215 protein-coding genes, 9 pseudogenes and 1 other annotated feature (2 of these 225 only partly in view) are annotated in these 230,686 nt (G+C 45.0%); of the genes and pseudogenes, 54 read left to right on the forward strand and 170 right to left on the reverse strand.

The window, feature by feature from the left end:
• Together ACXX53_RS00290 and ACXX53_RS00295 are read left to right on the forward strand one after the other, a co-directional pair.
• Positions 1–796, forward strand: the 3' portion of a protein-coding gene (locus ACXX53_RS00290) for an MFS transporter (RefSeq protein WP_458566608.1). Its footprint begins 386 nt before the window's first position; the window shows 796 of its 1,182 coding nt (coding positions 387–1,182); the start codon falls outside the window, past its left edge; the stop codon is at positions 794–796.
• Positions 797–987: 191 nt separating this feature from the next.
• On the forward strand, positions 988–1,638 hold the full coding sequence (locus ACXX53_RS00295; RefSeq protein WP_458566609.1) for a nitroreductase family protein: 651 nt from the start codon (positions 988–990) through the stop codon (positions 1,636–1,638).
• Positions 1,639–2,044: 406 nt separating this feature from the next.
• On the opposite strand, the gene ACXX53_RS00300 is transcribed toward ACXX53_RS00295, so the two are convergent.
• From ACXX53_RS00300 to ACXX53_RS00320, 5 genes are all read right to left on the reverse strand, one after another.
• A complete protein-coding gene (locus tag ACXX53_RS00300) occupies positions 2,045–2,647 on the reverse strand; it encodes a response regulator (protein ID WP_458566610.1) in 603 nt (200 codons plus the stop codon).
• Positions 2,644–3,789 carry a sensor histidine kinase gene (locus ACXX53_RS00305; RefSeq protein WP_458566611.1) on the reverse strand — a complete coding sequence of 382 codons (1,146 nt, stop codon included), beginning with the start codon at positions 3,787–3,789 and terminating at the stop codon, positions 2,644–2,646. The genes ACXX53_RS00300 and ACXX53_RS00305 overlap by 4 nt, the downstream gene beginning before the upstream one ends.
• 3 nt (positions 3,790–3,792) lie before the next feature.
• Positions 3,793–4,536, reverse strand: coding sequence for an ABC transporter permease (locus ACXX53_RS00310; RefSeq protein ID WP_458566612.1), 744 nt, complete (start codon positions 4,534–4,536; stop codon positions 3,793–3,795).
• Positions 4,533–5,438 carry an ABC transporter ATP-binding protein gene (locus ACXX53_RS00315; RefSeq protein WP_458566613.1) on the reverse strand — a complete coding sequence of 302 codons (906 nt, stop codon included), beginning with the start codon at positions 5,436–5,438 and terminating at the stop codon, positions 4,533–4,535. Before ACXX53_RS00315 ends, ACXX53_RS00310 begins: the two co-directional genes overlap by 4 nt.
• A 224-nt stretch (positions 5,439–5,662) precedes the next feature.
• Positions 5,663–5,860, reverse strand: coding sequence for a cold shock domain-containing protein (locus ACXX53_RS00320; protein WP_458566614.1), 198 nt, complete (start codon positions 5,858–5,860; stop codon positions 5,663–5,665).
• Positions 5,861–6,066: 206 nt separating this feature from the next.
• Between ACXX53_RS00320 and ACXX53_RS00325 the strand changes: the two genes are divergently transcribed.
• On the forward strand, positions 6,067–6,300 hold the full coding sequence (locus ACXX53_RS00325) for a hypothetical protein (RefSeq protein ID WP_458566615.1): 234 nt from the start codon (positions 6,067–6,069) through the stop codon (positions 6,298–6,300).
• Between the two features lie 15 nt (positions 6,301–6,315).
• Positions 6,316–6,495 carry a hypothetical protein gene (locus ACXX53_RS00330; protein ID WP_458566616.1) on the forward strand — a complete coding sequence of 60 codons (180 nt, stop codon included), beginning with the start codon at positions 6,316–6,318 and terminating at the stop codon, positions 6,493–6,495.
• Positions 6,496–6,642: 147 nt separating this feature from the next.
• Here the strand turns inward: ACXX53_RS00330 and ACXX53_RS00335 are convergent, their stop codons facing one another.
• Positions 6,643–6,825 carry a hypothetical protein gene (locus tag ACXX53_RS00335; protein ID WP_458566617.1) on the reverse strand — a complete coding sequence of 61 codons (183 nt, stop codon included), beginning with the start codon at positions 6,823–6,825 and terminating at the stop codon, positions 6,643–6,645.
• Between the two features lie 58 nt (positions 6,826–6,883).
• On the opposite strand from ACXX53_RS00335, the gene pepF reads away from it, so the two are divergent.
• The 5 genes from pepF to ACXX53_RS00360 all read left to right on the forward strand — a co-directional run bounded on the left by pepF (position 6,884) and on the right by ACXX53_RS00360 (position 12,284).
• The gene (gene pepF / locus ACXX53_RS00340) at positions 6,884–8,680 is read left to right on the forward strand and encodes an oligoendopeptidase F (protein WP_458566618.1); all 1,797 of its coding nucleotides are present in this window, start codon (positions 6,884–6,886) and stop codon (positions 8,678–8,680) included.
• A gap of 133 nt (positions 8,681–8,813) precedes the next feature.
• Positions 8,814–9,188, forward strand: a complete 375-nt coding sequence (locus tag ACXX53_RS00345; RefSeq protein WP_458566619.1) for a LapA family protein — start codon at positions 8,814–8,816, stop codon at positions 9,186–9,188.
• Between the two features lie 62 nt (positions 9,189–9,250).
• Positions 9,251–10,342 carry a M42 family metallopeptidase gene (locus ACXX53_RS00350; RefSeq protein ID WP_458566620.1) on the forward strand — a complete coding sequence of 364 codons (1,092 nt, stop codon included), beginning with the start codon at positions 9,251–9,253 and terminating at the stop codon, positions 10,340–10,342.
• A 12-nt stretch (positions 10,343–10,354) separates the two neighbouring features.
• Entirely contained in the window at positions 10,355–11,380 is a 1,026-nt protein-coding gene (locus ACXX53_RS00355) for an oxidoreductase (protein ID WP_458566621.1), read from the forward strand.
• Positions 11,381–11,564: 184 nt separating this feature from the next.
• Complete coding sequence (locus ACXX53_RS00360) at positions 11,565–12,284, forward strand: helix-turn-helix domain-containing protein (RefSeq protein ID WP_458566622.1); 720 nt, start codon at positions 11,565–11,567, stop codon at positions 12,282–12,284.
• Between the two features lie 627 nt (positions 12,285–12,911).
• On the opposite strand, the gene ACXX53_RS00365 is transcribed toward ACXX53_RS00360, so the two are convergent.
• The 9 genes from ACXX53_RS00365 to hemE all read right to left on the reverse strand — a co-directional run bounded on the left by ACXX53_RS00365 (position 12,912) and on the right by hemE (position 23,401).
• Positions 12,912–14,864 (reverse strand): ABC-F family ATP-binding cassette domain-containing protein, encoded by a 1,953-nt coding sequence (locus tag ACXX53_RS00365; protein ID WP_458566623.1) that lies wholly within the window; start codon positions 14,862–14,864, stop codon positions 12,912–12,914.
• Between the two features lie 118 nt (positions 14,865–14,982).
• Entirely contained in the window at positions 14,983–15,609 is a 627-nt protein-coding gene (locus ACXX53_RS00370; protein WP_458566624.1) for a TetR/AcrR family transcriptional regulator, read from the reverse strand.
• A 134-nt stretch (positions 15,610–15,743) separates the two neighbouring features.
• Entirely contained in the window at positions 15,744–16,586 is an 843-nt protein-coding gene (locus tag ACXX53_RS00375) for a DUF92 domain-containing protein (RefSeq protein ID WP_458566625.1), read from the reverse strand.
• Positions 16,583–17,224, reverse strand: coding sequence for a fumarylacetoacetate hydrolase family protein (locus ACXX53_RS00380; RefSeq protein ID WP_458566626.1), 642 nt, complete (start codon positions 17,222–17,224; stop codon positions 16,583–16,585). The genes ACXX53_RS00375 and ACXX53_RS00380 overlap by 4 nt, the downstream gene beginning before the upstream one ends.
• Positions 17,225–17,284: 60 nt before the next feature.
• Entirely contained in the window at positions 17,285–18,634 is a 1,350-nt protein-coding gene (locus tag ACXX53_RS00385) for a CapA family protein (RefSeq protein ID WP_458566627.1), read from the reverse strand.
• 54 nt (positions 18,635–18,688) lie between these two features.
• A complete protein-coding gene (locus ACXX53_RS00390; RefSeq protein ID WP_458566628.1) occupies positions 18,689–19,738 on the reverse strand; it encodes a ThiF family adenylyltransferase in 1,050 nt (349 codons plus the stop codon).
• Positions 19,739–19,921: 183 nt separating this feature from the next.
• On the reverse strand, positions 19,922–21,214 hold the full coding sequence (locus ACXX53_RS00395; RefSeq protein ID WP_458566629.1) for a molybdopterin molybdotransferase MoeA: 1,293 nt from the start codon (positions 21,212–21,214) through the stop codon (positions 19,922–19,924).
• 184 nt (positions 21,215–21,398) lie between these two features.
• Positions 21,399–22,340, reverse strand: coding sequence for a ferrochelatase (gene hemH / locus ACXX53_RS00400; protein ID WP_458566630.1), 942 nt, complete (start codon positions 22,338–22,340; stop codon positions 21,399–21,401).
• Between the two features lie 2 nt (positions 22,341–22,342).
• Positions 22,343–23,401, reverse strand: a complete 1,059-nt coding sequence (hemE, locus tag ACXX53_RS00405; protein WP_458566631.1) for a uroporphyrinogen decarboxylase — start codon at positions 23,399–23,401, stop codon at positions 22,343–22,345.
• A 254-nt stretch (positions 23,402–23,655) separates the two neighbouring features.
• On the opposite strand from hemE, the gene ACXX53_RS00410 reads away from it, so the two are divergent.
• From ACXX53_RS00410 to ACXX53_RS00425, 4 genes are all read left to right on the forward strand, one after another.
• Positions 23,656–25,062: a spore germination protein gene (locus ACXX53_RS00410; protein ID WP_458566632.1), complete on the forward strand. Its 1,407-nt coding sequence runs from the start codon at positions 23,656–23,658 to the stop codon at positions 25,060–25,062.
• 4 nt (positions 25,063–25,066) lie between these two features.
• Positions 25,067–26,230: a GerAB/ArcD/ProY family transporter gene (locus ACXX53_RS00415; RefSeq protein ID WP_458566633.1), complete on the forward strand. Its 1,164-nt coding sequence runs from the start codon at positions 25,067–25,069 to the stop codon at positions 26,228–26,230.
• Positions 26,227–27,309, forward strand: coding sequence for a Ger(x)C family spore germination protein (locus ACXX53_RS00420; RefSeq protein WP_458566634.1), 1,083 nt, complete (start codon positions 26,227–26,229; stop codon positions 27,307–27,309). Before ACXX53_RS00415 ends, ACXX53_RS00420 begins: the two co-directional genes overlap by 4 nt.
• A 106-nt stretch (positions 27,310–27,415) precedes the next feature.
• Positions 27,416–28,627: an MFS transporter gene (locus ACXX53_RS00425; protein WP_458566635.1), complete on the forward strand. Its 1,212-nt coding sequence runs from the start codon at positions 27,416–27,418 to the stop codon at positions 28,625–28,627.
• A gap of 72 nt (positions 28,628–28,699) precedes the next feature.
• On the opposite strand, the gene ACXX53_RS00430 is transcribed toward ACXX53_RS00425, so the two are convergent.
• The 4 genes from ACXX53_RS00430 to ACXX53_RS00445 form a co-directional block, all read right to left on the reverse strand.
• Entirely contained in the window at positions 28,700–29,119 is a 420-nt protein-coding gene (locus tag ACXX53_RS00430) for a GNAT family N-acetyltransferase (RefSeq protein WP_458566636.1), read from the reverse strand.
• 233 nt (positions 29,120–29,352) lie between these two features.
• Entirely contained in the window at positions 29,353–30,702 is a 1,350-nt protein-coding gene (locus ACXX53_RS00435; protein ID WP_458566637.1) for a sodium-dependent transporter, read from the reverse strand.
• A 65-nt stretch (positions 30,703–30,767) separates the two neighbouring features.
• Complete coding sequence (locus ACXX53_RS00440) at positions 30,768–32,117, reverse strand: sodium-dependent transporter (protein ID WP_458566638.1); 1,350 nt, start codon at positions 32,115–32,117, stop codon at positions 30,768–30,770.
• Between the two features lie 150 nt (positions 32,118–32,267).
• Entirely contained in the window at positions 32,268–32,903 is a 636-nt protein-coding gene (locus ACXX53_RS00445; RefSeq protein WP_458566639.1) for an O-methyltransferase, read from the reverse strand.
• A 93-nt stretch (positions 32,904–32,996) separates the two neighbouring features.
• Between ACXX53_RS00445 and ACXX53_RS00450 the strand changes: the two genes are divergently transcribed.
• Together ACXX53_RS00450 and ACXX53_RS00455 are read left to right on the forward strand one after the other, a co-directional pair.
• The gene (locus ACXX53_RS00450) at positions 32,997–34,160 is read left to right on the forward strand and encodes a THUMP domain-containing class I SAM-dependent RNA methyltransferase (RefSeq protein WP_458566640.1); all 1,164 of its coding nucleotides are present in this window, start codon (positions 32,997–32,999) and stop codon (positions 34,158–34,160) included.
• A 24-nt stretch (positions 34,161–34,184) separates the two neighbouring features.
• Positions 34,185–36,164 (forward strand): LTA synthase family protein, encoded by a 1,980-nt coding sequence (locus tag ACXX53_RS00455; RefSeq protein ID WP_458567639.1) that lies wholly within the window; start codon positions 34,185–34,187, stop codon positions 36,162–36,164.
• A 56-nt stretch (positions 36,165–36,220) separates the two neighbouring features.
• On the opposite strand, the gene ACXX53_RS00460 is transcribed toward ACXX53_RS00455, so the two are convergent.
• From ACXX53_RS00460 to ACXX53_RS00480, 5 genes are all read right to left on the reverse strand, one after another.
• Positions 36,221–37,627: an L-cystine transporter gene (locus tag ACXX53_RS00460; RefSeq protein WP_458566641.1), complete on the reverse strand. Its 1,407-nt coding sequence runs from the start codon at positions 37,625–37,627 to the stop codon at positions 36,221–36,223.
• 164 nt (positions 37,628–37,791) lie between these two features.
• Positions 37,792–38,076 carry a hypothetical protein gene (locus tag ACXX53_RS00465; RefSeq protein ID WP_458566642.1) on the reverse strand — a complete coding sequence of 95 codons (285 nt, stop codon included), beginning with the start codon at positions 38,074–38,076 and terminating at the stop codon, positions 37,792–37,794.
• Positions 38,077–38,222: 146 nt separating this feature from the next.
• Entirely contained in the window at positions 38,223–38,447 is a 225-nt protein-coding gene (locus ACXX53_RS00470; protein ID WP_458566643.1) for a DUF1450 domain-containing protein, read from the reverse strand.
• Positions 38,448–38,538: 91 nt separating this feature from the next.
• Positions 38,539–38,796 (reverse strand): hypothetical protein, encoded by a 258-nt coding sequence (locus ACXX53_RS00475; protein WP_458566644.1) that lies wholly within the window; start codon positions 38,794–38,796, stop codon positions 38,539–38,541.
• Between the two features lie 64 nt (positions 38,797–38,860).
• The gene (locus ACXX53_RS00480) at positions 38,861–40,081 is read right to left on the reverse strand and encodes a M14 family zinc carboxypeptidase (RefSeq protein WP_458566645.1); all 1,221 of its coding nucleotides are present in this window, start codon (positions 40,079–40,081) and stop codon (positions 38,861–38,863) included.
• A gap of 441 nt (positions 40,082–40,522) precedes the next feature.
• Between ACXX53_RS00480 and ACXX53_RS00485 the strand changes: the two genes are divergently transcribed.
• Both ACXX53_RS00485 and ACXX53_RS00490 read left to right on the forward strand, forming a co-directional pair.
• Entirely contained in the window at positions 40,523–41,662 is a 1,140-nt protein-coding gene (locus tag ACXX53_RS00485; protein ID WP_458566646.1) for a DegT/DnrJ/EryC1/StrS family aminotransferase, read from the forward strand.
• 24 nt (positions 41,663–41,686) lie between these two features.
• Entirely contained in the window at positions 41,687–42,235 is a 549-nt protein-coding gene (locus ACXX53_RS00490) for a GNAT family N-acetyltransferase (protein ID WP_458566647.1), read from the forward strand.
• 113 nt (positions 42,236–42,348) lie between these two features.
• Here ACXX53_RS00490 and racE read toward each other — a convergent pair whose 3' ends face one another.
• From racE to ACXX53_RS00525, 7 genes are all read right to left on the reverse strand, one after another.
• Positions 42,349–43,158 (reverse strand): glutamate racemase, encoded by an 810-nt coding sequence (gene racE / locus ACXX53_RS00495; protein ID WP_458566648.1) that lies wholly within the window; start codon positions 43,156–43,158, stop codon positions 42,349–42,351.
• Positions 43,159–43,478: 320 nt separating this feature from the next.
• The gene (locus ACXX53_RS00500) at positions 43,479–43,919 is read right to left on the reverse strand and encodes a YtxH domain-containing protein (RefSeq protein WP_458566649.1); all 441 of its coding nucleotides are present in this window, start codon (positions 43,917–43,919) and stop codon (positions 43,479–43,481) included.
• A 29-nt stretch (positions 43,920–43,948) separates the two neighbouring features.
• Positions 43,949–44,404, reverse strand: a complete 456-nt coding sequence (locus ACXX53_RS00505; RefSeq protein WP_458566650.1) for a hypothetical protein — start codon at positions 44,402–44,404, stop codon at positions 43,949–43,951.
• Positions 44,405–44,584: 180 nt separating this feature from the next.
• On the reverse strand, positions 44,585–45,247 hold the full coding sequence (locus ACXX53_RS00510) for a helix-turn-helix transcriptional regulator (protein WP_458566651.1): 663 nt from the start codon (positions 45,245–45,247) through the stop codon (positions 44,585–44,587).
• A gap of 60 nt (positions 45,248–45,307) precedes the next feature.
• A complete protein-coding gene (locus tag ACXX53_RS00515) occupies positions 45,308–45,733 on the reverse strand; it encodes a DUF86 domain-containing protein (protein ID WP_458566652.1) in 426 nt (141 codons plus the stop codon).
• A gap of 85 nt (positions 45,734–45,818) precedes the next feature.
• Complete coding sequence (locus ACXX53_RS00520) at positions 45,819–46,196, reverse strand: cytochrome C oxidase subunit II (protein ID WP_458566653.1); 378 nt, start codon at positions 46,194–46,196, stop codon at positions 45,819–45,821.
• Between the two features lie 255 nt (positions 46,197–46,451).
• Complete coding sequence (locus tag ACXX53_RS00525) at positions 46,452–46,859, reverse strand: phage holin family protein (RefSeq protein WP_458566654.1); 408 nt, start codon at positions 46,857–46,859, stop codon at positions 46,452–46,454.
• A gap of 194 nt (positions 46,860–47,053) precedes the next feature.
• Here ACXX53_RS00525 and ACXX53_RS00530 point away from each other — a divergent pair, with 194 nt between their 5' ends.
• The 3 genes from ACXX53_RS00530 to ACXX53_RS00540 all read left to right on the forward strand — a co-directional run bounded on the left by ACXX53_RS00530 (position 47,054) and on the right by ACXX53_RS00540 (position 49,786).
• Positions 47,054–47,806, forward strand: coding sequence for a nucleoside phosphorylase (locus ACXX53_RS00530; protein ID WP_458566655.1), 753 nt, complete (start codon positions 47,054–47,056; stop codon positions 47,804–47,806).
• Between the two features lie 403 nt (positions 47,807–48,209).
• Positions 48,210–49,016, forward strand: a complete 807-nt coding sequence (locus tag ACXX53_RS00535) for a transglutaminase-like domain-containing protein (RefSeq protein WP_458566656.1) — start codon at positions 48,210–48,212, stop codon at positions 49,014–49,016.
• Positions 49,017–49,120: 104 nt separating this feature from the next.
• Entirely contained in the window at positions 49,121–49,786 is a 666-nt protein-coding gene (locus ACXX53_RS00540) for a methyltransferase (RefSeq protein WP_458566657.1), read from the forward strand.
• A 384-nt stretch (positions 49,787–50,170) separates the two neighbouring features.
• Here the strand turns inward: ACXX53_RS00540 and ACXX53_RS00545 are convergent, their stop codons facing one another.
• The 6 genes from ACXX53_RS00545 to ACXX53_RS00570 form a co-directional block, all read right to left on the reverse strand.
• Positions 50,171–51,049, reverse strand: coding sequence for a hypothetical protein (locus ACXX53_RS00545; protein ID WP_458566658.1), 879 nt, complete (start codon positions 51,047–51,049; stop codon positions 50,171–50,173).
• Positions 51,050–51,110: 61 nt separating this feature from the next.
• Positions 51,111–51,473 (reverse strand): VOC family protein, encoded by a 363-nt coding sequence (locus tag ACXX53_RS00550; RefSeq protein ID WP_458566659.1) that lies wholly within the window; start codon positions 51,471–51,473, stop codon positions 51,111–51,113.
• A gap of 136 nt (positions 51,474–51,609) precedes the next feature.
• Positions 51,610–51,990 carry a VOC family protein gene (locus ACXX53_RS00555; RefSeq protein WP_458566660.1) on the reverse strand — a complete coding sequence of 127 codons (381 nt, stop codon included), beginning with the start codon at positions 51,988–51,990 and terminating at the stop codon, positions 51,610–51,612.
• A 32-nt stretch (positions 51,991–52,022) separates the two neighbouring features.
• Complete coding sequence (locus ACXX53_RS00560; protein WP_458566661.1) at positions 52,023–52,472, reverse strand: VOC family protein; 450 nt, start codon at positions 52,470–52,472, stop codon at positions 52,023–52,025.
• A gap of 35 nt (positions 52,473–52,507) precedes the next feature.
• Positions 52,508–52,885, reverse strand: coding sequence for a hypothetical protein (locus ACXX53_RS00565; RefSeq protein WP_458566662.1), 378 nt, complete (start codon positions 52,883–52,885; stop codon positions 52,508–52,510).
• 24 nt (positions 52,886–52,909) lie between these two features.
• Complete coding sequence (locus ACXX53_RS00570) at positions 52,910–54,385, reverse strand: UDP-N-acetylmuramoyl-L-alanyl-D-glutamate--2,6-diaminopimelate ligase (protein WP_458566663.1); 1,476 nt, start codon at positions 54,383–54,385, stop codon at positions 52,910–52,912.
• A 240-nt stretch (positions 54,386–54,625) separates the two neighbouring features.
• On the opposite strand from ACXX53_RS00570, the gene ACXX53_RS00575 reads away from it, so the two are divergent.
• Both ACXX53_RS00575 and ACXX53_RS00580 read left to right on the forward strand, forming a co-directional pair.
• On the forward strand, positions 54,626–56,428 hold the full coding sequence (locus tag ACXX53_RS00575; protein ID WP_458566664.1) for an RNA polymerase sigma factor: 1,803 nt from the start codon (positions 54,626–54,628) through the stop codon (positions 56,426–56,428).
• Positions 56,425–57,564, forward strand: coding sequence for an extracellular solute-binding protein (locus ACXX53_RS00580; RefSeq protein WP_458566665.1), 1,140 nt, complete (start codon positions 56,425–56,427; stop codon positions 57,562–57,564). The genes ACXX53_RS00575 and ACXX53_RS00580 overlap by 4 nt, the downstream gene beginning before the upstream one ends.
• A gap of 301 nt (positions 57,565–57,865) precedes the next feature.
• On the opposite strand, the gene ACXX53_RS00585 is transcribed toward ACXX53_RS00580, so the two are convergent.
• The 14 genes and pseudogenes from ACXX53_RS00585 to ACXX53_RS00650 form a co-directional block, all read right to left on the reverse strand.
• On the reverse strand, positions 57,866–58,081 hold the full coding sequence (locus tag ACXX53_RS00585; RefSeq protein WP_458566666.1) for a glycine zipper domain-containing protein: 216 nt from the start codon (positions 58,079–58,081) through the stop codon (positions 57,866–57,868).
• Positions 58,082–58,370: 289 nt separating this feature from the next.
• Positions 58,371–59,210, reverse strand: coding sequence for a VOC family protein (locus tag ACXX53_RS00590; protein ID WP_458566667.1), 840 nt, complete (start codon positions 59,208–59,210; stop codon positions 58,371–58,373).
• Positions 59,211–59,298: 88 nt separating this feature from the next.
• Positions 59,299–59,715, reverse strand: a pseudogene (locus ACXX53_RS00595) (helix-turn-helix domain-containing protein); the annotation flags it as partial.
• A 384-nt stretch (positions 59,716–60,099) separates the two neighbouring features.
• On the reverse strand, positions 60,100–61,296 hold the full coding sequence (locus ACXX53_RS00600) for a pectin acetylesterase-family hydrolase (protein WP_458566668.1): 1,197 nt from the start codon (positions 61,294–61,296) through the stop codon (positions 60,100–60,102).
• 208 nt (positions 61,297–61,504) lie between these two features.
• A complete protein-coding gene (locus ACXX53_RS00605) occupies positions 61,505–61,999 on the reverse strand; it encodes an AraC family transcriptional regulator (RefSeq protein ID WP_458566669.1) in 495 nt (164 codons plus the stop codon).
• 32 nt (positions 62,000–62,031) lie between these two features.
• On the reverse strand, positions 62,032–62,460 hold the full coding sequence (locus ACXX53_RS00610; protein WP_458566670.1) for a VOC family protein: 429 nt from the start codon (positions 62,458–62,460) through the stop codon (positions 62,032–62,034).
• A gap of 101 nt (positions 62,461–62,561) precedes the next feature.
• Entirely contained in the window at positions 62,562–62,933 is a 372-nt protein-coding gene (locus tag ACXX53_RS00615; protein WP_458566671.1) for a VOC family protein, read from the reverse strand.
• A 237-nt stretch (positions 62,934–63,170) separates the two neighbouring features.
• A complete protein-coding gene (locus ACXX53_RS00620) occupies positions 63,171–63,962 on the reverse strand; it encodes a helix-turn-helix domain-containing protein (protein ID WP_458566672.1) in 792 nt (263 codons plus the stop codon).
• Positions 63,963–64,273: 311 nt separating this feature from the next.
• Positions 64,274–64,756 carry an NUDIX hydrolase gene (locus ACXX53_RS00625; RefSeq protein ID WP_458566673.1) on the reverse strand — a complete coding sequence of 161 codons (483 nt, stop codon included), beginning with the start codon at positions 64,754–64,756 and terminating at the stop codon, positions 64,274–64,276.
• A 126-nt stretch (positions 64,757–64,882) separates the two neighbouring features.
• Positions 64,883–65,305: an HIT family protein gene (locus ACXX53_RS00630; RefSeq protein WP_458566674.1), complete on the reverse strand. Its 423-nt coding sequence runs from the start codon at positions 65,303–65,305 to the stop codon at positions 64,883–64,885.
• A 104-nt stretch (positions 65,306–65,409) separates the two neighbouring features.
• Positions 65,410–65,907, reverse strand: a pseudogene (locus ACXX53_RS00635) (histidine phosphatase family protein); the annotation flags it as partial.
• A gap of 58 nt (positions 65,908–65,965) precedes the next feature.
• Positions 65,966–66,322, reverse strand: coding sequence for a kanamycin nucleotidyltransferase C-terminal domain-containing protein (locus ACXX53_RS00640; protein ID WP_458567640.1), 357 nt, complete (start codon positions 66,320–66,322; stop codon positions 65,966–65,968).
• A 3-nt stretch (positions 66,323–66,325) separates the two neighbouring features.
• Positions 66,326–66,727: a hypothetical protein gene (locus tag ACXX53_RS00645; protein ID WP_458566675.1), complete on the reverse strand. Its 402-nt coding sequence runs from the start codon at positions 66,725–66,727 to the stop codon at positions 66,326–66,328.
• A 134-nt stretch (positions 66,728–66,861) separates the two neighbouring features.
• Positions 66,862–67,353, reverse strand: coding sequence for a MarR family winged helix-turn-helix transcriptional regulator (locus ACXX53_RS00650; protein WP_458566676.1), 492 nt, complete (start codon positions 67,351–67,353; stop codon positions 66,862–66,864).
• A gap of 188 nt (positions 67,354–67,541) precedes the next feature.
• On the opposite strand from ACXX53_RS00650, the gene ACXX53_RS00655 reads away from it, so the two are divergent.
• Complete coding sequence (locus tag ACXX53_RS00655) at positions 67,542–69,212, forward strand: alpha-keto acid decarboxylase family protein (protein ID WP_458566677.1); 1,671 nt, start codon at positions 67,542–67,544, stop codon at positions 69,210–69,212.
• Between the two features lie 161 nt (positions 69,213–69,373).
• Here the strand turns inward: ACXX53_RS00655 and ACXX53_RS00660 are convergent, their stop codons facing one another.
• The 12 genes from ACXX53_RS00660 to ACXX53_RS00715 all read right to left on the reverse strand — a co-directional run bounded on the left by ACXX53_RS00660 (position 69,374) and on the right by ACXX53_RS00715 (position 83,726).
• Positions 69,374–71,077: a glycoside hydrolase family 3 protein gene (locus ACXX53_RS00660; RefSeq protein ID WP_458566678.1), complete on the reverse strand. Its 1,704-nt coding sequence runs from the start codon at positions 71,075–71,077 to the stop codon at positions 69,374–69,376.
• 20 nt (positions 71,078–71,097) lie between these two features.
• A complete protein-coding gene (gene pgmB / locus ACXX53_RS00665; protein ID WP_458566679.1) occupies positions 71,098–71,745 on the reverse strand; it encodes a beta-phosphoglucomutase in 648 nt (215 codons plus the stop codon).
• A 44-nt stretch (positions 71,746–71,789) separates the two neighbouring features.
• The gene (locus ACXX53_RS00670; RefSeq protein ID WP_458566680.1) at positions 71,790–73,082 is read right to left on the reverse strand and encodes an MFS transporter; all 1,293 of its coding nucleotides are present in this window, start codon (positions 73,080–73,082) and stop codon (positions 71,790–71,792) included.
• Positions 73,083–73,174: 92 nt separating this feature from the next.
• Positions 73,175–74,734, reverse strand: coding sequence for a carboxylesterase/lipase family protein (locus ACXX53_RS00675; protein ID WP_458566681.1), 1,560 nt, complete (start codon positions 74,732–74,734; stop codon positions 73,175–73,177).
• Between the two features lie 69 nt (positions 74,735–74,803).
• On the reverse strand, positions 74,804–76,147 hold the full coding sequence (locus ACXX53_RS00680; protein ID WP_458566682.1) for a histidine phosphatase family protein: 1,344 nt from the start codon (positions 76,145–76,147) through the stop codon (positions 74,804–74,806).
• 240 nt (positions 76,148–76,387) lie between these two features.
• A complete protein-coding gene (locus tag ACXX53_RS00685) occupies positions 76,388–78,916 on the reverse strand; it encodes a GH39 family glycosyl hydrolase (protein WP_458566683.1) in 2,529 nt (842 codons plus the stop codon).
• 28 nt (positions 78,917–78,944) lie between these two features.
• Positions 78,945–79,886 carry a helix-turn-helix domain-containing protein gene (locus ACXX53_RS00690; protein WP_458566684.1) on the reverse strand — a complete coding sequence of 314 codons (942 nt, stop codon included), beginning with the start codon at positions 79,884–79,886 and terminating at the stop codon, positions 78,945–78,947.
• Between the two features lie 146 nt (positions 79,887–80,032).
• Entirely contained in the window at positions 80,033–80,554 is a 522-nt protein-coding gene (locus ACXX53_RS00695) for an LURP-one-related/scramblase family protein (protein WP_458566685.1), read from the reverse strand.
• A gap of 198 nt (positions 80,555–80,752) precedes the next feature.
• Entirely contained in the window at positions 80,753–81,226 is a 474-nt protein-coding gene (locus ACXX53_RS00700) for an SRPBCC family protein (protein WP_458566686.1), read from the reverse strand.
• A gap of 149 nt (positions 81,227–81,375) precedes the next feature.
• The gene (locus tag ACXX53_RS00705; protein WP_458566687.1) at positions 81,376–82,383 is read right to left on the reverse strand and encodes a phosphotransferase; all 1,008 of its coding nucleotides are present in this window, start codon (positions 82,381–82,383) and stop codon (positions 81,376–81,378) included.
• Positions 82,384–82,579: 196 nt separating this feature from the next.
• Positions 82,580–82,984 (reverse strand): VOC family protein, encoded by a 405-nt coding sequence (locus tag ACXX53_RS00710; RefSeq protein ID WP_458566688.1) that lies wholly within the window; start codon positions 82,982–82,984, stop codon positions 82,580–82,582.
• Positions 82,985–83,036: 52 nt separating this feature from the next.
• The gene (locus ACXX53_RS00715; RefSeq protein WP_458566689.1) at positions 83,037–83,726 is read right to left on the reverse strand and encodes an HAD family hydrolase; all 690 of its coding nucleotides are present in this window, start codon (positions 83,724–83,726) and stop codon (positions 83,037–83,039) included.
• Positions 83,727–83,962: 236 nt separating this feature from the next.
• Between ACXX53_RS00715 and ACXX53_RS00720 the strand changes: the two genes are divergently transcribed.
• Positions 83,963–84,376 carry a GNAT family N-acetyltransferase gene (locus tag ACXX53_RS00720; protein ID WP_458566690.1) on the forward strand — a complete coding sequence of 138 codons (414 nt, stop codon included), beginning with the start codon at positions 83,963–83,965 and terminating at the stop codon, positions 84,374–84,376.
• A gap of 155 nt (positions 84,377–84,531) precedes the next feature.
• Here the strand turns inward: ACXX53_RS00720 and ACXX53_RS00725 are convergent, their stop codons facing one another.
• The 3 genes and pseudogenes from ACXX53_RS00725 to ACXX53_RS00735 all read right to left on the reverse strand — a co-directional run.
• Entirely contained in the window at positions 84,532–85,191 is a 660-nt protein-coding gene (locus ACXX53_RS00725; protein WP_458566691.1) for a DUF4386 domain-containing protein, read from the reverse strand.
• A gap of 65 nt (positions 85,192–85,256) precedes the next feature.
• Complete coding sequence (locus tag ACXX53_RS00730; RefSeq protein ID WP_458566692.1) at positions 85,257–87,383, reverse strand: LuxR C-terminal-related transcriptional regulator; 2,127 nt, start codon at positions 87,381–87,383, stop codon at positions 85,257–85,259.
• A 459-nt stretch (positions 87,384–87,842) separates the two neighbouring features.
• Positions 87,843–88,058, reverse strand: a pseudogene (locus tag ACXX53_RS00735) (transposase domain-containing protein); the annotation flags it as partial.
• 24 nt (positions 88,059–88,082) lie between these two features.
• Here ACXX53_RS00735 and ACXX53_RS00740 point away from each other — a divergent pair.
• Positions 88,083–88,307: pseudogene (locus tag ACXX53_RS00740) on the forward strand (IS66 family transposase); the annotation flags it as partial.
• Positions 88,308–88,576: 269 nt separating this feature from the next.
• Here ACXX53_RS00740 and ACXX53_RS00745 read toward each other — a convergent pair.
• Positions 88,577–89,551 (reverse strand): helix-turn-helix transcriptional regulator, encoded by a 975-nt coding sequence (locus ACXX53_RS00745; RefSeq protein WP_458567641.1) that lies wholly within the window; start codon positions 89,549–89,551, stop codon positions 88,577–88,579.
• Between the two features lie 366 nt (positions 89,552–89,917).
• On the opposite strand from ACXX53_RS00745, the gene ACXX53_RS00750 reads away from it, so the two are divergent.
• A complete protein-coding gene (locus tag ACXX53_RS00750) occupies positions 89,918–90,127 on the forward strand; it encodes an ACT domain-containing protein (RefSeq protein ID WP_458566693.1) in 210 nt (69 codons plus the stop codon).
• A gap of 73 nt (positions 90,128–90,200) precedes the next feature.
• Here the strand turns inward: ACXX53_RS00750 and ACXX53_RS00755 are convergent, their stop codons facing one another.
• From ACXX53_RS00755 to ACXX53_RS00775, 5 genes and pseudogenes are all read right to left on the reverse strand, one after another.
• Positions 90,201–92,462, reverse strand: coding sequence for an ATP-binding cassette domain-containing protein (locus tag ACXX53_RS00755; RefSeq protein WP_458566694.1), 2,262 nt, complete (start codon positions 92,460–92,462; stop codon positions 90,201–90,203).
• Positions 92,449–93,018, reverse strand: a complete 570-nt coding sequence (locus ACXX53_RS00760; RefSeq protein ID WP_458566695.1) for a dihydrofolate reductase family protein — start codon at positions 93,016–93,018, stop codon at positions 92,449–92,451. The genes ACXX53_RS00755 and ACXX53_RS00760 overlap by 14 nt, the downstream gene beginning before the upstream one ends.
• 112 nt (positions 93,019–93,130) lie before the next feature.
• Positions 93,131–93,400 (reverse strand): NAD(P)H-dependent oxidoreductase, encoded by a 270-nt coding sequence (locus ACXX53_RS00765; RefSeq protein WP_458566696.1) that lies wholly within the window; start codon positions 93,398–93,400, stop codon positions 93,131–93,133.
• Between the two features lie 20 nt (positions 93,401–93,420).
• A pseudogene (locus ACXX53_RS00770) lies at positions 93,421–93,621 on the reverse strand (transposase domain-containing protein); the annotation flags it as partial.
• A gap of 148 nt (positions 93,622–93,769) precedes the next feature.
• Positions 93,770–94,642, reverse strand: a pseudogene (locus ACXX53_RS00775) (AraC family transcriptional regulator).
• A 60-nt stretch (positions 94,643–94,702) separates the two neighbouring features.
• Here ACXX53_RS00775 and ACXX53_RS00780 point away from each other — a divergent pair.
• On the forward strand, positions 94,703–94,861 hold the full coding sequence (locus tag ACXX53_RS00780; RefSeq protein WP_458566697.1) for a hypothetical protein: 159 nt from the start codon (positions 94,703–94,705) through the stop codon (positions 94,859–94,861).
• 104 nt (positions 94,862–94,965) lie between these two features.
• On the opposite strand, the gene ACXX53_RS00785 is transcribed toward ACXX53_RS00780, so the two are convergent.
• The 12 genes from ACXX53_RS00785 to ACXX53_RS00840 all read right to left on the reverse strand — a co-directional run bounded on the left by ACXX53_RS00785 (position 94,966) and on the right by ACXX53_RS00840 (position 106,405).
• Positions 94,966–97,125, reverse strand: a complete 2,160-nt coding sequence (locus tag ACXX53_RS00785; RefSeq protein WP_458566698.1) for an Ig-like domain-containing protein — start codon at positions 97,123–97,125, stop codon at positions 94,966–94,968.
• Positions 97,126–97,461: 336 nt separating this feature from the next.
• Complete coding sequence (locus ACXX53_RS00790; protein WP_458566699.1) at positions 97,462–98,094, reverse strand: hypothetical protein; 633 nt, start codon at positions 98,092–98,094, stop codon at positions 97,462–97,464.
• Between the two features lie 88 nt (positions 98,095–98,182).
• Positions 98,183–98,761 carry a uridine kinase family protein gene (locus tag ACXX53_RS00795; protein ID WP_458566700.1) on the reverse strand — a complete coding sequence of 193 codons (579 nt, stop codon included), beginning with the start codon at positions 98,759–98,761 and terminating at the stop codon, positions 98,183–98,185.
• Positions 98,762–98,897: 136 nt separating this feature from the next.
• Positions 98,898–99,440, reverse strand: a complete 543-nt coding sequence (locus ACXX53_RS00800) for a hypothetical protein (RefSeq protein ID WP_458566701.1) — start codon at positions 99,438–99,440, stop codon at positions 98,898–98,900.
• Between the two features lie 528 nt (positions 99,441–99,968).
• Complete coding sequence (locus ACXX53_RS00805) at positions 99,969–100,154, reverse strand: DUF4177 domain-containing protein (protein ID WP_458566702.1); 186 nt, start codon at positions 100,152–100,154, stop codon at positions 99,969–99,971.
• Positions 100,155–100,472: 318 nt separating this feature from the next.
• Positions 100,473–101,018, reverse strand: a complete 546-nt coding sequence (locus ACXX53_RS00810; RefSeq protein ID WP_458566703.1) for a hypothetical protein — start codon at positions 101,016–101,018, stop codon at positions 100,473–100,475.
• Positions 101,019–101,345: 327 nt separating this feature from the next.
• Entirely contained in the window at positions 101,346–102,113 is a 768-nt protein-coding gene (locus tag ACXX53_RS00815; protein ID WP_458566704.1) for a nucleotidyltransferase domain-containing protein, read from the reverse strand.
• 170 nt (positions 102,114–102,283) lie between these two features.
• Complete coding sequence (locus ACXX53_RS00820) at positions 102,284–102,808, reverse strand: DUF6886 family protein (protein WP_458566705.1); 525 nt, start codon at positions 102,806–102,808, stop codon at positions 102,284–102,286.
• 118 nt (positions 102,809–102,926) lie between these two features.
• Complete coding sequence (locus ACXX53_RS00825) at positions 102,927–103,280, reverse strand: cupin domain-containing protein (protein ID WP_458566706.1); 354 nt, start codon at positions 103,278–103,280, stop codon at positions 102,927–102,929.
• A gap of 198 nt (positions 103,281–103,478) precedes the next feature.
• A complete protein-coding gene (locus tag ACXX53_RS00830; protein ID WP_458566707.1) occupies positions 103,479–103,874 on the reverse strand; it encodes a hypothetical protein in 396 nt (131 codons plus the stop codon).
• A gap of 361 nt (positions 103,875–104,235) precedes the next feature.
• Positions 104,236–105,048, reverse strand: a complete 813-nt coding sequence (gene sigJ / locus ACXX53_RS00835) for an RNA polymerase sigma factor SigJ (RefSeq protein WP_458566708.1) — start codon at positions 105,046–105,048, stop codon at positions 104,236–104,238.
• 40 nt (positions 105,049–105,088) lie between these two features.
• Positions 105,089–106,405 (reverse strand): phytoene desaturase family protein, encoded by a 1,317-nt coding sequence (locus ACXX53_RS00840; RefSeq protein ID WP_458566709.1) that lies wholly within the window; start codon positions 106,403–106,405, stop codon positions 105,089–105,091.
• Positions 106,406–106,587: 182 nt separating this feature from the next.
• Here ACXX53_RS00840 and ACXX53_RS00845 point away from each other — a divergent pair, with 182 nt between their 5' ends.
• The 3 genes from ACXX53_RS00845 (at position 106,588) to ACXX53_RS00855 (ending at position 108,348) form a co-directional block, all read left to right on the forward strand.
• The gene (locus ACXX53_RS00845; RefSeq protein WP_458566710.1) at positions 106,588–107,064 is read left to right on the forward strand and encodes a MarR family transcriptional regulator; all 477 of its coding nucleotides are present in this window, start codon (positions 106,588–106,590) and stop codon (positions 107,062–107,064) included.
• Between the two features lie 17 nt (positions 107,065–107,081).
• Entirely contained in the window at positions 107,082–107,363 is a 282-nt protein-coding gene (locus tag ACXX53_RS00850) for a DUF6220 domain-containing protein (RefSeq protein ID WP_458566711.1), read from the forward strand.
• A 136-nt stretch (positions 107,364–107,499) separates the two neighbouring features.
• Entirely contained in the window at positions 107,500–108,348 is an 849-nt protein-coding gene (locus ACXX53_RS00855) for an alpha/beta fold hydrolase (RefSeq protein ID WP_458566712.1), read from the forward strand.
• 324 nt (positions 108,349–108,672) lie between these two features.
• Here the strand turns inward: ACXX53_RS00855 and ACXX53_RS00860 are convergent, their stop codons facing one another.
• The 5 genes from ACXX53_RS00860 to ACXX53_RS00880 all read right to left on the reverse strand — a co-directional run bounded on the left by ACXX53_RS00860 (position 108,673) and on the right by ACXX53_RS00880 (position 111,738).
• Positions 108,673–109,419: a tetratricopeptide repeat protein gene (locus tag ACXX53_RS00860; RefSeq protein WP_458566713.1), complete on the reverse strand. Its 747-nt coding sequence runs from the start codon at positions 109,417–109,419 to the stop codon at positions 108,673–108,675.
• 5 nt (positions 109,420–109,424) lie between these two features.
• Positions 109,425–109,607, reverse strand: coding sequence for a hypothetical protein (locus tag ACXX53_RS00865; RefSeq protein ID WP_458566714.1), 183 nt, complete (start codon positions 109,605–109,607; stop codon positions 109,425–109,427).
• Entirely contained in the window at positions 109,594–110,160 is a 567-nt protein-coding gene (locus ACXX53_RS00870; RefSeq protein ID WP_458566715.1) for an RNA polymerase sigma factor, read from the reverse strand. Before ACXX53_RS00870 ends, ACXX53_RS00865 begins: the two co-directional genes overlap by 14 nt.
• A gap of 248 nt (positions 110,161–110,408) precedes the next feature.
• Positions 110,409–110,594 carry a DUF4083 family protein gene (locus ACXX53_RS00875; protein ID WP_458566716.1) on the reverse strand — a complete coding sequence of 62 codons (186 nt, stop codon included), beginning with the start codon at positions 110,592–110,594 and terminating at the stop codon, positions 110,409–110,411.
• Positions 110,595–110,811: 217 nt separating this feature from the next.
• Positions 110,812–111,738 (reverse strand): phosphotransferase, encoded by a 927-nt coding sequence (locus ACXX53_RS00880; RefSeq protein WP_458566717.1) that lies wholly within the window; start codon positions 111,736–111,738, stop codon positions 110,812–110,814.
• 360 nt (positions 111,739–112,098) lie between these two features.
• Between ACXX53_RS00880 and ACXX53_RS00885 the strand changes: the two genes are divergently transcribed.
• Positions 112,099–112,674, forward strand: coding sequence for a hypothetical protein (locus tag ACXX53_RS00885; protein WP_458566718.1), 576 nt, complete (start codon positions 112,099–112,101; stop codon positions 112,672–112,674).
• Between the two features lie 312 nt (positions 112,675–112,986).
• Here ACXX53_RS00885 and ACXX53_RS00890 read toward each other — a convergent pair whose 3' ends face one another.
• The 25 genes and pseudogenes from ACXX53_RS00890 to ACXX53_RS01010 form a co-directional block, all read right to left on the reverse strand.
• A complete protein-coding gene (locus tag ACXX53_RS00890) occupies positions 112,987–113,964 on the reverse strand; it encodes a phosphotransferase family protein (protein ID WP_458566719.1) in 978 nt (325 codons plus the stop codon).
• 85 nt (positions 113,965–114,049) lie between these two features.
• Positions 114,050–114,760, reverse strand: coding sequence for a creatininase family protein (locus ACXX53_RS00895; protein ID WP_458566720.1), 711 nt, complete (start codon positions 114,758–114,760; stop codon positions 114,050–114,052).
• Positions 114,761–114,983: 223 nt separating this feature from the next.
• Positions 114,984–115,460, reverse strand: a complete 477-nt coding sequence (locus ACXX53_RS00900; protein ID WP_458566721.1) for an NUDIX domain-containing protein — start codon at positions 115,458–115,460, stop codon at positions 114,984–114,986.
• Positions 115,461–115,808: 348 nt separating this feature from the next.
• Positions 115,809–116,684: an aldose 1-epimerase family protein gene (locus ACXX53_RS00905; RefSeq protein WP_458566722.1), complete on the reverse strand. Its 876-nt coding sequence runs from the start codon at positions 116,682–116,684 to the stop codon at positions 115,809–115,811.
• A 174-nt stretch (positions 116,685–116,858) separates the two neighbouring features.
• Positions 116,859–118,892, reverse strand: a complete 2,034-nt coding sequence (locus tag ACXX53_RS00910; RefSeq protein WP_458566723.1) for a DUF5054 domain-containing protein — start codon at positions 118,890–118,892, stop codon at positions 116,859–116,861.
• A 464-nt stretch (positions 118,893–119,356) separates the two neighbouring features.
• Positions 119,357–119,671, reverse strand: a complete 315-nt coding sequence (locus tag ACXX53_RS00915; RefSeq protein WP_458566724.1) for a hypothetical protein — start codon at positions 119,669–119,671, stop codon at positions 119,357–119,359.
• A 314-nt stretch (positions 119,672–119,985) separates the two neighbouring features.
• Positions 119,986–120,762, reverse strand: coding sequence for a GNAT family N-acetyltransferase (locus ACXX53_RS00920; protein WP_458566725.1), 777 nt, complete (start codon positions 120,760–120,762; stop codon positions 119,986–119,988).
• Between the two features lie 291 nt (positions 120,763–121,053).
• Positions 121,054–121,640, reverse strand: a pseudogene (locus ACXX53_RS00925) (chloramphenicol phosphotransferase CPT family protein).
• Positions 121,641–121,873: 233 nt separating this feature from the next.
• Positions 121,874–122,845: an AraC family transcriptional regulator gene (locus ACXX53_RS00930; RefSeq protein ID WP_458567642.1), complete on the reverse strand. Its 972-nt coding sequence runs from the start codon at positions 122,843–122,845 to the stop codon at positions 121,874–121,876.
• Between the two features lie 503 nt (positions 122,846–123,348).
• Positions 123,349–124,329, reverse strand: a complete 981-nt coding sequence (locus ACXX53_RS00935) for a TraB/GumN family protein (protein WP_458566726.1) — start codon at positions 124,327–124,329, stop codon at positions 123,349–123,351.
• A 316-nt stretch (positions 124,330–124,645) separates the two neighbouring features.
• On the reverse strand, positions 124,646–125,185 hold the full coding sequence (locus tag ACXX53_RS00940) for a hypothetical protein (protein WP_458566727.1): 540 nt from the start codon (positions 125,183–125,185) through the stop codon (positions 124,646–124,648).
• 119 nt (positions 125,186–125,304) lie between these two features.
• Complete coding sequence (locus ACXX53_RS00945) at positions 125,305–125,841, reverse strand: hypothetical protein (RefSeq protein WP_458566728.1); 537 nt, start codon at positions 125,839–125,841, stop codon at positions 125,305–125,307.
• Positions 125,842–126,231: 390 nt separating this feature from the next.
• Positions 126,232–126,930, reverse strand: a complete 699-nt coding sequence (locus ACXX53_RS00950) for a DinB family protein (RefSeq protein WP_458566729.1) — start codon at positions 126,928–126,930, stop codon at positions 126,232–126,234.
• Between the two features lie 336 nt (positions 126,931–127,266).
• Positions 127,267–128,160 (reverse strand): AraC family transcriptional regulator, encoded by an 894-nt coding sequence (locus tag ACXX53_RS00955; protein ID WP_458566730.1) that lies wholly within the window; start codon positions 128,158–128,160, stop codon positions 127,267–127,269.
• Positions 128,161–128,412: 252 nt separating this feature from the next.
• Positions 128,413–128,940, reverse strand: coding sequence for a GrpB family protein (locus ACXX53_RS00960; RefSeq protein WP_458567643.1), 528 nt, complete (start codon positions 128,938–128,940; stop codon positions 128,413–128,415).
• 158 nt (positions 128,941–129,098) lie between these two features.
• Positions 129,099–129,284 carry a hypothetical protein gene (locus ACXX53_RS00965; RefSeq protein WP_458566731.1) on the reverse strand — a complete coding sequence of 62 codons (186 nt, stop codon included), beginning with the start codon at positions 129,282–129,284 and terminating at the stop codon, positions 129,099–129,101.
• A 214-nt stretch (positions 129,285–129,498) separates the two neighbouring features.
• Positions 129,499–129,957 carry a J domain-containing protein gene (locus ACXX53_RS00970; RefSeq protein WP_458566732.1) on the reverse strand — a complete coding sequence of 153 codons (459 nt, stop codon included), beginning with the start codon at positions 129,955–129,957 and terminating at the stop codon, positions 129,499–129,501.
• A 204-nt stretch (positions 129,958–130,161) separates the two neighbouring features.
• The gene (locus ACXX53_RS00975; RefSeq protein ID WP_458566733.1) at positions 130,162–130,752 is read right to left on the reverse strand and encodes a hypothetical protein; all 591 of its coding nucleotides are present in this window, start codon (positions 130,750–130,752) and stop codon (positions 130,162–130,164) included.
• A 102-nt stretch (positions 130,753–130,854) separates the two neighbouring features.
• Positions 130,855–131,634 (reverse strand): annotated as a pseudogene (locus ACXX53_RS00980) (serine hydrolase domain-containing protein).
• A gap of 276 nt (positions 131,635–131,910) precedes the next feature.
• Positions 131,911–132,132, reverse strand: coding sequence for a hypothetical protein (locus ACXX53_RS00985; RefSeq protein WP_458566734.1), 222 nt, complete (start codon positions 132,130–132,132; stop codon positions 131,911–131,913).
• A 67-nt stretch (positions 132,133–132,199) separates the two neighbouring features.
• Positions 132,200–132,721 carry a GNAT family N-acetyltransferase gene (locus ACXX53_RS00990; RefSeq protein WP_458566735.1) on the reverse strand — a complete coding sequence of 174 codons (522 nt, stop codon included), beginning with the start codon at positions 132,719–132,721 and terminating at the stop codon, positions 132,200–132,202.
• A gap of 728 nt (positions 132,722–133,449) precedes the next feature.
• Positions 133,450–133,893: a cell wall hydrolase gene (locus ACXX53_RS00995; RefSeq protein ID WP_458566736.1), complete on the reverse strand. Its 444-nt coding sequence runs from the start codon at positions 133,891–133,893 to the stop codon at positions 133,450–133,452.
• Between the two features lie 103 nt (positions 133,894–133,996).
• Complete coding sequence (locus ACXX53_RS01000) at positions 133,997–134,371, reverse strand: VOC family protein (protein WP_458566737.1); 375 nt, start codon at positions 134,369–134,371, stop codon at positions 133,997–133,999.
• A gap of 51 nt (positions 134,372–134,422) precedes the next feature.
• On the reverse strand, positions 134,423–135,559 hold the full coding sequence (gene dnaN / locus ACXX53_RS01005; RefSeq protein WP_458566738.1) for a DNA polymerase III subunit beta: 1,137 nt from the start codon (positions 135,557–135,559) through the stop codon (positions 134,423–134,425).
• Between the two features lie 17 nt (positions 135,560–135,576).
• Positions 135,577–135,879, reverse strand: a complete 303-nt coding sequence (locus ACXX53_RS01010; RefSeq protein WP_458566739.1) for a hypothetical protein — start codon at positions 135,877–135,879, stop codon at positions 135,577–135,579.
• Between the two features lie 162 nt (positions 135,880–136,041).
• Here ACXX53_RS01010 and ACXX53_RS01015 point away from each other — a divergent pair, with 162 nt between their 5' ends.
• Positions 136,042–136,407, forward strand: a complete 366-nt coding sequence (locus ACXX53_RS01015) for a hypothetical protein (protein ID WP_458566740.1) — start codon at positions 136,042–136,044, stop codon at positions 136,405–136,407.
• Between the two features lie 71 nt (positions 136,408–136,478).
• On the opposite strand, the gene ACXX53_RS01020 is transcribed toward ACXX53_RS01015, so the two are convergent.
• The 3 genes from ACXX53_RS01020 to ACXX53_RS01030 all read right to left on the reverse strand — a co-directional run bounded on the left by ACXX53_RS01020 (position 136,479) and on the right by ACXX53_RS01030 (position 139,836).
• Entirely contained in the window at positions 136,479–137,459 is a 981-nt protein-coding gene (locus tag ACXX53_RS01020; protein ID WP_458566741.1) for an aldo/keto reductase, read from the reverse strand.
• A 47-nt stretch (positions 137,460–137,506) separates the two neighbouring features.
• The gene (locus tag ACXX53_RS01025; protein WP_458566742.1) at positions 137,507–138,370 is read right to left on the reverse strand and encodes a helix-turn-helix domain-containing protein; all 864 of its coding nucleotides are present in this window, start codon (positions 138,368–138,370) and stop codon (positions 137,507–137,509) included.
• A gap of 170 nt (positions 138,371–138,540) precedes the next feature.
• On the reverse strand, positions 138,541–139,836 hold the full coding sequence (locus tag ACXX53_RS01030; protein ID WP_458566743.1) for a Gfo/Idh/MocA family protein: 1,296 nt from the start codon (positions 139,834–139,836) through the stop codon (positions 138,541–138,543).
• A 283-nt stretch (positions 139,837–140,119) separates the two neighbouring features.
• On the opposite strand from ACXX53_RS01030, the gene ACXX53_RS01035 reads away from it, so the two are divergent.
• Positions 140,120–140,947, forward strand: a complete 828-nt coding sequence (locus ACXX53_RS01035) for a DNA alkylation repair protein (protein WP_458566744.1) — start codon at positions 140,120–140,122, stop codon at positions 140,945–140,947.
• 85 nt (positions 140,948–141,032) lie between these two features.
• On the opposite strand, the gene ACXX53_RS01040 is transcribed toward ACXX53_RS01035, so the two are convergent.
• Together ACXX53_RS01040 and ACXX53_RS01045 are read right to left on the reverse strand one after the other, a co-directional pair.
• On the reverse strand, positions 141,033–142,958 hold the full coding sequence (locus tag ACXX53_RS01040; RefSeq protein ID WP_458566745.1) for an oxidoreductase: 1,926 nt from the start codon (positions 142,956–142,958) through the stop codon (positions 141,033–141,035).
• Between the two features lie 256 nt (positions 142,959–143,214).
• Positions 143,215–143,568: a hypothetical protein gene (locus ACXX53_RS01045; RefSeq protein ID WP_458566746.1), complete on the reverse strand. Its 354-nt coding sequence runs from the start codon at positions 143,566–143,568 to the stop codon at positions 143,215–143,217.
• A gap of 552 nt (positions 143,569–144,120) precedes the next feature.
• On the opposite strand from ACXX53_RS01045, the gene ACXX53_RS01050 reads away from it, so the two are divergent.
• The gene (locus ACXX53_RS01050; protein WP_458566747.1) at positions 144,121–145,866 is read left to right on the forward strand and encodes an ABC transporter ATP-binding protein; all 1,746 of its coding nucleotides are present in this window, start codon (positions 144,121–144,123) and stop codon (positions 145,864–145,866) included.
• Complete coding sequence (locus tag ACXX53_RS01055) at positions 145,863–147,656, forward strand: ABC transporter ATP-binding protein (protein WP_458566748.1); 1,794 nt, start codon at positions 145,863–145,865, stop codon at positions 147,654–147,656. Before ACXX53_RS01050 ends, ACXX53_RS01055 begins: the two co-directional genes overlap by 4 nt.
• 149 nt (positions 147,657–147,805) lie before the next feature.
• On the opposite strand, the gene ACXX53_RS01060 is transcribed toward ACXX53_RS01055, so the two are convergent.
• From ACXX53_RS01060 to pdxR, 6 genes are all read right to left on the reverse strand, one after another.
• Positions 147,806–148,642, reverse strand: a complete 837-nt coding sequence (locus ACXX53_RS01060; RefSeq protein WP_458566749.1) for a YitT family protein — start codon at positions 148,640–148,642, stop codon at positions 147,806–147,808.
• 213 nt (positions 148,643–148,855) lie between these two features.
• Complete coding sequence (locus tag ACXX53_RS01065; protein WP_458566750.1) at positions 148,856–150,349, reverse strand: N-acetylmuramoyl-L-alanine amidase; 1,494 nt, start codon at positions 150,347–150,349, stop codon at positions 148,856–148,858.
• Between the two features lie 361 nt (positions 150,350–150,710).
• Positions 150,711–151,139, reverse strand: coding sequence for a PH domain-containing protein (locus ACXX53_RS01070; protein ID WP_458566751.1), 429 nt, complete (start codon positions 151,137–151,139; stop codon positions 150,711–150,713).
• A gap of 236 nt (positions 151,140–151,375) precedes the next feature.
• Positions 151,376–152,563 carry an aminotransferase class I/II-fold pyridoxal phosphate-dependent enzyme gene (locus tag ACXX53_RS01075; protein ID WP_458566752.1) on the reverse strand — a complete coding sequence of 396 codons (1,188 nt, stop codon included), beginning with the start codon at positions 152,561–152,563 and terminating at the stop codon, positions 151,376–151,378.
• Positions 152,556–153,524 (reverse strand): D-alanine--D-alanine ligase, encoded by a 969-nt coding sequence (locus ACXX53_RS01080; protein WP_458566753.1) that lies wholly within the window; start codon positions 153,522–153,524, stop codon positions 152,556–152,558. The genes ACXX53_RS01075 and ACXX53_RS01080 overlap by 8 nt, the downstream gene beginning before the upstream one ends.
• 14 nt (positions 153,525–153,538) lie before the next feature.
• Entirely contained in the window at positions 153,539–154,987 is a 1,449-nt protein-coding gene (gene pdxR, locus ACXX53_RS01085; RefSeq protein ID WP_458566754.1) for a MocR-like pyridoxine biosynthesis transcription factor PdxR, read from the reverse strand.
• 257 nt (positions 154,988–155,244) lie between these two features.
• Here pdxR and ACXX53_RS01090 point away from each other — a divergent pair, with 257 nt between their 5' ends.
• Positions 155,245–155,625: a YbaN family protein gene (locus tag ACXX53_RS01090; RefSeq protein ID WP_458566755.1), complete on the forward strand. Its 381-nt coding sequence runs from the start codon at positions 155,245–155,247 to the stop codon at positions 155,623–155,625.
• A gap of 77 nt (positions 155,626–155,702) precedes the next feature.
• Here ACXX53_RS01090 and ACXX53_RS01095 read toward each other — a convergent pair whose 3' ends face one another.
• The 5 genes from ACXX53_RS01095 to ACXX53_RS01115 form a co-directional block, all read right to left on the reverse strand.
• A complete protein-coding gene (locus ACXX53_RS01095; RefSeq protein WP_458566756.1) occupies positions 155,703–156,407 on the reverse strand; it encodes an ABC transporter ATP-binding protein in 705 nt (234 codons plus the stop codon).
• Positions 156,408–156,438: 31 nt separating this feature from the next.
• Entirely contained in the window at positions 156,439–157,701 is a 1,263-nt protein-coding gene (locus ACXX53_RS01100; protein ID WP_458566757.1) for a hypothetical protein, read from the reverse strand.
• 18 nt (positions 157,702–157,719) lie between these two features.
• Positions 157,720–158,493: a hypothetical protein gene (locus ACXX53_RS01105; protein WP_458566758.1), complete on the reverse strand. Its 774-nt coding sequence runs from the start codon at positions 158,491–158,493 to the stop codon at positions 157,720–157,722.
• Positions 158,494–158,544: 51 nt separating this feature from the next.
• A complete protein-coding gene (locus ACXX53_RS01110) occupies positions 158,545–158,976 on the reverse strand; it encodes a GntR family transcriptional regulator (RefSeq protein WP_458566759.1) in 432 nt (143 codons plus the stop codon).
• Between the two features lie 123 nt (positions 158,977–159,099).
• Positions 159,100–161,505 carry a penicillin acylase family protein gene (locus tag ACXX53_RS01115; protein ID WP_458566760.1) on the reverse strand — a complete coding sequence of 802 codons (2,406 nt, stop codon included), beginning with the start codon at positions 161,503–161,505 and terminating at the stop codon, positions 159,100–159,102.
• A 289-nt stretch (positions 161,506–161,794) separates the two neighbouring features.
• On the opposite strand from ACXX53_RS01115, the gene ACXX53_RS01120 reads away from it, so the two are divergent.
• The 6 genes from ACXX53_RS01120 (at position 161,795) to ACXX53_RS01145 (ending at position 166,440) form a co-directional block, all read left to right on the forward strand.
• Positions 161,795–162,727: an ABC transporter substrate-binding protein gene (locus ACXX53_RS01120; RefSeq protein WP_458566761.1), complete on the forward strand. Its 933-nt coding sequence runs from the start codon at positions 161,795–161,797 to the stop codon at positions 162,725–162,727.
• A 16-nt stretch (positions 162,728–162,743) separates the two neighbouring features.
• Entirely contained in the window at positions 162,744–163,736 is a 993-nt protein-coding gene (locus tag ACXX53_RS01125; RefSeq protein WP_458566762.1) for a FecCD family ABC transporter permease, read from the forward strand.
• 1 nt (position 163,737) lies between these two features.
• Positions 163,738–164,541: an ABC transporter ATP-binding protein gene (locus ACXX53_RS01130; RefSeq protein WP_458566763.1), complete on the forward strand. Its 804-nt coding sequence runs from the start codon at positions 163,738–163,740 to the stop codon at positions 164,539–164,541.
• Entirely contained in the window at positions 164,525–165,067 is a 543-nt protein-coding gene (locus ACXX53_RS01135) for a HugZ family pyridoxamine 5'-phosphate oxidase (protein WP_458566764.1), read from the forward strand. Before ACXX53_RS01130 ends, ACXX53_RS01135 begins: the two co-directional genes overlap by 17 nt.
• Complete coding sequence (locus ACXX53_RS01140; protein ID WP_458566765.1) at positions 165,057–165,527, forward strand: DinB family protein; 471 nt, start codon at positions 165,057–165,059, stop codon at positions 165,525–165,527. The genes ACXX53_RS01135 and ACXX53_RS01140 overlap by 11 nt, the downstream gene beginning before the upstream one ends.
• A gap of 265 nt (positions 165,528–165,792) precedes the next feature.
• Positions 165,793–166,440 carry a transcriptional regulator gene (locus ACXX53_RS01145; RefSeq protein ID WP_458567644.1) on the forward strand — a complete coding sequence of 216 codons (648 nt, stop codon included), beginning with the start codon at positions 165,793–165,795 and terminating at the stop codon, positions 166,438–166,440.
• 336 nt (positions 166,441–166,776) lie between these two features.
• Here the strand turns inward: ACXX53_RS01145 and ACXX53_RS01150 are convergent, their stop codons facing one another.
• From ACXX53_RS01150 to ACXX53_RS01160, 3 genes are all read right to left on the reverse strand, one after another.
• Positions 166,777–166,944 carry a hypothetical protein gene (locus tag ACXX53_RS01150; protein WP_458566766.1) on the reverse strand — a complete coding sequence of 56 codons (168 nt, stop codon included), beginning with the start codon at positions 166,942–166,944 and terminating at the stop codon, positions 166,777–166,779.
• Between the two features lie 878 nt (positions 166,945–167,822).
• Positions 167,823–169,379 carry a 2-isopropylmalate synthase gene (locus tag ACXX53_RS01155; protein ID WP_458566767.1) on the reverse strand — a complete coding sequence of 519 codons (1,557 nt, stop codon included), beginning with the start codon at positions 169,377–169,379 and terminating at the stop codon, positions 167,823–167,825.
• A 94-nt stretch (positions 169,380–169,473) separates the two neighbouring features.
• Positions 169,474–169,704: a binding site (T-box leader), on the reverse strand.
• A gap of 42 nt (positions 169,705–169,746) precedes the next feature.
• Entirely contained in the window at positions 169,747–169,890 is a 144-nt protein-coding gene (locus ACXX53_RS01160) for a hypothetical protein (RefSeq protein WP_458566768.1), read from the reverse strand.
• A 233-nt stretch (positions 169,891–170,123) separates the two neighbouring features.
• On the opposite strand from ACXX53_RS01160, the gene ACXX53_RS01165 reads away from it, so the two are divergent.
• The 3 genes from ACXX53_RS01165 to ACXX53_RS01175 all read left to right on the forward strand — a co-directional run bounded on the left by ACXX53_RS01165 (position 170,124) and on the right by ACXX53_RS01175 (position 174,784).
• Entirely contained in the window at positions 170,124–170,606 is a 483-nt protein-coding gene (locus ACXX53_RS01165) for a MarR family winged helix-turn-helix transcriptional regulator (protein WP_458566769.1), read from the forward strand.
• Positions 170,607–170,684: 78 nt separating this feature from the next.
• The gene (locus ACXX53_RS01170) at positions 170,685–172,907 is read left to right on the forward strand and encodes an ABC transporter ATP-binding protein (protein WP_458566770.1); all 2,223 of its coding nucleotides are present in this window, start codon (positions 170,685–170,687) and stop codon (positions 172,905–172,907) included.
• A complete protein-coding gene (locus ACXX53_RS01175) occupies positions 172,904–174,784 on the forward strand; it encodes an ABC transporter ATP-binding protein (protein ID WP_458566771.1) in 1,881 nt (626 codons plus the stop codon). Before ACXX53_RS01170 ends, ACXX53_RS01175 begins: the two co-directional genes overlap by 4 nt.
• Positions 174,785–174,932: 148 nt before the next feature.
• Here ACXX53_RS01175 and ACXX53_RS01180 read toward each other — a convergent pair whose 3' ends face one another.
• The 16 genes from ACXX53_RS01180 to ACXX53_RS01255 form a co-directional block, all read right to left on the reverse strand.
• Entirely contained in the window at positions 174,933–176,528 is a 1,596-nt protein-coding gene (locus ACXX53_RS01180) for a flavin monoamine oxidase family protein (protein ID WP_458566772.1), read from the reverse strand.
• 30 nt (positions 176,529–176,558) lie between these two features.
• Complete coding sequence (locus ACXX53_RS01185) at positions 176,559–178,037, reverse strand: gamma-aminobutyraldehyde dehydrogenase (RefSeq protein WP_458566773.1); 1,479 nt, start codon at positions 178,035–178,037, stop codon at positions 176,559–176,561.
• A complete protein-coding gene (locus ACXX53_RS01190) occupies positions 178,022–179,080 on the reverse strand; it encodes an ABC transporter substrate-binding protein (protein ID WP_458566774.1) in 1,059 nt (352 codons plus the stop codon). The genes ACXX53_RS01185 and ACXX53_RS01190 overlap by 16 nt, the downstream gene beginning before the upstream one ends.
• Before the next feature lie 39 nt (positions 179,081–179,119).
• Positions 179,120–179,899 (reverse strand): ABC transporter permease, encoded by a 780-nt coding sequence (locus ACXX53_RS01195; protein ID WP_458566775.1) that lies wholly within the window; start codon positions 179,897–179,899, stop codon positions 179,120–179,122.
• A gap of 2 nt (positions 179,900–179,901) precedes the next feature.
• Entirely contained in the window at positions 179,902–180,798 is an 897-nt protein-coding gene (locus ACXX53_RS01200) for an ABC transporter permease (RefSeq protein WP_458566776.1), read from the reverse strand.
• 30 nt (positions 180,799–180,828) lie between these two features.
• On the reverse strand, positions 180,829–181,932 hold the full coding sequence (locus ACXX53_RS01205) for an ABC transporter ATP-binding protein (RefSeq protein WP_458566777.1): 1,104 nt from the start codon (positions 181,930–181,932) through the stop codon (positions 180,829–180,831).
• A gap of 17 nt (positions 181,933–181,949) precedes the next feature.
• A complete protein-coding gene (locus ACXX53_RS01210; RefSeq protein ID WP_458566778.1) occupies positions 181,950–183,554 on the reverse strand; it encodes an amidohydrolase in 1,605 nt (534 codons plus the stop codon).
• Between the two features lie 23 nt (positions 183,555–183,577).
• Positions 183,578–184,717, reverse strand: a complete 1,140-nt coding sequence (locus ACXX53_RS01215) for an SDR family NAD(P)-dependent oxidoreductase (protein ID WP_458566779.1) — start codon at positions 184,715–184,717, stop codon at positions 183,578–183,580.
• Between the two features lie 47 nt (positions 184,718–184,764).
• Positions 184,765–186,225 (reverse strand): aldehyde dehydrogenase family protein, encoded by a 1,461-nt coding sequence (locus tag ACXX53_RS01220; RefSeq protein WP_458566780.1) that lies wholly within the window; start codon positions 186,223–186,225, stop codon positions 184,765–184,767.
• Between the two features lie 17 nt (positions 186,226–186,242).
• The gene (locus ACXX53_RS01225; protein ID WP_458566781.1) at positions 186,243–187,610 is read right to left on the reverse strand and encodes an aminotransferase; all 1,368 of its coding nucleotides are present in this window, start codon (positions 187,608–187,610) and stop codon (positions 186,243–186,245) included.
• A 20-nt stretch (positions 187,611–187,630) separates the two neighbouring features.
• Positions 187,631–189,094 carry a CoA-acylating methylmalonate-semialdehyde dehydrogenase gene (locus ACXX53_RS01230; RefSeq protein ID WP_458566782.1) on the reverse strand — a complete coding sequence of 488 codons (1,464 nt, stop codon included), beginning with the start codon at positions 189,092–189,094 and terminating at the stop codon, positions 187,631–187,633.
• 21 nt (positions 189,095–189,115) lie between these two features.
• Complete coding sequence (locus ACXX53_RS01235; RefSeq protein WP_458566783.1) at positions 189,116–190,543, reverse strand: aldehyde dehydrogenase family protein; 1,428 nt, start codon at positions 190,541–190,543, stop codon at positions 189,116–189,118.
• An 11-nt stretch (positions 190,544–190,554) separates the two neighbouring features.
• Entirely contained in the window at positions 190,555–191,910 is a 1,356-nt protein-coding gene (gabT, locus tag ACXX53_RS01240; RefSeq protein WP_458566784.1) for a 4-aminobutyrate--2-oxoglutarate transaminase, read from the reverse strand.
• A gap of 55 nt (positions 191,911–191,965) precedes the next feature.
• On the reverse strand, positions 191,966–192,745 hold the full coding sequence (locus ACXX53_RS01245) for an enoyl-CoA hydratase/isomerase family protein (protein ID WP_458566785.1): 780 nt from the start codon (positions 192,743–192,745) through the stop codon (positions 191,966–191,968).
• A 229-nt stretch (positions 192,746–192,974) separates the two neighbouring features.
• A complete protein-coding gene (locus ACXX53_RS01250) occupies positions 192,975–195,188 on the reverse strand; it encodes a helix-turn-helix domain-containing protein (protein WP_458566786.1) in 2,214 nt (737 codons plus the stop codon).
• A 631-nt stretch (positions 195,189–195,819) separates the two neighbouring features.
• Positions 195,820–196,338, reverse strand: a complete 519-nt coding sequence (locus tag ACXX53_RS01255) for a DUF4190 domain-containing protein (protein ID WP_458566787.1) — start codon at positions 196,336–196,338, stop codon at positions 195,820–195,822.
• Positions 196,339–196,548: 210 nt separating this feature from the next.
• On the opposite strand from ACXX53_RS01255, the gene ACXX53_RS01260 reads away from it, so the two are divergent.
• The gene (locus ACXX53_RS01260; protein WP_458566788.1) at positions 196,549–197,448 is read left to right on the forward strand and encodes an SDR family oxidoreductase; all 900 of its coding nucleotides are present in this window, start codon (positions 196,549–196,551) and stop codon (positions 197,446–197,448) included.
• Between the two features lie 76 nt (positions 197,449–197,524).
• Here the strand turns inward: ACXX53_RS01260 and ACXX53_RS01265 are convergent, their stop codons facing one another.
• From ACXX53_RS01265 to ACXX53_RS01285, 5 genes are read right to left on the reverse strand one after another with little or no spacing between them, the layout of a single operon-like run.
• Positions 197,525–198,298: an HAD family hydrolase gene (locus tag ACXX53_RS01265; protein WP_458566789.1), complete on the reverse strand. Its 774-nt coding sequence runs from the start codon at positions 198,296–198,298 to the stop codon at positions 197,525–197,527.
• Positions 198,295–199,119: a carbohydrate ABC transporter permease gene (locus ACXX53_RS01270; RefSeq protein WP_458566790.1), complete on the reverse strand. Its 825-nt coding sequence runs from the start codon at positions 199,117–199,119 to the stop codon at positions 198,295–198,297. The genes ACXX53_RS01265 and ACXX53_RS01270 overlap by 4 nt, the downstream gene beginning before the upstream one ends.
• A gap of 39 nt (positions 199,120–199,158) precedes the next feature.
• Positions 199,159–200,133, reverse strand: coding sequence for a carbohydrate ABC transporter permease (locus ACXX53_RS01275; protein WP_458566791.1), 975 nt, complete (start codon positions 200,131–200,133; stop codon positions 199,159–199,161).
• Positions 200,114–201,178, reverse strand: coding sequence for a serine hydrolase domain-containing protein (locus ACXX53_RS01280; RefSeq protein ID WP_458566792.1), 1,065 nt, complete (start codon positions 201,176–201,178; stop codon positions 200,114–200,116). The genes ACXX53_RS01275 and ACXX53_RS01280 overlap by 20 nt, the downstream gene beginning before the upstream one ends.
• 36 nt (positions 201,179–201,214) lie before the next feature.
• Positions 201,215–202,528, reverse strand: a complete 1,314-nt coding sequence (locus ACXX53_RS01285; protein WP_458566793.1) for an ABC transporter substrate-binding protein — start codon at positions 202,526–202,528, stop codon at positions 201,215–201,217.
• A gap of 333 nt (positions 202,529–202,861) precedes the next feature.
• On the opposite strand from ACXX53_RS01285, the gene ACXX53_RS01290 reads away from it, so the two are divergent.
• Positions 202,862–203,551 carry a VCBS repeat-containing protein gene (locus ACXX53_RS01290; RefSeq protein ID WP_458567645.1) on the forward strand — a complete coding sequence of 230 codons (690 nt, stop codon included), beginning with the start codon at positions 202,862–202,864 and terminating at the stop codon, positions 203,549–203,551.
• 148 nt (positions 203,552–203,699) lie between these two features.
• Entirely contained in the window at positions 203,700–204,848 is a 1,149-nt protein-coding gene (locus ACXX53_RS01295; RefSeq protein ID WP_458566794.1) for a nitric oxide synthase oxygenase, read from the forward strand.
• Between the two features lie 64 nt (positions 204,849–204,912).
• Here ACXX53_RS01295 and ACXX53_RS01300 read toward each other — a convergent pair whose 3' ends face one another.
• Positions 204,913–206,043 carry an MFS transporter gene (locus ACXX53_RS01300; RefSeq protein WP_458566795.1) on the reverse strand — a complete coding sequence of 377 codons (1,131 nt, stop codon included), beginning with the start codon at positions 206,041–206,043 and terminating at the stop codon, positions 204,913–204,915.
• Between the two features lie 108 nt (positions 206,044–206,151).
• The gene (locus tag ACXX53_RS01305; RefSeq protein ID WP_458566796.1) at positions 206,152–206,778 is read right to left on the reverse strand and encodes an FMN-dependent NADH-azoreductase; all 627 of its coding nucleotides are present in this window, start codon (positions 206,776–206,778) and stop codon (positions 206,152–206,154) included.
• A gap of 122 nt (positions 206,779–206,900) precedes the next feature.
• Here ACXX53_RS01305 and ACXX53_RS01310 point away from each other — a divergent pair, with 122 nt between their 5' ends.
• Complete coding sequence (locus tag ACXX53_RS01310) at positions 206,901–207,380, forward strand: MarR family winged helix-turn-helix transcriptional regulator (protein WP_458566797.1); 480 nt, start codon at positions 206,901–206,903, stop codon at positions 207,378–207,380.
• Between the two features lie 59 nt (positions 207,381–207,439).
• Here the strand turns inward: ACXX53_RS01310 and ACXX53_RS01315 are convergent, their stop codons facing one another.
• Entirely contained in the window at positions 207,440–208,129 is a 690-nt protein-coding gene (locus ACXX53_RS01315) for a DUF421 domain-containing protein (protein WP_458566798.1), read from the reverse strand.
• A 254-nt stretch (positions 208,130–208,383) separates the two neighbouring features.
• On the opposite strand from ACXX53_RS01315, the gene ACXX53_RS01320 reads away from it, so the two are divergent.
• Positions 208,384–209,766 (forward strand): MFS transporter, encoded by a 1,383-nt coding sequence (locus ACXX53_RS01320; RefSeq protein WP_458566799.1) that lies wholly within the window; start codon positions 208,384–208,386, stop codon positions 209,764–209,766.
• A 111-nt stretch (positions 209,767–209,877) separates the two neighbouring features.
• On the opposite strand, the gene ACXX53_RS01325 is transcribed toward ACXX53_RS01320, so the two are convergent.
• The 3 genes from ACXX53_RS01325 to ACXX53_RS01335 all read right to left on the reverse strand — a co-directional run bounded on the left by ACXX53_RS01325 (position 209,878) and on the right by ACXX53_RS01335 (position 214,880).
• Complete coding sequence (locus tag ACXX53_RS01325) at positions 209,878–211,716, reverse strand: UbiD family decarboxylase (protein WP_458566800.1); 1,839 nt, start codon at positions 211,714–211,716, stop codon at positions 209,878–209,880.
• A 612-nt stretch (positions 211,717–212,328) separates the two neighbouring features.
• Positions 212,329–213,600, reverse strand: a complete 1,272-nt coding sequence (locus ACXX53_RS01330) for an alpha-L-fucosidase (protein ID WP_458566801.1) — start codon at positions 213,598–213,600, stop codon at positions 212,329–212,331.
• Between the two features lie 38 nt (positions 213,601–213,638).
• Entirely contained in the window at positions 213,639–214,880 is a 1,242-nt protein-coding gene (locus ACXX53_RS01335) for an alpha-L-fucosidase (RefSeq protein ID WP_458566802.1), read from the reverse strand.
• A 125-nt stretch (positions 214,881–215,005) separates the two neighbouring features.
• Here ACXX53_RS01335 and shc point away from each other — a divergent pair, with 125 nt between their 5' ends.
• Entirely contained in the window at positions 215,006–216,907 is a 1,902-nt protein-coding gene (shc, locus tag ACXX53_RS01340) for a squalene--hopene cyclase (RefSeq protein WP_458566803.1), read from the forward strand.
• Positions 216,908–217,022: 115 nt separating this feature from the next.
• Here shc and ACXX53_RS01345 read toward each other — a convergent pair whose 3' ends face one another.
• The 4 genes from ACXX53_RS01345 to ACXX53_RS01360 all read right to left on the reverse strand — a co-directional run bounded on the left by ACXX53_RS01345 (position 217,023) and on the right by ACXX53_RS01360 (position 220,299).
• Positions 217,023–218,078: an LLM class flavin-dependent oxidoreductase gene (locus ACXX53_RS01345; protein ID WP_458566804.1), complete on the reverse strand. Its 1,056-nt coding sequence runs from the start codon at positions 218,076–218,078 to the stop codon at positions 217,023–217,025.
• 316 nt (positions 218,079–218,394) lie between these two features.
• Positions 218,395–218,616, reverse strand: a complete 222-nt coding sequence (locus ACXX53_RS01350; RefSeq protein WP_458566805.1) for a hypothetical protein — start codon at positions 218,614–218,616, stop codon at positions 218,395–218,397.
• Between the two features lie 145 nt (positions 218,617–218,761).
• On the reverse strand, positions 218,762–219,736 hold the full coding sequence (locus tag ACXX53_RS01355) for an alpha/beta fold hydrolase (RefSeq protein ID WP_458566806.1): 975 nt from the start codon (positions 219,734–219,736) through the stop codon (positions 218,762–218,764).
• Positions 219,733–220,299, reverse strand: coding sequence for a MarR family winged helix-turn-helix transcriptional regulator (locus tag ACXX53_RS01360; protein ID WP_458566807.1), 567 nt, complete (start codon positions 220,297–220,299; stop codon positions 219,733–219,735). The genes ACXX53_RS01355 and ACXX53_RS01360 overlap by 4 nt, the downstream gene beginning before the upstream one ends.
• A gap of 117 nt (positions 220,300–220,416) precedes the next feature.
• Between ACXX53_RS01360 and ACXX53_RS01365 the strand changes: the two are divergent.
• Together ACXX53_RS01365 and ACXX53_RS01370 are read left to right on the forward strand one after the other, a co-directional pair.
• Positions 220,417–220,629: pseudogene (locus ACXX53_RS01365) on the forward strand (IS1595 family transposase); the annotation flags it as partial.
• Positions 220,630–220,659: 30 nt separating this feature from the next.
• Positions 220,660–221,325 carry a hypothetical protein gene (locus ACXX53_RS01370; RefSeq protein WP_458566808.1) on the forward strand — a complete coding sequence of 222 codons (666 nt, stop codon included), beginning with the start codon at positions 220,660–220,662 and terminating at the stop codon, positions 221,323–221,325.
• A gap of 15 nt (positions 221,326–221,340) precedes the next feature.
• On the opposite strand, the gene ACXX53_RS01375 is transcribed toward ACXX53_RS01370, so the two are convergent.
• The 4 genes from ACXX53_RS01375 to ACXX53_RS01390 form a co-directional block, all read right to left on the reverse strand.
• A complete protein-coding gene (locus ACXX53_RS01375) occupies positions 221,341–222,021 on the reverse strand; it encodes a formylglycine-generating enzyme family protein (RefSeq protein WP_458566809.1) in 681 nt (226 codons plus the stop codon).
• A 75-nt stretch (positions 222,022–222,096) separates the two neighbouring features.
• Complete coding sequence (locus tag ACXX53_RS01380) at positions 222,097–222,726, reverse strand: hypothetical protein (protein ID WP_458567646.1); 630 nt, start codon at positions 222,724–222,726, stop codon at positions 222,097–222,099.
• Positions 222,727–222,817: 91 nt separating this feature from the next.
• Entirely contained in the window at positions 222,818–225,091 is a 2,274-nt protein-coding gene (locus ACXX53_RS01385; RefSeq protein WP_458566810.1) for a glycoside hydrolase family 3 N-terminal domain-containing protein, read from the reverse strand.
• A 29-nt stretch (positions 225,092–225,120) separates the two neighbouring features.
• Entirely contained in the window at positions 225,121–226,422 is a 1,302-nt protein-coding gene (locus ACXX53_RS01390) for an MFS transporter (protein ID WP_458566811.1), read from the reverse strand.
• Positions 226,423–226,663: 241 nt separating this feature from the next.
• Between ACXX53_RS01390 and ACXX53_RS01395 the strand changes: the two genes are divergently transcribed.
• The gene (locus ACXX53_RS01395; protein ID WP_458566812.1) at positions 226,664–227,926 is read left to right on the forward strand and encodes a helix-turn-helix domain-containing protein; all 1,263 of its coding nucleotides are present in this window, start codon (positions 226,664–226,666) and stop codon (positions 227,924–227,926) included.
• Between the two features lie 94 nt (positions 227,927–228,020).
• On the opposite strand, the gene ACXX53_RS01400 is transcribed toward ACXX53_RS01395, so the two are convergent.
• Entirely contained in the window at positions 228,021–230,315 is a 2,295-nt protein-coding gene (locus ACXX53_RS01400; RefSeq protein ID WP_458566813.1) for a beta-glucosidase, read from the reverse strand.
• 118 nt (positions 230,316–230,433) lie between these two features.
• Positions 230,434–230,686, reverse strand: the final stretch of a protein-coding gene (gene corA, locus ACXX53_RS01405; protein ID WP_458566814.1) for a magnesium/cobalt transporter CorA. The gene runs 698 nt beyond the window's last position; the window shows 253 of its 951 coding nt (coding positions 699–951); the start codon falls outside the window, past its right edge; its stop codon occupies positions 230,434–230,436.

The following is a 230,686-nucleotide window of genomic DNA, read 5'->3' on the forward strand; positions in this document are numbered from 1 at the left end:
CAAGAGCTTCATCAGCATAAGGGTATTCGGCTCCATCGGTTTCGCTTGTTCAGCGCTGCTGTTCGGCTTCATTCTAGGTTCACTAGGCGCATCGTATACCATCTATGTCGTGCTTGGACTAGGAATCACTTCATTGATTCTGGGGTTGTTTATCTCGGACAAGCAGGCATCCATCAAGAAAATGGAGTTCGGTGGACTTTTTCAGATTCTGATGCAGCGTGAAGTGCTGCTCTTCTTCTTATGCGTACTGCTGCTCGCTATCGCTCATCGCTTGAACGAAGCGTTTCTAGGTCTCGGTCTCGTACAGCTCGGAGGAAAAGAATCGATTGTCGGGTGGGCCTGGATGATATCTTCTGTGAGTGAGATTCCGATATTTTTCCTGCTCAATGCTTATGGAGAAAGGTTTAAGGAGCTTCCCTTATTGACTATCGCAGCAGGCATGTACATCGTGCGCCTGTTGATCGCGGCTCTCGTCCAGGATCCGTTATGGCTGATGAGCACCCAGGTAATGCATGGCGTATCGTTCGGTATCTTCTACTTTGTAGCAATCCGGTACTTAAATCGAGTCATTCCGGATCAGTATCGAGCAACCGGAATGGCCGTGTACACGGTGGTATGGTCTAGTATTGCAGGACTGCTCAGCGGTACGATCGGAGGTCCATTGATGGAGTCCTACGGTAAAGATGCAGTATACTTTACGGGTGTTATCTTTGCAGCATTAGCAGGTATAGGCTTCCTTCTGCTGTCCTGGTTTTCCATGAAGGACAATCCCATGCGTAAGAAGCAGCGCGCATAGTTTCATTAAAGACCATGCACAAGAAACTGCCTGCACAGTTCTGATAATTGGCATAAATATCCTGCATTAGCGATTGCAATTTATTTAGCAGCTACTATAATAAGGGGTAGGTATTAGTATTTGGTACTAATATTATGGAAGTATACTCTAGCTCTTATGTATATTGAGCCTCAGCCCTGGAGGAACCAACTATGATTTCATATGAATCCGTCAAGGAACTTATTCAAGGTCGCCGCAGCGTACGCCGATATCAGGAGCGCGACATCTCAGTGGAGGATGTCCGTGAATGCATCGATTGCGCGCGCTATGCACCAAGCGATACTAATTCGCAAACATGGGAATTCATCGCCGTCATGAACCGCGATATGCTGAAGCAGATCGAACAATTGACCTGGGATGCGATTCACGCGCGCGCGGCTGCTGCCGAAGAGCAGGGTCTGCAGCGCGAAGCGAAGCTGCTGGTCAAGTCGTTCGGCCCATACGCCACTGCATTCTCCGATGCCCCTGCGTTAATTATCTGTCTCGCGACACCGTATAACTCCAAGTTTCGCGAGAAGATCTTTGATCCGATCGCGCTGGTTCCAGAGCGCATCTGGGAAGAAGAAGGCATCAAGAGCAGCTGTTTGGCTGTGCAGAACCTGATGCTTGCCGCACATGCCCGCGGCCTCGCGACATGCCCGATGACCGGGCCGGTGCTGTTGGCTGAAGAAGCGATCAAAGAGCTTCTTCACATTCCAGCGGACCGCGCGATGAACATGGTGCTATCCATAGGGCACCCTGTTGCCGTACCGGACAAGCTGCCGCGCAAAGGCATCGATGAGATATTGACGATCATCGAGTAGATACATGCATGCAAAAACACAGCAGTTGGCGAGTACGCTGGCTGCTGTGTTTTTTGCGTGCAGGGCGTGGGAGCCGCTTAGGCGCGGGCTCTGGGGGGTTCTCTTGCTCTGTAACGGGGTTTTTGCCAGTTACAGACCGAATCCGTGCCCGACCAGACGCGTTAACGGGGTTTTTACCCGTTTCGGCCGCTTTGCTGCGAGCACTGGCGGGTTCGCTAGCTCTGTAACGGGATTTTTCCACGTTACAGCTCCAATCTGTGCCCTGCCGGACGCGTTAACGGGGTTTTTACCCGTTACAGCTGCCTAAGCGCAGGCTCTGGCAGGCCCTCTAGCTCCGTAACGCCACCACTTACAATTGCCTAAGCGCGGGCACTAGCACGGCGATGCGGCCGCTGAGCTCATCCGCTTAGAGCCAGCCCTTTTCTTCCGCTTTCGTCAGGGCTTCAATTCGGTTCTTGACCTCCAGCTTGGAGAATATCTCCGAGGTGTAATTCCGCACCGTGCCGGAAGACAAATAGAGCTGTGCCGCAATTTCCTTCGTGCTCTTGCCTTCCGCAATACATTGCAGAATCTCCTTTTCTCTATCCGTCAACGGATTGACACCTTTAACGACATGGTAGATTAGCTCAGGCGCAATCTGCCGTTTGCCCTGCATCACGCAGCGTATGGATTCCGTTAGCTGCTCGATCGGTCCGTCCTTCAGCAGATAGCCGCTTACCTCCGCTTGAATCGCCCTTTCGAAGTAACCCGGCTTTGCGAATGTCGTCAGCATAATGATGTGGCAATTCAAGCCCCGCTCCTTCAATGTCTCTGCCACCTCTAGTCCAGAACGATGCGGCATCTCAATATCCATCAGCACAACGTCAGGCTGAAGCCGCTCGATGATCGCGATGGCTTCATTACCATTCGCCGCCTCACCGATCACTTGCATGTCTTCCTCCAGATCAAGCAGAGAGGCAAATGCTCCTCTCAGCATCCGCTGATCCTCCACAATCACGATCCGAATCATAATACTGCCCCCTCTGCCTGCTGCACGATTGGAATAGAAAATGCCACCTGTGTCCCATTAGAATGACTGTCCATCTTCCAGCTTATATCTCCCCCAATGACACCAAGCCGCTCCTTCATCCCCATCATTCCATTGCCTTGTACATTGTCTGTTCGCATGCCAATTCCATCATCCCTCACACATACCGATAATGCCCCATCGTCGATCTGAACTCGGAAGCTGCAGACTGAAGCCTGACTGTGCTTAACAATATTCGTTACCGCTTCGCGAATACAGTAGCTTGCGATATTCTGGTTCAAAGCTGACACATGGTCAAACCCTCTATCGCCTTCATAACGATATTCAATTCCTGCCGCTAACAGAATCTTCTCTACATGCGCCAACTCCTCCTTCAGAGTGAGTGTGCGCATATCCGCTACCAGTTCCCGCACCTGCTTCAAAGCTGCACGCGAAGTCTGTTCCATCTCCTTCACCTCAAGGCGAGCGCGTTCCGGGTCCTTGTCCAGCAGCCGTCCAACCAATTGGCTCTTAAGCGTCAACAGCGATAAAGTATGCCCGAGCGTATCATGCAGATCTCTTGCAATGCGCAGTCGCTCCTCGCTCTTAACCAGCTCACTGATCTGCTCTTTGGCACAATCCAGCTCCCTCTCCAGACTAGAACGCTTAAGCATAGAACGAACTCCATAGGGTGACAACAGCATAACTATCACAAATGGACTCAAATTAAACAGTATCTCTCTTAATTCCAACTGACGCAGATTAATCACAAATGATAGAACAATGACTGCCGCAAATATCATAAAAATACGCCGGAACTGAATCTTGTCCGAAAACCATCCAACAAAGTTCGAGGTGAAGAATCCCATAAAGATGAATGCTACGTTGTACAGCGAGCAGAATAGGATAATAATAGCAAGCTGAAGATAGATAAGGCCTTTGAACATCCGATCATTTTCCGTAAAATAAAGCCTTCGGTAGCTCCAAATAAACACTACAAGCAGCATGTAGCCGATGATCATCTTAAGCCCGGTTTCTAACGATAGCTGATAGATAGGCAGTAGAAAATAAAAGAGAAACACGACTGGATAATAGCCGTACTTCTCTGGAAACAAGCGAAATCGAGTAATGCGCTCCAGGTTCATAGATTACATGCTCACCACTTCCTGTTTATTCCTTACATATATTGATATTAGCATGAAAATAAACAGGTAACCAAGCAGAATCGTTACATCTCGCCACGCTGGAGCAGTCCCGTCAACCAGCAGCCACACCCCATTCCGATAAGAATAGGAGGGCAGCCATTCACCGATGCTTTGCACAAATTTCGGCAAAGTCTCTGGCGGCATCCACATCCCGCCAAATATAGCGAGAGCAAAGTATAGGATATTGCCCACGCCGACAGCCAAGTCGATTCGCTTCATTAAGCCTAGCAGGGAACCGAGCGCTAGAAATGCGCAAGAGCCGAAAAGGATCCACGCGGCACACAATATCCATGTCGTCCATGGCAGTGAAATACCATTCACGAGAACACCGATCACGAACATAGCGATGATGGAGAATAAATGAATGAGCGATTGCCCTGCCATTTTCCCGATAAAATAAACACTTCCAGGCAGAGGCGTAACCCGAACCAACGTCGTGTATCCTTGTGAGGCCTCTTCCACATTACGCGCGCATAGCGTCACAACCGCCGTTCCCATCACACTGAACGATGTCATGGACATCAAGGCATAGGTCTTCCAGATCCCATCAGGATCATTTCCCGTTGAAATGACATTCGTAAATAGGATATAGAAGCCAGCAGGCATCAGCAGCGAAAATATAATATAGTACGGGTTCCGCATCAGCCTTCTAATCTCCATCTGAATTTGCATCCACAGTCGCTTCATACTGCCGCCTCCTCTTGCGATTTCGTTAACTCTACAAACGCGTCATCCAAGCGTCCCTGCTCGATCTGCAATGACTTCATGCGAATTCCCATCGAAAATAGTGCATAGACGACCGAGTCACTATCATTGGTCTGTATGACAATTCGCTCCTCATTCACCTTCACTTCTAATACCTCTGGCAGCATCTTAATCCTATTGATTGTAGACTCTTCGTGGTTCGCTGCGAAGGATACGGAGGCTGTAGTCAACTGTGCCTTCACTTCATCTGGACTCCCGTCAGCAATAATCGTCCCTCGATGAAGCATCACGATGCGATCCGCTAGATCCTCCACCTCACGCAGATCATGGCTCGTGAAAATAATCGTCGTTCCTTTAGCGGCAAGCGCTTTGATCGTATCCCAGAACAAACGCCGAGACACAACATCCATGCCTACTGTCGGCTCATCCAGAAACAGCAGCTTCGGATTGCCCGCCATCGCTAACGCAAAGCCAAGTCGCCTCCGCTGACCGCCAGACAGCCTGCCCGTCAACTTCTTCCGCTCCTGCTCCAAGCCTGATATTTGGAACAATTCAGCCTTAGACATCGGATTAGGATAATAGCTGCGGAATAGATCTATAATCTCTTCCACCTTCAATCCATCCAGGACCTTCACGGTTTGCAGCATGGCTCCGATCTGTTCGCGCACAGCAATATCCGTCGGCTCCTTTCCAAAGATGCGTACCTTCCCTTGCGTACACTTCACTAACCCTAGCATCATCGATATCGTCGTCGTCTTCCCTGCCCCATTTGGGCCGAGAATTGCGGTTATCGACCCGCCATGAATATCTAAACTGACATCGTGAACCGCATGCTTTCCTTTATATACCTTGCTGATTCGATCCAGATTCACTACTGCACTCATCGCATTCCCCTCCTGCGTCTTATAAGTTCATTGTAAGTGCGCTGTGTTCAGGTGATTAGTGAGTGAAGTAACAAAAAAAGATGACAAATGTCATCTTTTGAACAAATCAATGTCTTCGTTACAAAAAAAAAGAGCAGCTGTGCTCGATTGCTCGAAGCACAGCTGCTCTGCGTTGCTATTGTACACTATTTATAAATGATAATCCCCGTTACAGGGCGATCTCATTATAATTTAATGACATTAGCAGCTTGTGGTCCACGATTTCCTTCGGAAATCTCGAACTCAACCGCTTGGCCTTCTTCCAATGTTTTGAAACCATCAGTTTCGATAGCTGAGTAGTGAACGAATACATCTTCGCCGCCCTCAGTGGAGATAAAGCCGTAGCCTTTCTCAGCGTTAAACCATTTTACAGTACCTTTCAAGGTCAAAACCTCCTCACATCTTCGCCAATTGCAGGCGAATATTTACATTATACTGAAGTAGTTATTTGTTTGCAACTTCTATTTCATTCAATATTATTTGATTTCGCCCATTTGCTGGGTTATGATGAACGGTAAAGAGGGCTCTATTTGTCCGTATAAAACGGTCATCTACGCTGCTTCTCCAGACAGAAATGAGGTTTAACAACATGCAGAAAAAACACGTGATCTACAAGAAGGACAAATGGAATATGTTGACGGTTGAAGAGCAAGGCCGCCAGCTTGTTCTCCGAGAAATTTCCGATCAATGGGGCGAGGATTGCCACACCTTCATCAGCCGTCCTGAGATGATGGCTTGGGTTGAACGCCGCTTCCCTAAATCTGACTTTGTCAATAATGAGGCGGAATGGGAAGAGATTATGGCCGCTTTCAAAGAAGTATAAAGGCGGTCAGCGGTCATGAACACGACGATAAGTGTAGCTTTTATAGTACTTGCATTTGTGTTTGGCGGAGTACTTGTATGGAAGAAAGACACGATCCCAAGCCAATTGCGCCGCGTCATGGCTTGGTGTGCCCTCATCTTTATTGTATTTGCCTTCTTCTTGATCGTCTATACGCTCACTACAGCGAGCGTGTAGCGCTGCGATCGCTTCAACACGCAACATAATTAAGGCTGCAAGCCATAAGTAGAACAGAAGAGTTAAGGCCATACTACTATTCGGACCTTGTTTACTTTGCCAATGGTTCGAATATTTGGTGGAATGTGAGTAGGCGGTATCTATTGCTCAGCTTGCGATAGAGCGACCGCCGCCCTCATTTACCCAGGAGGTATGTATGGTGCGCCGATGTTTCATGCTAACGTGCTGTCTCCTATCCGCGCTCATAACGACAAGCACTGGGCTGTCCGCATGGGCTGCTATCTCAACACCGCAGCGTGTCGACAAGGAGTTCACGATATACACATCCACAACTCGGAATGGAGATCCAAACTCGCGATCGCATTTCGATTTACAAAGGAGGATATTCATGCAACAAGTAATGAAACGTTCTGAAGTAGCAGAAGAGAACCGCTGGAAACTTGAAGATCTATTCGGTTCTAACGCGGAATGGGACTCTGAATATGCGCTGGTGCAGCAGTTGCTCGAGAAGATGCAGCAATACCAAGGCAAGCTGACGGAAGCGGCAACACTGAAGGCATGCTTCGAGCTTGAAGATGATATTTCCTTACATACTGAAAGACTATATGTATTTGCAAACATGCGTCACCATGAAGACACGGCGGATCCGAAGTATCAAGCGCTGTCCGAGAAAGCGAAGAAGCTGAGCGTTAAAGTTAGTGAATCGCTGTCCTTCATCTCTCCAGAAGTTCTATCCCTATCAGATGAACAGCTTGATGCTTTTATCGACAATGATGCATTGAAAGCATACCGCTTTACTTTGGTCGAGATGAAGCGTCAGAAAGCACACGTCCTCTCCAAGCAAGAAGAGGCGCTGCTCGCTCAAGTAGGCAACCTTGCCAAGGCTCCAGAAACCATTTACAGCCTGTTGAATAATGCCGACATGAAATTCCCTAAGATCAAAAATGACAAAGGTGAAGAAGTCGAATTAACTCACGGCCGTTATATCCAGTTCCTAGAGAGCCGCAATCCCGAAGTGCGCAAAGCTGCATTTGAGGCGATGTACAATACCTACCGCAAGCAAAGCAACACGATTGCCGCTACATTGAGCGCGAACGTGACGAAGAACCAATTTTACGCTAATGCTCGCAAATATCCTACTACCCTAGAAATGTTCCTATCCGGTGACAATATTCCGAAGGAAGTTTATACGAATCTGATTAACACCATTCACAAGCACCTGCCGTTAATGCATCGCTACATGAAGCTGCGCCAGAAGCTGTTGAAGATTGATGAGCTCCATATGTACGATCTGTTTGCGCCTATCGTCGAGCAGTTTGATATGGATATCACGTACGAGCAAGCGAAGGAAACGGTTAAAGAGAGCTTGAACCCGCTTGGCCAAGACTATCTAAGCACGCTTCAGGATGGATTCGACAACGGCTGGATCGATGTATATGAAAATGAAGGCAAACGTACCGGCGCATACAGCTGGGGAGCCTACGGCACGCATCCATATGTTCTGTTGAACCATAAAGATAACTTGAACAGCATGTTTACACTTGCTCATGAGATGGGTCACGCTCTTCACTCGTATTATTCAGACAACAATCTTCCTTATCGCGATGCGCAATACACGATCTTCCTTGCTGAAGTGGCTTCCACGCTGAACGAGGCGCTGCTGATGGATTATATGCTCAAGAAAACGACTGATCCGAAAGAGAAGATGTATCTTCTTGCTTACTATATCGATCAATTCCGTACGACGGTATTCCGTCAAACGATGTTCGCCGAGTTCGAGCTGCAGATTCATGAGCACGCGGAAAAAGGAGAAGCGTTAACTCCACAACTGCTCAGTGAACTCTACTACGAGTTGAATAAGAAATATTATGGCGACGATATGGTCGTTGACAAGGATATTGAGATGGAATGGGCGCGTATTCCGCACTTCTATTCCAGCTTCTATGTCTACAAGTATGCTACGGGCTTCTCCGCTGCACAAAGCTTCGCGAAGCAAATTCTCGATGAAGGTCAACCAGCGGTTGAGCGTTATCTTGGATTCCTGAAGAGCGGCGGCAGCGACTATTCGATTAACATCTTGAAGAAGGCTGGCGTTGATATGTCCACACCTGCGCCGATCGAGGAAGGCATGAGCGTGCTGGAATCGCTTATCGATGAGATGGAAAAGATGGCAAACGCGAAGTAATTCAGCCGTTAGGACTTCGGATGGAGCTCCTCATAACAGAAAGCAGGCGGGGGTCCACCCCGCCTTTTACTTGTGAATTCCGAAGACAGTCTACTCATTTACATCCAACACAATACTTGAAGGGAGTTGCCACATGTTATTCAAAAAGTCTCAGCCCCAAGATTCAAGCACCACACCCGTACGTATGCAGTGGACCCTCATTGCTGCGCTCGTATTTGCATTAATTATAGCTATATTTGCGGTTATTAACGTGAATCCTGTTCCAGTTAATTTGTTGTTTGGCACCTTTGACGTCCCACTTATTCTGCTCATCCTAGGATGCACTTTGCTTGGCGCAGTCATTGTCGGATCATACAGCATCTACATTCAGTATCGCACACAGCGTAAAGTAAAGCTCTTGGAAACGCAGCTATCCCAAGTGATTAGCGAGACAGGATACATATTTCCGATTGTGGAGACAGTATCCCAGTCAGATCAGTCCTCCAACTCACAGGACAAGACTGTATAGAACTAAGATTAATGATATCGTAGGAATGAACATGTTGAGATGGTGGAAAGGAGTTATTCTATATGAGTAAAATATTTTCTAACCCTTACGCGGAAGTTGGCAAAGAGGTGTTCAACCTCCAGATTGATAAGCAATACGTCATCGATCTGTTATTGGAGCTTCTAAGCTCGCCAAGCCCTACCGGCTATACGCACGATCTGATGAACCGTATCGCCGACGAAGCGGAACGCCTTGGATTCCAAATGGAACGCAATGCGAAGGGCTGCGGATATATCCGTGTTACTGGCAGTGAATCGAGCCCGAATCGCGTTATCGCGCTGTCAGCGCATGTGGATACACTGGGCGCGATGGTTCGTTCTATCAATGGAGACGGCACCCTGCGCATGACTTCCATTGGCGGATATATGATGCAATCGATGGAAAATGAATACTGTAAAATACATACCCGCTCCGGCCATACATATACTGGAACCATTATGAGCAATCAACCGTCTGTGCATGTGTTTCCTGGCGCGCGCGATCTGAAGCGCGAAGAATCGAACATGATCGTACGGATCGACGAGATCACGTACAGCAAGTCTGATACAGAGAAGCTCGGGATCAATACCGGCGACTATGTGTCGTTCGAAGCTCGTCCGGAACATTTGCCAAGCGGCTATATCAAGTCTCGTCATCTGGATGATAAGGCTAGCGTAGCAGCCTTGTTCGGGCTTCTGCACAGCATGAAGCAGCATAACTGGCGGCCTAAGCATGATATGATGATCATCGTAACGAATTATGAAGAGATTGGTCACGGAGCTTCCTATATCCCGCAGGACATCACGGAGATGATCGCTGTCGATATGGGCGCTATGGGCGATGACTTAAGATGTAAGGAGACGGATGTATCCATCTGCGCGAAGGATTCTTCCGGTCCGTACGACTACTTCATGACTGGACGACTGATCGATCTCGCGGTGCGTGAACAGATTGCGCATGTCGTTGATGTGTATCCGCAATACGGCTCGGATGCTTCCGCCGCGCTGAGAGGCGGCAACAATATTCGCGCTGCGCTTATCGGACCAGGAGTCCACGCATCGCATGCGATGGAACGTACTCATGAGCAAGCTGTCATCAATACAGCGAAGCTACTGGCTGCCTACATTACCGAGTAGGAGGTGCTCTTAATGAATGATAACAGCATGAATCCGCTAACTATAGAATCATTTTCAGCATTCGTTCTCGAACAAGACTCTGATGGACAGATCAATACCGCGGTGAAAGACATTACGATGGAGCAGCTGCCTGCAGCAGACGTTACAATTGAGGTGTCATACTCCGGTATTAACTACAAAGATGCTCTCGCCTGTTCCTCTAATGGCAGCATCGTCAAGCAATATCCGTTCGTGCCAGGCATCGATGCCGCCGGCGTTGTCGTCGCTTCCGCGGACGAGCGCTTCCACCCCGGTCAGAATGTAATCGTGACCGGATATGAGCTCGGCGTTAGCCACTACGGCGGGCTGAGCCGATATATTCGCGTGCCAGGCGACTGGATCGTGCCGCTGCCGAAGGGCTTGAGCCTGCGCGGCGCGATGATCTTCGGCACTGCGGGCTTGACGGCCGCGCTCTCGGTTGAGCGCATCGAGCAGCACGGTGTGAAGCCGGAGGACGGCAGCATCCTCGTTACCGGAGCGAGCGGCGGTGTCGGCTCGCTCGCGGTAGCGATGCTTGCCAGCCTCGGCTACCACGTCACGGCCGCCACCGGCAAGGCCGAGGCGGAGCCGCTGCTGCGCCAGCTTGGCGCGCAGGACATCGTCAGCCGCGAATCGTGGCTGCCCGAGCGGCCGCGCTCGCTCGACAAGCAGAAATGGGCGGCGGCCGTCGATGTGTGCGGCGGCGATATACTGGCCGCGGCGCTCGCCTCGATCAAGTACGGCGGCTGCGTGGCCGCGAGCGGCATGACGTCCGGCGGCACATTGCCGACGACGGTGTATCCATTTATTCTTAGAGGAATCACGTTGTATGGGATTGATTCCGTATATGCATCGCAGGAGTGCAGAATGCACCTCTGGGCGCGAATCGCCCGTCAATGGGGACATATCGCTGAACTTGAGCGGAACGTCAATATTTGCTCGCTGCATGATGTGCCAGAGCTAACCGAGAAGATGCTAAGAGGTGGAGCCGTCGGTCGCTCGATCATTAAGCTATCATAGATAATTTGAAACTGATTAAGATGACGAAGAACCCAGCTAGCAGTTTAGCTGGGTTCTGCTGCATCCTCACCTACTATCCATTCATTCAACCGTTAGTTGAATTTCGGTTCAACTATTCGTTTATTGTGGTATTTTTCGCGAGCAACTATAGTGGAGACAACCAAATCGAAAGGGTGATTCACGAATGACTGAGCTTAGAATCGCAAGCAACCTCGTCTATTTACGCAAGGAAATGAAGCTGACGCAAGACGCAATGGCGGACAAGCTGGGAGTTACCTTCCAAGCCGTATCCAAGTGGGAAAATGGACAAACCTTTCCAGATATCACACTGCTGCCTGAGTTGTCGAAGCTGTTTAAACGCAGTATTGATGATCTTCTGTTGCATGATGTCTCTCAGCCGAATTCTGGAGCAGCACAGCATGGGCATATATCTACCGATGCTACAGGTGGCTCATACAACAATGAGTTCACAAGCTCCGCCGATGGACAATACAGCATCAAGCTGTTCCATAACGACATAGAAGTGGCAGCTTTCAGTGAACTAGATGAGCGAATTGACATCAACTTGACGGGAACTATGAACAGTGTTGATTCCGCCTTTTCGATCAATTGTGGTTGTGTCGAAGGCAACGTCAACGCTGGCGGGTCAGTTACATGTGATTATGTGGAAGGGAGTGTTGTTGCCGGAGGATCCATTACATGTGATTCAGTACAGGGGGATGTTCGTGCAGGAGGAAGCCTGACTTGTGACAGTGTGGATGGAGATGCGCATGCTGGAGGAAACATCACTTGCGACTCGATCGAAGGCAATGCTAAGGCTGGGAACATGATTCAATGTGATACGATACAAGGAGACGCATCAGCGGGCTTTCAAGTCATTTGCAATGAGGTAGCGTCACATTAATAGTAGACGCTGCTTCTCTCGTCCGTTAACGGGGTTTTACCCCGTTTCAGCACGAATTGGTACCCATAGGCGCGTGTTATCGGGGTTTTTCCCGCTTACGGTAGCGGACAGATGTGCGAGCGGGGCCTCTCACGTCCGCTAACGGGGTTTTTCCCCGTTACAGCTCGAATCCAGTCCCCAGCGGCGTGAGTTAACGGGGTTTTTCCCGCTTACGGTAGCTGACGGATGTGCGATCGGGGCTCCACTCGGCCGTTAACGGGGTTTTACCCCGTTACGACATGAATCGGTGCCCATAGGCACGAGTTTACGGGGTTTTTCCCGCTTACGGTAGCTGACAGATGTGCGTCGGGGCTTCTCACGCCCGTTAACGGGGTTTTGACCCGTTACGGCATGAATTAGTGCCCATAGGCGCGAGTTAACGGGTTTTTTCCCGCTTACGGTAGCTGACGGATGTATGATCCGCGCTACACTCGTCCGTTAACGGGGTTTTACCCCGTTTCAGCTCGAATCTAGTCCCCAGCGGCGCTAGTTAACGCGGTCTATCCGACTGGGGTCTAGTTGAGATAGCGCTGGCGCAGCACAAATAAACAGAGCGGCACAAGGTGTGCCGCTCTGTTTATTATTGGCTCAGCCTCGTTTCGCGGCCTCTATCTGCTCTGCAAGCTCATTGAGCTCGGTCCAGCGGTCGATCAGCTCATTGAGCTTCGCTTCCGCTTCCTGCTGCTCCTTCATCAGCTCCTGCAAGCGCTTGGAGTCGCTGAAGGCAGCTTCCATGTCAGAAGCTATGCGCTCCAACTTTGCTTCAGCTGCTGCTACCAAGCCGTCGATCTGCTCGTACTCGCGCTCTTCCTTGTACGACATCTTCAGCTTCGGCTTGCGTTCCCCTCTTCCGCTTCGGTCGGACTCCTCTGCTGAAGTAGCCTGCTGTTTGCTTTCCTGCTTCGCACTGTCAGCAGCCTGTACGTAAGCGAGCGATTCCATACCATTCTTGTCGCGCCACTCCGCATATTCCGAATAGTTGCCTACATGTTGATGAACCTGACCGCCTTCAAACGACCAGATGCGATCCACTACTCGATCGAGGAAATAGCGATCATGGGATACCGTGATCACGACCCCAGGGAAATCATCCAGATATTGCTCCAACACAGCGAGCGTCTGAACGTCCAGATCGTTCGTCGGTTCGTCGAGCAGCAATACGTTAGGCGCGGTCATTAGCATGCGCAGCAGCTGTAAACGGCGCTTCTCGCCGCCTGATAGCTTGCCTACGAGCGTCCATTGCATCGTTGGACTGAACAAGAAGCGCTCTAACATCTGCGCAGCAGAGATCGTCTGACCTTCACCCGTCTTGACGGTTTCCGCCGCTTCACGAATGTATTCGATCACACGCATGGATTCATCCATCTCTTCATGCTCCTGCGTGAAGAATCCGATCCGAACCGTCGGTCCCAGCGTTATCTCTCCACCATCCGGCTTACGCTGACCAGCAATGATATGCAGCAGCGTAGATTTGCCGCTGCCGTTCACTCCGATGATGCCGATCCGATCTTCGGGCACCGCGATATAATTCAAATCATCAAACAGCGTGCGTCCATCCACGACAGCCTTCAACGACTCAAGCTCCATAATCTTCTTGCCCAATCGGCTGCTCGCAGTCGACATCTCCACCGCTTTATCGCGCTGAGTAGGGCCTTGTGCCTGTAGCGCTTCAAAACGTTCGATGCGCGCCTTCTGCTTCGTTGATCGCGCCTTTGCGCCGCGGCGAATCCAAGCCAGCTCTGTGCGCAATATATTTTGCCGCGTCTGCTCGGAAGCAGCTTCACGAGCCTCGCGATCCGCCTTCAATTCCAAGAAGCGCGTATAGTTCGCTTCATAAAAGTACGGTCTGCCTTGATCCAGCTCGATCATCCGATTCGCTACGCGATCGAGGAAGTAGCGATCATGCGTGATCATGATCAGCGCGCCCGTACGCTTCAAGAGCATCGATTCGAGCCATGATACCGTTTCGTGATCGACATGGTTCGTCGGCTCATCAAGCAGAAGAACATCCGCTTGATGGATCAAGCCTGCCGCAAGCGCTACCCGCTTGCGCTGTCCCCCGGATAGCGTACCCATCAGCGCGTCATATCGATGGATGCCGAGCTTGGACAGAATCGTCTTCGCTTCGCTCTCCAACTGCCAGGCTTGCAGCCGATCCATGTCCTCACTGGCTTTCACCAGCATTTCCTGCAGCTTAACATCTTCAGGATGATCGCCTAATGCCTCCATAACTTGTGTATATCGACGTACAGCTTCCATCTCAGGCGTATCGCCGCTCAGCACCGTATCCAATACCGAGGCCTTTGGATTGAACTCCGGCTCCTGAGCAACATACTCAACCGTTACGCCTTTGCCTTTCATGATTCGCCCCTGCTCAATGGGCTCTTCACCCGCAATCGTGCGCATAAAAGTGGATTTGCCAGTACCATTCACACCGATGATGCCGAAGCGATCTCCTTTCGCGATTCCGAAGGAAACATCAGCAAACAACGTCTTCTCACCATAACTCTTTCCTAATTGTTCTATTGTCATGACATGCATGTTCGTTCCTCCTGCTCTTTCCAGTGTCTCAGCAATACATAGCTACACTAAGCAACACAAAAGAGGCTGTCTCAACCATTCATTGAAACAGCCCCTGTACATGATCTGCAGCAACCTATTACTTGTCGTGGATCTGCGTATTCGTATACGCGTTCGGATTCAGTACACGGGGTTGGTCTTCACTAACGCATCCGTTCATGAAGATGTTCGTCGAGAAAGCGATACGTTCTTCTAGATCTTGACTCGTGAAGTTTGGGGTATACAGGATATCCATCTTGATCACATCCAGAATACCTACAAATGACTTCGCATGCAGCTTGGGTTCAGGCACATTGAATTCTTCCATCGTATCCGCAAGCATCTTCATGTACTTCCCAGTGAATTCCCTCAATGCTGACATCATCTCGGGATCATTGTTCGGAGCTTTGAAGAACAGATTCGTATATTTCCTACGATCAAAATAATAACGAAGATGATAATCCGCAATATATGCTAATCGCTGCTGCAGCGTATCTCTCTTACGAATGCCATATTCAAGCTCACCGAGAAATTGATCGAAATCGCGCTTGGATATAGCCGCAAACAGCTGTTCCTTACTGGTAAAATACAAATATAATGTGCCTTTAGCGATACCAGCTTGTTTAGCGATATCAGACATTTTCGTTTCGTAAAAACCATTGGAACCGAAGAGTTCATATGCGGCGTCTAATATCAGATTCTGTTTATCGCCATAATTGCTGCTCATCGGCCCACCTCCTTCGGTAATAGCCTTGAGAAGGCTTCATCATTCCAATACTACGACTATACCATGCCAAGTCATAAATGTCGATTTGCGGCCGAAACGGCGAGCTTTCTATGAGTCAGCGAGCAAGTCAGTGTTCAAGGCAGCAGGAGATAGCCGATTAACAAAGCGACTCCACCGCCAACGAACGAGCTGATCCCATTAACAAGATCGTTAGTCATCCAGCGAGCGCCGCGAACAAGCCGCGTTGGTGTTCCACAGTGAGCGGTCTTCTCCGTTGAGCAGCCGCAGATGGTGCACTCATAAGACGCTTGCACAGTCGCACCGAGCAGAGAATCGGTCAAGGAGCCTGCAATACCGCCAACTGTTGCACTCAAGCACAGAGTCAGCAGGATCGACCAAGTATAAGGATATGGCAGGGCAGGATCAGAAGCAATGTACAACGATACCATTGCCGCGATACCGATTAGCAAAGCTCCGAGCGCCGTTGCCAATGTTCCGAGCTTCGATATGGCTCCAGAGGTTCCCGCCGGCACAGTCTTGCCCGTTAGAATCGATCGCGGAGCGGTTCGACTTAGGCTGCCGATCTCCGTGGCCCACGTATCCGCATTTACCGTAGCCATCACGCCCAAGAATAGCAGCAGCCATGCAGGATGCGGGTTCCAAGCATTGATCATACACAGCACCATACCGATGCCGCCATTGGCGAATACCTGCCCGGCATCTCGCTGGCCGCTTTTCTCATATACATCGTCAAATTGAGCTTTGGCGCGTTTTTTCCATTTGGACCAAAAGGTAGAGCTGACGAAGAACGTAAACAGCAGCCCGAACCAGAGCAAGCTTCCGCTTCCAAAGTAGATCGTACCCATGACGATTGCCGCCAGCGCACCAGACCGTGTCAGCGATTTCTCCCGATAAGCCATAGCAGCGGCCGCTAAGCTTCCGCCAAAGCCAATCAGCCAATCCCAGTTCATATTCATCGCTGATCCTCAGCTTGAATGCGGCAAGCCCCTAATGATTCGCCATTCCATATCAGAGTCAGCTCATCTCCCGCTTCCACAGGTCCAACTCCAGACGGTGTCCCCGTAAATATAATATCTCCTGCCCCTAGTCCGTAGTTGGCCGCTACATAAGCAATTAACTGGTCGACGGAAAAGATCATTTCCGATGCTGTCCCCTGTTGAACAACATTCCCGTTTCGTTGCATCGTAAATACGGTATCTATTAGCTTATCCGTACCTAGATATGGTTGAAACGGAGTGATCGGACCTGAGTGAAGCACACCCTTCGCAGGAAGCCAAGGATGCCCCTTCTTCTTAAGCGCATCCTGCACATCACGCAGCGTAAAATCAATGCCTAGCGCGAAGCCATCAACCGCTTCATCCGCCGTCATTCCAGGGGTTACGTCTCGTCCGATTCGCAATACAAGTTCAAGCTCATGATGAACCGCCCCCTTATGAAGCGGCAGCGACAGCAGCGTATCCTCCTCTATTACGCTGACAGCGTGCGATGGCTTAAGAAATACCATTGGTTCTGCAGGCACATCATTGCCAAGCTCCAATGCATGCAATTTATAGTTACGTCCAATACAATATACATTTTGAATCGATGGTTTCATAGGTATGAGCTCCTTATAACTCTTCTGAATAGTATGGAATAAATAATAGCTTACAATCCGTCACTTGCTTGTTACTCTACCTTCTGAATCAATCTTAACACCATAGGAAATACTCTCTACGCGTTTGAGCAGCTTCTGTGCCGCGTCTTCTTTCATCGGAACAGCTTGCCCAATCTCTGTGTAGTAAGGAACCAGCTTCAGGCTGATCTTGCCGTCCTTCGAACATTCCGCTTGGAGTACCATCGTCTCCCACGTCTTTGGTTCGGTTGATTTGGTGAAGATGAAGTTGCCCATGCTGTAAGCAATCCATTTGCCTTTGTAAGACTCTATTCCTTGCACCACATGCGGATGACCTCCTACGATCAGATCTGCGCCCGCGTCGATATAGGCTTTGGCAAGCGATTTCTGATACTCAACAGGTGTATCCTTCCTCTCTTCTCCCCAATGCGGCACAACGATGACTAGGTCCACATCCTCGCGAACTCGCTTAATAGCTTCTACCGCTTTGTCAGGTTCGTATGTCGCAGCCAATCCAGCATCTTTCTTGCCGGAATACCAGCTGACATGCGGAATGACCCGAGTGAAGCCGAAAACAGCGATCTTCATTCCCTTTTTCTCGATGATATAAGGGCTGTACGCTTCTGTCATGTCCTTGCCGGCACCCACATATCCGATCTCTGCCTTCTTCAATGCGGCGAAAGTATCCAGCAATCCTTCCTTCCCCTGATCCATGGAATGATTGTTGGCAAGATTGACGACGTCAATGCCCGCTTCCTTCATCGCAGGCGCCATCTTAGGATTTGATTTGTACACGAATTCCTTGTCCTTAGCAGGGACTCCGCCCGACGTAATAGGTGTTTCCAGATTCGCTATCGTTAGATCATCATTCTTGAACATATCAGTTGCATATCGGTATGGAAAATCGTAGCCTTTCGTTTCGACAACATCAGCTACCTTGCCAGCATTAATGATATCTCCAACAAAGGTCAGAAGAACCGTTCCTTCATCTTCATCAGCCCCTGGCTTCGAGTCAGAAGGCTTGGACGCTGAACCTGCAGTCTGTCCTTTGTCTGACTTGCCGGAGGCGGATTGGTCATCCACTGGTTTGTTCACCGTTGACCCAGAACTCATACCAGAGCTCTTATCAGAACTGGATGTACTCTGTTCCTTGCCCGAAGTTGAAGTGTTAGAAGGTTGCGATGAAGGTCCCGATTGAGCCGGTTCACCCTGCACCATATCCAATCCGCCTTGAGCAATCGAGCGAATATCGAGCAAGCCTGACATCTGACCGCCAACGATGGCACCCACTACGAGCACGAATAGCAGAAGGTTAATTACGAATAGCTTGTTTCGTTTCCGTTTGCGTTTCTCTCGTTGCTGTCTCCTTGACTCGGTACGAGATTGATCCATAGTAACTCCTTACTGGCTGCATTGTTAATGAGCCTCTTTATTAACTAATTAACATTAACCAAACAACCGATCAGCTATCGTACGCGCTTCCGCAGCATCTTTTGTACCATGAACAAGCAATCGTCCGTCTCGGAACAATACGACCCGATGGTGTTCTAGTTGAATCGATAATAAATAGGGATTGCCCTTGACCTGCAAACCTTGTACTTTGCTTAGTCTAGCCGCAATCTCTTCAAGCTGTACGGTCATTGACTTCGAAGGGCGGATCTGTATCGTCTCTCTTCCGCACAGGATGTCTGTCTTGCGATGATTAGCCGCATCCAGATAAGGATAGGTCGGATTATCGCCGCATGATGGGCAATCCGGCCGTTTCGCAGCCTGAACCGATATCGCCGTATGTTGGTTCTTCCATAGGTCGAAGGATACCAGCTTGCGAAGAAGTGCATCTCGATTGCCTGTGAGCCATTTCAGAGCTTCAGCCGCTTGATAGGCTGCCGTCATATGTACCGCTGGAGCGATGATCCCCGCAGTATCGCAAGTCGGACCGCCCATAGGCACCGTTTCCAACAAGCAGTGGAAGCAGGGGGTAATTCCAGGCTCCACCATCATGAATATTCCGTTGCTGCTGACACATGCGCCGTATATCCACGGAATGTTATTCTTCTGCGCATAATCATTAATGAGCATTCGCGTATCGAAGTTATCTGTAGCATCGATGATTAGATCACGATCATGCGCCCATTCTTCAATCTCATACACCGATACGTCCGCCACAACTCCGCGAACAACGGTATCCGATTGAATAGCCTTCAGGCGTCTCTCTGCGGCGATCGCCTTCGGAAGATGATCGATCGCATCCTGCTCGGTATACAGATGCTGCCGCTGAAGATTGCTCCACTCCACATAGTCGCGATCTATAAGCGTGACATCGCCCACTCCCGCTCGAACAAACGTATCCGCGAGCGCAGACCCCAACGCCCCCGCGCCAATGATCAGAATGCGACTTTCAGCAAGCCGCTGCTGACCCTCCTCACCAATTGGCGCAAATAATTGCTGTCGTGAATAGCGCTCCTTGCTGTTCACGGATTGATTCGGTGCCGTCATCGCATACTCCCCTTTTCATGCATACTCGCAGCACATTCCCATTTCCTTGTTTAATTGTACATGAACCGATTTCAAAAGCCTACTAGCACCGTCTGAAAAAGTTAGATTTCAGGCGCTTTTTTTAGTCGCTATAACAGAAGAGCCGCCTATTTCATCTTCCGAGAAATAGACAGCTCTTATCCTTTAAGGTATTTGCAACAGAATGACATCAACTGCCGTTCCTTGATCCAATCCATTCGGAGATGGCGTTACGACGAACAAGCAGTTCGCATCGCGAATCGAAATCGTCGCATTTGAACGATCTACCTTCGTCGGTCTTACCCATAGGCATCCCTGCTCATCCGTGTGCATGATGCCGCGTACGAAGCGAACATATTGATCTGCAACTCGATACGGTTCTGCCAATCTGGCCCGCAGCAGATTGCGATAAGGCTCCTTCGCTCCCTGCATTCGCAGCAGTGCGGGACGTACGAACATCTCGCATCCAACGTAGCAGGCACTTGGATTCCCAGACAGCGCGAACAGCGGTTTACCGCGAAGTATGCCAACCGTTGTGGGACTTCCTGGGCGCATGCTGAGCTTATTGAACAGCAGTTCCCCCTTCCACCGCTGCGTATAATCGTACAGAATGTCATGATCTCCGACCGATACTCCGCCGATCGTGATGACTGCGTCATAATCGCTGTCTACAGCTGCTTCAACAGCTTTAGCCAGCTTATCCATATCATCACCGACCTGCGGCAGCAGCTTGGGAACACCGCCTGCTTCCTGAATTTGCGCGAACAGCATGTAGGCGTTGCTGTTCCATATCTTGCCTGGCTCCATCTCGGAGTCAACCGGGATTATTTCAAGTCCAGTTGGAATGATAGCGACCTTCGGTCGAGTGAATACGTAGATGTTGCTGATTCCGAACATGGCGAGCAGCGCCATCTCGCCAGCTTCAAGCTGTTGACCTCGTTCAACAATGACTTGCCCTTTCTCGATCTCCGAGCCGAGCAGCGTCACGTTCTCGCCTATTGATACAGCATCCAACACTAGAACTTTTGTCTGCTGCAGCAGTTCCTCACGCTTTAGCCCCATACCCGATGTCACTTCCAGCTTTACAACGGCATCAGCGCCCTCCGGCATCTGCGCGCCTGTCATGATTCGGGCGGCTTCACCTGGCAGCAATGTTTGGGCATAGGTTTCGCCGCACGCGATCTGACTCACGACGCGCAGTTCGATTGGTTTATCAGGAGACGCGCCTACTAGATCTTCCGCTCGCACCGCATATCCATCCATATTGGCACGATGAAAGCTAGGTATTGGCATCGTTGCATGTAAGGTCTGCGCTGCTCGTCTGCGATAAGCATCTGATAGAGCAATCATCTCAATGGATTCGCATGCGACTCGTTCCATTAATACATCTTGTGCTTCGTAGACAGACATCGGTTTTCTTTTAAAACGAGCTGTATGGTCTTGTTCAACGTCACTCAAGTTAAACGCCTCCTTATGATTTCTTTGTCTATGTAAACAACTATCAGGTACGAAAAGAGGCTCGCCACCGAGTAGAAGAACCTACTCGAGACAGCCTCATTAGGATACCTATTGTAATGCATGCTTAACCATTATTGCCAGATTCTAAATACTCACTTCAAGCTCCATATTCAAATTATGAGCTCTACTCTGACTGCATGACGCAATCTGCCAACACATTCATATATAGTGGATCATGATTCAGCATGCGGATGCGTTTGAATCCGAGTCCGATCGAATCCGACTTCTGCTTCGCTTCAATATCAAGATCGTACAGCACTTCCAGATGATCGGAAACGAAACCGATTGGCGCTGAGATCACATAACGAATTCCTTCTTCTATTACGGTATCTAACGTGTCCATAATATCCGGACCAAGCCATGGCATCGCGGTCTGACCCGCACTCTGCCATGTAAATCTCCAGTTCGCGCGTGAAACGCCGCACTCAGATGCGATAGCTTCTGAGCTTTCCAGCAGCTGCTGCGGATAAGGATCATTCATCTCTAGGATGCGCGCAGGCAAGCTGTGAGCACTAAACAGCACATGCACATCATCCTGCTTAACGCCTTCCGCTTCATACTCCTTCAGCTTCTCCACTACACGGATCTTCTGCGCTTCAATCCATTGCGGATGCATGTGGTAGCTATCGATACCTTTGAAGGCTATACCTTGCTTGTCCGCTTCTTCTGCCGCGCGTTTCATGTAGCCGCCTATACTCATGACCGAGTAATGCGGCGCAAGTACAATCCCTACTGCTTCTCGGATTCCATCAGCAGCCATCTTCGCGATTCCATCCTCGATGAAAGGCGCCGCATGCTTGAGTCCTTGGTAACAGACATACTTGATGTCTCTTCCAGCCGTACGGTGATCCAATTCCTCTTGGAGCGCTTGGACTTGCTTGTCTGTATTCTCACGCAGCGGAAATACACCGCCTACGATCGCTTCATAGCGCGAGCTAAGCTCTCCCAGCTGCTCCGCCGTCGGCGGGTTGCCGCGTCGAATATGTGTATAATACGCCTCGATCTGATCCATGCCAGCAGGTGTTCCATATGACATCACCAGAACACCGATCGTACGTTGTGTCATGCTTATGCCTCCCAACGACGTGCAGCCAGCACATCTGCAGAATAATTATGCACATACTCGGTCAATTCCTTCAGCTTGTCCAATGACGCTTCAGGGAATAACCCGTGGCCAAGGTTGAATATATAGCCCGGTTTCAACATGCCTTGATCCATTATATATCTGGCCTCACGCTGAATGTTGTCCATAGGACCAGTCAGCAGATAAGGATCCATATTGCCTTGAACCGCAAATGGATCTCCTAAGCGGCGACGACCTTCTTCTATAGATACACGCCAGTCAAGCCCGATAACGCTAGCTTTTACTTGATGCAGCAGCGGAAGCAATTCACCCGAGCTTACTCCAGGGAAGTAGATGTTCGGCACATTAAGATCCGACAGACTCGCGTAAATACGCTCTATCGTTGGCAGTACATAGGTTTGGAAATCACGCGGTGACAAGGAGCCTGCCCAGCTGTCAAACAGTTGGAATGCTTTGCCGCCGTTCTTAATTTGAGAGCGAACGTACGTGATGACCATGTCACCTAGCTTATCCATCAGCATGAACCATAGCTCCGGGGTTTCATACATCATCGTTTTCGTGCGGATATAAGACTTGGATGGTCTGCCTTCGATCAGATAGCTTGCGATCGTAAACGGCGCACCCGCGAACGTAATAAGCGGTACCTTCAATTCACGATCCAGAATACGGATCGTTTCTAGAATATGACCGAGATCCCCTTCAGGGTCAACCGGCTTCAAGCGCTCGATCTGCTCCTTTGAGCGAATCGGATCCTGAATAACAGGACCTATATTGGCAACAATATCAAAGTCGATTCCAATAGACGCGACCGGATTCATAATGTCGGAATATAATATTGCCGCGTCCACACCAAGCTTGTGAACAGGCATCATGGTAACTTCAGCTGCTAGCTCTGGCTGTCTGCATATTTCCAATAGGCTGTACTTTTCTTTAATTTTACGATAATCCGGATCATATCGACCCGCCTGCCGCATATACCACACTGGCAGTCGATCTACTGGTTCTTTGCGACAAGCGCGCAAGAAGCGATCATTGAAAGTCATATTTAAGATCCCCGCCTTACATGGAAATGTGATTTATATTACACCTTATCCATCCCATTATGCCCCTTTTCGGAAACTACCACAACCGGAGCGCAGCTGCAAGCTATGACAATCTGTTGACAAACAGCGTCTGGTCTTGGCGCTATCTGCACTTATGTCGCTTGATTTCAAGAAATATGGAGCAATTCAGACATATTTTTCATTGTTGCAACCATACTAACCATAATAACCCGTTAATGAAGAAGGTGACGATTATGACTGATACTTCAACAGAGCCGACTGATTGGTTAGAGCTTCTGCGGAAACATTTCGAGGACTGTGACGATATCACGATACGTTCAGTTGTTAATCAAGAGGTAACACTGATTTACTTTGAATGCTTTTTTATTAATGCGATGTTTCATCAAGTCGTTACCGACTTTCTTGAGGATGCCCCTGTCGAGAATGGTCTTAATCGAATGATGAACATATGGGATGAAGTCTATGGTCATAACCAGGATGACCAGCTTCAAAACATGGCCAGCTACATATTGGATGGAAAGATCGGGGCTATCTATGACGGGAAACTATACTATATTGATGTCGGTACAAGTCCCACTCGTTCCATTCAACCATCCATGAAGGAAACGTCCATTTCAGGACCTCATGAGGCGTTTGTGGAAAGAGCTACAACTAATCTTTCACTCATTCGCAGCAGACTTCAAACAACAGAGCTTAAAGTTCAGCAATATGATATTGGCACAGACATGCCTATAACCGTGTATATGATATATCTGAAAAATCAAACTTCACCAGCAATCGTCAACGAAGCAGTAGAGCGGTTATCCAAGCTGCGCATGAAACAGGCTCTGGACACTATACAAGTAGCCAAGAGGATTGAGGATTTCCCTTATTCGTTCTTTCCGCAATGGTTAGTTACAGAAAGACCCGATACGGTTTGCCTTCAGCTCATGAAAGGCAAGATTGTGATTATCGCGGATGGAAGCCCTAGCTCGATCATTGCCCCTGTCAGCTTTCTTGATTTTTTCGGTGTTATCGGAGACTTGTATGAGCGTTGGCATTTTGAGGTCCTCATCCGTATTCTCCGTCTCCTATCGATTGCTATAACACTGTTATTCAGTGCGACCTATGTCGCAATCACTACCTTTCATTACCAGTTCATACCTCCGTCTATATTGGCGACTATGGTTCAATCACGTTTAAAGGTACCTTTCGAGCCTATGTACGAGGCGCTGCTAATGGAAGGTGTTATTGAAGTGCTTCGAGAAGCCAGCACTCGACTACCTAATAAGATTGCGCAATCGATCGGGATAGTAGGAGGTCTCGTATTAGGACAAGCTGTTGTACAAGCCGGACTAGCTGGCAATGTGTTGATCGTCGCCGTCGCGGCTGGAGCTCTGTCTTCTTTCATCATGCCTAGCTATACGATGGAAACTTCGTTTCGAATATTGAAGTTTATCATGATCATCTTTGCGGGCACCATGGGTTACTTCGGTATCCTTATATTTCTCGCTCTGCTTACGACCCATCTATGCCACTTAACGAGCCTGAAGCAGGAATACTTGAAGATGTACCACTTTGTCGACTTCTTAACAGAAGGCAAGGAAAAACTATTGAATTCCGCATTAAAAGGGAGCAGCGAGAGCAAACAAGGAGGTTAACAACTTGTCAACCACAATAAAAGGCTATGCGATCAGCATCTTGCTCTTCATGATCATTCGGGGAACAGTCTTCTTTGAACTTCCTTCCTCCACTGCACGTGTGTTCGGCACTAACGGCTGGATCATGCTATTGGTATACACCATCTTAATCATTACACAGATGTGGCTCTTGTATATTGGCATGGTCAAGCATAAAAATTTATCGATATTTCAATTTATTCAGACTTATATGCCAAGTTGGTTAGGTAAGAGTATCTTATTCCTGTTAACCCTCTTATTTGTATGTGTTGCGTTTCGAATCGCCTATTCGATCATTCTGGTGCTTCAGTTCATGAGTGACCCGACATTAAAGGTTCGATATGTAACCATTATTTTGCTAATCGTTGCAGCCTTGCTATCGCTGCACGGTATCTACACGGTGACCAAGAGCACTGTCTTATTTTTCACCTTAACGATCTGGATATCGTTGTTTGGGCTGATTCAATTTACGGATTTCCATATGACTAGGCTAACTCCTTTTATATTTCAAGGAGGCTCTTGGAACTTCAATGAGATGCTTGATATTTACAGCGCCTTCCAAGGCTATCTGGTCATTCTATATATTACACCATTCATAGATAAGAACTTAAAATGGTTCAAGTTCACCGCAATCGCTATAGCAGCAACTGGGATCTATTTCATACTCTATTGTTTGTTGACTCAAGGTCTCGTACCTTATGAAATGCTGCAAACGATTAATCACGTCGCGTTGCGGACAAATGGAGCATCACGAGTAACCGCGCTCGTATACATCACGGATCTATTATTCATCACATTTGTATTTTCAAGCGTCATAACTTCAGCAGTCTATCTATGGGCTGCATTTCAATCCGCCAGTCATATTAGCAAACAGAAGAAGCAAAAGAAGCAGAACTACTTGAAATTCGTCATCATTTTTGCAGCGCTCGGTATGGTTTTCATCCCGGTCAGCTATGATCAATGGAACAGCTTCTTTAGATTACTCACCTTGATCAGCCTCATCCTTGGAATCGTATTTACCATGCTATATCTCTTAATACCGCCAAATAAGGCTAAGCCTTCTGATTCGAATAATCTGACTTCAACGGATCAGGATGCTTCCAATCTGGGGACACTTCCCGTAATGGAAGGAGAGCAGCCATCCGTATGAACAAGAAGCTTGCTCTATGGTGTGTCCTATCTCTGCTGCTTCCCATGCTTATGGGAGGCTGCCAATTAAAGCGAATCATTAATCACGATGGCTTCATCCAAACGGTAACGATTGATCAAGTCAAAGGTGAGCCGAACATGTACTATTACGGGATTACATATCCTGAATTTACTGCTGGTGGCAAGAGTAAGACGATCAGCCTCGGTGTACGAGCGCATGATTTTCAGGAAGCCTACCTTCACTTTTCTTCACAGACTCGCTATGCTCTTGTACTGGGGCAGATCCGAAACGTCGTCTTCGGGGAATCCGTATGGAGAAACGATATGAAGAGTGCGTTGGAGAAGCTCAACTTCCAGCCTAAATTTCCGCTGACAGGACGGATTATGGTCGTTAAAGGTGAAGCTAGAAAGCTGTTAGAACTGACGGAAGATACGACTGATTTTCACCTTTACCATCTGACGATAAAGCTTCAACAGACCAATGACTTTTCGTTATCCACGCTTTTTAACTACATACGTGACTATATTCAGCCGGGTATTGAACCTGTAGCAACAAACATTAGGGTTGTTGAGGACAGTTTATCCGTTTCAGGCTTGGCGGTCTTTTCGGGCAATAAGTTAGCTGGAATCATTAACGAAAATGATGTGAACTATATGTCTCTCCTGCGCAATCAAAAGAGCAAAGGATACTTTCATATCAGTGACGAGTCATTGGGAGGAGGTAATACATCGATCATCATTAACAATGCTCATTCCAGATCTAAGGTAAAGGTGCTGCAAACAAAACCTTTGCCAAAGGTCGTTATCGATGTTCACATCACAAGCACCTTATCGACAACCTTCAATGAGCTGCAGAGGGACGTAGATGAATACGAGGCACGAATAGCCCAAGCTTTGGAACGCCAGATTAATCGTGTGATCAAAGATTTGCAGAAGATGAAGAGTGATACGATCGGCATCGGGATGCATGTGCGAAACAATATGCCATATAAGGAATGGAATGAGGAGGAATGGCCTGAAATGTTCTCGAAAGCCGATATAGAATGCAAAATACATTACCGTTTGGAAAATATGTTCTAAGAGCGGATCCGTGCGAGTTTCGTAATCAGCTATATGTAGCTTATGGTATAATAAGCACCAGTTACTGGATTCGGACGGGTATGACCTTAGAAAGTGGTGAAACAAAATGCAACAATGGAAATTGAACCTCATCATACTATGGTTCGGCAACTTCTTGGTCATGGCGGGAATGACCATGGTCGTACCCTTTCTTGCACTGTACTTGCAGGAGGATATCGGCTTAACAGACCCCCATCAGATCGGAATATGGTCGGGGCTCATTTTTGCCGGAAACTTTGTAACCTCCTTTATCTTTCAGCCTATCTGGGGCAAGTTTGCCGACAAGTATGGACGCAAGGTAATGCTGCTTCGATCCGGCTTCGGAATGGCAATCGTCACTGTACTGATGGGTTTCGCCACCAGTCCAGTACATCTATTGCTGCTCCGTATGCTGAATGGGACGATCTCCGGATTCAACCCTGCGGCCATCGCGCTGGTATCCGCGACGACACCTAAGAAACAGATGGGGTTCGCGATGGGCACGCTGCAGTCTGGCGCGGTCGCAGGGACTATCCTTGGTCCGTTGATCGGCGGATTCTTAGCGGATTGGGTTGGCTTCCGGCCGATATTTTACATAACAGGCACCTTGCTGTTCTTGGGATCTTTGCTGGCGCTCCTGATGGTGAAGGAGAATTTCAACAAGGAGCAGGCGATGTCTGAGCCGCAAATCTCGGTCATTGAAGGCTTTAAGGAGTTGAGCAAGACGAAGGAGCTGCTGGCGTTGTTCACCGTCACCTTCTTGCTGCAGTTCGCGATGCTTAGCCCGATGTCGCTCTTGCCTCTTTATGTGCAGAAACTGCATGGGTCAACGCAGAACCTAGCTCTGCTATCCGGTATGGTCAGCGCGATTACTGGTATATCCAACATGATCTGCGCGCCCATACTTGGAAAATTAAGCGACAAGATTGGAGCCCATCGGATCTTGATGTTCTCGCTCATCGGTGCAGCTTGTACGTTGATACCGCAAGCCTTCGTCAATAACGTGTGGCAATTATTGATTGTACGCTTCATGCTCGGCATGTTCATGGGCGGTCTGCTGCCTTCAGTAAACTCACTCATTCGTAAATTCACTCCCGATGGCATGGAAAGCCGCGCATACAGCTTCAACAGCAGCACGCTCGCACTTGGCAATATGGCTGGCCCTGTTGTTGGCGGTGCCGTGTCTGGATTGATCGGCATAGAGGGCATCTTCATCATGTCAGGCTTATTCTTGCTGATTAATGTGATATGGGTACGCTTTAGCCTGTTTGGCAAATCTCGTACATCTATTCGTTCATAGATGTACAGAAGCAATTAGAAAGCCGTTGGAGCAATGGCATTTGCTTCAACGGCTTTTAGACTGCTTTCCGATCTATATATCCTTTTTCAAATAGTAATGTGTATGCCTGCCTGCATTCGGAATAGCTCCCCAGACTTCATAGCCCTGCTTCTTATAAAAGTCTAGAGCCTGAAAGCTCAACGTATCCAGCTTGATGAATTCACACTTCTTCTCTCTCGCTAATTGTTCAGCTTCCGCTAGAAGCTGACTGCCGTAACCTGATTTTCGATATGCCTCATCGATGCATAAATATTGAACCTCCATCCAGTTCCAGCATATTTCACCAATAAGCCCGCCATAGGTGTGACCATCAGCGTCTTTAAGAAATAGTTGCACTTCTTGATATCTGCCCTTCAAGTCTTCCGGAAAATGCTGCTGATTGAACTTAATCAGCTTATTAATCACGCATTCTTTATCAACAGAGTTCACTTCTTTAGATATGTACAATTCCATTTCCGTCACTCCTTCTGCCATGCGATTGCAGTGTTGTTAACCTCTGACCTATATCGACATCAGTATATCAGTTCCTCTGCACTTGCAACGAATATCAAATCATTATACTTGAATATTCCAAAATAATTAGTCCTCAAAGGTCATACGTAAACAAGGACTGCCCCCAGAAGTCATGTTCGATGACCGAAAGGAGCAGCCCTTGCTGTATGCCTTATTTTATTTAGTTAACCAATCTACACCGGCAGCAACCCGACAACGTTCAAGAACACAAGCACGATGACAACTGGAATGATGTATCGCAGCATAAACAGATAGTAGACAAGCCCTTTGCGCCACCATGCTGGCTCTGATTGCAGTTCATTAACGAGCATCTCCCTCGGGAATCGATAACCTACAAACAGTGCAATCATCAGCGCGCCGATCGGCATTAAGATGTTGGACACCACATAATCTGCAAGATCAAACAGTGACTTATCAAACAAGGTGATGTCAGACAAGACCCCGAAGGATAAAGCGAACGGAATACCGACAATGAATATGATCCCGCCGAATATCCAGCTCATCCGTTTTCGCTTCTTATCATCTTGATTGGAGAATCGAGCAACCAAGATCTCCAGCATGGAGAACGCGGATGTAAATGTTGCAAATAAGAACAATGCCAAAAATACTGCGATAAATACCGATCCAGCGAACATTTGCTCAAACACCGCAGGCAGTGTAACAAAGAGCAGTCCCGGTCCCTCATTCGGTGACATTCCTAACGAGAACAGTGCTGGGAATATCGCTAATCCGGCCATTAATGTCGTCACTACATTCAAGGTTACAACCCAAGCAGCTGAGCGGGTTAACGACTCCTTTTTATCCAGATAGGAGCTGTACGTCACCATGACGGATACACCGACACTTAGACAGAAGAATGATTGACCAAGCGCGCTTAGTATAGCCTTAGCATTAATGTTGTCGAAGTTCGGCATTAGGAAGTACTTTACGCCTTCCATCATACCTGGCAGCGTCAGAGAGCGAATGATCAATACGACGAATAAGATAAACAAGCCTGGCATCAGCAGTCGGCTTGCGGATTCAATCCCTTTCTTAACCCCTCTTCCAACGACCCATATCGTAATTAGCATAAAGCTGAACTGAGCAAGCACTGCGTACCACGGATTAGCAACGGTATCATTGAATAGCTGACTATAATCATACCCCGCATGCAGTAGACCACCGAATAAACTGCGAGCGAAATACAACAGTATCCATCCACCGATTACACTATAATAGGATAACAGCAGAAAGCTTGTCCCCATCCCCAAATAACCGATCCAGTGCCATTTTGACCCCGGCGCGATCTGACGGTAAGCCGATACCGCTTCTTTCCCCGTACTTCGTCCGATAAAGAACTCAGCAATTAATAGAGGAAGTCCAATCAATATGGTAAATAAAACAAACAGCAGGAAAAATGCGCCGCCCCCGTTAGTCGCAACCGTATTCGGAAACTTCCAGATTGCTCCGATTCCGATCGCTGATCCAGCAGATGCTAGAATAAATCCAATCTTTGACGTCCATTGATCATTACGCGATGACATGATTTATAGCCCCTCCATTATTCGTGATGTCTGATCTCAATCATTGTGACGAACGTGAATATCGTTTATAAAGGCAGCAAGCCCAAACCATGTAAGAATACAATCAGTACGATGAGGGGCAGTACATAACGAAGCATGAATACGTAAATGTTCAAGCCCGCCTTCCAGCCCGGCGCAACGGCAGACCATTCTTCGATCAAGCGTTTGCGCGGAAAGCGATATCCGACGAATATCGAGATAAGCAGCACACCAATCGGAAGCAGTACATTCGAGACGATAAAGTCAGCCCAGTCAAATACCGTCTTGCCCATAATGGTAAGCTCCTCTATACCGAACGACAGTGCTGATGGAACGCCTAATGCGAATATAATGCCGCCGCATAACCAACACATCTTGCGGCGCCGCTCTGCTTCGCCTCGTGAGAAAGCAGCCACCACGATTTCCAACAAGGAGAAAGCCGATGTTAAGGTTGCAAATAAGAACAACGCTAAAAATATCGTAATAAACAGGGAACCATAAGGAATCTGCTCAAACATGCCCGGCAGCGTAATGAACAGCAAGCCTGGACCATCAACAGGCTCCATGCCAAGGGCGAACAGCGCCGGGAAGATGGCGAGCCCCGCCATCAGCGAAGTCATTACATTGAGCCCTACTACGGAAAGAGCGGGCTTGCCGATCGGGTCCTTCTTGTTCACATAGGAAGCATACGTTACCATACAAGAACCGCCGACGCTAAGACAGAAGAAAGATTGACCAAGTGCATAGAGCACAGCTTCTGGAGTCAATCGGCTAAAGTCCGGCTTCAGGAAATACTCAAGTCCAGCTGTCATTCCCGGCAGCGTCAATGATCGAATCATCAGAATAACGAACATAATAAACAGCGCTGGCATCATAATGCGGCTTGCCCGCTCGATGCCGCCTTTGACGCCTTTAGCTACGACGATTATCGTCAGCAGCATGAACGCGCCTTGCGATACTACTGCAACCAGCGGCGCAGAGATCGTACCGTTGAATAAAGCGCCATAATCTTGACCTTGATGCAGGAGCTGGCCGAACAACCCTTTTACCAGATATAAAATGATCCAGCCGCCGACAACACTGTAGAAGGACAGCAGAATCGAACAAGTAGCCATCCCCAAATAACCGATCCAATGCCAGCCTGAACGCGGCGCAAGCTCTCGATAAGCAGAGACAGCTTCTTTGCCTGTGCTGCGGCCAATCATGTATTCCGCAAGCAGCAACGGCAAACCAATTCCGAATGTAAATAATAGAAACACAACAAAAAAAGCGCCGCCTCCGCTCGTAGCGACGACATTTGGAAATTTCCAAATCGCCCCCAACCCGATCGCGGATCCTGCTGACGCCAATATAAAGCCTAATTTAGAAGTCCATTGCTCGTTCGTATTTGCCTTCATGATGTCTAATCCTCCCTATGCTCTCACTCTGCTCTACTCTACTCAACTCTGCTTCTTTAACCTGATCTCATCATCAGAACAGCAAAAATTATGGTTCATTATATCATAATCACTTAGCGCCGGACTTCAGGAAATATATTACATTAAATATTACCTCACTCGCATAATCGCTAAGCCGTCATAGGAGGCAAGCATGGTGCTGTCTAGACGCTCATCCTGTGCAACGAGCTGGTTAAAGCGGCGCATCGCGAGCACGGCTGGACCTTGCTTGTCCGGATTAAGCGTGCGCCCTCTCAGCATTAAATTATCGGCCACGATGATCGCTCCTGAATTGGACAGACGAATCGCATACTCCAGATAGTTCGGATAGTTCTCTTTATCTGCGTCGATAAAAAACAAATCAAATTTCTGCTGCTCCTGTTCCAGCACTGCCAGCGATTCCAGAGCTGGGCCCAGCTTATATTCCACATGCTCGCCATAGCCAGCCTGCTTCAAGTTCGTATGCGCGAGCTCGGCATACTCTTCACGCAGCTCAAGCGATACGAGCTTCTTCTCACCGCTCAAGCCCCGCAGGATGCACAGACCGCTGTAACCGCCAAACGCGCCGATCTCAAGCGCTCGCGACGCTCCTGTCATGCGTGCGAGCATCGTCAGCAGACGTCCGTAGCTGTCGGCGACAGATATATCTTTAATCCCGCGCTCGGCTATGGAGCGCTTAATCATGTCCAGTTCCTGATCAGGCTTATATAGCCCATCCAAATAGCTTTCTACGTTTTGCATAGTCATTTTCACAACCTCCTGCAATTATGATATGATGATTCCCAGACGAACTCAAGATTTGCATCCTTTTGCATAGAAAGAACGGAGTGAATATTAGTAATGAGCAAACCATGGTCATTAATCGCGACTGCGCCGATGGGGCTTGAAGCGATCGTCGCGCGCGAGCTGCGCGAGCTAGGATACGATGACGTCAAGACCGAGAACGGAAGAGTAACCTTTAGCGGCGGACCGCTTGACGTATGCCGCGCTAATCTGTGGCTGCGCACGGCGGACCGCGTCTTGATCAAGATGGCGGAGTTTCCTGCGCGCACATTTGAAGAATTGTTCCAAGGAACGAAAGCAGTCGAATGGCAGGACTTTATTCCTGTTGATGGCGAATTTCCGGTTGAAGGCCGCTCCCATAAATCACAGCTATCCAGTGTACCGGCTTGTCAAGGTATCGTGAAGAAAGCGATCGTTGAGAAGCTGAAGGAAAATTACCGTGTGGATTGGTTTAAAGAGACGGGAGCCTATTTCCGGATCGAGGTTATGCTGCTGAACGACATCGCGACATTGGTGCTGGATACAACTGGTCCAGGACTGCATAAACGCGGCTACCGTAAGCTTACCGGTAAAGCCCCGCTTAAGGAAACGATGGCTGCGGCGCTTGTGCTGCTTAGCCGTTGGAATCCAGAACGTCCGCTCTATGATCCGTGCTGCGGATCAGGCACACTGCTGATTGAAGCGGCTATGATCGGCTGGAACGTCGCGCCAGGCTTGAGAAGATCGTTCCCGTCGGAACATTGGCCTTCCATTCCGAGCGAAGCTTGGGAAGATGCGCGCGATGAAGCGTTTGATGCTGTGCGCGATGATGTAGAATTAAAGCTGTACGGTTCAGATATTGATCCGGAAGCGATTGAATTGGCTAAAGCTGCAGCGAAAAGTGCAGGCTTCGCCAACGAGATCGTCTGGGAGCTTAAGCCTTTATCCAAAGCTAAGCCAGAAGGCGAGTACGGCATTATCTTGACGAACCCGCCATATGGCGAGCGGCTCAGTGAGAAGGACGAGGTTGAGCGGCTCATTCGCCAGATGGGCTTCATGATGAAGACATTGCCTACATGGTCCATGTTCGTCATCAGCCCAAGTAAGCAGTTTGAACATTATCTGGGCCGACCTGCCGACAAGCGGCGCAAGCTGTTCAACGGCACCATCGAGTGCCAATTCTATCAATATTTCGGACCGCTCCCTCCTCGCAGCTACAATAAAGAGCAATTCGATCAATAAAGAAGTGAAGGGACTTTGATCTATATGAATGGTACATTCAACCATTCCTTGCAAGGAACTAACAGGAGATCACCTATATACATGGTGTTAACCGGATTGCCGTTTATCTTGTTCATTCTGACGATGCTAGGCAAGACCGTCCTGCTGAACAAGATGTTGGCAATACCCAATATGGCTACTGACTTTAGCGATATTCTAGTCGCAGTTGGCGCACTGTTTATCGCAGCAGGCTGGACATGGTGGCTGCCTAAGCGTTGGCGGCCATTTGCGCTGCTGTTGTTGAATATCGTGTTAACTTTTATGTTGTTCGCCGATCTCGTTTATTATCGTTACTTTCAGGACTTTATAACGATTCCCGTACTGCTTCAAGCATTTCAGGTCAGCGCGCTTGGCGACAGCATCGCCTCGCTCATACAGCTATCAGACATCTTGTTCTTCTTGGACTGGATCGTGATCATTCCGATCACGATCATGTTCGAACGAGCTTGGAAGCGTGAGTATAAGCATCAGAAGGAATCCATGGGCTTTCATTATAGTCGCCCATCTAAGCTTCGCCGTGGTCTGTTGAGATTCACCAACGGCTTGCTTGCCATCATTATTGGCTCGCTGCTGCTAGCTATGCCAATTCAGTATGCGACTTCGACTTGGGCGAAAGGAATCTTCACCGGAAACTGGTGGAATCCTTCTATTTATAACATTACCGGATTGTATGGATTTCACGGATATGACATCTACCGATATGCGAAAGAGAATTGGTTTGTGGATGAATCCTTGACCGAAGCAGAGCAAGCGGAGCTGGAGCAATGGTTCGGCCAGCATAAAGAGATGCTGAAAGGACCCGCTTCAACCTTTGGCAAGTATAAAGGGAAGAACGTTCTCGTCGTCCAAGCGGAAGCATTCGAGAACTTTGTCATCGGCAAAAGCGTTAATGGTCAAGAAATTACACCGAATCTGAACGCACTCGTTCAGGATAGTCTATACTATAAGCGCTTCTTCCATCAAACGGGGCAAGGACGCACATCAGACGCAGATTTCGGCGTGCAGACTAGCCTGCACCCGCTGCCTACTGGCTCTGTATTCATCCGCTATCCAGATCATCAGTATGATGCTCTGCCTAGCATATTGAAGGAGGCTGGTTATACGACCGGAGCCTTTCATGCCTATGAGGCCAGCTTCTGGAATCGGTACGTCATGTACGAGAATCTCGGCTATGACTACTTCATGAGCAAGAAGGATTATGTGATAGACGAGCCGTTGGGCTGGTCGCTCGGCGACACTTCCTTCTTCCGTCAGTCGGTAGAACGTATGGCGAATGAGCAATCGCCTTTCTACAGCTTCATGATCACACTGTCCAGCCATCATCCTTATAAGCTGCCAGCTGAAGCGCAGAAGCTGAATGTTGGCGAATATCAGGATACGATCTTCGGCGATTATTTGCAGTCCGTGCATTATGTGGACCATGCAATGGGTGAGCTGATCCAAGATCTGAAGCAGAGAGGCTTATGGGAGAATACGATCCTTGTCTTCTACGGGGACCATGATAATTCGATCGGCGAGAAAGAACCGTTCGAGAAGCTGCTCGGTAAGCCGCTCAGCGACTTCGAGTTCATGGAGATGCAAGGGCAAGTGCCGATGATTATCCATCTACCTGACGGCGCGGAGAAAGGTACAGTTGACACGGTAACCGGACAACTGGATGTCGCCCCGACCCTGCTGCATTGGCTCGGTATTGATCCAACTAACTATTTCTTTATGGGCAGCAACATGCAGGCTGAGGGCGAGCATCTTATCGTACAGCGCAACGGCTCTGTAACGAACGGTGAGCTTTATTATGTCCCGTCTGCTGATGGTATTTACGAAAATGGTACCTGCTACAAATACGACACTGGCGAACCAGGCGATCTAGGATCGTGCAGACCTATGTATGACGAGGCGCTGAAGAGGCTTAACCTATCCGATCTCATCATTGAGAAGAATGCCATCCATCAAATGCGTCAGCCATAAACCGACTACTACAAAGGCAGTGAACCCTATATAAGGGTCACTGCCTTTTTGTATTTTTATATGGATAATGCTGAATCACTAGCATCCCCTTTATGGTTTGGACTGTTATAGATTGAGGTATCCAATTCCTTGGTCCATTTGCTCGTAATCAATCCGGATGTCATTGATCCGCTCACGTTCAAGGCTGTGCGGCCCATATCGATTAACGGCTCAACCGAAATCAACAAGCCTGCTAATGCGACCGGCAGATTCAAGGTCGAGAGAACGATAATCGCTGCGAATGTCGCTCCGCCGCCTACGCCGGCTACGCCGAAGGAGCTGACGGTGACAACAGCTATTACCGTTGCAATGAAGCTGAAGCTGAATGGATCAATCCCCACTGTAGGGGCGATCATAATGGCCAACATGGCTGGATATATCCCAGCGCAGCCATTCTGTCCGATGGATAACCCGAACGATGCGGAGAAGTTCGCGATGCCGTCAGATACGCCTAATTTCTTAACTTGTGTATCGACGTTTAGTGGCAATGTGCCTGCAGACGTCCGTGACGTAAATGCGAAAGTCAATACCGGCAACACTTTACGAACATATGTCAATGGATTCAGTCCGTTTAACGCAATGAGGATCAAATGAATGCAGAACATTACAATCAAGGCAACATAGGATGCAACAACGAACTCACCTAGTTTAACAATTTCATTATAATTGGTGGTCGCCGTTACCTTCGCGATCAAGGCAAGAACGCCATATGGTGTCAGTCGTAGAACTATCGTAACGATGCGCATAACAACGGCATATAGAGCCTCTACGAGCTTCGTAAACGTCTCTGCTTCTACCGGCTTCTTCTTCGATATCCCGCGGAGCGCAACCCCGATGAACGCGGAGAATATAACGACGGCAATCGTGGAAGTCGGACGGGCGCCCGTCATGTCTTCAAACGGGTTCGATGGGATCACGTCAAGGATTTGCTGCGGAAGTGTCTTATCTTCAACATCAGCCAATTTGTTTGTCAGGTACTCACCTCGATTGATTTCTTTTTGGCCCTGTTCGATATTTACGGTCTTCAAATCAAACCCTAGTGCTGAAGTTATCCCTACAGCAGCAGAAATTGCTGTTGTGAACAAGAGAATACCGATAACCAACGTGCTGATCTTGCCTACACCCTTATCCGCTTTGATTTTAATAATCGCGGAAATAATCGATACCATAATTAACGGAATCGCTACCATCTGCAGCAGCTTTACATATCCGCTGCCAGCCAAGCTGAACCAGTCAACAGAATGCGCAATTACCTCAGACGTTCTGCCGAAGATCAGCTGTAATGAAACCCCGAAGATTACCCCTAATCCAAGTCCTGTAAAGACCCGCTTTGAAAAGCTGACATGTTTCTTTTGCATATACCAGAGAAGTCCGATTAAAGCGATCATGATCGATACATTCACTACTGTATAAAGCAATTCCATCTCGAATTTCCTCCTTCTTATTCTCATCATTCACGAGACCGTTTCTCGTTTGTTGAGATAACTATAATACAACTATTCCGACCTGTAAAGTATGAATTTAACCAAAAAAAGATCGTCCTCCACCTAGCCATGAAGGCAAGGTAAAGAACGATTCGTGCATCCTTTTACTTTTCGCGATTGCTCCACTGCTCGCTGTCCACTAGGCTGGTCAGCCGTTCGTGTTCCTCGACGAGCATCTCTTCCGCAAGCTCAACAGCCTGCTGATTCATACTGTCTTCAGCTTGTACTACAGCGCGATCCGCATGCCCGAGCGCTCGCTCAGCTTGATCCACAGCTTGATCTGATGGATGAGTCATCGCTTGCGATACGGCATGATGAGCTCGTTCTACAGCATTCTGTGCTTGTGAGATGGGATTCTGTGACTGTAGGCTTGAGTCATACCTCGACATCGATCCTAACCTCCTCGGAAGCCGGTCGCAATGCTGCACCTTATATGGGTGCTGAATGCAGCACTGCTGTACCGTTAATCCTTGTTAGGATGCGATAAGGCGGTCTGTCTTATGCGCTAGGTGAATGAAGCGCTGAGAGCACTATGTTATTTGATGAAAGCTTTTGCCTTCTCAATCGCTTCTTCTTCGGTAAAGCCTGTAACGTGGCGGCCGTTAACAAATATAAAAACACGCTTCTTACATGGACCGCAATAGGATTCACAGCCGATTCTAACGTTAGCTTCAGGATCCAATTGCTTGACCTTCGTTAGGAAGGATTTCATATTCTTGATGTGACGGCACTTCTCACATACACGTATATCATTACTCATGATGATGTCACTCCGATTAATTCCATAATTTTATTACTTTTAAGCAATACTATTGTAAGGGAACTTTACCAGATAAGCAACCTTCCAGCTGTCATCCTCCGACAGAATCATACTTTGCAGCGCGGTTCGAGAACCATGGAATGACGATTAAGGTGAACAGCATATCATCTATCGGCATAAACGGCATCAGGTCAGGCAGCACCCAGTACAACAGCACAGCACCTACAAACAGGGCCTTCATCCTTAATGGTACCTTCGACGAAAAGAGCATTGCCGGCGCTGTTCGAAACAAGCTCAACAGCCTTCCACGAGTACGCGTCTTCGGTCGTAAAGGCGGCTTCTGAGTCATAACACACACCTCCCTGATTCCAAGTATAGTGTATGTTAATCCATTCGTCATCACTCAGCCACGTTCATCCTGTTGAAGTATGCAGACCGTTCAATACCGACTTCATAATATGGCAAACGTCAAGATACACCCGTTCGAACTGATCGAGCGGCAGCGGATTCACTCCTAGACCAAGCTCAACGGTAAATCCTGGTCTGCGATAGCTCTGTATGAACCAATCCTTAAAGCCAGCATCGCTCCCTGTCAGGGCTACCGCACGGTATCCACTTGCGTTCTGAAGCTGCTTCGCCCACTGCTGGGATTCAGGAGGTTCATATCCGCGATAATTCCAATAGATCTCCTGCCCTTGGGAATGGAAGGATAGCGCGATATCAAATGACATCCGCTCCACATATGCCGCAAGCGCCGCCGCTTCCGGCTCGGTTAAAGGCTGCGTGCCTCCATAATTCATCGGTGCAGGCTTGTGGACACCGCGACGCCGGCACTCTTCTTCCCAATGAGCCGGAAACTGATCGTTCAGATCAACGCCGCGAATATTCGCTTTCCAGCCGCTGAAGCGATTACCTGCATCGTTCCATTCAAGCAGGCACTCAGCATATGGATGGCGCGGTGTTATCCCCTCCTGCACCAATTCAACCCCATCTGGATTCACCATCGGAACTATACATAATGTATTTCGTGCGTATGCCGCATGACTGTCCCAGCCTTGCCAGCTCGTGCACGCTGCATAGTGGGACGCGTAATCCTCGAAGAACTGCATCAGCGCCGCTGAGGTCAGCCACTCATTCGCATGCACAGCTCCATTAGCGTGAACGAGGTTAGGACCCGTGCCAATGCACAATGCGAATATAGGCTTGCCCATCACGCTCTCTCCGATCTTCTCCATGCGAATAAAGGGATATCTTGCTTGCAGCCGATCGACATCATCCATCAACTGCGCTGGTCCATACTCAGCGCGAGTCTTCGCATCTCGCTCATCGCTCCAGTACGGGATCATGATGCTATGACCTGGAATCAGCTTACGCGGATGAACCATTGGGTTCGCATTCGCCAGCCATTGTATCGGCACCCGAAATTGAGAAGCGATAGAGTAAAAGGTATCATCCTGCTGAATGACATAAAGATTAGGCGGGTTCTGCGGGATCTGGATAAGCTGTCCCGGTATTACATATTCATCTGGGCGCAGCTGTGGGTTATGTGCCATCAACGCCTGAATATTCACACCATATCGTAAACTGATACGCAAATGAGTATCACCTTTCTGAACGATATACGGGATTGCCACTGTGCATGTCCTCCTTTTCCTCACTCCATTATGGTTTATGGTTATGCACCCTCCGAGAAGAACAGCACCTGGTATGCTGCAATACTGCATCAGCCTTTTTTATATCAATCTCACAATTCGTCCACTTTCTATCAATCTTTTTTTCATAAAGTAGTTTAAGACTGAAAATAGAAGGAGGTGGACGATATGTCCCCTCCGATAGAGAGGAAACTCCGATTCGTTGCTGACTCCTAATAACCGTCACTCCAGACGGTGAGGAAGTATATATTGTAAACAACTGGTCATCTGGCAGCACCATTCGTGTGCTTGATCACAGAAACCATTACGTGATATCCGCTTCCGATTCCAACAGGGTTCCAGCCGACTCGGGTCGTATTATCGAGCATCTATTCTATTGATCCTTGACAGGGCAGAACCATAACAGAGAACGGAAGTGATAACGTGAATATTCCATTGTTTGTTCCTACTTATCGCGTGGATGAATGCTTGACAGAAATCCGCGAATGCTTGGAAACAGGTTGGACGGGATTCGGATATAAAACAATTGCTTTCGAAGAAGAGTGGAAGCAGTATACAGGCTTCCCCTATGCTCACTTCGTCAATTCAGCCTCAGCGGGACTGTCCATCGCAATCGAAGTATTAAAGATGACGAATGGCTGGAAACGAAGCGACGAGATTATAACGACACCCTTAACCTTCGTGTCAACGAACCATGCGATTCGATATCATGAGCTTAAGCCCGTATTTGCAGATGTGGACGAGTATCTCTGCTTAGATCCTGATGACGTAGAACGCCGGATTACACCTCGAACACGAGCCGTCATATTTGTAGGTATTGGAGGCAATACAGGTCAGTACGAACGAATTGCTCAGCTGTGTAAAGACTATCGTATCTCACTCATTCTGGATGCTGCTCATATGGCTGGCACACGTCTGAATGGCGCTATTCCCGGTCATGAAGCTGACGCGGTCGTCTATTCCTTTCAGGCCGTTAAGAACCTCCCAACGGCGGATAGCGGGATGATCTGCTTGCAGCATGCGGAGCAGGATCGCTTAGCACGCAAGCTCAGCTGGTTGGGCATTAATAAGAATACCTTCTCTAAGGCCGAACAGGATATAGCTTACAGCCGACTCTATGATGTCGAGCACGTAGGCACCAAATCGCATGGCAACTCGATTATGGCGGCGATCGGCATCGTCCAGCTCCGCTATCTAGATCAAGATAACGCATATCGCAAACAACTAGCTGAATGGTACGAAGCTGCGCTCGAACCGCTGTCATCTAACGTACGTATTATTCCCTCTGCGCCAGGATGTGATAACGCGCGGCATTTATTCATCGTACGCATATCGGAACGCGACAAGCTGATTCAAGCATTAAATGAACAAGGAATATATCCAGGCGTCCATTTTCGATCGAATACAGAGTATCGAATGTACCGGCACGCAAGAGGACAATGTCCGCAGGCAGAAGCTCTATCCAAAGAAATATTGTCTCTTCCGCTCCATCTACGAATGACAAATGAGGATGTTCAAGCCGTAGTGGAAGGTATCAAACAATTTATTCAACGGGATTTATAAGCGTTATAAAGGAGTAAGGATATTATGGAGCACTCCCACCGCATCTTAACGCCTCGTCTGCTGCTCCGTCCGCTCACCGAACACGATCTAGAAAGAGTAAGAGGCTGGAGCAATCAAGAAAATATCCGCATCTGGTTCCAAGACGACCAGCTGATTCATGCCGAACAGCATCTAAGCTGGTATGAACGCTACCGTACACATGCAAATGATATGACCTTTATTGCCGTACAGTTGAAGCAAGAGATTCCGATCGGTATGGGGGCTTTATATCGTATCGATCATATCAATGGAATTGCTGAATTTGGAAGAGTATTAATTGGTGACATTGACTATCAAGGACAGGGCTACGGTGAGGAGATCGTACGAGGTCTAACGAAGTTTGGTCTGGAGCAATTGGGAATGAATACAGTCGAACTGTTCGTGAAGATCACGAATACGCGAGCCATTAAAGTATATATGAACTGCGGATATGTGCATGATCGCTCTTATCGTCAGCCTGGAGCTAGAGGATCAAGTTCCCTCATTCGTATGATTTGCACCATTTCCCATTATCGCAAAGAGGGGCGTGCATGAATTCGGCTGCCCTTTTTTATTTTATATACCGACAAACACATAAAGAAGAGGGCAATCCTCAGGCAAGCAATTGCTTGGGGACAGCCCTCTATTCTTGTAGAATGTTACGATTATTAATAAAAATGCGGAACCTGCCAAATCACAGGTACATCCCGAAGCTGGGGACCGAGCCAATCCAACGTAATTCGTTTAAATATATCTGGATCTCCGCTGCAGAAGAATTGATGTACAGGAATCTCTTCCATGTCCGCCAATTGATTCTTGTCGTGGAGAATCGTACTCACTTCACGTGCCGTTTCTTCAGCGGAATTAATGAGTTCAACACCCGAGCCCATCACTTCTTGAATCGGTTCTCTTAAAAATGGATAATGTGTGCAGCCAAGCACGAGCGTATCGATCGGCGTTGCCCGAATGGATGCGAGTGAATCACGGACGACGTCCCACGTTTCTTCTGAACGATACATTCCCTTCTCTACCAATGGAACAAATAACGGGCAAGGCTGACTAATAACTTCTACATGCGGTGATAATCGCATTAATGCTTGTTTATATGCTCCGCTCTTAACCGTTCCTTCTGTTCCGATGACACCGATATGTCCTGACTTCGTTGCTGCGATTGCTGCTCTCGCTCCTGGATGAATAACCCCTACGACTGGAATCGATACACGGGATCTAATGTCTTCCAATGCTACTGAAGCGGCGGTATTGCATGCAATTACGATCATCTTAGGATCAAATTGAATTAAATAATCTACAATCTGCTGAGTAAAATGCTTGACTTCTTCTGGTGTTCTTGGGCCATAGGGTGTACGAGCCGTATCACCGAAATAAATGATTTTTTCCCTTGGGAGCTGTCGAATGACTTCCTTGACAACCGTTAAGCCCCCTACTCCCGAATCGAGCATTGCGATAGCCTGCTGCACGTAAACACCGCTTCCTTCACTTCATGTTAGTCTGTAAAATAGTCTGTAAAATTTACACCTCAACCGATCCGCATCGTGAATACGCTCTCGAATATCGCGCACACGCTATGGGTTACGATATGTTTGCCAGATGTAAAACGTACCTTGATCTTACCCGATTCACTTAGATCGTTCAAGTGTCCTCCAATAGACTCACATGTCCATACACGCTTCCTTGTCTCAGATAACACATAAAAAGCCCCTTCTTCTGGAGTTAACAAATCTGCATCTCCAGATAAGGGGCCTTTCCTGTAATTTTACGGCTTGACGGACGTAATGTATTAGATGACGAACAGAATCTGCTTCTCTTCTTCAGCAGAGGTTTCTGCTATATGTTCCGATTCATCTACGATGTCATCAGCAATCTCATCTACTAGATTATCAGCGGATGGTTCGATAGCTTCAAAGACTGTTTCCGAGGATACGGTAGCAACCTCCAGCTGATCTTCGTCAACAGCAGAACGACCTTCCTGCCAATTTAGAATCGTGCGCTTCAATCCCACCGTCTTCTCTTTAGCTGTATCGATCAAGCTCGTAGTCCGATCACCAATCTGCTGCGCCAGCTGCTGTGTCTTCTCACTAGCCTGCTTTGCACCATCTGCGATATCCTGACGCAGTTCACGACCTGCCTTTGGAGCAAACAACAGGGCGGTCACACCTCCAACAACCCCACCTACCAATGTGCCAATCCAGAACTTGCGGTTCGATACTTTTTGTGACATTTCTATTCCTCCTTTGTTCGGCACTTACCCTAATTTCGCTGTGTATCTGCTTGCGTACTGTCGGCATTCCGCTTGTGACGGGCACTCACATCCTGCCATAGAGCATAGCCAATATCGAACCATTGCAGCGTCTCATAGATACGCTTCTCATTGTTTCGCTGAGCTGATTCGACTGCAGACCATGTTCTCTCGGACCATCTGCCTATCTGTCCGTTCCACGCTTCGACCATTGATCTCGTCTGTTCTACCGTATCTCTCCACTTGACGATCTCTTCAACAGCCGATTGTGCTTGCACTAGCACTTGCTCTCCACGGTTGCTGATCTCCGTGACTTGCTGTACCAGCCCAGATAGTTGACTATCCATTTGCTTAACCGATCGTTTCAATTGACGCATCAATCGAATACCGCTGCTAATCGCAATCGTTAAGGCCGCACATACGACTATCCAAGCGCCTGCCGCCGCAGCTATGCTCCATTCCAGCATTGCACTCCTCCTCTTCAGCGATATCATTAGGGCGAATGCCCAATTCATAATGTCAGTATAAGAAGAATGGGCTCGTCTTGACACCGCTGGGCTTGACCTTTTTAATTGGGCTTGGCTTAAACAGAGAAAGGCTGCACGATTAGCGCATCGCTAATCGTACAGCCCTTCAACCAACAGCTATTATTCTTCTCTACGGTCCTGCATAATTTGATACGTGCAGCGCATTCCCTGTTTCGCCAGGCATTCCGTTCGCTCTACTCGATCGGTTCCCAGCAGCTCCCGGAATAGAGCCAATTCGCACCTGCACGGCTCCTCATATCGATCCGCAACCTGAGCGATCGGGCAATTGTACTCATGCAGCAGCCATGAGCCATCATCCAGCTTCTCAGTTTCAACCATATACCCGTTCGAATCCTGTATGGATCGAAGCTCATTCACTCGCTGATCGAGTGTTAGATGAGCCATTCGGGATTCATATCGCTGCCGCAAATTGCGCTGTCTGCCTTCAAACAGTCGCTGAACGACATCTTTTCCGATATCATCCCAAGTCTCTATTTCACCTAGCATATCAAGGGCAAGCTGATGATAGTACTTCGGAAATCGCTCATCACCCTCAGAAGACAAACGAAAGAGCTGAAGCGGTCTGCCTACTGATTGCCGCACAAGCTCTATGTTTACAGACTGCTGCTCAACCAGCAGATACAGGTGACGACGGACGCCCATCTCTGTCATAGCGAGCCGTTCAGCCAGCTGCGCAGCAGACATCGCTCCATTCGTCTTCAGCAGGTTCAAGAGCATGTCCCTCGTGGACGGCTTTCGCACCGTTCGTTTCAATCCATTCACCACATTTATTTCATCATTAGTATGGTCATTCTACCTTAATCACAGTTGCATGTAAATTCATTACGATAGAAGCTCTGACTCAATATATCGTTCTACACAATCCTTGAAGGACGTTAATAACTCTGGCAATTCTGATAATTGACTATGAATTCCGGTTCTCTCCCACTCCGCATACTGCTGTACCAGCGGTTTGCGCAGCTGTACCAGCTGCAGGAGCTTATGTTGAAGGCCCTCATCTAATACGCCTTCTTGCGCAATGATCTCAATGATATCTTCATAGCTGCTAGCATCGCGCATAATAAATCCATCAATTAATAAGCTGCCTACATCGGTCACAATCTCAACTGCTAGATGCAGCGAGCGTTCTTGAGCCATATGAAAGAGTGCGGAATCGTTCCAGCCCGCTGTGATCTGTTCTACTGCTTCATTCAGAATCTTGATCTGCTGTAAGCGGTTGTCAATCTGCTGTCTGTCTACATAGTACATCGCCAGTTCCCCTCTCAAGTCGTATATGTGCAAAAAAGGAGCTTCCAGACTGAAAGCCCCTCTTCCTCATTATATAATAACATTATTATTTCACAACGAGAACTGACTTCATCGTTTCATGTCCCGCTCCACACATGACCGAGCATTTAATATCGTACCGTCCAGGCTTATCGAACGTAATATCCTGCTCCATTGCCCCATCTTTCAAGTTGATGTTTAACTCAGCAATCTCTGCACCGTGAACACCAGATTTGTTTACAAGCTTCAATCGAACCGGCTCGCCAGCCTTAACTTCATATTCTGGCTGGTCAAAAGTAAAGTCGCCCTGTCCCATAATCTTAACAAGAGTCACACCTTCCGGCGCAGCCTCTTCCACAGGCGGCTTCGGCATGTTGAACAGCATCAGTCCAGCGGCCAATAGGCACGCAATGCTACATAAACCAAACATTGCCCATTTTTGCATAACCGTTATTCGCCCCTTTTGTCAATTACATTCATCATCCTTTATATTACAAAATGTTTCCTTATATTAACAACTGAAACTTTTAAAACAAGTTTCCTTTTTTTATAATTGTGACAGATTGTTGAACATACTATGTATACGTTCCCCCGCTTCCATCCATACGCCAGCGATTAACGGGTATTCGGCATCTGCTGAACTGCTGCAAACGCGGTGCTCCTTCATCGTATATGAACTTAACAGAGGACACAGATTCGATCACTTTGTCTTGTCAGCATCCTGCTTTAACGTCTCGATCACTCGTTTAATACTTGGAGGCAACGGCAACCCCATTCGGCCGTAATTCTCCGTTATGCTGATCAATTCATTCGCCAGGTAGAAGCTTATCGCCCCGTTCATGATGATGTTGCTATTGAATACGAGATCAATAAAATGTGCTAAGGTAATGACTAGTAACATAAGCGCTTTCTTGGCAAGTCCCCAGAAGCCGACTTCGCTATTTAGCCCCTTATTCTCTTTTAATGAAGCGGTGATACCGGTAATGTAGTCAACTACGATTGATAGCAAAAATAAGCTCAGTAAATGACTCCACTCTCCGAACATAAAAGTGATGACTGCGCCGCATATCCCGCAGACCGAATTAAAGATCATTAGCTTCATACCCATTCCTCCTTTACTCATTAATTACAGGTTTAGTTATCTTATGCGGTCTTGTCCGTATGGTCACGGCAGATGGAAGTAGGCAGCGTCATCAATATAGAGAAGAGTCCTTTCTACGAGAAATGTATGCAAGAGCATATCCCTACTCCATTATTTTCTTATATTATAGAACTCAAAGAACCACGGAGGAGGTAAGAACGATGCATGACCAACAGGTGTTAACGGATCCCAAAATGTTAGTTAGAGATGAACTGAAGAGAGCCGGGCTCGATTTAGATACAATAAACATTCCTAGAAGAGTGTTCATTGCCATGTCAGGGATTATAGAAGAATTTTTGGATCAGGATGCAGTTCTGGAGTCCGACATACCTCTAGCTGGAAAGCTATATATTTTTAAAAACAACCCAGCTGTAGGGCTAATCAAATCGCATGTCGGATCACCAGGAATAGCGATACAGGCGGAGGATTTAATTGCAGCAGGAGTTAAAGAATTGATCCACCTGGGATATGTCGGAGGGATTGACCCAGATCTAATTCCAGGTCGATTGATTGTGACAACGGGAGCATTTAACGAAACAGGTATTGCTAAGCTTTATGGTTTTGATGATGAAATCATTTATCCTGACCAAACTCTAGCAAATGAAATGAAAGAAATGCTCAATAAACAAGGGCTGGAATTCATTGATGGCCATCACTGGACCACAGATGCAGGGTATTTAGAGACCTGGGGTAAAGTGAAAAAGTACCGATCACAAGGCGCGCTATGTGTGGAAATGGAAGCTGTTGGTCTGTTCACCGTGGCTAACTATCGAGGGATCAAGTCAGCGGCAATTTATGTAGTTTCTGATGTCCTAACGGAAGTGGGTTGGAGCTTAGGATGGTCTGCCGGTGATATTGACAAAGGCGTCACTGAACTAGTTAAAGTTATCTTGAAGGATGCTCAATTGAACTAACTCAAGATCTTTTTTAAACTATCTAATCCCCTTAATCTAATAGCTCTGTTAAATGTTATTGTTGATTTCCATACGCCAAGCCCATAACTGATCAAGCAATATGAATTGGAATGAATCGGCAAAATGTTGTACGGAATACAACAATACTTACAATAATCCAGGATAATAGGAATATTGTTGTACGTTATACAACAATATTCACTCAACCCCCTCATTTCTTGGTTATTTGCTAGACATTGTTGTATTCTGTACAAAAATACGATGGAGTTAGATCATTAACAGCTCATTAAGTTGTACTTTATACAACATTGTTGATCATCCTGAGCTCTTCATATTTCAACAACAAACAGTAACATAACCAATCTAAAAAAGCCTAATTTTCACAAAGACAGGAGAGGGTTATATGTTTTATGAAGCTCAAAAGTATATTGAATATCTAAAAAGTTACCCTCTGTTTGAAGTAGAGAAAGGAAATGCTGATCATTTATTTGAGTATGTGAATAGAGATGATGAGAACCTTATCACGCTATGCAATACATATAGGATTGCGGAGATTGCACTTGGTAGGGATACATTTGAAAAGGTTAAGGCTCTAATGGATTGGGTGCACAAAGAGTTATTTTTTGTAGGAGAAAACGTATATCCTCCCTTTTTTAATTCTCTAAGCATACTGAGTAACAGAAAGAAGGGCGCATTATTTTGTACATATCAAGCTATTGTTTTGAATGAGGCTCTACTATCTATAGGAATAAAATCTCGATTATTATGGTGTTTTCCTTACGAATTTGACTCTGACTGTCACGTCGGAGTTACAGTATATTTACCTGAAATTAACGACTGGATTTTTTTTGACCCTACTTTTAATACATTCTTTCATGACCAGGATGGAATACCTCTTAGCATCGTAAAGGTTCGTGAAGTATATAAAAATGGAGAATTGCCAGGCTTTAGGCATATAGAAATAAATAAGACATGGTCTTTAACTTTAAATGGGTTTGAGTTTGAAACTTACGATAAGTGGTATTCCATGTACATGGCAAAAAATTGTTTCCGATTTTCTTCGCCATTACAAAGCTCTTTTGGTTATCTTTCAAGGGAAGATGCAATAACCGTTTTCCTAAATCCTTCTGATTATGTAATAAAAAACGAGTATGATCATGTACAACATCCACAAACAGCAATTTACACAAGCAACATCAATGTTTTTTAACAAAGGATAAATTAAACCCTTTCATTTGTTGAAAATCTAGATTTAATAGGAACAATCGGGATGAAACAATAGTACATTGAGCAATTCTCATGGGAGGGGTATTTTTGTTGAAGAAAATAGTCTATTTTAGGACGCTCCTGTTTTCGATCGTTATCCTTGCATTTCTCTTTTTGCCCGCAGGATCACTTAAGTTTTGGGAGGCATGGATTTATTTCGCCATCTTTATGGGTTCAACGTTCTTTATCACTGGATATTTTCTAAAGAGAGATCCTGAACTAATAGCGAGAAGAAGTAAGGCTAAAGAAAAAGAAAAGGAACAACAAATTATCCAATCCATATCTGGGGTCACTTTTTTTGTTGGATTGTTAGTCCTTCCAGGTTTAGATTATCGATTCGGCTGGTCAAATATACCTTTAATTTCTGTATTAATTGCAGATGTCGCCATCTTGCTTGGTTTTTCGATTGTTTTCTTAGTTTTCAAAGAGAATTCTTACACGTCTGCCATTATAGAAGTAAGTGAGAACCAAAAAGTTATATCTACGGGTCCTTACGCATTGGTTCGGCATCCCATGTATACAGGGGCAATATTCATTATACTTTTCACACCTCTTGCATTAGGTTCAATTTGGGCATTGATCCCCTCGATTTCTATCATCGTATTTATCATTCTTAGGCTGCTAAATGAAGAAAAGCTATTGTTAAAAGAGTTAAAAGGATATGAGGAGTATTGTAAGAAAACACGTTATCATTTAATCCCCCTTATCTGGTAAGACTTCAAATCCAAATGGCCTGGAATTAGGCATCTGTGCGGTCATTTAGTTAATCACCTACATATTATACACATGTAAGAAAAAGAAGGCGGAATGATCATTCACTACTCAAACTCATTCCCTTTTACAAGGAGTGATTTCAAATGGCATTTACGTCACTGTCTCCACCCCCAGATTTTGTCCCACCAAAACCTGCCGTATCTTATATAATTGACTGCGTAAATCAATACACTTATGTTTGGCTATGGAATGGGGATAGTTTTTGGTATTATCCGACACGGGTAGAATATGATGCAATTTCAGGCTACCGATGGAATGGACTATTCTGGACGTTTTATGGTTTTGATCCACGATTAATCAATGCCGTTTCATGTCCTCCAATACCTACTCTATATTAGAAAATGGAAAGGTCTTAAGAAACTCATTGTAGTAATCCTGAAAGTCTACACCCCCATCCTTTGGATGGTTCTGCATGTAGTTCAATAGAATAACGGATAGCACGTGGGATCCATCATCATGATTGTTCAAATATGTATATGGATCCTTTTCCAAACCTATCTTTTCACAAATATACAGCCCCATTGCTTCCACAACATTTTCCTCAATGAATCCCTCAATTTTCGTGTAGCCGAATCGCTCCTTCTGTTTATTAAAAGCAGTTAATAGCTCAGGTTCATGCTTCAACTTATCGAAATGATGATCGAGCTGCTCTACCCGATAAGGCGGATGGAACATTTCATGAATGGCAATGCCCAGCGTGATTTCATTACGGTACGAAACGTCGGAAATAAACCGTGGACCCGCAATTTTAATCCCATGTGGTGCTGCATAACTACATAAATACAGAACGATATGATCGATCTGGCTTGATGGCCCTAACATGTGATTAATTTCTTTAAATACAGGAATGACTTCAGAAGCGAGACTAAACAGCTCTTTCTTTTTCCCCCAACTATCTTCTTGGTAATACGGTGTTCGACTAAAATAGGATTGTAGAAGATCCTTGGATCTCAGTAACTCTGAAAGATCATAGGAATCGAAATCGGGGACCGAAGAAACTACTAAGGTTAAAAAGGGACTCAGCATGGTTCCGCCTTGTATGCGAATGATTTCAGACATAAGTCGCTGATTTGCTTCTGTATTCATAGATAGGAATTGTTGATGGTCTTCTACATGCCGTTTGACATAGAACTCGTCTCGCGTCAGCACGTTTAGAAAATTTAAAGCATCAAGTGTATACGAGGTTGCTACTTCAAATGCCATAATTTCCACTCCCACTCTCCAGCATCAAATACAAGTAACGAAATCTTCTTCAACCCGGTAGTTAAATCGAACATGCCATTAGTACATTTCCATCAGGGTCCTTGAAGTGAATGACTTCTTCTCCCTCATATACAATGTCTGCTCCCAGTTCGGTTAAGAATTGTAGAGCTGATTTATGATCTGGTGCAGTTAAGCTAAAAATCGGCTCGGACGTGGGTTTTACGACATCCCGTTTTTCTAAAAAAATATTTGAACAATGATTATCACTTAGACCAAAAATATGAATATCTTCTCTAGTTTGTTCCGGGACAGGCAAGCCAAGAAGCTTGCAGTACCATTCCACTGATTTCTTAATATTTTTTACATAGACAAATACCGCAGGAACAATTGGCTTAATTGGAGTTGCTCTGATATGTTCAATCATACTTACACCCCTATTATTTGTATTTATTTTCAATTAAAAGGTGACATAAGTCTGCTGCTATGTATAGATACATGCAAAACTAGCACATCACATTAACACAATGCCAATTAAGTACGTGCAATTAGGTTAGGTCAGATTAAACCAATGATTCTCCAAAGCCAATCGTGTAGCCTTCAGGGTCTTTTATTGCAAACTCTCTCATTTGATATTCATTCGTTCTTAGTTCGTATTGAAACGATGCCCCTTTAGACTTGAATTCTTCATACAGGCTTTCAATTCCCTCCACCATTGCAAACACGTTTAGGGCATTATCTCCATGCACAGAGTAGTTTGGAACAATGGCATCTGCTTGATTACTTTGATGAAATATCATCATTAACCCTTCACGTTCGACAAAACCCATTTCGTAATCGCACCAAAAACCTAACTTACTGTAATAATCCAATACCTGATTTCGATTAGAAACAAAAAAGATCGCTGAGAAATGTTTGATCTTACTTTCTTTAATCGTTGACATGAAGATCTCTCCTCAATAATGAAGTGGATAATTCATCTCGTACCGTAATCATTAATTTCAATTTTTCTCCCGTCTGGATCAAAAAAAGCAATCTCTTTGCCACATCCACCGCGATCCTTAATTCCATCTGTGGCAAGTTCTACGTTCTTTTCTTTCATTCTTTCATAGATCTCCTCAATATCTTTTACTTGGAACATCAGAATCGCATGATTATATCCTTCGATATTATTGAAATTCATTGAAAACTTATCGTTGGACTGTACAAAAAATATACTGCCCCCGCCAGGAATATCTTTGGAAAAGTTTAAAACAACAAGATCTGCATTAGGGTCTAACGGTGCAAAGTCGGCTGCTTCTAAACCAAATATCTCGCTGTACCATTTTGCAGTTATATATGGGTGCTTTGCCGGCAAATAAATACATGATAGATTTAGCAATTTCGGCTCCACCTTAGTTGCACTGGGTATAACAATTTCACTCATCTTCTTTCCCCCTTAACGAAACTATTCCATTCGCATCATTCTCTTACATCATAACCAATAACTTGTTTTGTAAAAGGATTAATATAGACTGCAATCGGACCGAGTAGACCCTCATTATCTGTATGAAACAGCACACGAACAGCTTTATTCCCATTAATCCATAATAAACTACGATTAATTTTCGCAAACGTGTTTGGTTTAGGAATAAACAATTGCTTGATACTCTTTTCTTGTAGCGAATTAATAGATACTTCGCCTTCCTGCCAATTAATAATGTGCTTATCATGATTAGTTTCATCCCAAGCCTGTTTCAAATAGGCTTCTTCATTAATAAAAGTCGTTGATATTACGATATAAGCACCTATTAGAATTACCAAAGTTATTGTAAACCAAAGTGGTTTCTTCAATCTCAAGATAGCCACCTCCGATCGCACTCGTTAGGTGAACCGAATCGCTGCCTTTAATTCTTCCCGATCATCAAAATGTATGGTCTCATTATTCAAAATTTGATAGGTTTCATGACCTTTTCCTGCAATAACTAAAACATCATTTGTATCAGCTATACTAACCGCCTTGAATATTGCCTGCTTTCGATCTTCAATGAGTTCGTACTTCGTGTGTGTCAACCCATCCTCAATATCCTTCAAGATTTGCTCAGGATTCTCCGTACGCGGGTTATCTGATGTGACAATAACATAATCGCTATATTTCGCTGCAATCCCTCCCATAATTGGTCGTTTCGTACGATCTCGATCGCCTCCGCAACCAAAAACGGTAATAACTTTCTTCTGTGCAAATCCTCTAACAGTTGAAAGGATGTTTTCCAGTCCATCCGGCGTGTGGGCAAAATCGACAATAGCCAGAAAATCTTGACCTTCATCCACGAGTTCCATACGGCCAGACACACCTTTAAAATTCGCTAATCCTTGTTGAATGGCTTCCAAAGGTATTTGTTCGGCAAGTGAAGCAGCAACTGCAGCAAGTGCGTTATATACATTGAATGTTCCAACCGTCTTTAGACAAATTGTCGCTTCCCCAGCAAAAGAATGTAATTGAAAATTTGTACCATTAGCAGTTAATTGTATGTCCTTGGCCATCACATCCGCTTTATTGTTTATTCCGTATGTAATAACCTGCGCACCGGTTATCTTGCGAAAAAACTCTGAGGCTGGGTCATCTGTGTTTAATACAGCAAACTTCCTTCTATTGGAGTCCGATGAAAACCCATTTCCCATACTTGAAAAAAGCAATCCTTTAGCTGCACGGTAGTTTTCCATTGACCCATGATAGTCTAGATGATCTTGAGTTAAATTGGTAAACACTACAGTTCTGTAATCGCAACCCAATACACGTCCAGCATCCAATCCTTGAGAAGTTACTTCCATTACGCAATAGTCCACGGAGGCTTCTTTCATTTTCCTTAAAGTTGCTTGCAAGGCAGGCGGTTCTTGGGTGTTAATGTCCGTTTCAATCAGCTCAGTACCTATTTGGGTACCGAGGTTTCCCATAAGGCCGGTTTTGTAACCCGCCTCGGCTAAAATGGATTCCAGCATGTGACTTGTTGTTGTTTTTCCATTTGTACCCGTAACTCCGATTAACTTTAATTCAGCACTTGGGTAATGGTTTAAATGATTGGCGAATACGGCCATTGCATATCGAGCATTCGACACTTTAATCGTTGGCACATTGAGATTGACATCTTGTTCTACAACTAAGGCAACGGCCCCCGCCCTAACAGCTTCTTCCGCATACTGATGTCGGTCTTCTTGAAAACCTGGAATACCCGCTATACAAACGAATAAATCTCCTTGCCGAACGTGTTTGGAATTCATTCTTATTTCATTTATCTCTACATCTAAATCACCAGTTGTTGTAGCGACCGTCAGTAAATCTGCAAGCTCTTTTAACTCCACCAACATCCCCACCTTTTTTGTAGCGAGTTATTCAAATATAAACCTATTCGACCAGCTTCAAAGTATTTCCTTTAATTTTAATATCAGCTTACATTCGTTGTACTACGCTGTCTGTTAATTATTTGTATTTATTTTTTCTTTTTTTGTGTAAAATCAAGAAAATATGTTCAAAAACGATTCGTACATGGCATCTAACTTAGCGAGGGCAAGCAGAGACTCAGAGACACGGAGGGCGGGCATGTGAGCAGTTATGAACTTAGCAGCATTCGCATGGAAAGCGGTCGCAAGGAATCGGAAGAGGCCCGGCGCAGCCGAATGCTGGCGGAACGAGCACAATCAGGCGATACAGAAGCGTTTGGCGAGTTAATCGAGCAGCATCGTAATCGTGCAAAAATGTGGGCTGAGAGGATAACTGGGGATCCACATATGGCCGACGACATCGTTCAGGATGCGCTTATTCGGGCGTTCCTGCACATCGGATCGCTGCATGATACGAGCCGTTTTCAGATATGGCTGCACAAAATAGTCCGCAATCAAGCGAACATGCGTCTCCGACGTGGTGGTCCATACAAAAGGGAAATGCCTTTCGCGACTTTCGCTTCTTTGGACGGCGACTCGGGTTCGATCGATTGGGACGACCTAGACAGCCTGCTCTTCCATTTGACCCGATCGGCCGCGAACGAGGTGAAATACTTCCACGATCCCGCGGAGTCTCTTATGCGCAAAGAGCTCTATGAGACAATCCACTCGGTGCTGAACTGCTTAAGCCGCAAAGAACGCGATATTTTCGAGGCATACTTCTTCAAACAGCTGAGTCCGGACGAAATCGCCGCCATGTACCAGATGACGACAGGTTCTATCTACACATACATCCACCGCTCCCGTCAAAAGCTCCGGCAAGAGCAAATCCGACTCTCTCTTGGCCTACAACCCAATAAAGGAGGAAGGGCTTTGAACAAAAGCAAACTGCTTCAATTGCCCGAATGGCCGGCCTCGGACTCTGTCATGCTGTCCTTCATCGATCGAATCGGACACATGCTTGCCGCAATCGGCGACCGGCGAGAAACAGCCGAGTTGATGGGGATTTCGGGCTTCGCTTTCCGCATTCAAATTTCCGATAAAACGACGTTCGCGGACGGCATCTATATGTTCGATTGGCGCCAGACGCTGCGTTTGTTCATGCAGGAGCTAGGATACGAGACGACCCTGCTGTGCGGGCAACTGGCGGATTCGCCTGTGCCGCTGCTGGGAGCCGTCGAACGATTCCCCGTTGTGCTTCCGATTGAGGAATCCGTTATTCCGTTTATACGCAAGGCGATCGACACTAGCAAGCCCGTGTTTTATTTTGACACTACTGCTTCCAGACCCTTTGTGCACGAGTGGTCGCTCATTTACGGCTACGATGACGAAAAACAGACCGTGCAACTGACCGATGCTTTGAAGCCAGACGGCAAGTCGCTGAGTTACGAGGATATCGCCCTCAATCCTGTCCGATTCTTGGCAACGGTCGAGCGAGTCGAGGAGCCTGCGAAGCCGCAGCAGTCACTGGCTGCGAAAGAAGCAACAAAGCGACATCTGGCGGAGCAAAGTGTCCGCTTCGCCATCGAGCATGCAAGAAACCCGCGCGCCTATTGCCCTATGACTGGGTATTTGTCGTACACTTCAGGCTTGTCCGCATACGATCAATGGATCGGGCATATGCGCGGCGATCCAGCCATTCCGCCGAATCGGTATGGAGCCGGACAGCTTGCCGCTACGTATGCTCAGACGAGAAGCTACGCGGCTCAATATTTGCGCGGTATCCCCTTTCAAGGCGAAGCGATGCGGTTCACGCTGCTAGCATCAGAAGCTTACGAGCAGACGAGCGAGGCTTTGAGTGAATTTAGCGCAGTTGTACCATTCATGCGTACGGCGGAAGTATTATCACGGGAGCAATGCGAGAAGTGCGCGGACTGGCTGGAGCAAGCGAAGGCTTTCGAGACCGCCGCAATCGGTTATTTGGAAAAGACGATCAACCATTTGGAAAAGGGGAACTCACTGTGAGCGAAAAGACGAAGATTCGATTGATGACGGACTTTCACAATATGCACAACCTTATGGATGCGAAGGCATCTTTCGAGCAAGATCATCCCGACGTGGAAGTTGTCCTCGAGCAAGCGGCCGACCACTATGAGTTGCTGCAGGCTTATAAATCGGACGAAGCGCCGGACATTATCGAATCGGGCGGATGGTCTCTATTTAACTACAAAGGCATGTTCATCGATCTGTTGCCATACGTGGACGAAGTGCCGGGCTTGAAGGACGACCTTCATCCGGGAATTATGCGCGTGGCTTGCAAAGACAAAACGTTGCCAGGCTTGCCCGTGGACGTCGCGCTTCCCCTCATCTTATATAGGAAGGACATGTTCGATGCTGCTGGTCTCGCTTACCCGAAGGATAACTGGACTTGGGATGAAATGATAGAGATGGCGGAGAAGCTGACGATTCGGGGCGAACATGGCGTCGCGCGTCAATTTGGCTTCGGCTTTGGCGTGGACATCGAAGAAATCGAACCGTTCATCATGCGGAACGGAGGTCGATACTTGTCCCCTGACGGCTCGACAGCACGAGGTTACGTGGATCAACCTGCCGTAATCGATGCGTTCCAGAAGCTGATCGACGCTTACCGGATTCACCGTGTCATTCGGAACCCAGGCGAGCCATCGGAAGCAGGGGAACTGCACCAAGGCTTCGCAATGATTTTCGGCTTTTCTTGGTTCGCTGGCGGCATCGTCAATCACGGGCTATCGGATCAATACGGTGTCGTCGGTTTGCCGAATATGTCGGGATGCGAGCAATCCAACATGGTCTACATGGGCGCCGCAGGAGTCACATCGAAATCTCTGCATCCGCGGCTGGCGTGGGAGTTTCTGCGGCGGTATGTGTTAGATCGTCCCGAAGCCTTCCACGCTGCGCGCACGCTGCCTATCACCCACTCGCTAGCGGAACATAGCGGCATGGCGCAGCACCCCATTTGGTCGCGCTTCGTGCTAGAGTTGGATTGCGTGCAAGTAAGCGGCTTCTATATCAGCGAGAAATGGAACTCCTCTCGGCAGTTGATCAACGAAGACATCCACCGGATGATTCTCGATGGGGCAGACGTCGCTCAGACATTGAAATCTTGGACTAGGTTTGCATAAAAGAAAGGCTCTCCGGATTCAAACAGGCAGGAAACGCAATTCCTCACGTTTCCTGCCTGTTTGTTATTCTTTTTCAACAATAAAAATCATCGGATACGGTGGTTGTTGTTCCGTATCATACGCAGGATCTTGCCTTTAGTCAGCCGAGGTATGCTTTTAAGCAATTCGATATTAAAGCCGGTTTCATTAGGATCAATACCGCTTTATCGGAAAGCCTTCCGGGTCATAAACATGTAATCCGATCAATTTTGAACCGAGATAATTTCCCCTGCACCCTGATTTCCTACACTAAATAATGGAACTAGTCCTGTTTATCTTTTTCAGTTCCATTTTCATCAAAAGAATCGCCTACTTTATTGCCCAGCGAAGCACCTGCGATACCACCTACAACGGTTCCCACAGGACCCAAAGCCGAACCGACTACAGCACCCATGGCACCACCACTGGTTGCTCCTACTGCCTCTCCGGTACCTACACCAGAATCATCGTTTCGGTTACGCTCGTTGTTTTTAGCCATTTCTTTCACTCCTCATTTTGTGATATGAGATGCTGCATTAGCCTGCATAGTATCCCAAAACAAAGCTTTCCCTGACCTGTATAAAACGATTCACCTTGATGATTCAAATTATTACTTCAACAATCGAGTAGGATGGGGCGCCTAGTCCTCGTCCCCTCACACCACCGTACGTCAGACTGTCTAACAATTATTAAAGAATCTTCGAATCCCGCTTTTCTCTTTGATTTCACGAACCAAAGCATCCATAATATCAGAGGTTTTTGTCACACTCTGGTCCTTTACGATTCAGTTAATATTTATATACATTAAATCGGTTGCCGTCTGGATCATAAAAGTGAAAAAACGCAAAAAAACCACCAGTAATGTAGTCAGAAGTACGGATACCGTTATCTCGCAGATATTGAAAATATAGAGAAAAAGCCTCTCCATCATGAGTGACGCAATAAGGGCGGCATGGTCCATCTACTATTCCATTATCCGGTGCGTCTTCTGAAAGCTGGTCAAGCCACCAAACGGAATGTGCATCGGGATGATGTTCCAAAGATAACCCCATTTTTAGGGACCCTTTTGTGGAGTAATTCTCCAATAATACCATCCCTACATATTTTTCATACCACGTTCTAGCCTCTTGAAGATTTCTTACTCCAATACGAACCCAACTTCCGCCAAAGCGTGAACCGTCTTGAATATCTTGGCTTTCTGCTGCGGTTAAGCGGGTACCTTCGAATCCCCAGAAATCAAAGTGACCCTTACCATCGGCTGTGTAATAAATGTCAGAAGTACGTATGCCTTCTTTTTGGAAATAAGCATGCTCGGCTTCTAAGTCACGCGTAGCATGACACCAACGAACGTTTGGGTTAACCGTGCCACGTTCGGCGAAAAAATGATTAACTCTTCTGTCCGTCAGTACAGATTTGAGCCATAAACCAGCTCGCAACTCGGTCATAATTTCCGCTGTAGAAAATTTTTCATTTTTCCCATTCACTACTTGCTTGCGGGTAAATCCCATATGTTTTTCATACCATTGGACAGCCATTTCATGATTGTCCCAAATTACATCGATTTGTCCGCCGTCATATGCCAATTTAGGGACAGATGTAACCGTAGCTGGCTGCTGCGTAACCTCCATCGAGCAAACCTTCTTCCCTCTTTTTTTAGTACAAGTAAGAATTCAATGCTTAGCCTATACTCAATTTACCGTGGTTTCGTACTCTCCTTTATGCTTTCAAACGCTTTACATCCTGTCTAGGTGGGAAGCCAAACATTCGGGAATACTCGCGGCTAAATTGCGAGGAACTTTCATACCCTTCTCGAAATGCCACATCAGTGGCATCTACTGACTCGGTTAATAATAGGCGACGGGCTTCCTGAAGCCTTAATTCTTTCTGGAACTGAATAGGACTCATAGCGGTTACCTCTTTGAAGTGTCTATGTAGCGATGAGACACTCATATTCACTATTTCAGCTAGTTCTTCAATCCGAAATGACTTATCATAGTTATTTGTTATATGTACAATAACGTCCTTTATTTGATGGGCGGAGCTACCCTCAATTGCAATTTGTTGAAGCCTAGCACCATGTTGACCTTGCAGAACCCTATACAGAATTTCTTTCGTAAACAGCGGCGCAAGAATGGATCGTATCCCCAAATGTGGAGCAGGTGGCACTTAGGCCATCTGCTCCTATTCGTTTGCAGTAGCAAAACAATTATTAAGCAAAACTGCCAGTTAGCTTAATAAAACGAATACCCGCTGCGGCACGTAATAACTATATTTCTGCTATTGTCAGCAAACTGCCGTACATACCGTATCTTTAAAAGTAAACAAAACACTGTATAATCCAAGAAATATCCTGCAAATCATCCGACACCTAGGCCTATTTCCACCAAATCTTCACGAAAATCGAATTTGTTTATTTTACAGCAATATGATGCATCTTTTGAAACCAACGTCAGAGAAATCTCAGTGTATTATAGATTCTGAATCCCGCTGTAGAGCCCCCAGCCGACAGCGTCAGCCCTATTTCTCTACAAAATGTTGCCCCACTGAGTAATATTCATCCTTATTCACAGCATCGTCCAGCCACTTCATCAGCTTCACCCCGTCCTGTTCGGCTTTGTAGAAATGATTTAATGGGGAGAGTGTATGTGGCGTTCTGCCCGTCTTCTCGTTAAGACCGTAATCAGTGATGTAATAATAGTAGCTTGGCAATACTTTAGTTAGCTCTCTGGCAGATTGCAGCATGCGAGCCGACCAGCGATGCACATATTCGCCATCGTCCGAAACGTCACCATTCAAATCCTTTTCAAAGTCGAACAGCAGCTCATCATAAAGCGTATTGGACTGCAAAAGTACCGCATTGTCCGGGAGCAGCTTGCGGTTCGCCGCGAGTACGGACGAAATCAAATCGCCGTGGACTTCATAACCAAAGGTTGCTGCAAAGTTGGCCTTCCATTCTTTATCGATAATATCCGGCCAGCGGTCGGCATTTAAGTAGGAGCTGTCCGAATATTGATAAATGCGGGCATCTGGGTAGCGTTTCGCAATCTCAGGCGCCCAGAAAGCAGCTCCGAATCCTCCAGCGCTTTCTCCCGCAATGAGGATCTTTACCGGCGCAGCGAAATGGTTTGAAATCCATTCCAATGCTGCGCGTGTATTGGCTTGCCCGTTGTAATGCATTGTAAACGGCTTGCCTTTGGCGTTCGTATATTCCTTGGATGCATTCCCGATATGCAGATCACCAGTAGAATAAGGGATATATACAATATTCCAATCCTTGAACGGATTGTCAGGGTTATTATTTTCCAACAGGCCGCCAAGCGTACTTACTTTAAAGAATGGAATGTTCGGAAAATAATATTTGATCTCACCGTTCTTCATTACATTACTCAGACTGATCGGCTGCGCGGCAGTCACCGCATCCCAGGCCACACCGCCCCCAGAGAAATAAATGATCAATTTATCTTCAGCAGCCGCTCCCTTATTGGCAAGTAAATAGTATTCCGAACCGTCGGCAGAAATTACTTGTGCATCCTGGTCAAACTTGATTTTATTCCAGACATAGCGCTCCGCAGCAGCCCATTTATCCGGTTCAGCAGGCTTTTCAATTATGAAGAAATAAATATAACTCGCTAAAACACCCAAAATAAGTGCAATTCCACCTATCGCAGTCAGGAGAATCTTGTTGATTCTTTTCAGTGTTTTCTTTATGGCCACACAAAGACCGTCCTTTCAACCATAATAAACTTTCCCTTTCGGTAGACCAAGCATTGCTTCATCCCCCTAGAGCCTATTATCTTTCAGTTAACAGTTTATTGATCATATCCTGCTTATTAGCGCAACGAGGCTACCGATCAAACACGGCAGCCTCATTTTGGTTGTTTATTAATCTATCCTACGCTATAAAACGCAAATTTCGAAACGGTTAATCTGAAACAATCGGTAGAGAATATCTTGCGAACCCTTCAGCATTGTAACGGTATCGTTCACAGATTGTATAATTACGTCCTTGAGCATCCACTCTTATACCATGCTCCGAAATATAAGCATCAATTACTCGTCCAGCGCCGTCAAAATCCCCAGTTCCACTTGCAGCGACAACGCAGCGTTGCGCTGGAATGGTCATGCGCGAAAACCACTCTGGCACGCCTTCAAAAGTGGTGACCTCTACACACAGTAGGTATGCATGCGTATTTGGTGTATTCTGTCCAGGTACCTGCGGCCACATGCCATACTGAACGGAAGCATCGATGATTTGAGGCATGTAAGTGGAGAGCCCCAGCAAGCTGTCCTTCGCATGATGGTATTTGCCACTCATATCATTTAGTCCGATACATGGGATACCAATTAATTTCAACTCTCCATGCTCAACAATCATAGCCTCCATCTCTGGCAAAGAAGAAATCATAGTCTCGTTCATTCAAATACCCCTCTCTAAAAATAAGTTTAAAATTATGTCTTCGGTTGATGATTGAGTTTAAGGAGATTACCGTCAGGATCCCATACATTAAATACAGTTCCGCACCCTCCACGGTCGATAATTTCCCCAACCCTCACTCCATTGGCTTGAAGTCTATTTCTAACATTCTCAGCAGATTCATCGATCTCTAAAATTATAAAAGGCTTTGGCTCTCCTCGAAGACTAAAACTGAGCCGCTCACTTCCGTCGGTTTTATGCAACATGATCTTTATACCGCTTGCCGGAGAAATAAAGAATTCCGTTTCGATATCCCAAATGGACGGAGGGTTTTTCACCAAATCTATGTAAAAGCCAAGCTGTCCAACATAAAACTCGATTGCTCGTCGCGTGTCAGCAACGGGGATCTCAACTACCATCATGCTTTTAATTCGTGCATTCTCTCGTGCAGATGGGATAGCCAAATGGTTAACTTAATCCGACAGAAATGATCACCCCAGTCAAATGATTTTTTGAACTCTTCTGCCCATTACTCCAATGAAAAAGCAGCAACCGCGGCGGTCTGTTATATAGCAATTACATTGATGATATTTCCATCTAAATCCCAGAAATCAAACAGTTTCATTTCTTTAAAATCGGAATCAGAATCAACATCCGTTACTTTAACGCCATTTTCTTTCAATGTCTGATGTAACCTTTGTATGTCTTTAGTAGCAAAGTTAAACGGCACATAGTCAACGTTCGGAGTGTGGTTTTCAACTTGAACAAGATGAAATCCGCAATTAGAAGCAACCGCGAGACCCGCCATTCGCTCATTTTTCCAACGCAATTTAAACCCAAACAATTCTTGATACCATGTTAAAGATGATTTGAGGTTCTTGACAGGTAAGAACACTGCGTCAATTCTTTCAACTTGTTGTTCAACTACTTCAGTCATTCTGTTGTCACCACCAAATTGGATTATTAGGTAATTAATTCCTAATATTAATATACCGCACATTTGTTCGCTTTGTAAATAATCGATCTTCAGTTCTTGTTCTCCTTTAGTGGAGTGAATAAATTCAACAATAAAAAAAGGGACCCACTGCTTTATACACTCAGTGAGTCGTTCTGCCCGTCTAGTCTAAGTTACTTAGTTAGTGATTTCTCCTGCCTGTTAGCTCAATACAAGGTTTTAACGTTTACTATCATGGATCTGATCATAGGCAGCGATCATTTGTTCCACTGGAACCCCGTTAATCGTTAACCCATCGATTACACATTTTTCGATGCGAGCTCCCGACAGATTGCTGTTCGTAATTACGCTATCATGGAAATCAACATCCTCTATATGTATAGGCTCATATTCCTCCGGCTGAAGCAACCAACTATCTCTTAGCGCGGAACCACTTATTTGTAACCCTGACAGATTACAATTGATTAACTCGACATTGGCCAGGTCACACCTGTCAAAGGTGCTTTTCTTGAAATCATTCTCAGCGAAACGAATAGGCGTAGTGTGTCCACCCAGATCATGAATAACAGCGCCATTCATTTGACTAAACCCGAGCGATAGTCCATCAAGATCAAGATGTCTTAAAGATAGATTAGCCATACCGCCATGGTGAATTCGCATTCCGTTTAATCGGCTATCAAATATCTCGGCGCCATCCATAACGACATCGCGCATAACGATGCCCCGGAGATTGGAACATTCGATCTTCGATTCAGCAAAATCTACCCTTGTCATTGTCTTGCTATCTTTCGAATCAGAGCCAACACCGCTGAAAAGTAAAGAATCAATTGTACAATTGAACAACTTAGAAATCTTCGGTAATAAGGTGATGTCTGGAGTGGCTAGTCCGGTCTCCCATTTGGATACAGCTTGACTGGTCACACCTAGAAGATCTCCTAACTCCTGCTGGGTCATATGTCGTTCCGATCGAAGTATCTTTATACTTTCGTGAAACTTAATCTCTTCTACCATGTGGATTGCACCACCTCATATGTGATGGTTGTATCATTACATACGGTACCCAATTGACACAATGTAAGTAAAGTTGATAGGTATACAACCGTTGGTTGTATCGCGTACATATATTTCGCGGCTACGAGATACCTATGATTGAAGTAATCTGCCCGATACTTTAGCAAATGAAAAGGAGCTATCACGTTGCTAGCTCCTTAACACTATCATGTCTCGTGAATCTATATAATTATCCTTCGACTAATTGATAAAATCTAATGTCTCCTTTTTCTGTTTCAGCTATCAGTATGTCAATATTCTGCGGGAATGGCTTAATAATCACCATTACCATCCAACCTATGTAACAACATATAATTAGGGTTTGCTTCCCAGGCTTCAAATGGCACAAAATATTTTGCATTCATTGCATCTAATAATCTAGATCTTTGTTGCGGTCTCGTTATGTACTCCCCAATGTTAGATTCATCAATTTTTATATATTTAGCTTCAAGTACTTCATCTTCTTGTATTTTTATTTCTCCGCTAATGAACTGGGCTCTAAAGCACACTGACAAAACTTGTTTTGTTGTATTCATATAGACACCTGTTATACCAATTGGCTTAATAACGATGCCCGTCTCTTCAAGGAACTCTCTGCAAATTGCTTGATCAAGGGGTTCCCCCAATTCAACATTACCACCTGGCATTTCCCAAGTATCTGATCGCCAATGTGTTCTTATTAAAAGAGCCTCATCTTTTTCATTAGTAATTAAAGCAGAGACTGATATACAGTGTTTCGGTAATTGATATATCAAAACAACGCCCTCCTTCGTATTACCAATATACGTTCTCGCCAAATTGTAAATCCCGCGTCATTAACCTGCCCAATAGTTGAACAGGCTGCACATCGGCAGTCTCCGTTTTGAAGCACTCGTTTTCCGTTAGTTCAATAGTTCATTCAAAACCTTAATAATTTTTTCCTTAGTTTGTGGTAATCGGTTTTCAGCACCATCTGGATGTAACGATTCACCCCAGGTAAATCCATCACCTTCGTATCTTGGAATGAGATGCATGTGATAATGTGTCAAATCGTTGAATTTCCCACCGTCTTGACTCACTCTAATACCATCTGGTTTATATAAGCATTTTAAGACAGTTGAAATCATTTTAGAGGCGTCCATGATACTATAAGCAGTTTCTTGGTCGATTTCATCTACATCCATGTAGTGTTTTTTAGGAAGTATTAGCGTGTGCCCTTCATTAAATGGAGCAATATCAAGTACACAAGTAATAAGTTTGTTCTCAAATATAATATTCAGATTAGGTTCAATTCCATTTGCAATCCTACATCCTAAGCATTCCATAAAATAGTGCCCCCCTTCTTTAAAAGAAGATTTTGTTGTTATTTACGTATGATTATTCGACTACTCTAACAAATTATCGTTCCTCGTTAGTTGAATTGTTTTGTTTACTTCAATTCATCTAGATGAGAGAAATCGTTAAGGAAATGTACTATACGTTCCGTTGCAGTTATTTCAATAAGATGAATTGCAGTATCACCACTTTTAAGCCAAAATTCCTTCTCAACGGGCATCCTAAAAAATGATCGAAGTAGACAATTTATCACTCCGCCGTGTGCGACGATAGCAATCCTTTCATATTTTGAGGATGTATTTATTTTCGAAAAAATGCTTTCTATCCTCATACGAAATTCGATTGCAGATTCCCCATTTTCAACTCGTTCGTGCAGTTCTTTGGGAATGGGATATTTTTTTGCCTCTTCAAAGGATAAACCTGCCAATATACCCTTATTATGCTCCATTAAGTCATCTTAAAATTGGATGTCACACCCAATCGTTTCAGCAAGTATAGATGCAGTTTCTTTTGCCCTTTTTAAGGTACTTCCCCAAATAAAATCGGGAGGAAATTGTGTTTTAACTTTTTCAGCCATCAATCTTACTTGTTTCCATAGTGGACACACGTCCCGTCACTTCAATGCTTTAGGTACCCTTTATAATAGACTGTCACAGTTCTAAAACATCGCTTCGGTATTCAATTCCTAAATCTTTAAGCAATTTATTCAAGCCAAACCACAAGTTTTCACAAAGTAGATAGAGCTCTTCCTTTTCAGATAGCTCACCACTTATTACTTTTTTAGCTAACTCAACATATCCTTTTGGCTTAATTGGTTTTTCTATGGATTCTTCCAGAGTCACGGCTCTACTGGTGTAATATTGTTTATTCAACAATCCAATCAGTTTAGCATTTTGCCACGTGAAATCAAAAACAGCACGAGGCAGATAAGAGAGGTTGTTGGAAACTCGGAGATTTCGAATCTTGCCCATAGTTTCGTAAGGCTCCCAAATCACAAATTCTGCTATTACTTATCTAAATGCTTCTTCAGGTACCGAGAGTGCAATTTCTCTCGCTTTATTAAATATACCTTCTGGATCATGCAAGGAGGTAATATGTATGAAGCTACCCACTTTAATCGCCCATCCATCGTCCACCGCACTTGCTTGATCTAACCATTCTGATTTCTGCTTTGTTGAAATCTCTAATTTAAACGGATGATAAATTAATTCACGGCTAGGTATATTCGCTCCATCTCTACTAATTACGTGCATTTCTATATCTGAATAAGGACCTTCTTTTTCTTGAGCAACTGAACCATAGATACCGATTGCCTCAATGTCTTCTTCGTATTTATCTAATAACTTGTTCTTTATCTCATTAATAAAATCCAATTTCTCAATTCGACTAGTTTCAGCTGGAAAAGGTAGCATGTAAGTCCTCCTCTTTATTGCCATTTTATTGTCCCGTCGATTAACATAGCCACTATTTTAAACTCACCATTAATTCGACTCTTTGCTTTACCACTATTTGTGATACGGTTCACCGTAACATCTAAAGAGCCAAATTAAATGATTTCAGTTGGTATATTTTCTTTATTTGTCTTCTGGTTCCAAACATCATAACCTGAACGTTTTACTGATAATTGTTCCATAATTTCAATCCATGACTTTTCATGATCAGCATCGAATTGTGAAAAGATTGATGATAGATGCTCGCGTTGGCTATTGCTAAGTTCTTTTTCTAACTTCTCTCCTTCATCTGTTAAAAAAAGCTGTTTGACTCGGCGATCATGCTCCGCCTCTTCACTAAACATTAAATTTTTCTCAATTAATATGCGCATCGGTCCATGCAGCGCTTGTTTGCTTATTTCTAATAACTCTAACAGTTCGTTTACACTAAGACCTGGAAATCTGGAGACAAAAAATAAAATACGATGATGCACACGCTGGATTCCGTACTTTTTAATAATTAGATCTGGTTCTTCGGTAAATGTTTTATAAGCAAAATAAAAAAGTGCTAGTACCTCATTCATACGCTTTTCTTTCTCTAGATCCATAATAATCCTCCCGCTTTCTTACCTTTTAACACAAAACACATTGGAACCTCATTTCATGCCATTCCCTTTACATTAATATACTACATTCCTTTCTCTTTAAAAAAGGGTCAATGTAATTGACCTAAACTAATTACTCTGTTATACTGCAATTAAGTCAACAATATTGACATATTTTTGAGGTGATAAAAATGAAGAATGTATATACAGTTGGAAAGTATTTATTAGACCGTTTATCAGAACTAGGTATTCATCATATCTTTGGCGTGCCTGGAGACTATAATTTATCTTTTTTAGATGACGTAATTGAATATGAAGGAATAGATTGGGTTGGCAATTGTAATGAATTAAACGCCGCTTATGCAGCCGACGGCTATGCGCGAGTGAATGGAATCGCTGCTTTAATTACAACATTTGGTGTTGGAGAATTAAGTGCGATCAATGGAATTGCAGGATCTTATGCTGAACATGTGCCGGTTGTTAAAATTACAGGTCTTCCAACAACAAAAGTTATGAACGATGGGTTATATGTGCATCACACACTTGGTGACGGTAGGTTTGATCATTTTTCTAACATGTTTAAAGAAGTAACGGTTGCTCAAACACTGTTAACACAAGAAAATGCAGCACAAGAAATTGACCGTGTCCTTCTTTCATGCTGGAGGGATAAACGACCTGTTCATATAAATTTACCTATTGATGTGTACAATAAACCGATCAACAAACCATCCAAACGATTACTTGATGATATGGTTTCAAGTAACCAAGATGCTCTACATCAGCTTCTTACAGAAATAACACCTATCATAAATCAAGCGAAAAGCCCTGTTATTTTGGCAGACTATGAAGTATATCGCTATCAAGCACAAGAAGTGCTTCAGCATTTCGCTGAAAAAACTGGGTTCCCTGTTGCTACATTAAGTATGGGAAAAGGTGTTTTCAATGAAGAACATCCGCAGTTTATTGGTGTTTATAACGGTGATTTAAGTTCTCCTTATATACAACAGCGCATCGATCAAGCAGACTGCATCATTAGCATCGGTGTAAAGTTAACGGATTCAATTACAGGCGGCTTTTCTCATGGATTTTCAGAAGAAAACGTTATTCACATTCATCCTTTTTCAGTAATAGCAAAAAACAAAAAATATGCACCTGTTACAATGAATGAAGCGTTATTATCATTAAGCAATGAAATTGAACAAAGAAATTTTGAGGATTTAAACATAATTTCTGCTAATTCCCAAACAACTAAGGATCAGTATGTTGTAAAAGAGGGCATGATTACGCAAAAATGTTTTTTTGAACGAATTTCTCATTTTTTAAAAGAAAAAGATGTATTATTAGCAGAACAAGGCACATCCTTTTTTGGAGCAACGATGATGCCTCTGACAAAAGATACAACTTTTATCGGTCAGCCTTTATGGGGATCTATTGGATTCACACTTCCTGCTTTATTAGGAACACAGCTGGCTGATCAAAGCCGACGCAACATTCTATTAATTGGAGATGGTTCATTTCAACTTACAGCACAAGAAATTTCAACCATGCTTCGTCAGCAGATCAAACCCATTATTTTTTTAATCAACAATGACGGCTACACGGTCGAACGCGCCATTCACGGCGAGGACCAAGTATATAATGATATTCAAATGTGGGACTATCACAAAATTCCTGATGTACTAGGTCCTAAAGAACGCAGCCTAACTTTTAAAGTACAAACAGAACCGGAACTTGAAGAAGCATTAGAAGCAGCAGAACGTGACCGTGATCATTTGATTTTTATTGAAGTTGTCATGGACCGCGATGACAAGCCTGAATTGCTCAAACATCTTTCAAAACGATTTGCGACTCAAAACACTTAATCCTTTCACCGCAGCACATCTAAATGAGGTTTAAATAAACAAATAAGGCTTCCTTAATAAAGGAAAGCCTTATTTGTTTTCTATTCTATTAGACTCCTTGGGGAACTTCTCTATATCTTTCTCCATTAGCAATTAAAAAAAGTTAATGAATGCAATAATTATTATAACCGAGTATCCCACATACCGCAAAAGGCATCTACCGGACTTGTGCCCTTAAACTCTGATCTACCCATCAATTTATCAACTAACGCATGTAATACATGATCATTTGAGCTATAGGTATTAATAAATGTCCTAACTCTTGGCACATCTAAAAGATGATAAGGGTTTTCTACAGAAATAAAAATAGTTGGAACAGCTGACATATAAACAGGAACATTAGCACCCATAGGTTGAGCCCATTCTATACGTACTGTGGTTTGATTGCTTTTTGTTGCCATGTTCGCTAAATATATGATCAGGTCATATTTCTCAGTAATGTCTTTGTAACTACTAGCTAAACCTTCAAAGCCTGGATTTGGTTTAAATACGTCTATGTCGAAGCCTTCCTCCACTAAAAGATTCTTAACCTTTTCAGCAACTCCAGTTCTAACTGAGTACGCAATACCTTGTTGACTCTCTATATCGTAATACAATACCTTCTTATATTTTTTGGGGCTAATAGGTAAAACCCCTTCTTCCTTTTTTACTAATGTGATTGCTTTATCTGCACATTCAGCTGCCCAAGCACTATGTTCTTCAGTAGCAATCCCCTTTAATGCTTCTTCCAGCGAAGGTATTAGCTTTCCTTCCGCTTGCTTTTTATGAAGCTTTAATGCCGCTTTAAGAGCAAGTATCTTTGTTACAGCCTCGTTTAATCTTTCCTTTGTAATAATTCCTTCCTGCACGCCTCTTCTCATATATTCATAATCTTCGTCTATGTTCTTTGTAAATAGGAACATATCACAACCAGCAGCAATAGCCTGTGGTACCAACTTTTCTCTTGTCATTGGAATTACCATACCAGCCATTGATGATGCATCTGTTACCACTAGCCCATTGAAGCCTAATTGTCCTTTTAATAGCTTCGTTACTAATTCATAAGATAGTGTAGCAGGTAAGATATCCTTGTCTTCTATTTGTGGATTAAGTTTCTTAGTATATGCAGGCTGCATAATATGACCGACCATAACAGTCATAGCACCTGCTTCAATGCAAGCTTTGTAGGCAGCTCCATAGGTCTTATCCCAATCTTCACAGGACATGGAATTTATAGATGTAACTAAATGCTGATCTCTCTCATCCATACCATCACCTGGGAAATGCTTTATTGAGGCAGCTACACCATATTCCTGAACACCCTTCACATATTGAACACCCATTCGGCGAACCCTATCTGGATCTGAACCAAGAGTACGTGTATTAGTTATCGGATTTCTGAAATTATAATCAATATCAATAATTGGTGCAAAGGCCCAGTTAGCTCCAACTGCTGAACCTTCACGACCAGCAACAACACCAAGTTTGTACGCCATTCCCTCATCATCAGTAGCAGCAACCTGCATCTGAGATCCTATCATTGTTCCTTCTTGTACAATACCATTACTACCGCTTTCTAAGTTTGCTGAAATCAGCATAGGAATTTTTGAATTTTCTTGAAGAATACGTACTGTATTAATAACCTCAGCTGCTGGCATAGGTCTACACATCAACCCGCTAGGCATATACTTTGAAGCCAGATTTTTTATATTATCCTCATCATCAGAATAAGCAACTAAACAAAATAGCTGACATATTTTTTCATCCTCAGTCATGGAAGCTATTGTTTTTTCTACCCATTGGATATCCTCATCATTCAAATAAAATGGCTTTTCTCTTAAATTCATCATTTTTAACCTTCCTTTTATTAGTCCTTTAGTAATTCATCTATTGATATTATAGATAAATCCTTTATTCTATATTTTGCATTTACACAGTTCGCTGCAAATCCTACTCCTACAGCTTTCATACCTCCAGCATTTGCTGCCTCAATGCCAGCATCAGCATCTTCAATGACAACGCATTCAAAAGCATCCATTCCTAATTTTGCTGCTGCTAACAGAAAAACCTCAGGATGTGGTTTGCTGTATGTTATTTCATTTCCATCTGCTACGGCATCAAAATAGCCATCAAGTTTGATTCTTTCCAGTATAAAGGTCGTATTTTTACTAGAAGATCCAATAGCTATCTTTACACCTAATTCCTTCAATGCTTTTAACACATTCATGACGCCAGGCAGAATATCCGTTTCTGACAATGTATTAAGCAGATTTCTGTAATAAGTGTTTTTCCTTGCAGCCAGATCCTCTTTTTCTTGTAAAGTATAAAGCGTTTCTGACCTTTCCAAAATAATCTCCAGGCTCTCCATTCTGCTCACTCCACGGAGCCGTTCATTTATTTTTTTATCAAAATATATTCCTTCGTCCTCGGCCATTTTTCTCCAAGCTTCATAATGAAACTCATCAGTTGAAACAATGACCCCATCTAAATCAAAAATTACTGCTCTCTTACTCATATTTTCTCCAATTTTCCCGATAATTTATTGTGTGTTACATTGTGTTACATAGAAGCTCCCTGCATATCGGTTAACTTATTTGTTTCCAATTCTCTTTCATACTTCAGCTTTTGACCTATTTCCGGTATAGGCATAATTGTGAACATACCTATAATAGGCATAAGCGCAAGGAATATGAAAAAGAAGTTCCAGCCTCCTATTGCAAGAAGCAGTGGTCCTATTGCAGGTACTATGGATTGTGGCAAAGTATTGGCAACGTTCATGAGCCCAAAGTCTTTAGCAGTATCCTCTTTATTAGGCAGCACGCGGGCAACCATAGCCGTATCAACAGCCATAAAGCAACCTCCGCCTATAGCACACACAATAGCAGCTAAATAAAAGGCATTAACATTTGGTATAAGGTACAATAAAATACCAATTGCTAGAATTACACTAGAAATATAAAGGAATATTTTTTGTTTTCTGACTTTGTCTGATAAAACACCACCTAAAAGGCTGGCAATAACAGTGAAAATATTACCGAAAATCATGATATTAGCATAAGTTGATGTAATTTGTGCCGAATCCATATGCATACGAGCACCTAGCATTATTGTTAAATAGAACATGCTGCAATATCCAAGCATAAGTAGGAACTTTGAAAATAAAGCCCATGAAAACTCAGGGAATTTTTTTGGATTTGGATAAATCTTTGTTATTTTTTCAACGAAGGATCCAGTATTATTGTTATTCTTTTTAACGAATTCTACCTTGCCTTCTTTTATCAAGAACAAGCTGATGACCGGTCCAATAATACCAATAGCAGCAAACGTTGTGAACTTAACGAAATCAGTTGTATTGTTCATGATTTGAATCATTACCATTCCTAAAGTCAAGAACATAGGCAATAAGATACCGAATATACCAGACATGGTACCTCTTTTGGATTCTTCTACTTGATCAGGAATTAAAGCCGTATAAGCTGCCCAGCTGAAATTAAAGAAAAACTGTGCTGCTGACCATCCTATCACGACTCCTAAAACCGTTTTCGCGAAATAAATATACATGATGCATAATGAACCAATCAGTGAACCAAGCAAAATCCAAAGACGACGTCTTCCAAAAGACACGGTGCTTCGGTCACTGATGGCACCACCAATTGGATTACCGATCAAGGCAAAAATTGCACTTACGCCTGCCACCAGACCATAGGATGCGGCGTAACCATCAGGATCGATGGACATAACTTTGATTGGAATCAATAGTGCACCAGTGGTCAAGAAGCCCATGAGCATTAGCCCAAAACCAATTGAGATACCCGCAGCTAATCGCTTAAAAGGTGTTATAATTGTTCCCATAATATTTTTCCTCCTTTTGAGTTGTATAACTATTTTGCTTCTTCTTCACCTTAGCCTGGGTCTCATGTCCACCACGGTAATTTTTCTTTTTCTTAATGCTGAACGTCCTGAGCGAATAACTCTGCAAGATTGATAGGACCACATACCTCATTAAATAAATTTATCAATTCATCATCATAATTTTGAAGAACCTTGCAATCTCGGTCAAAAATCATGGTAGGTTCGTCCTCTGGTTTCACATCTGGCCACTCAGGTAGCCCTGGGTGATTTGGATTACCGGTTTGTGCAAAATGGATGACTGCTTGGAATATTTTTTCTTCCAGTTCATCTGAAATGCCATCCATATTACAGATTTCAACTTTATCTGTATTATGGAAGACAAAAGGAATATCTGAACAATGCCATGCTGCCTTTCCATGAGCAATCGGAAATTCCAGAGTGAAATTATATAAGAAAGCAGGGGCCTTTCCTCCTTCTGCCAAAAGTTTGGCTAGTTCTTTAGAAGGCGTACGAAAAATTCTGTCAAGAGACAATAAATCAACCGCTTTCTTTTCAGGATAAGCTTTTGCAAACAACTCCATAAGCTCCTGTGTATGCTCACCAAATTTCTTGCAAAGCATTTCTTTTTCTTGATCATCAGAAAGCTCATATTTATTAACTGTCGCTAGATTAAATGCAAACTCACCAAATACAGATCCTACCATTAAGGGAATAGTTTTTGCATGTTCGGTAAGGCCATGTATAAGAGGTTCTCCAAGATAGTACTCATTTTTTAGTGGTGCACAGCCCATATAGCCGCCCTTTTGCATAATCGCTGGAGATACTTTTCCATAGACTTTTACCAGTTCACTGTAAGGAAGTGTCTCTAAAGCTTCCACATCCTTTTCTGTAAGTCCCAATTCTTCAAGCATTGCTGTTACAATCATTCTTCCATCACCATTTGGTTGAGGCATTAGCTTACCATCGTCAACACCACTCATAACAATTCCCTTATGGAAAAGTCCATCGGCAGCCGATATCTGCATAAGACCAGTAACTTTCATACCACCACCAGACTGTCCAAACAACGTAACATTTTCAGGGTCTCCGCCAAATTGAGCTATATTTTCGTGAACCCATTTCAAAGCTGCTACAAGATCTGCATGACCAGCATTTGCTGAATTTTTATATTTCTCTCCAAAAGGTGAAAGATCCATATATCCAAGGATGTTTAAACGGTGATTCACACTCACTACTACTACATCACCAAGTTGACTCATATTAAAACCGTCATATGCTACCTGTTCAATGGATGATCCAGCAGTGAAGCCACCGCCGTGGAGCCATACCAAAACTGGTTTTTTAGCATCTTTATCAAGAACTTTCGTCCAGATATTAAGATTCTGGCAATTTTCATCCATAGGCCAGTAACGGTGTGGCACCATCAGTTCTCCGCTTGGACGTTCCTGTTGCATCAAAGGACACACATATCCATATGATGTTGCATCTTTGATACCTTCCCATGGAGTTACTTCCTCTGGCATTTGAAACCTTTTTGCCTGTGCATAGGGAATTCCTTTAAAAATATGAATTCCATCATAAAAATAACCTTTTAATTGACCTGCTTTCGTCTGAATAACAGGTACTTCATCAAATACAAATTTTTTTGCCATCTTTTTTTCCTCCAATATTATGATCGTCGAAGTTATGGCGAACTGCGCAGGTGCGGTCAAAGATCGAACTTATTTCTTCGCGGCTAGGGCAGCACCCTTTTCCACATAGCTGGTGTCGCCGACTTTTCCTACCGTAAACTTGCCGTTCTCCCATTCTACGATTGTCACGCTGGAATTCGGCAAGCCGCCTTTACTCATATCCCAAGCTTTAGGGTCAAGCCCCATGACAAAATCCATAATGGTGATGCCGTGGGAAACGATCAGGATATTCTTGTTCGATCCGCTGTTATCGGCAATGATCTGGTCTACTGCTGCTTTCGTCCGTGCAAAAAGCTGATCCATGTTTTCTCCGTTCACCGGAGTAAAATCGAATTTCTGGAATGAAGCAACGTTCTTATCCTTTAACATATCTGCTTGATAAGCGCCTTCCATGTCACCGAAGTTCAATTCTCTCAAGCGCTTATCCGTTTTCAGCATCATGTTTCGGCCTTCCAGAATGATATCGGCCGTATCTTCCGCACGCCCGCTCGAGCTGCTGTATGCTGTGCTGAACGGAATGTCATGCAAGCCTCGTGCCAAGTTCTCAGCAACCTTGATGCCTTCTTCCGTTAGCGGAGCATCCGAGAGTCCCTGCATCCGTTTTTGCACATTAAACAGCGTTTCGCCGTGACGAACGAAGTAGAACGTGAGCTTGTTGCGGCCGTTTTCCGCATAGCTTTGATCGCCGACTTTTTGCACCGTATATTTGCCATCTTTCCACTGAATCGTCGTTACGCTCGAATTCGGCAAGCCGCCCTTGCTCATATCCCATGCTTTTGGGTCGATACCCATAACTAAATCGAGAATGGTGATGCCATGAGAAACGACAAGCACATTACCGCCTTTTGTTTTGTTTTCTTCAACAATTTGATCCAGCGATGCTTTAGCCCGCTCAAACACGCCTTGCATATTCTCCCCGTGCACCGAAGTGAAATCGAATTTCTGGAACGAGGCGAAATTCGGATCCTTAACGATATCTGCTTGATAAGAACCTTCAATATCCCCGAAATTTATTTCTCTCAAACGTTTATCTTTGATCAGATTGAGATTACGGCCTTCTAGAACGGCATTGGCCGTGTCGATTGCCCGTTCACTCGTACTGCTGTATGCGGCAACGAACGGAATGTTCTTCAAGCCTCTGCCCAGGTTCTCAGCGACCTTAATTCCTTCTTCAGTGAGCGGAGCATCCGAAAACCCTTGCATGCGTTGTTGTACGTTAAACAGCGTCTCGCCGTGACGTACCAAATAGATCGTGAGCGTCTTACCGTCATCTTTGTTATTGACAGCGCTTACACCTGCTGCACTCGTACTGTTTGCGGTAATCAAGAAGATAGCCATTAAGATGGTTAACATTCCTGAAATTTTCTTCTTCAATGAAATCACTCCTTCATCATATTAGTAGATCCAAAACCGCCGAATAGCTGGGTGTAAACGGCATCATCTTCAAAGATGGTCAACAACCCCTGTTTTTATTGAAATCGCTTACATATATATTATAAAATAAACCGTCCCTCATTAGAGAGACGGTAAATTACAGTCTTTTGGGTCTATTTTTAACGTATTTTTGTAATCGCTTTAAATACTGATTGGTAATCACAATAAAAATTGACTCATTTATTCGTACACAAGTAACAACTCGATAAGCTCAACCCCATGCGGCTCTAATGTAGAGACAAAGGTTCTGCCACCCTCAATATCCAGAAACTGAACATGCCTCCGAGGGTGAGAGTTTTCTTTAAGATAATCAACATCCTCTTTTGTTAACGAATCTGGCGCCCCCATCTCCACCCATTTATCGTAGCTGCTGCCGTGCTGGCGGCTGATGGTGTGAGTGATCACTTTATACTTTCCATTCGGAAGATCTTTCAACTCCAATGTAAACTTCAGCGTCTTCTCATCTTTAAATCCGTTATAACGGCTTCTCTCATTAATGAAGGACGTATCTCCTAGTGCATACAGATCATCAAAATGACAATAATTGTACATCAATATTTGATATGCCCCTTCTCCTGCTGTCACTATATATCCATCCCCCTGAGTAATCAACCGATTCCCCAGCTTCGCGAGAAGGTGGTAAGCATACATAGCGGATTTTGGAATACCATATTGTGCAATTAAACCCAGACCTCCGTGGAATAACTGAGCTGATGCCGCAGTTTCCTCGATATTATCGCTGAGGACCCAGTATCCAAACCCGTCGATACGATCCAGATTCTCTACAATATTTTTCACAATATAGGCAGCCTTATAAAGGGTATCATTCGTTAGTTCACGGTGGTACGCTGTCGAATTCCATTCGGTAAGATATACTTCACGACAAGAAAGATCTTGCTCGTCCATTCTCCTTAGTTCCTCATTCAACATGTCTTTGAGATAATCCGGATTCGGGGATATCCCCTGAAATTCCTCTAATAACTTCCGATATGGATCAAGCTTATAGAACTCTTCAAAATGCTTTGTTTCAATAATGTTTTCCAGATTCTCATGCGGGTAGAAATGAATCGGAATAAAGTCGGGAATACAGCTGCGTTCCTTGCAGAATTCGAAAAATTTCCGACTAAACACGCCCGAATGAAGTGTAATGATACAGCCGGGGGCACCGATATGGAGCTCAGTAGAGATGCTCTTCATTGTCTCATAGGTTCTCAAATACAAATCCATATATTCGGCATCCGATCCTGACCAGAATACTTCAAGCTCGGGTTCATTCCAAAACTCAAACTTCCAGCTCTCTACTTCTGTCTTTCCATAACGACTCATGCAGTGACGAATAAACACTTCGATAAGCTTACACCAACGATCGATGGAGCTAGGTGGACTTATATAACTGACCTTATAGAATGTCGTCTTACTCCGATCAGATGCAAGTGCCGAAGGCATGAAACCCAGCTCCACGAACGGTTTAAGTCCAATGGACAGCAGGAAGTCAAACAATTGATCTACAAACCTGAAATTATAAACAGGCTGTCCATTCTCATCTTCCTGATAGACCATCATGGCATCATCAAAAATACCGTGGAAGCGCAAGTAGCGGAAACGACAGTATTGCTGAACATACCTCAAGTGCTGCTGGACGTCAGCATGCAGACCTTCCTTGGCCTTGCCAATTGTAATTAAGTTTTTCCAAGTATGTCTAAGTGAGCTGTCTGCTACAGATAAATCTACCACGTTAGAGATGCACTCCAACGATTCCACCTGTTCCAATTCATTAGATTGGCTACGCTTCAAATAGTTATTAATGATCCCGAGTGCGCTGGACTGATTGAAAGCAAGATAATTCGATGAAGGCTTCTTCTTTTTCTCATGCAGTTCGGGTCGATACTGCCAGCGGTATTCATTAGGCGTCATATGATATCTGTTCTTGAATGCAGCATAAAACGACTTAGCGTTCGGAAATCCGTGCTTTTGAGCTAGATCAGCGATCGACATATCATCTTGATGTAGTAGATCCTCCACAGTATTCTTCAGACGAATGCTTGTAAGATACGATTGAAAGTTCATTCCGATGTTCTCACTGAAGAACTTGGATAAATAAGGAACAGATAAATATTCCCGCTCAGCAAGAGTCTGTAAAGAAACAGCCTCCTTGTAATGGTCATCTATATAAGAAATGATTCGTAGCATCCGTTCCATATATTTCTCATTCATTGCACCGCTTGCCACCGGAGCCTTGAATTTTTTTAACAGCGTAGTAAAGACAACTAGCATACGGACTTGCATTTCAAGCTCGTAGGCTTCTCCCCTTTTATACTTGAGTTGTATTATCTCTGCTAGTAGCTGACGCATATGACTCATTTCTAATCTCTTTTTCGATTCGGCTGTACCCGAGTAACAATTGAAGTTAAGGCTCTCTATACCTGCAATGTACTCTTTCAGATAAGAAACTGGGATTAGGAAGGTAGCAATAATATTCATGTCCAGACCTATAACCTCATGTACATGGCACTGATTAATGAGGAGGACATCCCCTTCCATGAGTGAATAGTTCTGGCTCCCCACAGTCACCTCCAGATGACCGCTTAGGACAAAGATGATCTCAACACTGTTGTGCCAATGACTGGGCACATAATTAACACTATTTAGCGATACGTCAAACGGAAGCGTATCATCCGTCTCTATCAACTCAAAAATGGAATTAGTCAATACCCACGCCCCCCGTAGTGTATAATAATCAATGTTCACGAGAATCTTGGTTGTCATACTCATCTTTGATGACAGGCAACAAATAATCAAGAATAACTTTCTGTCCTTTTTCTAGCGGTGTGCAATATCTGTCGTATGTGTAGACATCACACCAATAAAAGTTTTCAACATCAATTTTGTATCCTGTTTTCTCGATCGCTTCAGAACAAATCAAGTATGCACAATCAATAATATCGTTAAGGTTATCGGCTTCAATCCATACTTTAGCGACCGTTCCAGCGGATATATTTTCTGTATACATGTTCTCTGGAACAGGCGCATCAAGTTCTACACATTTACCTATGATATATTGGAAATTATCTTTTCCAGCAAATTTACTCATATGCCCAAGTCCAATATAATCATCAATATCTTTGCAAACCCATCTATCTATTTCTTGTATTCTGTCAAAAACGCCTTCCTTAAATGCTGAACCCCAGCACTCTTCTCCTGCCTTTTGAAACGAAGTCATTTTCATCATACCTACAATTTTACGAGCCCCAAATTCCACATACTCGATTTTCTTAAGCTCGGCCATAATTCGTTTTCCTCCTACAATTCTAATATTGGTAAAGGAGGTGCGAGGATAATCATTAAGCTGTACTCCAGCCTTCCTAGTACTAGAAGGTGGAACCTTGTGGTACTCTTTAAATGCTCTTGTAAAAGCAGCATGGGAATTGAAACCATATTTCATAGCTATGTCAATAATTTTTTCACTGCTATTTCTGATATCATAACCCGCCAACGTTAATCGACGTCTCCTCAAATACTCACTAATCGTGATTCCTGTAATATATACAAAAATACGCTGAAATAAGGGAGCAGGACAACCTGCAATTTTAGAAATGACACGATAATCAACTTCATCAGAGCTAGATATAATATTCTCTAGGTATTCCACTACACACTCAAAAGCTTTAAAGTTATCCATTACGCACACCTCCTATCGCATTAAAATTATAGGAAATAATTCGCCATTTCACTTTACAAGAACTGTACATTTTTTGTAAAGAAAAGCGCACTATTATATTAACAAAATGAGCAGGCTACCGCAGCCTGCTCTAGTAAGTCCCTATATTAATTCGTCGCTGATGAGGAAGCAGCTGCATGGTCAGCCTTCACACAATCAATCGCGACAACGAGCGCAATCATGATGGCCTCCATCTCCTCATTCAAGATTTGAACCTTGTAGCTATCGCCCCAAGTGAACCACTCCTTGTTCACTTCACCTATGACTACTCCATGCTGTAACACCTGAAAATCCATATCCCACCAGTTTCCAAGTACCTCAATGTCAGCCGCATCAATCGTATAGCGTGCTTTAAAGAAAGAAAACTCCTTCTCAATCGTTAATATCTCTCGACCATTTACCTCAACAAAAAACTTCGGTAAAAAACTGAACACCTTTTTCGTAATAAGTGCAACTTCATCTCCTGTTGTATTCATAATGGAGAAAGTCTTTGGGATTTGCATAAAACTGCCCTCTACGTAATAAACATCCTTCTCATCCTGATTCTTTACCGTAAATTTGCCACTTAGACTGAATACCTTCTGCTTTATGTAAAGTTGCTTCATACTACGCCTCCTGCAATATTGCATATTATTAAAGCACAGCTTTCATTATATATATATTACTAGTGATAGAAAAGTTTGCATACCTTGCGAGCTATTCAATACATAAAAAACTTATTTACTTATGATGCGGTTCTCCGCGCTGTTTGTAACGGCAAGTTTTAAGGCCATCCACGACGGATGGCCTTCTCATTGAAAGATTTGAACAGATGGTTACCGTTAGCGTCAGGACATGCTTGCTAAAAGCTCTGCAAGACGCTCCATGCTCTGTTCGGCACCTCGGACGGCATATGTTCTCACCTCGCCGAATACATCGGCACTTTCATCAAAAATAGTGCTATACGTGAGTTTGGTCTTCCCATCCAGGTCGTCAAAGGTTGCTGTCGCCAAATAATGGGGGAATACATCATGTTTGAAGACGATTCGCTCAGGTTTAACGACCTCGACAATGACGTTGGTATTGGGAAAATCAACGCCATCAGGACCATGCATAATAAACTCCCATATACCGCCCGGTTTCATATCAAACTTCTTAAAAGTCGACATAAAATCTTGAGGTCCCCACCATTTAGACAGGTGCTCCTCTTTCGTCCAAGCATCGAACACAAGATCGCGAGGAGCATCAAATACGCGGATGACCTCAATCTCGCGTTCACCTACCCGTGTTGCGCTTTTATTTGTTTCGTTGTTTTGATTCATGTCCATCCCCCCAAAAATAATCATCTACTTACGCTTTTGCTTACTTTAATATTGTCCTTTTAGACACATTTTTAAAATCAACGATATACGATATTCCCTTCTTTTTCCCATTATTCATACAAGAGTTAATTGCCCACATAGACTGGTAGCTAGATGTCCCCAAGTAGAGCGTCGAGCTGCTCCCAACACTCCGCAGTGCGAATCATTTCTTCGGCAAAGCGGGCAGGGGCTACGCTGAATGATTCGAACGATGGTCGGATCCACCAGAACGATTCGACACACCATACGTACTTGATTGCCCTCAATAGCGAGCCCGGCGGCAGCGGCCGCATACAACGGTAGCCTTCAGTGAAAGCGACCACCGCATCCTTGCGGAACCCGTGCTCGTTGAGTACACCAGAAAGGACAGCCCGCCCGAGATCCAGCGCTGGAAACGAGTAACGTACTCGGTCAAAATCAACGATGGCTGTTAGAACGTCCCCTTCGAAAAGCAAGTTGTCTGCCCATAGATCGAGGTGAGTCCAACCCGCAGCCAGAGGCGTAAAATCATTATCTCCAAGTGAATCGATGATCGCTTTCTGTAATTGCAACGAGTTCCGGACACGATCGGACGAGTCACTGGCTGCATCCCAACTGGCCTCCCAGTTGCGTTCCATCTCCTCGCGAGACAACCGCCATAGCGGCTCCTCCGGCGGCACTGCTGCTCCGATCCCTGATACCGTCGCGGAATCCCAGGCGGCATGCATGTCCGCGGTAGCTCGTCCGAGTGAGTACATCCTATGCTCATCGATCAAGCCAGCAGGCGCCATGGCGCCTGGGCAGCACTCCATAATGGTCATGTACCTTCCGCATGGCAGGATGTGCATGCAGCGTCCTTCCAACGTCAGCGGCTTAGGACACGGTCCTCCCGATTGATAAAAAAGAAGTTGCAGCTGCAGCGCATTTTCGATCTTGCCTCGAAACTCCGGATTATGCATCTTATATCGCCCAGGGTGATAGCTTTTGACGAACAGCTTCCCCTTGTTCGTCTCGACAATCCACTTCTCATTCATTAGCCCACGCCTTACACGCTCGGCGGACAACATCTCAGCTGAAAAATGTTTTTTCAGCCAGCCCGCGATTTCCCCGACTAATTGGTCCTCAGTCGTCAACTGCATTTAGAGCCAACCTTCCTAATCGACATTTGAGAATAACTAACCAAAGGAAACATTCTACAGTCGATACTAAAATCCTTCCATTGCTCGGTGTGATCACTGAATTCCAGCCTGACACCATTAACGGCAAGTTTAAAAGCCATCCTTTGCGGATGGCCCTTCTTAGATACCGTGTTTATGCAACTCTGGATCTGTGGATCTATTCTTCAAAAGTAGATTTGGCATGCGCCACTAGCATGTTTCCGCTTGGATCATAAAAGTCAAAATCCATTCCAAGGGTCTCTTTGACTTCTTCGTACTCAATTACTCCTCTGTCTTGTCTGATCTCGCCAATCTTTACCCCATTGCTCTTCAGATGGGATAGCAGTTTTATAATGTCCTCTGATTCAAAACCGATAACGACCGATGATGTTCCTTGATGCAACTCCGTTTCACACAGAAAAATTTCCGGGCCCGAAGGAAGTTCAAAAATAGTCATTTTATTGTCCGGTCGTTTCCATTGTATCTTGCATCCTAAATTATTAACGTACCATGCTGTAGATTCTTCAAGACTTTTTACCGGAATTTGCAGAAAGGAAACTCTTTCAACCATCGAGCCTGCCATTTGTTCACCCCTATAGATAAAAGGAAATAATTCCAAAATTAATAGTAATGACTCAACTTATCCTAGTCAATATATCAAGTAATTCGGATGGTTTTGTTAGTTTGGGATAATCGGTAATTCTTTCACTAATAAATGGCGGGATAAACCATGTGGCTTGATAAGAAGTCATTCCAACTTTGGCAGCACCATCTAACTCATTAGACCCACCATCCCCAACAAATATGGATTCGATTGGGGAAACCCCCATTCTTTCGCAAGCCAAATGATAAATCTTTGGATTTGGTTTTGCTAATTTAACCTGATAAGAAAATAAAGAATCATCAAAGTATATTGGAAAATCGGAAGAATACCATGCCGTTACTTCCTCATGAGTACAATTACTAATTAGACAAATCTTTATGCCTAGTTCCTTAATTTGTTCAAGCATATGTATGATTTCCTTATCAATGTTCTTGAAAGGTATTGATTTGGCAGCAATACGCTCTCTGTGTAAGGTTTCTATGATTCCATCATCAACAACATGACCAAGAACATTTAATATTTCTTTTACAACGGAGGGAAAATCTGAATATGTGCCGTCCATTCTTTTCTCTTGTCTAGAACTCCACTCCTTCTTAAACAATTTAGAATCAGCACTTAGTTTCTCTTCCAAAAGAGTTGAACTAGGTGCTTTCTTGCTACCATTCTCATATTCGGAAATAAGAGTTTCGAACAAATCGAAAAAAACTGCCTTTATTTTCATAGAATCCCTCCTATATATTTGATATCTCATTATTTGCTATCACATCATAACATATGTTGGAATCTACATGTTGTCGTATCGCTTGATAGAGTAAACTCGAAGTCATCTATGCAATAATGAGATTGATCAGGCAGATACGTTTGCAATCAAGTTCGGAGCATTTTATCACTTGCTGCAAAATATTCCAATGGTAGACTTGATAATAGGAGATTATTTATATTCTATGAGGTGAAATTTTGAATATTAGCTATGATGATATAAAAAAAGATCTACCATGTGAGCAGTTGTGCCGTTTATTTATGTCAGTAGGTTGGTGTAATGGAGTGTTAACACCAGAGCAAAAAGAAAATTTTAATATTGGATTTATTAATTCAACTCTTGTTGTTTCCGCATGGGAAGATGATCATTTAGTAGGAGCTGTAAGAGTGCTAAGTGATAAAGCATTCAGGTCTATAATATATGATTTGCTTGTTGATCCGGAATATCATAACCAGGGAATTGGTAAGGAATTGGTTAGACGGTGCATAGAGCACTTCCCAAATTCAGAGTGGTTAGTACAAACAACAGAACAAATTTATAATTATTATGAGAAAATGGGTTTTAGGGTTAATAAAGATGTTTTTTTAACCATACCATCAAAGTATTTTTAAGAGTGTTATTATATTTATGATACGGTTCACCGCGTTGGATTCAACGGCAAGTTTTAAGGCCATCCTCTACGGGATGGCCCTTTCTTTGAAAGAGTATACTAACGTATCCGATAACCTAACATAGAGCAGGTTTGTAATATGTTGATTTTGAATAATCAGATTTCCCCCTTACGAAGATTGAATCCCTTAACAATTATCCATACTGGAAACACGATTTCGAATACTGCTCCCGGAGCATATAGAATTGGTCCGATTTCTCGCCCGAGAAGCACCAGGCAGCCACTCGCCAACAATGCCGCATACCCGATGAAACCGATGACCGCCAAAAATCGAGGAACCAAACTCGTTCGATAGAGTATATGACAAAGCAACAAGCTGCCCAAGCTCAGCACGATCATGGCCATCTGAAAGAGTACAAAATGCGCTTCTAACAATAAATTCCCTATCACTTCAAAGTATGAACCCTTGGCAGTACCTGCGGAGATGTAATTTTTGCTCAGCGTGATAAGTACAAGCGGACCGATTACGCTTATGATAAGTAGTACTGACTCCATGACCCGGGATCCAAAGTACCCCAGTGCAAACGCTTCGTTATGCTTCTTTAAGATAGGGTACAGAAGTATGGCAATCCCCACTACCGCCATGGCGTTTATCAACTCCAAAAACAATCCCCAAACCACGTTTGTTCGATCCAGATACAGATTAGAGAGAAAATCCGGACGATTTAGAACCGGATCTAAAAGTCCATTTCCGATCAAGTAAGCACCCGTCGACACTAGAAACAATACCCCTGCCACTCTTGCAATCTTATTCATGTTTATCTCCTCTCGACTAATTTATAACCAGTATAGCTAGAGGAGAATTGAGGTCTGTAGACACTTTAGTGTGATTTACGAGTGTTCGGTAACAAATTCAACTCACCGGCACGGGCGATCGCTTCAGTACGTCTTTGCACCTGAAGTTTTTCGAAAATCCTTCGATTGTACCCTTTGACCGTGTCCAAGGCCAAAAAGAGCTTCTCACCGATTTCCCTGTTCGAAAGCCCCTTAGCGATGAGCTCGAGTACTTCAATTTCCCGCTGGCTGAGCGGCTCGATCAGGCTGCTCTTCATCTGCACACGCTTCAGACCTAGTTGCGCCTCACTGAGAGCTGGATGAGGCAGATCGCCACCCAAACGCAATGCCTCTTCGTAATATTCCGTCGCCGAGCGGTTCTGATTTTTAGCTTCCTCGATTTGACCAAGTCCAATCATGGCCATTACAGCCATCAGTTGATGACCCATCATTAGGCTGTTGGATATGACCACGCTGTAGGCCTCAAGAGCGGCGGAATGATCTCCGCACCGCTGGCAAGCGACACCCAGCATCCAAGCGGCTGCTGTCCGAACGGGGATATTATCCGGACGCAGATACGATAGCGCACGGCGCGATTGGACGATAACATCCTCGAATCCATGATTTCCGTTTATCCATACATCTCTTGCAGGTGCAATTCGCCCTACTAGTTCATCGGTCTTATCGTCCTGCCCTGTATTTTGCATGGCCGCTTCGGTTGCCTGTAATTTTCGTTCAACACCGTCAGGATTGCCGGTCAACGCCAATGATGCCAATGTAGCTCGCGTCGCGGCAATCAGTCCGATCAGGTCCCTGACCCTAACGTCCTGCTCCGCACCTGCCAGGACTGCCTCTGCCGCCCGTAGCTTGTGTTCGACGCCTGTCAGCTTGCCCGTAATCAGCATGGCTGAACCATACATTACCCACAACGCGGGTCTGGCATCCAATTCCTCGGCTGGCAATGACTCCAGCCAGTCTAGCGTAATGCTTGCAGCACCGCGGAGATGCAGAGGCATTCCATTGCCTTCGAGCAGACGCGCGGCTCGCTCGATGTCATGGGATTCCACGGCATGGCGAAGCGCTTCGATTTCGAAGCCATTGTTCTCATACCATTCACTTGCTCGTATATGCAATTCTACGATATCGCCTTCGTCGAGACTTTCTTGCAGCCTTTTGCGGAGTAGATCGGCAAACAAATGGTGATAGCGATACCACCGTCGTTCATTGTCCAGTGGCACGACGAATAAGTTCTTACGTTCAAGATCTATTAAAGTTGTCTTGCTGGAAACCGTGGGATCGAGCACGACGTCATCGCAAAGAGTCCCACATAGACGGTCGAGGATCGATGTCCGCAGCAAGAAGGTTTGAACGGCCTCGGATTGCCGCTGCAGAACTTCTTCTACCAGATAATCCAACACGAAATAATGGCTGCCGGTGAAAGACTGAATGAGCCGACCGGCGTCATGATCTCCCTGGATGGCGAGCGCAGCCAAATGCAGGCCCACAACCCAGCCTTCCGTGCGTGATTCCAACGAGATTATTTTATCCATAGACAAGTTAAGGCCCATGATACGGTTCAAAAAATCTTCGGATTCGGAGAGCGTAAATCTCATATCGGCTGCTCTTAACTCGGTCAATTGGTCTCGAGCTCGCAATCGAGCCAGCGGAATACTCGGGTCCTGGCGGGTTGTTATAACAACGTGCATCTGAGTAGGGAGATGGTCAAGCAGGAAGTACACGGCATCGTCGACTGGTTTCGAATTTACCGCGTGATAATCGTCAAGAACAAGTATGAAAGGATTCGGAATGGCCGTAATCTCATTAAGAAGAGCGGTCAGGATCGACTCGGTCGGCGGCAGTTGGGGAGTTTGAAACACAGCAAGTATGCCTTGTCCTATATTCGTCTCAAGTGTCTGTATAGAGGAGATCATACAGGTTAAAAAACGTATAAGTTCGTTGTCCCCTTCTTCGAGCGACAGCCATGCGGCCGGCCGCCCGCAGTCCGCGAGCCATTCACAAACTAATGTAGTTTTGCCATAGCCCGCGGGTGCGGAGATAAGGGTAAGCTTGCGGTATAAACCCATGCTGAGCCTTTCGGTCAATCGCGGGCGACAAACCGCTTTCGGCCGAGGCGTGGGGAAAAAAAGTTTGGTGGCCATGATAGGGGTAGACATCCATTCAACCTCCTTGCCCGTTTAGCTTAAGGCCGCATCAAGCATACTTTTTATCATATTCGTGATCTTACTTCAAGACCCCTTTTCGAGGGGCATATTCTTTTTCAGGATGGATTCAAGAACGAGAATCATCAAGACTCAACAGGACCTTGACGTACTGCGCTGCGCCGAAGCACTTCCGGTGGTGCCTGCAAGGAATTCCACAAAAAACTTGCCCTTATTTATGGTACGGTTCACCGCAATGTCTATAACGGCAAGTTTAAAAGGGCACCTGGGAGGGTGCCCTTTCTGTATATCTATGCGCTTCTATTAATTTAAGTCAATGCAAAGGAAGCATTTTCCCAGATACAATTATGGTGTTCGAACCAGTTAAGATCTTACTGAATTCTGTAAGCGTCAAATAACCAGGTGTATTGAAAAAGAAAAGCCCATGGTTCATGAAGATCCACAGGCTCTGCGTTATGTACAATGTTGTTGAACTGCCGGACTCCATGGAAGGTGCGCATCAAGTAGCTCCGGCTGCTGACGAAATGCAACCGCTGGTAACTGTTGCGACAGATAGACTAAATATTTGTATGGGCTCAATCCATTTTGCCTTTGCTGTCTCTACGATGCTGTAGATCGCTGCACTTGCGGTTGCCCCCATGGGCTGCCGCTGAATAACCAGTTTTTTCTCTTATGATCTCAAGAACATAAGAGGAGAATTGGTTGTTTGCTAACACGCCACGCGGTGCAAAAGCTAGCTCGATCATCTAAAGCATCTTGAAGACCGCAAAGGAAATCCAACTGCAGCCCGCAAATTACCTGATCTATCAGCTGCCGAATCATACGGATTCCACAGATTCAGAAGCGTTGGACAAGCTGTTGCCATGGTCGCAAACCCCTCCGCTGACTTGCTGTGTGTTTAACAAGAAATCTACTTAAAGATTTATCTAGCCCTCATCTTGTACCAAAATGAGGGCTATTTGACGCTTACCTGAATAGAACATGCTTCATGTATATTCTTCTCTCAAGAGAATGGATAGAAGCAAGAAGGTCAATAAAGACCCTCTACTATCCGTTTCATTTTGGAGGTCAAATCGGGCACTGTACGTTATATCATAAAAATGCGAATGTGGTGCACCCTGCTTCTCTACCCTGTTTATGGCATTCATTAGACAAAAATCCTGGATGATATACGTGGGGGTGTCTTTTCAACTGGATGATATTCTATTCGTCGCATAGATCGACGCAGTTGCTGTCAGTTCGGACACAACTTTTGCCCGTAATTCCTCCGGTGCCATCACTTCAACAAGAGAGCCGTAGCTGAGAATGATTTCGCAAGCCGAATCGAGTGTCTCGAATTCAACGTCCATCTCCGACCACTCACAGCATTCGTCTGCTTCCTCGCTTCGAATAATTTTGGCATACCGCTCATGTCCGATGCGAGAGTGCAGCTTCAGATGGACCCTCAGACGCGCAGGATATCGGGGCAGACTCTTTTTGAATTGTTGTGTTGATTGTTCCCAATACAGTTCTAGTTCGAAGTCGTCGGGCCGCTTGAAGGTTTCTTCCAACATGCGGGCATCAACAAGACGAGAGATTCGATATGTTCGCATGTCACCGCTTGATTCTGCGATCAAATACCAGACGTTTCGCTTAGCGACGATACCGAGCGGATAGACGATCCGTTCCATGGTCTCTCCGTCCCTGCGGTACTTTATGTTCAGCTGCCGCTCTTCCCAGACCGCTTCCTGGACAGTCGACAAATGCTCAAACGATTCCTTCGACTGATGCCATCCAGCCCCGTCAACAAGCATTCGCTGACGCACCATTTCGGCATTCTTTTTTATTGACTTGGGAGAGGTGGCCAACAATTTTTGAAAGGCAGCTTCAAAATGATCTTTAATGCCAAGGTCATCCAGCAAATTGGACGGATTGATGAGCAGCAGCGATAATATCTCCTCTGTTTTCATCCCTGTCAAATTGGTCCGATAGCCTTCCGATAACAACCATCCTCCTCCGGAACCGCGCTCGGCGTAGACGGGTATGCCCGCCGCGCTTAACGCCTCCATATCGCGAAAGACGGTGCGCTCCGACACCTCCAGCTTGTCCGCTAACTCCCGCGACGTCATTCTTCCCTGGTTCTGCAGCAACAACAGAATGGTAAGCAGCCGATCTGCTCTCAGAATGTTCCCTCCTTACTGAATCGATAACGTAGATGGTTCTCATTATACCACGGTAATATGTCAGTAGTTTTCATAATGCATTTGAAGTGCCTCAGCTGCATTTGCAATGAAGCTTCCAAGATGAGATGCTTAGCAAAAGAAAGAAATTCACTGTAAGGAGTAATGGTTTTAGATAAAACTACACATTCTTTCCCTTGACCTCTCCGTTGTTAAATTAAGCTGCATCAACCCATACTCGAAGCATTCAGTTCGCAAGAGTGATTTTCTGTGACACGCACCTGGGACGAACTATCCACCGTGTGTCCGACATCAGCAGCCCATAACTTGGATAGGATCGAATCCGAACATGACTGGCGATGCATCTAGGTGGCAGGTGTGTTGGAATTCGGACTAACGTGGATTCTATATGCCCTGACTAAGCCGTTGGCGGAGCATGAGATCCCTGTTTTTGCAGTCTCTCCTATATATAACACAGACTATCTGCTGGTTAAATACGATCAGCTTGAGAAAGCCCGTGAGGCATTAACGTTGGCTGGTTATACGTTCTATGCGTTCTATGTTATCCCTAACGAATAAAAAATGTCCGGCATTCGACCGGTCATTTACGCAGAAACACGAACCATTCGTTGTAACCTCAGGAAAACGCTCCCTAGCTAGTTTCTGCCTTACGCAGATACGTCCCCGTTATAGAATGCTCAGCAGCAGCAAGTTGGACAGGTGTGCCCTCGAATACAATTCGGCCACCTCTATGCCCCCCCTCGGGACCCACGTCAATGATCCAGTCTGCGCTCTTAATCACATCCAGGTTGTGTTCAATGACCACCACCGTGTTGCCACCGTCGACCAAGCGGTTCATAATGTCCATCAGACGAGAAATATCGGACATATGCAGTCCAGTTGTCGGCTCATCCATGACATACAGACTGCCTTCCTTGTGAAGTTCTTCAGCCAGTTTGATGCGTTGGCATTCCCCGCCCGACAAGGTGCTCAGAGGCTGGCCCAGCGTTATGTATCCGAGTCCCACATCCTCCAGCGTCTGCAACTGACAGAGCAGTTCCTTCTTGCTGAAGAACGCCGAAGCTTCCCGTACCGTCATGGCGAGGAGGTCACTGATGGATTTTCCGTACAGTTTGTATTCAAGTACTTCATCGCTGAAACGCCTGCCCGCGCATATTTCACATGTCGTCCTTATGGGCTCGAGAAAAGCCAAATCCGTGTAGATCATGCCGAGACCCTGACAGTTGGAACAGGCTCCCTTGGAGTTGAAGCTGAACAGGGATGCGCTCACCTTGTTGGCGGCTGCGAACAGCCGGCGTATCTCGTCCATCATCCCCGTATAGGTAGCCGGATTGGAGCGGATGGATGTGCCCACGGCCGACTGATCAATGATAATAGCTTCCGGATGCGAGGGTAGGAAGGCTCCGTTGATCAGTGTACTTTTGCCTGATCCGGCAACCCCTGTTACCACAGTCAGCACACCGACGGGGATATCAACGGTCACATCCTTCAGATTGTTCAGGTTGGTCTCGGTTACGGCCATCCAACCCTTCGGCACTCGGGTTGAAGTTTTCAAGGGAAGCCTTTGTTTTAAGTACCGACCTGTTAACGTATCCGCGCGGAGCAAGCCTGCAAAGTCGCCTTCGTAGACGATTTCTCCGCCACGGGTTCCCGCATGAGGTCCGACATCAATGATGTAATCGGCGATCTCCATCACCTCGCGGTCATGTTCGACTACAAGAACGGTGTTCCCTTTGTCCCGTAGCTGGCACAGCATGCTGTTCAGACGATGGACATCCCGTGGATGCAGCCCGACACTCGGCTCGTCGAAAATGTAGATCATGTCGGTAAGACTGCTGCTCAGATGACGGACCATCTTGATGCGCTGCGACTCCCCGCCCGACAATGTCCCGGTCTGGCGGTCCAGACTCAGATACTCCAGCCCGATAGAGACTAGATGACCCAGCCGGGTCAAAATCCCGTCAATCATGGGTCCGGCAACGGGATCCTGAATGGCTTCGATCATACGAATAAGCTCTCTAATCTCCATAGCCGCGCATTGGGCGATGTTGTAACCGTTAATCCGGCAGCCAAGGACTTCTTGATTGAGTCGGCTTCCCCCGCAAAGGTCACAATCGCTGTAGGACAAGAACCGGTCAATCGATTCGCGTTTGGCTTCGGACATCTCGCTGCTATCTCGCTTCAAATACAGGCGGGTGAGTTTGGGCAGCAGACCTTCGTAATCCGATTCGATGGCGCCGCCTTTGGTGTTGTATACGATCTTGCTTTCTTTTCCGTGAAGGAGGACATCCCACTCTTCTGGCGTGTAGTCAGCGAGCCATTTGTCATTGTCGAACAGTCCGGAATGGGCATACGTATTCCATAACCAGCCGCCAACTTTAAATGCGGGGAACAGGATCGCGCCTTCATTCAGCGACTTGGATCTATCGAGCAGCTTCTCCACATCGATCTGTACCACCTGTCCCACTCCAGAGCAATCCGGGCACATACCGGCTGGGTCGTTAAATGAGAAAACATGCGAATTGCCAACAGACGGTTTGCCGATTCTGGAGAACAGCAGCCGGAGCATCGCATAAATATCCGTGATCGTGCCGACCGTCGAACGTGAGTTGCCGCCGAGCCTTTTCTGATCGATGACAACTGCCGTAGACAAGTTCTCGATGAGATCGGCATCTGGCTGACTAAACCGGGGCAGCCGATTGCGGATGAATGCGGAGAACGTCTCGTTCAGCTGCCGCTGGGCTTCGACACTGATGGTGTCGAAGACCAGGGAAGACTTGCCCGAACCGGAAACGCCGGTGAAGATCGTGATTTTCCGCTTCGGGATGCGGACATTCACGTTTTTCAGGTTATTCTCGCGTGCGCCTTTAATGACGATATCATTGACGTTCATGGCCCCCACCGTCCCAATGATAAATGAGCTGTACAAGGCCCGAAGAGAACGTTCTTGTATGAGCCAACTTTAAATTCAACCGTTGTTTGATATCTGCAAACAGCGGTTTTCCTTCTCCCAAAATAACAGGGTGAACTGATAATCTAAATTCATCCACAAGTCCTAATTGGATAAACGTTGTCATTAGACTTGCTCCACCATATAGCCAGATGTCTTTGCCAGGCTTTTGCTTTATTTTATTTACTTCTTCAAAAATATTATCGGTTATGAATACGGCTTCATGGTCCGTCCCTTGCTGTGACCTGGAAAACACATATTTCTCTTTACTATGAACCAATTCCCAAAATACTTTGTCAGCATCCGAATCTTCATTATTAGGAGTGTATTTTCCCCATTGGTCATAGCTTTTTCTTCCATATAATATGGTGTCAATTTGATCTAAAAATTGATTAAACTCGAGCTCAGGATCCATAATACACCAATCCACTTCACCATTTTCCCCTTCAATGAAACCATCCAAAGTAACTGCCAAGTCTAAAATGATTCGTCGGTTCATAATTTGTTACTCCTCTCGTTGATCTATTACTCATTATAGAACTTCATTATGTCACCTTGTGTCATATATAAAACACACTTACCTAGTACAACTTTTTATCTCTGTAGTCAAGTTAGAATAATGCTGCAGTGGTGGCTGTTTCCTTCAAAGCGGTCTCAATAATCTCTTTTGCACGATCTTGATATTGCGAGTGGCCTTCAATGACGACGACCTGTGGATCAGTGATTCCCCAAAGTCGAAGAATCACTTTCATGTAATTCAGGGCCATTTCGCTCGATTGCATCACTTCAGTCGAATAATCGCCACCACGCGCGGTTAGCAGTACAACTTTTCGTAGCGTCAAATAACCAGGTGTATTGAAAAAGAAAAGCCCATGGTTCATGAAGATCCACAGGCTCTGCGTTATGTACAATGTTGTTGAACTGCCGGACTCCATGGAAGGTACGCATCAAGTAACTCAGGTTGCTGACGAAATGCAACCGCTGGTAACTGTTGCAACAGATAGACTAGATATTTGTACGGGTTTAAGCCATTTGCCTTTGCTGTCTCTGCGATGCTGAAAATCGCTGCACTTGCGATTGCACCCCGCGGACTACCGCTGAAACTCGAAAAACTCTAATGGGAGTGTGTCCAATTGCAAACTGTAGCGGCTCACCGCGTTGGATTCAACGGCAAGTTTTAAGGCCATCCTTTGTGGGATGGCCTTACATTCAGAAATAATGTCCCCATACTGCAGAACAAACCTTTTTCATTATATTTTCTTAACCAGTATCCAAATCTCGCTTCTATAATTGGGGGAAGATACATCCTTACCTTCATTCCATAATATCTCCGGTCCCATAGTAAGCTCATAATTTGCGGAGGGAAACCATTCCGAATAGATCCGTCCCCAGACATTTTGTAATGTATCAGGAAACGGTCCCACAGCTTCGAATATAGCTCATGTCAGTGCAGGAACCTCTAGTTTCACTAATTTTTCAGGACAATCCTTAGTTGTAGCTACACCAATATAATGATCAAGCTCCCCCTTCTCCTCCATACGCTCCTCGGAAAAATTCACCGATGCTTGAATCAATCCCCGTGGTTCAATATCCGAGAGTGCTTTGAGTTGAACGATGTCCTCCGGCGTTAAGCTTCTCCACATGGACTCGATTTCCGAATTCACACCATTAAACTGAATGGGTACCCTCTTCATGATGCCTACAATTCGGAATGGTCCCTTCTCTACAATACGATAATGCATTACGTTTCCTCCCTGTACGGTTAATTGAAAGGTCATACGTGGATAGGCCTTTAATGAAGATCCATTGGCCTTTGCCGTAGAGGGCGACATCCCATGAAGAGCCTGAAAAGTTCTTGAAAAGGCATCTGCTGAGTTGTATCCGTACTTCATCGCCACATCAATAATTCTTACATCGTTAGTTTGAAGCTCAAATGCAGCAAGTGTCAGGCGTCTCCGACGGATGTATTCCGATAGCGTAGTCCCTGCAAGATATGAAAACATCCTTGAAAAGTGATATTCGGAACAATAAGCCAGCCTTGCTGCTTCCTTCAAATCCAACTCTTCCGTAAGATTTTCTTCGATATATTCCATAGCCTGATCCAGATTCTTAAGCCAATCCACTTGAATAACCTCCTTTCATGTACAGAGTAGCAAAGTACGATCATAGGCATCCGACATTTCATGTACGATTTTGCAGGGTCGCCAAAAGAAGTTTTAACAGAAATGTTTCGATTTGATGAAATCACTCAAATCACGCTAAATGTAAATAATCAAAATAATCAGGAAAATCACGTTTATTTTAACGCTGGATTTAAAAAGAAAGAGACTTTATGGAGTTAATCCATTCTTATACAAAACCATGGAATAAAATGAGAGCTGTCACAAAAGTCACTTTTATGACAGCCCTTTTCATTTTTTACATGCACAATAAATGTAAGTGTTTGTTATTTAGAAGCAACTTTTATGACTGTTGATTCACTTATGTTTCCAGTCTTGTCTTTAGCCACAACAGTTAGGCTTGTGCCTGCTTTTTGGGCTTTAATCTTCACATTGAATTTTCCTTGTGAATTTGCTTTTGCTTCCCCTACTAATGTTTTCCCGTTATAAACTTGTACAGTAGCATCTTTTTCAGTTGTACCTGTAACTGATTTAGATGTTACCGTTACTTTATCTACTTTAGGAGCATCAGGTGCAGTGAAATCTGGCATGTTTGTTAAAGAAGGCAGACCAGAGATATAACCAATACCACCTGTTTTATTAATACCAATTTGTTCGTCAACTGCTTTAAGTAATTCATCTTTATTAACAGCTGTAATTGACTTAGCACCTACTTCATCACCAGGATGCTGGAAATTACTGAAAATATATGAGAATCCATTACGGTCATCAGCAGCAAATAATCCAGTTGCTTCCGCTCCTGCTGGAACAGATAAGACACGATCTAATTCTTTCGTATCAACATTATATGCCCAAACGTAGTTATTTGTATGAGCTCCACTATCTTCACCAATAAAGAGTGTTCTCATTGATTCAGAGTAACTTAAGTTATCTGGATTGGCTACTTTATCTACATTTGCAGTGTTTCCAAATGAATCAGCTTCTTTTAAATCTTCACCAACAACTAATCCAGACATTGATGGTGCTACATAAGAGCTATTAATAACCTTTCCTTTGCTATCCTTTTGACCACCTTGCAAATCTAATTGATAAGTTACACCAGCTTTAATTTTTGGTAATTGAATATGGTCTGCTGGGTCTTTTCCTGTTGAATCTTTTTCCATAGCCTTACTTTGATCGGAAATTGCGATATATACTTTTTTATCCTTTTCGTTTAGTGCTACACCTTCCATTTTGTTAAATTCAGTAGTCGCACCAAGCATTGCTGCGTAACGGCGTGTTTCAAGGAAGGCTGCTGCTTTTTCTTTACCAGGTTTAAGTTTTAGGTACTCAACTTTTCCTTCATTTGAGTATGTTTTAATAGCTGTAAAACCTTCTTTAGGAGCATCTGAAGTTTCAAAAATATCATTGAATGTAATGCCGCTGTCAATAATATCTTTCACTTCTTTATCCGTTGCATGCCCTAAATTAATCCATTGTATGTTTCCTGAACCACCGTTTTCAGTACCTGTTTGTTTAAATTTAGCTGCATATAATGTACCTGATGATAAATCTTTTTCTTTGTCAGCTACATACATAAACAATCCTGTATTACCACCATCATCGCCGTAAAATACAGTTTTGTTATCAGGCATGACTTTCGCTAACTCATGAGAGAAACGTCCTGTACTGTAATGTTTTACAACTGATGTTTTACCATTCTTCTCTATTGTAATTTCAGGAGTGTACCCATAGAAATAAGGATTAGCATTTGCTTTATCTCCAAAATAGAATTGAGAGAATGTTTCAACTTGACTTCTTACTTTCGAGGTTGGATCTAGGAAAAGTCGTGCATCTGGTTCGTACTCTTCAGAACCTAAATGTGTATTCCAAGGAGATAATGATCCGTTACATGGAATCCAAAGTCCATTTACTGCTGAAAAATCAATTTTTTCTACTTTTACAGGTTTCAACTCACCTGTTTCTTTGTCCTGTTCTAACTCAGTTAAAGACATAGATGCAGGAACTAAACCATATGCTGATTTACCAGCAGCATCAATGGTTTGATATTCATAATGTGTAACCATATAAAGTTTCCCATTAATAGGCATCAATAAGCTGTTTGAATCCGGAGCATCGGAAACAAAGTATTCTCCGTCTGTGCTGCTTGGATCCTTAATTGGATTTCCTTTTACATCAATTGGTGTTCCTGCAGGGATTTTTCCACCTTTAGCTGTTGCAACCTTATCTTCCGATTTAAATAGGTAGTTGTAGGACAACGGAAATGTTTTTACTATTCCATTGCTGTATTGCACATCAACTGTTGCGGTTGTATACGTTTTTACCATTTCTTTAATAGTAGATGGTGCTTTCATTCCATTAAATTTAACAGCTTCTATTGTTGTATTTTCCTGAGCATTCACTGCTGTCGGTAATAATGCTGGAACTGTAATAGCTAGAGCAAGTGTTAAAGTAGCACCTTTTCTCACAAGTTTGTTATTAATCATCTAATAATCCTCCTTGTAGATTCCTTTTATACAGTTCTATTAAACTATGTGATTGTTAACTTACTGTACATTTTATTTTGATTTTTTATAAACATTTGATGTTACTGGGGGCTCTTTTTTTAACATTACACGAAAAGAATGGCAAGATAATGAATTTAAAGCTGGATTGAAGCTGATTATCGTTCAAATTTATAATATCGTTTACCAAAAACAGCACCATCCACACGAAATGGAATGGTGCTGTCTCTGTTTTTCAAAAAAACCTCATTTACTTGTGATACGGTTCTCCGCGAATGATCTTAAATTAACCTGCAAGAGAGTTCAATCATTTTTCCGTTAGATTACCCTCAATGATTCTAACTCTCGATAAACTTCCTCTGTAGCACAGTCAGGGTTTAGCATTTGAATCATCTCCATCGTAATAGGGACACCCTTATAAACTTTTTCAACAACATCTATTGGCAGTGCTGCTTCAAAATAATCTATCGCGAATTGCACGAAATCCTCTGGTGTCTGATAAATCGCACCTATCAAAAAATGTGAACCATCATCAGCTTCTTTCGGCATTTTAACTTCTCCCTTTTGCCAGCTTGAATCACTATTTCTGCGCCACATACAAAAAGTCACAGCTTCTTTTTCAATGCCTTCATGTTCAAGTAGAGGTAATAATTCATTCGGAACGTTATCATAGATCCCCGGCCATATCCTAAGTTCGTCTTGTGCATATGGACTTAGTAGAGACTCATGGTCAAATCCCTTTATGATGGTACCTTCATCGGAAAACAATATGATAAGATGGTCACCTGCCCCATTATCTATTTTTGCCATACAAACACCTTTATCCCATTCATGATCAAAGCTATGATAACGAAGCCATTCAGTCTCACAAAGAATCGTATTTAGAGCTGCTTGAACAAGCATAAGCTTTTTTAAGCCTTCCGATTCAGGTAATTGTTCTAATGTACTCATAACCTTCCGCCCCGGTAAATAAAATATCAGATTAACTCGTATAATCAAAGCAGCGACAGTCCTAGACTGCCGCTGTATGATTGAAATATCATGTTTCATTTCCAGCATTTCTAATCTTACTACTTATCCAACAACCGATAATATTTTCCGTTATCCCTTCTAGATGGTTGCCATTAATGATGAAATCGGCGAATTTTTTAGTAGGGAGTGCAAATTCTTTTTCTCTATGCTTTGCAGCATCTAGATAATAGGTTGCAACTTCCTCCAAACTTACTCCCCAATCTTTCATATTTCGTCTTATTCTCCGATACATACGCTCATCTGCATCAAGATCAACAAAGATCTTTACATCAAACATTTGTCTTAACTCTTCAAAGTATAGTGTGAAAATGCCTTCTACAATGATTACATCAGGATGCTTTTCAGCAATTTGCAAATTGTATAAGTAATCCATTAATTTATTATAGTCCAATGCGTCTGGATGGTTGTAATCGTCATATTCCACATTTGATATAGGCGACATCATCTTAGGCAAATCCTCTTTAAAGAAATGGTCCGTTGAGACAACTGCTACTTGAAATTCTTCGAGTTCATTAGCCAACAATTCACAGTAAGTTGATTTCCCACTGCCCGAACCGCCTGCAATTCCCACCATAATAGGTTTCAATTTGCCAGCTCCCCTTTTTGTATTTGAAATCAATTAATTTATGAAAATATTAATAAATCCTTCTTTCCTTAGCCTAGTAATAATATTCCACTAACAGCAGGTAAATCCTTCATATACCATAATTCTGCCCATTAGTTCAATACCACCCTGATTTTACTGTTCCATCTTTATAGAGCCTTGTTACTTCAGGGTCGTAGTTAAAAGGAGTTTTCGAGAAGCAATACCATATCCGACCTTTACTTGTCTCTATAATTGTCGCTTCAGCAATAACTTGATCTTTGTATTTAATCATTATCTTTTCTATTGAGTCGTCAATAATCGCGCCAAATGTTAAAGAAACTAGGTCTTGTTCTGATTTCATTTCATTTGGATGTAAGTTAGAAAATGATCTAGTTAATATTTGGTTTTCAATGTTAAACGACTTACTTCCATGCCCAATGACCCAATGATACCCAAGTAAGTTTTTTTCAATCAATCCAACGGACAGCATGTCATCTTTTCCGTAAAAAATAACAGTATGTCCTTTGTTTTCAGTGATATGAAAAATCTCATCAATAGGTACTTTAGATTCGTGTACTGCTTCTTCAAGAGTCATATAATTCGTTTTATAATAAACCATACTTAAAATGGAAATCAACAAAATAATCAATGCGATTGAAATGATTACTCTTATCTTCAATGTTCCACCTCCCAAAAAAATCTACATATATAATCCTTTTGTTTGCCTTATTCCTTTCATTATACGTTTCCAACAATAGGAAAGTTGTATTTATATGCCCGCTACTTCAACATAGCAAAAAGGAGCTGCCTCTAGGCAAGCTCCTCAACTCTCGTTCTCTTTTAGCTGAATAAAGATTTTCCAATGTGAAGAGTTATCCATGTTTATATTTGCATAATTCACAAACCGTTTGGAACTCATTTAAATCTTTGAACGCACCCGTACGCTTTATCCAATCAAATAATTCCTCCGCATTATCAGTAGGACCACCACGTCCAGCGAAGAAATATTCTCAACACAAGCCGTGAGCTATTACCTTCTTTACGGCTGGACAAAACCATTCATGTTCCATATAAATTCCTCATCTTTCAATTACCCGAGATATTCAGCATAACTACCCGTTACTTCAATGAAAACGGCAGCTGATCGGTTGACCGGCTGCCTTTAAACTATCGTGTCCCGTTATCTTAACGATCTTATTTTAAAACTTTATTTTTGAACAAGTCGTTCAAAAATAATTTCGTACGCCTTAGGTTTACCATAGCTATCATAGTTTGTAGGTAAAACCTGTACTAATTTCCACCCATCTTTTGCATTTTCATCAATTGTTTCTCGATGAGTTGCAGATTTGATAAATCCGCCTAGTGATGTTTCTACATATTTGTATTCGTACAATTATAGCCCCACCCCTCTTACCAGCATCCTTATCCTTTCATTACGGTTTCACTCGCTGAACGTTGCGATCAACTGACCATTTAAGTTAATAATAAAAACGACTTCTAAGACTAGCTGAAAAAGGCTACCGATCCTTCGGTAGCCTTTGCTTTGAGTTGTATTTGAGCTATCGTGTCCCGTTAGCGTAATTGCATTAGATTCAACGTTCCAAGCTCTCTTTTGTTTGAATTAATCGCCCCTCGGCATTAATAATGTCGGTTGGCTCAACAGAAGAAAAACCATGACATGCATATATGGTAGTGTTATAAATTATTGAATTTACCGCCCGTAGATATCCTCCCAGATTTCAGGTGCAGTTGAGCGAAGCACATCGTCTGCGAAGGACATTCCATGCTGTTCTATATACTTTTCCATCGCATCCAGCGCCTTCTTAGCATTGCTCCAATCTTTATAATTACCTTTTAATAATTCGATCGTGTAAATAGGCAGTGTGTTAATCATCTTCTTAACAAAAGGTTGGAATCGCTCTTCTGGACCGTCACGATTCATCCCTAAAACCAAAATTTCGGTTTCAATATTTTCTTTGTTCATTCCATAAATTGATTCTCTGAAATTCATACTACTGAGATCAAGACCACCGTCTTTCCACATTGTGACCATTTTCAGGATCCTTGTTTCGCCCTTGGCTTTCAGCATAGCGAGCAAGTTGTCATAATCGCAGTCGGAGCCGAATACGTCACGACAGACAGCTACATATACGTTGCCGTGATCGGTAAGCAACGCCGTCGCCTGTAAGTATGTTGTGGGTGTTTCATCGGCAAGAGCGGATTGTACTTTTTCAAGCATAGTTTCAAAGGTCGTCATAATTTTAACTATTCCTTTCGTTTGGGACGCTTTTACAATATACAATTTGTATTCGGTTTAACCCGATAATTCCCTTTTTCAACACCTTTTTATTTTTGATAACTGCCCGTTAGTTGAGAAAAGGCAGCTGATCTAAGTGATCGCTGCCTTTTCTGTTGCATATTGCACTATCGTGTCCCGTTATCTCAATAGTCCTATGTTTTAATTAGAGTCGCTGCTTATAGTTGTGAGGCTTGCCGAACACCTAACGCAGTGACGTCCCGACGGGCTTAGGGGGCTGGATGTGGTCACTCGCTTCTCAGAGTGACCCGGAGCGTCAATATGGTGTTAGCCGAAGGAAGTTCTGGAAGCAGCCATTGCATTTAAGGCGTTCTCAAAATAGCTATATACTTCATCTGCAATTCCCAGAAACTCTTGAACAAGTACATTACTATCCAAGTAACAAGCATACAGATAATCAACTAAAGCGGAGTCAATCTCACAATAGTTTAATAGGGCATTCTTCATCTTAATAATGTCATCTTGCCATACACCTGTATCTTCTAAAACCAAAGAGTATAATGCACGAATTAATCTCTTAGAGTAACCTTTAATATATCTAGTTTTCATTGTGTTATCACTAGCATTAGAAAGTAAACTATGTATACGATCTACTTCCTCATTGGTCTCTGTATTTAAGTCTAAAATGAACTCTGGAGAAATAATTATCGGTGGTACTTTTTCACCAACGTCATGACCATATATGCAAACACAAATTATCTTTACCCAAAAACCCCACTCATTTGGTTTACTTAATACATCGTCAATCGAGCAAATTATCGTATCAATCTTAGTTACTACTGGATATTCTTCCAAAAGCCTGTCTTTAATATTTGACAATCTTTCGTAATCAATATCTTTGGGATTTACACATACAATAGTAAAGTCTGCATCTGACTTAAAAGGTTTAGCAGTTCCTTTTGGAATCGAGCCACACATATAAATGCTATGAATCTTACCTTTAAATTCGGTAAGTATATTATCTATATACTTATCAACAAAATCCTTATATTCACTTTGTATTACAATTCTATTTATAACTTTTTCTAATATCATATAGACTCCTCCTAAACTAAGAACTTCTTTCAGCTAACGTCTTTTTGCGAACTTCGTAAATTCGTCATGACTTAAGTTATTCGCGAAATCATTCAACTATCCTGCCCGTTAGCGCAACAAGACTGCCAATCGAGCTGGCAGCCTTTTCATGGTTGAACTATCGTTTCCCGTTAGCCTAATGAAATATTGTTTTTTGCATTATTAAATCTATGTATGCCAAACCCTTTGAAATCGGAAGCTAGTATCGCTTCTCTAAGCGGATATAAATTTGTTGTGAATCTTATTTCAATTCCTTTTTGAATTAATCTCTCTATTAGATCTCCATATACTTGTACTGTCTTGGGTTCAACTACTTGATGAGAGATATAATAACCAGCTGTCTTATCAAAGAGTTCAAATCTTTCATCCTCAAAGCTATATCTAAACATGGTCTGCTTTGATATCCTTGTATACCAATCACTTTCTACTGTAACTATAATATTGGCAGTAGTGTTATTAAAAAAAAGTTGTATTTGTTGATCCGTTGTCATATCGTCTCTTCTCAATACAATACGCGGGCAATCCCTGGGAAAATAGTATGTAAACTCATGTTCTTCGTCAATTGCCCAAACTACTGCAGGGAAATCGGGGCGATTTTGTTTTTCTTTGGGAACAAATATTTTGATACTATCATCCTCACTAAAGTGATATAGCATGTAATTTCTCCCCTTTCATATACCGTTATATTCTATTTAATCTTTAAACCATCCTGCCCGTTAGTTGAGAAAAGACTGCCACATGGCAGCCTTAATGCAAATGAACTATCGTGTCCCGTTAGCTTAAAGAATTATCTGTCGTTTTTCCATTTATATCGTTGAGAGATTTTTCAAAACACAGATTAACCGTTCTTTCCTTAGACCGAGTACGGTGCATAACGTTACATGGAATGGTGAATATCTCCCCTGGTTTCAGTGATATCGTCTTATCTTCCAAATCAATAAAGAGTTCCCCTTCAAGAACCATGAACAACTCATCACAATCTTCATGTTTATGCCAATGAAATTCACCGTTAATAACAGCTATACGTAGTGCATGGTCATTCACCTCACTAACAATCCAATTTTTATACTCCGATATCCCTTTAGAAATGTCGTTTAGATTAAGCTTCACTGATTGCCCGATCTTCATGTCATGATACTCCCTTTCTACACTAAGGTACGATACTAGATATTATACATGTTAACTCATTACTTATTTTTATTTTTTTGGACTATCCTGCCAGTTATGATAATGAACTCATTTAATTCGCCCGATTAATTACGTCTTCATGAGGCTTGCGACTGCTGTCAATCTTAATGAACGATTGATTTGTACCTAGTGTAAAAGTTACTTCGATAGCAGTGATTTTGATAAGAACTCTTTTACATGGCTCAAAAATGGAGTTTCTAACACAATACCATTTGCATCAATGACCAAATACATTGGAAACTCCTTAATTTCCAGAGCTTTAGCCCACTTGATATTGCGTTCTTGGGATTGATCCCAAAATTGAACTTTCCGAATTGCATTTGTACTAGCAGAATTAGAGTTAAGAAAGTTGAGTAATTCCATCGTTTCACTTTCTGGTACGCCATTTTTGTGAAACAAATGAATGGCATACTTTTCTTCAGTGGGTACTAATTCCTTCATAACGTCTTCTTTACTTTGTCCACTACAACTCGAGAGTAAAAACAGGGCTGTGATAACTAGAATTAACAAACAGCTTTTAGAAAATAGGCTCATAAGCTTCCTCCCTGACTACCATCTTTTCATATTCCCCCAGCGGTAGTAAAACGTATTGAGCATCCCGATTTATGGCTTTCGTATCCACTTCATCCTATTACTACTATAAAGACTTTTTATTTCGATTTACCCTCACTATCCTGCCCGTTAGTTGAGAAAAGGCAGCCGATCTCAAGTCGCCGGCTACCTTCAAATGTCTTTATTGAACTAGCGTCTCCCGTTAGCTCAGTAGTGTTTGACTTAATAATCGACTTTTGTTTTAGACCAAATCTGCCTAGCAACACATCTAATTACTTTTTCAATCTCGCTTTCAAATTCATCATCTGGTGCACATATCAGGTCCCTTCGTACTTCACGGCTTTTACTTCATACGATTAAAATGAGACAACTTTTCCGGATTCATCACGACATAAACGTTAGAGAGCTGATCCTGCAAATATTGAAATGTAATCACTGCAAAAGTCATCTCACCTATTACTAATCGTATTCCCGGCATACCGTTGATTTCACAAGTTTCACATTGATATCCAGGCGGAAACTCGGGTGAAACTCCGACAAAGAAACGGATAATTCTGTCTGAACCAATAATCGGACGGAGTGCTGCTTTTACTTTGCCGCCTCCATCCTGGTATAGTACAGTCTCCGATGATAAAAGTTCAACGAGTAGCTCAATATTCCCGGTCATGAGCGCCTCTGCAAATCGTTCAGCCAGTGCCGTTTTTTTCTCTATGACTTCCGGGCTTCGTTCTGGCAATTGGCCGATACTTTTCTTCGCTCGACGAAAAATTTGACGGCAATTTACTGTGCTTTTGTCGACGATCTCGGCTATTTCATCAAAACGGTATTGAAACACTTCATGAAGCAGGAATACAATGCGTTCAGTCGCAGAGAGCTGCTGCAGTAATAACAAGCCGGCAGTAGAGAGGGATTCTTTCCATACGACACTCTCCATTGGATCGTTCCCTTGAATATAGGTTGTATCGATGGGCTCCGGCAACCATGGACCGACGTATGTTTCCCGATCTCTACGGGGCGATCGAATATAATCAACACAGCGATTATGAACCATCTTGCACAAATAGGCTTTGGCGTCCCGCACTCGTTGCGGCGGTTTCTCTTCCCACGACAGGAACACATCGTGGACAATATCTTCCGCTTCTGTGATGCTTCCCATCGTGTGATAGGCTAATGACAAAAGCAAAGGTTTCAGCTCGTTATATAACTTTCCCCTTTCCAAAATTCTCCCCCTCAGACGAACAGTGGTTGGCAATGATGGCTTGCGCCGCTCGTTTGGCGCTGGCAAATGAAGCATCAGCCAATACTTCTCCATGCCCGGTCCAGTCTCCTGCCACATAAAGTCCATTTATTTCCGGAACCGAGGGACCGGGGTAATTGCTACTTTTGTCCACTGTGTTAAAATCATGTACTACTGTTAAGTTAGGTAAAAACTGTCTGGCTATTTCCTCTTTTCGCCAGCCGGGTTGAACGAGATCCATTGCCTTTTCCAACTGCAGCAGGTCCATCTCGGGGCGGCTGTTATTCAATCCAAGGTGTTTGATCAGATGGATGACGACAGAGCCATCTTCACTGAGCTTCACCACAGTAGATGGTGCGTTATAAAAGATCGGTTGATCCAACCAAAATCCAGCAATAAAATTGGAGCCGCCATCAGGCAGTCGGCGCAAGACGAGATCAAGACACGCTGCGCGGATCGGTTTTACGGCATCTTTCCATTTGGCAAGAGATGTTCTATCTGCGTATTTGACCAGATCATATGCTTCCTTCGGACCCGCTGCAATCACGACATTAGGTGCATCGATTAGCTCGCCATCTTTAAAGCGGATACATCGAACCGTTCCGTCATGTACAACTTCGACCGCTTTTTTCTGATGCATTATCGTGACGCCTGCGTGGATAGCCTGATCTCTTAAATCGTCGATTAACGTCCCCCACCCCCCATCGATATAGAAGGCTTTTCCGCCAAAAGTTCTTTGAAGCTGTCGAACGGCTGGTCCCGCAAGATGAAACTCCGGGTGAGAAACGAAAGAGTTCGCCCGACTCACCGAATATACAACGTCCCTCAGCATCGGATGTCGAATTTCCCGTTCTGCCCACTCCTTTAAACTGATTCGTTCGATTCGATTCGGATCGATCTTGCCCAGCTTGAGCATTAATCGGGTAAGCTCCATCTTTTCCGAGAATGAAAACAGTCTGGACGCGATCAATTGCAATGGTTTAGACGGAAACGTGTGAACCCGCTCTTTCCACATCGCTCCCGCCGAGGCAGGAGGGTTAGCGCCTTTTAGCTTCACACCAAATTCGTGCAAAATCGTCTCCGCTGCCCCGTCTTGATAAAATGCATGCACGCCCAGATTAAGCGATGCCCCGCTTTTGTGGATGGAAAGCGCACGTCCGCCAAGTTGATTTGCCTTTTCCAATACAATTACGGACAGGCCTGCCCTTGCCAAATAAATTGATGCGGTTAATCCGGTAAGTCCACCGCCGATGACGGCAACATCGTAATGTCCCATGTTGGCACCTCGCCTCATATTGTTTACGAACAAGACGTTTTCGGAGAGTAAAACGTGACACTTTCCGATTCAGATGTCCAGTCTTTAGAGGTCAATTTGATCAGTTATCTTTTTTGTTGACACAAGAAACAAAAAAAGCTAAGATGTTATTGTTTCCACAGTAAACAATAATGAGGTGTCTTATGGCTAAGGATGAGGAATTAAGCCGAATTTTTAATCGAGTTTCGGAAAGGCATAACTTAATTAAAACGATGGAAGAGAAAAAATTTAAGTTCATGCGAGAGAACACATTTATGGAAGTTCACTGCATTGATTTTATAGAGAGAATGCAGGATGCAAATGTGACCAAATTGGCGAATGCTTTTCAAGTAACCAGAGGCGCAATCAGTAAAGTAACGAAACGGTTGATCGAGACGGGAGCCATAGAACGATATCAAAAGCCTGAAAATAAAAAGGAAATCTACTTCAAGCTTACGGACATCGGCAGAGAGATCTATTGGGAACACGAAAAAATGCATCAGACAAGAATTGAAAGAGACAGCGGATATTTCAGTCAATTAAGCAACGAGGAAAAGGATAACCTTACTCAGATTTTAAACAAAATTTACAGCCAGATTGCCGAAGAACTAAAAAATTTGGGCATGGACAATTACATATGATGAAAGGAGGTTGAAATTTGACAGTTGAAGTTAGTAATACGGAGACTTCTTGGGTGAAAAATTGCAGGTTGGCGTATCACATTCTCTCGTGGGTGTTAATGATTTGTATCGTCGTACAAGTATTTCTAGCCGGAGTGGCATTGTTCGATCATTCGGAGGCTTGGCAATGGCATAGGACATTTGTTCATATGTTTGAATATATTTCGATTATCCTGTTTATTCTCGGCATCATCGGGAAGCTTTCCCGGAAGATGACCTGGGGGAGCCTCGGTTTATTTGTCCTATTCAATATTCAATAGTATACGGCGCATGGCATTGCAGGGGCGCTGCATCCCGTTCTGGCCCTTGCCTTATTTTGGGGGACTCTAGAATTGGTACGAGGTTCTTATCCATTTTTAGTGAAGCGAAGATAGCTCGAAACAGGAGGGATACTACATGGTAAAATCGGGGCGTGTGCAGACCGAAGGCGATGAGTTATATTATGAGGTTCGGGGAGAAGGAGAACCTCTTTTAATGATTTCAGGAGGTAATGGAGATGCCGGATTTTATTCGTATGTGGCCGATATTCTTGCCGACGAATACCAGGTGATCACGTACGACCGACGCGGCAATTCGCGCAGCACCAGAAACGACCCGCAAAATTTTGAGGTTAGCCAACAGGCGAGAGATGCGGTTGCGGTATTACAAGCGGTCGGTCACCGGTCAGCGTATGTTTTTGGGAATAGCGGAGGTGCTATTTTTGCGCTAGAAATGGCGGCAAGACATCCTCAAGCAGTCAAAGCGATGGTTGTCCACGAACCGCCCGTAATCAGAGTGCTTCCGGATGCCCAAAAATGGCAAAGATTTTTTGCAAATGTTTATCGGACGTCATTTCGATTCGGCGTTCAAATGGCAAGCTTCAGGTTCAATTTGTCCCTTTCCATCCCGTTCAGTGCTTTTAAAAGTGTTCCAAAAGATTTTCAAAAACGTGTAACGGAAGCGAATAATGAAAGTTTCTTAATCAGATACGAAATGGTTCCCGGCGTGAACTATATGCCCGATATCGAGAGGATTAAGCAAAACGGAGTCAAAATGTTTGTAGCAGCAGGCAAGCTGACGCTGGATAAAAGGAAATATTATGGGCGAACAGCTCCCATCTTGGCGGAAAAGCTTGGTTGCGAGATGGTGATGTTCCCGGGACATCATATTTCTTTTTTTGATATGCCTCAGGAATGGGCGGCTGTCTTACGGGATGTTCTCCATAGGGAGAGCTACGTCCCGGTCGAACGAACAAAGAGTCGGTAATGAGTGAATGTAATGGAGAAATCCAACGCGCTTTTTTCATGCACAACAGGGTTACCAAATATAGTTGGCCTTTCGTAAAAATTTATTGAAAAATCCATCACTTAAATTCCCCACTTCTTACATGAATTTCATCTATTCGTGGGACATTGTAGCACATTTCCATTAAGAGAATCATTACACTAAACTGCCAGTTCGTATTATAGCGAAAAAGCGGCTGCCAATGCATACCGGCTACCGCTTCTTAGTTTTATTTATCAAGCTAAAGTGTCCCATTAGTTCAACATACTCTATGTGACCTGAATATCTCATAGCTGGATCTCATTTTCAGCTATTCCCCAATAATTTTTCGATTCGCTTAAGTTCGTTTATCGGGAACTCTTTATTGAAGTTATATTTATCCATGAACTCAACAATTAGTCTCCATTCTTGTGCGCACTCTTTAAACCGCTGCTCCCTTTCAAGCAAAAAAGCTCTGCTGAATCGTCCATCAATAAGTTGTGCGTCAAGGATTGCGGATTTTTCCCATGCTTTTAAAGCTTCCTCCACATTACCATGACGCGAATGAATTTCTCCCTGATAGTAATTAAGCATCGCATGATTTGGAAAAAGCTTCATTCCTGTTTCAACCACTTTTTTTGCTTCGTGAATTTGATCAACGTTAAGATAACATTGGACCAAATAATAATACATCTGTGGTTCATCAGGAAACTCTCTTAATTTGTTTTTGTAATATTCTACAGATTTATGATTTTCCAAAAGTTGAGCGCGAGCTTGGATTAACTGAGCGTGTAACTTACCACTAATCCATGAATAATTGTTGTTAAGTAAATTGCTCTCAAGGCCCTTTTGGTAGTACTCTGCTGCTTCATGCATTAATCTTTTTGCTTTTAATTGCATCAAATATCCATAGTTAAATAGATATTCAGGGTTATTGGGTTGCTCAGTTAATGCTTCCGAATACATGTTTACGACTTTCAGCCATGTTGCTTCAACGTAATTACTTGCAACTTCTTCCGCTAGTTTAGACTTTTCATCTTTTTCCCATTTAAGAAAAAAATCATCCTGATCCATAAGTCTCACGCTCCTTGTTTATAACAATTTTGTTTGATGCTTTCCCTTATTTCACCGAAGAGTCTTCCATGGGGCGATGGTACACCATCAAGTTCCTGCAAAAGTTCAGAAACAATATTTTCGGCGATTTTCCTTTGTATTTCTCCCCATACATCGGGGGTATTTCGAATCAGTTCATCTTGTAGCACGAAAACCAAATGTCTCTGATCCACTTTCTCCACCTCCGATGATTTCTGCTAATCGAGTCAAACTTTTACGGTATTTCCATCTTACTGTCCCTGCAGGGATTCCAAGCTCCTCACTGATTTCAGAATGCTTTAAGCCCGCTACAAGATGCATCACAACAATTTGACGTTCAATTTCACCAAGACGAAAGAGCGCTTCCGTAAGTTCCAACCTGTGAAGAACAATAGTTTCGGTTGAGTTAAATGAACTTTTTGTTCCTATAGGTTCCTCATCAATTTCATTCGTAAATTCTCTTTTATCACGTCTTAAGGCATCATAGGCAAGGTTCCGTGCAATAGAAATAACCCATGCTTTAGCATTTGTGCCAGATTTATATGTTGCCGCCTTTTCATATACTCGAACAAACGTATCTTGCAAAACATCCTCGGCTGAGGATTTCTTTCGAAGTATCGACAGAGCTACAGAATAAACAATATAACGTAGTTCATCGTATAAATCTTTAAGTGCATCCGTATCTCCAACAGCAATTGCTTTAATGGTTTCATCAGGATTCATTTTGCGCCTCCTTTGTAAATATAACGTTTTGGCGCTTCAATTTGTTGGAAAAATAGCCTACAAAACAAAAATGATTGCCGATGCAAACGTATACTGTCCGTTACTTCAATGAAAACGGCAGCTGATCGTTTGACCAACTGCCTCTATATCATGATTCAACTATCGTGTCCCGTTAGTTCAGCAAGCAGAATTACGATAAGGGTAGTTGGTTAGGGTCCTCTGTTGTATATCTATTTAAATTTTGATTATTATTTATCTTTCAGGTTTATCAAATCTATTTTATTTTCTAATCTTTCTAATGTCTGTTTAGTTGTTTGAATATGTATCATGATTTTTCGAGCAAATCTAAATAAGCTGTAAAAAAAGAAAACTATTAAGGCAATAAATACTAGTTGATACAGCGCAGTTCCCCAATGGAATGTCATGCCTTTCATCCTTTCATTTTATTAATGATTCGTAGGTATTTCAGATAACGTTCGGACATTCACAAAATGACCCAGCCTTAGATAGCTCTTATCTTAGGCTGGGTCATTTGTTGTCTGAGCTCCTTCCATGATTATACATCTGACAACCAAGGGGCGGTAGCCACGCAGCGTGAATATGGTGTTATCGGATGTCAGCGACTTCCTCGAAACACATGCAAGGTAATATCTAGCTTTTGTTTTTCATACATAGATTTTTCCATCTTATGAGCCAACTATATTGTTCATCGCAAAAGTCTTTGGATATGCTGGATAAACCTTGACACCGAACGATCCTTGAAATGATTTGATAATGTCTAATTGCAATAAAATCGAAAACAGCATGAAACTCATTGTCACTTAGTGTGCGTATTTTACTATAACCCGAATAAAAGCGTTCATATAGACGCATAGTTCTATCGTAAGCAGATTCATGAAAATGATTGAAATTGGTATCGTCACTCATGTATGCCACATCCATACTCGGATAATCACCAGAAGCTTCGTCAAAATCAAAAAGAACATACTGTCCTCTTTGGTTTTTAATCATATTACCTGTATGAAGGTCACCGTGAGAAAATCCTTTAGGAAGACTTCTCATACGTTCCCATAGTTCATTTCCATAGTGTTCAAGTTCTAATACTTTACCAGAATCAACATTCAATTCTCGCATAATTGAAATATAATCATCGATGTATTCTATTTTTGTTCGTTTTATCAGTTTGTCAGGGTATCCTTCCATTAATTGATGTAGTGAACCTATTTGTTTTCCAATAAGTTCTGCTTCAATCTTACCGTCTGGTGTTTCACCTTCTACATACTCATACACTATACCTATGCAATTACCATCCTGACAATTGAGGACGATGTGGCTAGCATCTTGAACTGACCGTACTATTGAAACAACCGGATAACTATTAGCTTTTAAATAATCAAGAATACGAACTGTCTGCAACGCGTCATCCGTTTTATTACTGCGGTATACTTTTAACACATACTGTTTATCCCCATTGTGTAATAAAAAGACTCTACCTATCATTTCTCTATAAAGTTCAATGTGTTGAATCCCGATACGATATGAAAGATTGATTGTTTCAATAAGGTTATAATAATCCATATATTGAATTCTCCCTTGTTATTTGCTCCTTCATATTTCTTTTGTTTTATTTCGCTGATTTCCGATAACGTCTTATTTACGAACTTCGTAAATTTCCCCACAGTTAGATTATTCGCGAAATTATTGAGCTATCCTGCCCGTTACTTCAATAAACATCAAGTGGAGCTGTCCTTGCGGCAGCTCCACGCTATCGTGTCCAGTTAACTAAATGACGTGTCGTTAAACGGTCTTAAAGGAAAAATACGGTAGATGTCGAATAGCTCTTTAAAGAAAAATAAGTTAGCCTACCATCATACAGAGGACATAATGCATGAGTTCCACCGATCATTACACTTCAAAAGAAGATGGTGATATTGCTCGATGAAAGATATTATTGATTACGAGGTGTTTAAAGATAGTCTTGTTTTACACTACACAAATGTAATCGATCACATCGCAAATAGCGAGGATTGTAGGGGCATTTATGTTTTTGTCTTATGCACAGATGTGACCAATAAATCCGTTGTACTTACCTGGAACACATTAAGCGGGTTAGATAAGAGTTTAGAGGAACAAATAGAAATCTATGGAGACGACGCGTATTCTATCCGAGAAATGAAGTATGAGATTGCATATTTTAAATACGAAGAGATGTTTGATTGGCCAGAAAACTTACTTGTTTTCACGAGAACTTTAGATCAATATTTTTCTTCATTGCCAATTGACACAGATGAAGAGTGTGACTTATTTAATGAAGCATATGATTATTATTGTTCGCGTTTTATAGGATGCATGATTGAGGTTCTTAAACTACTACAACCACAACTTGCTAAATTAAACAAAACTCCTGATTTTATCTCCTATGTGTCAGACCATGACGCTGAGGAGTTTCAATACGCTAAAGAGACCGTCCCTGAAGAATTATATAATCTTGTTTGTGCTTCGTATAAAAATTAGAGAAAGAAAACCTCCCTATTCGTTGAGCAGTTTTCCTTTCAATATTTTGCAACACGCGATATTCATGTAAGTAAAAATAAAGCCTTAGACTGAATGTGTTTATTCCGCGCATTTTTTCGAATCACAAAACCTTCAGACTCCGTAAAATAGGTATTAGACTGACCCTAGAAAGTGAAACTGCGACAGCCATGGACGAGAAAATCAAGTCCTAGACGGTCGCTGTTTCATTGAACTAACGTTCCTAGTTAGCTCAATGATTCATGTTTGTCTTACTTAACCGAGATTCCATTTCATTTATATGTAACGGCACTATTAGTTGCCGGCTTTCCCGGCCAGTATCAGTTCCAAATTTTTCTCTATCTCGCAGTCTATGGCCGCTCCCCATCCGTCAGGAATTTGCGGTTTGTTGATGAGGTGGAGCATGGTGGATATATCAGCAAGCTTGGAAAGCGCGTACCACTCCTCGGGCAAGGGTTCTCTCGCCTTTCGGTTGTAGCCTTCCTGGAAGGCGGCAACGGTGTCTGCGTCGATATAGCACTCAACTTGCGTCCTTGTCCTGAAAAATTTGCCGATGTCATAAAAGACAGGAGCAGCAAAACAGTACTCATAATCGATGAAACAAGGCTCCAATGAAGGCGTAATCATAATATTGGAGAAATTGAAATCGCCATGCGAGAACACATGCTTGTCCGCAATCTTCTCTACCAATGCGGCGTGATTCGTTAGGAATTGCAAACACTTCACTTTCGTTGAAGGTTGAATGTGGGTCCCTGCATGGCCGTTTAGTAGCGAGTAATATTGGCTCTCGAAGGATTCAAGATGTTCCGCGATCTGCAAATGCTTGTCTAACAGCGCCATATGCGCATATTCCGTTTGATGCAGCAAGGCAAGCGCACTGCCGATTCGATGCACAACATGGTCGGGACATCCCTCGTTCCCTGCAATAAAATCCCCTAGCGTTGAGCCTTCAATAAACGCCATGATTAAGTAAGAAAAGGGGACAATCTGTTTGCTGTCATCGAAGAAGAAAATTTCAGGGGTACGAATCCTTGCTTTCGCATACTGGTAAGCCGTCACTTCAGTCCGGCTATGGTCGTTGTTAGCGGGATAAATCCTTAATACATACTTGCTACCACTGTCTGTCCGTAAGGCATAATTGCTTGTGCTCATGCCTTTCGTCAAGGGAGACACTTGGGTAATGCCTGCCTTGGGGTCGAAAGCGGCGAACAGCCTTTTTACCATGTCTTCGTTGAGCGCTTGAAAATCGAACAATCTTGCCGAATCTTTCACCACAGGTCGCCTCCTACACGTTTTCTAACCCTTACTAGTTTGACAACGATTTGCGTTAATGAACTATCTTTCCTCAATAGCTGAATCATGCTTGAGTTTTTCGACGGTAGCCATCTTCAAGGATTTGTTTAAGGCCTTCAGTTCTCTTTTGAATAAAGGCATTCCAAAAAGTCTTACCTTTCTCAGCTAAATCCTCTTTTGAGTAGACCCCTTCTTCGAACTTCCCCCAACAGCCATCTATTGTTAACTTATCCCATCCTAGGTAATCTGCATAAAGGCGGTTCTCTGAAGGGATGTCTGAACCCATCGACTGAGGTTTTACCAATTCTGGACAAAGCCACATTGCCGTGCAAACGGACAACAGACCGCCGTGCATTTCGTTCAACCCTTCTAAGCATGCTGCCTTAACTGCTTCTTCCCATGCAACATGACTATTATGATTTGCAGTGATGACTATAATTTCTGGGTATTTGTAATTAATATGTTTAACAAATGCACCTTCCCAGTAAGACCCACCATGTCCCGTGCAGACCAAGAATTTTCTAAATCCTTGTCTAGTTAAGTTACAAATAATATCCTCTAACATTGCTGTTAAGATGTTGGGGCTTACGGTAACTGTCCCCATGAAATTGGCATGCTCTTCAGAGGTATTAAAGGGTATGGTAGGTAATACGTATGCGTTCAATTCTGTTCCATACGCGATTGCATATAACTCAGCGATAAGAGTATCTAAATGCATGGGCAAGTAGGGTCCAAATTGTTCCGTTGCCCCAACAGATATAATCGCTGTATCCATTCCGCTACTTGAGATTTCACTTGTCGTGTTTCTAAAGCTAAGCATATGAACACCTCTAAAAAATCAATTTCTACAATAAACCAAATTGTACCATCCTTGAGGTGGTACAAAACACCTTTAAACAAACCTATCCTATTCGATTGTGTATTAAACTAATCTTCCCATTGGCTGAATAGGCTGCCGATTAGCCGGCAGCCTGTTCTCATTAAGCTATCGTTTCCCGTTACTTCAACAACTGTGCCCATAACATCTTTCCATCACTAAAAGTTCCCGTCCAAACATTGTCTGTTTTAGAATTATGGAGATAATGTTCATACATTAGTTTTAAACTCAAAGACATCTGCAAATTAGCCATTTCTGATAATTTCACCCAATGTAATTCACCTTCATCGCAACTACTTATAGTTCTAGTGTTCGAATCACCAAAGAAAATATAATGTTGATTTAGTTCATCTTCTTTTTGTCGCAGTAGTATGTATCGCAATGTTAAATTTTCAATTTCAATATGAGATATACCCGTCTCTTCTTCTATTTCACGTAAACAAGAATTTTCGGGTGAGCCATGCTCGTGTGGCTCAACATGACCTCCGATACACGACCATAAGCCTGGGGCTATCTTTTTGTTTTTCGATCGTTTGAGCATTAACACATCATCATTATTAATAAGAAAAGCTCCAGTCATTCTCCGAACACTTATCATCGTATTAACCTCCGAATCCTGAATCATCACTTTTCTAGATTTCTCTATAAGTGTTATAAATCCTTTCTACATTTAGCATACCTTATCATTCAGCAGGCCGATCAGTTGCTGGCTGCCTGTTCGTTTTCATAGCTGCCAATGTCGCCACGCTAACTTGCCAGTTAGCTCAACGGCATCCACGATTTGACGCTTACTTCAATTAAAAAGAGAACAGGCCACCCGTGGCAGTCTGCTCCCTAATTAGCTTGAATGCTCCTTACTTCGATATAAAGGAGTAATAAAACAACACTTCACATCAACGGCCTTGAATTTAACGAGTGAAACTGATCTGCAGATCCCTTCGGATCGTCAGTTGATTTCTATGGTCAGGGAGCTTGTGAAATTCGCCCCCGGCTCCAGGGTGATTATTCCCTCTTTAGCTTGAAGTTCACCTTCGAAGACGTCTATATCCGCTACTCCTTGCCAAGGCTCGATGCATACGAAGGGAGCGTTCAAAGGCTGCCAGATGCCCAGGTCGGGAAATCCCTTATAGGTGACAACTACGCTTTTGGCGGAGTGCTTGCTTCTAAGCGAAATCTGCCGAGAGCTCACATTACGGAAAATCAATGCGCCTTCGGCGAACATTTCATGGGATAACGGCAGGATGTTCTCTTGTTTCAGAACGGGCTCCGATTTGCCGCTGATCAGCAGGCCGTCCGAATTCAAGAACAACCTTTCAAGGTTTTCCGATTCAGCGAACTCCAGATAGTAATCGCTCAGGCTACCGTTGTCATCAAGCGGACAATTGAACGCCGGGTGGGTTCCGAGCTGGAAGAAGATATCCTGTTCATCACTATTTTCCACCCGGTAACTAAGTTCCAGTGTGCTTGCATTCAGTTTATATGAAATATATAGGTTGAATTTAAAAGGATAACTGGCCAGGGTTTTCTCATCATAAGAGAGGCGGTAAACCGCGTGGGTTTCGCTTTCTTGGACCAGCGTAAATTCGCTGCGTCTGGCGAATCCGTGATTGCCGATCTTATAGGCTTTGCCGTCCACCTTAATCTCTCCGTTCCGGGCCGCACCAATAATGGGAAACAGCACCGGAGAACGGCCTGTCCAATACGTGGCGTCACCGCTCCAGATGTATTCAGCTTCCGAATCCAGCTTTCTGAAGCTGATCAGTTCCGCCCCAAGGGTATTAATCTCAGCTTCCGCCGAGCTGCTGCGCAAAATTTTATTCATTGTTGTACTCACCTTTCATACTTATAGTCCAGACACCTATATTATATCAAAGTTCTTGAGGGAATTGAGAAAACGACAGCCAATTCATCAGCTGCCGTTTCTTCGTGCTTATTGAGCTATCGTGTCCCGCTAGCGTAATGACCTAGCCTGAGAATACTTTATCAAACACATCTTTTATCCCAACACTAACTCAAAACGAGCGAAAATATCTTCTTCATACCACATCGTGAAATTAGTTCCCCATGTTGTGTTCAATAGTGTAAACGTAAATTTATTGTTGTCTTGATGGTATTTGTTGTTATAACTTAGATTGTTATTTGTTCCGATTCCCAATAAAGGGGCATCAATAGGTTTAATATTGATTTTTTTATCGCTACCATCGTAAATTAACTCTTCAATCATGTGTTGCAATTTATTTCCGTGACCTACCACTTCAAAAGGTGAAATAACGGTATCAATTTTACGAATCTTAGTTAAGTACGGCGAATTCAAACGTGGTGTAATATCAAAAGAATAAATTTCTGGATAACGAATTGCATCTTTATCCTTTAATAAAAGTGCAATTTCAACTTTATCTCCAAATTGATATTTAACCTTTACAACTCTAGGAGCACCATACTCCTCCACAGCTCTTTGGCTATACTTTAAAGTTGCAATAATCGAATCATTTTCCTTAACTAATTTCACAACATGTGGTGTGAAATTTTCATTCAATTGAATGCGTTTTTGAATTTCCATTCCTGGCTTTAAGAAGTCAATTGCCCACCAATTATGTTGTAAATCACGCAAATAGTTGTAACGTAGGTTATCATAGTCATTTTGCCCAGCAATTGTATAGCTCAGAACCCCGAGTTTGTTGTCCTGATCAAAGTATAGTGTCCCATCCTTTTCTAAGTGGTTAATTGAACCATCGCTAGCAAACGTAACTTGATACCCGTTTACCGAAATCAATTCTTCCAAACCACATTCAATACCTTGGTTTTCAAAGATATGATATGGAACTTCGATAAGTTTTTTAATGTTATTTTGATCTTCAGGCTCCAAACAAGCTATTGCACGATCAACGTTCTTGCGTTGTTCTTTCCATGAAGACTCATAAAATTTGTACGAACGATCAGTCCACTCATTATAAGTGAATTTCATTTCGCCAACAGTTGCATCTTTAACAATGCCATAAGCGTAGGTTAAATCAAGATCGGTAATTTGGTCTAAACTACGCGCTCGTTGGAAGTCTTTCTTTTCATAATTCATATAGTCACTGAAATAGCGTTTGATATCCATTCCCCAAGTATGCTCTGGAACTAACATCGCATAGAAATTAGCATCATCATTTTCAATTTTGTTATCAAACATGTAATTAGTTAAAATCCGATAATCACGAATGATTTTCGGATCAGACATCATTCCGTGAATCCATGTGTCCCCAATTTCCTCTGTAATAACTGGCAGTTGGTCACGTACTTCCCAAATTTCATTTGCAAACTGATCCATTGAAGTCATTTCAAGCTCATAGTCTGGATACTCATTCGCCATTTTTGACAAAAAGGCGTTAATTTTCTCTTTTGTTCCTGGACCACTATTATCATGAGTATGCATAAACGCCAGCTTGTTATCCATGCAATCAATTCCGATTACGCCACCATAGTCGTCTGAATAAGAGACAATTATCTCACTTTCGCCATTCTTCCATAGAAATGTATCTGGAACTTCTGGAATTGAGCTCGAGCCATTTACACCAATGTGTAGGAATCTAATTCCTTGACGATATAACTCATCAACAATCCCGATAGTATGTCCTGGGACGTCAGTCATCTTTGCGCTTGTTGTTTTGTATCCATAACGAGCATCTAACTTCTTTGAGATTGAAGTCATGTAATGTAAAGTTTGAGGTGTCATAGTTTCAGATTCAAACGTACACGGGATTGCGTGCCAGCGAATGTAACCTTTCTTTATGGCGTCGTCTAGCTTTTTACAAGCTTCTTCATCCATGTTTTTGAAGTAATATTCAATAATAAAGCTACCTGTTGTCCAAACAAAGTCTTTGCCTTCTTTTCTTAAATCTTCAGCTAAAGTGATTGCGTTTTGAATGTAATCATGGCAATACTTGTGCAAGACATTTTCTGCTAAATCGGTAAAACCAATGTCAAAATGAGTTTTGTTTACCACATAGATTTTTTTCATTTCTATAGTCACGCCTTTCTTAGTCATAATACGTCGTAAAATAATTGTTTTCAGGCTATTTTATTGGTATTTCACTTAACATCTCCACATATTGTGGGGTATTCTAAGTAATTATAGGTCATTCCATACGTCTAGTATTTATTTTATACGGACACATCTTTATAATATCCTGACATTTTAATGTGTCTACCACCTGTTTTATACGATAAAATCTGATAAAACCAAATCAATCGCGAAAAAGTCATTAATACTCTAATTGAATTGTTTAATTAAGCTGCCCGTTTGCGAAACGCGGCTGCCGATCTATGCCGGCAGCCGCGTTTTAGTTTATTATTAAGCTATCGTGTCCCGTTAGTTTAATCCCGAGGGACAAATGCCACGATGCGTGAATATGGTATTTATCTGATGGCCCCCTGCTTCTCGAAATACTTAGTTCATTCAGATATTCCTTTCTTATATTCATTGATGAATTATAAGTCTATTCCTTTCCATCAATGATCTTCATATATTTCAAATTGGTTATCCGTAGGCTTTCCTTTACGCCGAATTGATCTAATTAAATCGTGTTGGCAATTTTCAAATGGATCTTCGATATAAATCCAATCTGATTCATTATTATCAAAATATTGCTTACTAAAATTCTCAGCATCTTCTAACTCGTCAAAACAGTAATCATTATGTGATGTTTTATCATCCAGTGAATTATATAGAAATAAATATGTTCCACTTTCTTCAGTTTCATAAATCATTATTTTCGGAATTTCATGAGAAGGATTACTTCGAGTGAGAGCATACTTCCTCATCATTTATTCATATCCTATTAATTATTGGGTTCTTATATAAACTCGGTGTTAGATGGTTTTTAAGGTTTAAACATAATGAACTTTTCACTTAGGGGCTTTCAGATAACGTTCCCGCATTCACGATATCCTAGCACCTTAAGGACCGAAGGTCCTGCTGCCGCTTGCGGCAGTTAGGCGGTGGGATGTGTCCGGTGATTTTACTCCCCCGAAATGCCTCTTCCGGACCAAGGGCTGCTTGCGGCCCGCAGCGTTGAATGCGATGTTATGTGTAGTTGCCTTCTTCTTTGAAAAGCTCACATGAGTTCTTATCTTTATAATTAATTTCTTTCATATTTCATAATAGTTTGGTTGTAGTATGATTGGAAACCCAACTTTTTGTACATATTTATCGCCTCATTGCATGATCTCAACGTAACTAAATCCACACCTTCGTTTCGTAAACCACATATAGCAGCAACACTCACTGCTGTACCAATTCCACGGTTTCGGTATTCAGGTAATGTTGATACAAATTCTATTGATCCTATATTCCTTCTTTTAATTGTAGCTGAAGTTGCTACAGGCTTTCCTTCAAAGTAGGCCAAATAAAAAACGAGGTTATCTTCACCTAACCAAGAAGAGTATTTATCGGTACTTAATAAATCCCAACCATGTAAAGCTTTATTTACAGTATGGACCCAAACTGTAAACTCTTCCAACGATTGCACTTTACTAACTTTAATATTATTGGGGCATTCTAGATATTTTAGTTCATTATCAAAACATAATGCCATTCCAGGTTCATCATCACCAAGACATACAAACCCTTTCATTAATAAAGTTTCTTTTAGGTTGTCAGGAGTTGATTCTGGATTAATCACCCACCACGCTGGAATTGACCCTTCTTCAATACCTATTATAATCTTATCAATAGTGTCCTCAACATTCTGTTTTTGTAACGATGCCTTATAAATAATAGACGGACCTGAACATGAGGTTTTGGGAATAATCCATTCTACATCACCTTTATGACAAATAATTTCATGATTTTGCGAAAAATATCGGAAGTAAATTTCCATTCCTTCAACGATAGACTTAATAATGAATTGACTCATCCTTAGCCCCCCAGATAGACTTACATTATTTTTGACTTTTTTGATTTAGGGCAATTGCACATAACGTCTTATTCACGAACTTCGTAAACAATTCCATATGTAGGGTATTCGCGAAACTTTTGAACTATCATGCCCGTTAGTTCAATAACAAAAGTCGGCTTAGGCAGCCTGCTCGACAATGTATGATATTCAGCTATCAATTCCCGTTAGCTTAATTCCGAAATCCCTAGGGCAGACAGAGAGGCGATAGCCCCAATGTTTAAATATGGTGTTATCTGATGGATACGCCATCTAGGAAACACTAACATTTCTTTTACTTAATTTCTTAAAACCGAGTATTCCTTATTGGACTTAATAAAACTTAATATCTTTTCGGCACATTCTATTGGATTCATCTCTTCAGTATTTACTTCGAGGTCATATTCATCAATGCAATATACTTTGCTGAACTGGGAAGCTGCTAGACCAATATTTCTATCTCCTCTTGTTTGCTCTCTTCTTATGAGTTCTTCTTTCGAGCATTTTACACCTACAAATAATGTAGGCTGATCAGAAAATACATCAAGACACTCATTAAACCACTTGTCATTTTCAATTACGGTATCAACTATTACATTCAAACCCATTTCTGAAAACAATTTAATTTTCGAAAAGTACAGTGAGTTTAAGGGATCAAAAGTTATTTGTGCGACAACTTGGTCATCTACTTCTCTTGTAGGTTCAATATCTGAAAAATTATTCTTAAAAAAATCCTTAATAAAATTATCTACTGATAAATGATGGAAAGGAATCTCTTTCTGATTCATCAGTTCAATAGAAATACTAGTCTTTCCTGAACTTGAAGTTCCGTTCATCAACACAATGATTCCTTGCTTCAAACGAATCACCCTCACATATAAGATTTGCGTATCTTTCAGATAATGTTATATTCACAAAGTTCACAAAATTATCCAACTCAGAAAATATTCAAGAAACGATTGAATAATCCTGCCCGCTAGTTGAGAAACGCCCAGCAGCAGAAGCAATTGATTACAAACAAGCCTCGTCCCACATGAACCGCGGAGGCGAGACTTGTTTGCTCGTAAATGAACGGATACATCAACTCACTTTGTTACTTTTTTTTAATCACTGGCACATAGATGTCCATAACGGTATCGGGACGGAAGTGACAGCGCTCATCATAATACTCAAAGTCTAACTTGGTCTCGTCATACTCGTAATCATTTTTCTCAAACCATTCCTGGAATATATATTTCCATGTTTGTCGTATCGCATTTGGAAAATCTTCTGTATTTGCTTTGCCGTTCCTGCCGCTGACGGTTACATCTACAGGGGGTGTAGTAAAGACGGCATAAGTAGCTTCCGGCACTTCAAGTGTTATCATGTCAGGCGTTACTTTATTAAAGTTTTCAACAATGACTCCAAGCAAATAGACCAAGCTATCACTATCTTTGGACTCCGGCACGCATATTCCGACTTCCCCATGCTTTGGGGGGGTGAGTTGATCGTACAACTTGCCTTCCCAGCCGTTAGTGTCGTAATTGTTCCAAAAAGCAGCAATATCTTTTGTCATGCTTTCATTCGTAATATTCGTTTTTATTCCATAGCCCGCAACTTTAAAAGACGGTTTTGTGATAATAGTAGGAATCATACAAAGGCCTCCATGTTCAATGCTATTTTTCTCACCAGAAATGTAATGATAAACATCAGCCATCCTAACAGCAAATTGCGTCGGGCTACATCCAAACTCCTTACGAAATGCTTTTGTAAACCCGCTTTGGGTTTCAAAACCATAATCAACGGAGATATCGAGTATTCTTCTACCTTTAAAAAGTTCGATAGATGCAAGTGACAATCGTCTTTTCCGAACATATTCCATGATCGACACTCCCATGCATATCTGAAAAACTCTACAGAAGTGATACAAGGAGTACCCCGTATGCTTAGAAATCATTTCAGGGGTCAGTATTTCTTTAATGTTGGATTCAATATACTCAACGCTTCGTTCGATATCCTTACTATAGTTCAATATTTCATCATTCCCTTTCCCCGTACGGTTGACTTTATTATAGCAACGACTCAATCTCTCGTTTGTTCCTGTTTTGCTCATATGCAAAGCAACTCATCTGAGAGGCTCAACGACAGGTGAAAGACATTGAACTTACCTTCAATGAGGAGACCGAAAAGTTTTTTATGCGTACTCCCTTCTACTGACCAAACAGTAAAAGGAACTTTCCTTACTTCAGGAGAGCCCCAAAACTCAAGTAAAGCTTGATCATCATCTAGGAAAACACTGGCTCCATACGGCTTCGCGATCACAAATTTTCGCCCTACTTATGGTATGGTTCACCGCGAAAGATCTTAAACTATCCTGCCAGTTAACGTAACAAGGCTGCCAATCGAGCTGGCAGCCTTGTCATGTTTTAACTATCGTGTCCAGTTAGTTTAACGTCGGGGTGGATTAGCTATATAATGAACAACACCCATAATTATGTCAGGTTCACGTCACGCTGGTCCGATCGCCTTGATTGAATTCGCCAACCACCGACCACTAATTTTGGTTTTTAGCCTTAATTTATAAACTATTTATTTACGAACGACGGTATAGCCTTTATCCTGCAGCAGTTTTATGATCCCATGCTCACCCGGATAATGTAAAGCGCCAACCACAACGAAATACTCTTCTTCCTTATTGCTATTTAGGAAACCTTCAATCTTATCAGCCATACTGATATTACGATCAGTCTGCATCACCTTTTGGTATTCTGGATCACTTGCCATGTCGTTAGCCATGTTGAGCAGCGATTGGTCATCGCCTTTCTTCCACAAAGCTATCAACTCGTCAGTAGAATCATTGATGACGTTAGAATTGTAATTGTCTATTGTAGTATTGAGACTCTTCTCCTGCTTCTCTTTAGAGAAGCTAGCAAACACCCCAGTTTGGGATTCATACGTTTCTAGTCCTATTACTGGGATCTTGCGTTCAAGGGCTTTCTGAAGAAAATATAGATCAATTCCTTCTTCTGTGTTGTAGCTAGCCTTCAACGCCATATTAAAAATAGTTATATCCACCTTCCAAGGCTTAAACGTATCATATGCGTTGGGCTTCAAACCATTCCTCATCAAAAAGTCTGCTACTTTCGTATACGTCTCCTTGGATACATGCTCCTTTAGCGTGGTGCCATCCTTATACATCATCATATCCATAACCATCTTCTGCTGCTCTTCATTAGGCGGTTTGGTAAGATCAACTTCAAGACCCAAATAATCCGCTTCTGAAAAAGCTTTCTCATATTTCGAATGCAGTGGGTAGAAATTGTCGTCCGTAACATGTACCGATCCTACGAGGTACACCGTAGTCCCATTATTCTTCACTTCCCACATGAAGCCACGAGCACCTTCTTGGATCATGCCCTTCTCGATAATGGGCGCGTTTGATGCATATTCGATCTCTTGGTTATTTATCTTTAATGCCAGTTGCTGAGGAGGCTCCTTAGCACAGGCTACTGATGCGAGTATGCCAACAGAAAGAATGAGCGATAAGAGCGGTGTTCTCCAATTTTTCATATCGAATTCTCCTTCCAGTAATACACACCAAACGCCAAAGATGTGATCACCAAAAATCCCCAAAATGCCGCCGCACTCTCCACTTATTACTTATATCACCATATTATTACTGTCACTAGATACGATTGATTATGCTTTATGGTTCCATCATTTTAATTCTTCACACTTATTGAAATAGACGATGGCAGATAACATCTATTTCAATAAGTAGAGTAATCACGAATCTAATAAGTAATCCTGCCCGTCAGTTGAAAAAGGCTGCCGATCCTTTGCTGTCGACAGCCTTTCCTGATGATTATTGAGTTAAAGTTCCCCGTTAGTTTAGCAACCATCGGGTCAACGGCTTATCATCCCAAACTTGAACTTCTATGTACCTCTCTGGTCCATTATTCCCCAGGGAATTCCACACCTGAGGTAACCCGAATTCTTTTATTACTTCATTAATCTCATTTACTGTATAAATTTGACCTCTATATTTCTTTCCATCCTTGTATCTCATCGTTGGAAACAAATCTCCATAAGTAAAGCTGATGGAATAAGGATCGAATTCTTCAATTGGTATGTAAAGTTCCTTCCCCTTCTCAAACCACTCTAAGAGCCACGGACATTCTCCAACAGTCATGTACTGTGGAGAGTTTCGAATAGGCTTACCGCCCTTTAAAATAAACAGTTCTCTTGCCTTTGCTTCAAGACTTCGTCGAATTGTTAGGTAGTCTGTGGATCTTTTGCTTGCGAATCCTTTCTTCTTGACACGAATATCGTGAAGTATTCTCTCCGCCTCTTCTGGTTCTAAATCTGATAAATTTTGAAAAGGACCTGTTGATTTATCAAAATAATGGTATAGAAGATTCATCATGAAATTACCTCACAAAATGTAACTTATCATCCTATACAATCATACCACGATATTGAACTATGCTGCCCGTTAGCTTAACAGTGTTTTACGAAATAGATTTTATTACCTTAATTAACCTATTATGTTTTGTTTTTACTTTCTTTATTTATATAATCATTTATCAAATGGTAGATATCCAATTTCCATACTTGATCTTCTTTTTGTAGACCTAAAGCCATGGAATGAGTCGTTGTTTCTATACTAACCGTAATAAGTACAGTTACCTTATTCTCCTCGGCCGTACTCTCATCCACTTTTATAGAATCATAATATCTGTAATGTACTGCTGTTTCGGAATCATAATTCATTGCATACTCGAAATAATCTTTCCGAAATTTATCTTGGTCAGGAAGTTGCCCCCCATTAAAAGTAATCTCATATATCAAGTCCGGATCGCCTATTGATAGACAGTAAAGATAAATCAGCACCATGTCCTCAGGGGTGAAATTGTAAAGGTCTTGCAAGTTCCTCTCAGATTTAAATCGAGTAAAAGCCTCCTGCTTCTCTAAAGATAGCTGTTTCAGATAAGAGAACTTTTCAACGTATTCCTCAACAGGATTCGTGTTTATATCATTATTGAAAGACTTTTTCACTTGGTCTTTTTCGAGGGCTTCCACGGGAGTTTCGGACCTCATGGTCTTATCTGTGTTGCCACTGCTGCATGCTGACACTAAGGAGATTATTACTAGCACTAATAAAACTAATCCTGCTTGCCTCAATTTATCACTCCTCAATATAACGGATTCATCACACCCTCAAATCCCCCCCCTCTAATACTACCACATTTTGGAACTATCCTGCTCGTTACTTCAATGCGAAAGGGGGCAACTGCCCGTAGCGGTCTGCTCCCTGGTTGTTTGAACTAACGTGTCCCGTTAGCTTAATCTACATTACGCGCCGGGGCCGACGGACTTAGCCTTGCAGGGTTGTTCGCTTCTTGCGAACCAAGGGCGAAGCCCGCAGCGTAGATACGATGTTATAGGATGTCAGCGCCTTCTTCGAAATTACTAAACCCCTTTGATCTTTTGTATCCTTTGTTTTATTCTAATAGATTTATTCAAGTGTAAAAAAATATGCCTTGTCGCTGGCATGAGTATTAATCCTGCAATACTCTTATTTCCCCAATATTCAAGTAACCATGAAGCTTCATCTTTAACAGCATTTTGATCTTTAAGCTTTCGTATTCTTTCAGCTTCAACCTTTAATTTAAAATCACCAGGCCTCAATAATGAAACTATCTCACGTGTTTTACGCCCTACTTCAATTCGATATTCAAATAATGCAGAAATATCAATCTGATTGCTTAAATTAGCAATTTCATCATCTGGCATTTCATTCCCGGAAGAAGGATATTCGATTCTAAGTTTCTTATCCCAATCTCCAGAATGAAAAATTTGTTTATTATTATTGACTAAAACATTCATAGTCATATCTTCTATTCTTGTAACATGCCATAAGTGCCAAACAATAGAGTTTTTCGTATCCGGAGCTACCACAGGATACTTACGAATAGTCTCCTCTTTAATATCTTTAACTAATTCGTCTTCGAGAGTAGCACATCCTGAATTACTCATTTCTGAGGAATGTAATAGACTATGTTGATATAAAAACAAATCAATACTATCCATATGTTCCTTTGTTTTTAAAATTTGATTTGTTAGTTTTTTGTGATTCTCATTCCATAGTTTTCTTTGGTTCAAATCCATGCTGAACCTCCATTTATATTGGATGAAAATAATTTTTGATTTGCGCTGATTTCCTATAACGTCTTGTTCACGAACTTCGTAAATAATTCCATATGTAGGGTATTCGCGAAATTTTTAAACTATCCTGCCAGTTAGCGCAACAAGGCTGCCAATCGAGCTGGCAGCCTTGTTATGGTTGAACTATCGTGTCCCGTTAGTTTAATCCTAAGAACGAAGCGCTTAGAACGTTTAACTGTCCTGTTTCGATCAAATAACGATTGCTCAATTCGTTAGCTATGCCGAAAAGGCTATTATAGACCCTGAGACCCTGTTATACACCATTTCATCTTTTATTACTTATTTCTTTTGAACGGGAATCCATATTTCACAAAATTCATTTTCCGTTTCCGAAACACCGTACATTTCAAACTCAGGACCATTAACATGCTCATAACTTGCAGTAGGAAACCATTCACTGTATATGCGTTTCCATAATGCTTGCACATGTTCGGATGTTTGATCAACCGTATGTTCTTCTGTTGTAAAGACTGCCCATGTCCCAGCTGGAATTTCAAGAGAAGCAAATCCCTCTGGTGTACCGCTTTTTGGTGAGATGGCGTAAAGCATATAAGGGAATGTGGTCCCGCCGGTATTGCGATAACACATTACTGCATTTACAGGTTTGATTCCTTTGCTTGAATTGTCCCAATGCATACCTGATGCTTTAATCATCTGATCAATTATTCCTTCATCAAAGGCTTTTTTCCATAACCCCGGAATCGCCTTATGATTCTCACCATTCTCAGTTGAAAATATTTCTTCAACTCCAAAGACAGAAAAATCCTCTTTCTGAACGATTTTGTAATTCATTTCTTCAACTCCCTTAATCGAAATTTGAAAGGATATTCGAGGATATGATTTAAGGCTAACACCCAGATTACGTGACATAGTGGGTGTGATTCCATGCGTTTTTTGAAACGCACGGGCGAATGCTTCCGGTGAGTCGTAGCCATATTTAAGAGCAATGTCGATTACCTTAATATTGCTGCCCTGTAAGTCAAACGCCGCGAGGGTTAATCGTCTGCGTCTAATATATTCTGATAACGGGATTTCAACTATAAACGAGAACAATCGCTGAAAGTGATAAACCGAGCAACACGCAATTCCTGCAGCTATTTCAAAGTCAATTTCCCCCGTTAGGTTATCTTCAATATAGCTAACGGCACCGTTCATTCTTTTCAGCCAATCCATATGCCCCACCCTCCTTTCTTCCTAAGGATAGAAGAAATCATTTGATTTTACCTAGCTTTTCATGCACGAATGTGCAAGGTGTCAGTAACTCCCTACCGAATCTATTCGCAACACTACTCTCCACTTTACCACTATTTATAATACGGTTCACCGTATTGATCTGCAACTAACCTGCCCATTAGCGCAACAAGACTGCCAATCGAACTGGCAGCCTTGTTTTGAACTATCGTGTCCCGTTAGTTTAACAAGGACTTATATTCTCTTTTCATAAATTTCTTTTACAAATTGTTCCTTATAGTCAGTATATTCATCAATTCCACCAATATTATCTTCAGCAAATTTCTGTTTTAGATTACTGTATTGTTCCCGTACTGTTTCGTTTGAATTTAAGTAATCTCTAAAAAAGATTAAATTTTTCCAGAGGTCTTTATTATATTCAACTAAATGAATAAAGTGGGTCTTTACTTCGTAGGTTTCATCAGTAAACTTGGCAAGCACGATTTCATTAGGACGTTGAACCCGAAGTCTTAAAAAGCCAGCCTCCTTTAGCCCCTGAAAAATAGCCTTATCAACATTTTCAATATCATCTACACCTACAACTAAATCCAAAATTGGTTTGGCAACCATATCCTTAATAGCTGTGCTTCCAATATGTGCAATTCGATTTTCCTGAAGAGAGGTTGAATTTAGAATATCCTGTTTCACCCTATGAAACTCTTTCTGCCATTCAACGGTATGTGCTTCTAATCTTACTTCATCTCGTTTTAGTCCTAACTTCATTTTACCCACCTCATTCTCAGGATAATGTAAATGATTCGTTTTTGTTCCCAAAAATTCTTCTTCAACTAACCTGCCCGTTACTTCAATGATCAAGAGGAGCTGCATCGCTGCAAACTCCTCCACTATCGTATTCCCGTTAGCTTAACAGTAAGCTATTATCATTTTTCAAATAACCATTTTAATTCTGTTGCCCCGATGACTTTTTCAGCCATCACGGGTACTTTCTTTGAATCACCTAATTTTTCAATTCGCAATTGATATGGTTTAAGCATCTCTTTCCAATCATTTGAGGGCGGTGAATTTGAAGCAGCATGACTGAGATAATCAGTAACAATTTGCTTCAATTGTTCATTATCTATTTGACCCGGGTCATATTCAATTCCAACCTTAAATAATTTCTCATTTGGGTCTGCTGCGAACCCAGTTAATACTATTCCAGATTGTTTATCAATTTGTTTTGTGCTTTTTGACAGTCTTTGGCTGACTTCAGGAAAAGTATCCTTACTGCTTTCTCACGCCGTAGCATATTTAACCTCTCCCCCAAATATTGCGAAATACTTATTTTTGATCCCTTAGTAACTTTCTATAATTATTCATAAGCTCAATAAACGTAGCTGCGTCACCGCCTGCATCTGGGTGATATTTCTTTGCTAGCTCCCGGAATCTCTTTTTAATGGTAGTCTCATCAGCATTAAATGGCAGATCAAGCCTTGAAAGAATAACAGAGTCATAAGTTCCATCTTCACCAATTATTCCGCTTTCTTTATAAAGCTCAGAATAAATCAATGAAAAATACTCATTAATAACGTTCATATATTCTTCATGATTCATCGATGCCAACAAATGCAATGAGTATTTCGCTTTACTGTTACTTCTATCACTAAGCTCGAAGAAACTGTCCCAAATGAGGTTTTTATCAGGCTGATTGATACCGTTAAACCGGATTTTTACTTCAAGCTTCTTTAATTTCCGTACTTTCCGTTTGATCTCGTCCAGTCGCATCATATTATCAGCCATTGTTCCACCCCCACTATGCAAGATTTCCCCTATATTTAATGTATGATTCGAATAATCCTTAGCACTACGAAAAGAACCCACATTTTATCACTAACCTTAGAAACACCACTATACGAAGCTGCCCGATTCTGGAATATATCATAATGACAATCCCTTTCAGAGGTTTTAGAGTCCGCATGATCTCGATCGCTTCTCACTTTATAATCAAAACGGAATTATGTTAACCGCTTCAGTTCGGTGACCATTTGGATCTATATGAATTAACCTTAGTCTTCCGTCTGATTCAATTCGGAACTCTATCTGTTCTTTTATGTGCAGCGTAGTACATATTAGGATGTTATCTTGTAAGGAGAGCGGAACAATTTCGTACTCATACCAAGCCCCCCAATTTTTTTGAATAAATAAGTAGATGGTACCCTCTTCATAAGTTACTACAACGGTTTTTGCGGGGTCGATCCCATATTCGTAGAATGTTTCATAAAACAATCCGACAGCGAATTTAGGATTATCGATGCTCGATAGTTTACCTAGGGCTTCCCTTAAATCAGTCACTCTTGCGAAGTCTTTGATAGTAGTCTCTTCACCAGTGTTATATATTCCAGCAAATTTTCTTAGTTCATTGGGGGCTACGCTTATACGAGAGAAGGGGGTTGGTGGAAGGACTTCTTCACCCATCACTATTTTCGCTAAACGCTCGCAGATGACATCTACAGGTGTAAGATTCACATTGCTCAATACAATGATGGCGATATCTTCGTCTACAATGCGATTAAATTCTGCGAAAAAACCATTCATGCTCCCTTTATGCCATGCCCGTTTTCTTGTTTTGTTGTTGATGAATTGTTCTGTTACTACCCAACCGTAGCTGCCAAAGGGTGACGTATCCTCACCGAATAATTACTCCCATTGCTGCTGTGTGAGTATTCCATCCCTTGATAAGGCTCTGTCCCAGAGATATAGATCTTCGACCGTAGAGTACATTCCTCCGGCTCCTACATGCAATGACATGTCCACATATTCGGTTGGGATGATTCCTTTACATATGGAATAACCTGAAGCAAAATGCTTCAGGAGCGTTCTACCGTCTTCAACTCCCGTATTTCTCATATTTAAGGGGTTTAAGATACGATCTGATATATATGTTTGATAAAACATTCCTGAAACTTTTTCGATAATGTAACTTAATAAAATGAAGGGTGAGCTTGTGTAACTGTATCCTTCCCCTGGGGTAAATTACAGTGGTTTATCTTTAAACGATTCGATTGTTTGCTCCATAGTCGAATAAATTCTCATTGTTTTTTCCCAATAGTGAGGAAAAGTCGGGTAATCTGGTATACCTGATGAGTTGTTTAATAAATGATGTATGGTTATGATATCTCCATTAGGATAGTCTGGTATATACAACGCGATCGGATCATTGACATGTAGTAAGCCTTGGTCCTGTAACTGGATTATTGCTATTGAAGTAAAGCTCTTGGTTAATGCACCGAGACGAAATTTCGTTGTCGAAGTGTTAGGTACATCGTGCTCAAAATTGGCCATACCGAAACCATTACTCAATATGATCTGTTCTTCCTTCGCGACCAGAACAGCTCCATTAAAATATCCCTGATCCGCTAATGCGTTCATGTAAGTATTTAACTTTTCACTCACTTCATAATGGGCAGATGTTTTCATTTATTCCCCTCAATTCAAACTTGACTGATGGCGCTACTATATGTAACTTGAATTACCTGTAAATACTGTAATCTTAATCAAGGATAAAAAGATGGTCTATGGATAAAACATATAAATAAAAACTCTACACCGTTAGAAGTGCATATGATAAAGTTCTGTAAGTATATGTTTTACTGACAGTTGCGAAAGGGCAGCCTAACAGAAGAATCCGGCTTCCTTTAAAATCTTTTATTGAGCTAGCTTAATGAAAAAGAGCAGCTGCTGCCGGCAAACTGCTCATTGATTCTGTTGCATGTATTCAGCTATATATTGTTCATTCCAAACCTGCGCCTCAATAAAATAATCAAATCTCCGATTAGGATCAGACCTCCATTTCTCCCCAGGCATACCAAACTGATCAATAATATCGATGATGCCTTGTTTAGTAAAAAGTTTACCATGATATTGAGAATTAAAATGAACGGCATCTTTCTCCATTGATATAAATCGTGTTGCCATACTATCTGGATATTTGTGTTTATTATGGGTAAAGACGTTGATAGCTTACATTCCTTTCCGAGAGATCCTATTCTACTAAGGATTCTGTTCTTTTCCCATCTAGATTTTTAATCGCCAACAACGAATTATCCTGAATGATTCCTGTATCTACGAAACCAAATGAAGCGTATAATTTTTTAGCTATGACATTACTTGTTCGATAAAAGAGGGCTACATATTCTGCTTCCCCATATGGCATAGTTTCAATATCCATCAACATTTTTTCAAAGGCAAGTTTGCCATATCCTTTCCCTTGATAACTCCTTTCAATCATAAAATGCCAAATAAAGTAGCTCTTCTTCCCGTAAAAAACTTCATTTTCAAATGATTCGTGATCCAACGTATCATAAATATACATCAAAAATCCAACCGCTACTTCATCGGCATAAATGGCAAAGGGAGTCGTTGGTATCCCGTCTGCGTTCAACACATGAGCGTCTGCAATGCTTCTGAGGTTAGTAGTTTCTATAAAGTCTTTCTGGTTTTCTCCAACTTCAAGTTCTATTACTTCATCTATGTTATCCCCGGTTATTTTTCGTAATTCAATCATTTTCTTATCTCCTCTTCTAAGACAATCCACTACCACACATGGTCTATAACATTCAAAATATCATTTCCATAATTCTCAAAATAGGGTGCACAAAATATTCACCAATGCTAACTCTTTTTCCCCTGTGATTTCTATTGTTCGACGTTAAATCTCTCAAGCCATTTCTCATTCCAAAAAATGAGATGATTCACTATCGACCATTTTGATTGTTTAATTTCATTCTCCCATGCTGCTTGTGTTGCATTTAAATCTATTAATATTTTTTTACGGTCTACACCCAATAAAACATCGTCAAATCGAATTGATAATTCTTGGCGAACCGGGCTGATGGCGCTACTATAGACGACGTGAATCACCTGTTATTACCGTAATCATAATCAAGGGTGAATAAATGGTAAACGGATAAAATATTTAAATAAATACTCTACACCGCTAGGAGTGCATGTAATAAAGTTCTGTAAGTATAGGTTTACTGCCCGTTACTTAAAATAAAGGCCGCCGTTTTGAATCGACGGCAGCCTATTTCCATTCCGCTTCTTTCCACCAGGTTAAGCTAACAGACCTAACCAATCTCTCCATTGTAAAAGGCTGATATTCACAATAGCACTTCCACTAAACCAAAAAAAGCCGCGATATACGCGGCACTTAATGAGATAAAGTTCTTGTCATCCGACACATGGCTGTGACAAGTCAGGTTAAGAGATCCTGAGTTCTTTTCGTTTATAAAATTAATACGTATTATATATATTTTCACATTCTTCCGCGGTCGGTTCATAAAAACAGTGCTTCTTCCATCGTCCTACGAACGGCTGATTATACCAAGTTGGCGGACATGGTCCGGGATTTTCGAACGTTCCTGGACGGAAATACCATAGAGAGAATTTGGCAGGCCAATTCCGCTCCCCATTCACAGCCCTTCGCGCCAGACGGCGTTCCCTATCTCTTGCGTTTTGATAGTACAAACTATGTTGCAACGCTTCGAACGCGTGCGGCTGATTGATCATTTGGGGAATTGTCCGGATATCTTTAAAATCGGAGCAATTCGCCCTTATTCGGTTGATGCCAACATTTCCAACAAGGAGCATGCCCATTTCGCCTTCGGTCTCAGCTTCAGCTCGAAGCAACCTCGCCAACATATTAATATCCTGTTCTCTGGCTTTTACGACTGCCATTGGCTCACCTCTTTATAATTCTAGATTCATCATATTGTAGGTGAAGCGGATGTGTTCCTCTGGTAAAAATAAAGAGCGATAATAAATAGCCGTTCTGCCACACCTAAACCATAAAACACCATCGAACACCAAACTTATCAATAAATGAGACTAGACATGGACTGAAGAAAATGGGGCCTATTGGGGTAATCGTTTTGCTGTTTTCATTTAATACTTGATATGCCTCTCTTAAAACTTCCTCGTTCTCAAAAATTGCGACAATTTCCATGGTGGACTCAGCTGAGGACTCTTTAGTCCCGCCGAAGTCACTGAGCATTAATCTAGTTCCAAGAATGTGCATCTCCGCGTGTATGACGAATTTCTCAGGATCTTTCTGTGTATCATACATGATTGAATCAGCTTCAGTTCTAAAGGCTTTTTCATAAAGATCGATAGCTTCAGAACAAGCGCCATTTAAATATAGCTGTGCTACTAACATAGCTCCACTCCCTTAAATAAATCTAGAATGTCATTTAGCTTATAACAAATATCAATTCGCAGTTCGTACAGGTGTAATTAAGAATAGGGTAGACGACGTATCATCTTCTGGCTGTATAATGATTGGGCTTGCCCTTCCAGTAAATCTTAACCTGACATACTCACTATTAACACAACGAAGTATATCGATCAGGAACTTCCCATTCAGAGATATATGAAAATCCTCGCCGTTCAGCTCCTTTATCGGCACTTCATCTTGTATATCTCCTATTTCAGCCGTTCTAGATAATAGGTCTAATTTATCGGAAGTGGCCATTATCCTTATTATACTTTCACCCGCTAACACCGTTTCCCGTTCAGCAGCATTCAAGAAACATGATGTATGAACAACAACCTCTGCTACATAAGATGTTGGAATTACTTTTTTTATTGATGGATAAGCCCCCTCTATTAATGCAGACTGAATCTGGATATTGCCTGTTATAAATACGATTTGATTCATACCCAATTCAATTTCAATAGTGTTGTCTTCACCGTCCAATATTCTAGATACTTCATATAGATTTTTACCTGGTATTATTACATGCGCATCGAAGTCTACATCACTATCCATAACTATAGTTCGGGATGCAAGACGAATTCCATCCGTGGCCACAAGATGAAGAGAATCATTATGATAAGCAAAATAAACCCCTGTTAATACCGGTCGACTCTCGGACGAAGAAACTGAAGCTGCAACCTGTTTGATGGAAGACTTCAATTGAGCGCTATCAATTTCAAATTTTAACGGAGTATCGCTCTCTACAAATTGAGTTGACGGGAATTCTGCTGGATCCATTCCACACAACCGAATCTGAGAATGACCTGAAATGATCGTGAGAACCATATGTTCTCTAATCTCAAGAGTAACCACCCCAGCATCAAACTTACGAATAATCTCGTAAAAATATCGTGCTGGAACAACAATGCCACCAGTTCTTGCGATTGTCATAGAGCTGTTATTCTGAGAGGCCCTATATTGAATAGTCAAACTTGAGTTGCTTGCCGTAAAAATTAGTTCACTGGGATCTGCCTGAATCTTTACTCCGGTTAGTGCGGGAATCGGACTGTTCGTTGAGACAGCCTTCAATACGTGCTGAACAGCGTTTATGAGAGAATCTTTTGATATATGGACCAACACAGAGCTCACCTACTCATCAAGACAATTTAGGTATAATAAGATTCGATAATATTACGGATAAGTTCCGAACGAGATAATTGATGATCCGAACACTGTTTCTCTACTTTGCCCCATATTTCGTCCGTTAGAGTTAAGGATACTTTTTTAGTTTCGCCAATACTTTTCCTCCCGGCCCCTTCCCTATAACCTCCTCTCGTAGACATAAAACCTAACTGACCTTCTTTATTGGAAACCCCTATTTTAATCTTATTTTTGCTCATATTATCGTTTCCTTGTAATTGAATTTGGTAACTTAAATCATATGTACTTATTTTCATTCTATCATACAATTCATTCTCCTTACAATATTTTCTATTGGTAGTATGACATATGGTACTTGGCCAGAATAAACGGGTTTAGACTATTAAATTGTTGAGTATTGTCATTTGTGGTAGAATTAAACATGATTATTCGATCTTATAGCACATATCTTCATACAGGAGGAGAAGGAAATGAAAAGATTAACTGCAATGTTTTGTGTGGCACTCATGGTTTTGGCACTCGCGGCTTGTGGCGGAGAAAAAGCTGATAATCGTACAATGGATGTGTTTGTTAAAGCGTTCCAAGATGCCGGTTATGAAGTTGATGCAGGCGAGAAGCCCTTATTTGATATGATTGGGGCAACAGATGGATTTATGTTTAATGCGGACAACAAAGTAGTCAAAGTTTACGAATTTAAAGACGTAAAATCAATGAATGATGCTCAGAAAAAGAATGAACAGTTGATGGCAAAATGGTCGGCGAATGGTAAATTCATGCTTGAAACCACAAGTGAAAAAGCGGCTGAAGTATTTAAGGCAATACCTAGTGATAAATAATTAGTAGTTTGAGAATAAAAAAAGCCTGAGGAGTCAGGCTTTTTTTTGATATGAGACATACAATTTCATATTTAAACTGCACCAATGACCCGATGAGGAACATATGGCTCCTCCAGCGACATCATTTCTTCAGGTGTTAACATAATCGAAAGAGCATCTACCGCATCTTCGAGATGAGACATTTTCGTTGCTCCTATAATAGGAGCTGTTACTGGTTCTTTCTGCAACAACCAAGCAAGTGCGATTTGAACACGGGGAACACCTCGGTTTTCTGCGATAGCTGCAACCCGCTCCACAACCAATCGGTCACTTTCCGCAGTCGCATCGTATTTAGACTTCTGCACTTGATCGGTTTCAGAACGATGCGTTGTATCTGCCCAATCACGAGTTAATCTTCCTGATGCGAGCGGGCTGTATGGAATCACTCCGATCTTTTCTTCTTTACAAAGCGGCAGCATCTCCCTCTCCTCTTCACGGTATATGAGGTTAAGATGATTCTGCATGGATATAAACCGAGTCCATCCATTCTTTTCAGCCACATGCAATGCCTTAAGGAACTGCCATGCGTACATGGCAGAGGCACCTATGTATCTTGCCTTCCCAGCCTTCACAACATCATGCAATGCTTCCATCGTCTCTTCAATGGGAGTATGGTAATCCCAACGATGGATCTGATAGAGGTCTACATAATCAGTTCCCAATCGCACAAGACTCTTATCAATTTCACTCATGATTGCCTTTCGGGAAAGACCAGCACCATTTGGACCTTGATGCATACGAAAATGAACCTTGGTAGCGAGGACAATCTCATCACGATTGGCATAATCCTTTAGTGCTCGCCCAACTATTTCCTCACTTGTTCCGTCTGAATACACATTAGCCGTATCAAAGAAATTGATACCTAGATCGAGAGCTTTTTTAATGATAGGACGACTGCGCTCTTCATCAAGTACCCAAGGGTGAATCCACCGATCTGCCACACCAAAGCTCATACAACCAAGACAAAGTCGAGATACATCCAAGCCTGTATTTCCGAGTTTCACATATTCCATTAGATTATTCCTCACTCTCAAATAGATATTGTTCCTTCATCTCTAGTTTATTCTATGGAGTTATTATCGTATTCTCGAATATCACGAGGCGACTTGCCGACATGCTGTTTAAACAGCCGATTGAAGTTGGACAGATTGCGGAAGCCGCACTGCTCCGATATATGAATAATCTTCATCTCTGTCGTCTCCAATAGATGAACCGCGTGCGTCAGCCGAAGCTGAATCAAATAATTCAACGGAGAAGTCCCGGCTGCCTGCTGAAATAAAGCACTAAAGCGTGAAGGGCTGAGATGGACTTGTGCCGCTAATTCCTGCAGCGTCCAAGCGTAGCCAAGCGACATCTCCATCGTGCGAACCGCCTCTTTAATCGCACATATTCCGCGTTGCTTCAGAGGAGTCTGATCTTGATCCGACACGCTCAGAAAGCGATTGGATAAACCAAGGAACCGTACTAAATCAGCTCGAATCAAACTGATATAGGTAGTGTTACACGTGATATATTCTGTCATCATACGATGGAAGAGTTCTTTAAGTTCTAAAGCAATCGGCTCCTCATGACCCACGATGTTAATCTCTCGAAACGGCTTCATCAGATCCGGATCATAATTCAGATCGAAAGCCAACATAGATGGATCAAACATAATGATATCCATCACTAGATTCTCTGTTTCAAACACGCGGTGCAGATCATCGCTATTAATAAATAATATATCCCCTTGCTTAAACTGCAGCTTCACGCCGTTAATCAAGTAGAAGCCGCTACCACTTCGAATATAGTTTAGTTCAAGCGCATGATGCCAATGTAAACGCTGAATTTCAGGGTTGACGCCTTCTGTAGTGGAGGCAGTAAACGGGAACAATGGGTCCGGAAATACGATATGATCCCGTATAATCGTCTGCGGTTTGTCCATGTGTGATCCTCCTCTTTCAACTACGTTAGTTGTTACATATAATCACTAAATTTTACCACGACACCGTCAATCTATCTAGGATATGTTCTCCTCTTCCTCAAATAAAGAAGCGACAGCCCCTCAGACACACTCTTCTGAAGGAACTGCCGCTATATCATCCTAGTACCCTATTATCGTTCACCAGCAGAAACGACTGCTGTGGATTGACTCTGCAGCTGCTTCATATAGCTTGGCAGATGAATAACCTCATGCGATAGTCTTGCCTGTTCAGCGGCAAATGCCATCAGATGGCTCTGAACAGATGCTTCTGCGGAAGTCAAGCCCTTGCCGCTGCCGCCTTTACGTACTAGCTGTACGAAGTCAGCAACTAGACGCATATCCCCTCCGCCGTGACCGTATGCATCTTCAAGCAGAGGCTTAATGATCTCGTATTGTTCCTGATCGAAGCGTCTGATCTCGATCTCATTCTTATCAATGTCGCCGCGAATTTCTCCCATCGTTCCCATTAGCTTAAGTGTTCGTGAACAGTGTTTCGTAAAGGCGGACATCGTGAATGCGACTGTTACTTCATTTGCAAACTCCATATTGACGACTTGATGATCGACCACGTTGTTATCGCAATGGTATACGCATCGTCCATATGGTCCTTCCTCCAGCGCTTTCTTGCGCGCTTCGTAGCTCTGATCGTCGCTCAGAGCTTGCAGCATCCAGTCCTCGCCACCTGTCAAATAGTAGTTCGGCGCATAGTAGACGCATGTATCTGAGACAGGGCATCCATCCAGGCAGCGCAGCGGTGCGCCTTCCGGAGCATATTCCGCTTTGTAGTGCGACAGACTGCCAAACGACGAGATATGTATGCAGTCTGAGCCGACTAGCCAGTGCAGAATATCCATGTCATGGCTGGATTTGGCCAGAATCATAGGGCTGGATTTATCAGAGTTGCCCCAGTTCCCGCGCACGTAGCTGTGCGCTTGGTGCCAGTAAGCTACATTTTCATTGTGCTGAATCGACATTAACCGCCCAATCGCACCTTCCTCCAGCAATCGTTTCAACGTATCAAAGAACGGTGTATAGCGAAGCACATGGCATATGGAAAATACGCGACCTGTACTGCGCGCCTTCTCTCCCATCTCTACGCACTCCAGCGGATCAGGAGACATCGGCTTCTCCAGCAGCACATGATAGCCTGCATCAAGTGCCCGCATCGTCGGTTCATAGTGCATCTTATCCTGTGTACAGATAATGATCGCATCAGCCAATTTAGGCTGGCTAAGCAATTGTTCCCAATCCGCAAAGCACATCTCATCTGGAAGTCCATGCGCCTGCTGAAACATAGCTCTTCGATCAGGATTCGGATCGGCTAGTGCTACCACTTCCATCTCATCTGGATTGGTTAAAGCATAATTGGTATAGACCACACCTCTTAGACCTGCGCCAAGCAAAGCTACTTTTACCTTGTTCGACATATCATCCATCTCCCTATTATGGTTCGCTATCCGTCTGACCGACTGATCGTGTCGACAACAGCTTCTTCCTGATTCTTGCAATTAAAGTTACTCCTATCCTATTGGATTGCCATAATGAAGTAAAGGTTTTTTACTTGTTTAAATAGTACGATTTTCCAACAATAGAATTGGCATCTCTGAACGAAAGCCTAGCCGGACTACGCAGCAGGAATTTACCTTGATCTGGAGAAATTACATGTTAATATGGATGAGAATTCGACTATTTTTTAAGGAGTGATAATAGATGTCGTTGAGAGGAGACTTATTACATAGAAAGGGAGCCACAAAAGCAGAGAATATCCCTCATGATGTTATCGCACTGCTTAATCAAGGAATAATGGAGAGTGTTAATCTGACAGAATGGCTTGCTGTTAACCATATTTCGCTGCTGAATCATGTTCTGCCGTCAATAGGTTTAGAAGATAAACTAGAGTATATAGCATCTGAATTAGAAAGGCAGAATGCCGAATCCGGAATGAAAGCGATACGATTGACAGGGGCTTTATTAGATAAAGTTATGAATGAAGTAAGTGAGAGCGGAAAAGAAGCTATCATCGAGAAATGCTCCACTCATGTTTCAGATAGTGTAAGGTGTTGGGCGGCATTTATGAATAAAAAAATGGACGATACAATAGAAGATAAATTGTCGTATATCATGCCTTTTGCGGCAGATCATCACTTTGGGGTTCGTGAGATTGCTTGGATGTCTGTTAGAGAAGAACTTTCTCTAGATATAAATAAAAGTGTGGAATTACTGGTAGAGTGGGCAAAAAGTAATAACGAATACATTCGCAGGTTTTCTGTAGAGTCAATTCGTCCTCGCGGTGTATGGTCTAAGCATATTGAAGAGTTAAAGCATAACCCTCAACTAGCACTCCCTATTCTGAATCTGCTCCAATCCGATCCTTCCACATATGTACAAGATTCGGTTGGCAACTGGTTAAATGATGCTAGTAAAACTCAACCTGAATGGGTGCTCCAATTATGTGAGCAATGGGAGAAGGATTCCGATACGAAAGCAACCGTTAGAATTATAAATAAAGCCAAACGAACAATAATGAAAAATGCGTGAGACAAGAACGGTGCAGGATGCTGAATAAGGGGCGATAACACGCCCCCCACTGATTATCAACATATCACCAGCTAAAATAGCGAAGCTATATCATTCTGCCCAGATCAGCGCCAGCCCAGATCGCAGCGAGTGCATCGCCAGTCTGATGGGCGTCTCCAATAATATGGTATGGAATATGTGTAGCCTTCACCATTTCCACTAAGCTGTCATCGCTCTTCGATCCGACTGCCAGTATAGCCGCCTCAATACCGGGAACGATCTCAGTATATCCGTCATGCTCAATCACGAGCCTTCCCTTCTCTAAGGCAATACACTTCGCTTCCGTATAGATGTCAACATCGGCATCTCTCAAGGATTTCATGACATACGGCTTGGTATGAAAACCGATTCCCTTGCCTATTTCATTGGTAATCTCGATAATAACGACTTTCTTGCCCGATGCCGCCATCACCTCTGCCGTTTCAATGCCTACCGTTCCTCCACCGATGATAACGACGCCCTGCTCCTTCACAAAAGCGTCCCCGTAAAGTACATCCCTTGCTTTATACACATTGCTGTCACGAATGCCTGGAATCTCTAGCGATATCGGCTCAGATCCCGTCGCGATGACGATCTCGTCCGGATTCAAAGCTTTAATGTTGTCTGCATTTGCCGACGTGAACATTTGAATGTCAATGCCAGACTTATAAGCTCTAAAGCCAAGAGAGAATGCCGCGTCTTTAAACGCTCGCTTATGTGGAGAAGCCCCTGCGAGTACGAGTTGACCGCCTAAGCCGCCGGTCTTCTCAAACAGTGTCACAATATGCCCTCGCTCCTGCATCGTGCGAGCCGCTTCGAGTCCTGCAGGCCCTCCGCCAATAACAAGCACATGCTTCTTCTTCTCAGCAGGTATAAGCTGATACTCTACTTCTCGTCCCGTCGCGGGATTGAACATGCAGCTAGGTTCGCTTTCGCCGCTGAACATGCGCGTGATGCAGCCTTTATTGCACGCAACACACCGAATAATCTCATTAGCTCTGCCGTCAATTGCTTTGTTGACGAAGTGTGGATCAGCGAGTAGCACTCGACCAAAGCTTATGATATCCGCCTTGCCCTCTTGCAGTATCGCTTCAGCCATGTCCGGCGTTGTAATTCGACCCCCAACCAGAACTGGGATGTTCAAATGCTTCTTAATCGCGGCGGCCACCTCAACGTGAGTCTGCTCGGGCATATATGTATTCGGTGCCTCATAACCGAACGCATCGTGATTGCCCTGTGTGACATTAAGCGCAGCTATGCCCGCTCCTTCCAGAATTTTTGCCATCTTGATCGTTTCATCGAGATGCAGGCCGCCCTCCACATGTTCTTCTCCGCTAATACTCATCATTATAGGAAAGTCTTCTCCTACTTTACTACGAACATTAGCTAATACTTCTATTGCAAATCTCATGCGATTATAGAGGCTCCCGCCGTATTCATCCGTTCTCTTATTGGAAAATGGGCTCAAGAAGCTGCCGATCAAATAACCATGCGCACCATGCAGCTCAATAACGTCAAATCCCGCTTTCTTCGCACGGAGCGCCGCATCTCCGAACGCTTCTACGATCATCTGTATATCTTGCAAAGTCATCTCCTTCGGCATTTCCTGGTAGAGGGAACACGGAATGGGAGAAGGTGCTAAGAGAGGCAGTCCCGAGTTCTTCGAGCTCATCTGTCTGCCAAAGTGTTGAAGCGATATACAAGCTACCCCGCCATTGTCTTTAATCGCTTCGGCAAGCTTCGTCAGTCCAGGTATAAATTTATCATCATAGCTGCCTACATACTTGGGCCCTGCGGAGGTTTCATGTACGGGCGATATCCCCACCGTGTTCATGCCAATGCCGCCTTTAGCGCGTTCTATGTGATAGGCGATCAGACGATCACCCACATACCCGCCCAGCTCTGCATATCCAGTCCCCATTGCAGTCATAACTGATCTATTCTTCAAGGTCACATTGCCAATTTGTATAGGTGATAAAAATGTCTCGTACATCTTTTATCCCTCCCGATTCGTGTATCGATTCTATCTTCAATTCTATAAAAATCCACGCGGAAACTCATTGATATAATTCACGTCGTGCTGTTGAAAGACGTGTTTCTAGCTAAAAAGACAGCAATCCGGGTACAAGTACCGTTGGACAGGGGCGTGGACTCATCCAGTCGCGCCGTTTCATGCCCGTAAGCGGGAAATTCCCCGTTACAGCTCCACTTAGAGGGCTCCACTCTTGCTGTAACGGGGAATAACCGCGTTACAGCATGCACAGCCCCTCCGTGTCGCGCCGTTCCGCGCCTGTAAGCGGGAAATTACCTGTTACAGCCCACTTAAAGGGCTCCGCTATTGCTGTAACGGGGATAAACCACGTTACAGCAAGCACAGCCCCTCCGTGTCGCGCCGTTTCATGCCCGTAAGCGGGAAATTCCCCGTTACAGCTCCACATCGAGGGCTCCGCAATTGCTGTAACAGGGATAAACCGCGTTACAGCAAACTCTGCCCCTCCGTGCTGCGCCGTTCCATACCCGTAAGCGGGAAATTCCCCGTTACAGCTCCACTTGGAGGGCTCCGCAATTGCTGTAACGTGGATAAACCGCGTTACAGCAAGCACAGCACCACCGTGCCGCGGCGTTCCGCGCCTGTAAGCGGGAAAATCCCCGTTACAGCTCCACTTCGAGTACTCCGCAATTGCTGTAACGGGGAATAACCGCGTTACAGCAAGCTCAGCCCCTCCGTGTCGCGCCGTTCAACACCCGTAAGCGGGAAATTACCCGTTACAGCTCCACTTGGAGGGCTCCGCAATTGCTGTAACGTGGATAAACCGCGTTACAGCAAGCTCAGCCCCTCCGCACCGAGCCGTTCCGCGCCTGTAAGCGGGAAAATCCCCGTTACAGATCCACATCGAGCGCCACGCACTTGCTGTAACGGGGATAAACCGCGTTACAGCAAGCTCAGCCCCACCGCACCGCGCCGCTCCGCGCCTGTAAGCGGGAAATTATATAAGATTATACTCATTCTTTACCTTGAACCACTTGTTATTTGGTGTATTATGAATAGTGTTCGCCTTTTTACTGTATCACCCTTTTTGTGAAATATCTTCTTCCTTGATCGTGTTCTACTGTTCCTTAATTCATGCTCTTTTGAAATAGTTGGGGGTTGTTATATGAAAAAAGATAAGCAATTATCCATGTTGTGGCTGCTTCGTTATCTTCGTCCGATTAAAGCAAGATTGCTGTTCCTGTTGGTCTTGCTGCTGACTTCGACAGCGCTGCAGCTTATTAATCCGCAGATTATTCAACGATTTATAGATACAGCAGCTGAAGGTGGAATCGTCTCGACTCTGTTCGTTCTCGCTGGTATCTACCTTGTCATTGCCATCTTTAATCAGCTCATTACAGTAGCCGTTAGCTATCTTGGCAATGATGTATCCTGGCGAGCAACCAATCAGCTGCGCGGAGATCTTCTCAAGCATTGCCTGCGGCTGGATATGAGATTCCATAATCTCAAGACTCCAGGCGAAATGATTGAACGAATCGACGGCGACGTCACCAGCATGTCGAACTTCTTCTCTATGTTTATCGTTCAAGTTATAGGCAGTTTTGTACTGTTGACAGGAATTCTTGGCTTTATGTTTGCAACCAACTGGCCTATTGCCATCGTCATGACCTTGTTCACAGCAGTGTCTATATTCTTCATGGTATTCATTCGTGACATGGGCGTGAATTCATCCAAAGCAGAGCGTGAAGCCAGCGCCTCCTTGTTCGGATTCATTGAAGAGCGCATCGCAGGTATTGAAGATGTTCAAGCAAACGGCGGTGTTCCCTACGTCATGAATCGATTCCATCGTGCCATGCGCGCAGTATTCCTGAGAGGAAGAAAGGCGTGGATGATGCGCGTAGTCCCTTGGAATACGACTGTTGTGTTATTCGCTATCGCTGTTACCGCCGTCTTACTATTAGGCGTTCACTATTACTTGATAGACGAGATATCTCTTGGAACTCTCTTTCTCATCTATCAATATACTCAGATGTTGAATGATCCGATTGAAATGCTCGGTGATCAAGTGCAAGAGTTCCAAAAGGCAAAGTCCGGCATGCTTCGCTCACGCGAACTGCTGTCCAAGCAAAGTGAAATTGTAGAAGGAAAGGAAGTATCGCTTCCTAACGGTGCTCTTGGACTGGAGTATGAACATGTGAACTTCAGCTATAACGTTGATAAGCCGGTGCTGCAAGACATATCGTTCTCGATTCAGCCTGGTGAGCGGCTCGGGATTATCGGGCGTACCGGCAGCGGAAAATCAAGTCTCAGCCGTCTGCTGCTGCGACTGTACAATATCGACAGCGGCGTGATTCGGATCGGCGGAGTAGATATTCGAGAAATGCGCTTAGACGCCCTGTATCGCCGAATCGGAATGGTCACGCAGGATGTGCAGTTGTTTGACGGCACTCTTCGCGACAATTTAACCTTGTTTGACAGCCAAGTCACGGATGAACAAATACTCGATACGACCGCAAGACTCGGTCTGCAGCAATGGATTGATGCTCTGCCGGACGGATTAGACACTCATCTAGCGACTGGCGGGACATCTTTATCCGCTGGAGAGGCACAATTGTTTGCTTTGACACGAGTATTCTTAACCGAACCAAGCTTGGTCATATTGGATGAACCTTCTTCTAGGCTGGATGCCGCAACGGAAGCCATGCTGCAATGCGCTGTGGATCAATTGCTTTCACAATGTACGGGTATCGTTATTGCGCACCGCTTATCTACGCTTGAATCCGTAGACAAGATCATGGTGCTTGGGGATGGCCGTATCCTTGAATTTGGCGAACGCGAAGCGCTGGCTAATGACGAGAATTCCCACTATGCGAAGCTGTTAAGCACTGGGAGAGAGGAGGAACTGGCATGACAGTAGGTCGATTTATCCAACGCCTGTTTCAATTTAGACTGTCCCTGTTTATCGTAAACGGACTGCTGTGGGCAATGTTCCACTCGCTGCCGTTGCTTATCGGACTAGGTATGCAATGGTTCTTCGATAGAGCTACAACTCAATCACATGATTACCTGTGGCTGGCAGTTCCTTTAATTGTAATTGCTCTCGTAAGAATATCGAGGGTGGGTGTATTCTTTCTCGCCTTCTATAAATGGATAACGTATATCTACCATATTCAAGCTGTGCTGCGAACCAACATGCTAGCCGGTATCATGCGCTGGCCAGGACGCAACCTGCCTGCCTCCTCTGGAGAAGCGATGAGCCGCTTCCGTGATGATGTAGAAGAAGTTGTAGAGTATGTAGAGTCATGGGTGGATTTCTGGGGACGACTGGTATTTGCTGTCGTTTCGATCGCGATTATGACTTCGATCAATTGGAAGATAACCATTGTAGCCATTCTCCCGCTCTTAGCTGTCACCATGCTGAACAACCTATCCGGCAACCGCGCACGGCGATATGGGCAGCAGAACCGTGAAGCAACAGGGCGCATTACTAGCTTTATCGCCGAAACATTTAGTGCCGTGCAGGCGCTCAAGCTGGGGCAAGCCGAAGATAATGTCGTGAAACGATTTGTCACTCTGAATGAAGCTCGACGCAAGGCCGCGCTTAAGGATAATCTGTTCAAGCAGTGGATGAGATCTCTCAATCAGCATGTGCTAAGCATCTGTACAGGTGTCATTCTTCTCATGTGTGCCACAGAAATGCAGGCAGGACGCTTTACGGTTGGAGACTTTGCGCTATTCACGGCGTATTTAACAAACTTCGGATTCAGTATTTCGCTGTTTGGCTACATGGTGTTTCAGCATAAGCGGCTTAAAGTATCGCTCGATCGCATGCAGGTTCTGTTCCGTCCCAGTGAGCAGTTCCGAATTATGGAGCACAGTGCGATTCACCTCTATGATTCTCCGCCGGAGCTGCCGGCAGTGAAACGAGCCAAGAACGATCTGCTGCATAACTTGCAAGTTGAGGGACTATCTTTTACGTATCCGAATTCTGAAAATGGAATCACGGATATCAACTTTAACTTGGAACGTGGGAAGTTCCTAGTCATTACAGGCAGAATCGGATCAGGCAAATCAACGCTTGTGCGCACGCTGCTCGGACTGTTGGAGAAGTCGAGTGGATCTATTCGCTGGAATGGGCAAGAAATTAATCCGGCAACTTTCCTTATTCCACCTAGATCAGCTTATACACCGCAGGTGCCGCGGCTGTTCAGCGATACACTTCGCGAAAACATCCTGCAAGGTAACCCTCAGCATAGCGAGGAATCGCTTGACCGCGCGGTACGATTAGCCGTCATGGAAAAGGATATTGAGGACTTAGAGCATGGACTTGACACAATGGTGGGACCAAGAGGCGTTATGCTCTCAGGCGGTCAGATTCAGCGCGCGGCTACGGCGCGGATGATGATGACGCAGTCAGACCTGTTCATCTTCGATGACCTGTCCAGTGCACTGGACGTCGAAACCGAGAAAGTGCTGTGGGAGCGTTTATTTGCAGAAAGAGACGTAACCTGCATCGCTGTATCGCACCGTCGAGCAGCTCTTACCCAAGCGGATCATATTATAGTAATGAAGGATGGTAAGATCGAAGCAGAAGGAACGTTGTCCGATCTACTTGCCACAAACACTGAGATGCAGCTTCTCTGGCAGGGTGAACAGACTTCAGTTGAGGAAGAAGAGGAGCAGCTCGTAAAGAGCAGCTAGCTGCACATAAATAAAGCCTTCAGCACTACTTGCAAGTGGTGCTGAAGGCTTTTTTGCGCATGTATTGGGATTGACTCACATGAGTTTCTCCTTTCGGTCAACCTATTTAATGTGTTGCTTGGAAGTTCATTTTCACTAATGGGGCGAACCTATTTGGAGATGTCTACGAATCCCTTGCCGAATACATCACGCACATCATGAATCGTAATAAAGGCCTCGGTGTCGATCGATTTGCATATTTTCTTAAGCTGGCTTATTTCTTGTTTGCAGATCACGATATATAGCATCTCTTTCGGCTCCTTCGTGTAATATCCATGCCCATAGAGTACCGTAACACCGCGATTCATAAGTACATTGACTTGTTCCGCGATCTGATTCTGCTCTTTGGATACGATCGTGACCGCTTTCTTCGGATTAAGTCCTTCAATGATGAAGTCCATTACCTTTGTCGCTATGTAGAGCATCACAATCGTGAGCATCAGACTTTGCACGCCAATGATAAACATTGATGCGAAGGCTACAATCAGGTCAAAAAACAATAACGCATAGCTGACGTTCCAATCCAAGTACTTGTTCATAATTCTCGCAAGTATCGTGCTCCCGGCAGTCGTTCCGCCAACTCGAATAATTAAACCGATCCCTACCCCTGAAAATATCCCGCCAAAAACAGCGTTCAACATCAACTCATCCGAAGCTATGCGCCAATCCGCTGTAAGGTGAAGAAACAGAGAATTGAACGTGACCGCAATAATCGTATATATGGTCGTTCTCTTATCGAGAAATTTATAGCCAACAAGCAGTAAGATGGCGTTCAGTACGAAAGATACGAGCCCAGGAGACCATTCGAATAAATAGTACAGAATGATCGTGATTCCTGTCACTCCGCCTTCGCCGAATTCATTTGGAATAACAAATAGATTGATAGCAAGCGCAAAGATCAATGATCCTAAAATAAGCATAAGTATGTCGATATATCGTTTTTTCATGTGCAAATCCCTTCTAGTTGTAATAGTTAGTCTGCAAGTCCAACCAGTACAGCATACCATTCCTACCACATGTTGTGGTACCCCTTTTCATAAACAATTGCATTCAACTGCGATGAGCTTCTTATTCCTTCCATAGCATTCTCCTCACTATTTCCCTGAAAATAAAAAAACATCCACTCAGCAAAAATTAGCCAAATGGATGCTTTATCTTTATTAAGATATGCCTAAGTATTCCTTCAAGCCAGCAATAATCTGCTCAGCAACTCTCCATTGGAAAGCCTCATCGAACATGATCATTTCTTCCTTCTCATTCGTTAAGAATCCGACTTCCAACAAGATTGCCGGCATTACCGTCTCCCGTGTAACCTTATGGTCCGCCTGCTTCACTTTTCGATCGACAAACTGGGTTCCTACTAGTAAATGCTTATGCATAACCTCTGCAAGCGCCTTGCTGTCTGCCCGATTAAAATAGGTCTCCGTCCCGTTTACATTCGGATTCTTATCTACACTGTTCCCATGAATGGAGACAAATAAATCTGCCTCTATCTTGTTTGCGAACGCCGCTCGTTCAGACAATTTTGGATACACATCTGTGTCTCGCGTTAATACCACGTTCAGCTTAGGCTCATTCTTAGCCAGCTCCGCAACCTTGGAAGCGATCGCCAGATTCAGATCCTTCTCATAACGATTGCGTACGCTTACTGCCCCAGAATCTCCACCGCCGTGCCCAGGATCGATAACGACAGTATACTTGCCTTTCGGCTTCACATATTCAGGCGGTACGCCTTCTGACTTAGGAGCAAACATGATCGATATTAGATCATCAGATGTAGATATATTCTCATAGCTCAAGGCATAATTACCGTCTACAACGAATCGGACCGTGTTAGGCGACTGTGCGAACATCGCATAGCGAATCCGCTGGACATCCGGGTACTCGGCAACTTCCAGACTGCCTTGACTGCTCTTATCGAATTCATACTTATTCATAAACTCTTTAGAGAACACCGTATTCGGAAGATCGATCACGACACGATCTGGATTAGTCATGACCTGAATCTTGGCAGCGGCAGGCTTGTCCATGGAAATATGAAGCGTATTATCGAAAAATGCAAAATCCACGACATTACCATCAACCTTATTATCAGGCTTTGATACTTCACCAGATCCTTCATTCGTATTGTTCCCACTGCCTGATGAAGGAGGCTTCGTTGGCTCAGTCCCTTGGCCAGAACCGCTGCCGCCAGCGCTTCCACTAGGCGGAGGAGTCACAACCTTTTCATCATCAGGTGTGAACAAGTATACGGCCTTTGTATCCTTATCCCACTCTACTACAAGTCCCATAGATTCACCTACGAATCGCAATGGCACGAGCGTCGTATTGTTAATAACAGTAGGCGGGGTACTCATCTTAACCTGTTTCCCGTTGAGCAGCGCTTCAGACTTGTCTACTACGAGCTTAATATCCGTGCTGCCGTTATGTATGTTCACCGTTCGCGTCTTCTGCTCCCAATCGACTTTATAGCCCAACTCTTCTGAAACGACACGAATCGGTATCATAGATGAAGAGTTGATCGTCCTCATCGGCTCTGGGAGTGAAATGGAATTACCGTTCATATAAAGATTCTGCCCAGCAGCAGCATGACCGGCTTGCGGCCACACGATTAAAAATAACATGATACATAACAACCACACACTCGTCTTCACAATTCGCTGCATCTATCATTCCACTTCCTCTCTCGGTATTACATACCTATGAATAGTTAATGAAATCTTCAAATCTATAATAGATGCACATACTGCCATGTGCATTCATTTACCATGTTTACCATGTAAAAAAATATCTATTATTAGGATAATATCAGTAAATGAACAATATTTAAATAGAATATAACGAGATATTCGTCGAAAAGTGATCCTTTTACATTATACTTAGCAATATATCGCTTGTTGCGCTCATTTATGGCGAATTCGCAAGAATATTCTAAATTTGTCTTTAGCTATAAAAAAAGATGACCACCCAGAATTACGGATGGTCATCCTCTACTATTTACAAATACGAACTCTTCTACGAGTTCAACCGCTTATGATTCTGATGCGCGATCGTGACTAATGCGACATAGAACGGCTGCAAGTTGAATTTCTTACCGAATTCAAACATATAGGAAGCTAACTGAACATTGTTGGACTTATGATAAGGGGATGTAATGTAGTGAATCGTTAATTCGCTGTCATCAAATCCTGTACCGGCTGTTTCCATCGTCACATCAACGATCGAATCCAAGTGAATGGACGCCACTCGAGTCTTCTTGCCTGTTACGCCCTGGTGGTCAATGAAGATGAGCCGCTCATCTGTCATAATAAACGTGTCTCGAATAAGCTTAAAGCCCATTTGCACATTTTCATGCTGCATCAACAGGTATCCATATTGCTTGGCCAGTTCCTCTACGGATACATCAGAATAATTGCCTAGTATACCTCCAAACAAGTTAGCCATCGGCAACCCCTCCTGGTTATGATATAGAGTTGGTTCTTGCTTCATTCCACTACTTCAGTTGCCCTTCCATTATACTCGCGGTCCTTTGCAGTCGCAATCCGACAGAATTTAATTAAAGGAGAATATTATTAACTCCAAGATTCCGCCCCGCGATCATATCCAAGAGGCGTTAGAACGAGACCGACAGAACAGAGAAAGAAAGATAGAATAAGAGGTTGCTGCTATTCTCGGTCTTGTTACACAATCATCCTTAGCTTTTCCGATTCAACAGAATTCATAAATCGCTCCATCCGCTCCAGCGCCTCTTCCAGCTTCGACGTCGAAGTAGCGAACGAGCAGCGTATATGCCCCTCACCGCTCGAGCCGAATACATGCCCGGGAACAACAGCGACTCCCGCCTGCTTCAGTAGCAGCATTGCAAATTGCTCGGATCGAAGCCCCGTATGAGCGATCGAAGGAAAAGCATAGAAGGTGCCCTCCGGCTCACGGCAGGTGAATCCGATATCACTTAATCCGCGCACAAACATGCGTCTGCGCTGATCATAGGATTCCCTCATCATGTCCTTCGCTTCCATCCCATGCCGCAGCGATTCAAGCGCCGCGATCTGACCAAGAATCGGCGCGCACATCGCGGTGTACTGATGAATCTTCAGCATATTCGCGATAATCTCTCGATTCCCGCAAGCATAACCAACTCTCCAACCCGTCATCGCGAAGGCTTTCGAGAAGCCGCTGATCAGAACGGTCCGCTCTGCCATGCCGGGCAGCGCTGCGAGACTTACGTGTTTCTGACCAAAAGTCAGTTCAGCATATATTTCGTCCGAGATCACGACCAGATTATTCGCTTTGATCACTTCAATAACCGGCAGCCAATCCTCATACGTCATTATGGCACCCGTAGGATTGCTCGGGAAATTCACCATCAGCACTTTGGACTTTGGCGTTATCGCTGCTTGCAGAGCAGATGCCGTCAGCTTAAAGCTGTCTTCTGCCCTCGTCTCCACCTCGACTACTTTCCCGCCATGCAGATGCGTAATCGGAGAATAAGCGATATAGCTCGGCGATGGGATGAGGACCTCATCTCCTGGAGCAATCAACGTGCGCAGCGCGAGATCAACCGCCTCGCTGCTCCCGACCGTCACCATCATCTCGCTCACCGGATCATAGCTCAATTGAAAGCTATCCTTCAGATAGCCTGCAATCTCCTCACGCAGCTCCATCAGCCCTGCATTCGACGTATACATCGTCTTGCCGTTATAGAGAGCTCGAATGCAAGCTTCACGAATATGCTCAGGTGTCGCAAAGTCCGGTTCACCCACTCCAAGTGAGACAACATCCTGATTTCCATCACAGAGATCGAAGAAAGCTCGAATTCCAGAAGGCGGTATATCTCGCACAAGCGGAGAGATCCATTCATTAGACATCGCGCGTCACTCCCTTCTCTATTGTTCTAGCTTCAAGCGAGTACGATATAAGGAGGTCAAGCAGCTCACTAAAGGATATTCCCGCCGCTTGCGCACTCTTAGGCAGCAGACTGTTCTGCGTCATGCCTGGCAGTGTATTGACTTCCAGCACGTAGGGGATTCCGTCCTGAATAATCATATCCACGCGTGCGTATACACTGCATTTCAATAGTCGGTAACACGTTAATGCAGCTGCTCGCACTCGTTCATCAATCTCTGGCGGCAGCTCGATGACCTGCTCCTCCGCTCCGTCAGCATTGTATTTCGCTTCATAATCGAACCATTCTGAATGAGCCGCACGAATCCCGATATGAGGCAGCAGCTTTCCGTCCAAGATCGAGCAAGTGATCTCTTGACCCTTCACACAGCGTTCCACCAGCACAGAACGATCCCAGCGCAATGCTTCTTCTACAGCCGCTTTCAAGCCAGCGGGCTCCATAATCAGCTGCGTACCGATGCTCGATCCGCCAGCATTCGGCTTCACAATCACGGGATATCCCAACCGTTCAACGGCTTCCATTGAGAACTCCTCCATACTGTTCCAGCACAACCAGTCGGGAGTATGAATCCCTTCGAAGCGCATCAGCTTCTTCGACATATCCTTGTTCATGCACACACTGCTTGACAGCACTCCGCTTCCTGTGTAGGGGATGCCCATCGTTTCAAGAGCTCCTTGAACCGTGCCGTCTTCACCATATGCTCCGTGCAATGCAAGCAGCGCAACATCAAGTTCCTTCGCCTGTTCGATCAGATCTTCCCGCTTCGCAATGACAACGGAAGTAACATCATATTTATGCCGATCTAGGTGATTCAGCATTTCTCGACCCGTCATTAACGATATGTCAAGCTCAGATGAGACGCCTCCCATAATGACGCCGACCTTTAATCTAGAGTTCTCACTTGCGTCCATCCCTGTCTTCATGCTGCCGCACTCCTCTATCCCCTAAGTTGTGTTGCTATTTCGCCAATCCGTTGAATACCTGCTCGAATATCTTCATCGCTCACTCTGGAGAAGCCGAGCCTCATCGTATTCTGTCCACTTCCGTTCGTGTAGAAAATATCCCCTGGGGTGAAGATAACGCCTCGTTGAGAGCATTCCTCCAGCAGATCTCTTGTCTTGAATCCTTCTTCAAATTCAACAAACAGATGCAATCCCCCATCACCGGACAAACGAGTATACGGAACAAACTGTTCCACACAGCTCTTCGTCCATTCATACTTGCGCTTATACTCCGTTCTCGCCTTTTTCAAATACTTCTCAAAGTTACCATTCAATAAATATTGATATAGAATCGATTGATCTAATGTTGAGGTGTGAATGCAGCGGGCCCGCTTGACGCTCTCGAGATAATAAATGAGTTCTTTGTCAGCCAGCACCCAGCCTACTCGCAGTCCTGGGAACAGCACTTTGGAGAAGCTGCCGAGATAGATCACGTTGTTTCCTTGACCTGCAGCCGCCATCAGCGGCGATACATGAGAGCCTGAGTAACGAAGCTCCTCATTGAACCCGTCCTCGATAACCGGAATCTCATAACGTGACAAGAGCTCCATCAGCTTCAGCCGTTTCTCGGGAGACATCACGATGCCGGTGGGATTGTGATAGGAAGGAACCAGATAGGCGCAATCATAGGCTCGCTCGGACAATGCTTGCTCCATTTCCCGCAGGTTAACCCCATCCTCCTCCATGCCGATGCCCGTAATATCATAGCCATGAAGCTTCAGATTCTTAATCGCCGTATGATGGGTCGGATTCTCGCAGATGACGGCGCCGCTATTCTTGCCCAGGGCGGATAAGACGATATCGAAGCCTTCGGTGAAGCCGTTCGTGATCAAGATGTCTTTGCCCTCTACATCGACACCCTTGTGTTCCATGTAGCGCATCAAATATTCCATTAAAGGTCTATATCCTTGTGCATAGCCGTAATTCAGCAAGATGTCGCCTTCAACCGACATGCGATCCAGAAATGCTCGCTTCACATTTTCCAGATCAAACAGCTTCTCATCGGGCGCGATGCTAGTAAAAGAAATGGTTCCTCTCTTAGCGCGTATGCCGTGCTTCATTAAATCAAGCTCTTCGGCCATTCGGGCATGCCCGTTGACACGCGATTTCCAGTCCATATGGCAAATGGGCGCTGACACGCTGACAGATGAAGCACCTACGAAGCTTCCTTTTCCCTGCACGACATACACAAATCCGTCTTCTTCCAAGCCAGCGAAGGCAGATATGACCGTATTGCGGCTGATACCCAGCAATGTACTAAGCTCTCGTGTAGATGGAAGCTTCTGATCAGCCTGCAGAGCGCCCTTTATAATTAAGCTCTTAAAATAATCTTTCAATTGAATGTATACTGGACGGTCATCTATAGGTTTAAAATCGTTGAACATGTGTCATCGCTCCTACAACTATTCTGGCATAGAACATCATGCTAAAAAAGAACCACAACCTTTGATTTTTCATCTGGTCGTGGTTCTTCGATTATAAGCCTGATAAGCTTCTTATTAAAGAGGCTATGATGAACGAAGCTTCTCTATTATTCTTATCGAAAGCAGCCCTTAAGGAATCATTTTACATTGACGGTGAAAATGAGTATCCATAGAATTGTTCATAGTATCTATGGTCATGATCTACTGGAGGTTATGTGTTGAAGAGGATCGTATTGCTCGCTTTAGGGTGGCTTTGCTTCATCGTTGGCTTGATTGGGGTTGTCGTTCCGGTCTTGCCCACTACGCCGTTAGTTCTGCTGGCCGCATTCTTGTTTGCCAGAAGCTCCACCAGATGGGAAGCATGGATTAAAGAGCGCAAGGTATACAAGAAGTATGTGGTACCCTATAAACGCAATCAAGGCTTCACAATGAGACAGAAGGTTGAAATACTAGGCACTACCTCGCTATTGCTCCTCATAAGCGGTCTATTAGTCGATCACCTGCATGTGCGGCTTCTGCTCGCCGTGATCGCGGTTAGCAAATATATTGTGTTCTTGCGGTTCATACCGACCATTCGACCGGAAAAAGTTATGGAATGATACTCACTTAAAATGTAATAGCAGAAAACATAAAAGCGCATCGCTCCAGTCGATGCGCTCTCCCGCTTGTTCCAACGTCACTCGATCCGCTTCTTCTTATTTCCCAATGTCTCTGACATCACTTCTTCTACCGTTAGGCCTTCTAGTCTCATATCATCAATCATATAATCGCCAGCGATTCTACCATCCCTCAGGAAGATAGCTCGTTCAATCACATGTTCAATCTCACTGACGATATGAGTACTGATGAGCAGCGTTTCATCACCGTTCAGGCTGGAGATCATCAATTTCAAAAAATCACGTCTCGTCAACATATCGACACCTAAGAAAGGCTCATCCATCAAGATATACTTGGCCTGCTTCGCTATACCGGCGCACATTTCCAGCTTGGACTTCTGTCCTTTCGAGAATGTCTTGATTCGTCTGTTCCGCTCAAGCTCAAAATAATCCAACAAGCTATTATATCGTTCCAGATTAAATCTTGGGAAGAAATCAGCTAGAAAATCAGCATACTGAGCAGGCGTCAGATCTGGCAGAAAGCTGCCCTCTTCCGTAATAAAAGCGATATGTTCATACTGCGTTTCAATAGGACTGCCATCAATCAGAATCTGTCCGGAATGGAGCTCACCTAGTCCCATAATAGCCTTCAACAGAGTCGTCTTACCGCTTCCATTGGCCCCTAATATGCCTACAATTTCGCCGCTGTTAATCTTCAAGCTATTAATATACAACGCGATACCTTTGCTAGGATATCGCTTTTCCACATATTGAAACTCTATCATTTTATCCCTCCTCGTCCAACAAGCAAGGTGATTACTCGATCTTAATATTGAAAAAGTTTCTATATTCGGCCATATCATAAGAAAAATTGCCTGCTGATTGACTATCTCGAATCAAGTCATCATTCACGTCCGTTATCAGCTCTCCTTGATAGAGAAGCTCATCTGACTTGAGTACGTACAGCATGAAACGCTGCGGCCAAATAATCGAATGGGGAATTCGATCTTCTTTGTCGCCTAAGGTCATCACCACGTAGGTCTTGCCATTGCGATGACTAATATGGGAGATACCTCGGTTGTTATCCACTTTACCATCAGTAAAATGCGCACGATTATAGTCTACCAGCTCAACTCCATTGGAGAAATCAACACTAAGAATCGTTTTATAAACATCTTGGTTTGTCAGAACATTAGGATACCTGTCAAAGCTCAGATTCAGGATATGATGCTCATGATCACTGTACGCGACGTAACGTGCACTATGCGATTCAAAGCTCATTTCTGCTTCAAGGTTGATAAATTGTGGCACAACAGCCTCGCCGATCAACTTCCCGCTCTCGCTGTCGTAGCCTCTCACGATCAAGCTGGTTCCTTCCGTCATAATAAGCGCAAGCTTGTCGCCCACCGCCTCTAAGCCGAGCACATGAATAGCGTTAGCAGGGTCACTCTTATTCTGATCCAGATCAATAGCTGCGAGTTCTTGTGTCTTTGGCCAGTTTTCAAGCGGAATAGAACTTCTATCACCATATGAAAATGCTAATTCATATATCCCGTTACTCCCTGTATAGTCAGCACTTGTAGGCACTGTGAAGTATACTTGATCGCCAATCTTAGTCAAGCCGTATACAAGCGGATTGGCATACGTGTAGGTATTAGGCTGAGAATTATGATAGATCAGTCCTGGAATGACAGACGCTGTGGCTGGAGCATATTGATTATTAACGTCTCGAGCAACGATGTCAAAGCTTAACGAGCCTTGCACCTCGTACAGATAACCATCCATTAGCTTGTATAGATCCGAAGGATACCTTTTGTCCCACACACGAGTTGGTTGATCATAGATCTTAGTTTCCGTACTAACTTGGCCATTGCTTAGCTTGAACACCGTACTGTGGTATCCGTCGCTTAGATCCCCTGTGATCGTCACATCCGCAATAGCAGACGGATCTCCACTCAGATCCCGGACATAGAACGTGCTGTTATCTTCGATCGTAGAAAGAGTGTAATACACGGATCCAAATATCAATATAAAGAGCAATAAGAATGGAACAGCTAGATGCTTCTTCACCTTATCCATACAGCTTCTCCTCCTTCCCTATGCAATCGCGCTTCTTCTGATCAACCGCATGCTATGCCATATAAAATACCCGCTCAAACCGAGCAGAACCGCGCTGTTTAGATACAAATTCTTATGTGAATAGAGTTCAGATGGCGGGCTTAGACGATATGTTAATACATTGAATAGTAAAATGGCCGCTGCGAACAGCACGACATACCCCCAGTACCGCTTGCTGCGCTCACAGATGGCGCCATAATACAGTCCTGTCACGAACGTGACGATAATGGCGAATGTGGAAATAGCTCCTTTCAGGCTAAAAGGCAGTATTAATCGAACATACTCCGAACGGACGAAGCTGAGAAACAATCCGTTGCTCATCACGTGCTCTCCACTGCTATAATTGAAGACTATCGAGTGGAACATCTGATAGCTGATTAGCATGCTTATCAGTTGAGCGGCGAGCAAGAGAAGTAGACATAGAATCCCTGCTGACAGCTTGCTCAGATACAGCATTTCCCGTCTGACCGGCAATGTCAGATACGTATAGATGCTCTTGCTTCCCCAGTAGCTGGCATATATCGTCTTGAGAAAATAAGCACCAAACGCCGCTAAGAAGATGAACTGTGCCGTCATGCCGCCTGATGAAACATAGAGGTCCTCGAAACGCTCGATCATATGTGTCGTGTTCGGTTCATACATAGCTGAGCGAAGCAGAAACAGCGGGGTAATGACAGTACCTAAGGATAGAAGCAGCACTGCTCTTAACATCACGCTTAATTCAACATTCAACAATCGATAATATCCCTTCATGATCAGCACCTCACTTGTATTACTCGACTAATACACTATAGGCATAGCAAGTCAGTTCCAATGCTCGCTAATTAGATCAACAACCTTTTTAAAGGACAGGTTAATCTCCTTGGCAGATTGAATAAATTCGGTTACCATCTCTTTCGTCAGCTCCGCTTCCAATCGATCGAATAACGCTTCGTCCACATCGATCACGCTTCCGAGCGTACTGCTCGTGCGCACGAATCCCTCATCCTCCATCAGCTTGAATGCTTTCTGAACGGTGTTGGGATTAATGCTCAGCTGCGCGGCAACTTCACGTCTGGAAGGAAGCTTATCGCCCGACTCGGCCTTTCTCAGCAGAATCTGCCGCTTCACATGCATCACGATCTGCAGGTACACAGGGTCTTTATTATTCAGCTTCAGCTCATAGAAGTTCAACACATCAACCTCACCGCCTTGTAACTTAACTGTATTATGATCATAATACAACAATATTGTCAATAGATGGAATTATAGTAAGGTGATTCGGCCAGGTTAGGCTTAAACCAACTAAGGGAAGCAGCATATTGGCCAATGATGCATACCAATACGCGCTTCCCTTCTCGGGTACTTCGATATGGACCTCTACGGTATAAGGGTCAATTGGAATTTTGCCGCTTGATAATCCGAAGGATTAATACTTGTTACATGGTATTGCCCCGTCGTCCAATCTTGGACCTGATTCTTGTACCACCGACTCAGTACATGCCCGGACTGACCTGGTCCTAGCACGTTGAACGACTTCGTCGGATCCGCCATGTCGATCACCGTTCTCCATGGAGCGCCATGATCGACTTCTCCGGTCGTCTTGTTCCAGCCAGCTGCGCCGACTGTAACTCGGCCGCCGCCCATTGGAGACGGCTTCGGGTTAAATACGAGATCAAGCGGCTTCACCGATCCTAATGGATGCGGGAACTCGACTTGGTGGAAATCACCCCACTGCCACTTTGAAGGCTCCTTTCCTTGCAAGGATACAGCATGATCAACCGCGAGCTGCAGTGCTTGAACCGCTATATTCTCCATGCCGCCTTTGCCATCGATCCAAGGCTCCTTCTCGCCGGCTATACCATTGCGCAGGATCTCATCCTTAACGATCGATTTGTCGCTGAACAGCTTCATCATCGCTTCCGATATTTCCGGCTTGAATAGTACATCGTCAAAGTGCTGGATCCACAACTCATAAGCAAGCGGTGCGGTTTGATCGGGATCATTGACTTTATTCCAGCTCTGCAGGAGCGCAAGAGCCTCTTTATCAATGGATCGAAGCGCCGAGTTGCCATCCACCTTAGCAATTAGACCATCCAAAAATTCTTCGGCTTGCAGATTGTGGCGATCTAACTGCAGCTGAAGCAGATCATCCTGAGTTAGCACTGGCTTGCTCGCCAGCACCTGCTGAATTCGCGCCTCGCGATACGGCTGCGACCAGCTATCCGTGATATGGTAGGGATAACTGTCTCCAACTACCTTATTATTTGCTGTAGCGATATACCCTACTTCAGGATTAACAGAGGTCGGAAGCTCTTCCCACGGAATATATCCCGTCCACTCGTACTCATCTGTCCAGCCAAGTACCGGCACCAAGCCATTCCCCTGCTTGCGAATCGGAATCTTGCCATTTGCTCGATAAGCGATCGTGCCATCGTTCGAGGCGAACACAAAGTTTTGTGCCGGCGCATGGAAATACTCCAGACTTTGCTTGAATTCATCCCAATTCTTCGCCTTTGCAAAGCGCTGAACCGCCTCCAATTCAGTCGTCGGCTCAAGCGCTGTCCAGCGCATCGAGATGGCGGTATCCTGCTTGTCATCCTTGGCAAATTCCGAAATAATCGGTCCATGCCTCGTCTCGACGACTTCATAGTCAACCGAAGGCTCGCCTTTGATCTTAATGACTTCATGGAATACTTTAGCCGGTTCCCATTTTCCCATATATTCGAACTCATAAGGATTGCTCGGATTCCGCTTCTCAATATATAGATCCTGTACATCCGGTCCCAGATTCGTAACTCCCCAAGCGATATTCTGGTTGTGACCCAGTATAATGCCAGGAACTCCTGCAAATATAACTCCGCTGACCTCAAGCTCAGGTGCTTGAAGATGAGTCTCATACCAGATGGAGGGTGTGTCCAGCCCCAGATGAGGGTCATTGGCAAGCATCGGTTTGCCTGAAGCAGACTTCGATCCCGCTACAACCCAATTGTTGCTGCCATTGTACGGATCAGGGACTATTGCCGCAGAAGCGAATTCTGTCAGATCCACTGGATTATTCTTGATCGCTTGTATGATCAAAGCCCCGTCCTCTGGATAAGTAGGAAATAAGGACTGTGCCTTCTCCGGAGCTAATTCCTGAACCATGTGATATCGGAATGCCTGCCCTTCCCAGCTGTCTGAAAGGTCATACGCCATGAATTTCCCGATCGTTAGCGAATCAATGGCCGTCCATTCCGTCGGTCCATAGCCCAGAATCGTGAACTCGATCGGAAGTGCTCCCGTTTCTTTCGCATGGTTCATGTAGCTGTTCACGCCTTGCGCATACCATTCCAGCACCTGCTGCGATTGTTGCGAATACGCATTCCACGAGGCTTCGGCGGCGCGTCGAAGTCCGAATGTGAGAAAGAACTTATCGCGATCTATCGCTTTCTCGCCGACCACCTCGCTTAGTTGCCCAGACGCTTGCCGTCTGCTCAAATCCATCTGGAACATTCGATCCTGCGCTGTAACAAAGCCTTGTGCCATATATAGATCATGTTCGCTCTGTGCCTCAATGTGGGGAACTCCCGATTCATCCCGCCATACGTTAACGGGCTTCTCCAGCCCTATCAGCTTTAACTCACCCTTAACAACCGGCAAACTCTTATTGACCAGCCAATATACGTAGCCTCCTGCGCAGGCAACCAATACAACTACTATCAATGCGATGATTCCCACGACCCGCGGCCAACGCTTTCTTCGCGGCTTCACGTTAGGAACGGTCACTGCTGTTAACAGTCTCATGCAGGACTCCCCCTATCATTATAAAACTACAGATTTCTCATACATTATATGGGCTAAAGCGTTTTCACACAAGATGACAGAATTGGAATTTACATAGGTATTTTTACAATATATAGCGAGTGATGTCGAATGTTCTGTTAGCTCGATAAGCTGTTGGTTCATTTCCAAGGTAAACTACAAGATTTCCTTTAAAATTTAAATTAATTATTGAAAATGATTATCAGTATCATTATAATAGGGTTTGTTATCAGTGATAATCATTATCAATTATAAAAAGGAGCGTCTACCCGTGTATAAATCCAGTTGGAAATTCATGCTCATAATCGCACTGCTTGCGATTATGGTTGGTTGTAATAAGCCATCATCATCCAACGTTGCATCCTCCACCGCCGTCGATGAGGCAAGGCTTCAGGAAATCCTTGCTCAGTTCAACGATAAGACACCAGCTAAAGTGGTGACCTTATCCGTCTCGATCTCCGAGCTATTGGGCGAGTTGGACGTTATTCCTGTGGGTGTTCCGACGACATCAGGCCAACTGCCGGCTGCATTTGATCAAGTTCCGCGTATCGGTTCGTCTCACAAGCCCGATCTGGAGCAAATCGCTAAGCTACAGCCTGACATCATACTCGTTCCCGCTTCGCTTAAAGACAGCATGAGCAACATGTTCGCCGCCACTTCCTTACCGCTTGCTTACTTGCCAGTCGACTCCCTGGAAGAACTGAAGCTGACAACGGTCGCATTAGGGAAGGTGTTCCAACAGGAGAGCAAAGCAGAAGCATTCCTGCAGACATTCGCCCAAGCTGAACATGCAGTACTGGAAAATGCAAAGGGCAAGACATCTCCATCCGTCATGCTGCTCTTCGGCTCTGCTGAATCGTTAATGTTTATGAATGAAGATACATATGCAGGCAGTTTAGTAAACAATCTAGGCGCAACAAACGTCGTCTCTGACGTACTCAAACTGGAAGAAACCTATGTTCCTATCAATATGGAAAATGTCGCAGCCGCTAATCCCGATGTCATTCTGTTGGTTGTTCACGGCGACCCTGAAGCTGCTATCAAAGCCTTCGAGGAAGATACGAAGAAGAACGGCGCTTGGGAGAAACTGAATGCCTTCCAGAACGACAAGCTGATCGCGCTGGATTACGATCTTTTCGGCATCGCGTCGATTGTCAAAGCGCCGAATGCTTACAAGGAACTAGAGAAAATATTGTATAACTGATTCGGAGGAATTCAGGGTGACTGAGAAACAGAATAGAAAGGCCGTCATTATCGGAATCAGTGCCCTATTGCTGCTCGTAGCAATTCTACTATCTATCGGATTGGGCAGCGTCCAGTATTCAATGGCAGAAACCATCCGTACCTTGTTTGGAAATGGGGATGCCGCCTCTAATATGATCCTATGGGACATTCGAATTCCGAGAGTGATGCTTGCTCTGCTGGTCGGAGCGAATCTGGCCGCTTCCGGCGCACTGCTTCAAGCGGTCATGCTCAATCCGCTCGCGGATCCAGGGTTGACGGGTGTATCGAGCGGAGCAGCGGTAGCCGTATTGTTCATTCTGCTCGTTCGACCCGACTACATCGCGCTAGTTCCTGTGGCTGCGATTCTCGGGGGCATGGCTGCGGCTTGCCTCGTATATGTCTGGGCCTGGAACAAGCGCACGGGCTTCACGCCGATCCGCATCATTCTATCCGGCGTAGCGGTCAACGCTGTATTCGGCGGCGTGATCGGGATGCTGTCCCTGCTGTACAGCGAGCAGCTTCCCTCCGCCATGCAATGGCTAAATGGCAGCCTTGCCGGCAAAGGAATGGGCGCGGTAACCGTTCTTCTCCCCTACTCCATCGTCGGATGGATCGCTGCGCTTCTATGTATCCGTCAAGCGAATATATTACGGTTAGGAGAACAGGTTGCCCATAATCTCGGGCAAAACTTAAACCGCATCCGCTTCATGCTGTCATTAGTCGCTGTTTATCTGGCTGCTATTTCCGTATCAGTCGTGGGTCTCGTAGGCTTTGTAGGCCTCGTCGTGCCTCATATCGCCCGCATCCTGCTCGGCTCCGACTATAAGCTGACCTTGCCCATGAGCCTGCTGCTAGGCGCGCTGATTCTGCTTGTCGCGGATACCGTGGGACGAACGGTATTTGCGCCGATCGAAATACCCGCGGGTATCATCATGGCGTTGCTTGGCGGTCCATACTTTCTATACTTAATGCGCAAAGGGGAAGCTTGAGATGCTTGAGGTGCAATCGTTGACGATTCGCTACGCCGATCGAACGATCGTAAGCGACTTCTCGCTTGAGGTGCGTGAAGGCGAAGTCGTGTCTATCATTGGGCCAAATGGCTCCGGCAAATCTACGATTCTCAAAGGCTTGTCTCGTCTCATTCCTTGTGAGAGCGGGCGGATCTGTATCGCTAACCAAGAGCTGTTTCGTTTGAGTACTAAGCAGGTGTCCCGCATCATGTGCATGCTCTGTCAATCGAACGCATGTCCAGCAGATATGACGGTCGAAGAGCTTGTTGGATACGGTCGGGTCCCGCATAAAAAATGGTACGAACGGTTTGACGCAAGTGACCACGAGGTGATGGAGTGGGCTCTGGAGCAAACCGGGATGCTCTCGTACCGAGACCGACTGATAGTCTCCTTGTCAGGCGGAGAAGCGCAGCGTGCTTGGATTGCGATGGCGCTTGCTCAACGTCCCAAGATCCTGCTGCTCGACGAACCAACCACATACCTCGACATCGCGCATCAGCTTGAGGTGCTCGAATTGGTTCGAAGACTGAATCACGAATTAAAGCTTACCGTCGTGATGGTGCTTCACGATCTGAACCACGCAGCCGCTTATAGCGATAAGATCTGCGTGATCAAGGAAGGCGTGATGCGAGAATTCGGCCATCCACGGCAGGTTCTTACGCCGGAGTTGATCCGGCAAGTATACGGTGTCGAGTCCGAAGTGGAATATGCTGCAGGCAGTTCCGCTCCGCGAATTCATATTTTACAGAAAAGTAGAGGGATTAATTATGAAGCAATTGGATAAGGACAAAATCAAGCTGCAATATTTGACCTTTGTAAGCAGCCTGAAGACATTAATGCTGAGCACAGTTGACGAGGACGGCATGCCATTTATCTCGTATGCGCCTTTCGTGAGATCTAACGGCAAGCTCTACATTTACATCAGCCAGATTGCTAACCATTATCGGCACATCGAACAACATCCAGCAGTTGATGTCATGCTGATCGAGGACGAATCGCAATGCGGTAACTTATTTGCTAGGCAGAGAGCACGTTTTGTGTGCACGGCTGTCAATGTAGGCAATGAAGGGCATGAGGATGTATTCGAGCTGTTTGAGAATTCCTTCGGCAAGGCCATGATTCGAATGCTTCGCGGTTTAGACTTCTCACTGTTCGAGCTGACTGTTCGAGATGGACGCTATGTGGCGGGATTCGGTCAGGCGTTCGATATCGACTTATCCGGCGACCGCTTCGACCATGTTGCAAGAGATGGACATAAGCCTGCCAATCCAACTTCATCCGAAAAAGGAGCGATGAACAGTGACAGTTGAGACCGTACTGCCAATCTGGAGATCCCTGCAAGAACGATTTCACAAGACAGCGAGGAACTTGCCTGAGAAGAATCTGCCTCTGAAGCTCGGCAGCGCTTCAATTGGCTACATGCTGCGCCATAATGCGGAGGTCGAGTTCATGTTCGCAGAGTGGTTCTTCAACCGCCCGATGCCAGCAGGTCTCACGATCCTTACAGGTCGCGGGGCGGCCGGTGCCATGTCAGACTTTGCTGACTTAGCAGAACTGGTGGCGATCTTGGAGGCTTCGAACGAGCATTTGATCGCTGCGATGCGGGATTTGCCAGATGAGAAATGGAATGAGCCTGTCAATTCTCCGATGGGTCCGTCCACTCCGCTGGAAGCAGTCGGGAGACTCATGTACCATACGGGCATCCATGCCGGCCAGATCTCCCTCATCCAAAAATGCGCGGCTGAGAAGCGATTGGATGAGGTCACATAGAACCCTGATAATTTATAATGTGTTGTGCATTCTGTTTCAGTACAGCTGATTAATTGTATATTAAGTTTCTTCAGAAGCATGTTGAACTTTTTTAAGTTATTGGATTGAACCCACTCTTTTTTCTATTGATGAAATCAGAAGCTCAGCTTATACTGACAGCATAGGTCGTGAAGCACACGCCGCTTTAATACAACCACTCTGATCTTCGGGGTGCGGTGTATTGGAGCGGCTTTTTGTGTTATTTGATGAAAAGGAGCTGGTGCAGTTGTCGCGATTCGAGCAAAAGTTAGAAGAGTGGATACAAGCTAATCTTGCAGCGGAAGGAAATCATAGGAGACGTGAACTACTATTGAAGGGATTAGGACATGGGACTGTTGAGTTTCTGCGTGTGGTCTGGTTTCCTGCTGTCGGAAACTTCGAGCACTTGTATCCTGAATGGGAAGTGCGGGATTTCAACAACGGGTACCGCTATCTTGATCTTGCATACATGCCTCAAGGTGCAAAGGGCGGGATTGAGATACAAGGCTACGGGCCGCACGCCAGAGATCTAGATGTTCGACGCTTCAAGGATCTATGTCTTCGTCATAGCCTGTTGTCCCTTGATGGCTGGACATTTCTGCCGATCGCCTATCCATCCATTGTGGATGAGCCTAAACAATGCCAGCAGCTAGTGCTCGCATTTATCGGAAAGTTTATGTCAACCGATGTACCTAGCTCATTGTCATGCTTTGAAGCCGAGACGCTGCGATTTGCACGAAGATTGCTCCGACCGATATTACCCATGGAGCTTGCTGCCCACCTCAAGGTAAGCGATCGACACGCTAGACGAATCTTGCACAAACTCGTTCATCTGCAAATGCTATCCCCAGCCAGCGGTAACGAGCGAGTGAGAACTTACAAGTTAGTGCAGTAAATACAGTCTAAGCGCCAGTTTCGCGGACCCAGGGGACCTTATTTGCGCCATATTGGTCAATTTGGCGGGGGACGCGGACTGACGTTCCGTTATTTCTGAACTTTCAGCTCATTTTGGCTGCTTCTGAAGTAAATAACGGATCCACGGTCCGCTCAACCCTCGATTGACCCCTTTTTCGCGCAAATAACGGCCCTACGGTCCGTTGCGATTCGCGCCAGCTAGTCGCACCTGCCTCCACAGCTTGCTTGCGGACACAGGAGACCTTATTTGCGCAATATTGGTCAATTCGGCGGGGGGGGATGCGGACTGACGTTCCGTTATTTGTGAACTTTCAGCTCATTTCGGCTGCTTCAGCAGCAAATAACGGATCCACGGTCCGCTCAACCCTCGATTGACCCCTTTTTCGCGCAAATAGCGGCCGTACAGTCCGCTGCGACCTGCGCAAGCCCGATGCGCCCACCGCCACAGCTTACTCGCGGACTCAGGAGACCTTATTTGCGCCATATCGGTCAATTTGGCGAGGGACGCGGACTGACGTTCCGTTATTTGTGAACTTTCAGCTCATTTTGGCTGCTTCAGCAGCAAATAACGGATCCACGGTCCGCTTAACCCTCGATTGACCCCTTTTTCGCGCAAATAACGGCCCTACGGTCCGCTTCGACCTGCGCAGGCCCGTTGCACCTGCCGCCGCTGCTGGCTCGCGGACACTGGAGACCTTATTTGCACCATATTGGTCAATTTGGCGGGGGGTGCGGACTGACGTTCCGTTATATGTGAACTTTCAGCTCATTTCGGCTGCTTCAGCAGCAAATAACGGATCCACAGTCCGCTTAACCCTCAATTGACCCCTTTTTCGCGCAAATAACGGCCCTACGGTCCGCTGCGACCTGCGCAAGCCAGTTGCATCCGCTGCCACAGCTTGCTCGCGGACACAGGAGACCTTATTTGCGCCATATCGGTCAATTTGGCGAGGGACGCGGACTGACGTTCCGTTATTTGTGAACTTTCAGCTCATTTTGGCTGCTTCAGCAGCAAATAACGGATCCACGGTCCGATAAGACCTCGATTGACCCCTTTTTCGCGCAAATAACGGCCCTACGGTCCGCTTCGACCTGCCAGGCCCGTTGCACCCGCCGCCGCAGCTGGCTCGCGGACACAGGAGACCTTATTTGCGCCATATTGGTCAATTTGGCGAGGGATGCGGACTGACGTTCCGTTATTTGTGAACTTTCAGCTCATTTCGGCTGCTTCAGCAGCAAATAACGGATCCACGGTCCGCTTAAACCTCGATTGACCCCTTTTTCGCGCAAATAACGGCCCTAGGTCCGCTTCGACTCGCGCCAACCCGCTGCACTTGCCGATGCAGATCCCTTTAAGCCAAGTTATTGTACCTCCAAAGTATCTTCCTGCACATTCGAAGCATCCAATACCGCGGCATTGATCGCATTCAAGAAGGCCATTGCGCTCGCCTTGATGATATCCGTGTCCATTGCGCGCCCGGAATAAGTCCTTCCTTGATAATCGATACGAATGTTCACCCGGCCGATCGCTTCCTTCCCGCGGGACAAGCTGCTGATCTTATAATCCTTCAGCTGCACATCCATACCAGCCAAAGACTTGATGACACTATACAAGGCATCGATCGGACCGTCGCCAACAGCACTGTCTTTGAACGTTTCCGAGCCCTTGCGCAATTCGACGGTAGCTGTAGGATACAGATCATTCGTGACCACTTGGAAAGACTCCAGCTCATACAGGTGACTGCTGCTGACATCCATCGTACGATGGCTCGTGACCAAGTAGAATACATCGTGATCATAGACCTCTTTCTTAGCGTCTGCTAACGTAAGGAACTTGCTAAACAACTGTTCGAAGTCCTCTGCATCACTCGTATCGAAGCCCATCTTCTCCACCGCATTCTTGAAGGCGTGGCGGCCCGAACGCGCGGTCAGAATCAGCTCCATGCTCTCAGCACCCACTTCTTCCGGCGACATGATCTCGTACACATTCTTATCCTTCAACAATCCATCCTGATGGATACCGGAAGAATGAGCAAATGCATTTTCCCCTGTAATCGCCTTGTTCACCTGCACATCCAATCCCGTCAAATGAGTCAGCAACCTGGAAGATCGAAGGAGCTCCTGAGTTTTAATTCGAGTGCTGCAGTTATAATAATTCTCCCTTACCTTAAGTCCCATGACCACTTCCTCCAAAGAAGTGTTGCCTGCTCTCTCACCCAAGCCGTTGATCGTGCACTCTACCTTCTGCGCCCCGTTCTTAACCGCACTCAATGTATTCGCCGTCGCCATTCCCAAGTCATTATGGCAATGCACGCTTAAGATGACCTTGTCATTCAAGTTCTTCAACCGATCGTTGATCTTGCGAATCAGCTCGCCGAATTCCTCAGGAACCGCATAACCGACTGTGTCTGGCACATTGATCATCGTTGCTCCTGCTTTCACAACCGCTTCAATCGTACCCCACAAATATTCAAAGTCCGACCGCGACGCATCCTCTGTTGAATACTGAACATAAGGCAGCAATGTCTTGGCATACTTTACAGCGTCTACGCCCATCTGCATAACCGCTTCCTTGGAGCGGCTGAACTTCTTCTCCACATGAATGTTGGACGTGCCCAGCACGATATGAATTAGTGGATTCTGGGCAATCTTAATGCTCTCATATACCGCGTCAATATCACTCTTAACAGCACGGGCAAGCGCGGTTATAGAGACGGAGTCCCCTACGCTTCGTGCTATTTCCTGTACCGCCTGGAAGTCTCCTGCCGATGAAGCAGGAAAGCCTGCCTCAATGATATCGACTTGAAGCCGCTTCAATTGCTGAGCAAATTCAATCTTCTGCTGTACGTTCAATTTCGCGCCTGGAACCTGTTCTCCATCACGCAGCGTCGTGTCCAATACGATAATATTACGAGTCATCGACATTTTCCTCCTTAAGTTGGCTTAGTAACTATATGTGACGCGGTGTTGGTTAAACCCGGAATTCAACCAACAAAAAAACCCCGTCTCTACGTATAGAGACGAGGTTGAACCCGCGGTACCACTCTAATTCATTTCACTGAAGAAATGAGCTCCTTCGATGGCCATCACCATCTATCCCTGTAACGGTGGAATTCCGGCTTACCCTACATATCGGGCAGCTGTTCATAGACGAGTTCGAAGCAATCGACACTGCCGTTTCGCACCAACCAACGGCTCTCTGCAAGGTCTGCTTACCTCTACTATTTCTAATCGTAACATTTCGCTGTTAATTTTTTCATTATTATATTGTCATTGCAAAGTATTGTCAACCATTATCCTCAACAATCCTGAAAGCACCTTCGTTACGCTGCTCTTCTATCATGCCATGCTTGAGCATAATGTAATCGATATGTTCCTTATGAAACTGATGGTACTTCAGCCCGTACGATGCTGGAATGATAGATGCCATTGTTTTATTGAAAGGCGTCGCTGTTGCGCTTCCTCTTACGATATTTTTGGTGTGGGCTGGCCTTCTATTGGGAAGGAAGCAGGCTTCAACCAGCATCAAATAATTACCATTCAAAATTAAGGCAAAACATATTTACTCCGCAAATATATTTAGGTAAACTAACTACTAGTAAATCTAATTAATAGGCTATCTAATAATTAGAAAAGTTTAGTAATGTCGGATGGAGGGAGATCATGGAACGGGAGCGCAGTCAAGGTAAACGACTGATTGAGGCAATGGCCAAAATAAAACGTGTGTCATCTAAGCATCAAGTTGATGACCTTGTGCCCCAACGCGAATTTTATGTATTGGAACTTATCAATAGTCGCATGCAGTGCAATAACCCCGAGAAACAGGGACAGCTTGCTCCGCCAGGTATAAAAGTATCTGAATTGAGCGAGATCTTGCACATTACGATGCCCTCAGTATCACAGATGATCAATGGCTTAGAGGAGAAAGGTTATGTTAAGCGCGTCACGACCAAAAATGACCGACGAGTCGTTTATGTAACGCTCGATGTTGAAGGAGAGGCCGCATTAAAGAGAGCCAAAAAAGCTTTCTTGAACTTTACCGATGAAATTGTAACTCGGCTTGGGCATGAGGAAACAGAGCAGCTTATCACACTCTGCACTCGTCTATACGAGATTATTGGTGACATCAAGAATCGTCAAGCCTAGTTACGTTACCTATTAAAGCACTTATCTGATCATCATCTTCGATCTTTACTTCAGAATTAGAGAGGAAAGGAACATGTTATGGTTAAACTCGCCAAATATTTAAAGCCCTTCATCGCGATGCTAATTGTAGCTATTGCCTTATTGTTCGGGCAAGCGATGGCGGATCTGAATCTGCCGAATTACATGTCCAACATTGTCAACACGGGTATTCAGCAGAACGGTATCGAGAGTGCCGTACCTGAAGCGATCAGCGAAGATGGCTTCGCGCTGATGACCTCCTTGATGAAGGAGCAGGATAAAGCAATAGTCGAACAGCATTACAAGCTGGTCAATGCAGGAGATAAAGAGTATATCGATAAGTATCCCCTGTTGGAAACTAAAAATGTGTACATCTTACAAGATAATAACAGCACTACTATCGATGAATTAAATCCAATCTTCGGCAGAGCTGCTTCAACGTTCATCCAAGTTTCAAAGCAGATGGCTGCAGCACAAGGTGATCAAGCGGAACCTGCTAAAGAGACGGATATGTCTAAGATTGATTACAAAGAGATATACAAGCTGACGCCTGTACTTCAACAGCTCCCTGAGGAGAAGTTGGATGAGGCAATTGCTGATGCTAATAAGATGGATCCTGCTATGCAGATTCAGACTGGGACAGCATTTGTTCAGATGTTGTACAACGAACTGGGAATGGATGTTGCCAAGATTCAGAGCACGTATATCTTGAAGACGGGTCTGATCATGCTTCTGATCGCACTCGGCGGTGCCATTGCTACGATCGGTGTTGGTTTTCTTTCTGCAAAAATTGCTGCTGGAGTGGCGAAGAAGCTGCGCCGCGATGTGTTCGCCAAAGTTGAAAGCTTCTCAAACAATGAATTTGATAAGTTCTCTACTTCATCCCTGATCACGCGTACGACGAACGATATTACGCAGATTCAGATGCTCATCATTATGGGTATTCGCATTATGATCTACGCTCCTATCCTAGGGATAGGCGGAGTGATCATGGTGTTGAAAGATAATAGCTCCATGACCTGGATTATCGGTCTAGCGGTTATCATGCTGATCGCGTTGATTGGGATTGTATTCTCTATCGCAATGCCGAAGTTCAAAATCATTCAGAAGCTCATTGATAAATTAAACCTCGTATCGAGAGAGAATTTGAGCGGTCTGATGGTTGTGCGCGCATTCAGCACACAACCATTTGAGAAGAAACGCTTCGATAAAGCAAACCAAGATTTGACGAATACGAACTTATTCGTAAACCGTGTCATGGTATTCATGATGCCTGCCATGATGCTTATTATGAACCTTACTACCCTGCTGATCGTATGGGTTGGCGCTCATCAAATTGCCGATTCCGCGATGCAAGTCGGGGATATGATGGCCGTTATGCAATACGGCATGCAAATTATCATGTCCTTCTTAATGATCTCGATGATGTTCATTATGGTACCGCGTGCTTCCGTTTCTGCTCAACGTATCGTAGAAGTACTGTCAACGGAGCCTTCGATTCAAGATCCTGATCAAACCAAGTCGTTTAAGTCGGATAAGACAGGTGTGATTGAATTCCGCAATGTAAGCTTCCATTATCAAGATGCGCCGGAAGACGTGCTGACTAATCTTACATTCACGGCTAAGCCTGGTGAAACGACAGCCATCATTGGATCAACTGGTTCAGGTAAATCAACGCTAATTAACTTGATACCTCGCTTCTATGATGTCACGTCCGGTGAGATTCTGGTAAACGGGATTAATGTTAAAGATGTAAATCAGCATGACCTTCATGAGTTGATTGGTTTTGTGCCGCAGAAAGGTGTGCTGATGTCCGGCTCTATTGCCAGCAACTTGCGTTATGGCAAGAAAGAAGCCTCCGATGAGGAAGTGCATCTGGCAGCCGAGATCGCGCAAGCAACAGACTTTATTCTCAAGGATGAGGATGGCTTCGAGAAGAACATATCAGCAGGCGGATCCAATGTGTCGGGCGGTCAGAAGCAGCGTCTATCGATTGCACGCGCACTTGTGAAGAATTCACCTATCAATATATTCGATGACAGCTTCTCCGCGCTTGACTACAAGACAGATACGGCTCTTCGTCAAGCTTTGAAGAAGTACACGGGTCATAGCACCGTTATTATTGTTGCACAACGTGTTAGTACGATTCGCAATGCAGAACAAATTATTGTATTGGATGAAGGTAAGATCGTCGGTATCGGTAAACATGAAGACCTGCTTCAGAACTGCCCGACATATCTAGAGATTGCGTCATCCCAGCTTTCGAAGGAGGAATTGCAATGAGTGAGAAAGCCTCCAAATTCGGTAAACCGAAGAACAATGGGCCGATGGGCCGTGGGCCTGGCGGACCGGGAATGATGATGCCGGGAGAGAAAGCGAAGGACTTTAAAGGAACCTTTAAGAAGCTGATTGCTTACTTGGGTCAATATAAGGTTGGCGTATTCTTCGTTATCCTCTTTGCCATCGGATCTACGATATTCAATATAATAGGTCCTAAGATTCTTGGTAAAGCAACAACCAAATTATTCGAAGGTGTCATGGATATCATTTCGGGCACAGGGAACGGCATTGACTTTGATTATATAAGCCAGATTATGCTGATCCTAGTCGCTCTCTATGTCATAAGTGCACTGTTTGCTTATATTCAAGGATATATCATGTCTCATGTTTCGATGAAGGTGACTTATAACCTCCGACGCGATATTTCGGAGAAGATTCATAAGCTGCCATTGAAATATTTTGACAAGAAAAATTATGGTGAAGTGCTGTCTCATATTACGAATGACGTTGATGCGATCAGCCAGAGCTTGAACCAAAGCTTGACCCAGATCATCACCTCGGTAACGAGCATTATCGGGATCATGATCATGATGTTCACGATCAGCTGGGAGATGACGTTAGTCGCGCTCATCGTACTGCCGATATCCTTTATCTTCATCATGATGGTCGTGAAGAAGTCGCAGAAGCACTTCTCTGCACAGCAGGAGTCTCTTGGACATGTCAATGGCCACATAGAAGAGATGTACGGCAGCCACACCGTGATGAAGGCATTTAACGGTGAAGAAGAGTCCATCAAGAAGTTTGATGAGCATAACGACACACTGTACAAATCCGCATGGAAATCCCAGTTCTTATCTGGGATGATGATGCCGATCATGATGTTTATCGGTAATCTCGGCTACGTCGCTATCTGTATACTTGGAGGATACTTGGCTGCTAACGGCCGAATCTCGGTCGGTGATATCCAAGCCTTCATCCAATACATGCGTCAATTTACACAGCCAATTGCGCAAGTTGCAAATATCTCGAACGTCCTGCAACAAACGATGGCGGCGGCTGAACGTATATTTGAATTCCTTGATGAAGAAGAAGAAACAGCAGATACAGCAACACCAGCAGACGCTTCTCATATTGAAGGTGCTGTGCGCTTTGAAAATGTTCACTTCGGATACAATCCGGAGAAGACAATTATCAACAACTTCACCGCCAGCGTGAAGCCTGGTCAGAAGGTCGCTATCGTAGGACCTACAGGCGCTGGTAAGTCAACAATCATTAAGCTGTTAATGCGCTTCTACGATATTCAAGATGGCGCAATCATGATCGATGGCACCGAAATTCGCGACTTTACTCGCAACGACTTACGTTCGCAGTTCGGTATGGTGTTGCAGGATACTTGGTTGTACAACAACACCATTAAAGAAAATATTCGATACGGTAAACTCGATGCGACCGATGAAGAGCTCTATGCTGCGGCTAAAGCTGCTCAAGTCGATCACTTCATTCGCACGCTGCCTGACGGCTATGACATGGTGCTTAACGAAGAAGCAAGCAATGTATCACAAGGTCAGAAGCAACTGCTTACGATCGCACGTGCGATCTTGTCCAATCCGCGGATACTGATCTTGGACGAAGCGACCAGCTCGGTTGATACACGTACCGAGATTCTGATTCAGAAAGCAATGACGAATCTGATGAAGGGACGCACGAGCTTCGTGATTGCTCACCGTCTGTCCACGATTAAAGATGCCGATCTCATCTTCGTGATGAAGGATGGCGATATTATCGAGCAAGGTACTCATGATGAACTGTTGGCACAAGGCGGCTTCTATGAGAGCCTGTACAACAGCCAATTCTCCGAAGGAGAAGAGGAAGCAAGCTAGTAACATGATTGAAGCCTGAGGATAAGGAGGGGTCTCCTTTTCCTCAGGCTTTTTTTCTTTACCGATAATCTCCATCAGCATTGATATGGACGGTACTCTGATCCGCGCTTCGAATATCGTCAGCCTTCCAAATAACAAGGGCTTTGACTTAATGCTGAGATCGAGCTTTATCCAGTTTGCGCAGAACTTCTTTTGCCGCTCGCTCTCCCGTCTCCACAGCCCCGTTAAAAAACTGTTGAAAGCTCAGAGACGTATGTTCTCCGGCAAAAAAGCAATTATTCTCAGGCTCGCCCAAGATTCCTCTGAATTTAGTATATTGCCCTACCTTGTAGCAAGAGTATGAACCTTTCGCCCAACGTTGGCCAGGCCAGTAATCCAACCTTGCCTTTCCATTCCACTTAGCCGATAAACCAGGGAGATCCGGCTCAACTAATCTCAAAAATTTCGTTGCGTGAGCGTCTACTGAGCCAGTGCCAAAACGGTTGCCGATATTGCCGCCGGTAAAGTCGACCAGAATCCCTGATTGACCTTCCTGAGCTCTCGTTGAATCCCAAGTATCCTGATACCCTCCATTGGAAACAATCGCACCGCTACTGCCTAGTGAAGTCCAGTGGCGGTCCGTAAACTGCAATGTCAGCTTGGAATTCGTGGATACGCCCAACTCCTGGATAGCGGTCAGCTTCAAATCTCTGATTCCAGCTCTGCTTAAATCGATATCGCGCAAGGTTGCAACCGGTACAGCAACAATGACGTAATCTGCATAAACACCGCTTGTTCTTCCGGTAAAATGCATCGTATACGTCCCGTCCTTGTTCAAGGACAAGGCTTCTAGTGGCGACGACATCGTGATTTGACCATCCAGAGCATTCGCCAAACGCTGCGGGATCAGATCATTCCCACCGCGAATTCTGTATCTTTCATCGCCGCCGCTTCCAAATGGGGAAAAGTTGTTTCGGGTTGCCGTACTCATGGCATACACCATCATAAGCGAGCTTATCTCCGAGCTTTCCAAGCCAGCGCTTGCCGTATAAGCCAATTCCACCGATTTTCCGAACTGTGAGTTCATCCCTTCCGGAACATAAGCGTTAATCCAGTCGACGATAGACATCTGATCCAGTTCATAACCGCGACGCGTATAGTCGGTATACAACGTCACGTCTCCGGCGGCTCTGCGGTCCTTGAGAAGCTGCGGACGAACCTTCATAAAGGCTTTTGCCAGCATGTCAAGCTCGCAAATCTTCCCGTCGATAATAAGCCGGAAATCTCCCTCTTCATACGCCCATAAGTCGTCTACCTGCAGATTAAGCTCGCCAATCAGATTCAATAGTGCGGCATGATTGGTATTGATCAGCTCACCGCCGTGCTCATACGTTTGCCCTTCGTTGAACTCGTTTCGACCTGTCCAGCACCGTCCGCCGATGCGATCGGACGCCTCATAGACTTGGGCGCGGATTCCAGCCTGCTTCAATCGGTATGCCGCAGTTAACCCTGCAAGTCCCGCACCGACGACCGCTACGCGAGGAGCTTTTGCTGCTTGGGCAATCTTCGCTTCTAGATTGAAGATTGCCGGAGGTATGGCCAATGCTGCAGAAGCAAGAACAGCCTTTTGGAGAAATGCCCTTCTCGATATGCTCTGTTGAACACGTTCTTCAATAACCTGCTCAACCGATATCTCTCTTTCAGCCGCTTCGCCTGCAATGCTGGCAGCGGAATTCAGTTGGCGCATAAAAGGCGATTTCGACATCCGATCCATCCTCTCCGTGATAGATAACGATCAGTCAAATTTAATCATGACATGCTTCAAGCGGGTGTACTCTTCCAGAGCGTAAATCGACATATCCGAACCGTAACCCGACATTTTGTGTCCCCCATGCGGCATTTCACTCAACAACATCAGATGAGCATTCGTCCATACTTCCCCGAAGTCGAGCTGCTTGATCGCTTTCATCGCACGGTCCACGTTTTTGGTCCACACGGAGGATGCGAGCCCATACTTGCAGTCATTAGCCAAGCGGATCGCCTCTTCATCGGATGCAAACGGCGTAACCGTAATGACTGGGCCGAACACTTCCTCCTGCATGATCTCATCCATTTGCTTCGCACCTGAGATGACCGTCGGCTTGTAGAAAAAGCCCGGGCGATCCAAGCGCCCCCCCCCCGTCAGCACCGTACATCCCGCATCTACAGCGCGTTGTACCATCCCGTCAATCTTCTGCAAATGAGCCTCCGAAATAACAGGGCCAACCAGTGTATCCTGCAGCATCGGATCTTCTACCGTGACGCTTTCCACGTTATCAATCAGTTTGCTGATAAACTCATCATAAATCGATTCTTGAATGTAGATTCTCGTTGCCGCCGTACAATCTTGGCCGCTGTTGTAGAAGCCGCCTGCTGATGCCCAAAAGACCGCATCATCGATATTCGCGTCGTCAAATACGATGAAAGGCGCTTTGCCGCCCAGCTCCATATGCAGCTTCTTCATCGAGGCAGCGGCCTCCATAGCGATGGAGACGCCAGCACGAACGCTGCCAGTAAGCGCCGCCATCTTTACTTCGGGATGACGGACAAGCGCTGCCCCAGCTTCCGTACCGCGGCCGGTTACGACATTCAGCACGCCCGGAGGCAATATGCCAATGCTCAATTCCGCAAGCTTCAGAGCCGTTAACGGGGTAAGCTCAGAAGGCTTCAGCACAACCGTATTGCCTGCGGCGATTGCGGGACCGATCTTCCATATGGCCATTGCAAGCGGAAAATTCCATGGCGCAATCGAGCCAATCACACCGAGCGGCTCTCTGCGGATCATGCTGCTGTGCTGGGCCATATATTCGCCGGACACCGGCCCTTGCAGCATCCGCGCCGCACTAGCGAAAAACCTCAAATTGTCGACGATGAATTCAATTAGGTGCGCCGAGAATTGAATCGGCGTTCCTACGTTGTGAGTTTCCATCACTGCTAACTCTTCCGTATGCTGCTCTATGCGATCCGCAAGCTTTAATAAAGCGACGCTTCGTTCGCCCGGAGTCGTGTGTCTCCAAGAGGAAAATGCGGCAACACCAGCTTCGACAGCCGCATGAACATCTTCCTCCGTGCAAGCGGGAGCCTCTGCAATGACCTCTCCCGTTGCCGGGTTTACAATAGAATCAAATTGGTTGCTCTGGCTGTCGACGAATTGCCCATTAATGAAAATTTGCTTTCTTACCGTCATATCCAGCTTCACCCCTTCTCCAGCTTTTCCTGCTACTTCAGCAGCCATTGCTCATAACGCTCTTGAAGCGCTTCGAAATTCTCAAGCCAGTAATCATCGCTAGTCACGAATTGAATCTTTTGCAGTTCTGGCGTTACACCAAGTCGTTTCTGATCGTCTTCCGACAATTTGTCAACCGCCTTTTGATTCGCAGGCGCATAATCGGCCTTCTTGCCGAAATCGGTTTGTACCTCTTCGGAAGTCGCAAAAGCAATAAATTTCATGGCGAGGTCTTTATTTTTCGTTCCTTTTGGTATAACCCAACCTTCGTAGTTGCGGAACGCGCTCTCATAGGTATAATCAACCGGCGTCCCATTTCTCTTCTGTTCTGCTAGTGTGCCGTCATATGACGTCGACAAGGCCGCCGTGCCGTTCATCAGGAGCTCCGGCACTTGCACGCCGCTAGTCCACCAGGTCTTAAATGAGCTTTTAATCTCATCCAGCTTCTTAAACGCACGATCTACGTCCAACGGATACAGTTTGTCAATCGATACGCCATCGGCAATCAATGCCATTTCGAGGATTGGAGCCGGGAATCGATATGCGGAACGTCCACCGGGGTACTTGTTCAAGTCCCAGAAATCAGCCCATGTCTTAGGCGCTTTAGATGAGTCGATCTTTTCGGAGTTCCAGCTCATGACCGTAGCAAACGATTCGGAAGCGATAAAAAATTCAGTAGCCGTTTGGTCGGTATATCCATCCTTCTTAACGACATTGTAGTCAAGAGGTTCGAACATCCCTTGACTGCCGGCCATTTTACCGAAGAAAGAGTCGACGTTCACGACATCCCAGGTTACATTTCCACTGTCGACCATCGCCTTCAGCTTACCGTAATCTGGCGGCGACTCGATTACGATCTTGACGTTATACTTCTTCTCGAAAGGTTCGATGATCGTTGGCTTTCGGTATCCGGTCAAATTCGCGTCCCAATCGACGATCGTCAACTTCTGCGGCTCTGCTTGATCAGAGCTGCCCTCCTTATTGCCGGAACATGCCACCAGCAAAGTAGTTAAAGCAAGGACGAGAACCAATACGCTCATTTTTTTCAACATTCAAACTCCCCCTAGGATTAAATCAGAACATTTCATTTTCTATTTCTGAGTATTCCGTTTTGCTGCAGTTGAAGTGATCCATCCTTGAACCAAGAACATCGCCACAGTCATTACAATCAATATGGTCGATACAACAGCAATGCTCGGATCGATGCTTGTGCGCAAGCTTTCCCAGTACTTGACCGGAAGCGTCTTCGTATTCGCGCCTGATATAAACAGAGAAATGATCGGCTCGTCAAACACGATCGAAAAGGCGAACACGGCTCCCGAAATCAGCCCTGTTTTAATTAACGGAACGGTGATCTTGAAAAACGCGCCAATCGGTGTAGAACCTAGTCCCATAGCGGCTAACTCCAGATTGCGGTCGACCCCTTTCAAACTGGCGGATACGGTTACAAATACAATTGGAATCGCAAGGACGGCGTTCGAGAAAATCATGCCCGCAAACGTATCCGTTAGCTTAAATGGCGCAAAAAATTTATATAGTCCGATTGCAACTACTACCGCGGGAACAACCATCGGCGAAAGCATGAGCGGAACAAATAATTTTTTACCCCAGAAATTCAGCCGCATAAAAGCAACCGCAGCCATCGTCCCCAAGATGACAGCGATGATCGCCGTCGTAAAGCCAATAAACAAGCTCCGCAGGAACACTTGAATCCATACTGGGTTATGCAGCACTTTGTCGTACCAATCAAGCGAATATCCTGGCGGAGGAAATTGAAAGTAAGATGCCGATGTAAACGACAAGGGGATGACGAGCACGATCGGAATCAAAAATAGAAACATAATAAGCGCTACCAGAAGCCTTAACCACATGGTCAAATCACTCCTTTGAACGCGGAATGATTTCTGAACAGAAAGTAAGGCACGGCGATTAGAAGTACGGTCGCTCCCAGCAAGATGATCGAAAGTGCCGCCGCCATATTCCAATCCAATCTCACGTTGATAAAGTTGGCGATCAGATTAGAGATCATCGTATCTTTCGGGCCGCCCAATATGACGCTGGTGATAAAGAAGCCAAGGCTGAATACGAAACTGATGAGCACACCTGCCAGCACACCTGGCATCGATAAGGGAAGCAGCACGTCGCGGAACACCTTCCATGGAGGAGCGCCCAAGCCTTCAGCTGCCTGCAGCAGCCTGCTGTCGATGCCTTGCATAACAGAGAGGATACATAACACCATATAAGGAAATAAATAATGGATCATGCCGATCATGTTGCCTGTCATCGAATACAGCAATGGCAGCGGTTGGTCAATCAAACCGAGACCCATCAGCAGCTGATTAATCGGACCTCCGTCCTGCAGCATGATCATCCACGTAAACGTTCGGATAAGCACACTGATCCAGAAAGGGATCATAATAAGCGACATCGTGACTCGTTTCCAGCGGTCTGTTTCGATTCGATAGAGCAGATAAGCGACTGGATAGGCAAGAAGCAGCGTGATGGCAGTGGCGAATAACGATATTTTGAACGTATAAAGTACCACATTTAAGTACACCGGCGTCGTGAATATCTGGATAATATACTTGAGCGTATAGGACGTTCCGTCATGCACGCCAAGCTTCATAATGTTCACGATAGGAAGAAACGTCAGCAGCAGCATATACAATGCCGGAACGATAAACAGCAGCCAATGGAATCCTGGAACCGTCGTGAACGCAAACCTTCTTCTTAGCGGTGCTGCAGCTATTGGCGTATGCGTGTTGTTCATGCAAGACCTCTCCTCGCTCTCCTCTTCGTTCTAGGAAGCCTTGACGGCTTCTTGCGCACCGTCATCCGGAATTAGGGCCGCATCACCAGCATTCCAGCCGACCTGTATCTCATCGCCGACGGCAACATCTTTGGACGCCGCATAAGGAAGCTTTATCGTAAAGGCTTCACCTGTAGTGGCCTCAACCTCCACACGGAAGCAATCTCCGATGTACGTCTTTTCCTGAACCACCACTCTGTGAACATTGGAGTATTGCGCTTCTTCCCGGACGACATGCATGTTTTCGGGCCGAATCGCAATCAATACAGTCGAGCTCGGTTCGACATGATGTTCGATTCCAATATGACTGATGTCGCCGTTTGCCATCTTCACCGCAGCCGTTCCCGATTCGATGCCCATCAGTTCCCCCCGGATCCAGTTGATTTCGCCGATGAAAGAGGAGACGAATTTGCTCATAGGACTGTTATACAGCCTTTCAGGCGTATCAATCTGTTCGATCCGCCCTTTGTTCATCACGCAGATACGATCCGACATGGTCAATGCTTCTTCCTGGTCGTGCGTGACATTGACTGTTGTTATTCCTAATTTTTCTTGAATATGTTTAATCTCGTATTGCATCTGTTGCCTCAAATGTTTGTCCAGCGCTCCGAGCGGCTCATCCAGCAGCAGCAAGGGAGGGTTAAACACAATCGCCCGAGCGAGGGCAACCCGCTGCTGCTGGCCGCCGCTCAATTGACTCGGATATCGCGAAGCAAAGTCATCAAGCCGAACCGTTTGAAGCGCTTTGAATACTTGATCCTTTACTTCGGCTTGCGAAACTTTTCGTAAACGGAGAGGATAAGCAATGTTGTCAAATATCGTCATGTGAGGGAACAGCGCATAGTTTTGAAATACCATTCCAATGTTGCGGTCATACGCTTTCTTTTTTGTAATGTTTTGCCCATCCAAATAAATCGCGCCGTCGTTCAATTGTTCAAAGCCAGCAATCAGTTTGAGTAATGTCGTTTTGCCGGAACCGCTCGGTCCTAGAATCGTAACGAATTCTCCTTTTTGAATAGATAAGTCCACGTTATCTACAGCTTTAAATTTTTTATACAATTTGTGCGCGCTCTTGATCTCCAAATGGGCTATCATATCATCTCTCCTTTCCGTTATATCGATTGTTCATATACGATCTGGCCGTCCATGAGGGTCAATACGACCTTAGCATCTTGGATCTGTTCGCTCGGCACTTGGAACAAATCGCGATCAATCACGATTAGATCGGCCAATTTGCCCGCTTCAAGCGTTCCCAATTCATCCTCTCTGAACACGCCGTACGCCGCGGTTGCTGTATACGCTTTCAAGGCGTCCGCTAAACTAATCGCTTCTTCTTCGTTGAAGAACTCACCTGTACCTGTCATTCTTGTTACAGCACGATAAATCTCCAGCATCGGATTGAGCGATACGATCGGATAATCGGTATTCAGCACCACTTTAGCCCCAGCTTCAAGCAGCGATCGGATGGCAAAAGTATGCCGCTGTCGTTCACCGATACAGGAAAAATAATGATGCTTATTAATCAGCTCCATATGCTCCGGCTGCATCGAAGCGATCACGTCCAGCTGCTTAAATCTAGGCACGTCGTCAGGGTGCACGACTTCGATATGCTCGATCGTATGTCTAGAATCCCAGATCCCGTTCGTTTGCCTTGCCTCCTCAAACAGATCAAGCGCATATCGGACAGCGCCATCGCCTACCGCGTGAAACCGAATACGGAAGCCTTCCTTGTCGGCAGCCATAACGTACGCCCTCATCTCTTCAGGAAGCCCTTGGCCACGGCTATCTGGTATATCCGTGTACGGATCCACGAGGTTTGCCGTATGTGTCGTCACAACTCCGTCCAAAAATTCCTTTAACCCGGAAAAACGCAGCTTTTCCGAGCGGTATTGATCACGGTACTCTTTAGCTCTCTCTATATCCCCATCAAGACCGATCAGAAAGTGGAATCGCGTGGTCAACTTCCCTTCCCGTTCAAACTCCTCGTAAAGCTTAATCTCGTTCAGTTCCAAGTCGGTTACCTTAAAGATGTCCGTTAGCGAAGTCACGCCATATTTAGCCGCGTCTCCCAGAAACCTTTCGAATACTTGCCTATTCCTATGTTCAGGCAGTTTCATCGCATGTTTCCAGGCGGTGCTGGCAGCTGACTCGAAAAGAATTCCTGTAGGATCGCCGTCCTCATCCCTCATAATTTCTCCGTGTGCGGGATTCGGCGTGTTTCGGTCGATGCCGAGCTTCTCCAGCGCTTTGGAATTGACCCAAGAGGTATGTCCCGATGCATGCATTAAAAATACAGGGCGGTCCGGAATGACGGCATCAAGTGAACTTCGGTTCGGCAGCTTCGGGTCATCCCATTTCGTGTGGTACCACATATATCCCTGAACCCATTCGTCATCCGGCCTTGATGTCGAATATTCAGCGACGATCCGAGCGACCTCCTCCTCAGAGCGGGCCTCTAAAAGATTCACATTATCCTCCATCACGCAACCAGGTACAACATGAAGATGCATGTCATTAAACCCAGGCAACACGAGCTTGTCGTGGAACCGATATATTTTCGTATCGGGTCCGATCAGCGTTGTCATATCGCTTTCCGCACCTACGGCTATAATTCGATTGCCTCTTACGGCAATGGCGGCAGGCTTCGGCGTTTGGTCGACTCCTGTAAACACGGCATTACTAATGATCATTAGATCCGCGTGTTCAATATGCGGCATCAGCTTCTCCTCCAATCATGTACCTACAGTTTCTTCGTTTCGCTGAACGTGATGTAGAGATCAACGTCTTTATGCTTCAAGTAGGAAAAATACGTTTCAGGATCAATGCATAGCTCCGGCGGCTTTACGCCTTTTTCGCTGATTTCGCCTTTTAGCAGCATTTGCGCAGCGATGGAAGCTGGAATTGCCGTTGCGTATTGAGTAGGACTGACACCCCATTCTTGGTGATAGCGGGTCAGCAGTTCCATTCTGACGGCCGCGTTGTTGCCGTTTTTCCTCCCTATAATTTCAACCCATAACGAATCGGTGCCCCAAACCGCTTTCTCTTTTTTGGAGAGTACCTTGGTGAGCAGCGATACGAGCTGACGTCGAGGGACAGTACCGTCTTCCAGTGCATTCGTATCAGTAAGGCCGAACCCTTCCAGCATTCTGATTTTTTCGATCGTCGCAGGATCCCATGTATCTTTGTACGTTATTTCTTTCACTTCAGGGAAGCTTGTCGGCAATGTAGCCAGCTCAGAGTGAAGGATGGAATATGTTTTTTGAATCCCCAGCTCATTATGAAATGGTGTCAGCTCTTCGTCGGACAACGGAGCGATTTCAACAAGCTCGCCGTTCTTTACGGCAACTGCATTTTTCACAGCTTCGTCGATGATCGTATCCGCGGCAAACGCGAACGTCGCCCCAGATGATGTTGATCCGTAACGAATATGTATTTCTTCGGTCGAATCAAGTAGATTGACCCCATAACGGCAGAATACGTTCGAGGTGCCCGGATCGGAACCCATGCCTACGATGGATAGGATGTTCGCTTCCTTCATCTGAGCATCCAGCTTCAATTGTTCATTCGTATATTTGAAGAGACCGCCAAGATCAAGCAGACTGGCACCTGCAGCTGCTGCCACCTTCATCGCATCCAGATTAAAAACGTAATTCGTGGCGTTGACGCACACTTTGCATTGACTCAGCACTTCCTTCGCTGCTTCAAAATCGCGTATGTTCAGCGTCGTCGTCGTAATCTTGCGCCCAACCCAGGCGGCCATCTCATCTAATCTTGCTTGATCCAGATCCGCGGCTATGACGTCGACTCCGCTCTCAACCAAGTCCTTCACAATCACTTTGCCGATTGTTCCTGTTGCGCCTAGTACAACAACCTTATCCACCCATCACCACTCCCCAATATCCCGACCTCGCGCTGCGCGAGCCGCAATTATTGCGGCAGCCAGCCGGCCGGGGTTACGTTCAACTTGATATTCACCTGCTTCGGCTCCAAAAATTGCTGAAAGCCAAATGTGCCCAGATCTCTTCCGATGCCGCTCATCTTAAATCCGCCCCATGGCGCTTCATTGTATGTGTTGTGGTATGTATTAACCCATGTGATGCCCGCGCGAATTTTACGGATGACTCTCATCGCTCTTGCAGAATCACTCGTAAATACCCCGCCCGCCAAGCCATATTGCGTACCATTCGCCAAACGGATCGCCTCGTCTTCGGTCTTGAACGTCTGAATGACGAGAACGGGTCCGAAGATTTCTTCTTGGACGATTCTCATATCCGGTGTCGTATAGGTAAATATTGCCGGCTCCATAAAGTATCCCTTGCACTCAAGCCGCTTGCCGCCGCACAGCAGCGTTGCGCCTTCCTTTAGTCCGATCTCCACATAGTTCAGAACCGTCTTCAAATGATCTTCCGATATGAGCGGGCCCATTAACGTATCTTCTTCAATACCCGGCCCAATCTTGATATCTCTAACTCTGGCCAACAGTCCTTCAACAAACCGGTCGTACAGGCTTTCTTGAAGGATCAGTCGGGAGCCTGCAGAGCATACTTGGCCTTGGTTGGCGAAGACAGCAAACAGCGCGTATTCAACCGCTGCATCATAATCCGCATCTTCAAAGACCACCAGCGGCGATTTTCCACCGAGCTCCAGGCTTAATCTTTTCATCGTCGATGCCGCTTTCTGCGCGATTGCGACTCCAGTGTCTGTTCCACCCGTAAACGATATCTTATCAACTAGCGGGTTCGTCGATATTTCATTTCCGATAGAGGAGCCAGGGCCCAGCAAGAGGTTGAGCACGCCTTGCGGGAATCCGAGCTGATCGATCAGCTCGAACAATTGAATGACTGTAAGCGGCGTAACGGAAGCAGGCTTTACGACTACCGTACATCCAGCGGCGATAGCTGCCGCAATCTTCTGCGTTGCCATCACCAGCGGATAGTTCCATGGCGTGATCAAGCCAACGACACCAACCGCTTCTTGTACAACCATGGCTTGAACATCATCTGGCACGTCGTATACCTGTCCATGAGGTTTGGTTGCCAATCCGGCATAGTAACGGAATTGGTTGATCGCGTCCGCGACATCATATCTCGCTTCCTGAATCGGTTTTCCGTTATTCAGCGTTTCAAGCACGGCGAACTGCTCCGCTCTTTCCTCCAGCATATCGGCAAGCCGCAGCAGCAGTGCGGCACGGTCTCTAGCTTTGCTGTCCATCCATCCGTCTTCATAAAACGCCCGATGTGCCGCTTGAATGGCCATGTTCGCATCGTCCGCATTGCCTTCCGCGACAACCGCAATGACTTCTTCGGTTGCGGGATTTATAATATTGCGCGTGTTCCCGCTGCTTCCGGCAGTCCATTTTCCATCTATGTACATCATCTTGACATCCATCTCTCTCGTCTCCTTTCCTATTGATTTCGGATGACTTCTTTCAAAGTTCGAATGATAAAGTCCAAATCCTCATCGGTCGACGAGAGCGGAGGTGACAAGGTTAGTACGTTGTTGTAGCCTAGCACCGTATCGCCGTTTTTGCCGATGATCAAGCCTTTGGCTTTGCATTCCTCAATAATTTTGCCAACAGATCCTGGAGAGAGAGGTTCTTTCGTCTCTTTGTCCGCAACAACCTCGATCCCCATTAGGAAGCCGAAGCTGCGAATGTCGCCGACAAGCGGGTGCTCGATCAGCTCCGCCATTTCCTCTTCCAGCCGCTGTCCGAGCTGTCTTGCACGCTCGACCAGATTTTCCTTTTCCATAATCTCAAGATTCTTCAACGCCAGCGCGCAGCATGCAGGGCTCCCGCCGAACGTATTCACATGGCGCAGATGGGTAAAATCGCCTTGCGCTTGGAACGCTTCATAGATCTCTTTGCGGACGGCTGTTGCGGATAGCGGAAGGTAGCCGCTCGTCAAGCCTTTCGCCATCGTTACGATATCCGGCTTCACCGTATAGTTCATATGCCCGAACTTCATGCCGGAACGACCAAACCCACAAATCACCTCATCCATGATGAGCAGCACATTGTACTTGTTGCATATGCGCTGCACCTCGTCGGTGTATGCTGGGTGCGGCACGATGACGCCTCCGCCGGTAATAGCCGGCTCCATAATGACAGCCGCAATCGTATCCTGGCCTTCCCATACGATTCTCTCCTCGATCTCCCTCGTGCATAGAAGGTTGAAATCCAGCACCGACATTCCCGCAGGGCGGCGGTAGCTGTCTGGCGGCCGCACATGGATGAAGCCTCCGCCAAGCGGCTCATACATGTACTTGCGTTGCGCCTGGCCGGTCGCGGCTAATGCTCCCATCGAGCTGCCGTGATACGCACGGTACCGTGAAATCATTTTGTAACGGCTGTGTGATCCGGTCTGCTGATGGTATTGCCTTACGATCTTAAAAGCAGTTTCATTGGCATCCGAGCCACTGTTCGAGAAAAAGATGACATACTCGCCTTCGAGCCATTCGTTCAGCTTCTCCGCCAATTGAATGGCCGGAAGATGGCTCTGCGACAGCGGGTAATAGGCCATCGTTTTCAACTGCTCGTACGCCGCGTCCGCTAATTCCTGTCTGCCATACCCGACATTGACGCACCAGAGACCCGACATCGCATCAAGGTAACGATTTCCGTGAAGATCCGTGATCCAGGAACCGCTGCCGCCCGCTACGATCATTGGCGCTTGGTTCGGATTATACGGAGACATCGCATGCCATAAATATTGGCGGTCCTTAGCTGACATTTCCGCGCTGCCAGCATTAATCAAGTGATTTACCGAGGACATGTTTCACTCTCCCTTTTCCCCTAATAGCGAGCCGTCAACATTTTTTTGCGTGTATAGAACTCGACGCCATCGCGCCCGTTGGCATGCAGATCACCGTAAAATGATTTCTTGTATCCTGAGAACGGGAAGAAGGCCATCGGCGCCGGAACACCGATATTCACGCCAAGCATCCCCGCATCAATGTCCTCACGGAATTGGCGAACCGCTTTCGCGCTGTCCGTGTAGATGCATGCGCCGTTTGCAAACTCGGAGCGATTCGCAATATCAATCGCTTCTGTCAGATCCGCCGCACGAACGATTGAAAGAACGGGAGCGAATATTTCATCCTTCCATATTTGCATGGTTGTATGAACCTGATCGAAGATGGTCGGTCCAACAAAATAGCCTTCGCCGTTTACAGCAGCATCCTTGCTTCCGTCACGAACAAGCTGAGCTCCTTCCGCTTCGCCGATGCCGATATACTTGAGCGTGCGACGTTTGTTTTCTTCACGAATGACCGGACCGAGAAATACGTCTTGCTCCAAGCCGTTGCCAATCGTGATATGATCAGCCGCTTGCTTAAGCCTCTCCACGAGCTTATCGGCAATATCTCCAACCGCAACGACAACCGCACAAGCCATGCAGCGTTCACCAGCTGAACCGAATGCGCCGTTGATGATCTGCGTTACCGTGTTATCCAGATCCGCGTCTGGCATGACTATGGAATGGTTTTTCGCGCCGGCAAGCGCCTGTACTCGCTTGTTGTTCGCACTGGCTGTGTGGTATACATATTCCGCAACCGGTTGAGAGCCTACAAACGATATCGCGCGAATGTTTTCATTCTCCAGCAAGCCGTTGACGACATCGCGCGTTCCGTGCACGATGTTGAGAACGCCGTCAGGCAAGCCTGCTTCACGGAACAATTCAGCGAGCCGATTCGCTAGCAGCGGCGTTCGTTCCGACGGTTTCAGCACGAACGTATTCCCACAGGCAATAGCCAGTGGAAACATCCAGCACGGCACCATCATCGGGAAATTAAATGGCGTAATTCCGCCAACAACTCCGATCGGGTAACGATACATGCCCGACTCCAGCCCGGTCGCGATATCCGGAAGCTGTGTCCCCATCATCAGTGTCGGAATGCCTGCCGCGAATTCAACGCATTCGATGCCGCGCTGCACTTCGCCGTACGCTTCTTGATAGCTCTTGCCATTTTCCAGCGTGATGGTTCGGGCCAGTTCTTCCCAATGCTGCACCAGTAGCTGCTGGTAACGGAACAGTAGCTGCGCTCGTTTTGGTACCGCTGTCTTTTTCCAGCTGTTAAACGCTTTGCTTGCCGCTGCCGCCGCTTTGTCTACATCCGCCTTCGTCGAGACCGGAACACGGGCGATCGTTTCCCCTGTCGCTGGGTTAAGCACGTCTTCATATTGAGTCCCGCTGGATTCAACCCATTGCCCGTCAATAAAGTTTTTCAATTGTTTCACATTAGTCTGTACTTGCTCCATAGCGGTACCCCCTTTTCCTTCTCATTTGAGCTTAATGGCGATCAGCTTCAGTTCAGTCATTTCTTCGATTGCGTATCGGATGCCTTCGCGTCCAAATCCGCTTTCCTTCACACCTCCGTAAGGCATGTTATCTACGCGAAAGGTTGGATAATCGTTAATCATCACACCGCCAACATCGAGCTGCTCCGCAGCCAGCATTGCGGAGTGAATGTCTCTCGTATAGATTCCGGCCTGAAGGCCGAAACGGGAACGGTTCACTTCCTTGATCACTTCTTCTAAAGCGGCAAAAGGAGCGACTACCGCAATAGGTCCAAACACTTCTTCGCAGGAAATAGGTTCATCTGAAGGGACACTCGTTAAGATCGTCGGTGGGAAGATACGGGAATTCAGCTCCTTGCCGCCTGTTACGACTCGTGCGCCTCGGGATACGGCACTGTCTACCCACTCCCGCATCCGGTGAACTTCCTTCTCGTGGATAAGAGCGGATAGATCTGTCGCTTCATCCAAAGGATCGCCGATCGTCAGCATTTCCGTCTTCGCCTTGAATTTCGCTAGAAACTCCTCGTACTTGTTTTCGTGCACATAAATTCGCTGAATGGAGATACAGACTTGACCGCTGAATGAAAACGCTCCGAGCACGCAGCGGTCGACCAATTCGTCAGTCACATCGCTTGTCTCGTCGATGATTAACGCCGAATTGGAGCCTAATTCCAAAGTGACTCGCTTTAAGCCCGCCTTATTCTTCATGGCGATCCCGACAGCAGGGCTGCCGGTAAACGTAACAGCCTTCACGCGAGGGTCACGCACCAATTGCTCCCCCACTACCGAACCTGGTCCGGATACAACATTCAAGACCCCGTCAGGAAGTCCCGCAACTTGGAAGATTTCAGCCAACATCAACGCAGAGAGCGGCGTTTGTCCCGCCGGCTTTAGCACAATCGCATTGCCAGCGGCAATGGCAGGCCCAACCTTATGCGCCACCAGATTAAATGGAAAGTTAAAAGGTGTGATTGCTGCGACGACGCCGATCGGTTTGCGGATCGTATAAGCAATCCTGCCTTCTCCGCCAGGCGCCGCATCAAGCGGTACCGTTTCGCCATGGATGCGACTTGCTTCCATGGCCGAGAATTTGTACGTCTGAATCGTCCGGGCAATTTCGCCTCTTGCCGTCTTCAATGGCTTAGCCGCCTCCAGCGCCAATAGGCGAGCAAGCTCCTCTTTCCGTTCTTCCAAGATATCAACCGCTCGATTAAGTATCGCTGTACGCTGATGCGCAGGCATTCGAGCCATCTTCTCGGCACCGGCCTCAGCAGCTTGAATCGCTTCTTCCGTCTCCGCTTCACTTGCATAGCCCACGTCGGCAATCCATTCCCCTGAATATGGCGAATATAGCGCTTCATACCGGGCTGCTTCTTTCCATTGGCCGTTAATGAACAAATCTCGCTTCACGACGTATCCCCCTACTTCCTCTGGAGCGCATATTGCTTCAGAAGCACTTCCTTGATAATGTCCAGCCCTTCTGCAAGCTCCTCGTCCGATATGACGAGCGGAGTCAGGAATCGGATCACATTGCTGTGCACTCCTGCGCTCAACAGAATGACACCTGCTTCGTAACAACCCTTTTGCAGCGCCGCCACAAACGCTTTGGCCGGTTCCTTGCTCTCCGGATGAACGAATTCAACGGCACACATCGCTCCCAGCCCGCGAACTTCCGCTATCAGTGGAACCGCTTTCCGCAATTCGCCAAAAAACCCGAGAATCGTCTCGCCGATTATTCGGGATCTCTCAATCAGACGCTCGCGCTCGATTTTTTCGATAACGGCGAGTGCGGCAGCACATCCAAGCGGACTTCCTCCATACGTTCCCCCGATCTCCCCTGGTGAAGGGGCATCCATGACCTCCGCCCGGCCGGTAACCGCGCTGATCGGCAAGCCTGCCGCGATCGACTTCGACATGGTGATCAGATCCGGTTCGATCCCATAATGCGTGGAGGCAAACATCTCGCCTGTACGTCCAAAGCCGGTTTGAATCTCATCGGCAATGAACAAAATATGATGCTGTTTACAAATGTCATAAATGCCTTTAACGAATGCCTTCGGTGGAACGATGAAGCCTCCTTCCCCTTGCATTGGCTCCATAATCACCGCGGCCAATTCTTCTGCTGAAACTTCTGTGTAGAGGAAATCTTCGAACTGCTTAACGCAGTAAAGCGCATACTCTTCTTCCGTCATGCCGTCTGGGCGATACAGCGGATAAGGATATTGCGCTTTGTAGGTGGCTGGCGCGAACGGACCCATCTGAAACTTGTAAGGCTTCACCTTGCTCGTCAGCGACATGCCCATCAGCGTACGGCCGTGAAATCCGCGCGTAAACGAAACAATACCTGGCTTTCCCGTATATTTCCTCGCGATTTTTATCGCATTTTCCACCGCTTCCGCACCGCTGTTCAGAAATATCGTTTTTTTATCAAAGTCACCTGGAGTCAGCTGCGCCAGCTTCTCAGCGAGCGCGACATACGGCTCATACATCGCAACATGAAAACAAGGGTGAATATATTGCTGCACTTGCTTCTGTACCGCCTCGACAACTTCCTGCGGACAGTGGCCAACGTTCAGCGTGCCGATCGCCCCGGCAAAGTCCAAGAATACGTTGCCGTCTACGTCGGTAATCAGCGCCCCTTCAGCTTTTTGAACAAACACTGGCGTATTGTTGCCGACACCCCTTGGCACATATGAATTCCTCTTTTCGATTAATTCCAAGGCGCGTTTACCCGGAACACTTGAAGCAATTGATACGAATTTGCGCGTCGTTTCCATGTTTGCTCCCCTTTACAGAAATAATTACAGCTCTTTGATGGATCGTTCTCGCCCCCTATCGGCCGACATAAATCGGTTGTCGCTTCTCTAAGAAAGCGGTCATCCCTTCTTGACAGTCGTGGGTGGTAAACGTATTGCCGAAGCAAACTGATTCCATCGTGAGCGCATCAGATAAGTTCACATCAGCGCCTGCTTGTAGCGCAGTCTTCATCATACGAAGTGCGACAGCCGGCTTTTCCGACAGTTTGTCAGCCCACTCCTTAGCTGTATCCAGCAATTCATCAAACGGTACTACTTTGTTCACTAAACTGCAGGCAAGAGCATCTTGGGCTGTGATCATATCTCCGAAGTACAATAATTCCTTTGCTTTGGCCTGTCCGATCAACCGCTGCAGTCGCTGGGTTCCACCGCCTCCCGGAATAATGCCCAAATTGATTTCAGGCAGGGAGAATTTAGCATGTTCCGAGCAGATCCGAAAATCACAGCAAAGCGCCAGTTCACACCCTCCGCCTAGTGCAAGCCCATTAATAGCAGCGATGACAGGCTTGCCGATATGTTCTAGACGATCAAAGGCGCGGCGTGATATATCGTGCCATTTCCTCATTTCGCACATGTTGAGGTCTTTCATCTCAGCCATATCCGCACATGCCGCAAAAGCGCGTTCCCCTTTACCCGTTATAATCGCCGCTTGAATCTCATCGTCATGATCAATCTCATGGATGATTTGATTCAATTCGATAAACATCTGTTTATTTAACGGATTCATCGGTGGTCGGTTCAAGCTGATCACAGCCGTCTTACCAGCAACGTCACATTCTAAAGTCTCAAATGTCATCGATTGTATCTCCTCCTAGATTCTGATATGCCAGCATCAATTCTAGTAGTCGTACCAGCCACTCATTTTCCTACTTCAATTGTATTAAATAGGCAGTTATGAACATACGTACACGGTGAACTAAAAACAGCTTATCTTTTTAATCACCGTGTACAGTTAACACTTTCAATCCTATAGAAAAAGGAGCTGCTTGATGTGATCATCAGGAGCAACTCCAATAGGCGGACCTTCACTCCATCTGGAGCTCCGTATGGAAGAGGTCGTGCAGCTTGAAAGCAAGCATGAGATTGAATCGCTGCTCGGCATTATCAATATCGATTTTGAGCAGTTCTCTTATTTTCTCAAGTCTGTACTTTAACGAGCTTCGATGAATGTATAGCTGTTCAGCCGTATCCTTAATACTGCCGTTTGATTGCAAATATTCTCTTAGCGTATTAAACAAGTCGCGGGTTTTCCCATTTCCATGTTGCAGCAGCGGTTCGAGGTATGTATTTAAAAATAGAGGTACGGCAAGCGGATCTCCAAGATGATACAGAACAGAGTATGAGCCCAGTTGATGAAAGCTCAATAGCCCAATGTCCCGAAAACGATTGCACACGATCGTTAAGGTTGTATGAGCTTGCTTATAGCATAAATAATAATCTTCGATGTGCAATGCTTCTTGACTGACACCAACGAAGATGTCCACATGATCGAACTCGGCCTGAACGATCTTCTGAATCCGACCGTACAGACTCTTCCAGTAATCACCTTTATTAATTTCTTGTGGTACGATCGCAATAAAAAAGCCTTCCTTTCGCGTCAACACGATTCTTGGTTCCGCACGTGTTAAATAGTCGCGAATCCGTTCCCATATCCGGTTCTTTTGTGTATTGATCTCGATTAAGTCGAGCTTCTGATCCTCCGCGGTAAACTCGAACGCAAACAATCCAATCGAATGGGGCTCGTTGATGTTCCAGTTGAGTAAGTTCGCATTCTCTCGAATTTCTTCAATGCTTTCGTAATTTTTCGCAAACAACTGATTGAAGAAGCTGTCTTTGACCTGCTCTCGTACATCAAGCACCGCTTTTTGTTTGATGAATTGAACTGCATAAACGTTCAGCGCATGATTCAACGTCATTCGGAGCACGATATCCAGCTTACTTCTTGCAATGATCAGTCCCAAATACCCGAGAATTTCACCCCCGCCGACGACCTTCCAGATGCCCGCTTCAAGCTGTCCGTTCTCCGCAATCCAATATTCAGGCTGCATACTCTTTTGAAGCCGCTTCTTCTGTTTCTCAATTTCCAATAACAGAGGACTCTTCATAGGCTCGTCTGTCTCGAGTATGGTATGACATGCGATATGAAAAAAGCGGTCGAATAGAATCACGGAACAGTTCAACATTTGAGAAAGAAAGTCCGATATTTTGGCGAAACCGTGATCCTCCAGCATATGCTTGACCATTTGCTGCTGATGCTGCATGAACTTTTCGAGACGATACTTCTGGTCCTTCTCGTTAACATATAACCTGACATTCTCTATCAAGGCTGAGACGTGGGAGGCTAGAAACTGCAATAACTTTAGATCATCTCCGGAAAATACCGCTTCTTCTCCACTTTCAACGTGTAGGACGCCGAGCGTTCTGATGTTGTTCATTAAGGGAATCGTCAGTTCGTGACCGCCGATCGTATCCAAATAGGCAAAAAACGCATTTAAATTGTATATCTCTTTCAATTCAATGGTCTTTGGAAGGGAAAGCTGTCCATAGAATGGAGACTGAAGCAGTAGACTATTCGTGCTTTCATCGTACAAATACAAGCCGGCCGCCCTGGCGACAGTTCCTTTACCAGCTCGTTCCACGATACTCTCAACGATCTTCTCCAACGAAGAACCGTCTAGGTTCATATTTTCCTTGAGCCATTCCAGCCCTTTAACACGCTTCAGCTCATATTCTTTTTGCTGGACTAATGCGAATAAGGTTGCGAGATCCTTGCCGTACTCTTCGAACAACTTATCCGCTTCGAGCAGCAGCGGGACAAAATGGCGGTACCCAATCACGCACAGTCCTAGGCTGCCCTCTTCTTCGCGCTGGATGGGAATGGTAAACCAAGTCTGAAACTGCTCATCGGCAAGGCTTGTTAGTAGTTTACAGCTCTCCCATTGTTGGATGACGTCAAATGAAGTTAGCGATTCTTGGAATATCCGCGGCATACAGTCCTGAACAGCAAGCGGGAAACAAGCGGCAAACCGAGGCGCTGCGCCTTTGGTGACTTTCAATCTGAGCAACGTATGATCTACTGTCACGATGGCCATATAATCGTAGGGGAACTTGGAATAGAACGAATCAATCAAATAATGAAGCGCTTCGTCTAATGTATCGAACTGGATCATCTTGCGTGCTGTCATGCGAAGATGTGTGTCGATCTTGTCCATCAAAATCTTCTGTTTGCGATTATTCAACATGGGATTGCCGCACTCTCCCTAATGAAAACGCTTTTATTTCCATTTTACCTTCACTTGTCCGAATCCACAACTCTAGTTTATGTAAAAAAAGAGTCGCCGATTACATCAAAAGTAACAGGCGATTCGATACGGAAATCTGTCGATAAATCCGCATGTCGCCAACTGTGGGCCACGCTTGCATGTGACGATAAGCCTCGTGCTTGGTGGAGGAAAAATAGGTTGTATATTCGTCCATGACACATCAAACCATTTGGAATAAGTGGCGGAGCATCGCAGTGCTCCACTCCTTAGCATTAAAGAAAAATGAAGCCTGAGGATAAGGTGGATCTCCTTTTCCTCAGGCTTCTTGTTTTCTATGCATATCGAGACGGACGGCACCGGTCCTCTGAAATGGACACAGGAGCCGCTATTCTTGAAATTTTGCAGTATTTTGAAGTTTTGCGGACACAGGAGACCTTATTCGCTCCAATACGAACACTTTTCTGCTAATTCTGTTCAAATAGCGGATCTACGGTCCGGAAGTATGGCCATAACGCGCTTCTAGCTCAAAATAAAGGATTCTGTGTCCGCATTAATCAGAGGTATTTTCCTGCCATCCCCACTTCTAGTTTAATAAATTGCAATCGTTCTATGTATTCATGTTAATAAAGCTCACCGCTAAAGTTGCTAAAAACAATAGAGTCATTAACACAACTGGCAACGCCGTTAATGTAATACCTGCAATGGCCATACCTCTTCCCTTGATAGACCGTCTTGCTCGAATACCCAAGATAAACCCGGTTACACTAAGGATATAATCAATGATTATTGTCATCATTGTACCTGGTGATATCGTGTAAAGATATGTAGAATCAAACTCCATTTTAATAAACGCTAGGAAGAATAAAAGTATCCCGAATATGCCGAATATGAGCGAAACCACTGCTTGCCCCAACCTGTCAATTGGTTGCTTCTTAGTTGGAGCCTTTTGCGCTTGGGCTGGCTGACGAGCTGATGTCTGTTGATTCATTGACCCCTTTAAATGGCTGCCTGTCGTCCTATTTCCTTGGTTGCCAGCAGACCTTGCTTGACCATTCACCGCTCGATTACCTTGAACGGGCCTTGAATGATTTGATTGCTTGGTTGCAGTTCTATTGTTGTCCTGCACTCCTGTAAACTCCCTTCAATCCTAGATGTAATAGGTACTAAGAACTATTATTACTTCGTCACATTTTGTCATAACCCTCTTTTATCTCGTTACTAATATCAAATATTTTTAGGGATCGACAAGTCCATGTAACAATAGGATCGCTTTCCAACACCTTTAGATAACTAGGTGAATAACCTGTATTAAACTACGACAATGGAGGATCGCTTCATGATTCCGAAATACCCATACTACAGTGTGGAAACTCAGTGCAAACAGGTGCCAATAACCTTCCCGCCACAGCATCAGGACGTACAGCCGGGTCTTGAATATATGATGGTTCCACTGCCGATATCCGATAATCCTAATTACAAAGGAAGCGGCAAGCTGCTGGACAAGGTAGCCATCATCACAGGAGGAGACAGCGGAATAGGCCGCGCTGTCGCGATTGGATTCGCAAAGGAGGGTGCGGATGTAGCCATTGTTTATCTGTACGAGCGGCAGGATGCAGAAGCGACGAAGCAGATGGTAGAGCAGTACGGTCGCCGTTGCCTGCTGATCGAAGGCGATCTGCGTGACCCAGACTTTTCAGGCAAGTCCGTACAAGCAACGCTAGAGCATTATGGGAAAATTGATATCTTGGTGCTGAATCAAGGTGTTCAATTCCCACAGGATAGCATCATGGACATTACGAATGAACAACTGGAAGATACGTATCGCACGAACATCTACCCTTTATTCTATATGACGAAGGCTGCCCTTCCTCATCTCAAGCCTGGCAGCACTATTATTAGTACAGCTTCTGTTACCGCTTATGCAGGGGCTCCGCTTCTGGTCGATTATTCCTCAACGAAAGGAGCCATTGTCTCCTTTACCCGCTCCCTGTCGCTTCAATTAATAAGCCGTGGAATACGCGTTAATGCGGTTGCGCCCGGGCCGATATGGACACCGCTCATCGTCTCAAGCTATTCAGCCGAATATGTGAAGACATTCGGTTTAGAAACGCCTATGAAACGCGCAGGGCAGCCATTTGAGCTGGCCCCCACTTATATATACTTAGCTTCGGACGACTCCTCCTTCGTCACAGGTCAGGTTCTGCATGTCAATGGCGGGATTATGACGGAGACTTGATCAATCAACACAAAAGCAAAAAGGTTGCCGATCATCATATGGATCAGCAACCTGTACATACGTCTCTGCTATGATATTAAAGTTGGTCGATAGTCAGAAGCTCTCCGATACTCTGTATAACATACTTGGGCTTATAAGCATCTGTAACCGTTGCCTGGACATGAGGCGGAGCTTCTCTCATCGCAATCTTCTCCAGAAGCTCATCCACATCTTTGCTCTCTGCACGCTGACATGGTGACAGCTCCAACATCTCATTCGGAAGTTGATGATGAACGAGAATCGAAGCTGCGCCCAACTGATTTGCGAACACAACATCTTGATCGAGTCGGTCACCCACATGAGCGACGATGACACTGTCTTCCCGCAATGAATCTACCATCCGACAATCCGGCTTAGCGCATCCGGCCATCTCGGGCGTGATGATCGCATCCATGAGATCAGCTAGACCCAGCACTTTCATCACCGGATACTGATACTTGTAGAATCCGTTGGTCACAGCAGCAAGGGAATACCCATCAGCCTTCAGCTGGCTTAATACAGGCACTATCGTATCTTCCAGCAAATGAATCTTCGGAACGGTCGCATGCTTCACGACCAGCTCCTCCACATTGATCGCGGCTGTAAGCCCCAGTTCCTCCGTCACTTGCTTCACGATGGCATCCCAATCGTACGCCGCTATTAGCTGCTGATCTTGCAGAAGGCGGTAATGCACTCCGTAGAGCCTGTTTCGCGAATCGCAGGCTTGTTTGTACTCGGTGGCTAAGACCTGCTCAATCTCCGGAAATATCCACGCCCCGAACGGATTCTGCATCAATGTCCCATCCAGATCAAACGTAATCCATCGCTTCATGTCTTCACCGCTCCCGCCGTCAATCCTTCAATAAATTGTCTAGATGCGAACAGGAACGCAATGATCATCGGCAATGACGATAAGGTAAGCCCCGAAAATAACAGATTCCACTGGGTGTCATATTCGCCGAACAAATTCAGCATTCCTAATGGAATTGTACCTTTCTCCGTCGTCTTAATAAAGATCAACGGGTAGAAAAAGTCATTCCACACTCCGATCAGGTTCGTGATCGCTACCGTCGCCATCGCAGGGCGCATGAGCGGAAGCATAATTCGGTAGTACACCTGAAAGTCGTTGCAGCCGTCGATGCGTGCGCTCTGATCCAAATCCTTCGGTACAGTTCCGAAGAAGCCGTAGAATAAGAATACCGCAAAGGAGATGTGTCCCGCTACATACACGATAACGAGCCCGGCCAGCGTATCCAGCAGGTTCAGCTTCATCAACTGCATATACAACGGCGAGATCGCGAGTTTCATAGGCAGCATCAGTCCAAGCATAAAGAAGAATAGGACTGCGCCATTCCAGCGAAAAGAATAACGGGCCAGATAGAATGCAGCTAAAGATGACACAAGCAGGATGATCAAGACCGATGATACACTCACGATTAAACTATTTATAAAATACTCTTCAAAGTGCACCTTCTCCCACACATCAATAAAGTTGTTGAGGTTGAACTGCTTCGGCAAGCCGAGCGGTGACGTCATAATCTCCTTCTTCGTCTTGAAGGAAGACAGTATCATTAACGAGATCGGATACAAAGAGATGAACGTGAAGAATGCCAATACTACGTATTTTAACAGCTGTTGAAGCCGGTTCTTCATACACATCCTCCATTGAATATTTCAGTGATCCAGATTGGTTTAGTAGTCCACTTCCTTGCGTCGGAAGAAGAACATCGATATCGCAGTTGCTGTTGAAATAATCAGCAGCAGCACGACAGCAAGCGCGGATCCGAGTCCGATCGAATCTCCGCCGCCGACCGAGCCGAACATTAATCGATAGAAGAAGAGCGCCAGCACATCGGTGGAGTAATACGGTCCTCCAGACGTCCCCTGCATCGCATAGATCATTTCAAACGACTCAAAGGAAGAGATAAACGTCAGGATCGTCATAATCATGATGGAAGGCATCGAAAGCGGAATCGTAATGCGGAACAGCAGCGTCCAGCCCGAAGCTCTGTCGATCTTCGCAGCATCATAGATTTCCGACGATATGGATTGCAAACCAACGAGAAAGATGAGCATCGCGAAGCCGAATCCATACCAGCTGTTAATAAATATGATCGTCAAGAGAGCTGTCTTCGGGTCCCCGAGCCACGGCTTCGCGAGTTCCGCGAGACCGATTGCCTTCAGGAAGGTATTTAGCGCGCCATAGGATGGATTCAGGATTAAGCTGAACAGATATCCGACCACGATGACCGACAGCAGCTTAGGAAGGAAGAAGATCGTCTTGAACCATTCCTTGCCCTTCAATCTGCTATTGATAATAAGTGCAAGTGCATATGCGATAACCAGCTTGGAAAACACAGCAACGACGAAGAAGATGACGTTATGCTGCAGCGCGTTGCTGAATGTATCCTTGTAGGGTTCCTCCGTAAATAGACGGATAAAGTTATCAAAGCCGATAAAGTCACCACGCGTCAGCCCTCTCCAGGAGAAAAAACTGTTCAGCAGCGCGGATGCAATCGGATAAACCATGAATCCAACGTAGAATAAGAGCGCCGGAAGCAGGAATAGATGCACGAAGTGCCTGCTGAACCGACGCCGTTGTTTAGGGACAGCGTCAGTTGCGGCAGCTTGCAGCTTGTCATTCAATTCAGCCTTCCTCCATTTCATGAATCAAGTCCGATCGAATCTGATCATGCAGCTTTCTCCGCAGCAGACGAACCGGATTGCTTCTTCCAAGATGTACGCCATTTGTCAGCCAAATGACCGTCAGATGATGCTTTGGGTCTGCCCATATGCTCGTTCCAGTGAATCCGGTATGGCCGAAGCTTCCCTGCGGCCAAGTTAAACCGCAGCTTGACGGTACATATTCATATTCAGGATCATCGCTCTCTCGAATCTCCCAGCCGAGCGCTCTGCCTTGATACGGCTGATCGAAGCATAGTTCAAGCATCTCTCGGGAAATGGCTGGAGCTAATCCAGCCGCAGTGTTGTGCCAGAGCTGCATATATTTCAAGAGATCGGATGCAGTAGAAAATAATCCTGCGCTGCCAGATACGCCTCCGAGATGATAGCTCTTCTCGTCATGAACCTCACCTACGATATAAGCGCCGTCCACGTATTCGGTAGCGGCGGTCCGCTCTCTTAATCCTGCATTCACTGGATTAAATAACGTATCCGCCATACCAAGCGGCTCGAACAAACGCTCCTTGGCAAGCTGATCCAGCGGTCTGCCCGTTGTGCGCTTCACAAGCTCACCCAGCAGAATGAAGCCTAGATCGCTGTACTTTACCCGACTGCCTATATCGGCTTCTAACGAGGTGCGCATAATATCCAGCATCACCTGCCTGTCGCTCGTTGGACGCGGCTGGAAGGGCAGATCCGCAGGCAGCCCGGATGTATGCTGCAGCAGATGCCGAACCCGTACCCCCTGATGAGGGAATTCCTTGATGTGCATGCTGATCGGGTCATCCAGCTGGATCGTTCCATCCGAAGCAAGCGACAGAACCGTCGGCAGCGTCGCTACGACCTTCGTCAATGAAGCAAGGTCAAACAAGGTATCCAGCTGAACTTCCCGCATCGATTCATTGTCTGAATAGCTTCCATATGCCTTCAAGAACTGAAATCGATTGTGAACTTGTATGGCTAGAACAGCTCCAGGTACGCTTCCTTCATTGATCCATTGTTCAATTAGCGCATCAAATGCATACGTCATCACGTAACTCCTCCACTCTGCAGCTGAGTATTTATGCTAAGGTTTAAACCATTTGTCTACTGAAGCTTGCACCGCATCCGCCACTTGCTCCGGCGTCAACTGCCCCAGATACATCCCTTGCAAGGAATCCTCAAGCGTTACCTTGCTTGTCGGCGTGCCGTGGCTAAAGTTCGTCAGCATCAGATACGGCGTCGCGTGCTTGCCGCTGATCTCGTTCATGCGCTTCAAGAGCGGATGAACAGGCTCAACGCCAGTTATCGGGCTGACACGGCTTAACTCCGCACTGAATTTCGATCCAAACGCTGGGGATGCGATAAACTCGATGAATTTCATCGCCTCTTCCTGATGCTTCGAATTCTTCGCTACCGCATAGGAACCGTCCACCCAAGTTATGATGTTAGGCGACTCCCCCTTCTTGGCTGCGAATCCGCTGAAGAAGTCTACCTCGAAGTCCAGCTGATTCGATTCGAACGTCGCAAGGCGGTGGCTCCCGTTAATATACATAGCCGCTTCCTTGTTATAGAACATCGTCTGCGCATCCTTATCGTCGATGGCGATAAAGTCTTTCGGGAAGTAAGCTTCAAGCTGCTTCATCCGGTTCAATGATTCAATAAACAACGGATCTTTAAAGTTGGTCTTGCCGGAAAGGACAGCGTCTACAAAGGTATTGCCGCCATAGGCGCTTTCGCCGATAACAGCATGTGTCATAGAGAGTAAATACGGAGCTTTGCCGGATTGGGCGATCGGAGTAATACCTGCAGCCTTCAACTGCTCACATGCTGCGATGAATTCTTCATATGTCTCAGGGACTGCGATCCCTTTATCGGCGAATAGCCCTTTATTATAGAAGATGACTGCATTATTCAGCATGAACGGGACACCGTATACCTTCTTGTCACTGCCCTTAGCTGCATTTAGATAGGAGTCTGCAATCTGGTCCAGACCTTTCAGATTATCGAGAGGTGTTAAGTAGCCTGCGTCTGCCAGCGCAGTCGCGCCATCATAAGGACGGAGCTGGAGAATATCCACTCCTGTACCGGACTGCAAGGTATTGTTCAAGATGGTATTATACTCGGTGGACTTAAACGGTTTGAATTCTACGTCAATATAGCTGTTCTCTTTCTTGAATTCCTCGATGATCGCTTGATAACCTTCCTTGTCTTCCGGTCTCCAGCTATACATCACTAGTTTTACTGGCTCCTTATCCTTCCCAGGGTCTGACTTGACCTCAACTTTATCTTGCTGCTTGTCATTATCCTTCGTAGGACCAGCATCCGTTCCCCCGCCGCATGCGCTTGCCAGTACACTGAGCAACAACATAGCTGCCAATAACCAACTGCTTCTCTTCATCCTCATATACCTCCTCACTAGATTAATTGAGACTGAATCGATGATAGTACTGCGATTATTGCCTATGGAGTCATATGCCAGACATCGACGCTCAACATGTAATCGCATACATGAACAATCGTTAGCAAATGAAAGTCGCCCCCTTATGCGACAAGTATTGCTACAATATGCAATCACTTACATTATATAGTAATATTTCATAAAAGAAAGATTGTTTTGGAATAAAATTTCGGCTAATATCAAGCTTCTGATTTTATTCCATTAGGCTCACACTTCGCCCAGTTATGGTACATAAACTAAATCATCATGATTCAAGGAGAGTGGTGAGTGCGTATGATGCACGTGGTAGATCAGAAGCTGGGAGATGTGAATGGAGACCGTATTCCGGATCTCGTATATCTGGTTGGGGATCACGAGCCTGGCAGCCCATTTATTCAGCATATTACGTTACACATTCAGGACGGGAGAACGAGGGTAACTCATGCATATCCGCTGAAGCAGAATTCCGGCTACAATCCCACCGTACAATTGGTCGACTTTACAGGTAACGGTGTGGACGATATTCTTATCGTTATCGATTCGGGGGGATCTGGTGCAACTACTTACAGCTATATATTTTCATATATGAACAATCAGCTCCAACAGTTGTTTGATTATGAAGCTTACAATCAAGCACACCAATATGCCGTTAATTTTATGGATGGTTTCAAAGTTAACGCCACAAGTCTGAATCCTCAATCCACGTATATCATCGATCTGACATATAAGGGGCAGCAATACTTATCCGAGATCTATGACAGCAACGGCAAGCTGAAGGAGCCTATCCAGGGGGACGTGAATCCGTTAAGCGGGGTCTATCCGATAGATTTGGAGCGTGATAGGAAGTATGAATTGATGGCGCTGCAGCGGATTACGGGTCGATATAATGCTGACGGATTGGGCTATTTCATGAATATCTTGAAATGGAACGGTTCTAGCTTCGCCCCCTATCTACAGTGGGTCTGGATATCTGGTACAGGCTGATCATACCGACTCTGATCGTACCGATTCCTTCACATAATACCCTCCGCATAAGAACGAATTTCATTTATAATGGACATATCTCTATCCCATAATATCTACTAATGAATTCACCCCAGTGCCAAGGGGTTATGAAGGAAGGGTTAAGAAGTTGCAGCATGAACTCTTAATAGACGAAGCAAAGGCATTTATCCATACATGTTACAATGAACTTGGGAAGAGCATTGCAGAGATGGAGAGACGCATCGAACAAGTGACGAATGACATCCTGACGACAGGAACGTATACACATACTCATGAAGAGTTAGAATACGGAGCCAAGCTGGCATGGCGCAACAACAGTCGATGTATCGGACGCTTATTCTGGAAGACACTCAAGTTGTTAGATGCAAGAGAGCTGAATACCGAAGAATCAATCGTAGAAGCTCTCTTTCAACATATCGAATATGCAACGAATCAAGGAAGAATCCGACCAACGATCACCATATTCGCGCCCGAAACCGATCATCATCGGATCAGGATCTGGAACCATCAATTAATCCGATATGCAGGGTATGAAACGGAACATGGCATCATCGGTGATCCCGCTTCCGTCTTATTTACGAAGCAGTGTCAGGAGCTGGGCTGGCAAGGAGAAGGAACTTCCTTCGATATATTGCCGCTCGTCGTACAGATCGATCAACGGGAACCCAAGTGGTTCTCGATCCCTAAAGAGCTGGTATTAGAAGTTCCTATCTCGCATCCGCGCATAGAATCATTTGATGAATTGAAGCTAAAGTGGTACGGTGTTCCGATCATCTCAGACATGCTGCTTGAGATCGGCGGTCTGCGATACACAGCAGCACCGTTTAATGGCTGGTATATGGTAACGGAGATCGCTTCGAGAAATCTTGCCGACGAGCATCGCTACAATGCATTGCCTGCTATCGCTCGAGAGTTAGGCTTGGATACTCTCAAGAAGTCTACCTTCTGGAAGGATCGCGCCATGCTTGAGCTTAATGAAGCTGTTTATGAATCGTTTCGCAAGCATAACGTAAGCATCGTGGATCATCATTCGGCAGCTGAGCAGTTTATGAAGTTCGAAGAACAAGAACACGAACAAGGGAGAGAAGTGAATGCCAGATGGTCTTGGCTCATTCCTCCCCTATCCCCATCGGCTACGCCGATCTGGCATAAGCGATTCCAAGAGTTTGCGGTCAGCCCGAACTATCAGACTCAACCGTGCCCTTATCAGACTTCTTCAGAGGAGAAGCCTAATACGCCGCAATGCCCGTTCGCAACTTCGGGCGCCAATTTGTAGCCAAGCTGCATAAGAACACAAGAAGCTGCCCTTATGGTTATAAAGGCAGCTTCTTTGTATGGCGCTATTTTAGTGTCTTTTTTACAAACAACATAAAAATCAACACACTAATAAGCCCAGATATTGCACAAGTCATAAACAGCATTTCATATCCCATGAGCTGTAACACAAATCCTAGAATCATAGCTCCAACCCCAATCCCTAGATCAAAGGCAGTAAAGAACGTAGCGTTCGCTATACCTCTTTTCTCTGGTGGAGCTAGTCGGATAATGGCTACTTGAAGAGCAGGCTGCGCGGATCCAAATCCAATTCCGTACAAAATAGCGGTAATGACGATTCCTACAGGCCCATTTGTCATGGCTAGGACTAATAGTGAGGCTATCAATATGATAAGCGCGGGAACAATAATGACCCCTTCTCCATGTTTATCGGATATCTTCCCTGCAATAGGTCTAACTACGGTAAGTGTGACAGCATAAACTAAGAAAAAGGCACCCGCATTAACCTGAATTTTAGTCGCAAACAGCGGTAAAAAGGTTGTAATGCCGCCAAAAGTAAGAGATAGGAAAAACGTAACTGTAGCGATTGGTAGAAATGATCGATCAAAAAATGATATTGGTTTTTGGGATGTCATCTTAACTACCGGTACTTTGGTGCCAAGCGCAAGAATAAATGCAAGAACTGCTAATACTGTGCAAAGTAGAAATAGATTATGAAATGAAAATGATTGTGCTACCCAAAGACCTATCATTGGTCCCAGAGCCATGCCTAAGGTCATGGCAAGTCCGTACCATCCCATTCCTTCTCCGCGACGAGATGGTGGAATAACATCCGTTACAGCCGTTCCGATCGAAGTTGTAGCAATTGCCCAGCTGACTCCATGGAAGATACGTAATACCACTAAAAATATAATGCCTGTTACCCAATCATAAAAATACATTGTAACAGCAAAAAACAGGAGTCCACTTATAATAAATACCCGTCGACCATACCGATCCATCAATCCTCCAATAATAGGTCGAAAGATTACCGCTGAGATCGTAAACACCCCTATAATAAATCCAACTTGAGATTCACTCCCACCTAATTGTTCAATAAACATAGGCAGTGTTGGCATGAGTAAATAAAATCCGCCAAATAGTAATAATGCTGTAACGGTCAGCATGATGTAGTTTTTGGTCCATAAACGTTCCATTGAAATGAAATCCTACCTTCTATCCATAATAATATGTTTAATAAAAAAGCAGTACCCCCGCTATAAAAGTGTTGGCACTGCTTTATAGAACGTCTAGTGTTTAGCTAATTAGAACGAACTTGCTACTTTAACAGCCTCTTCAAGCCCTGCTGCAATAATTTCTTCTGCTCGATCCGGGAATTGATTGTGTCCCTCAATGACGACTTTCTCCATATCTCTTACGCCGAAGAAGCCCATCATACTCGCTACATATTTAACAGCCATTTCGATTGCAGCTGCCGGCCCTTCAGAATAAACACCGCCGCTTGCGTTTAATAATGCGATCTTCTTATCACCAATTAGTCCTACTGGGCCTTCTGGCGTATATTTAAAGGTCTTGCCCGCACGGTTTAGGTAATCAATATAAGTGTGCAGTACAGCTGGGATCGTTAAGTTCCATAACGGGAAACCAAATACCACTTTATCAGCCGCAAGGAATTGATCCAGATATTTATCAGCAACCGCTACCGCTTGTGCTTCTTCTGCTGTTAAATCAAATCCTTTACCAGCCTTAAATGTACCGTTGATCAGTTCTGCGCCTACATATGGCAATTCTTCATTATATAAATCAAGCTCTACCACTGTATCATTGGGATGCGATTCTTTGTAGCTTGCCAAGAAAGCCTCATATAATCTCACACTAACCGCCTGATCTGCTGGGCGATTGTTTGCTTTTACAAATAAAACTGTTGTCATTCTCTTCCTCCCATTTCATGCAAAGCGAAAAATATAGTCAATTTGATTGACCATATTCTATAGTGTACAATGAGTCGTAAATATAGTCAACTTAATTGACTTTATACGGGGAGGTTTAAACCATGAATCATGAAGATCAAGTAATGAATAAATCGGATCTTACATCACTCTTGTCATTATCTTATAGCACATTGATTTATGAGCTGCATGACAGATTAAGTGAGTTAGGATTCGGTGATATTAGACCTGCGCATGGTTTTATGTTTAGACATCTCATTCCGAATGGAGCAACAGGTATTGAACTAGCTGAGCATCTAGGAATTACCAAGCAAGCTGTGAGTAAAATGGTGGATTATCTTGAGGAAAGCGGCTATGTAACACGCAAGTCTCATCCTACGGATAAGAGAGGGAAGACTATTGTTCTGACCGAACGCGGATGGTTAGTCATGAAAGCAAAAGAGGAGATAACGGCCGAGATCGAACAGCGCTGGATTGAAATTATAGGTGCTGAGCGAATGCAAATGCTTAAGGCGGATTTAACAACATTCATTTCTGAAGCAAATGAAGGCAAATTAACATCAAGGATCAGACCTGTCTGGTAGATATAGAACGAAAAAAGAGCAATTCTTATCCTTGAGATAAGCTTGCTCTTTTTCATGGTTTATTTCACCTTATCTTTTCTTTTATCAACGTGAAGTGTGCCATCACTTTGCAATTCAGCATAGAAGATCGTATTCAACTGAATAAGCGAGCTCCCTGCATTTCGCAATTCTCTCTCCAGCCATTCCACACTGAGATTTAAGTCTTTCAGATTTTTCGTAACCACTTCACCATCCACAATAACTTCTGTTGGCATATATACACGAGGATTGACAGAAAGCTTCATGTCTTTTTTAGTTACATGTTCATTTTCAACTTTTTTTAATACGCTCAGCCTGCCGTGCGGTTCAAGAATGGCATAATCGACCTCTTTGATGGAAAAGATGTCTTTCTCGCGAAGCAGCATGCTTAAATCATCCATATTTAAATGCATGGACGCCATCGCTTCTTCAAGTATCTTTCCCTTCTTAATGATAATGGTCGGCTCACCGTCAAGCAGGACTCGGATTTTCGGGGATATTAACGAAAGTTTCCCCACGATTACGGTAAGGATGGTCCATAGAACCATGCTGATCAATCCATTTTTAGCGGAAATCTGTGTATCTACTGCGGTTGAGGCTGCGATCGAGCCAAATGTTATACCGGTTATGTAATTGAATAATGTGATGTGGCTGATCTGCTTTTTTCCAAGGAATCGAGTCAGAATTAATAAGAACGCAAAAGAAGCGATCGTTCGAATAGCGATTTCCAATATGAATCCCCCTAATTAAGGATAGATTTCCCACAATCAGATTTAATATGCTGCTCATACCTATTTCATTTCAATCTCCGCAAAAAGCCTTGGATAGGAGTTCAAACTCTTGGGTATAGAATACGTTATGAAAATGGAATAATAAGGACCCTGCATTGTTTTCAGAGTTTATCTATAATCAAGTAGTAAAACTAATAGCTAGCAATAGCTTTGTTCGTCTTATATAGGGTGAAAATCAAGGAGGTCAGTCTATCATGGAATCAGCCTATATAGGCACAAACAAGATGATAGCGGGAATTGTATGTGGTGTGCTTACCTTTTGGCTCTTTGCACAAGCCATGGTTAACATCGTTCCAGCTGTTCAATCGGATATAGGAATATCCTTAGGAAGGTTGAATACGGCAATCAGCTTAACTTCGCTGTTCTCGGGGATGTTCATTGTTGCTGCGGGAGGACTCGCGGATAAGATTGGACGCAAAAAAATAACCTATATCGGGTTCATACTAAGCATTATTGGTTCCTTGATGCTTGTATTGGCGCAAGGCGCCGGGTTGCTTATTATCGGCCGAATCATTCAAGGTCTATCAGCAGCGTGCATCATGCCCGCTACGATCGCGCTTATCAAGGCTTATTGTAAAGGTCCAGATCGTCAGCGTGCTCTCAGTTATTGGTCCATCGGTTCTTGGGGCGGATCAGGAATATGTTCGCTTGTCGGTGGTGCCATTGCCACATACATAGGCTGGAGATGGATATATGTCTTATCGATACTGATTACAATCCTTGGCATGATCCTGCTTAAAGACACTCCGGAGAGCAAGGTGCAATCAAAAGGCCCTATTCAATTCGATTATACGGGTTTGGTCATATTCGTTATTACCATGCTGCCATTAAACCTCTTCATTACTCGCGGATTAGATTGGGGCTGGACAAGCCCGCTTACATTAGGATGCGCAGTCGTCGCCATCGTTGGCTTCATCCTCTTCATCAAAGTGGAATCCAAGAAAGATGTAGCGCTTATCGATTTTTCATTGTTCAGAAACAAACCGTACGCGGGTGCGACGTATTCCAACTTTTTGTTAAATGCAGTAGCGGGAACACTTGTCGTGGCAAATATTTATGTTCAAGTTGGCCGCGGGTTCACAGCTTTCCAATCGGGGATGTTGTCCATCGGTTATGTCATAGCCGTCTTGACGATGATTCGCGTTGGGGAGAAGATGCTGCAAAAGGCTGGCGCGAAGCTGCCCATGATCTGGGGGGCCGTTATCACAACTGTTGGTATCGCACTCATGGGACTTACATTTTTGCCGGACACGGCCTATAACGTCATGGTGTTCATTGGGTTTGCCTTATTTGGCCTTGGTCTAGGCATCTATGCGACTCCATCTACAGATACCTCTGTCGCCAATGCTCCTTCCGATAAGATCGGGGAAGCAGCAGGAGTATACAAGATGGCGAGCTCACTCGGCTCATCCTTTGGTGTTGCGATCTCAGCCACAGTTTATGGTACGATTAATTCCTTCGGCAGTGTAGAGTCAGCAGCAACCGCCGGAATTATCGTCAACGTCATCTTCGGCATTCTTGCGATCCTCTCGATCCTACTCATGGTTCCTAAAAATGCTGGAAAACCATCGAACTAACATATATCATAAAAGCGTCCACCTGCAGCAAAAAAGCATGCCAACTCTGGCATGCTTTTTGTTTGTACACCGTAGCCAAGATCCGTGCAGAACGAATCCCTGACTCGCTAATTATGAGACTGGAATTTGACCTAGGCTGGCACCTTTAACAAATAATCGTTTGATGTTCTGTTCAACCGTTGGATCTGGAATTAATGGCGGCGCCTGATGCGGTTTCGTACGAGCGTCTATAATGACATTATCGCAGCCCCAATGCTTGTGCTCATTGCGGCTGTTCACGCCGTATATATCATGGGAAGGATTGCTCCGTGTAAATGCAGCCCACAGGAAATTGTCAATCTTCGCACTCATAAAGTCGCTATCATCACATAAGATGATCATCGGACATGAGCTGAGCGAACCCTTTTCACGAATCGCACCACAGAGATCGTAAATTTCCTGCTTCGCATCCGCGTAAGTCGTGAATGCAGGTCCTTGCATCGCAACAATACCCGGCATGATCATACTAACATGTTCAAACCCTTGAATCCCCTTCAATTGGTCTGGAACCTCACGGCACAGTTCTCTTTGCGGATCTCCTACTGCTGCGAATATGACCTTGCTCCCCGTGTTCAAGCCTGTCCCTGAATAATCAAGGGTGTCAATCGTCGTATTCGTCTGAAAATGAATGTCTCGCTGAAGATCAATCCGCTCTAAAATATAGGCTAAGAAATCCTCAATATGATGCGTACTTATCGATTGCTTCTCTTCAGCCGCGATGAATAAGTACTTCGCGAGACTCAATTGACCTGTTCCCAATATCCGGTTGGCTATCGTCAGAAGCTCCGCTGGCTGCTTTACCTGCTGATATGGCGTATACCGTTCGCTTCCGATGGCAAACAGCAATGGATGCACACCCGCGGCATCGACCGCATGAACTTCTTTTACCCCAGGGATCTCTTGCTGGATCGCTCCCCCTGTCAGCTCATGTATTAATTCACCGAAGGAAGTATCCTCTTGCGGCGGCCGACCAACGACGGTAAACGGAAAGACGGATTGTTGCTTGGCATACACCTTATGCACCCTCATCACAGGGAAAGGATGAACCAGACTGTAATAGCCCAAATGATCGCCAAACGGTCCTTCCGGCTTCGTCTCACCAGGGTGTATTTCTCCAGTGATCACGAAGTCCGCATCATGACTAATACAATATCCATCCACATAGCTGTATCGGAAATGGCGCCCTGATAGCAATCCCGCAAAAGTCAGCTCACTCATACCTTCAGGCAATGGCATTATCGCTGATAACGTATGTGCAGGAGGCCCGCCAATAAAGCAGCTCACCTTAAGAGGTTGTCCCAGCTTATTAGCTTTGGCTTGGTGAACGCCAATCCCCCGATGGATCTGGTAGTGAATCCCGACTTCTCGGTTCATCTCATATTCGTTGCCGCTCAGCTGTACACGGTACATTCCCAGATTAGAATTCATAATTCCCGGCTTCTCCGGATCTTCCGAATACACTTGAGGCAAGGTGACAAATGCTCCTCCATCCTCTTTCCAGTGTTTAATTAGCGGAAGGTCAGAGATCTGGATCTCCTGGAATCCTGCTGGAAGACCGCCCGGTTGTTTGAGAGGCAGAGCCTTTCTAGCTGCTAACCCCGTTCCGATATATTTAAATGGATTCTTAAGCGCTTTGACCGGATCGTTGCGAAGACCGATGACGTCCTGTGTCCGTTCAAACGTATCCCGGAATATAAACTTGCTGCGCTCCATCGTTCCGAAGAGGTTGGATACCGCGCGATACTTCGAACCTTTCACATTTTCAAATAACAATGCTGGACCGCCAGCCTCATATACTTTCAGATGTATAGCTGCCATTTCCAGATTAGGGTCAACTTCTTCATGTACGCGAACCAGATGCCCGTGCTTTTCTAAATCGTTAATGCATTGCTCTAAATTGCGATATCTCATTGTATGACTCCAATCTCTTGAAGAACGTGAACCCGCTTCCACAAGCTCATTCACTTTCATATTTAATAACCCTTATTATATCAAACTTCAAATGAACTTCCATATGGAATGGGCATCACGGCTTTGATGATAGTAAAGTCATCCACCCGATATGAGTCTTGCGATACGAATCGTCTGCTATCGTTCAACTGCATCTCCTCGAGATACGCGAGAAATATAACAATGCAGAGCTTTATTCTCTTAATGGGGCTCTACCGAAAGTGCCACGCACCTATACTGGATATTGTACAGGATAGAACCTAACTTTTAGCTCAATCAGCTGCTATATTGGATTTATACATTAACTTTGAGCAAAAAGAGAGCAATTGGCGCGATTTTCTGATTTTATAGTGTATACCTCCAATATAGAAGCCTTACGACCAGTAATTCGCCTATCTATCATGGATACGTCCAATATAGCTTCAATTAATTCGCTTTTGTGTCCTTTGAGCCAATTGTAGATTTGAAACCAACGAATCTGATTAAACGTGGTATTCGCGCTGCCGCTTATAATGTCTTTCCTCTCCTTATTGTCATGAAGTTTCGTAAGGTAAATCAGATAAAAAAGCACTTTCACTTTCTCACCTCGGGCCACTCTGGTTTATCCTCGAAATCAACGGCTACAACGGTATTCCATTCATCGCAATCCTCAGGTGCTAGGTCGATCCACACCCGGCTGACCTGTTGCTCGCCGTCCGCCCCCCAGCCAGAGGTTTCTTCCACTCGATAAGTAAGTGGCTTGCCTGTCCGGAGAAGTCTTACATCCCTCACCTTGCCTTGGATGCAGCGAAGCTCCAGCGGGAAACGAGGGATATCCTTTACATGCAGATAAACTGTATTGTCTTTGACTGTAATTGGACCATAGAAGCAAGGAGGAAAATGCACGGGTGTTCTTTTGGATCCGTAGATGCTTTCACCCGAGTGTCTCAGCCATGTTCCGATCGCCTCCAGACGTTCCAGTGCTTCCTCAGGCCATGTGCCGTCTGGGCGGGGACCGACATTCAGCAGCAGGTTACCACCTTTGGTTGAAACCTCTAGCAATGTATTAAGCAGGGTAAGCGTACTTTTGTAGCAGGTCGGGTCCGAATGATAGGCCCACTGCTTGTTCATCGTCATACAGGTCTCCCACCATTCATCTGGAGGATGTACGGGAACAATTTGCTCCGGCGTCTCATAATCCCCAGCATCCGGTAATCGGTTGTTCACAATCAGATGCGGCTGTAAATTGAGCATCATTTGTTTGACCTCACTGCTCCGCCAGCGATCCGCTCCAAAGCCGGGAACATCAAACCAGATCAGGTCGATCCTGCCGTAATTGGTCAACAGCTCGCGCAACTGCTCGACGAATCTCTTGTGAAATTCCCACCAACGCATGGGATCGTACACATTCGGTTTGGGAGACTGAATACCTGCTGAGATCGGAATAGTCGCAAAGTCGGGGTCATGCCAGTCAATTGTCGTAAAATAAAGCCCCACCTTAAGACCTTCACTGCGCACGGCTTCAACAAACGGCAACACTAGATCGCGTTTGGGACCTCTTTGTACAGCATTGTAGTCTGTTGTTTTCGTATCAAACAAACAGAAGCCGTCGTGGTGCTTGGCGGTCAATACGACATATTTGGCTCCAGCCGCTTTGGCTGCTTTGGCCCAACTCTTTGGATCATAGTTCAAGGGATTGAATTCATCGGCTAAGCTTTCATAAACATCCACGTCGAGATGCTGACTGCTATACGGCATAAGTGGCCAGGACGCCTCAATTTCACGTAGGGAGTAAGGTCCCCAATGGATAAAGATGCCGAATCTTGCCTCATCAAACCACTGCGCTTCAGGATGTTTCGCTCTCATCATAGATCACCCGACTTTCGTATATTTCAAATCCGAGATCAGACCGTTCCCACATGAAAAATAGCGAGCGAGCGGAACAATGGCCGATCAGTACTGTTCAGAACGCGCAGACGGAGCTTTGTTGTGCTCACTGTTTCAAAACGATCGATCTTCTTATGGCCAATAGCGCTGCCGCAGAGCAATTCGGTCCATTCGTCGTTCTGCCATACTTCAAGCACGTACTCCCGCACCCGCTCCCCATGCGTCAAATCTTCCATGATCACGGCATGATCGATTTCCGTCTCTTGCTCCAACTGGACTACAATCGTCTCCCCTTCTCCCGATGTCTCAGCAATAGGCTTGGAGAACCGGCGGCGCACTTCTCGGCCGAATTCTTTCAGCCGCTCTACGTCCACGGTCGGCAGCAGTCCTCTATTATCTGGGGCGACATTGAGCAGCAGCGTGGCCCCATGGCCGACTGAACGGTAGTATATATCCATCAGATCGTCCAACGAGCGTAGACTGCCTTCGTCATTCGGATGCCAGAACCAGTGATCCTTCCGGATGGGAACATCACATTCTGCGGGAACCCAAGCTGGTGTCTCCGGCAACCAAGTCATCATGGCATCTGTAAACATGCTTTCCCTAGCAGTCTCTGCTGTATTCCAACACGGATAAGGTGCGAGCCCGTCCTCATTCCCGACCCAACGAATGGTTGGGGCCCCCATATTGAATATCATCGCATCCGGCTGATACTGTTTGACCAGATCGATAATGCGTTGCCAGTCGTATTTATGGCCTTGCGAGCCAGCGCCATCAAACCAAACTTCTACAAGCGGCCCGTATTGAGTTAGCAGTTCGGTCAACTGTTCACAGTAAAAATCATCGTACGCATCCTCGTCAGGATAACATGCGGCGTTACGATCCCATGGAGACAAGTAAAGCCCAAACAACATCCCTCCCTCTTTGCAAGCATCGGACACTTCGCGAACGATGTCGCCATTGCCGTTTTTCCACGGGCTTGATTTGACGGAATATTCAGACGTTTTGGTCGGCCATAGGCAAAACCCATCGTGATGCTTCGCGGTTAAGACCAAGTACTTGAAGCCAGCCTCCTTCGCGGCTCGTACCCATTGGGTGGCATTCAACGAATCTGGATGAAACAATTCTGGAGAATCCGTTCCATCTCCCCATTCCTGATCGCAAAACGTGTTAATCCCAAAGTGACAAAACATCCCCATCTCTAAATCCTGCCATTTCAATTGCTGAGGGGTAGGCTTTGCCAGCAAATGTTGGTTCATCCTGGATCACTCCTCTAATTCTAATCCGATATCAGTTTGTGCATTAGATTCTAGATCGCGAGTTCATTTCCTCCTCCCCGACCTCATATAATGCTATAAAAGTCGGACTTCGGAGGTACCCAGAAATGGGCAATGTAATGAGCACAGTAGATGAGGAAATCAAGCGGTTGACAGCACTCCTGATTCAGAAGCAGCATCAAGATGGATCTTGGCGTTTTTGTTTTGAAAATGGGATCATAATCGATGCTTATGTCATCATTCTCTTTCGGATATTGAACGTACAGAACGAAGCTCTGATCCGTCAACTGCATGACCGCATCCTAAACGAGCAGCAGCAGGGCGGCTTCTGGAGATTGTATCCTGATGAAGAGGAAGGGAACTTAGCCGCATCAGTTGAAGCTTATTACGCCCTGCACTACTCCGGATACAGTAAAATGACGGACGAGCCGATTCAGCGAGCCAAACGTTATATACGTTCTAAAGGCGGACTTGGAAAAGTCACCAGCTTATTGACGAAAACGATCCTCGCCGCTACAGGGCAAATCAAATGGCCCTTGTCGATCACGTCGATCCCCCTTGAGATACTGCTCTTCCCTAGCTATTTTCCTATCAACTTTTTTGAATTTTCCGGCTACTCAAGGGTTCATCTCACTCCCGTGCTCATCATGGCCGATAGGCGTTTTTCGATTACTTCAGATCATGCCCCTGATCTGTCCGATCTCTTGGATCCGCGTGTTGACACTAATGAGCCTATCTCCCAAGGATATCGGGAGATGCAAGACGACATACAAGCAGGTTTAAGCAGACTAATTGGCACACCCCGCTATATCCATGAAGCCGCCACAACCAAGGCGGAACAGTTTATGCTTCAGCGTATCGAATCCGATGGTACTCTTTATAGCTACGCCAGCAGTACGATTCTCATGATTTTCGCCTTGCTGGCTCTAAAATACGATCAGCAGCATCCGATCATTACACACGCCATTCATGGACTCACCGCCATGCAGTGCCGTTTTGACGGTAAAACAACAATTCAGAATTCCCCCTCTACTGTGTGGGATACAGCGCTAATCGCCTACGCTATGCAGAGTGCCGGGACTTCCAGTGATCACACGTCGATTCGACGTGCTGCTTCGTATCTGCTGTCCAGACAGCAGCATAAAACCGCCGATTGGAGCATTCATAATCCGGGTACCGTACCCGGTGGATGGGGGTTTTCCGAGTCGAATACGATCAATCCGGACGTGGATGATTCAACGGCAGCTTTACGGGCTATCCATAGCTTGTCGAGCATCGATCCAACGTATCGGGAATCGTGGAATCGCGGCTTGAATTGGGTTCTGTCAATGCAAAATAATGACGGCGGATGGCCGGCATTCGAAAAAAACACCAACAAAGTCTTGTTCTCTTGGCTCGCCATCGACGGTGCCAAATCCGCTGCCACAGATCCCTCGGAGGCGGATCTAACCGGTCGCGCCTTGGAGTATCTCGGAAACTTTGCCGGGCTTGATACGCGGCATGAATTCATCAAACGGGGAACGAAATGGTTGATTCATCATCAGGAGAAAGATGGTTCTTGGTACGGAAGATGGGGCGTTTGTTATCTCTATGGTACGTGGGCTGCATTAACCGGTTTACGAGCTGCTGGCTTGCCGGCAAACCATGAAGTACTGCAAAAAGGGGCTAAATGGCTCTTAAGCATACAGAATGCAGACGGAGGATGGGGGGAATCGTGTCAAAGTGATCGGCTTATGCGTTATGTACCGCTTGGAGAAAGCACACCATCTCAGACGGCCTGGGCACTTGACGCCCTTATCGCTGTTCAGCCGCAAACAACACCACCAATAGATCGAGGAATCCATAGACTTATCGCATCCTTGCACGAAAATGATTGGAAGACCTCTTATCCGACAGGTGCCGGTCTTCCAGGCAACTTTTATATCCACTATCACAGCTACCGGTACATCTGGCCGCTTCTTGCACTGGGTCATTACAAAACGAAATACATGGGATCGCAAATCCACTAAAAAATCAAAAAGCACCGGGAAATCCCGGTGCTTCAGGGTCTAATTATGGTTGAACCCTAATTATCATCATTATATGTACACTGCTGAATAATTCTCAGTATCAGATCAATTAAGATCAGCGATTATCAGCTTCCCAACGCGCTACTTCTTCTCGTACCCGAGGCGCCACTTCTGTGCCAAATAGTCTAATCGCCTGCATCACATCCTCATGAGGCATCGTGCCATGCGGCATATGCAAGAAGAATCGTGTAATCCCCACATGCTTACGAAGATGAATGATCTTGTTAGCTACTGTTTCTGGGTCCCCAACGTACAAGGCACCTTCAAAGCTGCACGCTGCATCATAATCCGAACGATGATAAGGAGGCTTGCCTTTCTCGACTGCCCTCACATTTGTTCGTGCATGCGTGGAAGGGAAGAATTTCTCGATGGCCGTCTGCTGATCCTCTGCTACAAATCCATGGGAGTGCGACGCAATCGTCAGTTGTGATACATTATAGCCTGCTTGAGCCGCAGCCTTCTTGTAGAGCTGCACTTGCGATGCGTAGTCTAATGGCTTGACATTTCCGATGATAGCCAGAACAAATGGAAGTCCCAGTTCCCCTGTGCGAACCGCCGACTCCGGGCTCCCTGCGCTGCCAATCCATATCGGTAATGGATCCTGTACCGGACGAGGGTAAATGCCCAGACCGTCTATTGCTGGTCGAAATTTTCCGCTCCAGCTTACTTTTTCGGACTTCTGGATCTGTAACAATAACTCCAATTTTTCATTGAACAACTCTTCATAGTCCTTCAGATCGCATCCGAATAGCGGAAACGACTCTGTAAACGAACCACGGCCTACCATTATCTCTGCGCGTCCATTTGAAATTCCGTCAAGTGTAGCAAAATCCTGAAATACACGCACTGGATCAGAAGAAGATATTATCATGACTGCACTGGTCAACCGAATCCTTGAAGTCTGGGATGCTGCCGCAGCCAATACAACCGCTGGTGATGATCCTGCGTAATCATGACGGTGATGTTCACCTACTCCATATACATCCAATCCCACCTGATCCGCAAGTACAATTTCCTCCACCACTTCACGTAATCGCTCAGCGTGACTTATCGTCTCTCCCGTTTCCACATCAGGCGTTGTTTCGACAAACGTGCTTATACCAAGTTCCACTTTTCGTTTCCTCCATCTTTCCTGCACAGTAATCGTTATCTCTATACGTAAAACAGACAACATATGACATATCATTATACTCTAGAATTTTAAATTTGATTATTCATAATTTTTGACAATAGCGCGAAACAATCCGATTTCCAGCTTTCCATACACGCTCGTTCATGAGTAGCATGTCAAAAAACCACGTCAATCGACGTGGCTCTTATTCACTCCGTATATACTTGCGGATTTATGATGTTCTAGTGATCAGACGTCGATTTAATAGGGATATAAATGTCGTATTGATTGTTGCGATGACATGTCATTAACGTCGTTATACCCAACCCCATGCTTTACTTTCAACAATAAGCATTACCACAAACACAATTCCTATTAGCCACGGAGCAGATCTTCTAATACCTTCTGCCCCATTGCTGTTTGGCACTAATTTCATAGCTAGTCCGCAAATCATCGCAGCCATTGCACAACTCATGGTTGCGATGATTAGTGGTCCAGTCATTTCCCAAAGCTGTCCAAGAATACTCATGTTGTCCATGTCCCCCCTCCTCTTGTCATATTTCGACACAAGGAAAGTATTTCCTCCTATGCATAATCCGCTGAGTAATCATTGGCCTTAAATTTCAAAACACTTTTCTCTTATAAAATCAATTTTGATACCATGCTACTTATTCAATATCTCACTAGGATGGAATAATTTCTTCTCTCTTGTTAATTTCCTGCAATGCATCAAAGAACAGATCGGGTTGTTCCATCATGGTCATATGTCCGGCATCGGGAATCGTGAATATCCCTTTACTTGGGGCTTCGATCTCTTTAAAGTATTGCTGCGCGATGACATAAGGGGCCTGCCAATCGTTCCCGCCCAATATGTAATAGATGGGCACTTTATATTCTGCTGGTTCCGTACGGAGGTTGAAATCGCCTAAAAATTCATGCAGCTTGGCATTGGCCTTGAAGATCTTCATAAATGCGATAATATCCGAAAACTTGAAGATGGGGCTCTTGAAAACGGTTATCCATATCGCGAGATCGATTTTCATAGCCAAATTATATTTCCCTTGAAGCTGTCTGACCTTTTCGCACTTTTTCAGAAATTCTCGGTTAAATACGATTCTATTTCCGGGATATTCACCAATTGACTCAAGCTTTTTAAAGGATTTTTTATCTCCGGATTGTTCAATCATTTCCTTAACTTTGTTGTACCCGACTTGCTCATTCTCCAGCATATTGACAACCTGCGCAGCGCCTATATAATAAGCTACCTCATCAGGATGCTTTCTGATAAACACAGAACCTAAGACACTTCCCCACGAATGACCAAGTATAACGATCTTTTGCTTGTTGTATCTCTTCTTCAGGTATTGGATGACTTCAAATAAATCCTGCATCAGTAAATCAATCGTAGGGAGCTTATCTGGATTCTTCGTCAATGTCTTCCCCGTTCCGCGCTGGTCCCAATGAACAACGGTGTAGATCTCCTCCCATTTTTCCTGAAATGCTCTTGTGAATAGAGATTCTGCCGAGCCTGGTCCTCCGTGCAAGAACAGCATCACGGGATTAGCACTGCTCGTTCCTAAGTGAAATAGATATTGACTGATACCATTGATGGGAACATATTCTTCAAGACAGATGAGTCGATTCAATTTATTCTTCATCTTTCGCTCGCCCCATTTTTCGATTGGTTTCTTCGTCTTTCAAACTCTTTCATCACTCTTGTTTGCAGTTCATCTTGATTCTCAACCGGCCCTAGATTGCCTTCAGCTTCAAACCCATCCTGATCTTCACCGTCAAAACGATACATTTTCTTCAAAAGGTACCACATCTGCTCTAGTTCCTCTGATGAGAATTCCGCGAATAGATCAGTCAATAAATAGATACCATTTTCGGTGGATTCCAACATGAGTTGTTTTCCCGATTCTGTGATACTGACATTGACTGCGCGTTTGTCCTTCTGACTGGGAGTAATGAGAATGTACCCTTTCTTCTCCAATATCGTGATGATTTGCTTGACGCTTTGTTTGGTAGTGCCTAATTTTCTTCCAATGTTGTTGAGCGTAGTTTCATCTTCCGGCAAATGTGCAATAGCCAGCATCACCATATACTGCCTGGATGTCAGACTCTTTAAGTAGGCATCACCCTTAATCTGAATCTTATTGGCAAGTGAGAACAAGGTGGCATAAGTCTGCTGCATCAAAAATAATTCATTGTGAATGTCCATAAGTTTCGGACTCACCTCTTTATTTAGTCATTATATTGTCTAAATAAAGGATAACAATGGAAATTAATAAAGTCAATATACTGACTATTTTCAAAAAAAAGAAAAAAAAGCAGCATTAACGTAAACAGCTATCACAGCCGCTTGAAGAAATGGATAGACCGCTTCAATGGTGTTTCAACCAAATATTTGAAACATTATTTGGTTTGGTTTCGTTATTTAGACAGCAAGGAATATGAGAATACCTCATCGAATAAGAAGAATATGTTAGTCAAATCGTGTTTGTTTAATATGACCGACACGGACATTCTGCTATCTGCTTATTCTTGTTAAGCTAAAGGGCGGAAAAAAAGGGGGATTGGAATGAGATTTAAAAGTTTATTGTGTGGGTTACTTCTATTGTTTATTACCATTTTAGCGGCGTGTACCTCTGATTCGTCAATGGGACGTTCGGAGAAACAGCAGTTGGTGGAACATGTGAAGACAGTTGAAGAGAGTGAGTTTGATCTTATTTACTTTAACAAATCGTATAAACAATATCTTGAAGCTGTAAATGAAATTGTAAGTGAAGAATACTGGGTGTCTATCAGCGATGAGATCGTATTCGGTTATGATAGTGTAACATACACCCGAGATGATCTGGCGAATATGTCGCAAGGGGAGTATGACAAACATAAAGAACGTATGCTTGCTTTAATTCGTGGAACGGGCTTGGATAAACTCAGTGCAACGGTGCGCATATCGGATGTATATAAAGGGAATCAGTCCAACCAAGTCAATATATATACGATTGAAAATAAAGGGTTGAAAGATCAACCGTTCACCGCAACTACTAAGAAGTACACATTGGAGAATTATAGCGGAAAATGGCTTATTACTAACGTGGAGCAAGATAAATTTAATTATGGAAACGAGCAGACAGCAGAGAAAATGGAAGAGGGAATCAAGGGGCTTAAATATCAAACCCATGATGGTAAGTTTATTGATTATCCGACGGTACTAGTGTTGTCAGGAGCAGGAAAAGAATAGGGAATCGTGGCTACCCTACTGTGACCTAGCCAGACGAAAGCCGAGATCATCAATTCGAAAAGTAGGGTGACTGCGGCGGCGGCACGTCGCCCCGCATCCTCTAGCCTCTTCCGCCCAGCTGCCACCGCGGAAAATTCTGTAGGAGCCGTATACATTCGTATCGTATATATCCCAACACCACTCCCACACATTTCCTAACATATCATAGAGACCCCATGCATTCGGCAGCTTTTTACCTACCTCATGCACCTTACCCTCAGAGTTTCCCTGATACCAAGCTATTTCATCGAGCTCGCCGTACTGATATCCTCCCGATCCTGCTTTACATGCATACTGCCATTCCGCTTCTGTAGGAAGACGATAACCATCCGCCTCCCAGTTACATTCGATACGTTCACCATCATCACTTATCGTGTAACATTGTGTTAGACCCGAGTGCTGAGAAAGCAAATTACAAAAGAGAATAGCATCATTCCACGAGACATCTACGACCGGGACCTGTGATTCGTCAGTAGATCCAACTGTCTTATGCATGATCGAGCTATATAACGCTCTCGTAACAGGAACCGGTGCAAACCAAAAAGAATTCACCTGGACCGTCCACGTCTTCTTTATTCGATCGTCCCTTAAGTTAACTTCACCTGCAGGAATGTTCACCAATGGATACTCAGCATGACTACCCAGTGCGTTTGACATCTATCGTCATCCAGCTCCAACTTTACAAGGAATTTTAACGGAACAAATCAAAAAACGGCATTTCTGCCGTTTTTATCAATCGTCTAGTCCTTGATCTTCCCGAAGTTTATATAACCCTTGAAGAATCAATTCGGAAGGATCCCGGTTCAACAGGAAATGCATCATCAAAAGATGGACAGGAATTGCGCAGGTGTTATTTCCTTCGCTGATCGCTGGAAATCCAGCCTCGAACACTGGACCATGCTCTTCATTCCACTCCAAACGGGCCAAAGCTTGCCCTTGGAACTCTTCTTGGACCGCCGCCATACATTGCGGGACGAGTACTTCATCAATAAGAGCTTTGGCTTCATCTTTGTTCTCTGGAGATTTAGGCAGCAACTTACCACCCTTGGTCTTCATTAAGTCAACATAGAAGGATGCCATCCATTCTTCCGGCTTATCGCTCGACTGGAACTTATTGACCAATTCACGTAGGAAGAATCCGCATACATATCCGTCATTCGCATCATCTTTCACATGAAAAATAAAAAGAGGGCCGTAAACTTCGTGCTTCACCACCTGTGCTTGAACATCATTATAGTATGTTCTCAAAGCAACGAGGCCATTATGATGTACAGCGTTAATCAGTTCTGCCCATTTCTCTGCTGAAGCAGTTTCTTCATTGCTGTTGTTCGACGTTTCCTTGTTCACGGTTTCATTTGTCATTTTATTCACCCATTGTTCATCATATCATTCAACGACTTGAGGCGTCTAGACTTATGGGTACAACTTTTCCTCTATGACAACACCGTGGCTATTAGCAGCGTACTTTCCGGTATTTCGCCGTGCGGGCATCCTCGATGACACCGCTCCAATTCAATCCGAAGCCGAAATCATACACATTGCCTTCCGTATCGACATGGCACACCATATCGTGCGGAACGTCTTCGTATTGTTCTTCAACCGTCTTCATGTTCACCGGCATCTGGAATGGCAGCAAAGCGGAAGGTTCGAAAGAACCTGTCAGGACTTCCATAATCGCCTGAATCTTCACGCCAAAGTTCGTGATGATGGCATCGGCCGCCGCTTCAAACTCCGCAACGATAGTTGGATTCGACTGCATGATGGACACGATGACCGGCTTGCCTTTCATCTTCTCCTTCGTTTCAAGAATAGCGTCCAAATCGTGTGCATTGTGTGTTGTAACGGTTTTGCCTTTATACGTTCGGTTCAGCACGTCGCTTTCCCTTGGATCGCCTGCTATGCTGCGTTCGCGGGCAAGATCGGCGGTATACGGACGGTATTGAAGGCTGATCGGCACATAGCCATTCCCGCCTTCGTCTGCATCTTTCTGGCTGTATCCGATGCCTGAGTTCGGATTTTTGATGAACACGAGTCCGAAGTCGGCCTCTTCTGGTATATCTGTCACATCAAAGTAGTTGGCTACGATGCTCAGATCGACGGGATAATCCAATTTCTCCGGCGTCGGCATGCCAACCCAGTTCTCCCCAGCTGGTAAATAACGCTTTGGAATGTAGACTTTCTTACGCTCTTTGATCGGAAGGACTTGTCCTTTATTTTTCAAAAGAACGATCGATCTCAACTGCGCTTCATAGCCTGCGTTTACGAATTCTGAACAACCAACGATCTTTTGGCTTTCCTCAGACTGCAGGTAAGGATTCTCGAAAAGGCCTGGACGGAAGATGTTAAGCAGCAGCCGCACCGCCGATTTCTCGAAACGAGCTCGCATAAACGCTTCCCCGTGCTCTTTTACGCCCATTTGATAGGCTTCCAGCACCGGACCCGCATCGTTATTGCCGCCGAATTGGTCAACTCCTGCCATAATCAGCTTATAATGCCGTTCCGCAACGGAAAGATGCTCGACCCCCCACGACTTGCCGCAAATGACGGAGCCTTTGCGGTTGCTTTCATCGTTTGTAATTCCCCAATCCGTGCATACAACACCATCATAACCATATTGTTCTCGGAGCAAATCGGTAATTAAATAACGGTTGTACGAGTTGCCTACGTTCTCTCCATTCGTCTTGTCCTGTTCGTACGAGATGGTGTAATACGGCATCACGGCCGAAGCGCGGCCTGTCTTGCCTTCCAACTGAAAAGCGCCTTCGACGAACGGTTTCAAATGCTCCTCGAAGTTGTTGCCCGGATATACGGCATACTTGCCGCAAGCGAAATGCGCATCTCTTCCGCTTTCACCCGAGCCCCCGCCCGGCCAATGCTTCACCATTGCATTTACACTGTCATTCCCCCAACCATATTCACCTTCGGATGTCTGGAAGCCGTCCACATAAGCCCGAGCCATATCGGCTGACAATTTCGAGTCCTCTCCGAACGTGCCGTTAAAACGGTGCCAGCGCGGATCGGTGGCGATATCGATTTGTGGCGACAATGCAGTCGCCATGCCGAGGGCGCGGTATTCTTTCGATGCGACTTCTCCGAATTGACGGGTGATCGCCGGATCGAAAGTAGCCGCAAGTCCGAGCGTTTCCGGCCAGAATGACACTCGGGACGTCGAACCTGCACCGGCATTGAACTCGGAACTTGCGTCGAAGCCGTGACGCGGGTCGGAGCTGTTGTTCACCGGAATACCGAAGCCGCTCCCCTCCGCGACGGCCTGCAGCCGGTTGTTCCAGCGTGCCGACGATTCAGCGTTTTCTACCATCATGATCAGGAAATGACGAAGATGTGTCTGTACCAGGAATGCAAGCTGCTCATCCGTCAAGTCCCAGGGCTTGGCGCCGCTTTCTTCATAAGTTTTACCAGCGTACGATCCTCCGAACCACCCGCCACTTCTTGCTGGAACGTTCTGATGGCTACTATACAGCATCAATCCTGCGATTTCTTCGATGGAGAGTCTGGATGCCAAGTCCTTGGCGCGCTCCTCAGCCGACAGCCGCCAGTCTTCGTATGGCTTCAAGACACCGTCTTTGCTTGAGTTTTTGAAATATAAGCCGTCCTTCTCGATGATCCGAACCCCAGATGCGGTCGAATATCCCAGCGTCGGTCCATGTTCATTGCGGATATATTGAATGGTCGGCTCGTAGTGTAAAGCAGTTTCGCGGTTTGACATGAATCAATCCCACCTTCATTTTTCTAATATTAGATCCCTTTCGACTCTAGTTCGGCTCTCAACTGCTGCTTCTCCGGTCCGTATGGCTCTCCGATTTCGGGCAGCGGCCTAGTTGCAAGGATACCGCCAAGGAGACAAACAGCAAGTGCAATGTAGAAGAACGTCCATCCGCCTATGCCAAGAAGCAGAGGGGCAATCGCTGGTACAATCGATTGCGGAAGCGAATTCGCAACATTCATCAGTCCGAAGTCTTTGGCAGAGTCTTCTTTTCGCGGCAATATACGGGCAACTAACGCCATATCTACTGCCGAGAAGCATCCGATTCCAAGACCCTTAATGACAGTAGCGATGACGAAGGCCGAGTAATTCGGGATGAACGCGAATATTAAGGCACCGATCAGCACGATAACACCAGAACCGTAAAGGAACGGTTTTTGCTTCTTGGCTTTGTCGGATAGCATACCTCCGAGCACGCTCGTCAAAGCCATCGCGACGAGCGAAATCATTTGGAGCGTGGCAACCCCCGACGTCGCCTCGGCTTCGGAATAGCCCATGCGGTTCACAAGCATGACCGCTAAATAGACGCTGCCGCTTGACCCCATCATTAGCAGAAACTTGGACACAATGGCCCAGGTGAATTCCGGATATTTTTTCGGACTTGGATAGATGGTACCGAGCTTCTTGACGAACGGAATATGAGCCGGTTTCACTTTTTCAACCGTGTGCTTCCCTTCCTTAATTAAGAATGAACTGATAATCGGTCCGATGATGCCGACGATCGACAGCAGACCCCATTTCGTCATCGATGGTGCGTCTGTCATGAATGTCATCGCCATCATTCCGATAACAACCGCAATCGGAGTGACGAGTCCAAGAATGCCTGAGATGGTACCTTGTTTCTCAACTGGCACTTGGTCAGGAATGAGTGCGGTATAGGCTGCCATACCGAAATTAAAGAAAAACTGCGCAATTGCCCATGCTGTAGCCACTTGCCAAATTTCTGTCGCTATACCGATCCACAATAAACATGCGCAGCCTATGAGCGGTCCCAGGATGATCCAGGTTCGTCTGCGACCAAAGGCGACATTCGTCCGGTCGCTGATCATTCCTCCAATCGGATTGCCGATCAGAGCAAAAAATGCGCCGATTCCCGCTACGATTCCAAAGGTGGACGTATAGTCATTTGGGCTGATTTCGATTATTTTGAAGGTTAACAGCAGCATTGCCGGCGTGATGAGCGCGATCATCATGCATGAGTAACCTAATATTATACCGAAAGTCAACCTTCTAAACGGTGTTACCACGGGTCCGTAGTTTAATTCACGGTCCATATTCTAGCCCCCTAGTTTGTTAGTAAACGTTTTCATAATATGAAGAAATAAAGTCACTAACCATTCGATCTGATAGAGCTTCGCCTCCTTTGAAAGATTATCGTGACGAATATTCCGTTCAGCTATTTCGCTGTCTCCTCAAATCTTCGTCTTTTGACTATAACGCATGCCGGGCAACTTTTATGGTACAATCAAAGCATAATTGGTATAAATTTAACATGTTAACAGATTGGCAAAATAGATGGAAAAGAGGCGAGGTGTTTCTATGGAACGAACGATCGGAGACGACGAATTGTGGTTATGTAAACTGCTTCACAACAATCTACAACTTCCTGTCCGTCTGTTGAAGACTGATCACACAGTTGAAGCTGTATTCGATTCGGGGCATGGTGCACCGGCTCATCCACTCGATCCGGACAGCAATACGGTACTTGCAGGCATCTTCTCAGATGATTCGCCATGCGATATCCCGTGCTACAGCAAACGGAACGGGTTCGATCAATACGTCTGGTTGCGTTTCGGCGAATTGTCCGGCCGAGAAGGGGCAATCGTGATCGGGCCAGCAGTAAGCTCGAATGTGACCGCCGAGATGCTCGAAGGTTTCCTGTACGATTACCGTATATCAGGGATCTACCTCGATTCATTGCGGGACTACTATCGGCAATTGCCCATACGCTACCAGAAATCGATGCTTCACACAGGAACATTGCTGTACTATTTGTTCTACCATAAGCCGCTCGACCTAACAGAAGTAATCGACTGTAACGTTCCATATCGCCTGCCTACTGAGTTAAACAACGAGTTGGAACAGCGTCTGAAGGACAAGCGGTTAAGCCTGAGCTTCCATCATCATCTGAACCCGGAGAGGATGTTGATGCAATGTATAAAGGAAGGACGCAAAGAGGAGATCGTTCGGTATTACGACCTCATTCCTAGGGAGAATGCAGGCGTCTTGTCCCGAAAAAGCCAGCTCCGCAATGAGAAAAATTTGGCCATCTGCGTCGTGACGCACGCCATGCAGGCCGCGATCAGCGGTGGCCTGTACCATGAGGTTGCCTTCACCGCCAGCGACCTCTGGATTCAGCATATCGAGGACCTTCATGACGTGGACGAGGTCGCAAAAGCCAGCCAAGAGGTGTTGATTGATTTTGCGGAACTGGTCAGCCGCGAGCGCTTTTCCCGCAGTTCCAAGCCGGTTGCCGTCTGTCAGGATTATATTTTCAACCGAATCTATGAGCCAATCAAGCTGACCGAGCTTGCGGAAGTAGCCGGCGTCCATCCGGCTTACCTGTCGAAGCTGTTCAAGCAAGAAACGGGCGTGAACGTCTCTGAATATATCCAGCGACAGAAAGTCGAAGAAGCTAAGAAACTATTAGTTTTCTCCGACGCTTCTCCGCTTCAGGCAGCCAGCCTGCTCAATTTCCATGACCAGAGCCATTTCACAAAAGTGTTCAAGAAATATGCCGGCGTAACGCCGAAACAATACAAAGATCGTGCTGTCTAATCGAAAGAATCGATTGAATAAAAAAAGATCGCCCAACACCTTGCAATGCAAGGGTGAGAGCGATCTTTTTTTAATTTTCACTTTGTACACTAATCTAATGATTATTCAATTGTTGAATAAGACCATCCAGCATTTCTTCGGTGAACATGCCTTGACTCATCATTGCCAACATACGCAGCGGCATATAATTTAACATTTCATTTAAAATTGCTCCCGTGCCTTCTCCCAGGTTTTCCGCAGCATCACTATCCTCCAGCATCAACCCCATACTCTTTTGAATCTGCTGAATCAATCCTTGTGCGATTGGTGCTGTTTGCGGATCGTTCATTAGATCGATCATCATCGTATTTCGATCGACTTTGAGTTTCAAAGCAACTGTCGATTGGACATGAATGGTATCGCTTAAGAGAATATCTTCACACGAACGTCCGATCAAAATTTCAAAGTTACCTGACTCCACATGCCAATCATTAAGTTCTACGTTATAGTAAGCGAAGGAACGTTTGTCCAGCGTAAACGCAACGGTTTTCTTTTCTCCAGGTTGAAGTTCAATTTTAGTGAAGCCCTTCAATTCTTTGAATGGGCGCATAACTGTACTCTGCACATCGCGAACATAGAGCTGAACAATTTCTTTACCGGCACGCGATCCTGTATTCTGCACAGTTACATGTACGTCTACTGTATCTGTGTCTTTGATTTCTTTGTTATCGATAACTAGATTGGAATATTCAAATGTCGTGTAGCTTAGGCCGTGACCGAACGGGAACAGCGGCTTCACTTGTTTCGTATCGTGATAGCGATAGCCAACGAATATTCCCTCGCGATATTCGACCCGATTGCCTTCACCCGGGAAGAACAAGAACGAAGGGGTATCGCTTAGCTTCATCGGGAATGTCTCGGTCAACTTTCCGCTTGGGTTCACTTCGCCGAACAATAAATCAGCGATGGCACCTCCTGCCGCCTGTCCGCCCAGATAAGCTTCGAGAATCGATTTGGCTTGATTGATCCAAGGCATTTCAATCGGAGAACCGTTCATGAGTACGACGATCACGTTGCTCTGAACAGACGCTATCTCTTGGATCAGCTGGTTCTGGTTCGCGGGCATACGAAGGTGCTTGCGGTCGTAGCCTTCGGATTCGTAACGATCAGGAAGACCTGCAAAGATGACGACTGCATCCGCTTTTTCGGCTGCTTCCTTCGCTTCTTCGATCAATACGGTGTCCAAATCATCGCTTTCCAAATGGTAGCCTTGCGCGTACACAATAGAGGCAGAATCTCCTGCCAACTTTTTGATTTCTTCAATCGGCACATCTATCTGGGTCGGATTGATATGTGAGCTGCCTCCGCCTTGATATCTTGGCTTTTGTGCGAATGGACCCACAATTGCTAATTTCTTTCCCTTCGCCAGTGGAAGCAGATTGTCTTCATTTTTTAGCAGTACCATTGTTTCACCGGCAACGAAACGTGCCAGACGGTGATGTTCGTCCTTGTCGTAAGTCGCGTTCGGTTTTTTGTTATCCACGCTCATAAAGATGATGCGTAAAATTCGTTCTACAGCACGATTCAGCAATTCTTCTGACAACAAGCCATTTTGAACAGCTTCTACAATCTTACGGTCGCCAGCCCCTCCGCTTGAAGGCATCTCTAATTCTTGTCCGGCTAAGAGACCATCTACCCGATCATTGTTTGCGCCCCAATCGGTAACGACGAATCCTTCATGACCCCATTCTTCCTTCAAAATATCGGTTAGCAAAAATTCGTTTTCAGAAGCGAATGTGCCGTTGACTTTGTTGTAAGCACTCATGACAGTCCATGGCTGAGCATTTTTTACTGGACCCTCGAAACTCGCCAAATAAATTTCACGCAGTGTGCGTTGATCAACAATCGTATCTATCCCACTACGACGATGTTCTTGGTTGTTTGCCGCAAAGTGCTTCAACGAAGTGCCTACTCCTTGGCTTTGTACACCTTGAATATGACCAGTTGCCATTTCTGAGGACAGGAAAGGATCTTCAGAGAAATATTCGAAGTTGCGTCCGCAAAGAGGAGAACGTTTGATATTGGCGCCTGGTCCCAGGAGCACAGCTACGTCCTCCGCCTGACACTCCTCACCAAGTGCTACACCTACGTTGTGGATCAACTCACGGTCCCAAGAACTGGCCATACCGGCTGCCGAAGGAAAACAAGTTGCAGGTACGCTCTGGGATATCCCCAAATGGTCTGTTTTTTCCTGCTGCTTGCGCAGTCCGTGTGGGCCGTCAGTGACCATAATGCTAGGAATTCCAAGGCGTTCTACTCCTTTTAATCTCCAAAAATCTAAACCGGAACACATACCGGCTTTTTCTTCTAAAGTCATCTTCGCAACTAGAGCTTGAATATCCCGTTTCATAAATAAAAGCCTCCTTGAATGTAAATATCAACATATCACCTATTATTTCATGGAGTCGATTTCATTTATGGTATATTTTTAAGAAAAATTGTACTTAGAGCGGATGAAGTTTTATAAATTATTTGAACCATCCTTTTCGCCATAAAAAGAATATCATTCCAGAGCCAAGGATAGCCATAACCCCTAATACACCGAAATATCCCCAACGCCAAGAAAGCTCCGGCATATTCTCGAAGTTCATCCCATAGATGCTCGCAATGAAGGTTAATGGTATAAAAAACGAAGTCATGACGGTTAACGTTTTCATGATGCTATTCATTCTGTTTGAATTTATTGCTATATAACTGTCGCGCATATCTGCTGTCAATTCT

The organism is Paenibacillus marinisediminis (assembly GCF_054343325.1).

Coding starts and splice junctions, on each gene's coding strand:
- ACXX53_RS00295 (WP_458566609.1), top strand. CDS start 988: ATGATTTCATATGAATCCGTCAAGGAACTTATTCAAGGTCGCCGCAGC.
- ACXX53_RS00300 (WP_458566610.1), bottom strand. CDS start 2,647: ATGATTCGGATCGTGATTGTGGAGGATCAGCGGATGCTGAGAGGAGCA.
- ACXX53_RS00305 (WP_458566611.1), bottom strand. CDS start 3,789: ATGAACCTGGAGCGCATTACTCGATTTCGCTTGTTTCCAGAGAAGTAC.
- ACXX53_RS00310 (WP_458566612.1), bottom strand. CDS start 4,536: ATGAAGCGACTGTGGATGCAAATTCAGATGGAGATTAGAAGGCTGATG.
- ACXX53_RS00315 (WP_458566613.1), bottom strand. CDS start 5,438: ATGAGTGCAGTAGTGAATCTGGATCGAATCAGCAAGGTATATAAAGGA.
- ACXX53_RS00325 (WP_458566615.1), top strand. CDS start 6,067: ATGCAGAAAAAACACGTGATCTACAAGAAGGACAAATGGAATATGTTG.
- ACXX53_RS00330 (WP_458566616.1), top strand. CDS start 6,316: ATGAACACGACGATAAGTGTAGCTTTTATAGTACTTGCATTTGTGTTT.
- pepF (WP_458566618.1), top strand. CDS start 6,884: ATGCAACAAGTAATGAAACGTTCTGAAGTAGCAGAAGAGAACCGCTGG.
- ACXX53_RS00345 (WP_458566619.1), top strand. CDS start 8,814: ATGTTATTCAAAAAGTCTCAGCCCCAAGATTCAAGCACCACACCCGTA.
- ACXX53_RS00350 (WP_458566620.1), top strand. CDS start 9,251: ATGAGTAAAATATTTTCTAACCCTTACGCGGAAGTTGGCAAAGAGGTG.
- ACXX53_RS00355 (WP_458566621.1), top strand. CDS start 10,355: ATGAATGATAACAGCATGAATCCGCTAACTATAGAATCATTTTCAGCA.
- ACXX53_RS00360 (WP_458566622.1), top strand. CDS start 11,565: ATGACTGAGCTTAGAATCGCAAGCAACCTCGTCTATTTACGCAAGGAA.
- ACXX53_RS00365 (WP_458566623.1), bottom strand. CDS start 14,864: ATGCATGTCATGACAATAGAACAATTAGGAAAGAGTTATGGTGAGAAG.
- ACXX53_RS00370 (WP_458566624.1), bottom strand. CDS start 15,609: ATGAGCAGCAATTATGGCGATAAACAGAATCTGATATTAGACGCCGCA.
- ACXX53_RS00375 (WP_458566625.1), bottom strand. CDS start 16,586: ATGAATATGAACTGGGATTGGCTGATTGGCTTTGGCGGAAGCTTAGCG.
- ACXX53_RS00380 (WP_458566626.1), bottom strand. CDS start 17,224: ATGAAACCATCGATTCAAAATGTATATTGTATTGGACGTAACTATAAA.
- ACXX53_RS00385 (WP_458566627.1), bottom strand. CDS start 18,634: ATGGATCAATCTCGTACCGAGTCAAGGAGACAGCAACGAGAGAAACGC.
- ACXX53_RS00390 (WP_458566628.1), bottom strand. CDS start 19,738: ATGACGGCACCGAATCAATCCGTGAACAGCAAGGAGCGCTATTCACGA.
- hemH (WP_458566630.1), bottom strand. CDS start 22,340: ATGACACAACGTACGATCGGTGTTCTGGTGATGTCATATGGAACACCT.
- hemE (WP_458566631.1), bottom strand. CDS start 23,401: ATGACTTTCAATGATCGCTTCTTGCGCGCTTGTCGCAAAGAACCAGTA.
- ACXX53_RS00410 (WP_458566632.1), top strand. CDS start 23,656: ATGACTGATACTTCAACAGAGCCGACTGATTGGTTAGAGCTTCTGCGG.
- ACXX53_RS00420 (WP_458566634.1), top strand. CDS start 26,227: ATGAACAAGAAGCTTGCTCTATGGTGTGTCCTATCTCTGCTGCTTCCC.
- ACXX53_RS00425 (WP_458566635.1), top strand. CDS start 27,416: ATGCAACAATGGAAATTGAACCTCATCATACTATGGTTCGGCAACTTC.
- ACXX53_RS00430 (WP_458566636.1), bottom strand. CDS start 29,119: ATGGAATTGTACATATCTAAAGAAGTGAACTCTGTTGATAAAGAATGC.
- ACXX53_RS00435 (WP_458566637.1), bottom strand. CDS start 30,702: ATGTCATCGCGTAATGATCAATGGACGTCAAAGATTGGATTTATTCTA.
- ACXX53_RS00440 (WP_458566638.1), bottom strand. CDS start 32,117: ATGAAGGCAAATACGAACGAGCAATGGACTTCTAAATTAGGCTTTATA.
- ACXX53_RS00445 (WP_458566639.1), bottom strand. CDS start 32,903: ATGACTATGCAAAACGTAGAAAGCTATTTGGATGGGCTATATAAGCCT.
- ACXX53_RS00450 (WP_458566640.1), top strand. CDS start 32,997: ATGAGCAAACCATGGTCATTAATCGCGACTGCGCCGATGGGGCTTGAA.
- ACXX53_RS00455 (WP_458567639.1), top strand. CDS start 34,185: ATGAATGGTACATTCAACCATTCCTTGCAAGGAACTAACAGGAGATCA.
- ACXX53_RS00460 (WP_458566641.1), bottom strand. CDS start 37,627: ATGGAATTGCTTTATACAGTAGTGAATGTATCGATCATGATCGCTTTA.
- ACXX53_RS00465 (WP_458566642.1), bottom strand. CDS start 38,076: ATGTCGAGGTATGACTCAAGCCTACAGTCACAGAATCCCATCTCACAA.
- ACXX53_RS00470 (WP_458566643.1), bottom strand. CDS start 38,447: ATGAGTAATGATATACGTGTATGTGAGAAGTGCCGTCACATCAAGAAT.
- ACXX53_RS00475 (WP_458566644.1), bottom strand. CDS start 38,796: ATGACTCAGAAGCCGCCTTTACGACCGAAGACGCGTACTCGTGGAAGG.
- ACXX53_RS00490 (WP_458566647.1), top strand. CDS start 41,687: ATGGAGCACTCCCACCGCATCTTAACGCCTCGTCTGCTGCTCCGTCCG.
- ACXX53_RS00500 (WP_458566649.1), bottom strand. CDS start 43,919: ATGTCACAAAAAGTATCGAACCGCAAGTTCTGGATTGGCACATTGGTA.
- ACXX53_RS00505 (WP_458566650.1), bottom strand. CDS start 44,404: ATGCTGGAATGGAGCATAGCTGCGGCGGCAGGCGCTTGGATAGTCGTA.
- ACXX53_RS00515 (WP_458566652.1), bottom strand. CDS start 45,733: ATGTACTATGTAGACAGACAGCAGATTGACAACCGCTTACAGCAGATC.
- ACXX53_RS00520 (WP_458566653.1), bottom strand. CDS start 46,196: ATGCAAAAATGGGCAATGTTTGGTTTATGTAGCATTGCGTGCCTATTG.
- ACXX53_RS00525 (WP_458566654.1), bottom strand. CDS start 46,859: ATGGGTATGAAGCTAATGATCTTTAATTCGGTCTGCGGGATATGCGGC.
- ACXX53_RS00530 (WP_458566655.1), top strand. CDS start 47,054: ATGCATGACCAACAGGTGTTAACGGATCCCAAAATGTTAGTTAGAGAT.
- ACXX53_RS00535 (WP_458566656.1), top strand. CDS start 48,210: ATGTTTTATGAAGCTCAAAAGTATATTGAATATCTAAAAAGTTACCCT.
- ACXX53_RS00545 (WP_458566658.1), bottom strand. CDS start 51,049: ATGGCATTTGAAGTAGCAACCTCGTATACACTTGATGCTTTAAATTTT.
- ACXX53_RS00550 (WP_458566659.1), bottom strand. CDS start 51,473: ATGATTGAACATATCAGAGCAACTCCAATTAAGCCAATTGTTCCTGCG.
- ACXX53_RS00555 (WP_458566660.1), bottom strand. CDS start 51,990: ATGTCAACGATTAAAGAAAGTAAGATCAAACATTTCTCAGCGATCTTT.
- ACXX53_RS00560 (WP_458566661.1), bottom strand. CDS start 52,472: ATGAGTGAAATTGTTATACCCAGTGCAACTAAGGTGGAGCCGAAATTG.
- ACXX53_RS00585 (WP_458566666.1), bottom strand. CDS start 58,081: ATGGCTAAAAACAACGAGCGTAACCGAAACGATGATTCTGGTGTAGGT.
- ACXX53_RS00590 (WP_458566667.1), bottom strand. CDS start 59,210: ATGGAGGTTACGCAGCAGCCAGCTACGGTTACATCTGTCCCTAAATTG.
- ACXX53_RS00605 (WP_458566669.1), bottom strand. CDS start 61,999: ATGAACGAGACTATGATTTCTTCTTTGCCAGAGATGGAGGCTATGATT.
- ACXX53_RS00615 (WP_458566671.1), bottom strand. CDS start 62,933: ATGACTGAAGTAGTTGAACAACAAGTTGAAAGAATTGACGCAGTGTTC.
- ACXX53_RS00620 (WP_458566672.1), bottom strand. CDS start 63,962: ATGGTAGAAGAGATTAAGTTTCACGAAAGTATAAAGATACTTCGATCG.
- ACXX53_RS00630 (WP_458566674.1), bottom strand. CDS start 65,305: ATGGAATGCTTAGGATGTAGGATTGCAAATGGAATTGAACCTAATCTG.
- ACXX53_RS00645 (WP_458566675.1), bottom strand. CDS start 66,727: ATGCTACCTTTTCCAGCTGAAACTAGTCGAATTGAGAAATTGGATTTT.
- ACXX53_RS00650 (WP_458566676.1), bottom strand. CDS start 67,353: ATGGATCTAGAGAAAGAAAAGCGTATGAATGAGGTACTAGCACTTTTT.
- ACXX53_RS00655 (WP_458566677.1), top strand. CDS start 67,542: ATGAAGAATGTATATACAGTTGGAAAGTATTTATTAGACCGTTTATCA.
- ACXX53_RS00660 (WP_458566678.1), bottom strand. CDS start 71,077: ATGAATTTAAGAGAAAAGCCATTTTATTTGAATGATGAGGATATCCAA.
- pgmB (WP_458566679.1), bottom strand. CDS start 71,745: ATGAGTAAGAGAGCAGTAATTTTTGATTTAGATGGGGTCATTGTTTCA.
- ACXX53_RS00670 (WP_458566680.1), bottom strand. CDS start 73,082: ATGGGAACAATTATAACACCTTTTAAGCGATTAGCTGCGGGTATCTCA.
- ACXX53_RS00675 (WP_458566681.1), bottom strand. CDS start 74,734: ATGGCAAAAAAATTTGTATTTGATGAAGTACCTGTTATTCAGACGAAA.
- ACXX53_RS00690 (WP_458566684.1), bottom strand. CDS start 79,886: ATGGATAACTTTAAAGCTTTTGAGTGTGTAGTGGAATACCTAGAGAAT.
- ACXX53_RS00695 (WP_458566685.1), bottom strand. CDS start 80,554: ATGCAATATTGCAGGAGGCGTAGTATGAAGCAACTTTACATAAAGCAG.
- ACXX53_RS00700 (WP_458566686.1), bottom strand. CDS start 81,226: ATGAATCAAAACAACGAAACAAATAAAAGCGCAACACGGGTAGGTGAA.
- ACXX53_RS00705 (WP_458566687.1), bottom strand. CDS start 82,383: ATGCAGTTGACGACTGAGGACCAATTAGTCGGGGAAATCGCGGGCTGG.
- ACXX53_RS00710 (WP_458566688.1), bottom strand. CDS start 82,984: ATGGCAGGCTCGATGGTTGAAAGAGTTTCCTTTCTGCAAATTCCGGTA.
- ACXX53_RS00715 (WP_458566689.1), bottom strand. CDS start 83,726: ATGAAAATAAAGGCAGTTTTTTTCGATTTGTTCGAAACTCTTATTTCC.
- ACXX53_RS00725 (WP_458566691.1), bottom strand. CDS start 85,191: ATGAATAAGATTGCAAGAGTGGCAGGGGTATTGTTTCTAGTGTCGACG.
- ACXX53_RS00730 (WP_458566692.1), bottom strand. CDS start 87,383: ATGTCTACCCCTATCATGGCCACCAAACTTTTTTTCCCCACGCCTCGG.
- ACXX53_RS00755 (WP_458566694.1), bottom strand. CDS start 92,462: ATGAACGTCAATGATATCGTCATTAAAGGCGCACGCGAGAATAACCTG.
- ACXX53_RS00760 (WP_458566695.1), bottom strand. CDS start 93,018: ATGAACCGACGAATCATTTTAGACTTGGCAGTTACTTTGGATGGTTTC.
- ACXX53_RS00765 (WP_458566696.1), bottom strand. CDS start 93,400: ATGAACCATGGGCTTTTCTTTTTCAATACACCTGGTTATTTGACGCTA.
- ACXX53_RS00780 (WP_458566697.1), top strand. CDS start 94,703: ATGTACGATTTTGCAGGGTCGCCAAAAGAAGTTTTAACAGAAATGTTT.
- ACXX53_RS00785 (WP_458566698.1), bottom strand. CDS start 97,125: ATGATTAATAACAAACTTGTGAGAAAAGGTGCTACTTTAACACTTGCT.
- ACXX53_RS00790 (WP_458566699.1), bottom strand. CDS start 98,094: ATGAGTACATTAGAACAATTACCTGAATCGGAAGGCTTAAAAAAGCTT.
- ACXX53_RS00810 (WP_458566703.1), bottom strand. CDS start 101,018: ATGACGACCTTTGAAACTATGCTTGAAAAAGTACAATCCGCTCTTGCC.
- ACXX53_RS00815 (WP_458566704.1), bottom strand. CDS start 102,113: ATGATATTAGAAAAAGTTATAAATAGAATTGTAATACAAAGTGAATAT.
- ACXX53_RS00820 (WP_458566705.1), bottom strand. CDS start 102,808: ATGCTATATCACTTTAGTGAGGATGATAGTATCAAAATATTTGTTCCC.
- ACXX53_RS00825 (WP_458566706.1), bottom strand. CDS start 103,280: ATGAAGATCGGGCAATCAGTGAAGCTTAATCTAAACGACATTTCTAAA.
- ACXX53_RS00830 (WP_458566707.1), bottom strand. CDS start 103,874: ATGAGCCTATTTTCTAAAAGCTGTTTGTTAATTCTAGTTATCACAGCC.
- sigJ (WP_458566708.1), bottom strand. CDS start 105,048: ATGGGAAGCATCACAGAAGCGGAAGATATTGTCCACGATGTGTTCCTG.
- ACXX53_RS00840 (WP_458566709.1), bottom strand. CDS start 106,405: ATGGGACATTACGATGTTGCCGTCATCGGCGGTGGACTTACCGGATTA.
- ACXX53_RS00845 (WP_458566710.1), top strand. CDS start 106,588: ATGGCTAAGGATGAGGAATTAAGCCGAATTTTTAATCGAGTTTCGGAA.
- ACXX53_RS00855 (WP_458566712.1), top strand. CDS start 107,500: ATGGTAAAATCGGGGCGTGTGCAGACCGAAGGCGATGAGTTATATTAT.
- ACXX53_RS00860 (WP_458566713.1), bottom strand. CDS start 109,419: ATGGATCAGGATGATTTTTTTCTTAAATGGGAAAAAGATGAAAAGTCT.
- ACXX53_RS00870 (WP_458566715.1), bottom strand. CDS start 110,160: ATGAATCCTGATGAAACCATTAAAGCAATTGCTGTTGGAGATACGGAT.
- ACXX53_RS00875 (WP_458566716.1), bottom strand. CDS start 110,594: ATGAAAGGCATGACATTCCATTGGGGAACTGCGCTGTATCAACTAGTA.
- ACXX53_RS00880 (WP_458566717.1), bottom strand. CDS start 111,738: ATGGATTATTATAACCTTATTGAAACAATCAATCTTTCATATCGTATC.
- ACXX53_RS00885 (WP_458566718.1), top strand. CDS start 112,099: ATGAAAGATATTATTGATTACGAGGTGTTTAAAGATAGTCTTGTTTTA.
- ACXX53_RS00895 (WP_458566720.1), bottom strand. CDS start 114,760: ATGGATACAGCGATTATATCTGTTGGGGCAACGGAACAATTTGGACCC.
- ACXX53_RS00900 (WP_458566721.1), bottom strand. CDS start 115,460: ATGATAAGTGTTCGGAGAATGACTGGAGCTTTTCTTATTAATAATGAT.
- ACXX53_RS00905 (WP_458566722.1), bottom strand. CDS start 116,684: ATGAATAAAATTTTGCGCAGCAGCTCGGCGGAAGCTGAGATTAATACC.
- ACXX53_RS00910 (WP_458566723.1), bottom strand. CDS start 118,892: ATGACTAAGAAAGGCGTGACTATAGAAATGAAAAAAATCTATGTGGTA.
- ACXX53_RS00915 (WP_458566724.1), bottom strand. CDS start 119,671: ATGATGAGGAAGTATGCTCTCACTCGAAGTAATCCTTCTCATGAAATT.
- ACXX53_RS00920 (WP_458566725.1), bottom strand. CDS start 120,762: ATGAGTCAATTCATTATTAAGTCTATCGTTGAAGGAATGGAAATTTAC.
- ACXX53_RS00935 (WP_458566726.1), bottom strand. CDS start 124,329: ATGAAAAATTGGAGAACACCGCTCTTATCGCTCATTCTTTCTGTTGGC.
- ACXX53_RS00940 (WP_458566727.1), bottom strand. CDS start 125,185: ATGATGAATCTTCTATACCATTATTTTGATAAATCAACAGGTCCTTTT.
- ACXX53_RS00950 (WP_458566729.1), bottom strand. CDS start 126,930: ATGGATTTGAACCAAAGAAAACTATGGAATGAGAATCACAAAAAACTA.
- ACXX53_RS00955 (WP_458566730.1), bottom strand. CDS start 128,160: ATGGATTGGCTGAAAAGAATGAACGGTGCCGTTAGCTATATTGAAGAT.
- ACXX53_RS00960 (WP_458567643.1), bottom strand. CDS start 128,940: ATGAAGTTAGGACTAAAACGAGATGAAGTAAGATTAGAAGCACATACC.
- ACXX53_RS00970 (WP_458566732.1), bottom strand. CDS start 129,957: ATGGCTGATAATATGATGCGACTGGACGAGATCAAACGGAAAGTACGG.
- ACXX53_RS00975 (WP_458566733.1), bottom strand. CDS start 130,752: ATGAATGGTTTTTTCGCAGAATTTAATCGCATTGTAGACGAAGATATC.
- ACXX53_RS00985 (WP_458566734.1), bottom strand. CDS start 132,132: ATGGCAACACGATTTATATCAATGGAGAAAGATGCCGTTCATTTTAAT.
- ACXX53_RS00990 (WP_458566735.1), bottom strand. CDS start 132,721: ATGATTGAATTACGAAAAATAACCGGGGATAACATAGATGAAGTAATA.
- ACXX53_RS00995 (WP_458566736.1), bottom strand. CDS start 133,893: ATGGCAGTCGTAAAAGCCAGAGAACAGGATATTAATATGTTGGCGAGG.
- ACXX53_RS01000 (WP_458566737.1), bottom strand. CDS start 134,371: ATGTTAGTAGCACAGCTATATTTAAATGGCGCTTGTTCTGAAGCTATC.
- ACXX53_RS01015 (WP_458566740.1), top strand. CDS start 136,042: ATGAAAAGATTAACTGCAATGTTTTGTGTGGCACTCATGGTTTTGGCA.
- ACXX53_RS01020 (WP_458566741.1), bottom strand. CDS start 137,459: ATGGAATATGTGAAACTCGGAAATACAGGCTTGGATGTATCTCGACTT.
- ACXX53_RS01025 (WP_458566742.1), bottom strand. CDS start 138,370: ATGGACAAACCGCAGACGATTATACGGGATCATATCGTATTTCCGGAC.
- ACXX53_RS01030 (WP_458566743.1), bottom strand. CDS start 139,836: ATGTCGAACAAGGTAAAAGTAGCTTTGCTTGGCGCAGGTCTAAGAGGT.
- ACXX53_RS01035 (WP_458566744.1), top strand. CDS start 140,120: ATGTCGTTGAGAGGAGACTTATTACATAGAAAGGGAGCCACAAAAGCA.
- ACXX53_RS01040 (WP_458566745.1), bottom strand. CDS start 142,958: ATGTACGAGACATTTTTATCACCTATACAAATTGGCAATGTGACCTTG.
- ACXX53_RS01050 (WP_458566747.1), top strand. CDS start 144,121: ATGAAAAAAGATAAGCAATTATCCATGTTGTGGCTGCTTCGTTATCTT.
- ACXX53_RS01055 (WP_458566748.1), top strand. CDS start 145,863: ATGACAGTAGGTCGATTTATCCAACGCCTGTTTCAATTTAGACTGTCC.
- ACXX53_RS01060 (WP_458566749.1), bottom strand. CDS start 148,642: ATGAAAAAACGATATATCGACATACTTATGCTTATTTTAGGATCATTG.
- ACXX53_RS01070 (WP_458566751.1), bottom strand. CDS start 151,139: ATGGCTAACTTGTTTGGAGGTATACTAGGCAATTATTCTGATGTATCC.
- ACXX53_RS01075 (WP_458566752.1), bottom strand. CDS start 152,563: ATGTCTAATGAATGGATCTCTCCGCTTGTGCGAGATATACCGCCTTCT.
- ACXX53_RS01080 (WP_458566753.1), bottom strand. CDS start 153,524: ATGAAGACAGGGATGGACGCAAGTGAGAACTCTAGATTAAAGGTCGGC.
- pdxR (WP_458566754.1), bottom strand. CDS start 154,987: ATGTTCAACGATTTTAAACCTATAGATGACCGTCCAGTATACATTCAA.
- ACXX53_RS01095 (WP_458566756.1), bottom strand. CDS start 156,407: ATGATAGAGTTTCAATATGTGGAAAAGCGATATCCTAGCAAAGGTATC.
- ACXX53_RS01100 (WP_458566757.1), bottom strand. CDS start 157,701: ATGGATAAGGTGAAGAAGCATCTAGCTGTTCCATTCTTATTGCTCTTT.
- ACXX53_RS01105 (WP_458566758.1), bottom strand. CDS start 158,493: ATGAAGGGATATTATCGATTGTTGAATGTTGAATTAAGCGTGATGTTA.
- ACXX53_RS01115 (WP_458566760.1), bottom strand. CDS start 161,505: ATGAGACTGTTAACAGCAGTGACCGTTCCTAACGTGAAGCCGCGAAGA.
- ACXX53_RS01130 (WP_458566763.1), top strand. CDS start 163,738: ATGCTTGAGGTGCAATCGTTGACGATTCGCTACGCCGATCGAACGATC.
- ACXX53_RS01135 (WP_458566764.1), top strand. CDS start 164,525: ATGAAGCAATTGGATAAGGACAAAATCAAGCTGCAATATTTGACCTTT.
- ACXX53_RS01150 (WP_458566766.1), bottom strand. CDS start 166,944: ATGGCGCAAATAAGGTCTCCTGAGTCCGCGAGTAAGCTGTGGCGGTGG.
- ACXX53_RS01155 (WP_458566767.1), bottom strand. CDS start 169,379: ATGACTCGTAATATTATCGTATTGGACACGACGCTGCGTGATGGAGAA.
- ACXX53_RS01160 (WP_458566768.1), bottom strand. CDS start 169,890: ATGGCATCTATCATTCCAGCATCGTACGGGCTGAAGTACCATCAGTTT.
- ACXX53_RS01165 (WP_458566769.1), top strand. CDS start 170,124: ATGGAACGGGAGCGCAGTCAAGGTAAACGACTGATTGAGGCAATGGCC.
- ACXX53_RS01170 (WP_458566770.1), top strand. CDS start 170,685: ATGGTTAAACTCGCCAAATATTTAAAGCCCTTCATCGCGATGCTAATT.
- ACXX53_RS01175 (WP_458566771.1), top strand. CDS start 172,904: ATGAGTGAGAAAGCCTCCAAATTCGGTAAACCGAAGAACAATGGGCCG.
- ACXX53_RS01180 (WP_458566772.1), bottom strand. CDS start 176,528: ATGTCGAAATCGCCTTTTATGCGCCAACTGAATTCCGCTGCCAGCATT.
- ACXX53_RS01185 (WP_458566773.1), bottom strand. CDS start 178,037: ATGGCTGCTGAAGTAGCAGGAAAAGCTGGAGAAGGGGTGAAGCTGGAT.
- ACXX53_RS01190 (WP_458566774.1), bottom strand. CDS start 179,080: ATGTTGAAAAAAATGAGCGTATTGGTTCTCGTCCTTGCTTTAACTACT.
- ACXX53_RS01195 (WP_458566775.1), bottom strand. CDS start 179,899: ATGTGGTTAAGGCTTCTGGTAGCGCTTATTATGTTTCTATTTTTGATT.
- ACXX53_RS01200 (WP_458566776.1), bottom strand. CDS start 180,798: ATGAACAACACGCATACGCCAATAGCTGCAGCACCGCTAAGAAGAAGG.
- ACXX53_RS01205 (WP_458566777.1), bottom strand. CDS start 181,932: ATGATAGCCCATTTGGAGATCAAGAGCGCGCACAAATTGTATAAAAAA.
- ACXX53_RS01210 (WP_458566778.1), bottom strand. CDS start 183,554: ATGCCGCATATTGAACACGCGGATCTAATGATCATTAGTAATGCCGTG.
- ACXX53_RS01220 (WP_458566780.1), bottom strand. CDS start 186,225: ATGGATGTCAAGATGATGTACATAGATGGAAAATGGACTGCCGGAAGC.
- ACXX53_RS01225 (WP_458566781.1), bottom strand. CDS start 187,610: ATGTCCTCGGTAAATCACTTGATTAATGCTGGCAGCGCGGAAATGTCA.
- ACXX53_RS01230 (WP_458566782.1), bottom strand. CDS start 189,094: ATGGAGCAAGTACAGACTAATGTGAAACAATTGAAAAACTTTATTGAC.
- gabT (WP_458566784.1), bottom strand. CDS start 191,910: ATGGAAACGACGCGCAAATTCGTATCAATTGCTTCAAGTGTTCCGGGT.
- ACXX53_RS01245 (WP_458566785.1), bottom strand. CDS start 192,745: ATGACATTTGAGACTTTAGAATGTGACGTTGCTGGTAAGACGGCTGTG.
- ACXX53_RS01260 (WP_458566788.1), top strand. CDS start 196,549: ATGATTCCGAAATACCCATACTACAGTGTGGAAACTCAGTGCAAACAG.
- ACXX53_RS01265 (WP_458566789.1), bottom strand. CDS start 198,298: ATGAAGCGATGGATTACGTTTGATCTGGATGGGACATTGATGCAGAAT.
- ACXX53_RS01270 (WP_458566790.1), bottom strand. CDS start 199,119: ATGAAGAACCGGCTTCAACAGCTGTTAAAATACGTAGTATTGGCATTC.
- ACXX53_RS01275 (WP_458566791.1), bottom strand. CDS start 200,133: ATGAAATGGAGGAAGGCTGAATTGAATGACAAGCTGCAAGCTGCCGCA.
- ACXX53_RS01280 (WP_458566792.1), bottom strand. CDS start 201,178: ATGACGTATGCATTTGATGCGCTAATTGAACAATGGATCAATGAAGGA.
- ACXX53_RS01285 (WP_458566793.1), bottom strand. CDS start 202,528: ATGAAGAGAAGCAGTTGGTTATTGGCAGCTATGTTGTTGCTCAGTGTA.
- ACXX53_RS01290 (WP_458567645.1), top strand. CDS start 202,862: ATGATGCACGTGGTAGATCAGAAGCTGGGAGATGTGAATGGAGACCGT.
- ACXX53_RS01300 (WP_458566795.1), bottom strand. CDS start 206,043: ATGGAACGTTTATGGACCAAAAACTACATCATGCTGACCGTTACAGCA.
- ACXX53_RS01305 (WP_458566796.1), bottom strand. CDS start 206,778: ATGACAACAGTTTTATTTGTAAAAGCAAACAATCGCCCAGCAGATCAG.
- ACXX53_RS01310 (WP_458566797.1), top strand. CDS start 206,901: ATGAATCATGAAGATCAAGTAATGAATAAATCGGATCTTACATCACTC.
- ACXX53_RS01320 (WP_458566799.1), top strand. CDS start 208,384: ATGGAATCAGCCTATATAGGCACAAACAAGATGATAGCGGGAATTGTA.
- ACXX53_RS01325 (WP_458566800.1), bottom strand. CDS start 211,716: ATGAGATATCGCAATTTAGAGCAATGCATTAACGATTTAGAAAAGCAC.
- ACXX53_RS01330 (WP_458566801.1), bottom strand. CDS start 213,600: ATGAGAGCGAAACATCCTGAAGCGCAGTGGTTTGATGAGGCAAGATTC.
- ACXX53_RS01335 (WP_458566802.1), bottom strand. CDS start 214,880: ATGAACCAACATTTGCTGGCAAAGCCTACCCCTCAGCAATTGAAATGG.
- shc (WP_458566803.1), top strand. CDS start 215,006: ATGGGCAATGTAATGAGCACAGTAGATGAGGAAATCAAGCGGTTGACA.
- ACXX53_RS01350 (WP_458566805.1), bottom strand. CDS start 218,616: ATGGACAACATGAGTATTCTTGGACAGCTTTGGGAAATGACTGGACCA.
- ACXX53_RS01355 (WP_458566806.1), bottom strand. CDS start 219,736: ATGAAGAATAAATTGAATCGACTCATCTGTCTTGAAGAATATGTTCCC.
- ACXX53_RS01360 (WP_458566807.1), bottom strand. CDS start 220,299: ATGGACATTCACAATGAATTATTTTTGATGCAGCAGACTTATGCCACC.
- ACXX53_RS01370 (WP_458566808.1), top strand. CDS start 220,660: ATGAGATTTAAAAGTTTATTGTGTGGGTTACTTCTATTGTTTATTACC.
- ACXX53_RS01375 (WP_458566809.1), bottom strand. CDS start 222,021: ATGTCAAACGCACTGGGTAGTCATGCTGAGTATCCATTGGTGAACATT.
- ACXX53_RS01380 (WP_458567646.1), bottom strand. CDS start 222,726: ATGACAAATGAAACCGTGAACAAGGAAACGTCGAACAACAGCAATGAA.
- ACXX53_RS01385 (WP_458566810.1), bottom strand. CDS start 225,091: ATGTCAAACCGCGAAACTGCTTTACACTACGAGCCGACCATTCAATAT.
- ACXX53_RS01390 (WP_458566811.1), bottom strand. CDS start 226,422: ATGGACCGTGAATTAAACTACGGACCCGTGGTAACACCGTTTAGAAGG.
- ACXX53_RS01395 (WP_458566812.1), top strand. CDS start 226,664: ATGGAAAAGAGGCGAGGTGTTTCTATGGAACGAACGATCGGAGACGAC.
- ACXX53_RS01400 (WP_458566813.1), bottom strand. CDS start 230,315: ATGAAACGGGATATTCAAGCTCTAGTTGCGAAGATGACTTTAGAAGAA.